The sequence below is a fragment of the Pseudomonas sp. TE3728 genome (assembly GCF_056279145.1).
In genome coordinates this window covers 4,764,418-4,995,103 of record NZ_JBWBQT010000001.1, presented here as the reverse complement: position 1 = coordinate 4,995,103, position 230,686 = coordinate 4,764,418, and the positions used below count along the sequence as shown (strand labels likewise).

Sequence of the window (230,686 nt, the reverse complement as noted above, 5' to 3'; positions counted from 1 at the left end):
GACATGCCGATCGTAATCGTAATCGACCAGCCGCGCCTTGAGCTGGCGATGCAAGGCGAGCAGGTACAACACATATTGCAGGTCGTAACGGTTGTCCAGAATCGACTGCTCCATGGCCTGCTCGGTATAGGCCGCGTCATCGACGCCCAGCCAGTTGGATTTGTAGTCGGCGACGTAATAACGACCGTCGTGCTCGAACGTCAGGTCGATGAAGCCTTTGAACATGCCATTGAGCAGCACCGGTTCGGCGGCCACCCTGGCCACGCCGTTGTGGGTGTATTGGCGCACCAGTTCATCGAGCTTGAGCACATCGACTTTGTGGCTGGCGAACCAGAACTCCATTTCGACCCGATACTGGGTCAGTTGCTCGAACACCACCGGTGCCTGCCCGCCGCCAATGTGCAGCGGGGATTTGAGCAAGTGCTGTAGCCAGTCACTCAATGTCGTGATCCAGCCTTCCCAGCCACGGCGATTGCAGCGGCGGGCGATGGCGTCTTCCACCGTTTGTGGTGCAGCGGCAAAACCTTCGTCACCGGCCCACTCGAGCAATCCATGGAGAAAAGTGCCGGGGTTTGGCCCGCGAGGGAATCGATGGATATCAGCGCCGCCGGCAATCACTTCTCGCGGCGCTTGCGGATCGAGACGTTCGTCGTCAAAAAGCTTTTGTGCTTGCGGGCTCTCCGGCGCTTCGTCACTGCCCACGCTAAGACTGTCACCAATGCGCAGGGCGCTGTAGGAGGCGATCCACCAGTTTTCGCTGGCCTTGCGTTTGGGTATCAGCGGCGTAAGCAAGGTCGCTTCATTGCGCGGCGGATGGTAATGCTCGGCGCTCGCTTCAGGCATTTCACCGTAGTTCAGCGCCGGGCAGTTCTGCTGCAAATCTTCCAGCCAACGCCGCAACCCTGCCGACTCGGCCAATGGCGCACCACCGCCCAACAGGTAACCCAACGCTGAAAGGTGCAGCGTCGAGCCATTGTTATTGCCTCGCTTGAGGTCAGTCACACCGAGCCAGCAGGCATGTTGTGCCCGGGTCAGGGCGACATAGAGCAGGCGAAGATCCTCGGCCAAGCGTTCATCATCGGCTTGGACGATCAACTCCGGCGTCGGCTTCAAGCTCACTTGAGCGTTGCCCATCGCGTCGTGGTAATACAACGGCAAACGGCTGCCATCCACCGGTTTTGCCGAGCAGATGAATGGCAGAAACACCAACGGATATTCAAGCCCTTTGGATTTGTGAATGGTCACGACCTTGACCAGTTGCTCGTCGCTTTCCAGGCGCAGGATCTGTTCTTCGCCAGCCTGACCGGACAATGCCAGATGTTCGGCCAAATGCCGGATCAGCGCTTGCTCGCCATCAAGCTCGGCGGCGGCCTGCTGTAGCAGCTCGGACAGGTGCAGCAAGTTGGTCAGCACCCGCTCGCCATCGTTGCGCGCGATCAACGCCTGGGGCAGTTGGAAGTCGTGCAGCAAACGTCGCAGCATTGGCAGCACACCCTGTTTGCGCCAGAGCTCGCGATAACCGCGGAACTGCATGACCCGCGCTTCCCACGCCAGTTCGTCCTGATTCAGCCGTTCCAGTTCAGCCAGCGAAAGGTTCAGTGTGATGCAGGCCAGCGCGGCGCGGAGGGGACGCTCGACATCCGGCTCGGCACACGCCTTGAGCCAGGTCAGCAGGTCATGGGCTTCCTGCGCGGCGAACACGGAGTCCTTGTCTGACAGGTAAACACTGCGCACGCCGCGGGCAGAAAGTTCGCCACGCACGGCCTGGGCCTCTTTGCCGTCGCGCACCAGAATTGCGATATCCGATGGCAGTAGACCTTTGAAGTTCTTACCGTCCTGGATGAAGCCAGTACAGCCTTGCTGACCGCCATTGAGCAGCGCGGTGATTTCACTGGCGCAGGCGGCGGCCAATTGTTGCCGATACACCGCGCCAGACAGTGGCTGATCGGCGGACAGGTGCCAGATGTTCAGGGCCGGTACAACCTGACCATCAATCTGCAGGACTTCTTTGCGCCCCTGGGATTCGACGGGCAGGAACGGGACCGGGTTCTCGCCACTTTTCTCACGGAACAGGAATGCTCCGCGTCCCTGCCCACGAGATTCGGCGCGCTCGAACACATGGTTTACCGCACTGACCATGCCATGACTGGAACGGAAGTTGGTGCCCAGGGTATGCAGGCGGCCAGTGGTGGCCTGGCGGGCACGCAGGTAGGTATAGATGTCGGCTCCGCGGAAGGCATAGATCGCCTGCTTCGGGTCACCGATCAGAAACAGACCGGTTTCGGGATTGTTGTCTTCGATGCGATAAATGCTCTCGAAGATTCGATACTGCACCGGGTCGGTGTCCTGGAATTCGTCGATCAACGCGACCGGGAACTGCTCGCGGATCAGTGTGGCCAGGCGCTCACCGCCGTCAGACTGCAAAGCCGCATCGAGGCGCAGCAGCATGTCATCGAAGCCCATTTCCGCGCGGCGACGCTTTTCCTCCTCGAACCGTGCACCCACCCAGTGAGCGGCGTGTTGCAGCACGGCGGCATCGGGGGTCGGCAAACTATCGAGACTGGTCTTGAGACCGGGCATTGCATCGAGACCGGGATGACGGGGAGCTTCACCCTTCCAGGCTTCAGCCATGCCATCGGGGGTCAGGCGAGTGAAGCCGGTGCCAATGTCCAGTTGCTCGAGAGATTCATCTTCGGCCCAGGCCCGGAGCTTTTCGAACCAGGGTTCGAAGTAGCGCGGCTGCATCTTGCGGCCATCGACGCTCTTGCTTGCGACACCCTGGTGACAGATGGCAAGCAACTCATCCGCCCATTGGCGCCAGGGCATCTTGAGTTCGAGTAAAGCAGCCCGTCGCTCCTGCAGGCACTCGGCAATTAACTCGGCAGGCTCTTTACCTTCAACGCTGTCACGCTCACTGGCAAACAACCCACGCACTCGCGGCAGCAACGCCGCCGGGCCACCCCAATTGCCGCGAACCCAGTTCAGTGCATCGCCTTGCATTGGATAACAGAACAGTCGCCAGTAGTCGCGCAAGACTTCGCCGAGCAAATCACTATGATCGGTTTCCAGGGTCTGGGTGAACAGGCTGCCACTGTCGAACGCATGTTCGCGCAACATGCGCTGGCACCAACTGTGGATGGTCGATACCGCCGCTTCATCCATCCACTGGGCGGCGATGTCCAGGCGGTTTGCACAGCCGGACCACTGTTCGGGGAGGTACTGCTCGCGCAACTCGGCAATGAGGCTATCCGGTGCCGGTGTCTCATCGCGGAAAAACCGTGCGGCTTCGGCCAGCCGTGTGCGAATACGTTCGCGCAGCTCTTTGGTCGCGGCATCGGTGAAGGTCACCACGAGGATTTGCGGCGGCAGCAACTCACGGCCAAAACCACTTGATTCGCCGCCGTGGCCAAGGACCAGACGCAAGTACAGCGCAGAAATAGTGAAGGTCTTGCCGGTCCCGGCGCTGGCCTCAATCAGCTGGCTGCCACGAAGCGGGAATGCCAGGGCCAGCGGTGTTTTCGTGGTCATGCGCGCGCCTCCTCGCTGGTCAATGAACGCCAAGGGGCTTCAAGCAGAGGCCGATACAAAGCGTCGCACCAATCGGGGAAGGTTTCATCGGCAATCAGAGCATCGTAGTCGGCGAATTGCCGAGCGAGTGCCGGGCTTTCGCGGCGCTCGCCGTCAGTGGTCTGGTCGTCGCCTTCATAAGTCTTGCGGGCAGCGGCGTCAGCTTTGGCCGGGTCGGTTTGAGCGAGCCAGGCGAACGCTGTTTTTACTGCAATCGGCAGCGGCTGGCGCATGCCCGTTTGCCAAGCCAACAACAGGTCGCCCAGAACCCGGGATGCTGCGGCCTCCTCCATCGGACCGAGCAGCAAACTGTCGTCGCTGGCCACCAGCGCGGTGGTCATCGGCATGCCGCTGGCACAGGCAACCAGGTGATTGACCCAAGGTCGCATCAGGCGATGCCATTTGCGGGCCTTGATCGAACCGATGCTGTTGGGAATCGTAGTCACCGACAACAACCCGCCATCTGCGCGTTGATGCAGGCCACTGAGCCAGCCTTCCAGACGCAATCCTTGTAGTTCCAGACTCACCGGCAACGCGCTGGTGAGCGGGGTCGGCCATAACGCCAGAAGTTGCTGATAGCGCAGCAGCAGATCCGGCAGCGGCTCGATCAACTCTCGCTGAAGACATTCACCAAAACCGGCCATGGGCAAGAGCCCGCTGTTTTGCAGGCGTTTTGCCTGCGCCTCCAGTACCTGATCGGTTTGGTCCAGTTGCCCCAGTGCCGCTTCAAGCAAGCTGTCGCTGAGGCTATAGCGTTGCAGCGCGTCGAGTACAAATGGCTCTTCATCAGCCAAAGGCACTTCTGCAGCCTCGAAGAACACTTTGAGCCGGTGGCTGAAGAAATGTCGTACAGGGTTGCGCAGAAAATCCTGCAGCTGACCCAGGCTCAGCGGCTCGTCCTGGACGTAGGGTTCAAGCACTTCGATATCAGTCGCCAGATCACTGGCTTGATGTAGAACCTGCCACTCGCTGGCGTAGCTGAATAGATCATCGCCTTCATGAAAGTAGCGAGCGCTGAAAGGTTGCAGCGGGTGTTCCTGAGTCATGGACTCAAGCAGGTCATCATTATCATCGTGCAGTCGCCAGCCGCTGCCGAGATGATCACGCAACTGCCCTATCAACACCGAAGCAGGGCGCTCGCTGTTGTCCCGAATACTGCGGCCGACCCAACTGATATAGAGTTGGTCGCGTGCCGACAACAATGCTTCCAGCAATAGATAGCGATCATCTTCACGTCGGGAGCGATCACCGGGGCGATAGTCACTGCCCATCAGGTCGAAATCCAGCGGCGGCTGCGCGCGAGGGTAATCGCCGTCATTCATGCCAAGCAGACAGACCAGTTTGAAGGGGATAGCTCGCATGGGCATCAAGGTACAGAAATTAACGGCCCCGGCAAGGAAGCGCTGAGACAGGCGACCTTGGTCGAGACCCGCCAGCCAGGCTTCACGGACTACGGTCAACGGTAGTTCGTCGTGCAAACCTACGGACTCGCAGGTCTCAAGCCAGGTCTCACGCAGCTCTTCGAGTTGGGCCAACAAATAGTCGTCATGCTCGTTGCTGGCCAGGAAGAATAACTGCACCAAAGCTTGCAACCGCGAGCCCCATTGTTTGGGCGCTGCAGGTTGAGTGAGCTCCTGGTGAGCAACTTCCAATGTATCCAACAACGCCACCAAAGGGCCTATGAGCGCGGCATCCAGACCACCAATTTCGTCGTAGGGCTCGATCCCCTCGCAGGCACTGGCGCTGCCCACGGCATAACCCAGCAACATCCGTCGCAAACCGAAACGCCAGCTGTTTTGCTCCAGTTCCTCAGGCAGACCCAGGCCCGCGCGCTGCTCGGCGTTCATCCCCCAGCGAATGCCTGCACCTTCGATCCAGCGATGCAGGGTCGGCAGATCTCGTTCCTCTACGCCAAACCGGGCGCGTAATGCGGGAACGTCGAGCAGATCCAGGATCTCGCTGACAGGGAAACGACTGTCGGGAAGTTTGAGCAGGTGTTCGACAGCAATTAGTAGCGGATCCCGGCCTCGCTGGCCTTGATCCGCAAGTGTGAAAGGAATGAAGCGCGGATCAAAGCGATCAAGCTGACCAAAGACAGCACGGATGTGCGGGGCATAACTGTCGATGTCCGGGACCATCACGATTACGTCGCGAGGCCTTAGGTCTGGGTCAGCACTGAATCGTGCGAGCAACTGATCATGGAGTATCTCCACTTCGCGTTGAGCGCTATGGGCGATGTGAAAACGGATCGATTCGTCCTTTTTCAGATCGACAGCAGGCCAACGCTCGCGAGTCTCGTTCAGGGGACGCAACTCCAGGATGTCGTCCTGCAACTGATTGAGCATGTTCTGTGGCTGGCTTTCGCTGAAAAGATCGATGCGCCCGTCGCGAAACGCCGAGCGATAGCTATTGGGATCGTCGTAGCTGTCGAGCAGATTAATGTAGTCCCGCCCCTGCTTGCCCCACGCGGCCAGTAGCGGATGGGCATGCTGATGGAGCGTTTGCGCGTCGAGCACGACCGGCATGCCGCTCTTGCGAGCCTGGCGCTTGTACTGATGTCGCAACAGATCTTTATCAGCGACGATGTCTGCCCAATGGTGACGACATGGGTTGTGTACGCACAGCAAGACCTGGCTGAATCGAGCAAGCCCGGCAAGTGCTTCCAGGGCCTGAGCAGGCAGTGAAGAAATCCCGAAAACGATCACCCGCGAAGGCAATCCACTCGGCGCTACGTCGAGGCTATTGATGCGCTCGATAAAGCGTTGGTGGACGCCTGCGCGGCTTTGCGCCATGCCTTGTTCACCGACATCCAGCAACAGCGCACGCCACAGCTCCGCCTGCCAACAGTTGGCCGAGGTCAAGGCTTTGGCTTCGCCTCTCCCATTTCGTAACTGATGACGACCTTCTGCCCAGTCTTCGAGCCAATCGGCACGGTAGACCTGATATTGGTCGAACAGATCCGCCAGTCGCTCCGCCAATTGATAGCGTTTACGTAAGTCGGCGTCATGGGTAAGAAAGCGCTGCAGAGGTTCGAAGTGCGGTTGGTTGATCAACTGTGGCAACAGACGCATCAGACGCCAGGTCAGCGGGGCTTTATCGAGCAGGGATTTGACCGGGATTTCGTCACGTCCCAGCACCATGCGATAGAGCTGCCACATGAAGCTGCCCGGTAGTTGCACGTCGATGGCAGCGGCGATTCCGCAGCCGCCCGTGTCGTCATCTTCGGGGTCTTCGGCCAGTGCCAGCTTCAGCCATTGGGCGATGCCGTTGCTCTGTACCAGGGCGATTTCATTTTCCAAGGGAGCCAGCGGGTAACGCCGCATCCAGCTGACCACCAGGCTGCGTAACTCATCCAGGCGGTTGCCGTGAACCACCATAAAACCAGCACTGAGGGACGTAGCGTCCGGCATAAAGGCTTCCTTGGGAAAATACAAAAGCTAGGGCCGAACCTTAGCACTGTCATCAGACTGTGACAGCCGGGAGCGGTCCGATAATGCTGTACGAACTTTCCTGCGGACAAAACAAAACCCCTACCTGCATACGCAGATAGGGGTTTCGGAATTTAATCTTGACGATGACCTACTCTCACATGGGGAAACCCCACACTACCATCGGCGATGCATCGTTTCACTGCTGAGTTCGGGATGGGATCAGGTGGTTCCAATGCTCTATGGTCGTCAAGAAATTCGGTAGCCAAGTCGTGGGCCCTTGCGGGTTCACGCTCCAGCGAATGGGTATGCGATAGTTGGGTGTTTTGTGAGTGTCACGAACTTTCGGTTCGGTTCGTCTTCACACACCGCAATCTGGTGCTCTCTCGCCTTTTCAGCTCGAAGCCTGCAAATTGCTTGGGTGTTATATGGTCAAGCCTCACGGGCAATTAGTATTGGTTAGCTCAACGCCTCACAGCGCTTACACACCCAACCTATCAACGTCGTAGTCTTCGACGGCCCTTCAGGGGACTCAAGGTCCCAGTGAGATCTCATCTTGAGGCTAGTTTCCCGCTTAGATGCTTTCAGCGGTTATCTATTCCGAACATAGCTACCCGGCAATGCCACTGGCGTGACAACCGGAACACCAGAGGTTCGTCCACTCCGGTCCTCTCGTACTAGGAGCAGCCCCTCTCAAATCTCAAACGTCCACGGCAGATAGGGACCGAACTGTCTCACGACGTTCTAAACCCAGCTCGCGTACCACTTTAAATGGCGAACAGCCATACCCTTGGGACCGGCTTCAGCCCCAGGATGTGATGAGCCGACATCGAGGTGCCAAACACCGCCGTCGATATGAACTCTTGGGCGGTATCAGCCTGTTATCCCCGGAGTACCTTTTATCCGTTGAGCGATGGCCCTTCCATACAGAACCACCGGATCACTAAGACCTACTTTCGTACCTGCTCGACGTGTCTGTCTCGCAGTCAAGCGCGCTTTTGCCTTTATACTCTACGACCGATTTCCGACCGGTCTGAGCGCACCTTCGTACTCCTCCGTTACTCTTTAGGAGGAGACCGCCCCAGTCAAACTACCCACCATACACTGTCCTCGATCCGGATAACGGACCTGAGTTAGAACCTCAAAGTTGCCAGGGTGGTATTTCAAGGTTGGCTCCACGCGAACTGGCGTCCACGCTTCAAAGCCTCCCACCTATCCTACACAAGCAAATTCAAAGTCCAGTGCAAAGCTATAGTAAAGGTTCACGGGGTCTTTCCGTCTAGCCGCGGATACACTGCATCTTCACAGCGATTTCAATTTCACTGAGTCTCGGGTGGAGACAGCGCCGCCATCGTTACGCCATTCGTGCAGGTCGGAACTTACCCGACAAGGAATTTCGCTACCTTAGGACCGTTATAGTTACGGCCGCCGTTTACCGGGGCTTCGATCAAGAGCTTCGCGTTAGCTAACCCCATCAATTAACCTTCCGGCACCGGGCAGGCGTCACACCCTATACGTCCACTTTCGTGTTTGCAGAGTGCTGTGTTTTTAATAAACAGTCGCAGCGGCCTGGTATCTTCGACCGGCGTGGGCTTACGCAGTAAATGCTTCACCCTCACCGGCGCACCTTCTCCCGAAGTTACGGTGCCATTTTGCCTAGTTCCTTCACCCGAGTTCTCTCAAGCGCCTTGGTATTCTCTACCCAACCACCTGTGTCGGTTTGGGGTACGGTTCCTGGTTACCTGAAGCTTAGAAGCTTTTCTTGGAAGCATGGCATCAACCACTTCGTGTTCTAAAAGAACACTCGTCATCAGCTCTCGGCCTTAGAATCCCGGATTTACCTAAGATTCCAGCCTACCACCTTAAACTTGGACAACCAACGCCAAGCTGGCCTAGCCTTCTCCGTCCCTCCATCGCAATAACCAGAAGTACAGGAATATTAACCTGTTTTCCATCGACTACGCTTTTCAGCCTCGCCTTAGGGACCGACTAACCCTGCGTCGATTAACGTTGCGCAGGAAACCTTGGTCTTTCGGCGTGGGTGTTTTTCACACCCATTGTCGTTACTCATGTCAGCATTCGCACTTCTGATACCTCCAGCAAGCTTCTCAACTCACCTTCACAGGCTTACAGAACGCTCCTCTACCGCATCACCTAAGTGATACCCGTAGCTTCGGTGTATGGTTTGAGCCCCGTTACATCTTCCGCGCAGGCCGACTCGACTAGTGAGCTATTACGCTTTCTTTAAAGGGTGGCTGCTTCTAAGCCAACCTCCTAGCTGTCTAAGCCTTCCCACATCGTTTCCCACTTAACCATAACTTTGGGACCTTAGCTGACGGTCTGGGTTGTTTCCCTTTTCACGACGGACGTTAGCACCCGCCGTGTGTCTCCCATGCTCGGCACTTGTAGGTATTCGGAGTTTGCATCGGTTTGGTAAGTCGGGATGACCCCCTAGCCGAAACAGTGCTCTACCCCCTACAGTGATACATGAGGCGCTACCTAAATAGCTTTCGAGGAGAACCAGCTATCTCCGAGCTTGATTAGCCTTTCACTCCGATCCACAGGTCATCCGCTAACTTTTCAACGGTAGTCGGTTCGGTCCTCCAGTTAGTGTTACCCAACCTTCAACCTGCCCATGGATAGATCGCCCGGTTTCGGGTCTATTCCCAGCGACTAGACGCCCTATTAAGACTCGCTTTCGCTACGCCTCCCCTATTCGGTTAAGCTCGCCACTGAAAATAAGTCGCTGACCCATTATACAAAAGGTACGCAGTCACCCAACAAAGTGGGCTCCCACTGCTTGTACGCATACGGTTTCAGGATCTATTTCACTCCCCTCTCCGGGGTTCTTTTCGCCTTTCCCTCACGGTACTAGTTCACTATCGGTCAGTCAGTAGTATTTAGCCTTGGAGGATGGTCCCCCCATATTCAGACAAAGTTTCTCGTGCTCCGTCCTACTCGATTTCATGACCAAGAGATTTTCGCGTACAGGGCTATCACCCACTATGGCCGCACTTTCCAGAGCGTTCCGCTAATCTCAAAGCCACTTAAGGGCTAGTCCCCGTTCGCTCGCCACTACTAAGGGAATCTCGGTTGATTTCTTTTCCTCAGGGTACTTAGATGTTTCAGTTCCCCTGGTTCGCTTCTTAAGCCTATGTATTCAGCTTAAGATACCTAACTTATGTTAGGTGGGTTCCCCCATTCAGACATCTCCGGATCAAAGTCTGTTTGCCGACTCCCCGAAGCTTTTCGCAGGCTACCACGTCTTTCATCGCCTCTGACTGCCAAGGCATCCACCGTATGCGCTTCTTCACTTGACCATATAACCCCAAGCAATCTGGTTATACTGTGAAGACGACATTCGCCGAAAATTCGCGATTAAACTCACAAATTTTACCTTAGCCTGATCACCACCAGTGAAAGTGGCCATCAGTCTATCTTTCTATCACATACCCAAATTTTTAAAGAACGATCTAGCCAAAGACTAGAAATCAACATTCACCATCGTCACGATGGAATGCTCATTTCTAAGCTTTCAACAAACAGAAGCAGTAGTGGTGGAGCCAAACGGGATCGAACCGTTGACCTCCTGCGTGCAAGGCAGGCGCTCTCCCAGCTGAGCTATGGCCCCGTATTTCTACAGGCGTTTCCCACACAAAATTGGTGGGTCTGGGCAGATTCGAACTGCCGACCTCACCCTTATCAGGGGTGCGCTCTAACCAACTGAGCTACAGACCCAATTTCGAGCTACTAAGGCCGACCTCACCCTGCTCTTAACCACGAAGCATGGGGTGCGCTCTAACCAACTCAGCTACAACCTGATACAGGCTGCTTCTTTATCGTCTTCTTCAATGAATCAAGCAATTCGTGTGGGAACTTATGGAGCAGCTGATGTCGTCGATTAAGGAGGTGATCCAGCCGCAGGTTCCCCTACGGCTACCTTGTTACGACTTCACCCCAGTCATGAATCACACCGTGGTAACCGTCCTCCCGAAGGTTAGACTAGCTACTTCTGGTGCAACCCACTCCCATGGTGTGACGGGCGGTGTGTACAAGGCCCGGGAACGTATTCACCGCGACATTCTGATTCGCGATTACTAGCGATTCCGACTTCACGCAGTCGAGTTGCAGACTGCGATCCGGACTACGATCGGTTTTCTGGGATTAGCTCCACCTCGCGGCTTGGCAACCCTCTGTACCGACCATTGTAGCACGTGTGTAGCCCAGGCCGTAAGGGCCATGATGACTTGACGTCATCCCCACCTTCCTCCGGTTTGTCACCGGCAGTCTCCTTAGAGTGCCCACCATCACGTGCTGGTAACTAAGGACAAGGGTTGCGCTCGTTACGGGACTTAACCCAACATCTCACGACACGAGCTGACGACAGCCATGCAGCACCTGTCTCAATGTTCCCGAAGGCACCAATCCATCTCTGGAAAGTTCATTGGATGTCAAGGCCTGGTAAGGTTCTTCGCGTTGCTTCGAATTAAACCACATGCTCCACCGCTTGTGCGGGCCCCCGTCAATTCATTTGAGTTTTAACCTTGCGGCCGTACTCCCCAGGCGGTCAACTTAATGCGTTAGCTGCGCCACTAAGAGCTCAAGGCTCCCAACGGCTAGTTGACATCGTTTACGGCGTGGACTACCAGGGTATCTAATCCTGTTTGCTCCCCACGCTTTCGCACCTCAGTGTCAGTATCAGTCCAGGTGGTCGCCTTCGCCACTGGTGTTCCTTCCTATATCTACGCATTTCACCGCTACACAGGAAATTCCACCACCCTCTACCATACTCTAGCTCGTCAGTTTTGAATGCAGTTCCCAGGTTGAGCCCGGGGCTTTCACATCCAACTTAACGAACCACCTACGCGCGCTTTACGCCCAGTAATTCCGATTAACGCTTGCACCCTCTGTATTACCGCGGCTGCTGGCACAGAGTTAGCCGGTGCTTATTCTGTCGGTAACGTCAAAACAGATACGTATTAGGTAACTGCCCTTCCTCCCAACTTAAAGTGCTTTACAATCCGAAGACCTTCTTCACACACGCGGCATGGCTGGATCAGGCTTTCGCCCATTGTCCAATATTCCCCACTGCTGCCTCCCGTAGGAGTCTGGACCGTGTCTCAGTTCCAGTGTGACTGATCATCCTCTCAGACCAGTTACGGATCGTCGCCTTGGTGAGCCATTACCTCACCAACTAGCTAATCCGACCTAGGCTCATCTGATAGCGCAAGGCCCGAAGGTCCCCTGCTTTCTCCCGTAGGACGTATGCGGTATTAGCGTCCGTTTCCGAGCGTTATCCCCCACTACCAGGCAGATTCCTAGGCATTACTCACCCGTCCGCCGCTCGCCACCAGGTACAAGTACCCGTGCTGCCGCTCGACTTGCATGTGTTAGGCCTGCCGCCAGCGTTCAATCTGAGCCATGATCAAACTCTTCAGTTCAAACATCTTTGGGTTTTTAAGAAACCCTAAACTTGGCTCAGCAATCGTTGGTTACATCTTTGATTTCTCGCGGAGTAACTTGTGACGCTGATAATCTTGTTGACTATCAGTCTGACCCCACAAGCACCCACACGAATTGCTTGATTCAGTTGTTAAAGAGCGGTTGGTTAAGATCTTTCGTCTCAACCGAGGCGCGCATTCTACAGCAGCCTCTGTTACTGTCAAGCGGTTATTTTCAGAAGTTTTCAAAGTTTCGCTTGGGAATCTTCAACAACTTCAACCACTTGCGCTTCCGATCTCTCGTTAGCGGGAGGCGAATTCTACAGCGTTACTCGCTGCTGTCAACACCTCTTTTTCTCCGCTTTCGACCGAGAAGATTGAACCGTCAATAAGGCGAAAACACACTGCCTCACCAACTCCTTCTGGCTTCGATGAACTGAAGCGTAACCGCTGCCGAAAACTGCGTAACTCTTTGTTTACCAAGGAGTTTTCCGTTTCGACTGCGCCGGAAGTGGGGCGAATTATAGACTTCCAGAATCTGCCGTCAACCCCTGATTTCACAATTCTGTCATATAAGGCAAAAAGCCCCGAAAACACGAAGGCCGACCCCAAGGGGCCGGCCTTCTTCCCTTCTACTTACAAACTAGGGAATGCGAATTGCGAAGCCTCATGGCTCGCCCGTTGCGGCCAGCGCTGGGTAATAGCCTTGCGACGAGTGTAGAAACGCACGCCATCCGGACCATACGCATGCAGATCGCCAAACAGCGAACGCTTCCAACCGCCAAAGCTGTGATAAGCCACAGGCACCGGCAAAGGCACGTTGACGCCGACCATGCCCACTTCAATCTCATCGCAGAACAACCGCGCCGCTTCCCCATCACGCGTGAAGATACAGGTGCCGTTGCCATACTCGTGATCGTTGATCAGTTGCATCGCCTCTTCCAGGCTGTTGACCCGAACGACGCACAGTACCGGGCCGAAGATCTCTTCTTTATAGATACGCATCTCTGGCGTGACGTTATCGAACAGGCAGCCGCCCAGGAAGAAACCTTCCTCATGACCGGTCACGCTCAGACCACGACCATCCACCACCAAGGTCGCCCCTGCTGAAACACCGTCTTCTATATAGCCACTGACTTTATCGCGAGCCTGACCGGAAACCAGCGGCCCCATATCCAGGCCACAGGTCGTACCGGCACCGATTTTTAACGCTTTGACCTGCGGTACCAGTTTGGCCACCAACGCATCGGCCACTTGATCGCCGACGCATACAGCAACCGAGATCGCCATGCAGCGCTCACCGCACGACCCGTACGCCGCGCCCATCAGTGCGCTGACGGCGTTATCCAGATCCGCATCCGGCATCAATACCGCATGGTTCTTCGCCCCGCCCAAAGCCTGGACGCGTTTGCCGCGCTTGGTGCCTTCGGCGTAAATGTATTCGGCAATCGGCGTCGAACCAACAAAGCTCAGCGCTTTGACTTCCGGCGCTTCAATCAAGGCATCCACCGCAGCCTTGTCGCCATGCACCACACTCAGCACGCCTTTCGGCAAGCCGGCTTCCAACAGCAGTTGAGCAATCAGCAGCGTCGAACTTGGATCACGCTCGGAGGGTTTCAGAATAAAGCAGTTGCCGCAGACGATCGCCAGCGGATACATCCAAAGCGGCACCATGGCCGGGAAGTTGAACGGAGTAATACCGGCCACCACGCCCAATGGCTGGAAATCCGACCAGGCATCAATGTTCGGCCCAACATTGCGGCTGTACTCACCCTTGAGAATTTCCGGTGCAGCACAGGCAAACTCTACGTTCTCGATCCCGCGCTTCAATTCACCGGCCGCATCTTCCAGGGTCTTGCCATGTTCTTCGCTGATCAGTTGTGCAATGCGAGCTTCGTTCTTTTCCAGCAATTGCTTGAAGCGGAACATCACCTGAGCACGCTTGGCCGGCGGAGTGTTACGCCAGGCCGGGAACGCAGCTTTGGCCGAGTCGATGGCTTTTTGAATGGTTTCACGGCTGGCCAATGGCAGTTTGTGGATCGCCTGACCGGTGGACGGGTTGAACACGTCGGCCGTACGACCGTCTTCGGTCACCAGTTCGCCATTGATCAAATGCGGGATAAGGCTCATGCAGGGCTCCTGAAAGTTGTCCACAGGCGCCCGCGAAAGGACACCTATATATAAAGAGAGGGGAAAAATCAGTCGATTTTGTTCAGCACTTCGCCGACCGCGTCGAACAGACGATCGAGGTCTTGCGGCTTGCTGTTGAAGGTTGGGCCGAACTGCAGGGTGTCGCCGCCGAAGCGCACGTAGAACCCGGCTTTCCACAAGGCCATGCCGGCTTCGAACGGACGCACGATGGCATCGCCGTCGCGAGGCGCAATCTGGATGGCACCGGCCAACCCGTAGTTACGAATGTCGATGACGTTTTTCGAGCCCTTCAAACCATGCAACGCATTTTCGAAATGCGGCGCCACTTCCGCCACACTCTGCACCAGGTTTTCCTTTTGCAGCAGGTCGAGTGCCGCCAGGCCGGCTGCACAAGCCACCGGGTGCGCGGAATAGGTATAGCCGTGCGGGAACTCCACCGCGTATTCCGGCGTCGCCTGGTTCATGAAGGTCTGATAGATCTCGGAGCTGGCAATCACCGCGCCCATCGGGATCGCGCCGTTGGTGACTTGCTTGGCAATGCACATCAGGTCCGGCGTCACGCCAAAACTGTCGGCACCGAACATCGAACCGGTACGGCCGAAACCAGTGATCACTTCGTCAAACACCAGCAGGATGTTGTGCTGATCGCAGATCTCGCGCAGACGCTTGAGGTAACCCTGCGGCGGAACCAGCACGCCAGCGGAACCAGCCAATGGCTCGACGAATACCGCTGCGATGTTCGAGGCATCGTGCAGCTCGATCAACTTGAGCAATTCATCCGCCAGCGCGATACCACCCTGCTCCGGCATGCCACGAGTGAAAGCATTGCTCGCCAGCAAAGTGTGCGGCAGGTGATCGACGTCCATCATCGCCTGACCGAACAGTTTGCGGTTGCCGTTCACGCCGCCGAGGCTGGTGCCGGCGATGTTCACGCCGTGATAACCACGAGCACGACCGATCATTTTGGTCTTGGTGGCCTGGCCTTTCAGGCGCCAGTAAGCACGCACCATTTTCACCGCCGTGTCTGCGCACTCGGAACCCGAGTCGGTGAAGAACACGTGATTCAGATTACCCGGGGTCAGGTCGGTGATTTTCTCGGCCAACTGAAACGACAGCGGGTGACCGTACTGAAAGCCCGGCGAGTAATCGAGGGTGCCCAACTGCTTGGCCACCGCTTCCTGGATTTCCTTGCGGGTGTGTCCGGCGCCGCAGGTCCACAGGCCTGAGAGCGAATCGTAGACCTTGCGGCCCTTGTCGTCTGTCAGCCAACTGCCCTCGGCAGCCACGATCAGTCGCGGGTCGCGCTGGAAATTGCGGTTCGCGGTGTAGGGCATCCAGTGAGCATCGAGCTTGAGCTGGCTGGCCAGGGAAGTCGGGGCGTTTTCAGGCACGTTCATGGGCAAAACCTCGCAGGGCAATAAGCGGCGTGGAGATGAAAAGCGTTCTTGCAGCTAAATTGCCACGGAGATAAAGTCGGTGAAATCCAACTTTTCTAACCTTCAGTCAGGCCCGGACTAAACTATGAGTACCCGCCGCCCCGATCCACTGGCGCAAGTCAGTGACTTTGATATCCGTCTGTTGCGGATTTTTCGCAGCGTCGTGGAATGCGGTGGCTTCTCCGCGGCAGAATCGGTGCTGGGGATCGGTCGCTCGGCGATCAGCCAGCAGATGAGCGATCTGGAGCAACGCCTCGGCCTGCGTCTGTGCCAACGCGGTCGCGCCGGTTTTTCCCTGACCGAAGAAGGCCGCGAGGTCTACCAATCTGCGCTGCAGCTATTAAGTGCGCTGGAAAGTTTCCGCACCGAGGTCAACGGCCTCCACCAACATTTGCGCGGTGAGTTGACCATCGGCCTGACCGACAACCTGGTCACCCTGCCCCACATGCGCATCACCCATGCCTTGGCGCAGTTGAAGGAGCGCGGCCCGGACGTACAGATCCAGATCCGCATGATCGCGCCCAATGAAGTCGAACAAGGCGTGCTCGACGGGCGCTTGCATGTCGGCGTGGTGCCGCAGGCCAGTGCGCTATCGGGGCTGGAATATCAGCCGCTCTACAGCGAACGCTCGCTGCTGTATTGCGCGGTCGGCCATCCGTTGTTCTACGTCGACGACAAACAACTGGACGATGAGCGTCTCAATAGCCAGGACGCCATCGCTCCGACCTTCCGTTTGCCTGCCGAGATTCAGGCCCACTATCAAGCGCTCAACTGCACCGCCAGCGCATCGGATCGCGAAGGCATGGCATTTCTGATTCTGACCGGGCGCTACATCGGTTATCTGCCGGATCATTACGCCAGCCTCTGGGTGCAGCAGGGCCGACTGCGTGCGCTGAAACCCAAGGCACGTTTTTATGACCTGAGTCTGGCATCGGTCACACGCAAGGGCCGTCGGCCGCATCTGGTGTTGGAAAGCTTCCTTGAGAGCCTGGCCGCAACGCGCTGAAAACTGTAGGAGCCGAGCTTGCTCGCGAAGGCGACTTAACATTCAACATTAATGCTGACTGACACCCCGCCTTCGCGAGCAAGCTTCGCTCCTACAAGGGCAAGGTTTTATCGCAACAGGACTTGTCTGCGACCTGCGGGTGCGCTATCAACGCATCTGGTTGCACCCATTTACCTGTTCGGAAGTGCCTATGACCTTTGAAGTCCCAGCCCACGGCGGCAAACCCGCCAGCCGCATTCGTCAGAAGAACGAAGAGACCATCATCAAAGCCGCCGAAGACGAATTCGCCCGTCACGGATTCAAAGGCACTAGCATGAACACCATCGCGCAGAAGGCCGGGTTGCCCAAAGCGAACCTGCATTACTACTTCACTAACAAACTCGGTTTGTATGTGGCGGTGCTGAGCAACATCCTTGAACTCTGGGACAGCACCTTCAATACCCTGACCGTCGAGGATGATCCGGCAGAAGCATTGACACGATACATTCGCGCAAAAATGGAATTCTCCCGGCGCCAGCCACAAGCTTCGCGGGTCTTCGCCATGGAGGTCATCAGCGGCGGCGAATGCCTGAGCGCGCATTTCAACCAGGACTATCGCATCTGGTTTCAGGGCCGGGCCGCAGTGTTTCAGGCGTGGATCGACGCCGGCAAAATGGACCCGGTCGACCCGGTGCACCTGATCTTCCTGCTGTGGGGCAGCACCCAGCATTACGCCGATTTTGCCACGCAGATCTGCCGTGTCACCGGGCGCACCAAGTTGACCAAGCAAGACATGGAAGACGCCGGCAACAACCTGATCCGCATCATTCTCAAAGGCTGCGGCCTGACGCCTGCTATCTAAGACACTTATGCCTTTTACCCTCAGCGGCTTTTGCGAATACCGCGAAGAGATTCGCAAAAGCCGCTTCATCACCCTCGCCGGACCAATCACTAGCGCAGCGGATGCTCAAGCGTTCATCGAGCAGCACAGTGATTTGAACGCCTCGCACAATTGCTGGGCCTGGAAACTCGGCGATCAATATCGCAGCAACGATGATGGCGAACCCGGCGGCACCGCTGGCCGACCGATTCTGGCAGCGATCGAAGCGCAGGATTGCGATCAGGTCGCGGTGTTGGTGATCCGCTGGTATGGCGGCATTCAACTGGGCACCGGTGGCCTCGCCCGGGCCTATGGCGGCGGTGCCAACAAATGCCTGCAAGGGGCGCCAAAGGTCGAGCTGATCAGTCGGGTGCCGGTGAGTTGTGCCTGCGCATTTAGTGAATTGGCGCTGGTGAAACTTCGGGTGGCGGAACTGGGCGGTTTGGTCGTGGAGGAAATCTTCACGGCCAATGGCGTGGAACTGCAATTGGCGATCGGCGAGGGGCAAATAGAGACCTTGCAGATGCAGCTGGCGGACTTGAGTCGCGGGCGTATTTTGTTGCAGCGATAAAAGATCAAAAGATCAAAAGATCGCAGCCTTCGGCAGCTCCTACGCCGACCGTGTACTTACGCAATGAATGCATCCCGTAGGAGCTGCCGAAGGCTGCGATCTTTTGGGGCGTCCCGATTTGCCCTGCATTCAATACTTGCCCACATCTGCTGTGCACCCGGCTGTGGATAACCTGAGCACATTGCGCTGTAACCCTTCTGTCATGCGGCTTTGCGGGCTTTGTTCATTTTTCATCCAAATCCCCAGTAGCAACATTTATTCCACGTAAAAACAAACAGTTAGAGCGGTTTATCGCCATTAGAAGAAAGCCCCTCAGTGCTTATGCCCCTCCGCTCGGCTTGCGCACAAATACTGTGGAACAACCTGTGGATAACCCGTTCATGGCTGGCGCAGCCCCCTGTCCGACATAGCTTGCAGGGTATTGCTCGTTTTTTGATCAATTCACAGCGCGCAAAACCAGAGCCTGGTCAAAGAACGTGCCCTCAAGTGGTGCCTGATTCGGAGTTGGAATAAGGCGAGACACCGCCCACAACCCTAAACCAGCAAGGCCTTGCCGATTTCCTGACTCAATGGCCAGGAAATTGCTTTATCCCCAGGTATAACTTCTGTCGACCTGAGCCTGTCATGTCCAACCCCGTGCCGATCCCCGATCAAATACCTCGCCTGCAATTGCGCAGAATCAGCAAACGTTACCCCGGTTGCCTGGCCAACGATGCCATCGACTTGAGTATTGCGCCCGGTGAAATCCACGCCCTGCTCGGCGAAAACGGTGCGGGCAAAAGTACCCTGATGAAGATCATCTACGGCGTCACTCACGCCGACTCAGGGGAAATGATCTGGCAGGGCCAGCGCGTGACCATGCGCAATCCGGCCCAGGCTCGCGGCCTCGGGATTGGCATGGTGTTCCAGCATTTCTCGCTGTTCGAAACCCTGAGCGTGGCGCAGAACATCGCGCTGGCCATGGGCGCGGCGGCGGGTACGCCGAAGCAGCTCGAGCCGAAGATTCGTGAAGTGTCTCAACGCTACGGCATGGCGCTGGAACCGGAGCGACTTGTCCACAGCCTGTCCATCGGCGAGCGTCAACGGGTGGAAATCATTCGCTGTCTGATGCAGGACATCCGCCTGTTGATTCTCGATGAGCCGACGTCGGTACTGACTCCGCAAGAAGCCGACGAATTGTTCGTCATTTTGCGTCGACTGGCGGCCGAGGGCTGCAGCATTCTTTTTATCAGCCACAAGCTCGGCGAAGTACGTGCGTTGTGCCACAGTGCCACGGTGTTGCGCGGCGGTCGGGTGGCCGGGCATTGCGTGCCGGCGCAGTGCTCGGATCGGCAACTGGCGCAGTTGATGGTCGGTGAAGCCGCCGAGCTGATCACCGACTATCCAAAGGTCATGGGCGCTGATGCATTTTTGAATGTGGCGGGGTTGTCCTGGCACAACCCGGACCCGTTCGGCTGCTCTCTGAAGAATATTGATTTCGACGTGCGCAGCGGCGAAATCGTGGGAGTCGCCGGAGTGGCCGGCAATGGTCAGGATGAGTTGCTGGCCTTGCTCAGTGGTGAAGAACGGTTACCCCGCGATGACAGCGCCACGATCAGTTTCGGCGGGCAACCAGTGGCCCATTTGCGGCCGGATGCTCGACGTAAACTTGGCCTGGCGTTCGTTCCCGCCGAGCGTCTGGGCCATGGCGCGGTGCCGGAACTGAGCCTGGCAGATAACGCCCTGCTCACCGCGTTTCAACAGGGGCTTGTCAGCAACGGGCTGATCCAGCGCGGCAAGGTCCAAGCGCTGGCCGAAGACATCATTCGCCGCTTCGGGGTCAAGACACCTGATGCCCAGGCGCCTGCTCGCAGTCTGTCCGGCGGCAACTTGCAAAAATTCATCCTCGGCCGGGAAATCCTCCAGCAGCCTAAATTGCTGGTCGCCGCGCACCCGACCTGGGGCGTGGACGTCGGCGCGGCCGCGACCATTCACCGGGCGTTGATTGCCTTGCGCGATGCCGGCGCGGCGATCCTGGTGATCTCCGAAGACCTCGACGAACTGTTCCAGATCAGCGACCGCCTCGGCGCCCTGTGCGGCGGTCAGCTGTCGCCATTGCAGGCCACCGTCGACACCCATCTGAGCGACGTCGGCGGCTGGATGGCCGGCCAGTTCGACACACCTCAATCACCTGCCCCCGTAGCGCTTTAACGGAGTTTCACATGCTGCTTTCTCTCGAACCCCGTGGCCAGCAATCACGCCTGATGTTGTGGTGTTCGCCCCTGCTGGCGGCCGTGTTGACGCTGGGCTGTGGCTCATTGCTGTTTATCGCCCTGGGCCACGATCCATTGCTGACCTTGCACACGTTGCTGATTGCACCGATCAGCGACTTGTACGGCGTCTCCGAATTGTTGGTCAAAGCGCTGCCGATTCTGCTCTGCGCATTGGGCCTGGCGGTGGCGTATCAGGCGCGGATCTGGAACATCGGCGCCGAAGGTCAGTTGCTGCTCGGCGCCCTCGCCGGCAGTGCGTTGGCAGTGAACATCATTGGCTGGCAAAGCCGCTGGGCGCTGGTGTTGATCCTGCTCACTGGCACCCTGGCCGGCGCCGCATGGGCCGGGCTGACGGCGTGGTTGCGCACGCGCTTCAACGCCAATGAAATCCTCACCAGCATCATGCTCAATTACATCGCCCTGAACCTGCTGCTGTTCTGCGTCCACGGGCCGCTGAAGGACCCGGCGGGGTTCAACTTTCCAGAGTCGGCAATGTTCGGCGATGCCAGTCGACTGCCGCTGTTGATGGAGGACGGCCGGGTTCACGCCGGTGTGTATTTCGCCTTGCTCGCGCTGGTGGCGGTGTGGGTGTTGCTGCAGAAAAGCTTTGTCGGCTTCCAGATCAAAGTGCTTGGGCTGGACAAGCGCGCCGCCGGATTCGTCGGCTTTCGTGAGAAGCGGCTGATCTGGCTGGCGCTGTTGATCAGCGGCGGCCTGGCGGGGCTGGCCGGCGTGTGCGAAGTCACCGGGCCGATCGGCCAATTGGTGCCGCAAGTCTCGCCGGGTTACGGCTATGCGGCGATCACTGTGGCGTTTCTCGGGCGGCTGAATCCCATCGGCATTCTGTTTTCCAGCCTGTTGATGGCGCTGCTGTACATCGGTGGCGAAAGCGCACAGATGAGCATGAACCTGCCGCAAGCCATCACTCAATTGTTCCAGGGGATGATGCTGTTTTTCCTGCTGGCCAGTGACGTGCTGATTCTCTACCGACTGCGTTTGGACCTGCGCTGGGCTCGCCGTGCACCAACCACCGCCGTACACGCAGGAGCCTTGTGATGGATATCGATCTGCTGAGCAATATTTTCTACGCCATGGTCCGTTGCGGTACGCCGTTGTTGCTGGTGGCGCTGGGCGAGCTGATCTGCGAGAAGAGTGGCGTCCTCAATCTGGGGCAGGAAGGCATGATGCTGTTTGGCGCGGTGATCGGTTTCATCGTCGCGCTGAACAGCGGCAACCTATGGCTTGGCGTGTTGCTGGCGATGCTCGCCGGGATGCTGTTGTCGTCGCTGTTTGCCTTGGTGGCACTGGTGTTCAACGCCAATCAGGTGGCGACCGGGTTGGCGTTGACGATCTTCGGCGTAGGTCTGTCGACCTTTGTCGGCGCAGCGTGGGTTGGTAAACCGTTGGCGGGTTTTGAGCCGGTGGCGATTCCGTTGTTGAGTGACATCCCGCTGATCGGGCGGATGCTGTTTGCCCAGGACTTGTTGGTGTACTTGTCGTTCGCGCTGTTCACGTTAGTGGCCTGGGTGATTCTGAAAAGTCGCGTCGGGTTGATCATTCAGGCGGTCGGCGAAAACCCGGATGCCGCCAGTGCCATGGGCTTGCCGGTGTTGCGCGTGCGCACGCTGGCGGTGCTGTTTGGCGGCGCGATGGCGGGGTTGGCCGGGGCTTATTTGTCCCTGGCCTACACACCGATGTGGGCGGAAAACATGAGTGCCGGTCGCGGCTGGATTGCCCTGGCGCTGGTGGTGTTTGCCAGTTGGCGGGTGTGGCGACTGCTGCTCGGAGCGTATCTGTTCGGTCTCGCCAGCATCCTGCATTTGGTGGCGCAGGGGTTGGGGCTGGCAATTGCGTCGAGCCTGCTGGCGATGCTGCCGTATGTCGCGACCATTGTGGTGTTGGTGCTGCTGTCCCGGGATGCAGTGCGCACACGGTTGTATGCGCCGGTGTCGTTGGGGCAGCCGTGGCAGGCCGGGCATTAACGGTCGCCTGCACTGGCCTCATCCCGAGCAGGCTCGGTCCCACAGTTGACCGAGTCGAGCCGCAATTTTGTGATGAACACAAATCTACTGTGGGGGCGAGCCTGCTCGCGATGGCTGCCCAACAGGCAACGCTTGCGCCACGCCCCACGCCAATTCAAAGACCAGGAAAACAACCAGCAATGAGCTGGCGCCGTGGAGCAAGGCATACAGCTGCCAAGCCGAAAACAGAAACCTCCCCACCGCGTCATACCGCCCAAACACCTGCTGCGGATCACGAATCCGCAGCACGGCCCACACGCACACAATCGAACCCAACAAATTCGCCATCAGCATGTGCACTGGCTCGAACGGCGGTAGCTCGCCAGGCAAATTGAAAGTCTGGATCAGGCTCAACAACACGCCATGCAACGCCGCAAAACTCCACGGCGTCACAAAAGCAGCGGTCACGATCAGGTCGTACCACGCACTGCCACGCACCACTTGACGATATTGCGTTGAAGTCCACATCCGTCTTGCTCCGTAAATTCAGGGAGCAACAAGGCTAAAGCCTGGAGTATGCTCCAGGGTCAAGCCCTCTCGAGACATCAAGATGCGCATCGGTGAATTAGCCCAGGCCAGCGCCGTCAGCCGCGACACATTGCGCTTTTACGAGCAACGCGGGTTGATCGCCGCGCAACGCAGCGCCAATGGTTATCGCGACTATCCGGCGGAGATGGTGCAACTGGTGCTGTACATCAAGACCGCTCAGCGACTGGGCTTTACCCTCGGCGAGATCGGCAGCAGCGTCGCTGCGCTGTGGCAGGCACCCGACCCAGCCAATGCCGTGACCCAGCTGCTACAAGACAAACTGAACCTGATCGAAACCCGCATCGCCGAACTCGATGTCTTGCGTCAGGAACTGCAACATCGGCTCGGTCAACAATGTCCTTTGAGTCAGTATCCTTTAAATCCGTGATTCTCATCCATCAAGGAAGCCATTCATGTCCAAGGCAAAAACCGCACTCATCATCGGTGCCTCCCGAGGCTTGGGCCTCGGTCTGGTGAAAACCCTGCTGGCCGACGGCTGGCAAGTCACCGCCACCGTGCGCAACCCGCAGGGCGCCGAAGCCTTGCAAGCGTTGGGCAAGGTGCGGATCGAAAAACTCGACATGGACGATCAGCAAGCGGTCATCGCCCTTAGCCAACAACTCAAGGGGGAAGTCTTCGACTTGTTGTTCGTGAATGCCGGGGTCAAGGGCCCGGAGGTCCAGACGCCGGGCGGCGCGACGTTGGCTGAGGTGGGGCAATTGTTCTTCACCAACGCCGTGGCGCCGATCAATCTGGCCCAGCGCTTCGTCGGGCAGATTCGCGATGGCAGCGGCGTGCTGGCGTTCATGAGTTCGGTGCTGGGCAGCGTGACCATGCCCGACGCGCCGGAGCTGGCACTGTACAAGGCCAGCAAAGCGGCACTGAACTCCATGACCAACAGCTTCGTCACGCAACTGGGCGAACAGAAACTCACCGTGCTGTCGCTGCATCCGGGTTGGGTGAAAACTGATATGGGCGGTGAAGGCGCGGACATTGATGTGGAAACCAGTACGCGCGGGCTGATCGATCAGGTGAATGCGTATGCCGGCAAGGGCGGGCATCATTTTGTGAACTACAGGGGTGAGACCATTCCCTGGTAATCACCACATTCCCCTGTGGGAGCGAGCCTGCTCGCGATAGCGGTCTGACATTCAAAATTAATGCTGAATGCAATGGCCCCATCGCGAGCAGGCTCGCTCCCACAGGGGTTTCGCGTTGTCTTGTCGGGCGAGGCTTGCCCGCGAAGCTTTTTTGTTCGAAACTCCGCCCCTCGCCCCCGCGGCGACCCTGGATCAGCAGACAGGGCAACACTGAGCTGGCAACCCTGAACCCAATTTTCAGAGGAGCCGGCCACCATGCCTGCGACCCGTACCTGGTTAAAAAATCCCCTCGCCATTTTCACGGCCAACGCGCTCGATGCCCGTGGCGGTCTGGTGCTGCAAGACGGTTTGATCGTCGAAGTGCTCGGCGCCGGTCAACAACCCTCCGCGCCGTGTGACCACGTTTTCGATGCTCGCGAACACGTGATCCTGCCGGGGCTGATCAACACCCATCACCACTTCTATCAAACCCTGACCCGTGCCTGGGCGCCGGTGGTTAATCAGCCGTTGTTCCCGTGGCTGAAAACCCTCTATCCGGTCTGGGCTCGTCTCACCCCTGAAAAACTCGCCCTCGCCACCAAAGTCGCATTGGCCGAGTTGCTGCTGTCCGGTTGCACCACCGCGGCCGATCACCATTACCTGTTTCCTGAAGGCCTGGAAAATGCGATCGACGTACAGGTCGAGAGTGTTCGCGAGCTGGGCATGCGCGCCATGCTCACTCGCGGTTCGATGAGCCTCGGTGAAAGGGACGGAGGGCTGCCACCGCAGCAAACTGTCCAGGAAGGTGAAGTGATCCTCGATGACAGCCAGCGTTTGATTGCCGCGTACCACGAACGTGGTGACGGCGCGCACATCCAGATCGCGTTGGCACCCTGCTCACCGTTTTCCGTAACCCCGCAGATCATGTCCGCCAGCGCCGAACTGGCGAACAAACTCGACGTGCGCCTGCACACGCATCTGGCGGAAACCCTCGACGAAGAAGACTTCTGCCTGCAACGTTTCGGCCTGCGCACCGTCGATTATCTGGACAGCGTCGGCTGGCTCGGGCCGCGTACCTGGCTGGCCCACGGCATCCATTTCAACCCCGACGAAATCGCCCGCCTCGGCGTGGCCGGCACGGGTATTTGCCATTGCCCGAGTTCGAACATGCGCCTGGCCTCCGGCATTTGCCCGACGCTGGACCTGACCGCTGCGGGTGCGCTGCTGGGGCTGGGCGTGGACGGCTCGGCGTCCAACGATGCGTCGAACATGATCCTCGAAACCCGTCAGGCGCTGTACATCCAGCGGCTGCGTTATGGCGCGGAAAAGATTACGCCAGAATTGGTACTGGGCTGGGCGACCAAGGGCTCGGCGAGTTTGCTCGGGCGCAGCGACATCGGTGAACTGGCGGTGGGCAAGCAAGCGGATCTGGCGCTGTTCAAACTGGATGAACTGCGCTTCTCCGGCAGCCATGATCCGGTGTCGGCGCTGCTGCTGTGCGGCGCGGATCGGGCGGACCGGGTGATGGTCGGCGGAAAATGGCGGGTGATCGACGGGCAGGTTGAGGGGTTGGATCTGAAAGGGTTGATTGCCGATCACAGTCAGGCGGCTCGGCAGTTGATCGCCGGCACCTGACACAACATCAAACAACTGTGGGAGCGAGCCTGCTCGCGATGAGGTCATGTCATTCAACATCGATGCTGAATGTTAGTCCGCTATCGCGAGCAGGCTCGCTCCCACAGTTTTGTGTGGCGTCCGCACCAGTGGATGGCGTGGATTCGAGACGGTGCACCGGGATGGTTCTGTGATGCTCGTCAGGGACTCTTCGCGGACAAGCCTCGCCCCTACAGGATTTGCGCAGGTCATGGGGGAGCGGGCTTGTCCGCGATGGCCGCTACGCGATTCCGATCCATTTGTTGTCCTGTTGGTCAGCAATTTGCATTGCCCTGATCTACCTCACAACAAAATGGAGTTCCCGTTCATGCATAAACGTCCGTTGAAGCAGCTGCTTTGCGCTGTCGCCGCAGCCATCGGTCTGAGCGCCAGCCTGACCGCCAGTGCTGCCGACCCGCTGAAAGTCGGCTTCGTCTATATCGGCCCGATCGGTGACCACGGCTGGACGTATCAGCATGAACAGGGACGCAAGGTGCTGGCAGAAAAATTCGGCGAGCAGATCACCACCAACTACGTGGAAAACGTCGCCGAGGGCGCCGATGCCGAGCGGGTGATCCGCAACATGGCCAAGGACAAGTACGACCTTATCTTCACCACATCTTTCGGCTACATGAACCCGACCCTGAAAGTCGCCAAGCAATTTCCCAAGGTGACCTTTGAACATGCCACCGGCTACAAGCAGGACAAGAACCTCGGCACTTACCTGGCACGTACTTATGAAGGCCGCTACGTCGGCGGTTTTCTCGCGGCGAAGATGACCAAGACCAAGAAGATCGGCTACGTCGCCTCGTTCCCGATTCCGGAAGTGATCCGCGACATCAACGCCATTCAACTGGCCCTGAACAAGTACAACCCGGGCACCGAGATCAAAGTGGTGTGGGTCAATTCCTGGTTCGACCCGGGCAAGGAAGCCGACGCCGCCAATGCGCTGATCGACCAGGGCGTGGACGTGGTGTTCCAGCACACCGACAGCCCGGCACCGATCCAGGCAGCCGAACGGCGTAGTGTATATGCCGTCGGTTATGCATCGGACATGGCGCACTTCGGGCCGAAAGCGGTGCTGACGTCTATCGTCAATGACTGGGGGCCGCATTACATTCAGGCGACTCAAAGCGTGCTCGACCACACGTGGAAATCCCAGGATTACTGGGGCGGTCTGAAGGAAGGTGCGGTTGAGCTGCCGATCAGCGACCTGGTGCCGCCTGCGGTAAAAACCGAAGCCGAGCAGATCATTGCCGACATCAAGAGCGGTGCGTTGCATCCGTTCACCGGGCCGATCAAGGACCAGGCCGGCGTGGAGAAAATCCCGGCGGGCACGACGGCAACCAATGCGCAGCTGGCGTCGATGAACTACTACGTCGAAGGCATGAAGGCCGAGATACCGAAGTAATTCCGGCTCGAACACAAAACCCTGTGGGAGCGAGCCTGCTCGCGATAGCGGACTGACAGTCAACATTGATGCTGAATGTAATGGCCTTATCGCGAGCAGGCTCGCTCCCACATTGGATTTTCAGCGTTTTCAAGGAATGCGCATGAACCAACTCCCGATCATCGACATCAGCGCGCTCTACAACGCTGATCAAAACGCCTGGCAATCGATCGCCACACAAATCGACCATGCCTGCCGCGAATGGGGCTTTTTCTATATCAAGGGCCACCCGATCGCCCCGTCGCGTATCGCCGCCGTGCTCGAGCATGCCCAACGTTTCTTCGCCCTGCCCACCGCCGAAAAACTCAAGATCGACATCACTCAAACCCGCCACCACCGCGGCTATGGCGCCATCGCCACCGAGCAACTCGATCCGAGCAAACCCAGCGACCTGAAAGAAACCTTCGACATGGGCCTGCACCTGCCGGCCGATCATCCCGAGGTGATTGCGGAAAAACCCTTGCGCGGTCCCAATCGTCATCCGTCGATGCCCGGCTGGGAATCGCTGATGGAGCAACACTACGTCGACATGCAGGCGCTCGCTCAAACCCTGCTGCGAGCCATGACCCTGGCATTGGGCATCGAGCGCGATTTCTTCGACAGCCGTTTCAAAGAACCGGTCAGCGTGCTGCGGATGATCCATTACCCGCCTCGCCACACTGCCAGCACCGAAGATCAGCAAGGTGCCGGCGCTCACACCGATTACGGCTGCATCACCCTGCTTTATCAGGATGCCGCTGGCGGACTGCAAGTGCGCAATGTGCGGGGCGAATGGATCGATGCGCCGCCGATCGAAGGCACGTTCGTGGTCAACCTCGGCGACATGATGGCGCGCTGGAGCAACGACCGTTACCTGTCGACGCCGCATCGAGTGATCAGCCCGTTGGGGGGGGATCGTTACTCGATGCCGTTCTTTGCCGAACCGCACCCCGACACCGCCATTGAATGCCTGCCCGGCTGTCAGGATGAACGCCATCCGGCAAAGTATCCGGCCACCACCTGCGCCGAATTCCTGCTGTCGCGCTTCGCCGATACCTACGCTTATCGGCGGGAACAGCAAGCCGTGTAATGAACCGGCTGGTCAGGTTTTGCTCATTGTTTCTGCGGGCATCTGTAGAATGCCCTCATTGCACCTGATGAGATTTCAAAAATGTACGACTGGCTGAACGCTCTGCCCAAGGCAGAATTGCACTTGCACCTGGAAGGTTCGCTGGAGCCTGAGCTGCTGTTCGCCCTGGCCGAACGCAACAAGATCGCCCTGCCGTGGAGCGACGTTGAAACGCTGCGCAAGGCTTACGCCTTCAATAACCTGCAAGAGTTTCTCGACCTGTATTACCAGGGCGCCGATGTGTTGCGCACCTCCCAGGATTTCTACGACCTGACCTGGGCCTACCTGTTGCGCTGTAAAGAACAGAACGTGATTCACACCGAACCGTTCTTTGACCCGCAAACCCACACCGACCGTGGCATCCCGTTCGAAGTAGTGCTCAACGGCATCGCCGCCGCACTGAAGGATGGCGAGCAGCAACTGGGCATCACCAGTGGTTTGATCCTCAGTTTCCTGCGCCATCTGAGCGAAGACGAAGCGCAGAAAACCCTCGACCAGGCGCTGCCGTTCCGCGATGCATTTGTCGCCGTGGGCCTGGACAGTTCGGAGATGGGCCACCCACCGAGCAAGTTCCAGCGGGTGTTCGATCGTGCACGCAGCGAAGGTTTCCTGACCGTGGCCCACGCTGGTGAAGAAGGCCCGCCCGAGTACATCTGGGAAGCCCTCGACCTGCTGAAAATCCAGCGTATCGACCATGGCGTACGCGCCATCGAAGACGAGCGTTTGATGCAGCGGATCATCGACGAGCAGATCCCGCTGACCGTGTGCCCGTTGTCGAACACCAAACTCTGCGTGTTCGATCACATGTCCCAGCACAACATCCTCGACATGCTCGAGCGCGGAGTGAAGGTCACGGTGAACTCCGATGACCCGGCCTATTTCGGCGGTTATGTCACCGAGAACTTCCACGCGTTGTACACCGATCTGGGCATGACCCAGGATCAGGCCAAGCGCCTGGCGCAGAACAGCCTGGATGCCAGATTGGTCAAACCTTAAAGTCAAAAGATCGCAGCCTTCGGCAGCTCCTACAGGTACACACATAACCCTGTAGGAGCTGCCGAAGGCTGCGATCTTTTTTTTGCATCTACCCACAGTCTAATTGCTGCGCAAGACACAAGCGGGTTTGCTCGCTCCCACATTTAATCGGTGATTAATTGATAACCACCGGCTCACTCAACTCTTCCAACGTCTTGCCCCGGGTCTCCATCCCGAACATCCATACCACCCCCGCCGCAATCGCAAAGCACATCGCCCCCAGCGCAAACACCCCGCCCTGCCCGGTCATCGGGAACACTAGCCCGGTCACTAATGGCCCGAGCAACGACCCCACGCGGCCGATGGCTGACGCGAACCCCGAGCCCGTGGCGCGTGCCGACGTCGGGTACAACTCAGGGGTATAGGTGTAGAGCACCGCCCACATGCCGAACAGAAAGAACTGCATCAGCAGCCCCGAGGTAATCAACAGACTGACGTTGCCGCCGAACACTGCACTCTGGCCATAAAGAAACGCCATGATGCCGCCGCCGAGCAATGTCACGACGCACACCGGTTTACGCCCCCAACGCTCCACCAGCCAGGCAGCCATGAGAAAACCGGGAATCCCGCCGAGTGAAATCAGCACCGTGTAATACACCGATTGAGTCACCGCGAAACCCGATTGCTGCAACAACGCACTGAGCCAGGACGTCAGGCCATAGAAACCCAGCAAGGCGAAGAACCACACGCTCCAGATCATCATCGTGCGCTGGCGATACTGCGGCGACCAGATCTCCCCTAGCGCAGAGAAGAAAGTGCCCGGTTGACTCGCCACCCGGGGCAGACGAATCGGTTCAGGCAAATCCGCACGGCCCAATGAAGCCCGGACTCGATCTTCGATGCCGAGCAAGACCTTGTCCGCCGCGTCATGATGTCCGGCCTGCTCCAGCCAGCGCGGTGACTCGGGAATGAAAAAACGAATCGCCAGGACGAACACCGCCGGCACCGCCAACACCAGAAAGATGTCGCGCCAGCCAATCACCGGCAACAGGAAGTACGACAGCACCCCGGCCGCCACGAAGCCGAGCGGCCAAAAACCATCCATCAACGCGATGTAACGCCCCCGTCGCTTTGCCGGAATCAGCTCCGACAGCATCGACTGAGCAATCGGAAACTCCATGCCCATGCCGATCCCCAGTAGGATTCGGAACAGCGTCAGCGTTTCAACGTTCTGCGCCGTGGAACACAGGTAACTGGCGATACCCCACAGCACAATGCTCCACTGGAACACTGGTTTGCGCCCGAAGCGGTCGGCCAGCATACCCGACAGCGATGCGCCCAGAACCATGCCGAAAAAACTCGAACTGGCCAGCAACCCGGCCTGCGCCGTGCTCAGGCCGAACTCGGTTTTGATCGAGCCGAGCAGAAAGGTCATCATCGCCAGGTCCATGGAGTCGAAGAAAAACGCCAGGGCAATGATGATGAAAATGATGCGGTGATAACCGCTGATGGGCAGCCGTTCCAATCGTTCTGCCGCGCTGAAGCTTCGTGTTTCCATGCCACATTCCCCCAATCCTGAAAGTCCCCGGATCGAGTGTGCGCGATAGCGGCTGGGGATTATTGCTGAATGCGACCTGTCCACAGCTCTGAACGACGCCTGAAACAAATCCCGGACGTCGCCCTCAATGACTCTAAAGCGCCATTTCCAGTTCGGTTTCCTTGGCGAAGCGATGGATCTCCCGTTGCCCCAAAGCGGTGATCTGCAACGCTCGCGAATCGTTGGGCAGGCTCAACCAGCCCGATTGCATGAACAGCTGCAACAACGCCGCACCCAATGAACCGCCCATGTGCGGGCGTCTTTCGCTCCAGTCCGGGCAAGCGCAAGCGACTTTGCTGTTGCGATGAGCCAGCGCCTGGATGAACACACCGCGCGTTGCCAATTGTGTGGCGCCCTTGTGAGTGATCATGACCCGCTGATCGAATTGCTCGATCCAGCCCGCATCCAGCAGGCGCTGGTAGAGGTCGGCGGCCAGGGTGCCGCCCAGATGGTCGTCGCAGAGCCTGGCCCGCAGCAATGACGAAGGCGCCGCCTGAGGTTTGGCGATAGGGCTCGTGCGTTTGAAAACCTCTGGAATGTCCCGAGGCGCGCTGGCCAGGGTCGCGCTGGCCAGGGCCTCTATCGCGGCGCCGACTTCGGGCGCGGCAAGCCGGAAAAACCGTTTGCGGCCACGGGTTTCGACTTTCAACAGACCTCCGGCGGACAAACGCCCTAAATGCGCACTGGCCGAAGACGGCGACAGGCCGGCCAGCAACGCCAACTCTTCGGTTTGCCGCGCCGAGCCGTCCATCAAGGCCCACATCATCGCGCTGCGCTTGGGGTCAGCCAGCAATGTGGCGATCTGGCTGATGCAAGGTGCATGTTCCATGTATTCACTCCCTGTTGAATCGTTTCGTCTACTGCTCAGAGACATCTTGACCAGTAATGTGTCGTCGGCCAAGACGCGAAAACCGCCATGGACCGGGCAAAGCCACCCACTCACCCAAGCCATTGCTTCGTGGGTGCAACGAAGGTCTGGCGATGACCATCGGGTATGACCGAATCGAACCTGGACTCGCCATTGCGAGGTCGACGGTGCGTACATGAGGCGGGCGCTAGTATAAGCGGGTTAACCGCTGGTTCCTGCCCTTGGGAATCCATTGGTGGTGATAGTTCCTGACAGAAATTTCGCTATTTGCCTGCGACTAATGATCGACACCCGAAATCGTCGGAAATTGACTGCTTATTCGAGCGCATCGGCTGGCAAGCATTTCCCGCAAAAGGTTCACCGGCTTACTCAATTGTGCGCGATGGGCGCACAGCAAATTCAGCGGGGCACGCTCACAGAGCAGCTCCGGCATCAGCACTTTCAGCCGACCGGCCAGCACATCGGCGGCGACATCGAGCCAGGACTTGTACGCGATCCCTGCTCCCGCCAGGGCCCACAGACGCACAACATCGGCGTCGTCACTGAAGCGATCGCCACTGACCGTCAGGCTCATTTCGCGTTTGCCATCGTGGAAAGTCCAGTGATCGTGAACCCGACTACCGAGCATGAATAACAGGCAATTGTGCTGAGCCAATTGCTCCAGATACCGAGGTTCGCCATGCCGGGCCAGGTAACTCGGCGCCGCGCAGAGTACACGACGGTTCTGCGGGGCGATGGGCAACGCCACCAGGCTCGAGTCTTCCGGCTCGCCATACCGCAGGGCAATGTCCACCGGTTGGCGGAACAGGTCGGCGATGCGGTCGCCCAGCAGCAACCGTACCGTGAGCTTCGGATGCTCGCGCTGAAACTCGTCGAGCCACGGCAACAGCAGATTGCGACCGAAATCCGAAGGCGCCGACAACTGCAAAACCCCGCTGACCTGATCCTGCCCGCTGGCCAGCAAGCGGCGGCCCTCATCGAGATTGCTCAAGGCTGCCCGGGCGTATTCCAGAAAACCTTCGCCTTCCGCGGTCAGGCGCAGGCTGCGGGTAGAACGGGCGAGCAAGCGGGCGCCGAGTTGCTGTTCGATGCGCTTCAACGCCGCACTGGCCACCGCCGCCGACATATCCATCACCCGCGCCGCCGCCGACAGGCTGCCCAGGTCTGCCGCCCGAACGAACAACTGCAAGTCATCGAAACGCAACATCATCAGCCTCGATTATCAAAAAAATATTGAAAGAGACTGCTCTTTTAGCGGGTTTTATCTTGCCGGGAAATAACCAATCATCTGCCCCATCGAAATTATTCCCTCTCAGGAACCCACATGAAAGCCATCGCCTACTACGACTCCCTGCCCATCAGCGACGAAAAATCCCTGCAAGACATCGAACTGCCAGAACCGGTCACCGGCCCGCGCGACCTGTTGGTGGAGGTCAAAGCCATCTCGGTCAACCCGGTGGATACCAAGGTTCGCCAGAACGTCCAGCCGGAAGGCGGCGCGGCAAAGGTGTTGGGCTGGGACGTGGCCGGTGTAGTCAAGGCTGTCGGCAGCGAAGTGACCTTGTTCAAGGCCGGCGACAAGGTGTTCTACGCCGGCTCCATCGCCCGTGCCGGCGGCAACAGCGAGTTGCATGTGGTGGATGAGCGAATCGTCGGCCATATGCCGAAAACCCTCGGTTTCGCCGAAGCGGCCGCCCTGCCGCTGACTGCCATCACCTCGTGGGAACTGCTGTTTGATCGCCTGCAAGTGCGCGAAGGCAAAACCGATGAAGGCCAGAGCCTGCTGATCGTGGGTGCCGCTGGCGGTGTGGGTTCGATCCTCACGCAATTGGCCAGCCAGCTCACCGGGCTGAAGGTCATCGGCACCGCTTCCCGTGCACAGACCCAGAGCTGGGTGCGTGACCTGGGCGCCGATCAGGTGATCGATCATAGCCAGCCGCTGAGTGAAGAACTCAAACGTGCGGGGTTCGAGCAGGTGACCCACGTCGCCAGCCTGACCCAGACCGATCAACACCTGGATCAATTGGTGGAGGCGTTGGCGCCGCAAGGCAAACTGGCGCTGATCGATGATCCGAAGTCGCTGGACGTGACCAAGCTCAAGCGCAAGAGCCTGTCGCTGCACTGGGAGTTCATGTACACCCGCTCGCTGTTCGAAACCGCAGACATGATCGAGCAGCACAACTTGCTCAACCGCGTCGCCGGGCTGATCGATGCAGGCACGCTGAAAACCACGGTCGGCGAGCACTTCGGGACCATCAACGCGGCCAACCTGCGGCGTGCCCATGCTCTGCTGGAGAGCGGCAAGTCCAAGGGCAAAATTGTGCTTGAAGGGTTCTGAAGAGTAGGAGCTGCCGGAGGCTGCGATCTTTTGATCTTGTGTTTTAAAAGCAAGATCAAAAGATCGCAGCCTCCGGCAGCTCCTACAGGGTACGGCCGAAATATCCGGGATGTACGTCGATCCCTGTTGCCGTCAGTCAGAGAATTGACCGTTGTCACAATTGCGATCGTATTCGGGTCTACAATCGAAAACTCTGCGAACAATCATTTACGTGATGTCTTTTACGAGACGTCTTTTACGAAAGGAGTTCAGCAATGAAGATCCTGATAAAAGAAGTGGCAACATCCTGCTGGCAGGTCCGCCTGGATCAACACGCTGTGACGTTCCGCAGTGAGGCCGAAGCCCTGGCTTTCACTAAAACGCTTGAAGCGCGCTTGCACGCGCCCCATCAGATTCCCGACCGTCAGCATCGCGCTGCTGGCTGAGTCCGTCCTCAGACCTGGGCTTGCGTCAGCGCCCGGGCAGTTTGCAAACGTCGGGTGAGCGTCGCCGCGCTCACCACCAGAATCCCGCACAGGCTGATGACCATGGCCATCGGCATGGCGCTGCCATCATGCAACCCCCCCACCAATGCTGCGGCCCCGGCGGCAACGCTGAACTGCAGGCAACCGAGCATCGCCGAGGCACTGCCCGCCCGCGCGCCCTGACCGTTCATGGCGCAGGCCGAGGCGTTGGGCACAATACAACCCAAGCTGGCGATGCAGAGGAAAAGCGGAATCAGCAACGGCCACAACTGCGCGGTATGCAACGCGCTGACCGCCAACAGGGCCAGACCGCCCGCCAGATAGAGCCAGACGGTACGCGCCAGTAAAAAGGCTGGACCACGCTTGGCCAGCATCCGGGCATTGACCTGGGCCACCAGAATGAAACCCGCCGCGTTAATGCCGAACAGCCAGCCGAAATGCTCGGCCGGCACGCCATAGAGTTTGATGAAGACGAACGGTGAACCGGCGATGTAGGCAAACATCCCGGCGATGGCGACACCGCCGGTCAGGGCATGGCCGAGGAAGACCGGGTCCGCCAACAACCGACCATACTGGCGTAGCGCGCCCGACAACGGTTGGCGCGGCACATGGGCCGGCAAACTTTCCGGCAGCCCGAGGGCCACTGCCAACCCTGCCAGCGCACTGAAACCGGTCAGTGCCAGAAAGATCGATTGCCAGCCCGTCGTGTTGACCAGCAACCCGCCCAGCATTGGCGCAAGAATCGGCGCCAGGCCCATCACCAGCATCAACTGCGAAAAGACCTTCGCCGAACCCACCGCATCGCATTTATCGCTGACCACAGCCCGCGAAATCACCATGCCCGCGCACCCGCCCAGCGCCTGGACGAAACGTGCGCCAATCAGCCATTCCAGCGTCGGCGCATAAGCACAGGCCAATGAAGCGGCGGTGAACAAGCCGACACCTGTCAGCAAGGGAATCCGTCGCCCAAAGCGATCCGCCACCGGGCCGTACGCCAGTTGGCCGATGGACAGGCCAAGGAAATAGGCCGCAAGGGTTAGTTGAACGTGTTTTTCGTCGGTGCCGAAAGCGAACGCCATCGCCGGGAACGCCGGCAGATAGAAATCGATCGCCAGCGGACCGAAAGCGCTCAAGGCGCCGAGAATCAGGATTGCGCGCAAGTTCATCAGGCGTCCAGGTTAGGCATGCGGGTTGGCCATGGATCGGCAGGCCAACAGTCTAGCCTTGCGTGGACGCCTTGAACATTCCGTTAGGTCGCTAACTATTAAAAAACTCAGGCCAGTTTGACGCCATAACCCTCTTCACTGATCGCGGCGATCACCTGATCGGCCGTCAGCGCACTTTCAACGCCGACTTCTTTTGCCGCCAGATCAATGCGCACGCTGGCCGCGGGATCCTTGGCTTGCAGCGCTTGAGTGATGGCCTTGACGCAGTGACCGCAAGACATGCCTTCAACATTGAACACTTGCATGGGACAACTCCTTGAATGAAGCCCTTTAATGAGGGGTGCAGGCAGTCTCGAGCTTGCCACCATGGCAAGGTCAAGTTCTCAAGCAACCTGCCGGGCTGGCAATCGGCGCCACGCTCGGCCAAGCTGCGTCCATCTATGACTCGACATCAGGAGATTCAGCCATGCGCTGGTCAGCTCTCAGCCTGTTTGGCTTCCTCAGCCTATTTGCCGCGACACCTTCGGTTCAAGCCGCCGGGGAGGACTACGGCGTGCTGATCATTTCCCGCGAGCGCCTGGAGGTTTCGACTTCCTGCGAGATCGGCGTGTACATCCAGGATCAGCTATCGGCGCGACTGTTCCAGGAACAGAGCACCTCGTTCAACCTGCCGCCGGGCAATGTGTCCCTGCGCCTCAAACTGCTGCCGGGCCAGGTGCCGGGTTGCAACCCGGGCATGCTCGCGCCGGGTTCGCAGAACATTACGCTCAAGGCCGGGGACGTGTTGAAGTTCCGGATTGCAATGACGCAGGAAGGGATGTACCTCAAGCCTGCCGCCCTCGAGTATTGAGTCGTCTGTAAAAAGATCGCAGCCTTCGGCAGCTCCTACATTGACCGCGTGTTAACCCGATCCCGTAGGAGCTGCCGAAGGCTGCGATCTTTTGATCTGAAACATGGCGCTTGACCTTGCCCGCATGGCAAGGTTGATCCTGTAGGTAATTTCTACAGGGAGCGTGACCGATGTCCGAATCCACCACTTTCGATCTGCCGATTGCCGGCATGACCTGCGCCAGTTGCGCCGGACGTGTCGAGCGTGCCTTGAGCAAAGTCATCGGCGCCACGGCCGTCAGCGTCAACCTGGCCACCGAACAGGCCCGGGTTCAAGCGCCCAGCGACAGCCTGCCGGCCTTGATGGAGGCTGTGCAGCAGGCCGGTTACAGCGTGCCACAGCAGACCCTGGAATTGAGCATCGACGGCATGACTTGCGCGTCCTGCGTCGGTCGCGTCGAACGGGCGCTGACCAAGGTGCCGGGCGTGAAGAGTGTCAGCGTTAACCTGGCCAACGAACGTGCGCACCTCGAACTGCTCGGCCTGGTCGATCCGCAAACCCTGATCGACGCCGTGACCAAAGCCGGTTACTCCGCCAGCGTCTGGGAAGTCGAACACCCGCAAGCCGACATTCAACAGCAACGCCTGCATCGCGAACGCTGGGCCTTGCTGGCGGCCATCGCCCTCGCTTTGCCACTGGTGCTGCCGATGGTGCTGCAACCTTTCGGTGTGCACTGGATGCTCCCGGCATGGGTGCAGTTTGCGTTGGCCACCCCAGTGCAGTTCATCTTCGGCGCGCGCTTCTATGTCGCTGCGTGGAAAGCCGTGCGCGCAGGTGCCGGCAACATGGATTTGCTGGTAGCCCTGGGCACCAGCGCCGGCTATGGCCTAAGCGTTTACGAGTGGGCCACCGCTGCCGGTCGCATGCCGCACCTGTATTTCGAAGCCTCGGCAGTGGTGATCGCGCTGGTGCTATTGGGCAAATACCTGGAAAGCCGCGCCAAGCGCCAGACCGCCAGCGCCATCCGCGCCCTTGAAGCCTTGCGTCCGGAGCGAGCCATTCAGGTGATCGATGGCCGCGAGCAGGACGTTGCGATCAGCGCTTTGCGCCTCAACGATCTGGTCATGGTCAAGCCCGGCGAACGCTTCCCGGTGGATGGCATCGTTGTGGAAGGCCAGAGCCACGCCGACGAAGCACTGATCAGCGGCGAGAGCCTGCCGGTGCCAAAACAACCGGGCGACAAGGTCACCGGCGGCGCCATCAATGGCGAAGGTCGGTTGCTGGTTCAAACCTTGGCGCTCGGCGCAGAAACCGTGCTGGCGCGGATCATCCGCCTGGTCGAAGACGCGCAGGCGGCGAAAGCACCGATCCAGAAACTGGTGGATAAAGTCAGCCAGGTGTTCGTGCCTGTGGTTCTGCTGATCGCCCTGGCGACCCTGCTCGGTTGGTGGCTGTACGGCGCGCCACTGGAAACCGCATTGATCAACGCGGTTGCGGTACTGGTGATCGCCTGCCCTTGCGCACTGGGGCTGGCCACACCGACGGCAATCATGGCCGGCACCGGTGTGGCGGCGCGCTACGGGATTTTGATCAAGGACGCCGAAGCGTTGGAGCGCGCTCATGAAGTCAGCGCCGTGGTGTTCGACAAGACCGGCACGCTGACGTCAGGTACGCCGCGCATCGCGCACCTGAGTGCCCTCGAAGGTGACGAAGCCGCCTTGCTGCAAATGGCTGGTGCGCTGCAACGCGGCAGTGAACACCCGCTGGCCAAGGCGGTGCTGGATGCCTGCACCGAGCGCGGCCTGACCGTGGCTGATGTCAGCGACAGTCAATCGCTGACCGGACGCGGCATTGCCGGCAGTCTCGATGGTCGGCGACTGGCTTTGGGCAATCGGCGCCTGCTGGAAGAAAGTGGCCTGAGCGCCGGGCCATTGGCTGACTCCGCAACCACTTGGGAAACCGAAGGCCGGACCCTGTCCTGGCTGATCGAACAAAGCCCTGAACCGCGAGTGCTCGGCCTGTTCGCCTTCGGTGACACGCTCAAACCCGGCGCCTTGCAAGCAGTGCAACGCTTAAGCGCACGGAACATTAGCAGCCACTTACTGACCGGCGATAACCGCGGCAGCGCCAAGGTGGTCGCCGAGGCGCTGGGCATCAGCGATGTCCACGCCGAAGTATTGCCGGCGGACAAAGCCGCCACCGTCGCCGCACTGAAAAGAACCGGTGTGGTGGCAATGGTCGGCGACGGCATCAACGACGCACCGGCCCTTGCCGCGGCAGACATCGGCATCGCCATGGGTGGCGGCACCGACGTCGCCATGCACGCGGCCGGGATCACCCTGATGCGCGGCGATCCACGGCTGGTGCCGGCGGCGCTGGAGATCAGCCGCAAGACCTACGCGAAGATTCGCCAAAACCTGTTCTGGGCCTTCGTCTATAACCTGATCGGCCTGCCACTGGCGGCGTTCGGCTTTCTCAACCCGGTGCTGGCCGGCGCCGCCATGGCGCTGTCGAGCGTCAGCGTGGTCAGCAATGCGTTACTGTTGAAAACCTGGAAACCCAAAGACCTGGAGGACAACCGATGAACATTGGCCAAGCGGCCCGCCAGAGCGGTCTGAGCGCGAAGATGATTCGTTACTACGAATCCATCGGCCTGCTCAAGGCGGCCCATCGCACCGACAGTGGCTATCGGGTCTATGGCGACGACGATCTGCACACCCTGGCGTTCATCAAGCGCTCTCGGGATTTGGGTTTCTCACTGGAAGAGGTCGGCAAACTCCTGACCCTCTGGCAGGACCGTCAGCGAGCCAGCGCCGATGTGAAGGCGCTGGCCCGTCAGCACATCGACGAGCTGAACCAGAAGATTCGTGAACTCGGCCAACTGCGCGACACCCTGCAAGACCTGGTAGAACATTGCCACGGCGACCACCGTCCGGACTGCCCGATCCTCAAGGAGCTGGCGTCGGGCTGCTGCGCCGAACCCGCCCATTCCTGAGCGTCAACCCCTTTACCACCAGCAACGTGGTGAGGGGAATGCCATGGAACAACAACACCACCGCACCCGGCGTCCACCAGGAATAGAACGGCGCGGCGATCAACATGCCAACGCCGAACCCGGTCATTTGCAGCAGCGTCAGAAAGCTGAAAATCGGCAGGCGCAGGTTGTCCGGTTCACGTTGCAGGCGCGACATCAGGCCGACTTCCGAGAACCCGTCGCCCAAGCCTGCGGGCAACGAAAACAGCAGCAAGCCGTAAAGGGTTTGCTGTTGGAACATCAGGATGAAGCCGCAGGACATCAGCAACACGCCGAAGAAGAATCGCCGTTCCAGGTGCGCGTTGTCCGTACCTTTCAGGCGACTGGCGATCCGCGCTCCGATGAGTTTTCCTATGGCCCAGACCGCCAGCATCAGGCCCAGGGTGGTGCTGGCCGACTCGGGTGTCAGCAGTTTTGAAATGATCGGGAGGCCGACGTTGTGCGCGGCGCTGCCAAGCGTATCGGCCATCGCAACGGCCAGCATCGCCGCCAAAACTGGCGTCGTGCGCAAACCCTGACGCAGGGCTGACCATTCGCCTTGTTGGTGAAGGGGTTCATCACTGGATGCAGGTCTGGAAAACCGCAGCGGCACAATCAACAACGCCGCCAACAGGTAAGTGGCCACGTTCAGGGCAAACACCGTTTCAAAGCCAAACCCCGCCACCAACAATCCCGCCACCAGACTCCCACCGACCATCGCCGCAGACGATGCAGAGGTTATCCAGGCGTTGGTCGTGAGCAGTTGCGCCTTATCGATCATGTGCGGCAATTGGCTGTTGAGGCCGATGGCGAACATCGAATTGCCGAACCCCAGGCCGAACGCGATCAGCGGTAACAGCAGCGCTTGTTGGGTGACCGGTAGCACCAACAGCAGGCCCAGCAAACCGGCGCGCAGCAGGTCGAAGGCAATCAGCGGCAGACGCCCGGCCCAGCGGCGATAGAACCGGGTGCCGATCAAACTGGCAAAAATCCCCCCGGCTACACGGCTGGCGAGGAAGATCCCGACGCTCATCGCGCTGTTGCTAAGCAGGTAGACGTAGGTGGCCAGGGCAACCATGTTGAGGAAAGCGCCGAAGTCCGAAATCAGCCGGGCGGCGATGATCAGTTGGGCATTGCGGGTGGAGTTCACATTCAGTCCTTGAGTGTGGGGGGTGCTTCGAGTGACGCCAGTATGTGGGAGCGAGCCTGCTCGCGATAGCGGACTGTCAGGTGGCATTGATGTTGAGGGTGCTGCCGTCATCGCGAGCAGGCTCGCACACAGTTAATTTCCAGTGTCTGGAGATTCAGAGCCAAGCAGGCGTGAAAAACCCGGCCGAAGCCGGGTTTTGGGTCAACCGATCACTGCATCCAGGGTGGAGGCGGTTCTTCGGCTTTGCTCGGTGGCGCGTCGTCCGCAGCGCGGATCGCTTGCTTACGCTCTTCATCAAGACGGGCCGCCTCGATCTCGCGCATGATCCCACCGACGTCTGCCAGCTCTTCCGGCTCGTCGAACTCGCCGGTCAACACACTGGCCGGGTGCAAAGTGCCCGCTTCGTACAATGCCCACATTTCCTTGGCGTACTTGGTGCGTTTCAACTCCGGTGCAAAACGACCGAAGTACGACGCCATGTTGCCCACGTCCCGCTCCAGCATGTTGAACGCGTGGTTGTTGCCCGCCGCATCCACCGCTTGCGGCAGGTCGATGATCACCGGGCCGGTCGGCGTCAGCAGCACGTTGAACTCGGACAGGTCACCATGCACCAGACCGGTACACAGCATCAGCACGATCTGCGAAATCAGAAACGCGTGATATTCGCGCGCCTGGTCCGGCTCCAGCACCACATCGTTCAGACGCGGCGCGGCATCGCCGTACTCATCGGCCACCAGCTCCATCAGCAGCACGCCTTCGAGGAAGTCATACGGCTTGGGGACTCGCACACCGGCACCGGCCAGGCGGAACAACGCCGCCACTTCGGCATTCTGCCAGGCGTCTTCGGTTTCTTTCTTGCCGAACTTGGAGCCCTTGGCCATCGCTCGAGCCTGCCGGCTGTTGCGCACCTTACGGCCTTCCTGATACTCGGCCGCCTGACGAAAACTGCGTTTATTCGCCTCCTTGTAGACCTTGGCACAACGCAGCTCGTTGCCGCAGCGCACCACATAAACAGCTGCTTCTTTACCACTCATGAGTGGGCGCAGCACCTCGTCGACCAGACCGTCCTCGATCAGGGGTTCAATGCGTTTTGGAGTCTTCATCAGCTTTTATTGTGGGTCCTTTATTACCAAACACGCGAAAGTCATTCGTTATACGGCAATCCACTCATTCGCGGGAGGGGTTGCCGACCTATGAACGTTCCCATGAACATCAAGAAGCACACAATGTGCCGGATTAATCAGACACAACTCATCAACCGCTCAAGATCATAGCTGAGCCTGCGCCACTTGTTGACGAAGGGCTACAAGGGCATTTGCGACAGAATCTGACACCGAGCCCCTACCCTTCGCCGGATTTTTCTCAACAGGCCTCAATTTCCACGTTCCTCAGCCGAAGTCATTAGAGAGAAAAGGAATTGTCCGACAATCGCCGACAATGATAACGAGGGCGCACTCAAGGATCGGGGTATCGAACGTTTTCGGCTGCCAATAATCCGCGAGTCATCTGCACTGCGTGGGCCTACAAGAAAAAACTGGAGCGCGGATGAACATCAAACAGAAGTTGACCTGGGCGTTTGCAATCATCGCCTGCTTGCCCGTGGTACTGGTCGCCACCCTCGTAGTGCTGAACTTGCGCAGCGATGCCAAGGATAATTTTGTCGACGGCAGCGGCCGCGAGATTCGTCAGGTCAGCAATGCCATGCAGTTGTTTTTTGACGGCATCAGCCAGAACGTCGATTACCTGGCCACCCAACCGCTGATCAAGAACTCCGACGACAGCCTCAAGACCTACATGAGCGCCAACGCCGAAAGTATTCCCCAAGGCGAGTCGGACAAAAAGGTTTTCGCCCTCCTCCAGGACCTTGGCAACAGCCACCCGGCCTACGCCTACGCCATCCTCGGTACGGCGGCGGGCGGTTACGTGTCCTGGCCGGACGATGCGAAGCTGAGCAATTACGATCCGCGCCAGCGCCCGTGGTACAAAGCCGCGCAGGCCAAACCCGGCAAACCATTTCGCACCGAGGCCTATTACTGGGCTCAGGATGACGCGACTTACGTCAGCACCGTGCGCACCATCGACAACAAACTGGGCACCAACGGCGGCGTGGTCAGTATCGACGTGACGCTCAAGCAGCTCACCGAAATCGTCAAACAGATCAAACTCGGCGAAACCGGCTACCTGATGCTGGTGGAAAACACCGGCACGGTGCTGGTCGATCCGAAGCAACCAGCACACAACTTCAAAGCCCTGACCAGTCTCGGCGACGGCTACGCGCAACTCGCCAAGGCCGGCAAAGGGCTGGTGGAAGTCGAGCTCAATGGCGAGCGCTACATGGCCAACGTCTGGCCGTCGGAACAACTGGGCTGGACCTTTATCGGCCTGATCAAGCAGACCGACGTGATGAGTTCGGCCACTCAACTGACCTGGCTGATCGCGATCATCGCGGCGGTACTGGCGGTGTTCTTCGCCATCGTCGGCGCCAGTTTCGCCAGCCTGATCGTGCGGCCGATCCGCAGCGTGGCCAGTGGTCTGGAAGGCATCGCCCAAGGTGAAGGCGACCTGACCAAGAACCTGCAAATCCGTGGCAGCGACGAAACGGCTCAATTGGCCAACTGGTTCAACCAGTTTCTGGCGGCGATTCGCAACCTGATTCAAAGCATCGGCGGCGCCGCGACCAAGATCCTCGCCACCTCCCAGAGCTCGACGCAGGTGTCCAGCCACATGGCCGAAGCCGCCGGGCGCCAACGTGAAGCGGTGGACATGGTGTCCACGGCGTTCCACGAAATGGTCGCCACCGCCAACGAAGTCGCACGCTCCTGCAGCCAGGCTGCCGAGTCGGCCGACAGCGGCCAGCGCCAGGCGCGCGAAGGTCAGCAGCAGATCGATGCCGCAGTGAGCAGTGTTGATCGCTTGAGCCAGGAAATCGAACAGTCGGCGCAATCGATGCAACAGCTTGAGCGCGATAGCAACGACATTCAGTCGATCCTCGGGACCATTCGCTCCATCGCTGAACAGACCAACCTGCTAGCGCTGAACGCCGCCATCGAAGCGGCCCGGGCCGGTGAACAGGGTCGTGGTTTTGCGGTGGTAGCGGATGAAGTTCGCGCCCTGGCCAAACGGACTGCCGATTCCACGGCGGAAATCGACGGCCTGCTGGGTAACCTGGCCAAGCGTACCAGCCAAGTGACGCAGCAGATGCATGCGAGCCTGGAAGTGTCTCAGCAATCGGTGACCCGTATCGGCGAGGCGCGCAGCAGCTTCGGGCAGATTCGTGAATCGGTGGATGTGATTCGCGACATGAACACTCAAATCGCCACGGCGGCGGAGCAACAGCATCAAGTGGCAGAAGACATCAATCGCCACATCAGCCAGATTCATGGCGATGCGCAGTTGGTGGCAGAACTGGCGAACTCGGCACGCCTGGACTCGCAGAGCCTGGCGGGGTTGTCGAATGAGCTGGATGGGTTGGTTCGGCGGTTCAGAACCTAAAGATCAAAAGATCGCAGCCTGCGGCAGCTCCTACAGAGGATCGGCGTACATCCTGTAGGAGCTGCCGAAGGCTGCGATCTTTTGGCGTCGTCACTGCTTGAACAACTCCCCGGGGGTAAACCCGAACAACCCCTTGAACGCCGCAATAAACGCCGACGTCGAGTCATACCCACAAGACAGCGCGGCATTGGTCACGCTGTTCCCCTCCTCCAGCAAACTCAGCGACGACAGCAGCCGCATGCGCTGGCGCCAACCGCGGAAGCTCAACCCGGTTTCACGCTGGAACAAGCGCATCAGGGTTTTCTCCGACGTACCCAAACGCTCGGCCCATTCCTGCAAGGTCGCATCGCGTTCAGGGCTGTCGATCAGCTCGTTGCATAAACCCAGCAAACGTTCATGCCGGGGCAGCGGCAGGGAAAACCCCACCTCCGGCAGACTCGCCAACTGATCCAGCAGCACGCCCACCAATCGCGCTTCCTGGCTGTCGCCCTGTGGATATTCCACGGGAAGCAGGCAAAAGCGCTTGATCAACTCCCGCGCCAATGGCGTGACTTCCAGCACTCGGCAACGCCCCTCCGCCCATTCGCAATCCTCGCGGCGCACGTAAAGGCTACGCATCTCGGCACGCATCGACGTCACGACCTGATGCTCGAGATCCGCCGGAATCCAGATGCCCCACTGCGGCGGCGCAAAGAAGCTGCCCTCGGCGGTATGCACACCGAGAACGCCGCTGATGGCGTAGGAAAACTGCACCCAATCGTGACGATGCGGCGACGTCCATGAACCGGCGCTCAGACTTTCCGCCCGCGCATACAACGGACGCGGCAACGCCGTCAGTGCCGGGATGGTGCGTTCGAGGGAAAGTTGTCCGTTAGTCGGCATTGATTGGCCTTATGTCGCAAGACGGCTGATGGAGCCGACGTTAGGCTAAGTCATCAATTCTTACAAACGTATTCGGTGCCCATCATGCATGCCTTCAAACACCTCAAACGCGTGGTCACCGACTGGTTCTTGTGCGGCATGCTGCTCGCCACGCTGCTGGCGTATTTTTTCCCGACCTTCGGCGCCACCGGCGGCGGGATGCACGCGGAGTATGTGATTAACATCGGCGTGTTTCTGGTGTTCTTCCTCCATGGGGTCAACCTCTCCAGCGAGCAGATCCGCCACGGGCTGAAGAACTGGAAGCTGCACGTGATGGTTCAGGCCTTCACCTTTGCGGTGTTTCCGTTGATCTGGCTGCTGAGCGACAAACTGCTGGGTTCGCACATCCCCTCACTGCTGATGCTCGGCTTCCTCTACCTCTGCGCCCTGCCTTCGACCATTTCCTCATCCGTGGCCCTGACCGGTAGCGCGGGCGGCAACGTACCGGCAGCGATTCTCAACGCGAGCCTGTCCAGCGTGCTGGGGATTTTTCTGACACCGTTGCTGGTGAGTTTCGTGGTCGGCAGCGGCGCGGGCGGTATCGACCTCGGTGCAACCCTGCTCGACTTGTGCGCCATGCTGCTATTGCCGCTGGTGCTCGGGCAATTGCTGCGGCCGTTACTGGGCAAGTTTTTCGCTCGGCACAAGCGCTACACCAACATCGCCGACAAACTGGTGATTCTGCTGTTGGTGTACTCGGCGTTCTGCAACTCGATGGTGTCGGGGATGTGGCAGCAACAGGGCAACAGCGTGATTCTGACTGCACTGATGGGCAGTGCGATTTTGCTGGCAATCATCCTGTGGATGACCACCCGCACCGCTCGGGTGCTGAAGTTCAGCCCTGCCGATGAGATTGCCGCGGTGTTCTGCGCCAGCAAGAAATCCCTGGCGGCCGGCGCACCGATGGCGGCGCTGATCTTCGGCGCCAACCCCGGCCTTGGCTTGATCCTGCTGCCGATCATGATCTATCACCCGTTACAGCTGATCGTCTGCTCGGTGATGGCCGAGGGTTATGCCAACCGCAACCGGGAACTGGCCGCGCAGCAACGCGCGGCACTGCTCAACCCCCAGTAATCAGCAATCAGCAATCAGCGCTCGATAATCGCCGTCACGCCCTGACCGCCCGCTGCGCAGATCGAGATCAACCCTCGGCCCTTGCCCGCCGCGTCCAGCAGCTTCGCCAGGTTGGCGACGATGCGCGCACCGGTGGCGGCAAACGGATGCCCGGCGGCCAGTGAGCTGCCTTTGACGTTGAGCCGACTGCGATCGATAGAGCCCAGCGGCGCGTCGAGGCCGAGGCGGGTTTTGCAGAACGCCGGATCTTCCCAGGCCTTCAACGTGCACAGCACTTGCGCGGCAAACGCTTCATGGATTTCGTAGTAATCGAAGTCCTGCAAGGTCAGGCCATTGCGCGCCAGTAACCGCGGCACGGCATAAGCCGGCGCCATCAGCAGGCCTTCGGCACCGTTGACAAAATCCACCGCCGCCGCTTCGCCGTCACGCCAATAGGCGAGGATCGGCAAGCCGCGCTCTTTCGCCCATTCTTCACTGCCCAGCAGCACCACCGACGCGCCATCGGTGAGTGGCGTGGAGTTGCCCGCGGTCAGGGTGCCCTTGGCGCTTTTCTCGAAGGCCGGTTTCAGTGACGCCAGTTTTTCCAGGGTGAGGTCCGGGCGCAGGTTGTTGTCCCGGGTCAGGCCGAGGAACGGCGTCATCAAATCGTTATGCCAGCCTTCGGCGTAGGACGCGGCCAGCTTCTGATGGCTTTGCTGGGTCAGCTGATCCTGCTCGTCACGCGGAATGCTCCAGGTTTGGGCCATCATTTCACAGTGTTCGCCCATCGACCGGCCGGTGCGCGGCTCGCCGATGCTTGGAAAGTCGGGCATCAAGTGGCGGGGACGCAGTTGCAGGAAGGTTTTCAGTTTGTCGGCGGTGCTTCGGGCGCGGTTGGCTTGCAAGAGGATCTTGCGCAGGCTTTCGTTGACACCGATCGGCACGTCCGAGGCGGTGTCGACGCCGCCGGCAATGCCACATTCGATCTGACCCAGGGCGATTTTGTTCGCCACCAACAACGTCGCCTCCAGCCCCGTGCCGCAGGCTTGCTGGATGTCATAGGCCGGCGTCATCGGCGACAACCGCGAGCCGAGCACGCATTCGCGGGTCAGGCCGTAATCACGCAAATACTTGAGCAGCGCTCCAGCCGCCACTTCACCCATGCGCACACCGTGCAGGTTATAGCGCTCGATCAAGCCTTCCAGCGCTGCGGTGAACATCGCCTGGTTACTGGCAGTGGCGTACGGCCCGTTGGATCGGGCAAAGGGGATACGGTTACCACCGATAATCGCGACGCGACGCAGCTGAGTCATGAAAAAGCTCCTTTAAATCAACTATGAACACCAAACCATTTGCTGAAAGTCCTGCTAAACCCAATCTCAAACTAACCTGCAATGATCAAGCGTAGGCCGTATCTCGTGGGTCGAACGACTAATTGCCATTCCTGGTCCACACTTTTAACCCCAGCTGCTGGAGCGTGATCCATGTCTGACCGCTATATCGACTTCGCCAATTCGTCCATCGGCCATCGTGTGGTCGGTGCCCTGGGTCTGCCGTCGCCGGTACGACTGGAACGCTGGCAAGCAGGCCGGCTGCGGCCTATCGAGGGGGCGCTATTGATTGGCGGTGGCCCACTGGCGGAAAAAGTCAGCACTCTCGCCAACCGCCTGACCGACACGATTTACAGCTACGGCACCGATCCGACCCTGGCCACTGCGTGGATTCCCGGCCACGGCCAGAAACTCAAAGCCGTGGTGTTCGACGCCAGCGATCTGGTGCAGGTCGATCAATTGAAACAGCTGCGCGAGTTCTTCCAGCCGCTGATGAAAAACCTCGATCACCATGCGCATGTGGTGATTCTTGGCCGGGCGCCGGAGACCTTGAGCGACCCGTTCGCCGCCAGTGCCCAACGCGCCCTTGAAGGTTTCAGCCGTTCGCTGGCCAAGGAACTGCGCAGCGGCGGCACGTTGCAGCTGATCTATGTCGGCGAAGGTGCCGAAGATCAACTGGAAGGCCCACTGCGGTTTTTCCTCTCGCCCAAAAGCGCGTTCATTTCCGGACAAGTCATTCGCTTGAAGGCGTGTGAGGCGCAGGTGATGGACTGGAGTCGCCCCTTGTCAGGGCGCAAGGCTCTGGTGACGGGCGCGGCGCGCGGCATCGGCGCTTCGATCGCCGAAACCCTGGCCCGCGACGGCGCCGAGGTAATCCTGCTCGACGTGCCACCGGCCAAAAACGATCTCGAGGCCCTGGCCGCACGCCTCGGCGGGCGCGGCATCACGCTGGACATTTGCGCCGAAGACGCCGCCGCGCAATTGATCGAACACTTGCCCAACGGCATCGACATCGTGGTCCACAACGCAGGCATTACGCGGGACAAAACCCTGGCCAACATGACCCCGGAATTCTGGGACGCGGTGCTGGCGGTCAACCTCAACGCGCCGCAAGTGCTGACCAAGGCGTTGCTCGACAGCGGCACCTTGCGCGACAACGGCCGAGTGATCCTGCTGGCGTCCATCAGCGGCATCGCCGGCAATCGCGGGCAAACCAATTATGCCGCGAGCAAGGCCGGGCTGATCGGCCTGGCCCAGGCCTGGGCGCCGCTGCTGAGTGAGCGCGGCATCAGCATCAACGCCGTGGCGCCAGGGTTCATCGAAACCCAAATGACCGCGCACCTGCCCTTCGGCCTGCGCGAAGCCGGGCGGCGCATGAGTTCGCTGGGCCAGGGCGGCCTGCCGCAAGACGTCGCCGAAGCCGTGGCCTGGCTGGCACAACCGGGCACCGGAGCGTTTACCGGGCAGGCGTTGCGCGTCTGCGGGCAAAGCGTTTTGGGAGCCTGACCATGACCACCCACTGGCAAACACTCGATAGCGAACCGGGCCTGCAAACGCTGTATGTGAAGGCGGCAACGCGCCGCAAAATCACCGGCACCACGCTGCCTGACCTGGGTTATCACTGCTGGGTCAATGTCGATCCGAAACGCCTGGAGGCTTATCGCAAGGTCTGTGGTTTCGCCGACAACGGGCTGCTACCACCGACGTATCCACACATCCTGGCGTTTGCCTTGCAGATGCAATTGCTTACCGCCAAAGCGTTTCCTTTCCCGCTGCTGGGGCTGATTCACTTGAGCAATCGCATCCGCGTCTTGCGCCCCATGGGCGGCGTACACCGGGTGCGGGTCAGCGTGAACGTGCAGAACCTGCAACCTCATGCCAAGGGGGCGACGTTCGATTTGGTGACGACACTCGACGATCAGTTGGGGCCGCTGTGGGAGGCTGAAAGCCAAATGCTCTGTCGCGGCGTCAAACTGGAAGGCGAGCCGGTCGAGGAAGCGTTTGCATCGACGCTGTCGTTGACCGAAGTGGCCCACTGGAAAGCACCCACGGACATTGGCCGCCGATACGCCAAGGTGTCCGGAGACTACAACCCGATCCACCTGAGTGCGATCAGCGCGAAGCTCTTCGGTTTCCCTAGCGCCATCGCCCATGGCCTGTGGAACAAGGCGCGTACGCTGGCAGCCCTGACCGATCATTTGCCGACGGCCAACGTCGAGATTGCGGTGCAGTTCAGGAAACCGGTGCGCCTTCCCAGTGAAGTGACGCTGATGTCCAGCGCGGCGGGGTCCAGCGGGGATTTTCAGTTGATGGGTGCGGGGGAGATTGAGCATATGGTGGGGCAGTGGCGGCCTGTTGCCTGATTGCTACATCCGTCGCTCTGTAGGAGCGAGGCTTGCCCGCGAAAGCTTTCTAACATTCAACATTGATATCGCCTGACACGCCGCCTTCGCGAGCAAGCCTCGCTCCTACAGTGGTCGGCAGTGGTCGGCGTATGTCTGAGAGAGACTGGTCGGTTGTCAGGCCGCCAAGATCAAAAGATCGCAGCCTTCGGCAGCTCCTACACGGACGATGCGTTTCGCCTGTAGGAGCTGCCGAAGGCTGCGATCTTTTGATCTGTTTTCTGCTCTAGACCGTAGATCAGGAACTGACCAAATCCCGCGGCTGCGGAAATAAATTATTCAACGTCTCCAACAACCGCACGTGATAAATCGGCTTGCGAAACAAATCCAGCACCTGCAACCGCAACATATCACTCACATCCTCCATATCCGCATGCCCCGACGTCACAATCACCGGTAAATGCTGACGAGCCGTATGCTCACGCAACCGCTTGATCAACGACATGCCACTCTCCTCCGGCATCCGCAAATCAGTAATCACCAGTGCAATATCAGGATGACAAGTCAAATGATGAAGGGCGAGTTTGACCGACGTTGCCGTAAAACAAGTAAAGCCCTCGCCCTCCAGCAACTCGGCCAGTTCCAGTAACGCATCCTCCTCATCATCGACCAGAAGCAGCTGTTGGCGTGGCAGCGCGGGAGCATTCATGGATAAACCACCTGCAATGGACTAAGCGTTGACGTTAGAACCGCCCTGGCAGGTTAGCAAGCTGTCGGCATCAAGCAGGAGGCACCAGCGCTTCCTTGATCACGGTAAACATGTCGGTTACCGCCTCCGAGATCGGCGTCATGAACACCGCCAACGCAACGGCTGCCATACCCGCAATAATCGCGTATTCGATACCCGAGGCACCTTCCGTATCTTTGGCCAGGTATTTGAACAAAATGATTTCGGATTTGATCTTCTGAACCACTTTAGTAAAGGACATGACGTGTCTCCTATGACAGGAGGGTGTTGCACGGCCGCAACATGATTCCCCTATGCCAGCATCAGCATTGTCGGCAAACCCCAGACCAACAACTGTAAGAACCTATTAATACTTAAGTAGTAACCGGTTCACTGACGTCATAAAACAGTGCTTTTGGCTTCAGCCCGTTACTTTTGTCAGATATTTACTGCCCTGTAATGGCTTTTTGCTCTACCTGCGCTACCGTCAAATAGCGAAATAGTTCGATGTTCATAGCTGCCTGATTGCGAAGTCATCTCATTTATAAACTCTTGGGGGCGTTACGCAGCAGGAAAGGGAGAGCCGTCATGAACAGTCGCGTCACCATGGGCCTGGCCGGGCTGTTTCTGGTAGGCGCCATCATTGCCGGTTATTGGGGGCTGGCGTTGAGTCGCCAACCGGCACCCGAATCCGTCGCGCAATCCGGCACGTCATCGGCCCCGATATTGGCGCCGGCAGACGACCCTACTCGCCAGCCAGTGGTTGTGCTGTTGCGTGACATCGCGCCGTTCGAGCAAATCAGCGCCGCCGATGTGACGCTGGAGAAACTCCGCACCGCCCCGGCCGGCAGCCTGTCCCGTCTCGATCAAGCCATTGGTCGTATGCCTTGGCGCACGCTCACTGCCGGCAGTTGGCTCAATGATGAAAGTTTCGAAACCGGCGGGGCGCTGGCGCGAATGATCCGCCCCGATGAGCGTGCCCTCGCCGTGGCGGCGGATGACGTGGTCAATGTCGGTGGTCAACTGAGCCCCGGCGACTATGTCGACGTCCTGCTGTTTTTGCGCATGGACACCAACAACCTCCAGCAATCGGCCCAGGTCGTGGTCCCGGCGTTGCGGGTGCTGGGTGTCGGCGACCAGTTGGGACTGATGAACGATGGGCAGCCTGCCAACCCGGCGCGCAGCAACGAAGAAAGACTCAAGCAGGAACAGCAGCGCGCCAGCGCCCGCACCGTTTTGCTCGCCGTCCCCGAAGCCCTGTTGAGTCGCCTGATGCTCGCGGCTCAGGTCGGGGTTTTGCGCCTGGCCGTGCGCAGCGCCGAGGAAAAACGTCTGAACCAATACTGGGCCGGCAACCGCGATTCAAAGGCGAGCCTGGCCAGTGCCAATCGCGAACTGGTGCAATTCAGTCAACTGGCCTTGAACGGTACACCCAAACCCGCCACCGGCGGCGCAGCACCGCGCAAGTCGAGCGTGGAGGTCATCCGCGGCAATGAAGTCACCCAACAAACGCCCTGAAACCAGCGAGGACGCTTCTCCATGCGCAGACGCTTCACGCGGTACTTCCTCGACAACGGCCACTTCGATAAACGCGGCGGATTATCGCTATGAGCCAACCCCAGAACCTGAGTCAGACGTTCCTCGCGATCACGCGCAACAGCACCGACTTCGAGTGGCTGCAAGGTGCGCTTGCCCCTTTGGGCCGGGTGATCAGCGCCGGTGGCGGCAACCTCGATGAACTCTTGACGCTGGTGGACGTGACCTTCGCCAACCTGGTGTTCGTGGGTCTGGACCGGGAGCATGTGGTGGCCCAGAGCGCGTTGATCGAGGGTGCTCTGGAAGCCAAACCGATGCTGGCAATCGTTGCCTTGGGCGACGGCATGGACAACCAACTCGTGCTCAATGCCATGCGCGCCGGTGCGCGGGATTTCGTCTCTTACGGCTCGCGTTCCAGTGAAGTTGCCGGGCTGGTGCGACGCCTGAGCAAACGCCTGCCGACCGTGACGCCGAATATGCAACAGAGTCAACAGGGTGGCCTGACCGTGCTTTACGGTGCGCAGAGCAATGCCGATGGAGCATTGCTCGCCAACCACCTGGCGCACGTGGTGCAAAAGAGCGGTCAGCAGACGCTGTTGCTGGATCTGGGCCTGCCGCGTGGCGACAGCCTTGCGTTGCTGGGGCTGGAGAGCTCGTTTCATTTTGGCGATGCGTTGCGCCATCTGCGGCGCCTGGACGCGACGCTGATCGACAGTGCCTTCACCACGTGTGACGCCGGGCTGCGGATTCTCGCCTACGCCAGCAACGACGAACCACTGGAACAGACCAGTGCCGCCGAGCTGTACATGCTGCTCAGCGCCTTGCGTCAGCATTTCCAGCACATCGTGGTGAACCTCACTGGCCAGTCGGACAGCGAAGCGTTGCGTACCTTCGTCAGCCATTGCGACAAGTTGCTGTGGTACACCGATCAGAATGTGCTCGACTGCCGACGCAACCTTGAGGTGCTCGGCCGCTGGCGCGAAAAAGGCCTCAAGCTCGACCACGCCAGGTTGCTGGTGGACCGCTATCTGCGCAACGTCGCGCCAGACTCCGATACCTTGAGCAAAAGCTTTGGCATGGAGGTTATGGCGGTCCTTGCCTACAGCCCGGAAGTACGGCTCAACGCCAAGAATCAGGGGGTGAGCCTGTTCGAGCTGGCCCCGCGCGAAAACCTGACCCAAAGCCTGCGCGCCCTCGGTGAACGCCTGGCCAAACGCTCCGAAGACCTGGACAAACCCAAGGCTGGCTGGTTCGACCGATTGAGGGGCGCGCCATGAGCGGCGAAAAACTCTTCGGCGCCCCCTCCCACGGGCCGGCCGGCAATACCGACCACGAAGGCCTGAAACTGGTGCTGCACCGCTACATCATCGACGCCATCGAAGAGTCCGGAAAAAACCTGCTGGAAGGTTCGCGGCCAATGCTGTCGAAGTTCGTCATCGACAAAGTTGCCGAGTACATCGCCCGTCTGCACCTGGCGATTTCCCGTTACGAGATGGAGCGACTGGCCGAGGAACTCGTCGACGAGCTCACCGGTTTCGGTCCGCTGGAGGTGTTGCTGCGTGATTCGACGGTGACCGAAATTCTGGTCAACGGCCCGCACCGGGTGTTCGTCGAACGCGAGGGTGTGTTGCACCTGAGTGACCTGCGATTCATCGACGACCACCACGTCGAACGGGTGATGCAACGGATTCTCGCGCCCCTGGGCCGACGGCTCGACGAGTCTTCACCGATGGTGGATGCGCGTTTGCCCGATGGCAGCCGGGTCAATGCGATCATCCCGCCCATTGCCCTCGATGGCCCGTGCCTGTCGATTCGAAAATTCCGCAAGGACATGCTCAAAAGCTCCGATCTGATGGCGATGCAAACCATCGATCAGGCGATCTTTGAGTTTATTCAGGAGGCCGTGGGCAAGCGCTGCAACATCCTTGTCAGCGGCGGTACCGGCACCGGCAAGACCACGTTGCTGAACATTCTCAGCCAGTTGATCGCCCCCCACGAACGCCTGGTCACCATCGAAGACGTTGCCGAACTGCAACTGGGCCATCCTCATGTGGTACGCCTGGAAACCCGACCGCCGAATGCCGAAGGCCACGGCGAAGTGAAGGCCAGCGACCTGATTCGCAACGCACTGCGGATGCGCCCGGACCGGATCATCCTCGGCGAGATTCGCGGTGTCGAAGTGGTCGACGTGCTCACCGCGATGAACACCGGGCATGACGGTTCCATGAGCACCGTGCACGCCAACAATGCCCAGGATGCGCTGTTGCGCCTGGAGACCCTGGTGGGCCTGACCGGACGCACCATCGCTGAGCGCACACTGCGGCAAATGATCTGTGCGGCGCTGGACGTGGTGATCCAACTGACGCGCCTGCCCGATGGCCGCCGCTGCGTCAGCGAAGTGGTGGAGGTCGTGGGTATTCGTGATGACATCTATGTGACCAATACGCTGTTCCGCTTCGACCGACGCACCGGTTTCGGTTTTCTGCGCGAGGCGGTCAACCCCGCCGGCGAAAAGCTGCGTCGCGAATCGGCGCTTTCTCCCTTATCGCACTAAAGGATCACGGCATGCTCAAACCGGCGCTGCTCATCCTGATTTGCCTGACATTGCTGGGCCTGTCGATCCGTTTGTTCTACAACGGTCTGCGCCAGACCGGCATCGATCGAACCCTCGGTCGCTTGATGCAGGGGCAACCGCAACTGGCGGTGGCGAAATCATCCTGGGCCGGCCTGGAACGGGCCTTTCTACGCGCCGGCCTCGGTCGTCCCACCGAGCGCCTGAGGTTGTGGCTGTTGCTCTGGGCCGTGGGCATTTTGCTGGGGTTTGCCCTCGCCAGCTGGATCGGTTTGCTGGCGTTGTTGCTGATGCCACCTCTGGCTCTGCGGCTGTACATCAGTTGGTGCTACCAGCGCCGGCTCAAGCGCATGATCGAACAACTGCCGCCGTTGCTCGATCACACCGTGCGAAGTCTGAAGTCCGGACGCACCCTGGCCGATGCGGTGCTGGTCGCCATCGACGCCGCCGAAGACCCACTGAAGAACGCCATGGGCCGGGTTCAGCGCAATGTGCACCTGGGCGTCAGCCTGCCTGACGCTGTCACGGACTTCGCCGAACTGTACGAGAAAGACGAGTTTCGCTTGTTTGCGCTGGGCCTGAAGGTCAATCACCGCTACGGAGGTAATGCCAGTGAGCTGTTTGAGAACCTGATCAAAATGGTCCGTGAACGCGACCAGGCTGCGCGCCAACTGCGCGCCATGACGGGCGAAATCCGCATCACAGCGATGGTGCTGGCCCTGATGCCTGTGGGGCTCGCCGGCTACTTCTTGCTGTCCAATCCGAAGTACCTGCTCGCCATGTGGAACAGCAGCTCGGGGCAAATGATGCTCGCGACCGCGTTTGGCTTGCAGGTGGTGGGTTGCCTGGCGCTGTGGCGCATGTTGCGCAGCGTATGAAAATAGCCCTGCTGATCAGCGCACTGTTGTTTCTCGGGGCCACGCTGTTGCTGCTCAGTGGGCTGCTGGAGCAACATCGGCGTGCTCGCCAAGTGACTCAACGACTGGACGGCAAACCGCTGAACGACCATCGCGTCAGTCACTGGTTGCAAGTGCTGGGTGACAGCCGCATCGGTCAGCGCTCGGTCAAACTGGACAACGAAACCCAAATATTGCTCAACCGCCTCGGCTGGCGCAGCGCCCGGCAACGCTCGCTGTTCGCCGCCTGCCAAATCGGCATACCGGTGCTTGCGTTGATCCTGAGTCTGTTGATCCAGAGCGTGTTCTTCCCGCAGGTGAACAACCACTGGATCACTCCGGCCTTCGCCACCGCGCTTGGTTACTTGCTGCCCAAACGCTTGCTGGCCGCTGCCGCACACCGTCGGCAAAAACAACTGGCGATCGAGATTTCGACCTTCATTCCACTGCTGCGCATCCTGTTCGAATCCGGTATGGCGGTGGAGCAGTCGCTGCGAGTACTGAGCATCGAAGGCAAACAATTACTGCCGGCCCTGACCCACGAACTGCGCCTGATACTGACCCGGGTCGATTCCGGCCTGGAACTGGGCGAAGAACTGAACAAGGCCACCCAGTTACTGGCGGTGGACGAATTCACCGACACCTGCGTGATTCTTCAGCAATTGATCCACCAGGGCGGCGGCGCCATGAAATCACTGCTGGGGCTCAAACTGCTGCTCGATGATCGGCGCCTGACACGCTTGCAGGAATACATCTCCAAGATGTCCGCGAAAATGTCCGTGGTGATGATGTTGTTTCTGTTCCCGGCGCTGCTGATCGTACTGGCCGGTCCCAGCTTCAGCGCATTGGCCCGGGCTTTTGGTCGTTGAAAAGCACAAGGCCATCTTGTAGGAGCGACCTGTGGCGAGCGAGCTTGCTCGCGCTGGGCTGCGTAGCGGCCCCAAAATCTCTGATATACCAAAGATCTTGTGAGTGCTGCGCACTCAAGCGGGAGCAAGCTCCCTCGCCACAGTTCGCGTCTACAGGGGATCAGCTGTGTGGCGCAGGTTTTGGTACGCCCACGTTATCCAGCATCCGGTTCACCGCCAGTTCTGCCAGCATGACGATCTGTTGAATCGCCATCGCCGTGTGCCGGTGCGGCCCTTCCAGATACCCCGCAAAATCACCCGCCATCACACTGGCCTGGGCCAACGATTCACAGGTGTGGGCCAACAGGTCTTCGTCTTTGATATCCGGCGCGACCCTATACATCGTGCTCGGCTTGCGGGCCGCGGGGGATTTGAGGGCGGAGGGGTTGAGGTAGTGATCGAGTGCGCGGTTAGCGGCGTCGTGGAATTTTTTTGAATCGAGGGATTCGTAGGGGGAAACGTTGTCGGTTTCTGGGGGATTTGGGGTTGCTTTGAACATGATTACACCTCCGGGATTAAATGGAGCCACTTCCAAATTGCCGCGACGCAATTTGGGGTGGCAGCTGTACGCGGGTTCGCGGACCGATCCCTGAGGCTTGCTCGGCATACCCGAAGGTATCCCGCGCACAGTCGCCATGACACGAAACGACAGACACCCAAAAGTGCTGTTGTTTGGTGGAGCGATTATGCCTCAAGAATCGAGCCGCGACGCCCGGTCGCTGAATTGTCAGCGACGGACAAAGGCTAGAGACGCAGCGTCCGACGGGCAACCTGAAAAACATGTGGGAAGGTTCTGATGTTTTTACTGATCGATAAACATTGTTGCCTGTGAGGCCGCCTTCGCGAGCAGGCTCGCTCCCACAGTGGGTCAGCGTACATCTGAGGGAGATTGATCGGCTGTCAGGCCGCCAAGATCAAAAGATCGCAGCCTTCGGCAGCTCCTACGTGGGGTTGTGTATACCCGTAATAAATTGGGCAACTGTCAGGCCGCCATCGCGGGCAAGCCCGCTCCCACAGTGGAGCGGCGTGCACCCGCCCCTCACCACTCAACAGGCCGAGCGTTAGCTCGCCTGCAGCTTTTGATTTTGATCCACCCGCCCCTTCGGGAGGCCTCGTTCCGGTGTTCATCTGGGGATTGGCGCGCAGCGCCGTTCGACGCAGTCGAACCCATCGCATGTAGGTCGTAGCGAAGCAGACCGTAGGGCGATGCCCCCAGATGGATACCGGAGCGAAGGAACGCCGAGCCTTAGCGAGGGGCCGTACGCTTGGGGCGAGACCTTTTGGTTCCTTTTGGGGCGTTTGCCAAAAGGGACTCGCCGTAAGGGCGAAACCATAAGCCGCCGTTACCTCAGAAATGGATATGTGCTCAGTCAACAAACTACAGGTCGGCTATCAGGCCGCCTTCGCGAGCAAGCCCGCTCCCACAGTTGATCAGCGTACTCGACTAGTGCGCAGTAAGCCGCCGCCCACCAGCATTACCAGGCGACAACGCCAACGCCACTTGCGTGCGGTTATGCATATGCGTCAACCGCAACACCTGCGACACATAAAGCTTCACCGTGTTCTCGGTAATCCCCAACTCACAGGCAATCTGATAATTGGTCTGCCCCTTGCCCACCAACCGCGCCACCTCCAGCTGCCGTGGGGACAGCTGATTGAAAACCGCCGGCATCTCCACCCGCTCCGCCTCACTGAATGCACCATCAGCCGAGTCCGACGAAGACACCGAAGACGGCCCCCGACGAACCTTGTCCAGATCCTGATACAACTCGTCGATCGACTCACAAAGGTATTGCAGCTTCTGACTCAAATGCCCCAACTGCAGGTTTTTCTGCCGCTCCTGCAACACCACTTCCTGGCGCTGCAAACCTTCGAGCAACTCAGCCAGATCAATCGGTTTCTGATAGTAGTCGGCGAACCCGGCGCGCAAGGCCTTGATCACGTCCTGCTTGTCTGCGCGGCCGGTGAGCATGATCGCCTCGAACGCCCGGTGCTTGCCGGACAACTGTTGCAGTGCCTGGACGAGCTGAATGCCATCCATGTCAGGCATCTGCAAGTCGCAGAGCACCAGGCCAATATTCTCGAGTTCAGTGAAACGCTCGATCGCCTGCTTGCCGGACTGGCAAGGAACACAGCGATAACCATTGCGCTCGATGAACTCGCACAGTTCTTCGACAATCAATGGTTCGTCATCGACCACAAGGACTTTTATTGCCGAGGTAAGCTTGTTCACGTGTCACTCCAGGCTTGACCGTTCCTGTACCCACTTCCACAGGCTGTACAAACACTGTTTTGAAAGTAGACGCACTTTCCAACTATGTACATAGAACGAGTATTGCCCGGCGACTAATGCATCCAGACCAGAGTGAGCAACATGCCCACCAATACGAACGGCGCAAAGGGCTGTTTTCTTGACGTTCCTGGTCCCAGGTAACGAAGACGTTCCCTAAGCCCCTGCCCCATATACAGCCAGAGTCTTGGCGCCAACAGTAGCCAGAATGCACTGGCCAATCCGGCGCCGATGAAGCCGCCGAGCAAATGCATACCGTCCGTCGCAAGCCCCAGCGCCGCCATCAGTTTCACGTCGCCCGCCCCCAGGCGTTTCAATGCATAACCGGGCAAGGTGAAGGCCAGTGCCAACAACAAAGCCCAGCCGCCCTGCACCGCCTCGGCCCCCAGCCACGTGGTGCCCGTCCACAACAGATACGTCAGCGCCAAACCACCTGCGCCAAGGGTCAGGCCATTGGCGATGTGCCGCTCTCGGACATCCTGTGCTGCGCAAAGCGTCAGCCAGATAAGTAGGACAAAGTTCTGCATCCGGTAAAAAACGTCCGTTTTGGCTGAATGATTCTATGCTGATACTACGTCGTGATGGTCAGGGTAGACGCACTCATGAAAACAGGCCTCCCCCGCAAACAAAAAGGTGCCGTGGCGATTGAGTTCGCTTTGGTTTTCATCATCTTTTTCGCCGTGTTTTATGGGCTGGTGAGTTACAGCCTGCCGCTGTTGCTGATGCAATCGTTCAATCAATCGACGGCCGAAGCGGTGCGCCGCAGTGTGGCGCTGGACCCGAGCACCGCCAATTACGACACCGCCGTTAGAAACATAGCGACCACCGAACTGACCCGGCAACTGGCCTGGATTCCCGCCGCGCTGAACTTCAATGTGGCCACCGACGCCAGTGCCACCTACATCGGTGGCGTGCTGACGGTCACCATCAATTACCCCACCAGTAAACTGAATCAGGTCCTGCCGTTCCTGGTGCTGCCGGGGATCGGCTCGGTGCCCAATCTGCCGGCGACCCTTACCGCCCGCTCGAGCCTGCAATTTTGAGTTCCGGGGACAAACTCTTCGGGCGCCTGCTCAATCGCCAACCGCAGCAGCCCTCGACCAGTGCTGACCCTCCGAGCGTGCAACGTGTCGGTTTGCAGCTGCATCTGGATGACGAAGGCCGAGTGATTCAGCTGACCGGCCCGCTGCGGCATCTGCTGGCGCAACAAATGCCCGGCGCGCAGACACCGCATCTGCTCGATTACCTCATGCCCCATAGCGGCCTGTCGGTCGAAGGCGCGCCTGCCGAGTGGCAGGGACAAAGCCTGGACCTGGATTTCTTCAGCCTCGGCGAACAACCGCTGCATCTGCGTGGCTGGGTGCAGCCGTTGGGCGAAAACTGGCTGTTGCAGTTGATCGACATCGGCGACCTGCTGCTCGAACGTCGACAAGCGCGCAGCCGTGAACAATGCCAGTTGCTCGCGGCGCAGGTCAGTGAACAGTTGCGCCTGTGCAGCCTGACGCGCTTGCCCGAGGTGCTGGCGGAGCAACTGCAAGGTCTGGCCCAGCGCTTTCAGATCCCCTGCATCGCCATGGCTTTGCTCGATGAACAGGCCGAGGGTTGGCTGATTCACCAGCATTACGCAGCCTTCGATGCCCCCCTATTGTGGGAAATCGACCAACGCCTGGGCACCGGTCTCGACAGTTTGAATGGCTCCGCCCCTCAGCAACTGATTCCCAGCGAACACCCGCGCCTGCAAGGCATCTTCGGCAATGCCGAAGGGTTCGCGGTGCCTTACCACAATGCCCAGGGCGTGGTGGCCTGGCTGCTCTGTGGTTTCTACCCGGTGCAACAGCGTGCCCCGGATCTGAGCGAGCGCGACTGGTTGCAACTCACCGCCGCCCTGGCCGGCCCGCTGCTTGAGCGCTTGCACGAGCATCAGCACCATCTGCAACTGGAGCGGCTGGAGTCTCTGCAAGCCTTGCTCGGCACCGGCTGGTGGGAGGTCTTCAGTGACAACGCCGAGGTGCAATTGGCGCCATCGCTGGCCGGTACGTTGAACCTTGCGAGCACGCGTTTGCCGCTGCACGACTGGCTCGAACAGATCCACCCCGCCGACCGTGAAGAGCTGACGATTCGCCTGCAAACCTTGCAGGACGAAGGCGCGCCGTTGCTGCTGTGCGTGCGCCTGCATCGCCCCGACGCGGCACAAACGCCGATCTGGTATCGACTGCAGGGCCAGGCCCTGGGCATCGGCCGAAACCGGCGGCTGGTGGGTTTCATGCTCGACATCAGCGACATCAAAAATCAGGAGCAGAACGCCGCTGCCGCCCATGCCCGGCTGGACAACCTGATCGCCAGTTCGCCGGCGGTGATCTACGTACAGCGCTATGTCGAAGGTGCGCTGCAACCGACATTTTTCAGCGACAGCCTGTTGCCGCTACTCGGTTGGTCGCTCGCCGATTGTGCCGCCGGCGCGCTGGTGGAACGGGTCCATCCCGAGGACCGCGACGGCTATTTCGAGCGCACCCGGCAACTGCTGCGCGAAGGTTCGGTGCGAGCCCGTTATCGGCTGCGCGACAGTCGCGGCGATTATCACTGGCTGCTGGACGAAGCCAAACTGCTGCGCGATGACCTCGGGCTGCCGGTGGAAGCTGTGGGGCTGTGGCTGGATGTCACCGAAGCGACCCTGGCCGCCGAGCAAGTAAAACAGAGTGAAGAGCGCTATCGGATCCTGGTGGAAGATTCCCCGGCGATGATCTGCCGTTACCTTCCAGACCTGACGCTGACCTTCGGCAACCGCCCGCTGGCGACCTATCTGGAATGCCAGCCCGAGAAGCTGCCGGGAGTGAATCTGGGCAGTTGGATGTCGCCGGAACAGCGCGAAGCGTTCCTCCAGCGGCTCAGTCGACTGAGCCCGGAGTTCCCGGTCAGTACCGCGGAAATCAACCTGCAACTGCCGGGACGAGAACATGCGTGGTGGGTCTGGTCGGATCGCGGGGTGTTCGACGAGCAGGGTCGCTTGCTGGAGATTCAAGCCGTGGGCCGTGACAACACCGAAGTCCGGCGCGCCCAGCAACAGCTCACCCAGAGCGCGAAAATGGCCACCCTCGGCGAAATGGCCACTGGGCTGGCCCATGAAATCAATCAGCCGCTGAACGTGATGCGCATGGCCATCGTCAATGTGCTCAAGCGCCTGAGCAATGGTGACGCGCAAATCGATTACCTGACAGACAAGCTCAACCGCATCGACGCACAAGTCCAGCGCGCCGCGCGAGTAGTGGATCACATGCGGGTATTCGGTCGGCGCTCGGAGATCGAGCAACACCCGTTCAATCCGGCTCAAGCCATCGAGGGCACGCTGTCACTGCTGTCCGAAGGCATGCGCGGCAAAGGGGTCGAGCTGCGGGTGAGCCAGACCGGATTCGAGGTGCAGGTGCGTGGTTACGTCGATCAGCTGGAACAGGTGTTGATCAATCTGATGGTCAATGCAAGGGATGCGCTGCTGAGCAAGCGCGAGGCCGACCGGGAGTTCAAACCGTGGATCTCGGTGTACGCCGAACGTGATGAATACTCGGTGCGACTGTGGGTCGAGGATAACGGCGGCGGTATCGATCCACGGCTGCTGGAGCGGATTTTCGAACCGTTTTTCACCACCAAACCGGTGGGCATCGGCACCGGGCTCGGGTTGTCGGTGAGTTACGGCATCGTCGAAAACATGGGCGGTAAGTTGAGTGTAAGAAACTCGACCGAGGGCGCGCGGTTTTGTATCGAGTTGCCGATTGCCACAGACGATCAGATCACCAGCGTCGCGCGCCCCGAGTGACAGCTGAGGTTGGCGCCGACGTCGACCTTGTTCAAATCGATCCCCAGGCTTAACAGCAAGGTGTTGATCAAGCTGTCGAGCAACGGGCTGAGCACGCTGTTGATCGCGCTGACCAGCAAGGTAGTGACGCTGCTCAGGATCGTCCCCAGACCGCTGACGAGACTGCCCGACGGGCCATACATGTCCACGTGAATATTAAGCGGGGTATTGAGCAGACTGCTGACGATGCTGCTGGTGGTGAACGAGTAGTAGAATGGTGGCTGATTGATTTCCGGCAGGCTGGTGGCGGGTGGTGCGGAGTACACGTGGGAAATGTTGGCGTTCGCCGCCACGCTGGTGTCGGCCACGATATCGATGCCGCCACCGACGCCGGGCACACGCGGATCGCAGGTAATGGGCAAAAACAGAATCCGGTGACAGGTTTTGATCCCGATATCGATCACCTTCAACGGCTGCACCGTGACCGTCGGCGGTGTGGTGTTGCTGCCGAACATGCTGGCCGCATCGATCCGGCCGATTTTCAGGTTCACCAGCGACGTACTGGTGTTGGTGGTCAGGGTTTTGTTGGTGTTACTGACGCAGCTGTAGGCTGTGACGTAACTGCTGGCACTGGCGACGTCCAGCGCCACATCGAGCCGTATGGGCCCCGGCAACACGATGATATCGGGTGTCTGGCAGGGTACGCCCAAGGCACACGTCAGTGAATTGAGCACCGCCACCAGGTTGAGATTGAGTAAGGCGTTGAGGGTGTTGGTCAGCGGTCCTGCCAGATCGGCTACCGCATTGACCAGCGCCACGATGGCGTCGAGTGCCGGCAAGTCGATCGACAGCAATGTGCGAACCTGCGCGGTTCTCACGTAGATCCGATTGGGTCCCAGTGGATCCAGCGCCGCGTTTTTCGGGTTGCCGATTGCCGAGAGTTGCGGCGGCTCCAGGACCTGCACCCGGGCCGTGATTTGCGCCAGCCCCGCCAGATTGATCGGTAGCGTCGCCACCAGACCGTTTTTCTTGTTGGCCAGTTGCACGATGCCTTCGATCAGGTTGAACACGCTCACGTTAGTCGCGAACGCCGACATGTTGCTGCCATTCTCGACGTGCAACAAATTGCCCAGCACCACGGTCGTGGAGCCTGCGGCAACCTTGAGTGCTTGCAGACCGACGATGGTCGCCGTCGCGCCGAGAGTGCCGCCGGGGTCCAGCACGTTGACGGCAGTCTGGATCAACTGGCTGACGGCCACCGAAGTGCCCAATACCTGGCTATACCCGGCGGCGTTGACGCCGAGGTCGACCTTCAGTCGATCGAGGTAACCGAGCAGGCTGATATTGCTGTTCAGCAACCCCTCCCAACCCGCCACGGAGAGGTTCAGACTGCCGCCCAACAAACCACCGAACAGCGCATTAAGGGTGGCCGACTTGCTGGTATCGATAGTCAGCACCGTACTGCGAATGGTCAGCGATGCCAGCGGAGGTGGCAACGCTGCGACGGCGGTCGCGGTCAGATTGAGGGTCGCACCGGCTGGAGGACCGCCGAACACGGCACCAATACCACCGGCAAAACTCTGCAGGATCGAATGGCTGACGGTCACCCGAATGGCTTCGTTGCTGCTCGGATCAGCCGTAAAAACCCGAAGATTATTGGCGTCCAGACTCAAGGTGCCACAGGCTACCGCCAAGCTGCGGGTGGAGTCAGGAAGGGAGAAGTCGTTGCGGTTTGCACTGGCGGTGGCATAGGCGGTAGCGGTGGCACCCACGGCGCAATCACCGTTACGCGTGGCAGCCTCCAGCGCGGCCATATCCGCCACCCGTTGCAAGCTGCGTTTTTCCAGGTACAGGCGGCCGCTGTCGACCAAGATCAGCAGAAACACCAAGGCCATGCCCAAGGTCAGCACCGCCATCAAACCAATCGCTCCCCGTTGCCGGGCCGGGCTACGAAACTGCAAGCAGGGAGACATGGGCGCACTCCTTTGCCGGCGCACTGGCGAGGGTTACCTCCATTGGTGAGAAGCAGTGTAGACAAGGGCTGGCCAGATTGCTGGCAACTCGCCATCCAAGACAACAAAAACCCAATGTGGGATGGCAATACTGTTCACAAAAGATAGCCTTGAATCAGAGAAACCTGTGGCGAGGGAGCTTGCTCCCGCTTGAGTGCGTAGTACTCACAAAAATCGGCAGTGGTTGTCAGATTTTTGGGGCTGCTACGCAGCCCAACGCGAGCAAGCTCGCTCGCCACAGGTCCGCTGCCACAACGGATCTGTGGTGTCGGTTCAGCGCGGAGGATAGTTAGCCAATATCCGCCCGACCGTCTCGTGGATTTTATTGCTACGATCCTGCGGGTTCGGTGTGCGACTAAGCGTCTGCTCGTCGCTGCCGCGCCACACCAGTTTGCCGTCCTTGCCATCGAGCAGGTCGACCTGAATGGTCGCCACCTTGTAGCTGATGTTGCGCGTTTCGTTGTACATCGGCCCGCCCCAGTAGCCGTACCATGGGCCACCATAACCACCGCCATAGTGAGTGGTCACCTGCTGCTGACGATCTTCGACGATCAGGTACGCCTGCACCCTCAGATCCGGACTGGCGCCGGCGGCGGCCGGACGCAAGCCGCGCTGATCCAGCTGATCGGCAACGGACTGGCGGATGCGTTGTTCGGTCAGGTCACTCTTGATCCGTGGGTCATCGGGACGGTATTGCACGGCGGGCTCTTTCCAGCTCCAGCTACGATAGGCGGCAAAGTCGCGGCTGGCATCGAAGTCATGATTGACCTGGTTGGCGGCGCAGGCAGTGAGCAGCGCGGCCATGGTCAGTAAAGGGAGACGGCGGAACATGATTTTTCTCCGATAGAAGACATGCACCTGCGGAAGGCTTCCTGTACGGGAAGCTAACTAGGAGGATACGCCGACATGGCCTTTTCGACAGCTTCGCGTATGGCATCGGCACGCTCGCTCTGGCTGCCCTGGCTGCTGGTTTCGGCACTGGCACTCCATACCGGCTGGCCAGTGCTCGCGTCGAACAGATCGACGCGCACCACCACGACTTGTACCTGATAAGTGCGAATGACCGGCACCGTGTTGTACATGCCGTAACCGCTGCCGTAGCGGTTGTAACCGCCGCCGTAATACCCCCCGCCGTAACCATAGTCGTCCTGCACCTGACGCAAGCGGGTTTCCAGATGCAAATCAGCGCTGACCCACAGGTCCGCCGGACGGTTGTCGTGCAGTGGGCGCAAGCCGCGTTGATCGAGGGCATTACTGACCGCTTCAGCCACCTGCGCCGAGTCGGCCCAAGCCGTGCCCGGTGGCAGGCGTCCGTTGAGCCAGGCCCAGCTGCGATAGCGGCCGTAATCGCGTGGCGGTGCCGGGTAGGCGCTGCGGTCGAAGGTGGTGGCAGCCTGAGGCGGTGCCGGTGGCAGGGGATTGGAGGTCGCGACATAAGGGTTGCTGCCCTGACAAGCCGCCAACCCGAGACAGATCACCAGTAACCCTGAACGACTTTTCATTTCGCGCTCCGCTCAGATCGGCCGACAGATCCAGTGCAGGTAGCGCCCAAGCCCGGCGAAACTTGGGTGACGGCGGTGGGCCAGTTCCATTTCCAGCAAGTCCGGCAGTTCGACGCGGGCCTGGAATTCCACTGGCATGTAGTCATAAAAAACCCGCACCCCACTCTGGGTTTCGACCTGCCACATGCTCTCAAGTTGCGCCGCCAGTTCCCGTGGATCCAGTGGCTGCTGCGGCGTCAGGCTCTGCTTTTCGCCGGCCATATCGTTCTTGCGCATCTTGCGGAAATGCCCCTTGAGCAGGTTGCGGTAGATCAACGCATCGCGGTTGTAGAACGCCAGGGACAACCAGCCGTCCGGCTTCGTCAACTGATGCAGCACCGGCAAAATCGCATGGGGTTCAGCCAGCCATTCCAGCACGGCGTGGCACAGCACAAGGTCGTAAGGTTCAGTGAGCTGACCGAGCAGATCCTGCCACGGCGCCTGGATGAACGTCGCCGTCTGCCCGGCTTCGGCGAAGCGCTGGCGGGCGCCTTCAAGCATCGGTTCGGCGGGCTCGGCGAGGGTCACCTGATGACCGCGCTCGGCCAGCCACAACGACATGTGGCCCAGGCCGGCGCCGATGTCCAGTACGCGCAACGGTCGGTCCGGCAGGGTTTCGGCCAGGTCGGCCTGCAGCACCGCGAGCCGGATCGCACCTTTGGCGCCACCGTAGATTTTTTCGGCGAAACGGGTCGCCAGTTGATCGAAATGACGGTCGCTCATCAGCTGAACCGCCGTTCGCTGTCCGCAAGCTTGCTGCGCACCACTTCATTCATGTCCAACCCCAACTCGCTGCACAGCAGCAGTAGATACAACACGATGTCGCCGACTTCCTGCCCGACATGGGCGAGCTTGTCCGCCGGCAACTGGCGTGACTGGTCTTCGGTCAGCCACTGGAAAATCTCCACCAGCTCGGACATTTCCACGCTCGCGGCCATGGCCAGGTTTTTCGGGCTGTGAAATTGCCGCCAGTCATTGCGGTCGCGAATGGCGTGCAGGCGTTCGGTCAGTTCAACAAGGTTCATCGGGCTCTCCTGAAGGCGTATAGCTTCAAGGGGATGGCAGGTGAAGGCAAGTGACAACGCTATCCTCGCGCACTTTGCGCCATACTCCAAAAGATCGCAGCCTTCGGCAGCTCCTACGGGAACTCGGTAACACGATCAATAGCCCAACGGTCGGATCCGGCAACCACGCCACCACTCCATCAGGACGTACACATGCAGGTAGAAAGCTTTTTCGAATGGCTCGGCCAGATAATCGGTTCGGCCATCCGGTTCATCATCGATGCCCTCAGTGGTCTGTTCAACCTGTTGAGCAACGCCGGCAGCAATTTTGTCGAAGGGTTGGCCCAGGCGCTGGGCATGGACACTTCGATCATCAGCATCATCACGCTGATCATCGGGCTGATGTTGCTGTGGGCAGCGATCCGCGCCTTCATGAACGCGTCGATCATCATGGGGATTATCTGGTTGCTGCTGGGATTGTGGTTGCTGAGCTGGATTGTTCATTAACACCACCATCCCCTGTGGGAGCGAGCCTGCTCGCGATAACGCCGGCACATTCAACATCCAAGTCGACTGTCAGTCCGCTATCGCGAGCAGGCTCGCTCCCACAATGGATCGATGTAGATTGCGAATGTGTCGCTACAATGCAGGCGCCCCCAAGGAGCCTGCATGCCCAACCTGATTGCCGACTGGCGCGACCGTCCGACCCATCGTCGAGTCTGGGCGCTCGCCGCCCCGATGATTCTCTCGAACATTTCCGTACCGCTGGTAGCGCTGGTCGACAGTACCGTCGTCGGCCATTTGCCCCATGCCCATCAACTCGGCGCTGTCGCGGTGGGCGCCAGTCTGTATACCTTTCTTGCCTGGGCCATGGGCTTTCTGCGCATGGGCTCCACCGGGTTCGCCGCCCAGGCTGCCGGGCGCGGAGATGGTGCAGCGTTGCGGCAGATTTTGCTCCAGGGTCTGTTGTTGGCCATGGGCCTGGCGATCGTGTTGGGCACAGTGGGCGTGCCGTTGAGCGGGGTCGCGTTGCACTTCATGCAACCGTCGGCGGAGCTGGATCAGCTCACCCGCGAGTTCTTCCACACACGGCTGTTTGGCTTGCCGGCGGCGCTGGCCAGCTACGCGCTGGTGGGCTGGTTCCTCGGCACCCAGAACGCTCGGGCTCCGCTGGCGATTCTGCTGAGCACCAATCTGGTCAACATCGCGTTGAACCTCTGGTTCGTACTCGGCCTGGAGTGGGGCGTGGTCGGCGCGGCCCGGGCCTCGGTGATCGCCGAATGGACCGGCGCGCTGATCGGCCTGTTCATGACCCGCAAGGCTCTGCACGCCTATCCCGGCCATATCGCCTGGGCAGCGCTGGCGTTGTGGCAGAGCTGGCGCCCATTGCTGGCGGTCAATCGCGACATCTTCATTCGCAGCCTTGCATTGCAGTCAGTGTTTTTCCTGATCACCGTGCAAGGCGCGCGGCTGGGCGATGCCACGGTTGCCGCCAACGCGTTGCTGCTCAACGGTCTGTTGCTGACCGCCCACGCGCTGGACGGTCTGGCTCACGCCGTAGAAGCCCTGTGCGGACACGCCATCGGTGCTCGCGACCGAGAAGCCCTGCGTCGGTCATTGGTGGTGGCGTGCGGTTGGTCGTTGCTGGCGAGTGTGGGGTTTGCCTTGCTGTTTCTGTTCGCCGGGCACCTGTTCATCCAGATGCAGACGGACATCCAGAGCGTGCGCGATACCGCATTCCTATACCTGCCTTACCTCGCGGTGCTGCCGCTGATTGCCGTCTGGAGCTACCTGCTCGACGGTCTGTTCATCGGCGCCACCCGCGCCCGGGAAATGCGCAACGGTATGCTGCTGACGGTGATCCTGCTGCTGCCCTTCGCCTGGGCGCTGCAAGGCTTGGGCAACCATGGGTTGTGGATAACCTTCCTGTTGTTCATGTTGCTGCGCAGCCTGACCCTTGGCGCATTCGCCTGGTACTTGCGCAAGCACGATAGCTGGTTCAAAGGATAACGAGGGCCGGCCTTCACGTTCAGGGTTGATCGTTTTGCCACCGGTTGCGCAGGCTATCGAGACGCTCCTGCTGGCTGGCTCCCGACAATGGCTGCCCGGCCACTGCGTCGGGATGCTGCAAGCGCAGCCATAACCAGTCATCGAGCACCGCACGTTCGCTGAAACCCAGCGCCAGCCCTTCCTGCAAGTAAGCCCACAAGCTGTTGTAGCCGGTGTCGGTGGATCGGCTCCAGCGCCAGGCGTGTTGTTCCAGCAGGCAGGTTTGCAAGGTGTCTCGCTGACGCAGGCTGAGGTTTTCTTCAATGGCCAGCGGCCGGACGGCAAGCCGCGGATTGAACAACTGCTGCCAGCCCTGACAGCCTATCGCCCGGTCGGCCCAGGTGCCACCGAACCAGCGCAACTGATCGATCGGACCGAGCCAGCGACTCAACTCCTGCGCATCGCAGGCATCGAAAAAATAACTCGCCGTGTGTGGATTGTAGTAACTCAACAAGGCCCGGTGATGCAGACCCAGCGTGACCGTGAGCATGCGTCGCAAATGCTCCAGCAACTGCGATGACGTTGCTTCACTGGCTAGCAGCAATCCGCTCCAGATGTGTGGCGCACGTTGGCATAACTCGGTCAGTGCCGGGCATTCGCGAAGGTCGACCAATACCGGGCCGTACTCACGCAACGGATGAAACTCAGTGCCTTCGAACAGGCGGAACCATCGGGCATGAGCAAACTGTTGCCGCAAATTCGCACCGGCCTGAGGCTCGCCCGGAACATCGAGCAACAACCATTGCGCAGTCGAGTCGGGCGCCTGAGCGGCGATCATGCCGCACCGCTCTGGCCAAACTGCGTCGCCGCCCGACAGGTGCAGAAGGACTGCGCGCAATGACTGAAACTGCCGCCGCCGGGCAGCAGGCACAGGAGCACCAAGGGGTCGCTGGATTGCAGCATGCCCAGCAAGCCGTCGAGCGCCAGGTTCGCATCGGTCATCAAGGCAGATTGCAGGTCGGGTATGACTGGCTCTGTGCTCGACGCTGCGCCGGGGAGAAATCCGCTGATCAAAGGTTGATCCGGATCGCCTTCGATGAAGCTCACCAGCACCTGCGTCCCTTCGCACAACGGCAGACTGCCCGCGTCTCCCAGCTCGGGAGCCAACGGCAACCAGCAGTGGCTGGGCGCTGCGCCTTCCCCCTGATAAAGCCAGTCAAACTGCACCGCGACCGGTCTGGACAGATCCGATCGAGACTCATCGACCTCGACTACCCACGCCCGTTGCAGGCTGTGCATCCTGGGTTTCATGACCGAATGATCTGCCACGAAAGGCACTTCCTGCACAACGGCGCGCAGTTGATTGCTATAGGGCAACCCTGGCTCCTGCCCCCCTTGATGCTCGACATGGGTCAGTAGCCAGAGACGATTCCAGTCCACACACGGGTGGCCGGACAGCGGCATCAGTTGACCGCTGCGCAGCATCGCCAGATTCGTCTGGCCTTCGGCAATCTGCCCGCAGCCGTGAAGCTTGAACTGATGCACACCTGGCCGTTCGTTCTCACCCTCAAAGACACTCTCTTCACTGCGGCTGAACTGCCCCAGGCCATCACCGAAAACCAGACAGTGTCCTGCGCGTGCGCAGTGTTCGAAATGGTAATGAAGGCGTTCCTGGGCACACAGACGCTGGAGAAACTGCAGGTCTGATTCCCGATACTGCGTGCAGAAATCACGGGGCGGGTAATCGCCGCTCAGGTCGAAGCGACGCCCCTTACCGGCAATGCCGTGCTCCTTGAGTACTTGAGCGAGAATCTCCGGCACCGAGCGCTGGCTGAAGATTCGCTGATTGAAGCGCTGGCCCAGACACGCCAGCCTGGGGCCGAGACGCACACGACATAGCCCGGGCTCACCGCCATGGCCAAGCTGAACGAGGCCAAGCAGCTGCCCGTGAATACCCTGCCCCTGGGGCCCGAAGTGCAAAAAGGCCGAACGATACAGCAGGCTCGCAAGGTCCAGCGTCGGGTCATCGTTCAGCAGATCCACATCGAACACAAAGGGCTCGCTGATGGCTTCACTACCGGTAAAGGCCAAGACCTCAAAGGGGTCGGGAAGACCCGCTATATCCAGACGAAATGACGGCTCGTTGACTGGATCGAACATCGGCGATTCTCTACAGGAGGGGCGGCCGGGGATTCTCGCTGAGAGACATGGCCGAGTAGAGTGCCGAAATACAACTTAGGAAATGACCTACGTGAAAAGAAGACCACATCGCTTGGATAGCCCGGTCTGTGGTTCATTTCACTTGAAAAAAGAGAAGCCCCGCACCAGGTCATCTGAAATTTCCGCACTGTACGGAGAATTTTCAGACAACCCGATGAGAACGGAGCCTTACCTCAAGAAGACAGGTAAGACGAGCGGGTCAGGCCCAGACGCAAGGCATCGAGGAACTGGGTGCGCTCGGCGGCGCTGATGCGGGCACTGGCGCACTTGTCGCGGTAGTGGGTCATCAGCTCTTCCGGCGACAAGTGCACGTAACGCAGCATGTCTTCGATGGTGTCGTGGGTTTCGATACCGGCGTGGTACACGCTGCCATCGGCGTTCTGGTAGATGTTCACCGAGTCGGTGTCACCGAACAGGTTATGCATGTCGCCGAGAATTTCCTGGTAGGCGCCGACCAGGAAGATACCCAGCAGGTAGTCTTCACCGTCGTTCAGACCGTGAACCGGCAGGCTGGTCTCGATGCTCTGCTCGTCGACGTATTGCTTGATCTTGCCGTCGGAGTCGCAAGTCAGATCTTGCAGCACCGCACGGCGCAGCGGCTCTTCGTCGAGACGGTGCAACGGCAAAATCGGCAGGACCTGGCCGATGGCCCAAGTGTCCGGCAGGCTCTGGAATACCGAGAAGTTGCAGATGTACTTGTCAGCCAGCTTGTCGTTGAGTTCGTCGAGCACCTGACGGTGGGAACGCTGACGGGCCTTCAACGAGTTGTGCAGGCGACGGCAAACGGCGAAGTAGCATTGCTCGGCCAGGGCTTTTTGCGCCAGGGTCAGCTTGCCATCGGCGTATTGCGTGGCCACGTCGCTCATGTAGTGCGTGGCGCGCCAGTAGGTCTCGGTGACCATTTCGATGTCGGTCGGGCCGAGCAGGTCAACCAGCCACTGCACGGTTTCCGGCAGCTCGTCCTTGTTATCGATCTTCGGCACGTCGTCATTGTGTTTCTCGACGTCGGTGACCTGAACCACCAGCATGGCGTGGTGAGCGGTCAGGGAGCGGCCGCTTTCAGAGAAGATATTCGGGTGCGGCAGGCTCTGCGCGTCGCAGAACTCCTTGAGCATCCCGACCACGACACCGGCGTAATCGTCCATGTCGTAGTTGATCGAACTGGCGTTACGCGAGTGCGTACCGTCGTAGTCCACGCCCAAACCGCCACCGACGTCGATGTGATCCACCGGCAGGCCGAGATTGCGCAGTTCGCCGTAATAACGGATCGCTTCCTTGAAGCCGTGCTGGTAGTCCGCCAGGTTGGCGATCTGCGAACCCATGTGGAAGTGCAGCAGGCGAATGCCCTGATCCAGGCCGGCAGCGCGGAAACGCTCGACCACCGACAGCAGTTGCGCCGCCGACAGGCCGAACTTGGATTTTTCGCCACCGGTGTCTGCCCACTTGCTCGACGCCAGGGACGACAGACGCACGCGCAGGCCGACCTGCGGCTTGACCTTTAGCGCCGCTGCTTCTTCGATCACCAGACCGACTTCGGATTCTTTCTCGATCACGATGAACACGTTATGACCGAGCTTCTGGCCCATCAGCGCCAGACGGATGAACTCGCGGTCCTTGTAACCGTTGCAGACGATGGTGCCACCCTTCGGTGCCAACGCCAGAACAGCGAGCAACTCAGGCTTGGAGCCGGCTTCCAGACCGATCGATACGTCCTGGGTGGCGATGATGTTTTCGATCACCGCTTCCTGCTGGTTGACCTTGATCGGGTACAGCGCGGTGTACTTGCTCTGGTATTCCAGGCGCTCGATATTGGCGTCGAACGCACCGGTCAGCTGACGCACGCGGTCTTGCAGGATGTCAGGGAAACGCACCAGCAACGGCAACGACAAACCGCTTTTGCGCAGCTGGTCGACTTGCTCGAAGAGGTCGATAGGCGAACTGGTCGGACCGTTCGGACGAACTTCGACGCGACCGGCGTCATTGATCGCGAAATACCCGGCCCCCCAATGGCGAATCCCGTAAACACTGCGGCTGTCCGCAACTGTCCATTGGCTGCCATCGTCTTTGCGTGTGCGTCGTACGGACATCGAAGTCCCCTATAAAGAAGTCATAGAGCGTCGCCTGGGTTCAGGCCGGCGCAGTCTAAAGAATGAAAATGACGGTTCGTCAACGAGGGGGTAGACCTCGCTGACCGCAGTGAGTTTAGAAACCGGTCATGAACAGGCTCTGTGAAAACCATGGAGACGACGCCAGACCAGGATGAACAGGGCTGGATCAAGCCGCGGGTGGTTTTCACAGAGGCTGCTAGCCGCCGGACTTCTTCGCCTTGAAACCGTGTTTGATCAGCTCGGCCAAGAGTAGCTCGACATGATCGCCCTGGATTTCGATGATCCCGTCTTTCAACGCCCCGCCGGTCCCGCATCGTTTCTTCAACGTAGTGGCCAGATCCTTGAGCGCGTCTTCGGCCAACGGCACACCGGTGATGGTGGTCACCGTCTTGCCGCCACGGCCCTTGCTTTCGCGACGCACGCGGGCAATGCCGTCGCCGGCCGGGATAACGGTTTGTTTGCAGATGCAGGCATCCACCGGTTGACTGCAATCCGGGCAATGACGACCTGCGTCGGTGGAAAATACCAGGCCACCAAGGGCGGCGAAGGATGCGGCTTTTTTGGCCACCGGCAATCCTCTTGGGAGGACAAAGACTGGTCGCGGCAACCCGGGAGGGAGCCATCGACCGCGAAGCCCCACTCAGGCAGGGGCAGCGCTACTGGACCGTTATACATCGGTGTATGAGCGTAGGAGCTGTCGAGTGCAACGAGGCTGCGATCTTTTGATCTTGATTCAAAAGAAAATCAAAAGATCGCAGCCTCGTTGCACTCGACAGCTCCTACATTCCTACATTCCTACAACAAGCATTACCGGTTCAGCGTGAAAAGGTCGCGCAGTGTAACGGCAAAAACGCCGATTGCTAAGAGCCAATCGGCGCCAATTTATACCTTCTTTGCGACGTCGGTTTGCCGGGCCCTCAGATAGCGCTGTAAAGCTGCCAGAGAGTCCGGGCAATAAGGCTTCTGCGTGATTTCCAGCATGACCTGATCGATCGGGATGAAGCGCGCTTCCAGCACCTCTTCCGGCTGCAGGATCAACGGACCATCCCACACCGCCGAAAACGCCGAACACCAGAGTCGGTTGCCGGTGTCCTCGAAGAAAAAGTGATCATGGGCGGTTAGTTCCACACCGCTCACGCCCAATTCCTCTTCCAGCTCACGGGCCGCCGATTCGGCGTAAGTTTCGGTGGCCAACACCATGCCGCCGGCCGCTACGTCCCAGTAACCGGGGTAGATCGCTTTGCTCAATGTGCGCCGGTGTACGCACAACTCACCGGCGGAATTGAACAGCATGATGTAGGTGCCACGCCCGATCAGCTCGCGTTCGCGCAGCTCGGAGCGGACCAGAGCGCCGAGCAGGTTGTCCTGCTCGTCGACCCAAGCGATCTGTTCGGCATCGGAGGCCGCACGGTGCGCGGCCTCACGCATGTCATCGACGGAACTATCGACCATGACTCAGCCCTGATTGAGCAGTTGACGCAAATCGATCACCGCGGCGTTGGCCCGGGAGATGTAATTGGCCATGACCAGCGAGTGGTTGGCCAACACACCGAAGCCGCTGCCGTTGAGGATCATCGGACTCCAGACTGGCTCTTGCGAAGCTTCCAGCTCACGAATGATCTGGCGCACGCTGACCGTGGCGTTCTTCTTCGCCAGCACATCGGCAAAATCGACTTCGATGGCACGCAGCAGGTGGGACAGCGCCCAGGCCTGACCGCGGGCTTCGTAGAACACGTTATCGATCTGCAGCCACGGGGTCTCGACGACTTCTTCGTCAACCTGCGGCACCTGACCGAGCGCCGGGACTTCGGTTTTCAGCGCGGTGTTGAGCTTGACCCGGCCAACACTGGCCGACAGCCGTTGCGACAGCGAACCCAAACGGGTCCCCACATCACCCAGCCAGTTGTTCAGGTTGTCGGCGCGGGCATAGAACAGCGCACTTTTCTGGTCAGGACCCGACAGACGTGCCTGATAGCGGCTCAGGGAGTTGATGCCCTCCTGGTACTCGGACTCACTGGATGGCAGCACCCAGCTTTTGTTGTCGAAGTTGAAACGCGGCTCGGCCTTGGCCAGGTCGGCGTCTTCGGCGGACTGCGACTGGGAACGGGCGAAGTCTTTACGCAGCGCACGACTCAGGTCGCGGACCTGGACCAGCACGCCATATTCCCAGCTCGGCATGTTGTCCATCCACAGGCCCGGCGGGAAACGGTCGTTGGAAATATAGCCACCCGGCTTGGTCAGCAAAGTACCGGCAACGGTCTTGAGTGTTTCCACCGTGGTGTACCCGACCACCATCTGCTTGCCTTCTTTCTCGGCCGCCACCTGGGCATTCTGCTGAACCGGGAACAGCGCCGGCTCCTGGCTCCAGTACCAGCCCAGCGCGATCGCCACCAACAGGTAAAGAACAATCAGAGTAGCCAGCGCCCGGCTGAACAACAGACCGCCAAAATAACTGCGGGTGGCCGATTTCGGTTCAGCGGCACGCTCAGGCGCGCTGCCTGTGCGGTTCTTCCAGTCCAGCATGGCGATATCCTTTCAATCACTTGAGTTCATCGGTTCGACCACAACCCTACGCCATCGTGCGTCATTTGCCGCGCATTAAATCCTGCGCGTCACAGCGAGCCACACAATGACTGCAGTCGAGCTGCCACTATAAATGAAGCACAGCGCTGAGCCTATGCGACCAGTCGGTCAGAAACTGAATGAAGTCGCTTTGCAGATTATTGACCTACGACACTCATGCAATCGAAAAGAGGTGCTAGCATAGAGCCACCAGTCGATCTCAGCATGCACCCTAACTAGTAGTCAGGATATGACCGAGCCAGAAGACCCCAGCCGTGAGCGCCTCAAGCACCACTTTGCCCAGCGGGTCATTCATCAGGCACGTCAGATTCTTGAGATATGGCAACGCCTGCAGCGCAACGAATGGTCCACCACCGACTTGTCGGAGTTGAGCGAAGCCAATCTGCGCCTGCTGCGCTTTGCCGAACGTTTCGAACAACCGGAACATACCCAGCTGGCGCGCCACATCGGCCAGTCCCTGGAAGCGGTCGATGCCAACCGTGGACGCCTGAGCAGCGGACTGATCACTGACCTCAATCGTCTGATGCAGCGCCTGTCCCGCACCGGCCTGCGTCATGGCGATCAGCTCGAACACACCTTTCTGCCGCCGCTGCGCAAGCCGATCTACGTGATGCTGCAAGATCACGACCGGGCCGAACGGCTGGCCAAACAACTAGAATTCTTCGGGCTCAGCGCTCAATCCCTCGACAGTGTCGCCGCGTTCCGCTCCTCGATGGTCGAGCGGTTGCCGGCGGCGATTGTCATGGACGTCGACTTCAGCGGCGCCGGCATTGGCCTGAAACTGGCGGCTGAAGCCCAGGAAGGTCTCGATCAGCCCTTGCCGCTGTTGTTTTTCAGCCTGCACGAAACCGATACCCCGACCCGCCTCGCCGCCGTGCGTGCCGGCGGCCAGGAATTTCTCACCGGCACCCTCGAAGCCTCGAGCCTGCTGGAAAAGATCGAAGTCCTGACCTGCGTCGCCCAGTACGAACCTTATAAAGTGCTGATCATCGACGACTCCCGCGCCCAGGCCTTGCACACCGAACGCCTGCTCAATAGCGCCGGGATCGTCACACGAACCTTGATCGAACCGATCCAGGCCATGGCCGAACTGGCGGATTTCCAGCCAGACCTGATCATCCTCGACATGTACATGCCGGCCTGCACCGGTACTGAACTGGCCAAGGTGATCCGGCATAACGACCGCTATGTCAGCGTGCCGATCATTTATCTGTCAGCCGAAGACGATCTGGACAAACAGCTCGACGCCATGAGCGAGGGCGGCGACGACTTCCTGACCAAACCGATCAAGCCACGACACCTGATCACCACGGTGCGCAACCGCGCGGCGCGGGCGCGCAATCTGAAAGCGCGGATGGTGCGTGACAGCCTGACCGGCTTGTACAACCACACCCACATTCTGCAATTGCTCGAAGACTGTTCATTCCGTGCCCGCCGCGAAAGCAAGCCGCTGAGCTTTGCGATGCTCGACATCGACCACTTCAAACGGGTCAACGACAGCCACGGCCATCCCATGGGCGACCGGGTGATCAAGAGCCTGGCGCTATTCCTCAAGCAACGGTTGCGCAAGACCGACTTCATTGGCCGCTACGGTGGTGAAGAGTTCGCCATCGTCATGCCCGACACTGATATCGAATCGGCCTACAAGGTGCTCGATGAAATCCGTCAGCGCTTTGCCGAAATTCACTACCCCGCTCAGCCGCAGGACCTCTGGTGCACGTTCAGCGCCGGTGTCGTCGAACTGCGCGAAGACTCCGACAGCCTGCTGATGGCCAGCCAGGCGGACGAGGCGCTGTACCGCGCCAAGGACGCCGGTCGCAACCGCGTACAAGCCGCGCGAGAATCAAAGCAAAGTGCCACTTTTTCATCGGAATCGACCCATTCGGTCATAACTCTGTAACAGAAACGCAATAACTTCAGGCACTTACCATTCTGCCGTTGGTAGACCATGATGCGCCTGAAGCTGTTGACCAATCTCAATACCCTCCTTCTGGTCGCCGTGTGCGTGGCCCTGGGCACCACACTCTGGTGGTCGCAAAAAGCCCTGGAACGTCCCTATCTATTGATGGAGCGTTATCTGGGACTGTCTCAGCAGTTTCAAAATGAAGTGGCGCGCAACGTCGAGGATTACCTGGCCAGCGGCGATGCCCTGCGCCTGAGCAGCGCCAGCCAGGCCATCGACGCCTTGCAAAAGGAACTCGGTGAGTTGCCACCGGCATTGGCCGATACCTTGCGTCCGAGCCTGTCGAACCTGGCTGAATTCAGCAAAACCGACCTGCTGGCCGCCGGTAAACTCGCAGGCGACCCGCAAGCACTGCTGCTGCAAGCCGAACGCGAACTCGGCGCCAGCCTGGATCAGCTCAGCCAATACGCCAGCGGTAATGCGGCGTACTTGACGCCCTTGCTGGTCGCCTCCCAACACCTGGGCAAACTGTCCCTGGCTCGAGACAAACTGGTCAGCAGTGGTCGCAGCGAACTGGCCGCCGATGTCGAACGCGAAGTCGCTAACATCCGCACTCAAGCCGAGCAACTAGAGGCTTTACCGCTACTTGGCGTGACCGCCAGCACCGAATCGAACACCGATGATTTCGCCGCGATGATGGGTTTGGATAACACCGAGAAAACCGTCGCCGAAGATGCCGGCGTCGGCCTCAAGCGGGAACTCAACAGCCTGCTCACCCGCTACCCCTCGGAACTGGCGCGCACTCGCGAACAGATCCAGAAACGCGCCGACCTCAGCACCGCGACGCACTTGAAAATTGCCGCCGTGCAGCAGTCCATCGCCGGGCTGGAACCCGTGGTGCGCGCCCAACACGGGCAGATCCAGAGCGAAGTACGGCTGATGCAAGGAGTGATGATCGGGCTGATCCTGCTGATCGCATTGCTCATCGATACTTTGCAGCGACGCCTGGCCCGAACCCTGACCAACCTCGCTCCGGCGCTGTCGACCTGGGCCGAAGGTGACTTCAGCCGCGACATTCAACTGGGCGCGACCAACCGCGAACTGCATGACATTCAAGCCTCGCTCAATCGCTTGCGCGCCTATCTGGTCGACCTGGTCGGCACCATTCGACTCAACGCCGAGCAAGTCGCCGGCAGCAGCCGAACGTTGGCCGAATTGAGCAATGACCTGCACAGTGGCGCCGAGCATCAGGCCGGCGACACCGCGTTGATCCGCGACTCTCTGGGTGAACTCGAGGCGACGATTCAACAAGTCGCCGGTGATGCCAGCCAGGCTGCCGATGCCAGTCGTCATGCCGGACTGGCGGTGGAGCACGGGCAGAAAGTGATCGGCCTGAGCCTCACAGGGCTGCATGCGTTGGTGGGTGAAGTGCAAGGCAACGCGCAGATGATCGAGCATCTGGCCGAGGAGTCGGCGACCATCGGCGGTGTGCTGACGGTGATCCGCTCGATTGCCGACCAGACCAACCTGCTGGCCCTGAACGCCGCCATCGAAGCGGCCCGCGCCGGAGAAATGGGCCGAGGGTTTGCGGTGGTGGCCGAGGAAGTTCGCTCGCTGGCGCAACGTACCGCCGGGGCGACGGCCGAGATCCAGATGCTGATCGCCGGCCTGCAAACCGCCGCGCGACAATCGGTCGAAGGCATGCGCGCCCAGGTCGAACACGCCGAAGCCACGGCCAATCAGGCCCAGGCGGCCGATGGCGCGCTGGATAAAATCGTCGGGGCGATCCAGACCATTGCCGACACCGCCGTGCGCATCGCCGATGTCACTGCCCAGCAGAGCGGCGCTGTCAGCGAAATCCGCGATCACAGTGAGCGGATTCACCAATTGGGCGGGGATAACTTGCTGCGCATCGGCGAGGGGCGCAGCCAAGGCGAACATTTACTGGCGCTGGGTGGACAGCTGCATACGGCGGTACAGGCATTTCGGGTTTAGAAAAAGCTGGTGGAACGAGGCTACTTTTGGTGATGATCCTGCGGATCAGGAATGGATCGAAAAAGGAGCCAGGTATGACTAATGCCATTTTCAGCCGCGACACACTCTTTGTAGCAGCTGGCGAAGCCTGCGTTCGGCTGCGAAGCAGTCGCGGAACGTCAGGCAGACCGCCTCAGCCGAATTCACGACTGCTGCGCAGCCGAACGCAGCCTCGCAAGCTCGACAGCTGCTACAGATCGCATTACCGCTTATCGGATTGGTATTAGTCAGGTATGCCCGGTTCAGGAACTACTAAAAAAACGGCATACACAATAGTCACCACCTGCCTGCTGGCGGCATGTCTGGCTTACATAGGCGGGACATGGCTTATGTCTCCCAGCACCCCGGTGCTGACCGATGTAGTACTCAAACTACCCCTTGGCGAAAATGGCTTCATCTACGGTGTCAAGGATGATCGAGGCGGAGCAACAGTGCCGTTCAGCTATCGATACTATGTCTATCGCGAACTGCCATCCGACGAACAAATAGCGTCTGAACTCAGGACTGCCGGTCCGTTTCTCGTCACCCGAGATCCAGCCATAAAGGTCGATATCCAAGGCTCGGTCATCAATGTGTCGACCAACCAGGAAGTCTATGAGTATCACAGCAGCACGCTGTTTCGACATACCGACAACACCCACTACACGCCTGTAACAATCAACCTGTGCAACCACTCCAGCGGATTGCCGTAGGATCCGGGTTACGAGGCAACACACGCCTGCGTCCGCTATCATGGCCCCAATTCCGATACGCGAGATTGTCATGCGCCGTTTGCTTTGCCTGCTGTTTTTAGTACTCGCCCTGCCGGCCTCCGCCGCCGGATTGCTGGACAGTCGGCCCAGTTCCACCCTGGGTTCGATCAACAACAGCGCCGACTTCCTGCCGGTGCGCGAAGCCTTTCAGTTGAGTTTGGTAGAAAGTACGCCGCAATCAATCAAGCTACGCTTCGTCGCTACCGAGGGTTACTACCTCTACCGCCATCGCTTCCAGTTTCGCGCCGACCCGGCCGATATTGGTCTCGGCGCGGCGCAACTGCCCAAAGGCGAACAAAAGCACGATGAGTTCTTCGGCGATGTCGAGGTTTACCACGGCATTCTCGATGTAGAACTGCCACGCACTGACTCACGCGCCTTTACGCTGGTCGTGACCTATCAGGGCTGCGCCGACAAAGGCCTGTGTTATCCGCCCGAGACCGAACGCCTGAATATTGATGGCAGCGACGCCGCAAGCACAGCCTGGAGCTGGCGCGAACTGGCGCTGTTTTTTCTTGCAGGTGTTGGCCTGACCTTCACTCCCTGTGTACTACCAATGCTGCCGATCCTCTCCGGGGTGGTCCTGCGCGGACAGGTTGGCGGGTTACGCGGCTTCAACCTGTCGCTGGCTTACGTACTGCCGATGGCCCTCTGTTTCGCCCTGCTCGGGGCCTTGATGGGCATGTTCGGGGCACAGCTCAATCTTCAGGCGCGCTTGCAGTCGGCTTGGGTGCTGGTGCCGTTCGCGATGTTTTTCGCGGTATTTGCCCTGGCCATGTTTGGCGTATTCGAACTGAAACTCCCCCATGCCATCAGCAGCCGCCTGGACCGGATCGCCGGGCGTACCGAAGGCGGCTCATTGTGGGGCGCGGCCGTGCTGGGCGTGGTGTCGAGCCTGCTGGTTTCGCCGTGTGTATCGGCACCACTGGCCGGCGCGCTGCTGTACATCAGCGCCAGCGGCGATGCTCTGGGCGGCGGATTGAAACTGTTCATGCTCGGCTTGGGCATGGGGGCCCCGCTGTTGCTGGTAGCGACCGGCGGCGCGGCCTGGCTGCCGAGAAGCGGCCCATGGCTGATCTACGTGAAAAACGCGATTGGGGTACTGCTGCTGGGGCTGGCGATTGCATTGCTCAGCCGGGTATTGCCGGGCCAGATCACCTTGCTGTTGATCGGCTTGCTCGCCGGTGGCGTCGGATTGTTTATGGGCGCACTGGAATTCGTCTATAAACCGCCAAGAAAACGCCTGGGGCAATTGCTCGGGATGTTCCTGCTGTTTTATGCCCTGGCCTGTTGGTACGGCGCCTTCAGTGGCCAGACCGATCCGTTCAACCCCATTGGCCAACCGCGCAATGTCGCCAGCAACGGTCAACCGCCAATCGCCGGCAACTGGCAAACCATTACCACACCAGCCGAACTGGACCGCGTCCTCGCCGAAGCCAAGTCCTCCGCTACACCGCTGCTGCTCGATTGGTACGCCGACTGGTGCATCAGTTGCAAAGTCATCGAACACGAAGTGCTCACCGATGCCAATGTCGTCGAACGCCTCAAAGGTTATCGATTGATCCGTTTCGACATCACCGCCAGCAACGCCGAACAACGCGCCCTGCTCGACCGCTACAAGCTATTCGGTCCTCCAGCGCTGATGTTTTTCGGCAAGGATGGCGTCGAACGTGTCGATGTGCGGGTGATCGGCGAGATCAGCGCGAAAAACTTCGCCGAACGTGTTGCGAAAGCAAATGACCGGATTTAATTACCCGGTCATATATTTCGCGTAAACATCGGCCATCGTGCTGGCTATTGCATAGAACTGGACAGTCACAAAGGCTTTGCGGCATAGTCGCCGGGTTCTGACAATTGCACACAGATGACAAAGGAGCAGCAGATGGCGACCTTATTGGTTTTACACGGCCCTAACCTGAACCTGCTCGGCACCCGGGAACCGGGCGTCTACGGTGCAACGACGCTGGCGCAGATCAATCAGGATCTGGAACAGCGGGCGCGCAATGCCGGCCACCATTTGCTCTATCTGCAAAGCAACGCCGAGTACGAATTGATCGATCGCATCCACGCTGCTCGCGGCGAAGGCGTGGACTTCATTCTGATCAATCCAGCAGCTTTTACGCATACAAGTGTCGCATTACGTGACGCGCTGCTGGCAGTGAGCATCCCATTCATCGAAGTGCATTTGTCTAACGTGCACAAACGCGAACCTTTCCGCCATCACTCTTACTTCTCCGACGTTGCGGAGGGAGTGATCTGCGGCCTTGGCGCCAGCGGTTATCGACTGGCCCTGGAGGCCGCCCTAGAGCAGCTTGAAAGACAGGCAACAGCTTGAACAACAAGCGTTAAACGCCCCCTGACCGACCCTTGGGAGTTGATGATTCATGGATATCCGTAAAGTTAAGAAACTGATCGAATTGCTGGAAGAGTCCGGTATCGACGAGCTCGAGATCAAGGAAGGCGAAGAGTCCGTACGCATCAGCCGTCACAGCAAGACGCCGGCTCAGCAGTACTACGCTCCCGCTCCTATGCATGCTCCGGCACCGGCGCCTGCGCCTGTCGCTGCTGCTCCGGTTGCCGCCGCTGCTCCTGCAGCCCCGGCTGCGCCTGCGCTGAACGGCAACGTTGCCCGCTCGCCGATGGTCGGTACTTTCTATCGCAAATCCTCGCCGTCCTCGCCGTCCTTCGTTGAAGTCGGCCAGACCGTGAAGAAAGGCGACACCCTGTGCATCGTCGAAGCCATGAAGATGATGAACCACATCGAAGCTGAAGCCAGCGGTGTGATCGAATCCATCCTCGTCGAAGACGGCCAGCCGGTTGAGTACGACCAACCGCTGTTCACCATCGTTTGAACCGCGGAGAAACTTTGATGACTGCGAAGTTGGAAAAAGTTCTGATCGCCAACCGCGGTGAGATCGCCCTGCGGATTCTGCGTGCCTGCAAAGAGATGGGCATCAAGACTGTCGCTGTTTACTCCAAGGCCGACAAAGAGCTGATGCACCTGGGCCTGGCAGACGAATCCGTCTGCATCGGCCCGGCCTCGGCCGCGCACTCTTACCTGCACATTCCGGCCATCATCGCCGCCGCTGAAGTGACTGGCGCTACCGCCATCCACCCAGGCTACGGCTTCCTTGCGGAAAACGCCGACTTTGCCGAACAGGTCGAGAACTCCGGCTTTGCGTTCATTGGCCCGAAAGCCGAAACCATTCGCCTGATGGGCGACAAGGTATCGGCCAAGCACGCCATGATCGCCGCCGGCGTGCCGACCGTTCCGGGTTCCGACGGCCCGTTGCCGGAAGACGAAGAAACCGCTCTGGGCATTGGTCGCGAAGTCGGCTATCCAGTGATCATCAAAGCCGCTGGCGGCGGCGGTGGTCGTGGCATGCGCGTGGTGCACAAAGAGGAAGACCTGATCTCCTCGGCGAAACTGACCCGCTCCGAAGCGGGCGCAGCGTTCGGCAACCCGATGGTCTACCTGGAAAAATTCCTGACCAACCCACGTCACGTGGAAGTTCAGGTACTTTCCGACGGCCAGGGCCACGCCATCCATCTGGGTGACCGCGATTGCTCGCTGCAACGTCGCCACCAGAAGGTTCTCGAAGAAGCGCCGGCACCGGGCATCGACGAGAAAGCACGCGCTGAAGTCCTCGCTCGCTGCGTCAAGGCTTGCATCGACATCGGCTACCGTGGCGCCGGCACTTTCGAGTTCCTGTACGAGAACGGCCACTTCTACTTCATCGAGATGAACACTCGTGTCCAGGTAGAGCACCCGGTATCGGAAATGGTCACCGGCATCGACATCGTCAAGGAGATGCTCAGCATCGCCGCTGGCAACAAGCTGTCGTACACCCAGGATGACGTCGTTATCCGCGGTCACGCGCTGGAATGCCGGATCAACGCCGAAGACCCGAAAACCTTCATGCCTAGCCCAGGCACGGTCAAGCATTTCCACGCGCCAGGCGGCAACGGCGTTCGCGTCGATTCGCACCTGTACAGTGGCTATGCCGTTCCGCCGAACTACGATTCGTTGATCGGCAAGCTGATCACCTACGGCGCCACCCGTGACGAAGCCATGGCGCGCATGCGCAATGCGCTGGACGAAATCGTGGTCGACGGGATCAAGACCAACATCCCGCTGCACCGCGACCTGGTCCGCGATGCTGGCTTCTGCGAAGGTGGAGTCAACATCCACTACCTCGAGCACAAGCTGGCTGGCGAAAAGCATTAAGCTGTGATCCATACCAACAAAGCCGCTTTCGAGCGGCTTTGTTGTTTCTGAAGCAAAGTCAAAAGATCGCAGCCTTCGGCAGCTCCTACATTTGACATGCGCTCCCCTTGTAGGAGCTGCCGAAGGCTGCGATCTTTTGATCTTCGACCATGGTCGTCTTCTTAGCCACGCTCGCGTAAACTTGCGCGCTTCTCGCAGCCCGCCAGGTTGCAATCCATATTTTTCAAAGGTGCCCGCCATGCCTTGGCTGCAAGTCCGTCTCGCCATCAGCCCAGAACAAGCCGAAACCTACGAAGACGCGTTCCTTGAAGTGGGCGCTGTGTCGGTGACCTTCATGGACGCCGAAGATCAGCCGATTTTCGAGCCGGAACTCAATACCACCCCGCTGTGGTCGCACACTCACTTGTTGGCCTTGTTCGAAGGCGGCACCGAAGCCGCCAGCGTACTGGCCCACCTCGAGTTGCTGACTGGCAGCCCGCTGCCCGAGCATCACAGCGAAGTGATCGAAGACCAGGACTGGGAACGCAGCTGGATGGACGGTTTCCAGCCGATGCGTTTCGGTCAACGCCTGTGGATCGTCCCGAGCTGGCACGCCGCACCTGAGCCTGACGCAGTGAACTTGCTGCTGGACCCGGGCCTGGCGTTCGGCACCGGCACTCACCCGACCACCGCGCTGTGCCTGGAATGGCTCGACGGTCAGGACCTGAAGGGTTGCAACGTGCTCGACTTCGGTTGCGGCTCGGGGATTCTGGCGATTGCCGCGCTGTTGCTGGGCGCCAAGCAAGCCATCGGCACCGACATCGACGTGCAGGCGCTGGAAGCCTCCCGCGACAATGCCGGGCGCAACAACATTGCCGACGAACTCTTTCCGCTGTATCTGCCGCAAGACCTGCCACAGGTTCAGGCCGACGTGCTGGTGGCCAACATTCTTGCCGGCCCGCTGGTTTCGCTGGCGCCGCAGCTGTCCAGCCTGGTCAAGCTGGGTGGTCGTTTGGCGCTTTCAGGCATCCTCGCCGAACAAGGTGAAGAAGTCGCCGCGGCCTACGCTCAGGACTTCGATCTGGACCCGATTGCCAATCGCGACGGCTGGGTACGCATTACTGGCCGTCGGCGCTAGAATGAGCGCCTGCATAAACCGGATTACCGCATGACCGACAGCTTCGTCACCCAGTGCCCGCATTGCCAAACCAGCTTCCGCGTCAGCCATGCTCAGTTGAGCGTGGCCCGTGGAGTGGTTCGTTGCGGCTCGTGTTTGCAGGTGTTCAACGCCGCCAAGCAGTTACTCGAGCAGCGGGCCGGCAAGGAAATGGTCAAACCGGTTGCACCGGCGCCCGTCGAACCGCCCGTGCAGCGAGCCATCAGCCAAAAGCAATGGACCGCTGCAGAAATGGATCTGGACAGCCTGGATCTGGACGAAGAGCTCGCCCGGCTTGAACAGCGGGAAATCCAGCCAACTACGGAATTCACTCGGCCCCGCGAAGACAGCCTCAGCGCTCGCCGCGATACCACCGAGCATGACCAGGAGCCCTGGTCCGACAGCCTCTTCAGTGAATCGGCCGCCGATCGTGCAAAAACCGCCGACGCGCCCACGCCAGAACCGACGATCGAGCCGAGCAAACACTCGCGCACCGAGCCTTCGCTGTCGCTGGAGCCCGCGGATCTGGACGACGAACCCGAGATCCAACAGCTGCGCCTGCACGACCCGCTCGACGCCCCGATCCCCTTTGGCAGCCTGTCGGCGACTCCCGATGAAGTCGACGACGACCTGCCCTCGGTCGAACCCCTGCGCAAGCGACGTGAACGCAGCGAACCGGCGCTGCGCGCGGAAGTATTGGAGGATCTGACCGACGATCCGTTGCAACTGGACTGGCAAAAACGTCGCTCCCCCTGGGGCCGGCGCTTTTTCTGGCTGCTGCTGATCCTGCTCGGCGCCGCCGGCCTCGCTGGTCAATACGTCGCCTACCACTTTGACGAACTGGCACGCCAGGACCAGTACCGTCCGTGGTTCCAGCAACTGTGCCCGCAGATCGGCTGCACCGTGCCGTCCAAGGTCGACATCGCGAAAGTCAAAAGCAGCAACCTGGTGGTCCGCAGCCACCCGGACTTCAACGGCGCGCTGGTGGTCGATGCCATCATCTATAATCGTGCGCCCTTCTCCCAGCCCTTCCCGCTGCTGGAGTTGCGTTTTGCCGACCTCAACGGCCACCTGATCGCCAGCCGTCGCTTCAAGCCCGGCGAGTACCTCAACGGCGACCTCGAAGGCATGGCGGAAATGCCGCCGCAAACGCCGATCCACATCGCGCTGGACATTCTCGATCCAGGCCCCAAAGCGGTGAACTACAGCCTGAGCTTCCATTCTCCCGAGTGAAACGCTCGAGTGTTACAGGCTTGACGACGGTTTTCTGACTTTGACGTTCAAACCAAACCGCTGGCGATAACGAATTAACTGTTCAGATTTTATCCAATTCAGCCTTTATCCAGTCATCGAGAGCGGGTATCATGCCAACCCTTTTTCGAACTCTCATGATCCGGCCCCACAACAGGGAAGTCCTATGTCGGCGGTACGCATCGGTCCATATACATTGCACAACGGCTTGATTCTCGCCCCCATGGCGGGTGTCACCGATCAGCCCTTTCGTCAGCTGTGCAAGCGACTGGGCGCGGGCCTTGTAGTCTCGGAAATGGTCACCAGCGACATGAGCTTGTGGAACACCCGCAAATCGCGGATGCGCATGATCCACGAAGGCGATCCCGAGCCTCGCTCGGTACAGATCGCCGGCGGAGATGCGCAGATGCTGGCGGATGCAGCCCGGGCCAACGTCGAACTGGGCGCGCAGATTATTGATATCAACATGGGCTGTCCGGCGAAAAAGGTCTGCAACAAGGCCGCCGGTTCCGCCCTGTTGAAAGATGAAGCATTGGTGACCGAGATCCTGCAGGCCGTAGTGGCCGCGGTCGATGTGCCGGTTACCTTGAAGATCCGCACCGGATGGGACCGGGCGAACAAGAATGGCCTGACAGTGGCGAAGATTGCCGAGCAGGCAGGCATTACGGCGTTGGCGGTACATGGCCGCACCCGTGCCGATCTGTATACCGGGGAAGCCGAGTACGACACCATTGCCGCGATCAAGCAGGCGGTGTCGATTCCGGTGTTTGCCAATGGCGATATCGATTCGCCCGAGAAGGCCCGGTACGTGCTCGACGCGACCGGTGCCGATGGCCTGTTGGTAGGTCGGGCTGCCCAGGGGCAGCCATGGATTTTTCGTGAAATCGACCATTATCTGCGTACCGGCGAAAAACTCCCGGCACCGGAACTGATCGAGGTGGAACGTATTCTGCTTGAGCATCTGGCTGCGCTGCATGCCTTCTATGGCGACGTCATGGGCGTGCGCATAGCTCGCAAGCATGTGGGCTGGTATCTCGCAACCTTGCCGGGCGCCAGGGAGTTCCGCGCCCACTTCAATCGTTTGGAAGATACGGAAGCACAATGCGCCTACGTTCGGGCCTTCTTCGCCGAACGTTACAAGAGCCTGACAGGGGACGGAGAAGGGGTGGCCGCATGACGATGATGACCGAGACTTTAGTGAGTGGAACAACACCCGTGAGCGACAACGTAAATTTGAAACAGCACCTCAATACGCCGAGCGAAGAAGGTCAGACCCTTCGCGGGAATGTCGAGAAGGCGCTGCACAATTATTTCGCCCACCTTGAGGGCGCTGCCGTCACGGATGTGTACAACCTGGTGCTCTCCGAAGTCGAGGCTCCCCTGCTCGAATGCGTGATGAACTACGTCAAGGGCAACCAGACCAAGGCCAGTGAGCTGCTCGGGCTGAACCGGGGCACCCTGCGCAAGAAACTCAAGCAGTACGATTTACTGTAAGCATTCAATCAAACCAGAAAGGCGCCCGCGTAAGACCGGTCGCCTTTTTTGCTGACTTCCCTTGCTTTTGATGGAAATTGAAATGACCGACCAGACTACCCGCCTGCCGATCCGCCGCGCCTTGATCAGCGTTTCCGACAAGACCGGGATCCTTGAATTCGCCAAGGAGCTTGAAGCCCTGGGCGTCGAGATCCTCTCCACCGGCGGAACGTTCAAGCTGCTGCGCGACAACGGTGTTGCCGCAGTGGAAGTCGCGGACTACACCGGTTTCGCAGAAATGATGGACGGCCGGGTGAAAACCCTGCACCCGAAAATCCACGGCGGGATCCTCGGTCGTCGCGGTATCGACGACGCCATCATGAATGAGCACGGCATCAAGCCGATCGATCTGGTTGCGGTCAACCTGTACCCGTTCGAAGCCACCATCAACAAGCCAGGCTGCGACCTGCCGACCGCCATCGAGAACATCGACATCGGCGGCCCGACCATGGTCCGTTCGGCAGCCAAGAACCACAAAGACGTGGCCATCGTGGTGAATGCCAGCGATTACGCCAACGTCCTGGGAAGCCTCAAGGCCGGCGGCCTGACCTACGCTCAGCGTTTCGACCTGATGCTCAAGGCCTTCGAACACACCGCCGCCTATGACGGCATGATCGCCAACTACATGGGCACCGTGAACCAGGCGGCTGAAACCCTCTCCACCGAAGGTCGCAGCGAATTCCCGCGCACCTTCAACAGCCAGTTCATCAAGGCTCAGGAAATGCGCTACGGCGAGAACCCGCACCAGAGCGCGGCGTTCTACGTTGAAGCCAAGCCTGCGGAAGTCGGCATCGCCACCGCCACCCAGCTGCAAGGCAAAGAGCTGTCGTACAACAACGTGGCCGACACCGACGCCGCGCTGGAATGTGTGAAGAGCTTCGTCAAACCGGCCTGCGTGATCGTCAAGCATGCCAACCCGTGCGGCGTGGCCGTGAGCCCGGACGCTGAAGGCGGCATCCGTCAGGCCTACGAACTGGCCTACGCCACCGACACCGAATCGGCGTTCGGCGGCATCATCGCCTTCAACCGCGAACTGGATGCAGAAACTGCCAAAGCCATCGTCGAGCGTCAGTTCGTCGAAGTGATCATTGCCCCGTCTGTCAGTGAAGAAGCTCGCGCTATCGTGGCAGCCAAAGCCAACGTGCGCTTGCTGGCCTGCGGTGAGTGGTCGGCTGATCGCGCCGCTGCGTGGGACTACAAACGCGTCAACGGTGGTCTGCTGGTGCAGAGCCGCGACATCGGCATGATCGGTGCCGACGACTTGAAAGTCGTGACCAAACGCGCCCCGACCGAGCAAGAGATCCACGACCTGATCTTCGCCTGGAAAGTCGCCAAGTACGTTAAATCCAACGCCATCGTCTACGCCAAGAACCGTCAGACCATTGGTGTCGGCGCCGGACAGATGAGCCGCGTGAACTCCGCGCGTATCGCCGCGATCAAGGCAGAACACGCCGGCCTGCAAGTGCAGGGCGCAGTCATGGCATCGGATGCATTCTTCCCGTTCCGTGACGGCATCGACAACGCGGCCAAGGTCGGTATCACTGCGGTGATCCAGCCAGGTGGCTCGATGCGTGACAACGAAGTGATTGCTGCTGCTGATGAAGCCGGCATCGCCATGGTATTCACCGGCATGCGCCACTTCCGTCACTGATCCGACGCGTGCCCTGTAGGAGCTTGTAGGAGCTGTCGAGCGAAGCGAGGCTGCGATCTTTTGATCTGGCTTTTAAAGCAAAATCAAAAGATCGCAGCCTCGCTTCGCTCGACAGCTCCTACAGCCCTACAAGGATTTGCAGCGTCTTCCCAGATTTTTGAGGTTTTTGAAATGAATGTTTTGATCATTGGCAGCGGTGGCCGTGAACACGCCCTGGCCTGGAAAGTGGCTCAGGATCCGCGCGTGCAGAAAGTCTTCGTTGCCCCGGGCAACGCCGGCACCGCCATTGAAGCCAAGTGCGAGAACGTCGCCATCGACGTGCTGGCCCTTGAGCAGCTGGCTGACTTTGCCGAGAAGAATGTTTCCCTGACCATCGTCGGCCCGGAAGTGCCGCTGGTTGCCGGTGTTGTCGATCTGTTCCGCTCCCGTGGCCTGGATTGCTTCGGTCCGACCGCTGGCGCTGCTCAGCTGGAAGGTTCGAAAGCCTTTACCAAAGACTTCCTGGCGCGCCACAAGATCCCGACCGCCGACTACCAGAACTTCACCGAGATCGAGCCAGCCCTGGCTTACCTGCGTGAAAAAGGCGCACCGATCGTGATCAAGGCCGATGGCCTGGCCGCCGGTAAAGGCGTGATCGTGGCCATGACCCTGGGCGAAGCCGAAGACGCGGTGCGCGACATGCTCGCCGGCAACGCATTTGGCGACGCCGGTTCACGCGTGGTGATCGAAGAGTTCCTGGACGGCGAAGAAGCCAGCTTCATCGTCATGGTCGACGGCAAGAACGTATTGCCGATGGCCACCAGCCAGGACCACAAACGTGTCGGCGACGGCGATACCGGCCCGAACACCGGCGGCATGGGCGCTTACTCCCCGGCCCCGGTCGTCACGGCCGAAGTCCATCAGCGGGTCATGGACCTGGTGATCTGGCCGACCGTGCGGGGCATGGCCGAGGAAGGGAACGTCTACACCGGCTTCCTCTATGCCGGCCTGATGATCGACAAGGCTGGTAACCCAAAAGTCATCGAGTTCAACTGCCGTTTCGGCGATCCTGAGACCCAACCGGTGATGCTGCGTTTGCAGTCGAGCCTGGTGTTGCTGGTCGAAGCGGCCCTGGCGCAAGCGCTGGACAAGGTCGAAGCGCAATGGGATCCACGTCCGAGCATCGGTATTGTATTGGCCGCTGGCGGGTACCCGGGTGACTACGCCAAAGGCGTTGCCATCAACGGCCTGGATGCAGCCGCGACACTGGAAGGCAAAGTCTTCCATGCCGGTACTGCGCTCAAGGACGGTCAGGTGGTGACCGCCGGTGGTCGGGTACTGTGCGCAACCGCCATGGGCACCAGCGTTGATGCAGCCCAGCAGCAGGCTTACAAACTGGCGGCTAAAATCGACTGGGAAGGCTGCTTCTACCGTAAGGACATTGGCTACCGCGCCATTGCCCGCGAGCGTGGCGAGAATCAGGAATAAGCCATCCATCCGGCCAGGCAAGGGCGTGCGGCCCTTGCCTGACTATTCCGGCACCGCGCATAGTTATACTTTGGCATTAACCTACGAAGGGATTTCGCCGTGCGCTGGCTCAGGATTGCCATAGGCTTCGCCGTCACTCTGCTGACCTTGCTCTGCATGCTCCCGGCCCAGGCCACGCAAGGCAGTGGCTGGGCGGTATTGCTCGACGAACAGGGCGACCTGCAGCTGAGCGACATCCGCTCCAGCCGCTACACCAACCAATTCAGCCCCATTGAACTTGATCACCTCACCGCGGCCGCACCCGATGGCGCGCTATGGCTGCGTTTCAAGCTCGCGCCCGGCAAGCATGAACAGTTGCTGCGAGTGTTCGCACCGGACCTGATGCACCTCAATCTGTATGTGCTCGACGGCGACCAGTTGATCGATCAATTGAATACCGGTACCGCGCAGCTCCAGGTTAAGCCTCCCCTTCCCAGCAGCGACTTCATGTTGCCGCTGCCACAAAGTGACAAAACCCTCGACGTCTACCTGCGGCTGGTCTCCGAACACCAGTTCCGGCCTTACATCACGCTGCAATCGGCGGTCATGACCGCGGCCACTCAGTACCAGACGCTGATCTATGGCTTGCTCTTCGGCTGCCTCGGGATGCTGATCCTGCACAACCTGACCCGTTACCTCTACACCCGCTCGCGCAGCAGCCTCTGGCTGGCAGCGTGCGAAGGGCTGCTGATGCTCAGCCTGGTGTTGCTGCTGAACCTGGCCCGGCCATGGTTACCGAACTGGTCCGTCGTGCAAACACCCGGTGCCTACCTCGCCTTGCTGATGACCGCGCCTTGCGGCCTGATGTTCGCCTACCGTTTCTTCGCCCCGCTCGGTCCTCACCCGTTGAACAAGCTGCTGCTGGGGAACATTCTGTTCATCATGGCCTGCGGCCTGCTGTTGCTGTTCGTCAACACACTGCCGCTGAACCTGATCACCTATGGGCTGGTTGCTCTGGCCGGTCTGAGCATGTTGTTCGTCAGCGCCCATCACTGGCAAAAAGGTTATCGCCCGGCGCGTCTGTTCGTGGCGGCTATGGTGGTATTCAACCTCGGCACATTGATTATTCTGCCGGCACTGCAGGGGCTGACCCTGGTCGCCCCACAAAGCCTGATCATTATTCTGCTGGTGTTTATCTGTATCAGTGGCCTGTTGATGAGTATTGCCTTGGGCGAGCGACAGCGCAGCATCACCGAAGACCGTTTCAGCGTTAGTCGCGACCTGGCCGCCAGCAACGCCGAAATCAACGCCAAAGCCGAATTTCTGGCGAAGATCAGCCACGAAATCCGCACCCCGATGAATGGTGTGCTGGGCATGACCGAATTGCTGCTGGGCACACCGCTGTCGGTCAAGCAACGCGACTATGTACAGACCATCCATAGCGCCGGCAACGAGCTGCTGACACTGATCAACGAAATTCTCGACATCTCCAAACTCGAGTCCGGGCAGATCGAACTGGACGACGTGCAGTTCGACCTCAACGCCCTGATCGAAGATTGCCTGAGCATCTTCCGCGCCAAGGCTGAACAGCAGAACGTCGAGCTGATCAGCTTTATCCAGCCGCAGGTACCACGCGTCATCAGCGGAGATCCCACGCGCCTGCGCCAGACCCTGCTGAGCCTGCTGGAAAACGCCCTGAAGAAAACCGATGAAGGCGAGATCCTGATCGTTGTCGCCCTGGATGAACGCAGCGCCAAACCGCGGCTGCGCATCGCTGTGCAAGACAGCGGCCAGCCCATGGAGGCGGAAGAGCGCGATGCGTTGATGCATGCCGAACTGCACAGCAAACACTTCCTCTCGGCCACCAGCCTGGGGGGCAATCTTGGACTGGTCATCGCCCGTCAGCTAATCCGTTTGATGCAAGGCGAGTTCGGCATCAAGAGCGGCGCCAACCAGGGCAGCACTTTGTGGCTGACCCTGCCGCTGGACCCAGACCGTCTCGAACATCCGACCTCGGACCTGGACGGTCCGCTGCAAGGCGCACGCGTACTGGTCGTGGACGACAACGACACTTGTCGCAAGGTATTGGTGCAGCAGTGCAGCGCCTGGGGCATGAACGTCAGTGCCGTACCATCCGGCAAGGAGGCCCTGGCGCTGCTGCGCACCAAGGCCCACTTGCGCGATTACTTCGACGTGGTCCTGCTGGATCAGAACATGCCTGGCATGACCGGCATGCAGCTCGCGGCCAAGATCAAGGAAGACCCGAGCCTGAACCATGACATTCTGCTGATCATGCTCACCGGCATCAGCAACGCCCCGAGCAAAATCATCGCGCGCAACTGCGGGATCAAGCGAATTCTCGCCAAACCAGTGGCCGGCTATACACTCAAGACCACGCTGGCGGACGAGCTGAACCAGCGCAATAAAGGCCTCTCCGTCTCGCAGCAGCTGCCCACCGGCCCTACCCTTCCGGTCAAGGTGCCCAGCGATTTCCGCATTCTGGTGGCCGAAGACAACAGCATCTCGACCAAGGTCATACGTGGCATGCTGGGCAAACTCAACCTGCAACCGGACACCGCCAGCAATGGCGAAGAAGCCCTGGTGGCGATGAAAGCCCAGCGCTACGACCTGGTGCTGATGGACTGTGAAATGCCGATCCTCGACGGTTTCTCCGCCACCCAGCAACTGCGTGCCTGGGAAGTCGGCAACCAGCGGATTCGCACCCCCGTGGTGGCGTTGACCGCACACATCCTCGCCGAGCACAAAGAGCGCGCGCGCCAGGCGGGCATGGACGGACACATGGCCAAACCGGTCGAGCTGTCACAACTGCGCGACCTGATCGAGCATTGGGTTGCCCAACGTGATCAGCAGAATCGTACGGCTTCGACGTTCTGACGATGCAGTCCGGTGCCCGAAAGTGGTTTTAACAATCGGGCAGGACGTATCACTGCCCCATATCGACCTTCTCGACCAGAAGCGCCACGTTGTCCGCCAATCGATTCCCGAGCTTGCGGGTAATCGCTTCGCGGGATAACGCGTAGAGGGTTTCGGACAGATTCGCCCGTGCGTATCGTACGCACACCTGACCTTCTACTTCATCGACCTCAAAACGCTGCGACCACGGATTCAGGGTCAGCGCCTGCCGGGTCTTGAATTCAAGATAAATGCTGCTGATCGAGGTCGGGCTTTGCCCCACAATCGCCAGCAGGCGCACAGCCTTGAGCGGTAAACAAGGTGCTTGCATCTCCTCTTCGCAACGCTCCTCGGGCCATATCTGGATGGCAGGGACATAACACGGCAGTTGCGCCGCATACGCCAAAAACCCGCCAAGAGCATGATCTTCACCACCGCTATTTGCCATTGCAGCCAAGGCCCATTCAAGCGCTGAAGAGGCGTTTAGCCCGTTGAGAGAAAAGTCCTGGCGAAACTTAAAGTTGCGGATCCAGAAATCATCCAGCACCGCAACATAAGCGTCATACCAGCTTTCAACTTTCATGCTTTCGATTTTTTTGTTGGCAACCAATTGCGCCAGCAGACTTGAATGTACGACATCATCATAAGCCGATATTTTTTCAATATCCGACAAAGCAACAACGGCATTACCCACCCTCAACAAGCTGTATAGCTGAACCATAACAAACCCTCAATGAAAAAAGGACGACCGAGAAGCGGCCGCCCTTTTAAAACATTCGATCAGATGTCGTAATCTTCGATCTTGGTTTTCGCATTCAAACCAAGTTTTGCACGAATCGTGTCGCGGGTTTGCTCGACGATATAAGGCACTTTCCTGAAGACAGAGTCACCGCGATACAGTTTCACCTCGCGGGAGTCCCAATCCATGAACAGCACTTGCTTTGCGGTGTTCTTGCGGATGAAACGAACAGTACCCAATGCCATGGTGACTTCACCGTTGACTTCGGTGCAGGTGCCGGCCGCCATGCCACCCACACCGTGCTCCAGCATGTTGCGCTCATACAGGGTCAACGCGGTTTCACGCTTTTTCAATGCGGTGATTGCATCGCCCGCCACCTTCAACATCAGGACGGAGGCCGAGCCAGGCACGGCAAGCCCGGCAACCACACTGCCGAGGATCTCCAGCACCAATTGATCCATCCGTACGGTGTTACCACTGATATTCATGTCGTTGTAGTACTTACTGGTCGGCAGCCAGCCTGCATGGGTCATGACTTCCAGGAACTGGTAATACCATTCCTTGCCCTGATACTCGTACGGGAACTTTTTGTTTGCGACCAGACTTGCGAATAGAAAAGCGTGTTGAACATCTTCCCGATTTTGCTCACTCAGGTTGCCGGTAAAGGACAAGATGCCCTCACCCACGATGGAACCTTTGCCGGGCTCATTGACAACCGGTACCGAAAAACTGCGAGGGCGCATAACTTCAGCGCCGTCCAGCTCATAATTTTCCAAACGATGAATACATTCGGCTACAGCGCAATCCTCGACACTATGAACATTCATTACCAATTCCTTATTAATTAAAACAGGCTCCTCTTGAACCCGCCAAACAACAATAACCAACGACAGAAGAAACGCCAAACAAGAACATGTAACCTGTTGATATCAACATTTCGTCAACTAACAAACTTCAACCTCAACAACTTACATTTACCCCCCGTTTCCTCACGCCATCCCCCCAAACATTAAACCGACTGATAGACTCCGCTCTGTCCATCTGCCGCTGCGAGCCGAAATCATGCTCCACGTGTTGTTCAGCGTTTACCTGAAGATGCTGGTGCTCTACAGCCCGTTCTTCGTGTTGTCCTGCTTCATCAGCCTGACCCGCGGTTATTCGCGCAAGGAGCAGCGACGCCTGGCCTGGAAAGTAGCGGTCGCCACGCTGGTTTCCAGCGTTTTGCTATACCTGTTCGGGCGGGTCATATTCAGTGTCTTCGGCATTACCGTAGACGCGTTCCGTATCGGTGCCGGCAGCGTGCTGTTCATCTCGGCACTCGGCATGGCTCAAGGCAAGTCGGCGGTGCAGACCGACAACGTGCAACAAGACGTGACCATTGTCCCGCTGACCATCCCCCTGACGGTCGGCCCCGGTACCATCGGAGCTCTGCTGGTCATGGGCGTGAGTCAGCCCCACTGGGATGACAAACTGACGGCCATCCTCAGCATTGCGCTGGCCAGTTTCACCGTCGGCGTGGTGCTTTATCTGTCCAGCCGAATAGAACGGATTCTTGGCGATCAAGGCCTGCAGATTGTCAGCCGATTGATGGGGTTGTTCGTTTGTGCGCTGGCGGCACAGATTATTTTTACCGGGGTGAAAGGCTATCTGGTTCCCTGACCCGACAGGCAAAAAGGCAGCAAGTTGTATCAACCTGCTGCCTTTTTTCGACCAGGACGTAATCGCAGACAACTGCCGGTGATTAAACCACCAGACTAGGTTCCAACTCAGCAATCGACACGCTCAGCAGCTCTTTGAGCGTTGCACTGTCATGCGTGCTCTGCCGAGCGACCAACCTCTGCACCAATGTTGAAACGCTATAAGGTCGATGCCCTTCGAACCCGAGCAAGACTTCGCCTCGCAAGTTGATATCCGTCGCATACACCTCACGAAAGATCACATTGTGCCCGCTGTCCGGATCAATGATCACCAAGTGTTCCTGGACGATGCTCAGCAACAACTTTTCAGGGGCATCCAGCTCCCAGATCAACTTGCCGGGAATCGGCGCCGCGCTGCCCAGCGAATGCCGGCAGTCGAGGATGACCGATTCGAGCCTCAGCCAGGCCGCCTTTGACAGTCGGTAACTCACCGCTCCCTGCCCCATGCGCAGGATCAGGGTCGTGACATCGTCCGGTATCAGCGGCAGGACATCGCCGATCTTCATCTGACCTTCAATGACCAATACCTCGGCATCGCGCTGGACATAACTGAGTGGCCCCGCATACCCCATGTCCGGGTAGGTCAGCAGTAGTCCGTCCTTGTCTTCATGAAGCAACACGTTGGTTTGTTGTTGCGTTCCCAGCAGCTCAAAGGAGTCCGGAATCGCAGCCTTTGCCACCCGAATCACACGCTCGGTCCCGGTGACGAACCACATCAGGCTACCGGGTTCCTCCACCGACAGCAGCGCGGTATGAGGCTGGCTGTCCACCAGTTGTTTGAGGCCCTCGTGCATTCGGCCATCCTGAGCAATGACCCACTCACGAGTGACACCGGTAATCCATGCCGGTTCTTGATCACGCAGCTCGACCATCACGCCGTCGAACGTTGTGCCACGCAGCCCAGCCACTTCGACCGTCAGCTCGACAAACTGCCAGGGCGCCCACTCACGCTGCGCGGCGGGTAACGCGTCCGCCAAGAGCAATCGCACTCCCTGACCGAATGCAGGCTCCAGTTTCTGCGGATCGATAAATGCCTGACGATAGACCTCGCCGCTCGAGACATCGAACAACCAGGCCGCCTCGCTATCCGGGGTTACGCTCAGTAAACGCACCTCCTTTCCATGTCCGAGATCAGCCAGCAGCAACCGATTGCCGACGTACCAGGCGCACAAACTCGCGTCGCCACTGAAGTTGGTCAAGCCGACAAGGGCAAAACGCTCGGCCGCGTGTTGCCGGGCAAGCGGTTCCAATGCGGACCACCAATGCACGCGATCCTTGAGCCACGGTTCACTCAAGCCTCCCAACTCAAGGTATCCCTGGCCAGTCACGTTGAAGAACAGACCATCAGACGTCAGCGCCACGTTCCCACCTTCAACAGCCACGACATTCTCCAGCTTCTTGGGCTGCACCCACGTATGGGACCACTGTCCTTTGCCCCCCACCACGGTGCGCGACTTGCGGCATAGCAGCTGTTCCAGCCTGTCGTAGATGACAAATACATCGCCCTCGTCCATCGGCGTGAGCAGCGTCAGATCAGTCATGTTGCTGATCGAGTCGGCCCATCCGCGGCCATGATGAAGTCTTGGGGAGGGACGGATGATCAAGTGGTCACTGTCACGAACCCAGGCCATGTCCCGTGTGTTCGCTTCGAACTTCCAGCAAACCGAAACAAAGGGGGCCGGCTGCCAGTCGACGGTGACAAAGGTGCTTTCGCCAGTGACAGGCGTAAAGGGGTAATAGCTGCCCAGTACCTGCGACCAGTCAGTCAGTGTGTCGCTGGCACTGAAGACCGATTCCAGCGTCCGATCCATGTCGCGGGTGACCGAGCTCAGCAACAATTGCCCATCATGGATCATGTAGGCCAGTACATCGCTGGCCTGATCCTCGCGAGCGACTTCCTGTATGACATGAATCACCCCCCGGGCATCTGCCTCGATGCGCTTGATGGTGGCTTCCGTATTTTTAAGCAGCAACCGATAACGATGAGTGAGCAGCCCGGTGACCGCCTCGACTTGCCAGATCTCGTAATTCTGCGGTTCGTAGAAATAGGCGTAGCCACCATCCACCACTCCCAGCAGTGCTTCATCAGAGGCCAGTACCTCCTCGTTACGGATGTACAGGAAGCGCTCCTCCTTCGCGTCATACCAAGCGGTGGTATATCGGGGTTCGTCCGGCTTCTCGAAGGGAATCAGATAGTGATGAACCGGTGTATACGGCATCACCAGACGATGCTCTTGAGCCAATACTTTGAAATGCTCCTGCAGCGTCTGTCGATCCATGCCTGGTGGCACATCCTGCTCGACAAGGGTGAGGGTCTGTTTGCCGCGCTCAACCTGGAACACTTGGTTGTCCGTGATCCGGACCAGGATTTCGTGACGACCTTTTCCTGCGAATTCCACCTGAACGTCACCGATAAACAGTACCCCGAAACGCTCCAGCCGAATATCGCTCTCACTGGCCCAAGAGGCCTCCAGCACCCAACTCGATAGCTGCAGGCTCGGCGACTCGAGTGTCAGATTCACTCCAGGATTGAGCACCAATGCACAGTGCTTACCGGCGCCTTGAATCTGATAAGTGACTTTCCCGTGCCAGATCGGGGGAAGAACAGGCACTACCAGCGAGCGCTCGACGGCATCGAGCAGCACATTGATCACTGTTGGCCGATAGACCGGGAACAGGCGATAAAGGATGTATTCACTGGGAAATGAATAGAAGGAAAACAGAAACAGCCGCCCGCCATCCGCTTTCTTTTTCTCCAGACGTCGAGCCGTGTCGAACCCGGTGTCATGGCGCAGCGTAGCGAAAGGCAATGCCTTGTACTCGTAGCCATAACAGGTTTGCGGTGTGCAAGGCAGCACGATGGCCTGCCCGGCGGGCGGAGTGAAGGTTATGCGACCGGGCAGGCCCAGTTCTTGACGAATATCGATCGCCCGCTCGTCATCGCCATCAAAGGTCGGCACCCCGAAATGATCGCGTAACGGGTAAAGCCTGGGGCTGTCGAGCAGCAATTTGCCGGCGTTCAGATCCAGCGTCCGAACAATCAACGACGAGCGCGGTATCCACGCGGCCAAAGCGCTGTCGAATCGATAGGCTTGGCGATAAGCCTTTTCAACTTCATCGAAAAACAGCCCGACCTGTTTGGCTTCTTCGGCGATGGCGGCAAAACCCTGAGCCAGTGCCGTTACCCCCACTGCCAACCCGGCCAGCATCACAGCAGCCCCACCCAGAAACGCCCCGGCAGTTGTGACGCCGGCGGCATAAGCGCCTACCGACAACACCAGACTGGCCGAGTCGAAAGCCAGTTGAGTCCCAAACTGCGCCTGCTCGACATCGTTTTGCGCGGTCGTCAATTGGTAGATGTCGAACCCGACATTTGCCAGCTGCAGCAATCCTCCGCTCGCTTCGCCCACACTCGGCCCCACAGCGGCTTTGACCACCGGAGCGACAGTACGGGCAATCAGTTTCTCTTCCACCAGTGCCTGTCGAACCAGGCCTACCAGACCCGCCACATCGACCACATTGCCATGCACCAACTGCGCGTAATTGACATAGGCGTGCAACCGGACAGCCAGGGTCAGGGGCCGATCGGGTCCTTCCTGCACCCTCAACGCATTCATCAGCGCTTGTATGGCGAAGCCGGCGTTCAGGGTATGGACACTACCAACATCGGTGGGATCGACAGGATCGCCCGGAACGGATGATTGATTGGCCAAGGCTGCAAAACGTTCCGAGAGGTAGTTTTTTATGCGCAAGAGTCTAGGGTCATCAGTGAAGACTCGTACCACGTGCTCAGGGTTTGCAGGGTCGACCAAGCTCATCCGGTACATCCCGTCAGGCATGATCTCCAGGGTTTCGAACAACGGTACAAGGTGGGGTGCCAGCTGATTCTGCTGCTGAAGGCGGGTCGTCACTTGCGCGATCTGTTGCCCCCACCCGTGACTGTCCAACGCCAATAGACAACTGCCCAGACGAGCGTTACTCATCAATGATTGTCCGCGGGCACTGGCCAGACGCTGCCTGACAGGACGTTGCGACTGTCCCGCCAACGTGCCGGGTTGCAGCAGTTGCGAGACCGGAGTTGCGCCTGGCAATGCCACTCTCGACACCCGCGAGCCTTCCAGTTCGATCAGATCGAAGGTCGGACGCGCCGCATCGCCATAGGCCGCGTAATGCCTGGCCATCTTCTGCCGGAGGAAGAACTGTTCCAGCGCCTGTCTGAACTGCGTCGGATGTTCGAACTCGAATACGCCAAAATTCGGATCGTAGAAGTGATAAGTGCTGCGTTCGCCCTCAATGGTTTTGGCCACCAACATGGCGTGATTATCGGAGTTGAGCATCAGCGTACTGGTGGCTGTTCTGGCTTGCAGAATGTCCACAACCTGACTCAGATCCGAACGCCCCAGCACGCTGCCCACCTCGCTGATCTGCACATCCCGCAACGCCTCCAGGCTGTACAGAAAGATCGCTGAATCACTCCCTTGCGGCTCGATTACCCCCAGGTAGAATCGCTCGCGCAGAATGTTGGCCGCGGCCTTCCCCTCCGACAAGGCTGCCGCCATCACCAGGGCCAGTGGATAACAGCGCCCACCTACCCTGTCACCGGCGCCCTGAAGCAGTAAATCCTGCGGGACAAGCTTGACGGTGCCCGCTTCAAAACCGTCCAGAACAACACCGAGGCGCTCGACAATCTGGTCACGGTATTCGAGTTTCGCCACCTGCTGGATTCGGGCCACTTGCTTGCCCCACCGGCGCAGCGTCAAAGGTTGCTCAAGCGCGTTTTTCTTCAGCCCCAGGGCGGTTTCGGAAAGCGCTGGCGGATGATCGAGAGGGCTGACCAGCCCGGCCAGAAACCCGGGAGCCTGGCGTTGATACAGCGCGTGTTCGATCGTCGCGTAGCGGCCCGCCGCGCCTAGTTCGCTGAAGCTGTTGGCCAGGTTATCCAGCTGCGGACGAACCGTGTCGAAGCTGTGATTATCCAATGCCTGCGCACCGGTCAAGGCGCCGAGCAACAGACGCTGCAAGGGGCTCAACTGAGCGACTTCGAGGCTACCCTTGGCGAGTCGGCTCAAGAGTTCATCGATAGGCAACTGTTGTGTCTGCGGATCGCTCAATGATGCAGGCGGCAGCGCATCGGGGCTTTGAGCGAGGATCGATTGGCGGTCATCGAAACTCAGGGGTACAGCCTTGTCGAAGGTCACCGCACCGTTATGGCTACGATTCATCGTCCGCATGAACGGCTCGCCCAGCTCATCGGCCAGATGCTGCAACAGATCGGTCGACAGCACATGGCGGCCCTCGATTACCGGCCAGCCTTCCTCAAAGTCGATGGTCCGGTATTTGAGCAACTGGACCAGGTCGCCCGCGTAACGGGCTTTGAACTGTCCCTCTTGCCAGCGTTTAGTCTCGTTAATCAACCATTGCCCGGTGTCACTTTCGTTCTCTTTCCAGGAGTGATCCAGCTCCTCCTCGGTAGCCCGGTTGACGGTGGCGATGGCCGGAATGGCAACCTCCACTCGCCACTCTTCGGCAGTTCGAGGCGTAAAATGCGTCCTTTCGTAATCCGCCATTCCCGCACGCAGGGCGGCAGGTCCGGTCAGATAGATCGTCACTTCGCTCTGAGGCCGGATGCCGTCGCTATAGTAGGTGGCGGCAGCCTGAACCAGAAAAGACACCGCCAGTTCTTCTTCCGGCGACAGCTCGTGCAAAGCACCAAACACCTGCGTCGCCGCCTGGAGTGCAAGACCGCTCATGGCTTCGGCATCGGTGAGGGGAATGTTTTGCTCATCCGCCAGGCGAGCGGTGGCGTCGATGATTTCATAATTGAGCCTGAAACGCTCAAGCACGGTCTTGAGCATTGCTGAGCCAGGATGGGCCATCAGGAAAGCGTTACTCAAAGTGTTTTGTTCGGCGACGGCTCGCAGCCCATCCGATAGAACCAGACGCTCCACCGGGGGACGAAAAACATCACTCAGCCTGGGTTGGCTGTCGGCGAAACGCTCGAGCGCCTCGCGATGCTCCAGTGGAATCTGCTCGAAGTAGTTGGTGTAGCGGCTGCGCAGAGCCTGACGGCCGGGCATCCATTGGGGATTGCGGTCAAGCATCAACTGCAGCACGCCCAGGCGCGCGTCTGTCTTGAACGCCCGAATATCCACCTCGCCCAGCTTTTCCAATAGCGGCGGCAGATTATCGACATCAGCGTAGCTGCCGCCCTCAGCGAACAAAGCCTCGGCACGCACAACGTCAGAGGCTGCCGCAAAATTACCGCGCAGGCTGATCTCTCGCTCGTAGATGTCCTGCAGATACAGCGGCGCCTCATCAATGGCGAGATCGCGCAGCGCCAGACCACCCTCGGCCAATGCCGAGAGACTAAGCTGGTTATCGCTCCTAAGGGCGCTCAGACGCGCCTTATCCTGACCATAGGCTCGAACCAGTAAATCGACTCTGGCGTCATCGGCGCTGCCGCCGTTCTCCATCGCTTGCGTAATGTGCGCGTGCATCCGCTGCTTCAGAACAATGGCGCGTTCTTCATAGCGGTCGCCCAGTTCAATCGCGTTGGCACTGGTTTGCCCGCCATTGAGCATGGCATCGGCCTTGGCGGCTTCGACAATGATCCGGTTGGTTTCATAGGCCAGCAGCGCGTCGCTGTCGTACCAGAGATTGAGGTGATAGCTCTCTGCGGCCATCACCTGCTTCCAAATATTGATGTAGTCGCGCTGAATCGTCCCGACGCCACCCCCAAGCCAGACGAAATGCAGATTCTTCGGCACTTCGGTGGCAGGTGTCTTCAGTTGCTCAAGGCTGTTGTGCAGACGCGTTTCAAACCCCGCTACTTTGTTGTAGATATCCGCCAAATCAGCAACCCCAGCGGCATCAGAACTCATAGACGATCCCGACTCTGCCGCGCGGCGGCGCCGGCTACCGTGCTCCAACGCCCCCAACGCTTGCTTGAGCAGACCTAACGGCTCCAACAGTTGTGGAGAATCCAGCAAACCGATACAACCGAAATAATATCGGAACACCGCATCATATTGATCGGTGCCCTTGTGCGATGCTAACGCCTGTTCAAGGTCCACCACTTTTAACAAATCCACAAAATTGACGTAGCCATCCGCCAACGAGAACTTAGACTCACTCATAAACAACACTTCCATTTATCGTATATAAATAGTCGAGACCGACTCTAGACAATGATGATTCCACAAGGGCACTCGGGCACTCGGGCATTTAACCTGTTATAAATAAAGCGAAGAAAGCGCCGTTGCTCCAAGACGGGCATCGAGCATCAATACATTTATAGTCAAACAAAGCGCAGCTGCCTGGCCAAGCGCCAGATATCGCCGAAGCGCTACATAACTTCTTTTAAATCGACCGACACCAACAAAGCACACGTTAAAATTAACCCGACACTCAATGCTGTTCAACCAACAAGGAATTCAATTAATTACAAAACAAACATTACATCCAACGTTACAGACTTATGCACTTTTATTCGTTTAGTCATGACTCACAAGCCAGAATACTGGAAAGCCCTTTACAGGCCGAACCTCAGAACAGGCGCCTGAAATAATGATTCGTCACACCCTTATAAATCCTGGCATCAAAGTAGAACTTCCTACAAAGCAGAATAAAAATTCTTCGTGGCAGGTAACAAAATCCCACTCAAACAACGGAACAGGCTTACACGCACAAATGCCGAAACAATCGAGAGAAGTAACCGGACTGAGGTGATGAAGGCGGCCCGGGCGGGCCGCCAGATTTCAGCAGAGGGGTTTGTTGCCATACCAGCGCGGCGTGTACACCCAGTCACCGCCTTCGGCGCGGGGGAACACGCAAGTGGTGGACGAGCCGATCAGCACCATCGTGCGCATGTCCACCTGCTCCGGTGTGAGCGCGCCGAGTGTGGTGGTCCGCAGCGTCTGGCCGGGGCGACCGATATCACGTCCCAGCACCACCGGGGTTTCAGGGGTACGGTGCTGCGCGACGATCTCCAGCGCACGGCCCAGCTGCCATGGCCGCGAGCGGGAGATCGGGTTGTAGAAGGCCAGCGCCAGATCGGCTTCGGCGGCCAGGTCCAAGCGCTTTTCGATGATCGACCACGGCTTGAGGTTGTCCGACAGGGACATCACACAGAAGTCATGCCCCAACGGCGCACCGGCCTGAGCGGCCGTCGCCAGCGAAGCGGAAACCCCCGGCAGGATCTCCAGATCGACGTTGTGCCAGGCCGGGTCAGTCGACTCGTGCAAGGCTTCGAGTACCGCGGCGGCCATGGCAAACACGCCGGGATCACCGGACGAGACCACGATCACCGACCGCCCCTGGGCCGCCAGTTCGAAGGCGTGACGGGCACGCTGCATCTCTTCGCGGTTGTCGGTGCAGTGCAGCACTTGATCCGGGCGAAACGGGCCAGCCATGCGCACATAGGTTTCGTAACCGAGCACATCAGTGGCTCTGGCCAGTTCAGCCTTCACCGCAGGCACCATCAACTCGGCAGCGCCCGGGCCCAGGCCGATCACCGCCAGTCGACCGCGTGGCTGGCCGATCTGCGCAACGTTCAGCGGCTGTTCGACGATTGCCAGCGCCAGGTTCGCGTCGATCGGGATAATCTTCGCGCCGGGAATAGCCTCGCGAGCCAACTCGCTGGCATCGCTGGCAGCGGACGCAAAACGCAGCGGCACACCCAACTCAAGCGCCGCCTCGCGCAACGTCGGGCTGGCCATCTCCGTGACCGGCGCCAGCAAGCACGCCAGCGATTGAACGGCGACTCGCGCCTGACGCAGCGCCACGCGAATCGCCTGGGGCAAATCCGCCACACTGGCGCTGACCGCCAGCAACACACTGCGCGGGTAGATCAACAGCTCATTGGCGGCCGGCGTCCGTTCGGCGCTGCCGACATGGATCGACAAATGAGCCTCGGGATCCTGCGGTAACTGTGCTTGCGCCAACCAGGGCGCAGCGCCTTCGATGCGCACGTGTTCGCCAGCCAACAAGTCCGAGACAAAGCGCTTGCCCAGCTCCAGATCGCCCAAGGCATAGCCGCTGGGGGGATTGAGCAGGCACGTGCCGAAACGCAGCTCACCGCTGGTGGTAATCGCCGCCGCGACGTCGAGGCCGGCGGCAATCTCGCGCGCCATGACATTCACCCCACCGAGGCCGCCGAGCAGCGGCACCACGGCGCTGCCGTCTTCGGCCACGGCCAGCACCGGTGGCTCAGCACCTTTTTCCAGCAGCAACGGCGCCAGGGTGCGGATCACAATCCCGGCGGCGCACAACGCGATGATCGGCGTGTCCTGTTGATAAAGCTCGCGCAGGGTCGCGCCGAACTCGTGATAAACACGGTCCGCGCCATCGACCCGTTCGGCCAATCCATGGATCAATGCGCCGGGGTATAGCTGCGCAATTTTGCGTGCAGTCGCGAGGCTGCCATTGCCGAGAATGACAATCGCCGGAGCGGAATGGGCCATCAGCCTTGCCACCTTTCACCGGGAACGATGATCAGCGAGAAATACGGCGAGGACATCGGCTCGACCTGATCCAGCGGCACGATTTTCTGATTGGCCATGGTCGCGCGCTCCACATACAGCGCACGCTGCGCCAGACCGAGCTCTTCGAGAACCTGCCGGACCTTGGGAAAGTTGCGCCCCAGTTTCATGATCACTGCGGCATCGGCATCAGCCAGTCGCCGCTTGAGATCTTCGTGCGGCAGCACACCCGACAACACCGACAGGCTCTGATTGCGATACACCAGCGGCGCACCCAGTACCGACGCACCGCCGAGCATCGAGCAGACCCCCGGCACGACTTCGGCTTCATAGCGTTCGGCCAGACGATCGTGCAGGTACATGTAGGAGCCGTAGAAGAACGGATCGCCTTCGCAAATCACCGCCACGTCACGGCCAGCGTCCAGATGCGCGGCGAGTTGTTCGCCAGCGGTGTCATAGAAATCGCTGATCACTTGTTCGTACGACAACGGCGCCGGTAGCGCTTCAGTGGTCACCGGGTAAACCAGCGGCAGCAGGGTTTGCGCGTCCTGCAGGTGCGCTTCGATGATGCCGAAGGCGTTGCCCTTTTTGCCCTTGGCGACGAAGTACGCCACCACCGGCGATTCGCGCAGCAGGCGCAAGGCTTTGACGGTAATCAGTTCCGGATCACCGGGGCCGACGCCCAGACCAATCAAACGTCCAGGTTGCTGCATCATTCGATCTCCGTGGCGAGGGCGTTGACAGCGGCGGCGGCCATGGCACTACCGCCCAGCCGGCCTTGCATGATGACGAAAGGCACGCCACGGCTGTCCGCCGCGAGCATCGCCTTGGATTCGGCGGCGCCGACAAAACCCACCGGGAAGCCGAGGATCAGCGCCGGTTTCGGCGCGCCGGCGTCGAGCATTTCCAGCAGATAAAACAGCGCGGTCGGCGCATTGCCGATCACCACCACGCTGCCTTCCAGATGCGGGCGCCACAGTTCCAGCGCGGCGGCGGAGCGGGTATTGCCCAACTCACGGGCAAGCTCCGGAACGCTGTCATCGCGCAGGGTGCAAATCACCGGATTGTTGGCAGGCAAACGCGCGCGGGTCACGCCTTCGCTGACCATCCGTGCGTCGCACAGAATCGGCGCGCCAGCCGCCAGCGCATCACGCCCGGCCTTACCCGCACCTTCGGAAAATTGCAGACCGTCAATGGCCTCGACCATGCCGCAGGCGTGGATCACCCGCACCGCGAGTTTCTCCAGATCGGCCGGGATGCGCTCGAGGTTGGCCTCGGCGCGAATGATCGCGAAGGAGTTGCGATAGATCTCCTGACCGTCGCGGATGTAATCAAGCATCAAGGGAACTCCGTGGGCGGGCGTCGAGCAAGGCGCCGACCGCTTCAATAGTAAGATTGCGTGCGTGCAGGGCGCCGAAACCCGACTGCCCCGCATCGCGAAAATAGAGGTCGTAGCGACCGGGTGCGACGGCCAGTAACGTGACCGGCACTCCATGGGCGGCGGCGCAGGAACGCTGGCAACCGGATAAATGCACCGTTTGATCGTGGCGTTGCAACAGCGCAGCCAATTGCAAGGCGTCGCTCTTGGTCTCGGCCAGGCCTTTGCCGCAGCCAGCGGAACCGGTGCAGGCGATCAACCGTGACAAGGACTGATCGGGTTCACACAGCAAGCCCAGTTGCTCCAGGCGCCGAATGACTTCGAGCGCCCGTTCTTTTCGAATATTGGGCAGCAACAGACTTTGCCATGGAGTGAAACGCAGGCTCCCGTCGCCGAACTCGCGCGCCAGTTGCGCCGCGCCTCTGAGCATGACGGGATTGAGCCGCCCCAAAGGAGGTATGGCACCGATATAGACATATTCGGTTCCAGCCTGCGGATGAACGCCGATGTGCAGAGCGTCCGGGCTCGATGAACGCTGCCAATCGGTGATCGGGTTCAAGGGCACACGCTCGGCCAGGCGCGCGAGAAAATCCGCGGCCGGGATTTCGGCCAGCACATGACGCATCCGTGTTTGATCGGGCCGCGCCAAATCGAGAAACAACTCCAGCACTGCAACGACCAACCCGTGTCCTTGCTCAAGTGACACTGAACCTGCGGGCGTGTCCGTGGGGCAACCCGCCAGACCGAATGCCAGCAATCGTTCGCCGTCTCGCTCAGCAGCAGACAACCACAGATCATGGGGGTGTTCGAGCATCGCCAACGCCTCGCCGCCGTCGAGTTGCACGGCAAACTTGGCGCTGAGCTCATGAAAGCGTTCGTGGCTTTGCAGGGTGGCGAGAATCTGTTCAGCCAGCCGGCGCGTGTCGAACAGCCTATGCCGATCAATCCCGGCGGCCGGGCTGAGCATCAGGTTGCGCACATCGTCGCCAGCGGCGGTACGCGGGCCCAATCCGGCGGCGAGCAGGCTGTCGATCAGTGCCGTCTGCTCGCTGCCGATCCCGCGAATCTGCAGGTTGGCCCGATTGGTCGCCTCGATCACGTCCCCGGCAAACCGTTCGGCCGCGCTGGCCACCGCTTCAGCCTGGGCAGCGCTGATCGAGCCGCCGTTCAATTTGATCCGACAGATGCCGCCATCCAGTGCCTGGACGATACGCAGCAACCCCGGGCAGGCCGAGGGGCGTAAAGCGGTGGACATCGGGCGTTCGTTCAAAGGGGTGACCGGCTGGCTGGCAGCGCTGTGGTGGGCGAAAGGTCGCCATTATGCCTGCTTTGCCCGAGCGCATGAAAATGCCTGCCGGTCGGAATCCGCCATGGCTACACATTACGCAGCTTGGCGCTGTTCAGAGTTCGTATTCTTCAAGCTTGAAAGGGATCTCGCGAAGGGCCTGCTCAACGCTCGCTCGATGGGCATCCATCGCCCGGCGCTTGATCACCAGTTTTCTGGCGCGAATATCCAGTTGCGACATCGGCTGATGGATCTGCCAAAACAGATAGGTGGTACTCAGGACCATCTTGATAAACCGGATGTGACTGAGCACCACGACCAACTCGCCGCTGGCGTTGTAACTGATCGGCAAAATATGCGAGCTGAAAGTCTTGCCACTCAGGGCGGTAAACTTTTTCAGGATCGCCGCATCGTTTTCCAGCGCTGCAAGTCCTGCTTCAACTTGTGCCAGTTGGGAACGCGCGAGCAACGGCGCCGCCAACTTTCGCCATGCCTCCTGTACGCTTCCGGAAAATTCGCGCTGGACCAGAACGACGGGCTGTTCCTCAAGGCTCCAGCCAAATGACCAGAGAATGCCGGCAAAGTGATCGAACCATTCAGCAGGCTGGGTACTGCTGTTGTAAAGTTCGTCCGCCTTGATCTGCGCGAGTAGAACGCAGTTCTTTACAAAATGGTTGTCGGCTGCAGTCTGGCCCCCGATGCCTGTGAACAACATATTATTCACGGCGATTGCATTGCTGCGGATGTCATCTGAATTGATATCCATATCTCTTCCAACTTGGCAATTATTAAAAAATAAAATTCTTCGTCGTTAAATCAGAACTTTCATTAAGCCCGACTTAAGCTGAACCCAAACTAGCAAAAACACGCATTAAGCAAACCGCTTTTGCACAACATTAAGTTTCCGCTATCGGTTAAACATTCTCCGACAACCGACCCGCGTCAGATACCGGCAGCCGCGTTATCATGCCGCCCTTGAAGATCAACCCTGGATTAAGGAACGGCATGACACCCTGGCTAACGGTTGTGGGAATCGGTGAAGACGGCTTCAAGGGCCTGGGCAAGAATGCCCGGCGCGCCCTGATGGACGCCTCGCGGATTATCGGCGGCCAACGCCAACTGGACTTGCTGCCGGTGTGCATTCGTGGCGAACGCCAGTTGTGGCCCAGTCCTTTTACCCTTGAGCCGTTACTTGCGCTGCGTGGCGAGCCGGTTTGTGTACTGGCCAGCGGCGACCCGATGCTCTTTGGCGTCGGCGCCAGCCTGGCGCGGCAACTGCCCGGCGCGGAAATGCTGATCCTGCCCGCCCCGTCTTCCGTGTCACTGGCGGCCGCTCGCCTGGGCTGGCCATTGCAGGATGTGGTGACGCTTTCAGTAGTCGCGCGCCCCGTCGCCGCACTCAACGCCCATGTGTCCAGTGGTGTGCGCTTGCTGGTGTTGAGCAACGACGGCCAGACTCCGGCGGCCATCGCGGCGTTGCTGCGCGAGCGCGGTTTCGGGCCCAGTCGCCTCACCGTGCTGGAACATCTGGGCGGCGAAGCCGAACGACGCATCGAGGGCGTCGCCAACGACTGGAACGACCCGCTGATTGCCGATCTGAACCTGATCGCCATCGAATGCATCGCCGAACCGAACACGCCGCGCCTGTCCCGACTCGCCGGGTTGCCAGACTCTGCCTTCAAGCATGACGGCCAACTGACCAAACGCGATGTGCGCGCCATTACCCTCGCGCGCCTGGCCCCGGTTCCCGGCGAACTGCTGTGGGACGTCGGCGCCGGCAGCGGTTCGATCAGCATAGAGTGGATGCGTGCTCATCCGAGTTGCCGGGCACTGGCCATCGAAGCGGATGAAGGGCGGCAGTTGTTGATCGAACACAACCGCGATGCCTTGGGCGTCCCCGGCCTGCAATTGATTCGCGGCAGCGCGCCCCAAGCCCTGGATGGGCTGGAACGCCCGGACGCCATTTTCATCGGTGGCGGCGTCACCCGCGAAGGCGTGCTCGATACTTGCTGGGCGCAACTCAAACCCGGCGGTCGACTGGTGGCCAACGCCGTCACCCTGCAAAGCGAAGTGACCCTGATGGCCTGGCGCGAACGGCATGGCGGTGAACTGACCCGCATTCATGTCGCTCAGGCGCAACCGTTGGGTGAGTTCGACACCTGGCGTCAGGCGCTACCGATTACCTTGCTGGACGTGACGAAGCCCCTCGATGCGTGACGAAACCGCCGAACAACCCGCACCACTGCGCAGCGGGCTGACCACTGGCAGCTGCGCCACCGCCACCAGTCTCGCGGCGGCACGCCTGCTGCTCAGTGGCGTGGAAGCGGACGCCGTCGAGATCATTCTGCCCAAAGGTAAACAGGTGCAAATGCGCTTGGAATTCTGTCGGCTGACGGACGACGGCGCCGAAGCCGGAACGATCAAGGACGCCGGCGACGACCCGGACGTGACCCACGGCGCCCTGCTCTTTTCCCAGGTGCGCTTGCACAGTGAGCCGGGCATTCGCTTCAGCGCAGGTCGTGGGGTGGGCACCGTCACTCGGCCCGGATTGGTACTGAACGTTGGCGAGCCGGCGATCAACCCGGTGCCGCGCAGGATGATCAGCGAACACCTGACGTTGCTGGCCGAGGAACTGGATTATCAGGGCGGCTTCGAGGTCACGGTGAACGTCGAGGACGGCGAAGCCCTGGCACTGAAAACCATGAACCCGCGACTGGGAATTCTCGGCGGCCTGTCGATCCTCGGCACCAGCGGCATCGTCCGGCCGTTCTCTTGCGCGGCCTACATCGCCTCGATCCACCAGGGCATCGACGTCGCCAAAACCAACGGTTTCCTGCACATCGCCGCGTGCACCGGCAACGCCAGCGAAGACACCATGCGCCGGGTCTACGACTTGCCGGAAATCGCCCTGATCGAAATGGGCGACTTCGTTGGCGCGGTGCTCAAGCACTTGCGCAAAGTGCCTGTGGATAAACTCAGCCTGTGCGGCGGGTTCGGCAAGATCAGCAAACTGGCGGCCGGGCACATGGATTTGCACAGTCGGCATTCAAGCATTGACCTGCCGCAACTGGCCGAATGGGCAGCAGCGGTCGGCGCCGATGAGACGTTGCAACAGGCGATCCGCGAAGCCAATACCAGTCAGCAGGCATTGGCCATGGCCAGCGCTGCCGGGATCGCACTCGGCGACGCGGTGTGTCAGCACGCGCTGGACTTTGCCCGCAGCGTGGTGCCAGCGCAGGTTCAGGTCGAAGTATTCGCCATCGATCGCCAGGGCGGGATTGTCGGCCATGCAGGAGTTTTTCAATGAAGCGTGTGTTGTTGCTCGGCGGCGTCACGGAGGCCCTGGCCATCGCCCGGACGCTGGGCCCGGAACACATCTATAGCCTGGCCGGTGTCGGTCGCGTGCCGACGGATCTGAACTGCCAGGTTCGGGTTGGCGGCTATGGCGGCGCTGAAGGTCTGGCGCAGTTCATTCGGGATGAAGGCATCGACCTGTTGCTGGATGCGACCCATCCCTACGCAGCGCAAATCAGCCAGAACGCCGCCACCGCCGCGCAATTGAGCGGCATTGCGTGCTGGGCTTTGCGGCGTCCGGCCTGGCAACCACAAGCCGGAGATGACTGGCGCGAAGTCAGCGACTGGGTCGAACTGATCGAAGCACTGAAACCCTTCCGCCGACCGCTGTTCACCCTCGGCCGCGAACCGCTGCAGCACCTGCACGAAATCCCGCCGGAGCAATTCTGGACGTTGCGTGCGTTGGACGCTTATCCCGGGAATGAGCGCTGCGAAGTGATCGGCGCGCGTGGGCCGTTTCTGATTGAGGATGAATGTGAATTGTTCGAGCGTCGGCAGATTGATGTGCTGATCAGCAAGAACAGCGGCAGCACCGCCACCGAGCCGAAGCTGGAAGTGGCGCGGGAACGCGGAGTGCCGGTGCTGGTGTTGAAGCGGCCGGTGTTGCCGGGGGTTGAGCGGGAGTTTTGTTCGGTCGTACAGGTATTGGAAGCGCTGAAGTAATTAACTTTTACTGGCCCCAAAAGATCGCAGCCTTCGGCAGCTCCTACAGGAGTACGCATTCCAACTGTAGGAGCTGCCGAAGGCTGCGATCTTGGCGGTTGCGGCCTCACTGAACGTGATCCCGGCAAGAATGCTGTCACTGCGCAGCACCGGTAATCTGGAATTCGCGACTATCATGAAGGCCGTGAACGTCTTTCACTGCGACACCACACCGCACGCGGCCTTTTTACTTATCGCCCCTGATCAGGCTAAATAGCCGCGCCTGATTGCCCACTCAACCGGATCTGCCCTCATGTCCCGACAACGGCTCGCATTTGCCTGGATCGCCTGCTTTGCAGTGCTGTTCAACATGCTCGCCATGCCGATGTCTGGAGCGATGGCGCAGACGGCGAAATCGCCGGCCGAACAGTTGCTGTGGGGCAGTTTCTGCTCTTCCAACGGCACTAAACTGGTAGCGATTTCCCTGGGCGATATCGAGCAGAAAGCTCCGCAGAACGACGATCATTCCAACATGCAGCATTGCTGGTGCTGCTCGGGCTCTGCGCCATTGGTGGCGTTGCCGGGGCATACGCCGCGGTTGTATTACGCGCGTTTCGAGGCCAATCGAAGCCTGCCGCCGGCCACGCTCGACACCCCTACACCGCGCCAGCAATGGCCGAGTCTCAACCCCCGCGCGTCCCCTCTGGTGTGATTCCTTCTCGCAATTGACCTGCGTTTTGAATCGTTCTGGAGAACTGCCATGTTGAACAAACTCATCGTTCTGGCTGTATTGCTGCTGCCTGCCTGTTTTGCCAATGCTCACCAATACAAGGCTGGCGAGCTTGAGATCGCCCATCCGTGGTCGCAAGAGTTGCCGCCCAACGCGCCCACCGTCGCGGCGTATTTCGTGATTCACAACAACGGCAAAACCGCCGATCGACTGCTGAGCGTTGACTCGCCAATTTCGGGAAAGGCCGAATTGCACGAGCACGTGAAGCAAAACGACCTGATGAAAATGCAGCAAGTGCCAAGCGTCGAAATTCCGGCTGGCGGCGAAGTCACCTTCGCACCGATGGCCTATCACGTAATGCTGCTGGAGCTGAAAGACCGCAGCCTGTTGAGCGACGGCAAGCGCTTCGCGCTGACGATGCACTTCGAAAAATCCGGCGATGTGACGGTCGAGGTCGCGGTGCAGAAAAAGGCGCCTGACGGCATGCAAGAGCATATGCACGCTCAGTAATCGCCCACGTTGAAAACGCCCATGCGCCCGCTTGGCACCCGGTCATCCGTGCACCGCCGTCAGCCAATGAGCCTGACGTGCGGCAGCTGGATCAGCCTGTTCGCCATGCTGATGATCTTTATCGGCCCGCTGATTTCTCAGTCGATGCCGATGCCGATGGATCAACGCGCCTCGGCGTTGATGAAAGTATCCATGAGCATGTCGATGGACATGCCCATGGATATGTCAGCCATGGAGCATGGCGCGCAACCCGCCGCCGAGCACTGCCCACCCAAAGCCGACCATCACGCACTCTGGGAAAAATGCGGCTATTGCAGCCTGCTGTTCAATTGCCCGGCGCTCACTGGCGGTCAGGCCTTCGTCGCTTTCGACAGTCCACAGACAACCACTTTCAGCACTCCCGCTACCCGCTTGGGCCACGCCCGGCAAACCGTCTTCCCCGGCGCCCGCACCCGTGCGCCGCCCATCGTCGCGTAAACACCCACTTCCAATTTCACACGGTTTAGAAGACAGCCATAGGCTGCCGGCCGTGTCGTTTACGACTGTTCGATGGAAATTGTCATGTCCAGGTTTTCTGCTGACACACGTTTGGGCGCTGCCCAGGCTTCTTTTGCCCTGACCGAATCTCGCGTTCGCTTCAGGCACGCCACCGCCATTCTTTGCGGCTTGCTGCTGACACCGATGGTGCTGGCCGATGAACACACCGGCCACACCGAAGAACTGAGCCCGACGGTGATCACCGCCATCGCGCCAAGTTCGCCACTGACCATCGTCACCAACCCCAAGGACCCGCGCCAACCGGTGCCGGCCAGCGACGGTGGCGATTACCTGAAAACCATCCCCGGCTTCGCGCTGGTACGCAACGGCGGCACCAACGGCGATCCGGTGCTGCGCGGCATGTTCGGCTCGCGACTGAATATCCTCACCAACGGCAGCATGATGCTCGGCGCCTGCCCCGGCCGCATGGACGCGCCAACCTCATACATCTCGCCGGAAACCTACGACAAACTCACCGTGATCAAAGGCCCGCAAACCGTGCTCTGGGGCCCCGGCGCATCGGCCGGCACCGTCCTGTTCGACCGTGAGCCGGAAAGCTTCGGCGAACTCGGCACCCGGGTGAACGCCAGCATGCTGGCCGGTTCCAACGGGCGCTTCGACAAAGTGGTGGACGCCGCTGCCGGCGGGCCGCTGGGCTACGTGCGCGTGATCGGCAACACCGCGCATTCCGACGACTACAAGGACGGCAACAACGACACCGTGCCCTCGCGCTATGACAAGTGGAACGGCGACGTCGCTGTCGGCTGGACCCCGAGCGCCGACACGCTGCTGGAACTGACCGCCGGCAAGGGCGACGGCGAAGCCCGCTACGCCGGGCGTGGCATGGACGGTTCGCAGTTCTTGCGCGAAAGCCTGGGCCTGCGCTTTGAGCAGTCGAACATCGGTGAAGTGCTGGATAAGGTCGAGGCACAGGTCTACTACAACTACGCCGACCACGTGATGGACAACTACACCCTGCGCACGCCGTCCGGCACCGGGATGATGGCCGGCCCCATGGCCTCCAACGTTGACCGCCGGACCCTCGGCGCGCGGATCAAAGCCACTTGGCGCTGGGCCGATGTGCAACTGATCAGTGGCCTGGATGCGCAGACCAACGAACATCGCCAACGCAGCGCGATGGGCGTCGACGCCTACAAGGATGTGCCGCGCAACAAGGATGCCGACTTCCACAACTACGGCGTGTTCAGCGAACTGACCTGGTACGCCGCCGACCGTGATCGGTTGATCACCGGTGCGCGCCTGGATCGCGCGTCGGCCAAGGATTATCGGCAGACCATCGGCTCCGGGATGATGGCCCGCCCCAACCCGACAGCCGACGACACCCGCGCCGACACGCTGCCCAGCGGTTTCGTCCGTTACGAGCATGACCTGGCCGACAGCCCGACCACGCTGTATGCGGGCCTCGGTCACGCCCAGCGTTTCCCGGATTACTGGGAGCTGTTTTCGCCCAAGTCCGGCCCCGCCGGTTCGGTGAATGCCTTCGACTCGATCAAGCCGGAGAAAACCACCCAGTTCGACTTTGGCCTGCAATACAAGACCGAAGACCTCGAGGCCTGGGCCTCGGGTTACGTCGGGCAAGTGCGCGATTACATCCTGTTCAGCTACACGCCGGGGATGATGGGCATGACTTCGCAAGCCGAGAACATCGACGCGCGAATCATGGGCGGCGAACTCGGTGCGGCCTACAAGCTGACGGCCAACTGGAAAGCCGACGCGACCCTGGCCTACGCCTGGGGCAAGAACAGCAGCGACGGCAACGCACTGCCGCAGATGCCGCCGCTGGATGCACGTTTCGGCCTGACCTACAGCGAAAACAACTGGAGCGCCGGCGCCTTGTGGCGATTGGTTGCGGCGCAAAACCGCATCGACCGGAACAAGGGCAACGTGGTTGGCAAAGACTTCGACACGAGCTCCGGGTTCGGCGTGTTCTCGCTTAACGGTGCGTACCGGATCAACAAGAACTGGAAGGTCAGCAGTGGCGTCGACAACGTGTTCGGCAAGGCTTACGCCGAACACTTGAACCTGGCGGGCAACGCCGGTTTCGGCTTTCCGGCCAATGATCCGCAAGCCATCAACGAACCGGGACGAACGCTCTGGACCAAGGTTGATATGAGCTTCTAACAAGAAAAGTCAAAAGATCGCAGCCTTCGGCAGCTCCTACATGGGCCAAGGATATCGCCGGAATTGCGGGTGTACACACATCCCGTAGGAGCTGCTGCCGGAGACTGCGATCTTTTCAAGACAAATGAATCGCCAAGCGGAGCACTCGAATGAAACAGCCCAAACCGAATTTCTACAACCTGGCCTGGCGCTGGCATTTCTATGCCGGCCTGTTCGTCGCGCCATTCATGGTGATGCTGGCCCTGACCGGCATCATTTACCTGTTCAAACCGCAACTCGATCCGTTGATGTACGGCAGCCTGCTGAACGTCCCCGCCGCTCATCACACAGTCGCCGCAGACGACCTGCTCAAACGGGTGAAAGAGGCGTACCCACAGGGCCAGATCAAACAGTACCTGCCGCCGGTCAACGCCGAACGCAGTGCGCAATTTGTGGTGATCCATGAAGGTCATGAACTGAACGTGTTCATCGATCCATACCACGGCGACATCCTTGGCGAGCAAGACGCGAAGAAGAATCTGCAAGCGATTGCGCGCTCGATTCACGGCGAATTGATGATCGGCACCGTCGGTGATCGTCTGGTAGAACTGGCCGCCGGTTGGGGCGTGGTGCTGGTGGTCTCCGGGGTATTTTTGTGGTGGCCGCGCGGACAGTCCGCCGGGATTCTCTGGCCACGCTTGAACAGTCGTGGTCGAGTGCTCTGGCGCGACCTGCACGCAGTGACCGGGTTCTGGGGCGCGGCATTGCTGCTGGTGATGCTGCTCAGCGGCATGACCTGGACCGGGTTCTGGGGCAAGCAATACGCCGACCTCTGGAACCGCTTCCCGGTAGCCATGTGGAATGACGTGCCCAAATCCGACGTCGAGGCCCGCAGCCTCAACAGCGCCACGCGCCAGACCGTGCCGTGGGCCATGGAAAACACGCCGATGCCGATGTCCGGCGACCACGCCGAACACATGGCTCACACCGGCACGCAAGCCGGCCCGGCAGCGCCGACCATCAGCCTGCAAGACGTGCAAAACATCGCCGTGCAACGCAAGATCGAGCCCGGTTACAGCATCACCTTCCCCACCACGGCCACCGGCGTGTTCACCATCGCGGTATTCGCCGACGACCCGCGCAACGATGCCACCTTGCATGTCGACCAGTACACCGGCGACGTCCTCGCCGACGTACGCTGGCAGCATTACAGCAACGTCGCCCGGGCTACGGAAGTCGGCGTGATGCTGCACGAAGGCAAAATGTTCGGCCCGCTCAATCAGATCATCGTGCTGCTGATCTGCCTGATGATTTTGCTCAGCGCCGTCAGCGGTGTGGTGATCTGGTGGAAACGCCGGCCACAGGGCAAGTTCGGTGTACCGCCGTTGCGTCACGACCTGCCGAAATGGAAAACCGCGATGGTCATCATGTTCGGGCTGGCGGTGATGTTTCCGTTGGTGGGGGCTTCGTTGATTGTGGTGTGGGTGTTGGATCGTGTGCTGCTGTCGCGTTTGAGCCGGCAAACTGAATCCACTTCAGCTTCATCATGAAGCAGGCGAGATGCGCGTACGCGTAAAGCCAATACAATGCGGGCCAGCAGTGAATCCTTGGCAAACCGCCAAGCTCTTGTGGCGAGGGAGCTTGCTCCCGCTGGGTTGCGAAGCGACCCCAAAACCAGGCGGCCCGGTGTTCTTTGACACTGCGCATTGTCTGGTTTTGCGACTGCTGCGCAGCCGAACGGGAGCAAGCTCCCTCGCCACAGGTGTGTGCTGACTTGAACGATCATCAGGATTGAAATGACCTCGCTGAACCTCACGAACCTCGCCTGGACACCTCTGGGCCACGGCCATTGCCATCACCAGTTCCAGCTGCGTGATGCATCGTTGCACGTGGCTGCTGGCGAGTTCGTCGGGTTGATCGGCCCCAACGGCAGCGGCAAAACCAGCCTGTTGCGGTGCGCCTATCGCTTCAGCAAACCGGAAAGCGGCGAGGTCAAACTCGACCATCACAACGTCTGGAAGCAATCCTCACGCTGGTGCGCGCAACGCATCGCGGTGGTGTTACAAGAGTTCCCCGACGCCTTCGGCCTGACCGTGGATGAAGTGGTCGCCATGGGCCGCACGCCGCACAAAGGCCTGTTTGATGGCGATACCCTCGAGGATCGAAATTTCGCGAGCCAGGCCCTGGAATCGGTCGGCCTCAAGGGCTTCGAAGACCACGCCTTCGCCACCCTTTCCGGTGGTGAAAAACAGCGGGTAATCCTCGCCCGCGCCCTGGCCCAGCAACCGCAATTGCTGATCCTCGACGAACCGACCAATCACCTCGACCCGCGCTATCAGCTGGAGTTGTTGCAACTGGTCAAGCGCCTGCAGATCGGCACGCTGGCGAGCATTCACGACCTCAATCTGGCGGCAGCCTTCTGCGATCGGCTGTACGTGATCAATCACGGACGCATCGTTGCCAGCGGCACACCCAAAGAAGTCCTGACCGCCCAACTTTTGCACAACGTGTTCGGCGTCGACGCCCTGATCGACGACCATCCCTTGCACGGCTACCCACGAATCACCTGGATAACCCAACCATGACTTTGCGTTCCCTGCTGTGTCTCACTCTGTTGCTGGGCAGTGCCCAAGCCTTCGCCGAAGCCACGAAATACCCGCTGACCGTCCAGAGCTGCAACCGCGAAGTGACGTTCAAGCAAGCGCCGAAACACGCGGTCAGCCATGACATCAACATGACCCAGATGATGCTCGCCCTCGGCCTCAAACCGCAGATGGCCGGCTACAGCGGCGTGACCGGCTGGAAGTCGGTCACGCCCCAGATGCAGACCATCCTGGATGGCCTGCCGGAACTGGCGGCCAAGTACCCGTCGGTGGAAACCCTGCTCAACGCCAATGTCGATTTCTTCTTCGCCGGCTGGGATTACGGCATGCGCGTCGGCGGTGATCTCACGCCGCAAACCCTGCAACCGCTGGGTATCAACGTCTACGAACTTACCGAGTCCTGCGCCTTCGTCATGAAGCGCCCGCCCGCCAGCCTGGAAGACACTTATAACGACCTGCGCAACCTCGGGAAAATTTTCGACGTGCAGGATCGCGCCAATGCCGTGATTGCCCAGATGCAGGCGCAAGTCGCCGAGGTGCGCAAGGACCTGCCGACCGACAAGCCTCGGGTATTTCTCTACGACAGCGGTGAAGACCGGGCCATGACGTCCGGGCGACTCGGCATGCCGCAGGCGCTGATCGACGCGGCGGGCGGGCGCAACATTCTCGACGACGTCGAGGCGAGCTGGACTCGGGTGAATTGGGAGAACGTGGTCGAGCGCAATCCGCAGGTGATCGTGATAGTCGACTACGGCGAAGTTACCGCGGAGCAGAAGGAGCAATTCCTGCTCAATAACCAGGCGCTGCAATCGGTGGACGCGATCAAGAACCAGCACTTTATCGTCATTCCGTACGTACAGGCCACGCCCGGGATCGATAACGTGCTGGCGGTCGAAACCCTGGCCAAGGGTTTCCACGGCGAATGATCGATCGTCGCTATGCCTTGTTGCTGATCGCCCTCGGCGCGCTGTTGCTGGTGTCGTGCGTGGTGTCGCTGGGCTTCGGCCCGGCGCGGGTGCCGGTGGACGTGGTGTGGCGAATATTGCTGCACAAGATTTTGGGTTTCGGTGTGCCGGACTGGACGGCCGGCCAGGAACACATCGTCTGGCTGATCCGCGTGCCGCGTATGTTGCTCGGCGCGCTGGTGGGCGCTGGTCTGGCGTTGATTGGCGCGGTGCTGCAAGCGGTGACGCGCAATCCATTGGCTGATCCGCACTTGCTCGGGGTCACCTCCGGCGCCACCCTCGGCGCAGTGATCGTGGTGTTGCATGTTGGTGAGATCGCAGGCTTGCTGACCTTGCCGATTGCGGCGTTTATCGGCGCGTTGTTGAGCATGTTGATCGTGCTGATGATCGCCAACCGTCATGGGCGGCTGGACAGTGATCGGCTGCTGTTATGCGGCGTGGCGGTGTCGTTCGTGATGATGGCGATTGCCAATCTGCTGCTGTTTCTGGGCGACCATCGCGCCAGTTCGGCGGTGATGTTCTGGATGCTTGGCGGCCTCGGGTTGGCGCGCTGGGAATTGCTCGCGGTGCCGGCGGCGAGTGTGTTGCTTGGGTTGGTGTTGTTGCTGGGGATGGCCCGGCCGTTGAATGCGTTGATGGCCGGTGAACAGACGGCTGTGACCCTCGGGCTGAATGCTCGCACCGTGCGTTTGCGGGTGTTTTTGATTGCGTCGTTGATGACGGGGGTGTTGGTGTCGATCAGTGGGTCTATCGGGTTTGTCGGGCTGATGGTGCCGCACATTGCCCGGCGTTTGGTCGGGGCCGAGCATCGGCGGTTGCTGCCGGTGTGCGTGTTGCTGGGCAGTCTGTTCCTCGTCTGGGTCGATGTCGCCGCCCGCACTCTGATCGCCCCGGAAGACCTGCCCATCGGCGTCGCCACCGCAGCCATCGGCGGGTTGTTCTTCATCGGCCTGATGCGCCGCCGCTGATCCCTTCTCTACCAGATGCACACAGCCCCCCTGTAGGAGCTGCCGAGTGAAACGAGGCTGCGATCTTTTGACTTTGATTTTTTAAGATCAAAAGATCGCAGCCTCGTTTCACTCGACAGCTCCTACGGTAATCCGTGTCAGACGAGAATTTGGTGTCAGACGTGGGAATGCCGCTGAATACTGTTTTTGAATGTTTAACAGATGTGTCGAAACCGGGAAGTTTCCCACGTCTTTTTCAGGTTGTTCGTCGGACGTGGGCCCTCTAGTCTTGGGCTGTCGCTGAACACTCAGCGATCGGGTGTGAGAACCCGGTAGCCCTGTTAATCCAACATCAGTACCACCATAATTGCCGCCAGCTTATCCGCTGTCTGCAATGCTCTATGGCGGCTGTGTGCGGGCGGACTTCGGTCCGGCCGGGTTTGGGTGTTGACCGGTTTCTCACTCCGCACATAGCTGCCCCCCTTCGTCGCGTGAGAAACGACAAAGGATGGCTCCAATTAAGAGACAACACCCGATGAGCAAGAAGATAGTTCCCGATCCACCCATCGATATCACCATTCCCGAAGCCGAAAAATCGCGCGACGACGACCTCCTCAAAGATCGCGAAGCCATAAAACGCGCCCTCGACTACTACCTCGATCCCCCGGCGTAGACACACCGCAAAACAATGTGGGAGCGAGCCTGCTCGCGATGACGGCGGCACATTCAACATCCCTGTGTCTAACACACCGCCATCGCGAGCAGGCTCGCTCCCACATGGGTTCAACGTCGTACACAGATTCGGTGTACGACACAAAGCACTTGTAGGAGCGAGGCTTGCCCGCGAAAGCGGTAGGTCAGGCACATTGATGCTGGATGTGCCGCCGTCTTCGCGAGCAAGCTTCGCTCCTACGGGAGCCAGCCAATATCTGCGCCCCAATGTGGCGCATCTTCTCGCACCAGTGCGCCAAACGCGTTCCTTCATGGTGCGCCGCCAAACCCGCGCAACCGCTCTAATACGACATTTCCTTGCCCTTCCCCGACCGGGCACAGCCCTTGCTAAAGACCCTTCAGTCGTCCGCATCTGCCAACCATAAAAAACTTTAACGTTCATGGAGATCGCACAATGAAGCGTCGCAGTTTGATCAAGGCTTTCACACTATCGGCAAGCATTGCCGCGATGGGCATGGCCTGGACGGTCCAGGCCGCCGAGACCATCAAGGTCGGTATTCTGCATTCGTTGTCCGGGACCATGGCGATCTCCGAAACCTCGCTCAAAGACATGGCGTTGATGACCATCGACGAAATCAACGCCAAGGGCGGCGTCAACGGCAAGATGCTGGAGCCGGTGGTGGTTGACCCCGCATCGAACTGGCCACTGTTCGCCGAAAAGGGCCGGCAGTTACTGACTCAGGACAAGGTGGCGGTGGTGTTCGGCTGCTGGACCTCGGTGTCGCGTAAGTCGGTATTGCCGGTGTTCGAAGAGCTCAACGGTCTGCTGTTCTACCCGGTACAGTACGAGGGCGAAGAAATGTCGCCGAACGTGTTCTACACCGGCGCGGCGCCTAACCAGCAAGCAATTCCGGCGGTGGAATACCTGATGAGTGAAGAAGGCGGCAGCGCCAAGCGTTACTTCCTGCTCGGCACCGACTACGTTTACCCGCGCACCACCAACAAGATTCTGCGCTCGTTCCTGCACTCCAAGGGTGTGGCGGACAAGGACATCGAAGAGGTCTACACCCCGTTCGGCCATAGCGACTATCAAACCATCGTCGCCAACATCAAAAAATTCTCCGCCGGCGGCAAGACGGCGGTCATCTCCACGGTCAACGGCGACTCCAACGTGCCGTTCTATAAAGAGCTGGCCAACCAGGGCCTGAAAGCCACCGACGTTCCTGTCGTGGCGTTCTCCGTGGGCGAAGAAGAACTGCGTGGCATCGACACCAAACCGCTGGTGGGCAACCTCGCGGCGTGGAACTACTTCGAGTCGGTCGAGAACCCGCAGAACAAGAAGTTCGTCGCCGACTGGAAAGCCTACGCCAAGAAACACAACCTGCCGGGCGCTGACAAAGCAGTGACCAACGACCCGATGGAAGCCACCTATGTCGGCATCCACATGTGGGCGCAAGCAGCGGAGAAAGCCAAGTCCACCGACGTCAACAAAGTCCGCGAAGCCCTGGCCGGCCAGACTTTTGTCGCGCCGTCCGGTTACACCCTGACCATGGACAAGACCAACCACCACCTGCACAAACCGGTGATGATCGGCGAGATTCAGGCCGACGGTCAGTTCAACGTTGTATGGCAGACCGAAGGGCCGATCCGCGCCCAGCCGTGGAGCCCGTTCATTCAGGGTAACGACAAGAAGCCGGACTATGCGGTGAAGAGCAACTAAAGCCACTGGGTGTCGGCCTCGGGCACCAAACCCGAGGCCGACACAAATCCCTGTGGGAGCGAGCCTGCTCGCGATGAGGCCACGACAGTCGACATTGATGGTGAATGTCAGACCGCTATCGCGAGCAGGCTCGCTCCCACATTTAGTCTGTGCAAGGCCATGCATATGCCCACTGCCCTTTATCGCTTCATTCTCGCCGTCGCGCTGTTATTGCCGATGGCCACCCACGCCGGCGACGCCGAAGACTTCGTCGCGGCCAATCCCGTGCAACAAGCAAAACTTCTCGAAACCTGGGCCGCGCAGCCCGATCCGGCCCGTATCGAATTGATCAACGCTCTGCAACAAGGCGAATTGACGGTCGATGGCCAACCAAAAACCCTGCGCCTGAACAATCGCCTGCGCGGTCTGATCGATACCGCGCTGGCCAGCCACCAGTTGCTCGCCGCCGACGCCAAAATCCGTCTGGCCGCCGCGCAGCAATTGCAGAAAAGCGCCAAACCGGCGCAGTTGAAATTCCTCGACCAGCAACTGGCTGGCGAAAAAGACGAAACCGTTCACGCCGCCCTGAGCCTGGCGCTGGCCAACCTGCAACTGGTCGATACCGATCCGGCCGTGCGCCTCGCCGCTGTGCGTCTGCTCGGTGAAACCGGTGACCCGCTGGCCCGCACCCGCCTCGAAGGGTTGCTTGAACCCGGCGTCGAAGCCGATGCCAATGTGCGCACCGCCGCCGAAACCAGCCTGGCCCAGGTCAAACGCAAACTGCTGATCGGCGAGATGCTCGGCCAGGCGTTCAGTGGTATGTCCCTCGGTTCGATCCTGCTACTCGCGGCGTTGGGACTGGCGATTACCTTCGGCCTGCTCGGCGTGATCAACATGGCCCACGGCGAGATGCTGATGCTCGGCGCCTACTCGACTTACGTGGTGCAGCTAATGTTCCAGCGCTTCGCACCGCAAGCCATTGAGTTCTATCCGCTGATTGCCTTGCCGGTGGCGTTTTTCGTCACCGCCGGGATCGGCATGGCGCTGGAGCGCACGGTGATTCGTCACCTCTATGGCCGCCCATTGGAAACCCTGCTGGCGACGTGGGGCATCAGCCTGATGCTGATTCAGTTGGTGCGCCTGGTGTTCGGCGCGCAGAACGTTGAAGTGGCCAACCCGGCGTGGTTGTCGGGCGGGATTCAGGTGCTGCCGAATCTGGTGCTGCCGTACAACCGCATCGTGATCATCGCGTTCGCCTTGTTTGTGGTGGTGCTGACCTGGCTGCTGCTGAACAAGACGCGACTGGGTCTCAACGTGCGCGCCGTCACCCAGAACCGCAACATGGCCGCCTGCTGCGGCGTACCGACCGGGCGCGTCGACATGCTCGCTTTCGGTCTCGGCTCGGGCATCGCCGGCCTCGGCGGTGTGGCGCTGAGCCAGATCGGCAACGTCGGCCCGGACCTCGGTCAGAGTTACATCATCGACTCATTCCTGGTGGTGGTGCTCGGCGGTGTCGGTCAACTGGCCGGTAGCGTATTGGCCGCCTTCGGGCTCGGCATCGCCAACAAAATTCTCGAACCGCAGATCGGTGCGGTGCTCGGCAAGATCCTGATCCTCGCGCTGATCATTCTGTTCATCCAGAAACGTCCGCAAGGCCTCTTCGCACTGAAAGGACGGGTGATCGACTGATGAATCAGCCTCTGCTGCTCACGGCCACACAAAAGGCCGGCCCCAAGGTCACGATTGCTGTCGGTGCGGTAATCCTCGCTCTGCTGCTGGCGTTGCCATTGCTGTCGTTGTTACCGGAGGACAGCACCTTTCATGTCTCGGCTTATACGCTAACTCTGGTGGGCAAAATCCTGTGCTACGCCATCGTTGCCCTGGCGCTCGATCTGGTCTGGGGTTACGCCGGCCTCTTGTCGCTGGGTCACGGTCTGTTCTTCGCCCTCGGCGGTTACGCGATGGGCATGTACCTGATGCGCCAGGCCTCGGGCGATGGCTTGCCGGCGTTCATGACGTTCCTGTCGTGGACCGAATTGCCGTGGTACTGGATCGGCACCAGCAGCTTCCTCTGGGCCATGTGTCTGGTGGTGTTGGCGCCGGGCCTGCTGGCGCTGGTGTTCGGTTTCTTCGCCTTCCGCTCGCGGATCAAAGGTGTGTATTTCTCGATCATGACCCAGGCTCTGACCTTCGCCGGGATGTTGCTGTTTTTCCGCAACGAAACCGGGTTTGGCGGCAACAACGGCTTCACCAACTTCCGCACCATTCTCGGGTTTGGCATCACGGAACCGGGGACGCGTGCGGTGTTGTTTTTCGCCACGGTGTTGTTGCTGGTGGCGAGCCTGTTCATTGGTTGGCGGCTGGCGCAAAGCAAGTTCGGCCGGGTGCTGACCGCGTTGCGCGATGCGGAAAACCGCCTGATGTTCTGCGGTTACGATCCACGCGGCTTCAAGTTGTTTGTCTGGGTATTGAGCGCGGTGCTATGCGGCTTGGCGGGCGCGCTGTATGTGCCGCAAGTCGGGATTATCAACCCGAGTGAAATGTCGCCGACCAACTCCATCGAGGCCGCCGTCTGGGTGGCGCTGGGTGGTCGCGGCACGCTGATCGGTCCGCTGCTCGGCGCTGGTGTGGTCAACGGGATGAAGAGCTGGTTCACCGTGGCGTTTCCGGAGTACTGGCTGTTTTTCCTCGGCGCGCTGTTCATCGTCGTGACTTTGTATCTGCCTAAGGGAGTGATCGGTCTGCTGAAGAAAAGGGGCGAATCATGAGAATCACTGCAACGGCTGAATTCATGCTCGAACCGGCGTTTTTCCCCGTAGAGCCCAACAAAGATGCGGGCAGCAGCCGCGATGCCATCGGTCTCGGCCAACGCGTCGGCCCCGGCCTGAATACCCGCCACGGCACCATCCTGACCCTGGAAGACATCAGCGTCAGCTTCGATGGTTTCAAGGCGCTGAACGCTCTGAACCTGTACATCGGTGTCGGCGAATTGCGCTGCATCATCGGCCCCAATGGCGCGGGCAAGACCACGCTGATGGACGTGATCACCGGCAAGACTCGCCCAAGTCATGGCAAAGCCTGGTTCGGTGAAACCCTCGACTTGACGCAGATGAGTGAAGTGCAGATTGCCCAGGCTGGTATCGGTCGCAAATTCCAGAAGCCTACGGTGTTCGAAGCCCTGAGCGTGTTCGAAAACCTGGAGTTGGCGCAGAAAACCGACAAGTCGGTATGGGCCAGTCTGCGGGCTCGTCTGAGCGGTGAACAGAAAGATCGCATCAGCGAAGTGCTGGAAACCATCCGCCTGACTCCCTCGGTCAATCGCCCGGCGGGTTTGTTATCCCACGGTCAGAAGCAGTTTCTGGAAATCGGCATGCTGCTGATGCAAGACCCGCAACTGCTGCTGCTCGACGAACCGGTGGCGGGCATGACCGACGCCGAAACCGAATTCACTGCCGAGCTGTTCAAGAGCCTGGCGGGCAAGCATTCGCTGATGGTGGTGGAACACGACATGGGCTTCGTCGGCTCGATTGCCGACCACGTCACCGTGTTGCATCAAGGCAGCGTGCTGGCCGAAGGGTCGCTGGAACAGGTGCAGGACAATGAGCGGGTGATTGAGGTCTACCTCGGCCGCTAGACCATGGTCCAACCCACTGCCCACTGCCCCACTGCCCACTGCCCACTGTAGGAGCTGTCGAGTGAAACGAGGCTGCGATCTTTTGATCTTCCGGAGGTGCGACATGCAAAGATCAAAAGATCGCAGCCTCGTTTCACTCGACAGCTCCTACAAGAGCAGATGCCGGGCAAATTCAGTGATACAACAGATCAAGAGTGCGGCCCGTGTCACACAGAAGGAATTTTGAACATGCTGCAAGTCGACAAGCTGCACCAGTACTACGGCGGTAGCCACATCCTGCGGGGTCTGACGTTTGAGGTGAAGGTCGGCGAAGTCACCTGCCTGCTCGGGCGCAATGGCGTGGGCAAGACCACCCTGCTCAAATGCCTGATGGGCTTGCTGCCGGCCAAGGAGGGCGCGGTGAACTGGGAAGGCAAACCGATCACCACGTTCAAGCCGCACCAACGGGTGCATGCTGGCATCGCTTACGTGCCTCAGGGCCGGGAAATCTTTGGCCGACTGACCGTGGAAGAAAACCTGCTGATGGGCCTCTCACGGTTTCCCGGCGCTGAAGCGAAGGAAGTCCCGGCGTTCATCTACGAGCTGTTCCCGGTGCTGCTGCAAATGAAGCAACGGCGTGGCGGTGACTTGTCCGGTGGGCAACAACAGCAACTGGCGATCGGCAGAGCACTGGCCAGTCGTCCACGGTTGCTGATCCTCGACGAACCCACCGAAGGCATCCAGCCGTCGGTGATCAAGGAAATCGGCGCGGTGATCAAGCAGCTCGCGGCTCGCGGTGATATGGCGATTCTGCTGGTGGAGCAGTTCTATGATTTCGCCGCCGAACTGGCCGATCAGTACCTGGTCATGTCCCGAGGCGAGATCGTGCAACAAGGGCGCGGTGAAAATATGGAAGCCGAAGGTGTCCGTGGACTGGTTACGATCTAACCTGCAGCCTCCTGACGATAATTGGAAATCATGAATTTACCTGCCTCCATCACGCTGTTCACCCCCAGCTGGCATGCCGAGCTGGAACTGGGCTACGCCCGTTTCGGCGACAGCACGCGCCCGGTGCAGCGTCGCCACAAAGGCCCGCTGCGGGTGCAGAAGCATCTGTACGCCGAAGGCCCCGAGGTGTGCCAGCACATCATCGTCCACCCGCCGGGCGGGATTGCCGGGGGTGATCGGCTGGACATCTCGGCCAACGTCGGCACGCATGCCTGGGCGCAAATCACCAGCCCCGGCGCCGCCAAGTGGTATCGCGCGGCAGGGCCGGCTTATCAGAAACTCGACCTGCGCGTGGCCGCCGGTGCTACGTTGGAGTGGCTGCCGCAAGAGACGATTATCTTCAGCGACGCTCAGGCGCAACTCAGCACCCGCATCGACCTTGAGGGCGATGCGCGGTTGTTCTACTGGGACGTGGTGGCGCTGGGACGCCCGGCCAGTGGCGAGAGCTTTGACCTCGGGTATTTTCAGGCGCACCTGGATATCCGTCGCGACGGCCAGTTGCTCTGGCACGAACGCCAGCGCATTGTCGGCAATGATGGTTTGCTGGATTCGCCGATAGGTCTGGATGGCCAACCGGTGTTTGCGACGTTGCTGGTGACGGGTGAAATTGATAGCGAATTGCTGGAGAAGTGTCGCTCGCTGAGCAATGACGTGCGCGGGGATCTGACGCAATTGCCAGGGCTTTTGGTGGCTCGATGCCTGGCCAGTGAGGCGCTGTTGGCACGTGGTTGGCTGATTGATTTGTGGCGGTTGTTGCGCCCGGCGTTGCTGGGGCGAGAGGCCGTCCCGCCCAGAATATGGAGCACCTGAACACGATACACCCTGTTGGACTGTAGGATCTGGATCTGGATCTGGATCTGGATCTGGATCTGGACCGTAGGAGCTGTCGAGTGAAACGAGGCTGCGATCTTTTGATCTTTGGCGGTGCCGAAAAAAGATCAAGATCAAGATCAAAAGATCGCAGCCTCGTTTCACTCGACAGCTCCTACACAGCTCCTACATAGGCCTGCATAGCGCCTGCAAAAGAGTGCAAGACCTTAGATTTTCATTCTGCCAAATATGGATTCCAACGATGGACCTGACCCCACGCGAAAAAGACAAGCTGCTGATCTTCACCGCCGGCCTCGTGGCCGAACGACGTTTGGCTCGCGGCGTGAAGCTCAATTACCCGGAGGCCATGGCCTATATTTCCGCAGCGCTGCTCGAAGGCGCGCGTGACGGCCAGACCGTGGCCGAGCTGATGCATTTCGGCACCACCCTGCTCAGCCGCGAACAAGTGATGGAAGGCATCCCGGAAATGATTCCGGAGATCCAGGTCGAAGCGACGTTTCCCGACGGCACTAAACTGGTCACCGTTCACCAACCGATCGCCTGAGGTCGCGCCATGACTTACCACATCCGCGAGGCGCTGCTCGCCGACCTGCCGGCGATCCGCGACATCTACAACGACGCCGTGCTCAACACCACGGCGATCTGGAACGAACAGGCCGTGGACCTCGGTAACCGCCAGGCCTGGTTCAGCGCCCGGCAAGACCAGGGCTATCCGGTGCTGGTGATCGTCGACGGCGACAACAGCGTACTCGGCTACGCTTCATTCGGTGACTGGCGGCCGTTCGACGGGTTCCGCCACACGGTCGAGCACTCGGTGTACGTGCGCAACGATCAGCGGGGCAATGGCCTCGGGCCGCAACTGATGGAAGTGCTGATCGAACGCGCCAAAGGCTGCAACAAACACGTGATGGTCGCCGCCATCGAAAGCGGTAACGGCGCCTCGATTCGGCTGCACGACCGGGCCGGTTTTGTCGTCACCGGCCAAATGCCGCAGGTGGGTACCAAGTTCGGCCGCTGGCTGGACCTGACCTTCATGCAACTGATCCTCGACCCGGGCGCAATGCCACCCGGTCCCCACAAGGAGTGATACCCATGAACGCCGCCCAACTGCGCCGCGTCAATGTTGAAAGCTTTGCGCACTATCGTCAGGGTTTGATTGATTTGCTGCTCGACGCCGTCGGCTATGGCGCCAGTGTCGGGTTCATGGCGGATCTGGATGCGACCCAGGCCCGAGCCTATTTCGATGAAGTCCAGGAGAACCTGAACAAAGGCAACGTGCTGCTCTGGGTGGTGGTCAAGGACGAACAGGTACAGGCCAGCGTGCAATTGACGTTGTGCCAGAAAGCCAATGGGCTGAACCGCGCCGAAGTGCAGAAACTGTTGGTGCGTGAACATGCCCGTCGTCGCGGCCTGGGCCAACAGATGATGCATGCCGTTGAACTCGCGGCCCGCCAGCACAAACGCGGCATGCTCTACCTCGACACCGAAGCCGGCTCCCCCGCTGAAGACTTCTACAAGGCTTTGGGTTACACCCGCGCCGGCGAAATCCCCGACTACGCCTGTGACCCGAATGGCCGCTACAAACCGACCGCCCTCTATTACAAAATTCTCCAAGGAGCCCATTGATGATTCCCGGTGAATACCAGATCCAGCCCGGCGACATCGAACTCAACGTCGGCCGCCGCACCCGCAGCCTGAAGGTGTCCAACAGCGGCGACCGGCCGATCCAGGTCGGCTCGCATTATCACTTCTTCGAAACCAACGACGCCCTGACCTTCGACCGCGCCGCCAGCCGCGGCATGCGCCTGAACATCCCCGCTGGCACCGCCGTGCGCTTCGAGCCGGGGCAGAGCCGCGAGGTCGAGCTGGTAGACCTGGCCGGCCATCGCCGGGTGTTCGGGTTTGCCGGCAGGATCATGGGTGACCTCGATTAAAGATCAAAAGATCGCAGCCTCGCTTCGCTCGACAGCTCCTACAGGAAAACGCGATAGACAGGGAAACACGATTCGCCTGTAGGAGCTGTCGAGCGGAGCGAGGCTGCGATAGCGAGCGACGCGAGCGGTCTCAAACACAATTGAATCCCAAGGCAAGCGCATGAAAATCTCAAGACAAGCCTACGCCGACATGTTCGGCCCCACCGTCGGTGACAAAGTCCGTCTGGCCGACACCGAGCTGTGGATCGAAGTGGAACAGGACTTCACCACTTACGGCGAAGAAGTGAAATTCGGCGGCGGCAAAGTCATTCGCGACGGCCAGGGCCAGAGCCAGTTATTGGCCGCAGAGGTCGTTGACACCCTGATCACCAACGCCCTGATCATCGACCACTGGGGCATCGTCAAGGCGGACGTCGGCCTCAAGGATGGGCGCATCGCCGCCATCGGCAAGGCCGGCAACCCGGACATCCAGCCGAACGTCACCATCGCCGTCGGCGCCAGCACCGAAGTCATTGCCGGTGAAGGCATGATCCTCACCGCCGGCGGCATCGACACGCATATCCACTTCATCTGCCCGCAGCAGATCGAAGAAGCATTGATGAGCGGCGTCACCACCATGATCGGCGGCGGCACTGGTCCGGCCACCGGCACTAATGCCACCACTTGCACCTCCGGGCCGTGGCACCTGGCGCGCATGCTTCAGGCCGCCGATGCCTTCCCGATGAACATCGGCTTCACCGGCAAGGGCAACGCCAGCCTGCCGGAACCGCTGATCGAACAGGTCAAGGCCGGCGCCATCGGCCTCAAGCTGCACGAAGACTGGGGCACCACCCCGGCGAGCATCGACAACTGCCTGAACGTGGCCGACCAGTACGACGTTCAAGTGGCGATCCACACCGACACCCTCAACGAGTCGGGCTTCGTCGAAACCACCCTCGCCGCCTTCAAGGGCCGCACCATCCATACCTACCACACCGAAGGTGCCGGCGGCGGCCATGCCCCGGACATCATCAAGGCCTGCGGTTTTGCCAACGTATTGCCGAGTTCGACCAACCCGACCCGGCCGTTCACCCGCAACACCATCGACGAACACCTCGACATGCTGATGGTCTGCCACCACCTGGACCCGAGCATTGCCGAAGACGTGGCCTTCGCCGAAAGCCGCATTCGCCGCGAAACCATCGCCGCCGAAGACATCCTTCACGACCTTGGCGCGTTCTCGATGATCAGCTCCGACAGCCAGGCCATGGGCCGCGTCGGTGAAGTCATCACGCGCACCTGGCAGACCGCCGACAAAATGAAAAAGCAGCGCGGCCCGCTGCCACAGGATGGCGAAGGCAACGACAACTTCCGCGCCAAACGCTACATCGCCAAATACACCATCAACCCGGCGATCACCCACGGCATCAGCCATGAAGTGGGCTCGGTGGAAGTGGGTAAATGGGCGGATCTGGTGCTCTGGCGTCCGGCGTTTTTCGGGGTCAAACCGACGCTGATCCTCAAGGGCGGAGCCATTGCGGCCAGCCTGATGGGTGACGCCAACGCTTCGATCCCGACGCCGCAGCCGGTGCATTACCGCCCGATGTTCGCCAGCTACGGCGGCTCGCTGCATGCCACCAGCCTGACGTTTATCAGCCAGGCGGCGCAGGACGCCGGTTTGCCCGAAACGTTGGGCCTGAAAAAGAAAATCGCGGTGGTCAAAGGTTGCCGTGACGTGCAGAAAACCGATCTGATTCACAACGATTACCTGCCAAACATCGATGTCGATCCGCAGACCTATCAGGTCAAGGCCGACGGTGTGTTGCTGTGGTGTGAACCGGCAGAAACCCTGCCGATGGCTCAGCGCTACTTCCTGTTTTGAGTCGCTGGATACGTCACAAGCAAAGGCCTCGAACATCTGTGTCGAGGCCTTTGGTTTTGCCCGCATTGCTAACGGTGTGTAACCCCAAGCAGCGCTAAGCGGGCCCGATCCATCGCTTGCCGGGTCAGTATTCTCAACCGTTGCCTGATTTGCTGATCGATGTCCTCCAGCGTCTGGGTGTAGTCATCGTCACTCATGAGCTGACCCTCGGCGAAGTCGTTTTCGTCGTTGCCCAACTCGCGACACAACTGGTTGACCTGCACATCCAGGGCAGACTTCGCCTTCGGGGCAACCGCCTCGGCCCGACGTAGCAACGCCTCCTGTAACTCGGTGATGGCGTCAATCCGTCGTTTCAAGCCATTCAGTTCATCAGGGTACGAAGTCTCCAGCCAGGTTTTCCAGACAGGTTGCTCAAGCAACCGATCCAGCAGCAGATCACCTTCCTCCAGCGCCACGATCCGCTCGAACGCCGCGTCAATCATCTGCCGGGTCACCCCGGCGATCTTGCGAAACTGCATGCCCCGGGCCTGCCATGGCAGAGACAGACGCTCGGCCAGGTCGGTCATGTAGGCCAAGTGGACTTCCACTTCATCGATCGTGCCGGTGACATTGTCATGTTCGTCAACCCGCCGGAACTGCTCGCCTGCCGCCACCCGCGCGGCGACCCGTTGACGGGCGATGGCGCCGATCTCATCGAGGCGAGACTTGCCCAGCGCCAGTTCCAGCAATTGTGGTTCGATCAGGTCCAGACGCCCCAGGGCATAGGCCTCATGGATCAACACCTGCACCCCCATGGCGTTGAACAGTTGCGTCCCACCGTCCACGCATTCGGTGGGCGCAGCGGCTTCGGCGAACAACCTGACCCGCAGTTCGCTGTTCTGTGCCATGGCCTCGAGCATCCGCCAGACCTTGGCGGTCAAGTCCACCCGATAGGCGCCGCCGGCAGTGAAGTCGGCGGACTGGGTGAGCCTGCGGATTTCATTGAAGAACGGTAGCGAGTCGAATTCATCCTCAACGTCGTACCAGACTTTCTGCCCGGCCAGCCATTGCGACTCCGTCAGCCCCTGAGACCACTCCAAACTGTCCAGCGTGCCTCGGGGCGGATACAGACGCTCGGGGTCCAGGCCGACCGACTCGATGTATAACCTGAGGGTGTTCAGATTGTCCGGCGAGATCCAGCGCGGCTCTTGACTGATCAATGTGCGCGCCAACAATTCGGCGCGAAATGAGCCGGGAGCGACATCCGGTACCCGAGTGATCGGGTTATAGCGCAAATCCAGATGAATATTGTGGGGGCGCGGCCGGGAAAACAGACCTACGGGCCAACTGTCCAGACCCGTCTCGCTTAGCAACAGTGTCTGCAGGCCTGGCATCCGACTGACGTCAGGGGTGAGCTTCAACGGGTTGCCGCTCAAGTCTAAAGACCTCAGGCGGGTCAACCTCTTCAGACGTGCGACCGCCAGCACATCCAGTTCGATGCGGTTGTCATTGAGGTACAGATCGGTGAGATGGCTCATGTCACTGACCGCCTGCGGAATAGTGGTCAGCCGATTGCCTTGCAGGTTGAGCTGCCTGACCCGATGGAACGCCTCCAAAAAAGGCTCAGCCTGCGCAGTGAGCTCGCCATTGCTCAGGCTCAGCATGGTGACATGGTCGAAGTTGGCTTCCAGCTTCGGCAGGGTCGCCAGGTGGCGACCCATCATTGGAGTGTTATCCAGCAACAATGCCTGGGGCAGAACCACACCCGCTGCCTCGGGTCCCGGTGGCCCGGCTCGGCGCCAGCATTGCCTGATCGCTTTATAGAGCAGGTTTCGCGACCGCCCCTCCGCCAGGCCCGCCGAGCTGAATCGAAACGAGGCGGTGGGCGATTTCAGCCAGCGTTGCAGCGCCCGGTTCAACTGATTGAACTCAACCTCCAACGCTGTAAGACGCTCATGCGCCGAGCCGCCATTCCGAGTGAACCCCGCCAGCAAGGTTTCGACCTGCTCTTGTGTGAACCCCGGATATAGCGAACAGGCTCGACGACGCAAGCCCAAACCGTGCGGTGCTTGCTGTGCGTAACTTTGCATACCGCCACGAAGACGCATGATGGCCGGATCATAAAAAGGCTTGAGAACAGGGTTTTCCAGCAATACAGGCTCAAATCGGTTGCGCGCCAGCGGATGTGCCTGGATCCTGTTTTCCAGCCGTTGCGCCTCGTGGATATCAAAGCCCAGGGTCGTGCGCTGGGTATCGGGTAACGCGTGCAGCACCGCGGCATACAGTGTGTCGTCACCATGCAGGTGCTGATCGAGCGCATCCCGAGCCTGGTATTGGCCGTCTTCCCCGAGAATCAACAGCTTGCGCATCGGTGCGTCCACCGGGCCGATACTGTCGAATAACCGGCCTTGAGCCGAGTATTCGCGAATTTCCAGCCGCAGATCACTCGGCCAGCCTGGCAGGGTCTCAAGCGAGTGCAAGGCCAGCCGGGTCGTGTCGGTGCTGTACAGTTCTTTGAGGTATAGCCCTTCATAAGCGCGAGCCAAGCGTATTTGCTGCTCCGCGTGTCGGGCCTGTTGTGCCAGGTTCAGGGGCGTGCGTTGTTTCTCGTTCAAATGTTGCAAGTCCGCGGGATCTGCATGACGCAACAGATCCTCTGCCATGCTGATCGACAGATCCGGATAGTCGCTTTTGAGCCGTCGCACCAACAGATTGTCCGAGCGTTCGCGACGCGAATACAGGTAATCGAAAAGTCGTCTTTGCGATTGTCGTGCCTGCCCGCCAAGCAGCTCTCGGGTGCCCTTGATACGCGCCTGACGGTCACCGCCCAGCCATTGGCCAAGGAGTTCACGAAGCTCATGCTCATCAAGGAACTCGACAACCCGCTCAGGTAACATTCCGGCGACAAGCTCTTGTCGGCTCATTCGCAATGTATGCGCCGGTAACGCACTGGCAAAACCCTCCTTGATCGACGAGCCTGACAGATTCTCTGCATCGAAAATCTCGATGGCCTTGCCCTCGGGCCAGCCCCGCACCTCAGTCATGAACCGCGGTACAAGCTCAGCCCATTCGTCATCGATCCGATTGCCGAGAATTCGTCCTGCGCAATCCTCGGCATCGGCATACGCGTTAAAGCGCTTAAGCGTGTCGCGCAATGAGGCGGGCGGCGTTTCGTGCTCCACGTGGAGCCAGCGCAGCCTATCCTCATGCACGCCGCTGACGACCGATATGTGTTCCAGGGTTTCATCGGAGAACCTATCCATTGAAGCCCCCAGACGCCGGAGCAACCGGCTCTTGTCCCATTCAAGCGGTTGATCGAGCTCGGTCTTCCAGCTGCCGGCGCCGTTGTGCTCCAGCAGCGGCTGATAAGCATCGGGCCGGCTCGGATGCTGGAGGCGATGCTGCCCGGTCTCCGGATCCTGCATCAGCGCATAGCATTTGTCGTCGAGCCGCAGCAGGTCCTGTTCTTGATACCGGAACAGGCCCTCTTCGCTGACCGGTGCATCCACCGGCAAGACCATCGCTTGTTCATAGGGTTTCAGGTCCGGGTTCCACAACCGCTCCTTGCCGGCCACCTCCACCGGTTTGAGATCTTCGACAAATGGCGAGATGTTGATCGGGGCCAGCCTGCCGCTGGGCAAAACGTGCCCGGCGCCCATGAGCGCCAACTGCGCAAAGTTGATCAACACGCCGTTGATGTACGCCGAGGCCTGCGCCTTATCACCCTTACTCCAGTCTTCGATGCCCTCGGCCAGTTCCGCGAGCATCTGCGCGACCATGATTCCCAGCATGGCTTCGCCAAGACCGGGCACCAGCATCGCGGTGAAATTGAAGAGGTTCCAGCCAACCGACAGATAGCTGGTCAAGCGTTTGAAGCGGGCGGTGGCGTCTTCGTCGTCGGTCGGCACGGCGATGCATCGCGCATCGGCAATGGCCTTGTCACGGCGTTCGAGAAACAGTGTCTGCCACAACTCACCGGTAACGAGATTGGTGAACGGTTCTGCGTTGGGGTTCTCGACCGCCGTTTCGCGCCACCACGGGCCCATGTCGAGAGGTTCGCGCTGCTGCCAGGTGAAGGTCGTGAGGCGTTCGTTGACCCGGGCAAAAAAGTGCCCTTTATCTTTGTGTGCCACAAATCGGCTGAAAAAGGTCTGGTACCCGGTATTTCGCAACTGACCGAGCAGGGTTGTCATGAACGCGGCCAGCGATGAGTATTCCTTCAACGGCTGTTGCGGATCCTCTGGCACATAGGCGATCAGCGGACCGGATAAACGGCTCTGCCGGTAAATTTCTTCTCTGCGCAACAGTTCATCGTCCACACCCTGCGCACCATTGGCAAAGAACGCCTGCAACAGTTTGTATTGCTCGTATTCTTGCCCTGGCAATATTGGAATGCGCTGCGACCAGTCCAGCCAGAACTTCAAGGTGACGGGGGTCAGAGCATCTATGGCGCGTTTGATCTGCGACGGTTCGCTGACCGCGCTGAACAACACGATGCCGGTCAACCTGAAACCCATCAGCGATAAACGATGAGCGTGCAACGGGCGGTCGTACAACATGATACCCGCGCGGTTCTCACAGACGTCGCACAGTTTGGCGTAGGCGTGATCGCTGATATCGCCCTTCAACCGGGCAACCAGCGCCGCCACCTGAAAGGCTGCCTTCTCGCTGGCGACGCAATCTTGCTGCAAGGCTCGCTGCGCCATGGGTGTTGCGGGCAACAGGATGGATTTGATGTGTTGCTGGTATTGCTCACCAATATTCAGACTTCGGCATAACGACGCAAACCTTGGCAACGTGATCTGCGGGACCCGCGCAAGAACGCCACGGGCATCCCTGCGATAGATACCCGAGCTGCTGCGCCATGCATCTTCCTCGGTTTCTGACGTTTCGAAATTATGTAATGCCGCCTCCAACAAGGTAGATGACCGGACGCGACTGGCGCCGGTATCGATGCCGAAGATAATCTTGCTCGGCACTTCAAGTTGCACGACCCAATCATCAACGTTTTCGACCACATTAAAGTTTTCTTTTAATAACGAACCGAGCAGAGGCTCGGCGAATGTCTTTATCTCCTGTTGCAAATCAGCCAGCGTCTTGTCCAGCACGGCCTGCAAGCGCCAGCGCCGTTCAATCAGTGCTTTAAGCTGTTGGCGGTCAATGGCTCGCGCCTCGCCATACCAATCGGGAGTCTGTGGATCCAGCTCCGTCAGGGCTTTCAACCTTGGCGCCGATGCGCGCCTGATCGAGTCCGGGATAACACCGAGTACGCGACTGTAATGCCTGCCGTTGTTTTCGATTTGAGATGCTTCAGATTCCAGCGAATTGCTTCCATGCAAATCAGCCACTGTTCAATCACCTTGCTGTCAGGTCGGGAATCAACAGCTTATTCACCCTCGGCCAAAACAAAAGACCAAATATCGGGTAAGCCCCCCTTGAAAAGGCACTGGACCCTTCGAAAATCATGTGGCCGAAAATACACAGATACCACCACGCAGCCCCGGGCCTATGCCAACCGGTGAGCGGTCTTCTTTTCGCAGTCAAAAGCGCTACTATGCGACTCGCTGTCTCGCACTCAGGTAACCGCCATGCGCCTTTCCGAATTCATCGTGTTACACGTTGACCGCATCGTCGATGAATGGGAGCAATTCGCCAAAACCATCACCCCTGCCGCCGAATCCATGGATCGCACCGCACTGCGTGACCATTCAAGGTCGATCCTGCTGGCGGCTGCGCGGGACATGACCAAGCCCCAGAGCGCCAGCGAGCAGCTGGCCAAAGCCCGTGGCGAAGGCCCGGAAAAGACCCCGAGCCTGGACGAAGCCGGCGCCAGCCATGGCGAGCTGCGGCATACCGTGGGGTTTGACCTGGTACAGATGACCAGCGAGTTCCGTCATCTGCGCGCCTGCGTGATCCGCTTGTGGGTCAACAGCCTGGACTCCCCCGACATCGCCTATTTCCAGGACATGATCCGTTTCAACGAAGCCATCGACGAAGCCCTGGCCGAATCCACGGCGGCCTATGCCGAGCAGGTCAATCATTCCCGGGACATTTTTCTGGCAATTCTCGGCCATGACCTGCGCGCACCGCTGCAAGCGGTGAGCATGTCCACCGAAATCCTGATGCGTAAAACCAACCTTGAGGGCGACGCATTGACCTGCGCGCTCCACATCAAGCGTGGCACCCGCCACATGGCGGTGATGATTGGCGATTTGCTGGAGCTGGTCCGCAGTCGCCTGGGTAAGAGCCTGCCGATCGAACCGGCGCCCATGGATCTGGCCGATACGGCGCGTGAAGCGATTGCCCAGGCCTGCGCTGCTCATCCGCAATGCGTTCCGACATTGAGCATCGAAGGCGACACCCAAGGTGTGTGGGATGGCCGAAGGCTCGATCAGATGCTGCAGAACCTGATCGGCAATGCCTTGCAACACGGTTCGAGCAACAACGCGGTCAAGCTGACCCTCAGGGGCGAAGCGGACAGCGTTCGGCTCACCGTGCACAACGACGGTGCGCCGATTCCACCCGAGGCGCTCCCCACGATCTTCGATCCGCTGGTACGCAGTGCCAACGAAGCGCTCAACGGGCCGACCACCAGCCTTGGTCTGGGACTGTTCATCGTCAAGGAAGTGGTCAAGGCCCATCAAGGGACGATCGAGGTCAGCTCCAATGAGGCCGATGGCACGTTGTTTACCGTGGTGTTGCCCAGGAAGGTCTGAGCCCCCTCGCCACAGTTGCGTTTATAGCTATTCGACCACCAACCGCCCCAACCGCTGCTTGAGCATGCGGTTCTCGGCCCGCAGTTGCTGGACTTCTTCCAGCAGATCCAGCGCCAGGGCGACGCCTTCCCACTCCAGCTCCAGATCGCGCCGCAGCTTGGCAGCGCGCTTGGCCAGCAGCAGCTCATAATCGGTGAAACGCCAATCCTTGGGCTGTGCTCCCTGAGGTTCGAGGATGCCGTGTTCGACGATCTCGATCACATGCACGTCCGACAGTTCGGTCGCCTCGCAGAATTCCGCAAGGTCCAATAGAACGATCACGGGCTCGCTCATGATTGGCTACTCCTTATCTCAGAATCAAAAGTTCTCTCGCGGATCGAAAGCGGCTTTTTTCGCCAGTTCCTCCCACAATTCTTTGACGTCATGGTCGAGTTTTTTCGGCATCACTGCCTTGAGCTGCACGAACAGGTAGCCACGGTGGCCGGCCTTGTGCAGCAGGCCGTGGCCCTTGGCGCGCATGCGCTGGCCATTCTGGCTACCGGCCGGAACCTTGAGGTTGATCTTGCCGGTCAGGGTCGGCACCGCGACTTCGGTCCCCAGCGCCAGCTCCCACGGAGCCAGCGGCAAGGTGATGATCAGGTTCTCGCCTTCGACGTCGAATTTGGGGTGTGGCGCAAAACGGATGGTCAGGTACAAGTCGCCATTGGGTCCGCCACCGATGCCCGGAGCGCCCTGGCCCTTGAGGCGGATGCGCTCGCCATCGGTCACACCAGCGGGGATCTTCACGTTCAGGCTTTTGCTGGTGTTGCTGACGTGCTGGCCGGCCGCGTTGTAATGCGGCACCTGGAAGCTGACTTTCTTCGATTCGGTCGAGAGGGTTTCTTCCAGAAAAACCGGTAATTCCATTTCCACGTCTTGCCCTCGACGTCCGGCGCTATGGCCCGACCGTCCACCACCACCGAAACCCGGACCACGGTTGCCGAAGATCGAACTGAAAAAGTCCGAGAAATCGCCCGTATCCTGACCACCCCCCCCGAAACCACCGCGGCTCTGCCAACCCGGTGGGCCCTGAAAGGGCTGACCGTGGTGGCCGTATTTGCGCAAGTCGTCGTATTCGGCGCGCTTGTCGGCGCTTTTCAGCGCTTCATAGGCTTCCGAAGCGTCCTTGAATTTGGCCTCGGCGTCCTTTTCCTTGCTGACGTCGGGGTGGTATTTGCGCGCCAGCTTTCGATAGGCGGCCTTGATCGCCTTATCGTCCGCGGTCGGCTCCACACCGAGAATCTTGTAATAGTCTTTGAAGTCCATCGAGGGAATCACCATCCATTATCGAAATCGCGCAGCCAGGCACAGCATGCTCTTGTTTGCAGCGTTTGGATTGACCGATCTCAAGGTTGTGACCGGGCAGCGCATCAGAAGTTTATCGGCAGCAGGGCGCGGTTCTTGCAGTCGCCCCAGGGGTTGCCAAGTCTATGCAGGGAAGTTTGGGGGTGATTGGGTATCTTTCAAGCGCTGAGCGCTGCGATTTAACGGATAGTCGGCCTACGAATCTTCGCCGCACTGACATACACTGCGCGGCCGTTTTTTAACCGGAACTTGAAAGACATGAAAAACGCATCTCCAGCCCGTGCCTGTGGTATCGACTTCGGCACATCCAACTCCACCGTCGGCTGGCTGCGCCCCGGCATGGAAACGCTGATCGCGCTGGAGGACGACAAGATCACCCTGCCCTCGGTGGTCTTCTTCAATATGGAAGAACGCCGCCCGGTGTACGGCCGGCTGGCGCTGCACGAGTACCTGGAAGGCTATGAAGGCCGGCTGATGCGCTCGCTCAAGAGCCTGCTGGGTTCCAAACTGATCAAGCACGACACCAGCGTCCTCGGCACGGCGATGCCGTTCAAGGACCTGCTCGGCCTGTTCATCGGCCAGTTGAAGAAGCGTGCCGAAGCCGCTGCCGGTCGGGAATTCGAGGAAGTGGTGCTGGGCCGGCCAGTGTTTTTCGTCGATGACGATGAAATGGCCGACCAGGAAGCAGAAAACACCCTGGTAGATGTAGCCCGCGCCATCGGCTTCAAGGACGTCTCGTTCCAGTACGAGCCGATTGCGGCGGCGTTCGACTATGAGTCGACCATCGAAAAAGAAGAGCTTGTCCTGATTGTGGACATTGGTGGTGGTACCTCGGACTTCTCGCTGGTGCGCCTGTCGCCTGAGCGCCGCAACCACGACCAACCGTCACGACGACATTCTCGCCACCGGTGGCGTGCACATCGGCGGGACCGATTTCGACAAGCAGCTGAGCCTGCAAGGCCTGATGCCGCTGTTCGGCTACGGCAGCCGCATGAAAAGCGGCGCCTACATGCCCACCAGCCACCACATGAACCTGGCGACCTGGCACACCATCAACTCGGTGTACTCGCAGAAGTCGACCCTGGCCCTGGGCAGCATGCGTTACGACATCGAGGACACTGGCGGCATCGATCGCCTGTTCAAGCTGATCGACCAGCGCGCCGGCCACTGGCTAGCCATGGAAGTGGAAGAAACCAAGATCCAGCTGACCCACGCCGATAGCCGCCATGTGCCACTGGATCGGATCGAGCCGGGTTTGAGCGTGGAATTGAGCCGGGCACTGTTCGAATCAGCCATCGACAATCTGCTGGAGCGGGTGCGCAACAGCGTGACCCAATTGCTGGCAGACGCCAATGTGCGGGTCGATCAGGTGGACACCGTGTTCTTTACCGGCGGTTCGAGCGGAATCCCGGCGCTGCGCAACAGCGTCTCAGCGATGTTGCCGAATGCGCGGCATGTGGAAGGGAACATCTTCGGCAGCATCGGCAGCGGGTTGGCGATCGAGGCGGCCAAGCGTTACGGCCCGATGGATTGACCTGAAACCCTGTGGCGAGGGAGCTTGCTCCCGTTGGGCTGCGCAGCAGCCCTGAAACCATTCAAACCATTTCGTCAGGTGCACCGCATACGCTGGTTTTGCGGCTGCTGCGCACCCGAACGGGAGCAAGCTCCCTCGCCACAATTAGATCAACACTGGATCAAACCATCCCCACCTGCTTCAACTCACTCTTCAGATACGCGTAATAAATCGGCCCCGCCACCACCCCCGGCAGGCCGAACGCGGCTTCGAACACCAGCATTGCCAGCAGCAACTCCCACGACTTGGCACTGATCTGCCCGCCGACGATGCGCGCGTTGAGGAAGTATTCGAGCTTGTGGATAACAATCAGGTAACCCAGCGCCGCCACCGCCACCCAGATCGATAGCGACAAACCGACGATGGTGATCAGGGTGTTCGACATCAGGTTGCCGATCACCGGCAGCAGGCCGAGCAGGAAGGTCAGCACGATCAGGGTTTTGGTCAGCGGCAGCTTGATCCCGAACATCGGCAGGACCACCGCCAGGAAAATCCCGGTGAAGAAGGTATTGAGCAGGGAAATCTTGATCTGGGCGAAAACGATGTTGCGAAACGCCTGGACCAACAGGTGCAAACGGTCGAACAGCGCCGCGGCCAACGGTTTGCGCTTGGTCACATCCGGCGCTCGCTGCAAGGCGATGATCGCCCCCAGCACCATGCCGATCAGCAGCGTCACGAACATGTGTGCCGCGTCCTTGCCCACCAGTTGCAAGTCGCTGAGGTGCTTGCTCATCCACTGACCGATGGCCACGCGAAACTCGGCGGCACTGGCCGGTAGATAAGCGTCGATGAACGGCGGCAACTGTCCGCGCGCGCGGTCGACCACGACCATGAATTTGTCGAGAGAAGCACCAGGGTTTTCTGCCTCGTGCAGCAGAAAACTGATCGCACCGGCAAAGATCAGCGCCAGCACGCTGACCACCAATGTCCCCAGCAACGCCACCGCCAGCCAGCGCGCACGGCGGCCTTCGATCAGCCGCTGCAATTGCGGCGTGAGCATGTTGACCAGTTCAAACACCAACAACCCGGCCAGCAGGCTGGGCAGTAATCGCAGAGGGAGCACCAGCAGCAAACCACCAAAAATGATGACCCAGCTGATAAGCAACAAGACCTGACGCTGAGAAAACGCTGACATACAGCCTCAAAACGAACGACGTAAAAGGATTGGCAGTCTGCCAGCGTTCCGGCTCCGAAGCGAGCAAACACGAACCTGTGGGAGCGAGCCTGCTCGCGATAGCATCACCGCGGTCCTTCGTGATACTGAGTCGCCTGCATCGCGAGCAGGCTCGCTCCCACCATGCTTATTTTTTCTTCAGGCAATCGCTCATGAAGGCTTTGCGTGCATCACCCGTGAGGGCCTGGGTGGCGGCGGTGGCGTTGCAGGTTTTCATCTTTTCTTGTTGAGGGGTCATGGGCTTGGCGGCATCGGCGGCCGGCGCGGCTTTGAGGCAGGTGCTCATGAAGGCTTTGCGCTCGTCGCCCTTGAGGCTTTTGGCGGTAGCCTCGGCATTGCAGGTGGTCATTTTGTTCTGTTGGGCAGTGGCGGCGAAACCCTGGGAGCAGAGCAGCAAACCGACCATCAACAACGGGGCACGCAACATCTTCATGGAGTGTTCTCCTTGTTGCCGCACCGATGGATGCGGCCTCGTTTCGGAGTGTAGACAAAGCCTGTTACACGTTCACCTGCTGTCGAGATGGCTGCGTCGATATTGCTCAGGTGTGCACCCGGCCTGACGTTGAAACATCGCGATAAAGGCCGAGCCGGTGCTGTACCCCATGTCGAAGGCGATTTCCTGAATGCTGCGCTGGCTGTCCAGCGCCTCGATCGCCGCCAGAAACCGCAACCGTTGCCGCCACTCACCGAAACTCATACCCAACTCCCGAACAAACTGCCGGGCCAACGTGCGTTCGCTGACGTGAATTTGCGCGGCCCAGTGCGCCAATGGCCGGTTATCCCCAGGCTCGGTCTGCAAGGCTTCGAGGATTGCGAGCAGCCCGGTGCTGCTGGCGTAGGGCAAGTAACACTCATGCATCGGCGCCTGTTGCAGTTGGTCCACCAGCACTTGAGCCAGTCGCTTGTCTGCATCGTGCTCGGGAATTTTCACATCGCGGGCGGCGAAGTCTTTCAGGATCGCCTTGAGAATGTCGCTGATCGCCAGGGTGCAGGCCTGCTGCGGCAGATCGCGGCACAGCGCCGGCGCAAGGCAGACCGCGCGATAGTTGATCGGCTGATTGCTATAGAAACTGTGCTCGGTCCCGGGCGGCACCCACACCGCGTATTGCGGCGGCGACATGAAGCGGCGGCTGCCGATTTCCATGTGCAAGACCCCATTGGCCGAATACTCGAGGGTGCCCCAAGGGTGATGGTGGGCCGAGGCGTATTCATGGGTGTTGAAGTCGGCATAACGGAAATAGACCGGGGCCGGCAGCTCGCTGAAATCCAGCAGGTCGATGTGTTTGCTGTTCATGCTGTCCGGAATCAGAGGCAGATTGTCTGGATCGAAGTATAGGCATTGATTCAGACAAGCGGATAATCACCCTTCATTAACGTTCTGGTTTTCCCCGATGCTATACGCTTATCCCCTGCTGGCCATTTTCATTTGGGCCGGCAACACCGTGATCAACAAACTCGCGGTCGGCGCGATCTTTCCCGCCGAAATCGGTTTCTACCGCTGGCTGCTGGCCGCAATGCTGTTCACGCCTTTCATGCTTAAACCGGTGATCGCCCACTGGTCGTTGATCCGCCCGAACCTTGGCAGGATTTTCATCCTCGGCGTACTCGGTATGGCGGTTTATCAAAGCCTGGCTTACTTCGCTGCGACGCTGACTTCGGCCACCAACATGGGGATCATTTTGTCGCTGATGCCGTTGATGTCGCTGGCCATGGCGATTGTCAGCCTCGGCCAACGCCTGACCGCCGGTGCACTGGCCGGCGCGGTATTGTCGTTTGCGGGTGTTTTGGTGGTGGTGTCGTCCGGCAGCCTTGGCGCGTTGCTGGAACACGGGGTGAACCTGGGTGACGCGATGATGCTGATCGCCACGCTGGCGTATGCGATTTACAGCACCCTGCTGAAAAAATGGCAGCTGCGTTTGCCGCCGCTAGTGTTGTTGTATTTACAGGTGTTGGTCGCGGTGGTGGTGCTGTTTCCGCTGTTCCTCGCCTCACCGAAAGTCGGCCCGACCCTGCAGAACATCCCGCTGGTGCTCTACGCCTGCCTGCTGGCCTCGATGCTTGCGCCATTGGCGTGGATGCAGGCCGTGGTGCGCCTGGGGCCGAGCCGGACCACGCTGTTTTTCAATCTGCTGCCGTTGATTACGGCGCTGATTGCGGCGGTGGTGCTGCATGAGCAGTTGGCGCTGTATCACCTGGTGGGTGGGGTGCTGACGTTGGGTGGGGTGATTTTGTCGGAGCGCTGGACGACAGTGTTGGGCCGTAAAATCCGCGTTGCCTGATCTAGCGCCATCGCGAGCAGGCTCGCTCCCACAGTTGATCTCTGGTGTTCACAAATTATGTGCTCACAGCATATCCAGTGTGGGAGCGAGCCTGCTCGCGATGAACGATAACGCGGTTTGACTGCTAAACCCCGGCCGCTTTCAACCGCGCCGCATGCTCGACAAATAACCGCACCGGCTCAGCGCCCTTGCCCACCAACCCCAGCGATTGGTTGACGATATCGAAGTGATCCATCGGGTATTCATCACCGATCACCGTCCCCAAATGCGAGCTGTAACGCCCAACCATCCCATCGCAATGCCCCGCCTCACGCACGAAGGTCCTGGCAAACAACCGGCAACTGCGATTGGTCCCGTCGAACAGGTTGCACCCGCGATCGGTCTTGCCCGGTTGTAAAGTCCCGGACCAGGAGTAATAACGCACGCCATTGACCACTTCCGGGCCGTGCCCGCCCCAGGTTTCGGGCAGCCCCTGTGGATAACGCTGATTGAACAGCGCCACGCCCGCGGTGGTCAGGGATTGATGCGATGCCGGGATATCCACCGGCAGTCTCGGCCCGCGATAGCCGGTTTCCAGCAGGCACATCAGCGCGCTGATCAACCACAGTAAAAAGCTCAGGAGCCGGCCCTTGGCGCTGTCAGCCGGAAAATGGGTGTGCAGATGGTCCGCCAGCTCCGAGCCGTGATTCGGCCCGGCCACCGAAGTCACCGAAGCCACCTGGTCCGGGCGTTTTGCCGCAGCGTAACGGGCGGTCAGCGAGCCCTGGCTGTGGCCGATCAGGTTGACTTTCTCGGCCCCGGTTTCACGCAAAATCTCCTCGATCCGTGCCAATAATTGTTCGCCGCGCACCTCGGTGGAGTTGAGCGGCGAGACCTGCACCGCGATGACGGTCGCCCCATCCCGGCGCAGCGCCGAAATGATTCCGTACCAATAGGGATAGAGCAACAAGCGGATAAACCCGAGCATCCCCGGGACCAATACCAACGGGTAACGCGTGGCGGAACCTTGCGACATGGATGAACATCCTTGTGATCGGTGAGATGAAGCAAGGCTGGATGCAAGGCGTCAGCCAAGCATCGTCACCCAAGATGGCAACTCAACGACCAGTCTATGACATCGCTTACTTCAACCCCACCACCCCCGCCACGATCAGCCCGACCGACACCAGCTTGAGCGCGGTCAGGCTTTCGCCCAGCAACGCAAAGCCCAGAAACACCGTGCCCAGTGAACCGATGGCGGTCCAGATCGGGTAGGCGATGCTCACCGGCAATTCGCGCATGGCCAACGTCAGAAAGTAAATCCCGCCCACCGCCGCCACCACCGTAATCACCGAGGGCCAGAGCCGGGTGAAGCCTTCGGCGTACTTCATGCCCATGGCGAAGGTGACTTCAAACCCGGCGGCGATCAGCAAGAACAACCAGGCCATCTAGAACGCCCTGGCCAGCGCCAGCAGACGCTGCTCGGCCTCGGCCACGGACACCTGGAAGGTGCGTTCGGCGGACTCTTCGCCCTCGGCGGCAACGACCGTGACGTCGGTGATGCCGATGAAACCCAAAGCGGTACGCAGCAACGGATCGGCATGGTTCATCGCTTCAAGTTCGCCGCCAGGGCCGAAACCAAACCCACCGCGACTGGTGACGATCAACGCCTTCTTGCCCCGCACCAGCGGTTCGTACTGCGCGATACCGTTGTCCAGGGTGTGATTGAACGTCAGCCCGAGCCGCACGATCTGGTCGATCCAGGCCTTGAGGCCGCTGGGCACGCTGAAGTTGTACATCGGGGTGGAAATCACCAACAGATCATGGCCGAGCAACTCCCCCACCAATTCATCGCTCAGTGCCAGGTCGGCCTGCATCGACAGCGGTCGCGCTTCAGGTTCCGGATGGAAAGCGGCTGCCACAAACGCTTCGTTGACGGCCGGAATCAACGCCCGACCGACTTCACGGCGGGTCAATTGCGACTGTGGGTTGCGGACCTGCCAGGCGGAAAGAAACACCTCGGCCAGACGCCGCGAATGAGAACGTTCGCCACGGGGGCTGGCGTGAATGGCAAGAATATTACTCATCTCAATCTCCTGAAGACTAAACTCAGACTGCTTGTGGCTTGCAGCTTGAAGCCTGTAGCTATTCGGCCTCAAATGAACAAAAATCAGTCTGGATGAATCCATTTCATCCATGGAGTTTTTAAAATGTTTGCTTCGTTGCCGCTGACCGCCCTGCGCGCCTTCGAATCCGCCTCGCGCCTGTTGAGTTTCAAGGCCGCCGCCGAAGAGCTCTCCGTGACGCCGACGGCGGTTTCCCATCAGATCCGCTCCCTGGAAAACTGGCTCGGCGTGCCGTTGTTCGAACGACTGCCACGACAGGTGCGCCTCACCGAGTGCGGCGAACGGCTGTTCCGCAGCCTGCACGGTGCCCTGCTGGAAGTGGCGCAAAGCGTCGATACCTTGCGCCCGCAACGCAGCGGCACGAACCTGACGATTTCCACCACAGCCGCGTTCGCCGCCCTCTGGCTGGTGCCAAGGCTGGGACGCTTTTACGCCCGACATCCGAACATCAGCCTGCGGCTGGATACTCACTGCGAAGTGATCGATTTGCATCAGGACGCCAGCGTCGATCTGGCGCTGCGTTACAGCCTCGACGATTACCCGAACCTATATGGTTTGTGCCTGTTCGACGAATCCTTCGGGGTCTATGGCTCGCCTGAACAAGTGGCCCTGGCGCCCAGTCGGGTACCGACCCTCATCAGTGTGCGCTGGCACAACTCCAAGCTGTACGCCCATGGCTGGGAGGCTTGGTGTGCACGATCCGGCGAAACCTGGCTGACCGAACAACCGGCGGTGCGTGAGTACGACGAAGAGCATTACGCCCTGCAAGCTGCCATCGCCGGACAAGGCCTGGTGCTGGCGAGCAACATTCTGGTGTCGGAAAGTGTGGCCAGCGGTTTACTGCTGCCTTATCTAGGGGATATTCAGGTCGACGGGGCCGGATACAGCGCACTGTGCGTACCGGGCCGCGAACGGCATCCGCCGGTGCGGGCATTTTTTGCGTGGTTGCAGGAGGAGGCTCGATTGTCTGGTCTATTGCCAAGATCGCAGCCTTCGGCAGCGCCTACGGGAGAACGCGTTCCCCTGTAGGTTTCGATTGCATTCTGAAAGATCTGTAGCGTCGGGCATATCGCCATCGCGAGCAGGCTCGCTCCCACATTTTCCTGTAAACACAGGTCCATTGTGGGAGCGAGCCTGCTCGCGATAGCGTCTTCACAGACGCCGAAAGTTATTTGGTGGGTTTAACCGTCACCGGCGCCTTCCCGGCCTTCATCTGCTCCAGCAACGGCGCACACTGATTCGGCTCACCACCGCTGGGCGCTATCAGCGCCAGCAAGCCCGCCGCCGGCGCGGCAATCACACCCAGCGCAACCATCCCGGCCCCGCGCAGCATTAACGGCACCGGTTTCACGCCCGCATCCGGCTTGATGAACTTGCCTCGCACATACAGCGGCGAACGCAGCGAAATCAAACGCCAGCCCTTGGATTCCGGGGAGATAGTCAGGTCCAGTTGCTCGGTCGCCATGTTCGCCGTGCCGTCGACATAGACGATTGCATTCTCGGTATCGAAGACGAACAGCCGCGTGGTCGCCAGACCGGCCTTGATCTCAAAATCGGCCGCCGCGCAGTTGATCTTCACTTCCTTGTCGCCAAAGATCTTGCCCACTACATAGTTGCCGACGTTGAGCCCCGCCAGCTCCATCAACTCACGACTGATCGCGCCGTCATTGATCAGCATCTTCAAATTGCCGTCGGCAGTGCCCAGCAGTTTGGCTACCGAGTTGCCCCGACCAACAAGATCGGCGTCGCCATTAAGCTCACCGAAACTGGTTTTCATCCGCTCCAGGGTGGGGAACAGCTGCTTGAGCTTGAACTTGCGCGCGGTCAGTTTGGCCCGGCCTTCCAAAGGCTCGGTGCGCCCGTCCAGACGAATCTGCGCATCCAGATTGCCGCCCGCCACGCCGAAACGCAGAGGCTCCAGATTGAGCACCCCATCGGTCAGTACCACATGAGCGTAAAGATCGTTGAACGGCAGTCTTGCGCTGTGGACGATGCGTTTGCCGGTGAACTCCACATCAGCGTCCATGTCGCGCCAACGTTCAGTCCTGAACTCCTCGACCGGTAGCAGCTTGTCCGCCGGCTGCTTGCCTTCACCGCCGCGGGCCTCTTTCCTGGCGTTGGAATCGGCACCGATCAATGGGGCCAGGTCGGTAAACAGCAGTTGATTGGACTCCAGCGCCCCGCTGAGTTTGGGCCTCGGCTGGCTCGCCACGTAGGTCAGGTTGCCATGGATGTCACTCTCGCCGATCTTGCCGTTGAACGCCTCATAGCGGTACACCGCCCCGCCCGGCTCTTGCAGCTTGGCAATCAAGTGTCCGTCGGTGGCATAAGGCGGAGTATCCGGCAGGGTTACGCCGATCAGCGGATAGAGATTACCCAAGCTGGCACCGGCCAGTTTCAGGCGCAGATCCAGGGCGCCGAGGTGCAATGGATCGGTGAGCGTACCGGCCAGCTCGACGCTGGTGTCGGCGACCTTCATTTGCGCCTGAAGCGGAAACGGCTTGGAGGCGTCCTGTAAAGCCAGCAAACCGCCGGTCTTGCCCTCGCCCGCGAGATTCTGACCGTGGTATTGGCCTTTGACCTTCCATGCGAAGGCGTAATCCTGCGGTGAACCACCCTTCTCAAGGGTTTTTTTTGCCGCTTTGTCGCCAACAATGTCGCTGAACGGAATCGGTTTGCCCAACGGATCGATAAGCAGATCAAGCTGAGTCTTCAGCTTCTGGTCGTCGAGCATGACCTGGCCCTTGTCGAAGCCGATGGCCCCGATATCCAGCACCCAGTTCGAAGGCTCGGCATTTGGGTCTTTGGGGTCGAACTTGAACGTCCAGTTGGCGCGGCCGTCGGCCAGACGCTGCAGGTCGGCATTGGGTTCGCTCAAGTCGATACGAGGGATCACCACCCGCTGCGCCAGCAAGGCCAGCGGCGAAATCCGCAGTTCGACGCGTTTGAGGGTGGCCATCTGCGGTTGTTTCGACCAGTCCGGATTGCCCAGGGTCAGGTCCTCAGCCACTACATGCGGCCACGGCACCCAGGCCCGCCAGCCGCCCTCGTCAGTCTGGCGCTGCCAGATCACCGCAAGATTGCCATTGATGGCGAACGGACGATGCAGTTCTTCGGACACTTTGGCGTTCAGGGGCGGCTTGATCCGGTTCCAATCGAAGAACGCAATGATCAATACCAGGACGGCCAGCAGGACAACGAGGCTGGCAAAGGTCCAGGCGAGAATTTTACGAGTGCGCGTCATTGCACAGGGCTCCTGAATACGACTGAGCGCCCCGACAGCGACGCATTGATGAAACGTTAGGCCAGAACCGGCCTGCCATGAAATCTAGGACTGGGAAATGGCGCGCAGGTTTAACCGAATAGGCACTTAACACTCAAATAATCGGCCGGGGACATCCTGCCCCCTCATCCGGCGTTACCGCACCCGCACTTTTGCGAAGCGAGAGTGGGTCGAAAACACCCACCTCAGTGCAAAAAAGCTCGCCGGAAACAACCGTTCTAGAGCGCTGCGGTCGAACAATCAATTCTGTTGATTATTACCATTGCGGTTATGAACTTTTATATCGATTTCTCGAGAGTAGCATTGTCCTCGTACCCACTTTATCGCCCTCCCAAGGAGCAACCCATCATGAAACGCGAATTACTGCTTAGCCTGACCCTCTCGATGTTAGCCAGCACTGCTTTTGCTTTGCCGGCCGCTGATCAGGCCACTCCACAAGTCAAAGACAGCCACTCGGTGTTCAGCCAGACCGTTGCCGCTGATGGTTCCGACCGCACACCACAAGGTCAGACCCTGGCCGAAGGTGGTAATGATCGCCTGAAAGAAAAAGGCCTGATCACCGAAGGCGGTTATGACAAGACTCCACAAGGTCAAACCTTGGCTGCTGACGGTTCCGATCGCACTCCACAGGGTCAAACCCTGGCTGCTGACGGTTCCGATCGCACTCCACAGGGTCAAACCCTGGCTGCTGACGGTTCCGACCGCACTCCACAGGGTCAAACCTTGGCTGCTGACGGTTCCGATCGCACCCCACAGGGTCAAACCCTGGCTGCTGACGGTTCCGATCGCACTCCACAAGGTCAAACCCTGGCTGAAGGTGGTGGTGACCGTGTGATCGAACGCAACAGCGCTGTGAGCTAAGCCCATGGCGGCCCCGAAAAAAAGCCCAATCCCCGGATTGGGCTTTTGACTTTATAGACGCTGCATTTCCCCGCGTGATCTCCCGATAGTCGTTCGACGCCAGCGAAGCCGATTTGCTAGAGTGCGCCGCTGTCCTGTCCAGAAAACACCCTTGCGATGCTGCCCCGCGCCGAACAGAAACAACAGACCCGCAACGCCCTGATGGACGCCGCCCGCCACTTGATGGAAAGCGGCCGAGGATTCGGCAGCCTGAGCCTGCGCGAAGTGACCAGAACCGCCGGGATCGTACCCACCGGTTTCTACCGGCATTTCGCCGACATGGATGAACTGGGCCTGGTGCTGGTGAGCGAAGTCGGTCAGACCTTTCGTGAAACTATTCGCCTGGTGCGCCATAACGAGTTCGTCATGGGCGGCATCATCGACGCCTCGGTGCGGATCTTTCTCGATGTGGTCACCGCCAATCGCTCGCAGTTCCTGTTTCTTGCCCGCGAGCAGTACGGCGGCTCGCTGCCAGTGCGCCAGGCCATTGGCCGCTTGCGCGAAGACATCAGCTCGGACCTGGCGGCGGACTTGTCGCTGATGCCGAAACTGCAGCATCTGGACATCGCAGGCTTGAGCGTCATGGCTGATCTGATCGTCAAAAGCGTGTTCGCCACCTTGCCGGACATCATCGATCCACCGGCTCAGGCGTTGCCGGAGCATCTGACACCTCAGGCGAAAATCACTCAGCAGTTGCGGTTTATCTTTATTGGCCTCAAACATTGGCAAGGGCTTGGTAGTACCGAGTAACCCGTAGAAAAAGATCGCAGCCTTCGGCAGCTCCTACATGGATCGCATTTCCCTGTAGGAGCTGCCGAAGGCTGCGATCTTTTTTGTGCGCCGCAATTTGGTGCGCGCAACCCTGCATCGCACCAAATTCATCCGGTTTCCGGCAGCATCTTGAAACATCCACCAAGCCCCGACAGGCATTTCCTACGCTTCACCCGATTGGCAAGCCCCTTGCTCTATCCCTGAGCATTGTCCATTGCTGGAAGCCTTCCGATGCTGGTGATTCATCGCAGAATCGACCCTCAACCCGTCTGGGCCGCCGAGTTGCACCTGACCTTCGAAGCCCGGAGCAAAAGCCGCTTGCGCTGTTTCAGTGCCGAGAATGAAGACGTCGGGTTGTTTTTGGAGCGCGGTCAGCCACCGCTGTATGATGGCGAATGCCTACAGGCTGAAGATGGGCGCGTGGTTCGCGTCTGCGCTCGCCCCGAACAACTGCTGCACGTCACCTGCGCCAACGCCTTCGAACTGACCCGCGCCGCCTATCACTTGGGCAATCGCCATGTAGCCCTGCAAGTCGGCGATGGCTGGTTGCGCCTGCTCGACGATTACGTGCTCAAGGCCATGCTCGAGCAACTGGGCGCCAATGCCGAGAACATTGAAGCGCCATTCCAGCCGGAACACGGTGCCTACGGCGGCGGCCATCACCATTCGCGCCACGGTGACGAGGATTTCAACTACCCGCCGAAACTGCACCAGTTCGGCGTGCGCTTATGAACCCGGCCTGGGCGCTGCTGCGTCTGGCCAGCCCGCAGCTGCCGATCGGCGGCTACAGCTATTCCCAGGGCCTGGAGATGGCTGTGGATAACGGCCGAGTGGACGATCCCGACAGCGCGCGGCGCTGGATCAGCGATCAGTTATTGCTGAACCTTGCGCGTTTCGAAGCACCGTTGCTGCTCGCCCATTGCATCGCCGCGGCCGAGGAAAACTGGGGTGAGTTGCTGCAACGCTGCGAAGAACATCGCGCCAGCCGGGAAACCCGCGAGCTGCATCAGGAAAGTCGACAGATGGGCTATTCCTTGCAGCAACTGCTCAACGGCTTACCGGAACTGGATGCGCCGGCCCGGGCCTTTCTCGACCAATGCCCTGAACCACACCTGGCCCTTGGCTGGGCGCTCGCGGCCCGCGCCTGGCAGATCAGCCCGCAAGATGCGCTGGCCGCCTGGCTCTGGAGCTGGCTGGAAAACCAATTGGCGGTGCTGATGAAAACCCTGCCCCTTGGCCAGCAAGCCGCCCAGCGCCTGACCAGCCAATTGCTGCCGTTGCTGCAACAGGCGCAGCAAGACGCCACCCGAATCAACCCCGAACACTCTGGCAGCGCCGCTTTCGGCCTGTCCCTGGCGTGCATGGCCCATGAGCGCCAGTACAGCCGTCTGTTCCGCTCCTAGGGCCTTTTATTTTGGAGAACCACATGAACACACAACCTCTGCGCGTCGGCATCGGCGGCCCGGTCGGTTCCGGCAAAACCGCCCTGACCCTGGCCCTGTGCCTGGCCCTGCGCGAGCGCTACAACCTGGCCGTCGTGACCAACGACATCTACACCCGCGAAGACGCCGACTTCCTGGTGCGCAACGAAGCGCTGGCGCCGGAGCGGATCATTGGTGTGGAAACCGGCGGTTGCCCGCATACAGCGATCCGCGAAGACGCCTCGATCAACCTCGAAGCCGTGGATCAACTGAACCGGCGCTTCCCGGGGCTGGACCTGATTCTGGTGGAGTCCGGCGGTGACAACCTTTCGGCGACCTTCAGCCCGGAATTGTCGGACCTGACTATCTACGTGATCGACGTTTCGGCCGGCGACAAACTGCCGCGCAAGGGCGGGCCGGGGATCTGCAAATCCGATTTGCTGGTGATCAACAAGATCGACCTGGCGCCGCTGGTAGGCGCCTCGCTAGAGATGATGGACAGCGACACCCAACGCATGCGCAACGGCAAACCGTTCGTCTTCAGCAACCAGAAAACCGGCCAGGGTCTGGAAGCAATCATCGCCTTCATCGAACGCCAGGGTTTGCTGACTGCGGCCTGATCACATTTATCAACAAGGAAGCTTATCCATGACACTGAAACGCATTCTGGGCGCCATGGCCCTGCTGCTGACCCCGGCCATCGCATTCGCGCATCCTGGGCACGGCGACAATGGCCTGATGGCCGGCATCAGCCACCCGATCGGCGGTCTCGATCATTTGTTGGCGATGGTTGCCGTAGGGTTGTGGGCCGCGCAGCAGAAAGGTTCTGCACGCTGGGCACTGCCCTGCACATTCGTGGGCACTATGCTGATCGGCGGGCTGCTGGGCTTTGAAGGGTTGAACCTGCCAGCACTGGAAAGCGGGATTGCGGCATCGGTATTGGCGTTGGGCCTGGCGGTGGCTTTGGCGGTGCGTCCGCCGTTGAGCCTGGCGGTGGCTGCGACTGCGTTGTTCGCACTGTTTCATGGCGTGGCTCATGGTCTGGAACTGCCGGAGATGTCGAGCCCTTGGGCGTATGCGGCGGGGTTTGTGGTGGCGACAGCGGCTTTGCATGCAGCGGGTTATGCGGTGGTTCGCGTCTTGCCTCAGGCCGCCGCACCACTGGTTCGGTTGGCGGGTGCGGCTTCGGCGGCGACTGGGGTGTGGTTGCTGGCGGGTTGATTTCTTTATCGTCTGTTATGGCCTCTTCGCGGGCAAACCTCGCTCCTACAGGAGTTGTGGTCGGATTACGTACGACGAATAACCTGTAGGAGCGAGGCTTGCCCGCGAAGACGGCCTGACAGACACCGCGTCTCTCAGGCCTGCTAACATGTCGCGCAATTAACCCTGCCGTGACGACGCCAGCCAATGCCGCATGTTTCCCGCTCCGCTTCCCAGCCTGAATTGACCGCCCTGTTCGCCTCGGTGCAACAGCACTTCCAGGACGTGATCGTGCCGCTCTGGCAAGGCCCCGGCTGGAATGCCAACATGGCATTGCCTTATGAAGCGCTGGACGCCGAGCATCAGCCGTTGCCACCGCAGCGCTATCGGGCCATGGCTTGCGCGCGGCAGCTGTACCTGTTTTCCAGCCTGATCGGCCAAGTGCCTCAGGCCGAAGAACGGGCGGCGGCGCTGTTCCGCTCCTTGCAACAGCATTTCCACGATGCCGAGCATGGCGGCTGGTTCTACAGCATCGACCCGCAAGGTGAGCCGCTGGATCAGCGCAAAGACCTCTACACCCACGCCTTCATCCTGTTCGCCTGCGCCCATTATTGGGACAAGGTTCGCGAACCGCTGGTGGAGTCGGTACTCAACGCCACGCTGGAAGTGTTGGCGCAGCGCTTCGCCACAGGCGACGGCCTGTACGAAGCCAGCCTGGACCGTGATTGGTCCTCGCTCAACGCCGGGCCGCTGCAAAATCCATTGATGCATCTGGCCGAAGCCTTCCTTGCCATCCTTTCGGTGCGCGAGGACGTTGCTGTGCAGAATGCGCTTGTCGAGTTATGCACAGCCATGCAGCAGCGCTTTATCGATCCGCAACACGCGGTATTGATGGAAAAGCCGCTGGGCGCTGTGGATAACTGGTTCGAGCCAGGCCATCAGTTCGAATGGTATTTCCTGCTGGAGTCCTCACCCTTGCTGCGCGGCTCCAAATTGCATGCCTCGCTGGACCACGCCTTTACGCTGACTGAGCAACTGGGTGTGGATCAGCACACAGGTGCTGTGCGCGCGATGCTGGAACTGGACGACCATCCTCGTGATGCGACCCAACGCATCTGGGCCCAGGCCGAATACCTGCGCGCACTGACCTTGCGCCCGGGCAGCGAAGCCTCTGTGCAGCGCCAATTGCAGGCGATGCAACAGCGCTTTTTGCATGCGGGCGGCTGGTATGAGTGTCGCGATGAGCAGGGCGAAGTGAGCCGCAAGGACATGCCTTCGACTACGCCTTATCACTTGGCGACCTGCTATCGCGGGCTGGCCGAGTATTTGCGCTGACTGAGAGATTGCTTTCGCGAGCAGGCTCGCTCCCACATTTGATCTCTGTTGTCCACAAGTAGTGCGGTCAAAGGAGATCTACTGTGGGAGCGAGCCTGCTCGCGATTGGTCGTTACTCGGCCTTACGCCTTACGCTCAATCGCAAACCCGCTCCAGGTCTGGCTCACCGGCATCAGCTCAAGGCTGTTGATGTTGATGTGGGCCGGTGCGTTGAGCACCCAGAAAATGGTCTCGGCGATGTCTTGCGGCTGGATCGGCTCGGCGCCAGCGTAAGTGGCGTTGTAACGCTCCTGGTCACCGGCGAAACGCACCAGCGAGAACTCGCTCTCGCACAGGCCCGGCTCGATGTTGCTGACCCGCACGCCAGTCCCTTGCAGGTCGCAACGCAGGTTCAGGGAGAACTGTTTGACGAACGCCTTGCTCGCGCCATACACGTGGCTGCCCGGGTACGGGTAGTTGCCGGCGATGGAACCGAGGTTGACGATGCTGGCGCCACGACCGTGAGCGATCAAACGCGGCAACAACAGGCGAGTGCTGTACATCAGGCCTTTGATATTGGTGTCGACCATGGTGTCCCAATCATCAAGATCGCACTTGGGAGCCGGGTCCACGCCCAAGGCCAGGCCGGCGTTGTTGATCAGCCCGCGCAGCTTGGCGAAGGACGGCGGCAGGTTGGCAATCGCTTGCTCCATGGCTTTGCGATCCCGTACGTCGAGCACCAGGCCATGAACCTCGGTCTGCTTCGACAACTCGGCGCACAGGGCATTGAGGCGCTCTTCACGACGACCTGTCAGCACCAGTTTCCAGCCGGCTTCGGCAAAACGACGGGCGCAGGCTTCACCAAAACCGGAAGTCGCGCCGGTAATAAACAGGGTGTTGGACATCGTGTTCTCCTTGCTTCGGCTGATCGACAGCCCTTGGAATAGAAAATCAGTTGCCAGCATGCCCGGCCTTGTCCACAGCGGCAACCATCGCAAAAACCGTACAAAAAACAATCAACACCGGCAACGCCATATGGGCTGTGGCTTGCAGCCATGTACGCGCACCTTATCCACAGGCCGGTCCACAGTTTCCGGGGGCAAGTGCAAAAGCTGCAAGCCGCTGCCTATAAGGCTTTGCGGGCAGATTAGAAAGTTTTTTGCTTGACCCTCAGGTGCCTGCTGTGTAACCCCGGGCAATTTGCACGACCGGGCGGTCAAACCGACGATGGCTCCAAGCCAGTAACTACGGCCCTCAGCCGACTCTTTCCATAGTTTAACCACAGACTTATCCACAGGCTTGTCCACCTCGATTCATGCCAGGTTTTCCCCTAACAAAAAGGTTGACAAAGCCGGCTCGAGGTCCAGCAAAAACACCTGATCAAAAAACAATCACATCGCTGCAAGCCACGGATTCAAAGGCTTGCAGCCAGCTACTCCCACGTTATTCACAGCCAGCTCCACAGCAAACGGGGACAAGTCAAAACCGTGATAAAACAGTAATTTGCAGCGGCTTTATGTCGCGCTTTGAGAGGTCGTGAATATTGTTTTCCACAATTTCCCTTTACCTCAAAGCACCATCCTGTGTAGGAGCTGCCGAAGGCTGCGATCTTTTCCAAAGACACCTCAAAGCAAGATCAAAAGATCGCAGCCTTCGGCAGCTCCTACGGGGGATTCGGGCATAAAAAAACGCCCTGACGTTGAGTGCGTCAGGGCGCTTTTTGGGCTCTTCGGTTTAGTGGCCGCCAAGGTAGGCGTTACGCACCTCATCGTTCACCAGCAGCTCCTTGCCGGTGCCGCTGAGGCGGATCTCGCCGTTGACCATCACGTAGGCCCGGTCCGACAACTTGAGGGCGTGGTTGGCGTTCTGCTCCACCAGGAAGATGGTCATACCGGTGCTGGCCAGTTCCCGCAGGGTCGCGAAGATCTGTTTCACCACAATCGGCGCCAGACCCAGGCTGGGCTCATCGAGCAGCAACAGCTTCGGCCGACTCATGAGCGCCCGGGCGATGGCGAGCATTTGCTGCTCGCCGCCAGACATGGTCATGGCGCGTTGGGTACGCCGCTCTTCGAGCCGTGGAAACAACTCGAACATGCGCTGCATGTCTTCCTTGGCGTACTTGTCACCAATTGGAATCGTACCCATCAACAGGTTTTCCTCGACGGTCATGTCAGGGAACACCCGCCGACCTTCCGGCGATTGAGCGATACCGTTGGACGCGATGTAGTGGGACGACTTATGGGTGATATCCACACCCTGATAGACGATTTGCCCGTCAGCGGCCCGCGGCTGGCCGAAGATCGACATCAGCAGGGTCGATTTGCCGGCGCCGTTGGAGCCGATCAGGCTGACGGTTTCACCTTCATTGATATGCAACGAGACTTTCTTCAGGGCCTGAATCGGCCCGTAGAACACGTCCAGATCCTTGAGTTCGAGGATGGGTTTACTCATACCACTTCCTCTTCTTCGGCGCCCAGGTAGGCGGCAATCACTTTCGGATCGTGTCGAATCGCTTCAGGCCCGCCCTCGGCAATGACAACGCCATGGTCCAGTACAACGATGTGGTCGGAAATACTCATTACCATGCCCATGTCGTGTTCGATCAGCACCACGGTCAGATCGTGCTCGTCGCGCAGCAGCCGGATCATCGCGCTCAGCGCTTCGGTTTCCTGAGGGTTGAGGCCGGCGGCCGGTTCGTCGAGGCAGATGATCTGCGGCCGGGTACACATGGCCCGGGCGATCTCCAGACGGCGTTGCTGACCGTAGGACAGCTCACCGGCCAAGCGGTTGGCGCAGTCCACCAGATCCACCACTTCCAGCCAGTAGAACGCATGGTCCAGCGCATCGCTTTCGGCCTTGCGGTAACCCTTGGTGTTGAGGATGCCGGCCAGCATGCCGCGGTTGACCCACATATGCTGGGCCACCAGCAGGTTTTCCAGCACCGACATTTCCCTGAACAGGCGAATGTTCTGGAAAGTCCGCGCCAGACCGGCACGGTTGATCAGGTGCGTGCCGCCGAACATCTTGTAGCGGAGTCGGTTGATAAAGCTTTTGGGTGAAACGAAATCGACGGCCTTGAACGGCTCACCGAGCATTTTGATGACGTCGGTTTTCACACCGCGGGTGTTGAGTTCGATATGCCCGCCGGACGCTTTGTAGAATCCGGTCAAGCAGTTGAACACGGTGGTCTTGCCGGCGCCGTTGGGGCCGATCAGGGCGAAGATCGAGTTGCGCTTGACCTTCAGGCTGACATCGCTCAGAGCCTTGATGCCGCCAAAGTGCATCATCAGTTTGTCTACCGAGAGTACGACTTCGCTCATGGCGCTACTCCTTTACGCGGGGTCACACCGGTACGGCTGATCCGAATCAGGCCGCGCGGTCGCCAGATCATCATCAATACCATCAGGATGCCGAACAGCAGCACGCGATACTCAGCGAAGCCGCGCAGCAGTTCCGGGGCTACCGTCAGCACGAACGCCGCAATTACCACGCCGATGGTCGAGCCCATGCCGCCGAGCACCACAATGGCGAGGATCAGCGCCGATTCGAAGAAGGTGAACGAGGTCGGGTTGACGAACCCCTGATAAGTAGCGAAGAACACACCCGCCAGGCCGGCAGTCGATGCGCCGATAGTGAACGCCGACAGCTTGACCAGTACATGGTTCAGGCCCATGGAACGGCAGGCGATTTCGTCTTCACGCAACGCTTCCCACGCCCGGCCGACTGGCATCCGGGTCAAGCGGTGCTTGATATGCAGCACGGCCAGTACCACCAGGAACAACACCGCGTAGATGAAGTAATACTTCACGTCCGGGTTATAGGCGATGCCGAAAAACTCATGGAACGGCACCCCACCCTCTTTCGCCCTTTTGCCGAACTCCAGGCCAAAGAACGTTGGCAACGGAGCCGCCATACCGTTCGGGCCGCCGGTCAGGGACAGCCAGTTATTGAGGATCAACCGGATGATTTCACCGAACCCCAGCGTCACGATCGCCAGATAGTCACCGTGCAGGCGCAGTACTGGAAAACCCAGGATGCAACCGGCCAACCCGGCAGTGATTGCCGCCAGCGGCAGCACCGTCCAGAAACCCAGCCCCAGGTATTGATAACCGAGCGCCAGGCCGTAGGCACCAATGGCGTAGAACGCCACATAACCGAGGTCGAGCAGGCCGGCCAGGCCGACCACGATGTTCAGCCCCAGCCCCAACAGAACGTAGATCAGCCCGAGAATGACCACGCCCAGCAGGTAGGAGTTGGAGAAAAACGGGAACACCACGGCGATGACGATCATCACCGGGATGATCCAGCGCAAGCGGGATTTGTAATCAGGCGGCAGTACATGAACCCCGGAGCCAGTGCTTTCAAAGCCTTCGAGAATTCTCAGGCCCTTGGGGGTTTGCAGGAACAGGCTCAAGGCAAAGCGGCCAGCCATGACGATGGCGACAATCCATGCCACCCGGGTCGCTTCCAGGTTGAAGCCGTAGCCGTCGAGGACCACGCCAACAATCGGGCCGAACACAATCAGGGCCACCAGGCCGGCAAGAATCGCGTCAACCAGGCTTCTTTTGAGATCAATGGTTTTTTTAGTGGTTGAAGACATCGCTTACACCTTCGACACAAGAGGACGGCCGAGCAGGCCTTGGGGCCGAAAGACCAGAACGAGAACGAGCAGCGAGAAGCTGAAAACGTCTTTGTAGTCCGAGTTGACCAAGCCAGAGAACAGAGACTCGGAGATCCCGAGAATGATCCCGCCAAGCATTGCCCCTGGCAGAGAGCCGATCCCGCCAAGTACCGCGGCGGTGAACGCCTTGATGCCAATGATGAAGCCCGCGTAGAAGTCGAATGTGCCGTAGTTCATGGTGATCAGCACGCCGGCCAGGGCCGCCATCGCCGCACCGATGATGAACACGTAGGAAATGACGCGATCGGTGTTGATCCCCAGGATCGAGGCCATCTTGCGGTCTTGCTGGGTGGCGCGGCACATACGGCCGAGCTTGGTGTACTTGATGACGTAGGTCAGCAGGGCCATCCCGACAAACGCTGCGACCAGAATGAAGATTTTGGTGTAGGTGAGCTGGACGAAGCCGGTTCCAACCTCAACTCGCCATGCACCAGTCAGCAGTGTCGGTACGCCTTGTTGACGGGCGCCTTGGGCAATCTGTGCATAGTTTTGCAGGATCAGCGAAATACCGATGGCACTGATCAGCGGTGCCAGTCGGGTGGAGTTGCGCAGCGGTTTGTAGGCGACGCGCTCGATGACCCAGCCATACACCGCCGTGACGATGATGGTGAAGACCAGTGTGCCAAGCATCAGCAGCGGGAAGGATTCAATACCGAAGTATGCCAGCAGAGCCAGACTGATTGCCGCGAGGTAAGCGGAAATCATGTAAACCTCGCCGTGGGCGAAGTTGATCATGCCGATGATGCCATAGACCATTGTGTAGCCGATGGCGATCAGGCCATAGACCGACCCGAGGGTCAGGCCGTTGACCAGTTGCTGCAGGAAAATACCATCCATAACGCAATCTCACGCAGTGAGAACCTGCACACCAGTGATGTGCGATTCTTCTAGGAAAAATACAGATTTACGTCGGAGTAATGTCAGCCACGATCAGCCTGGCCCCACTGATTCAGTGTGGGAGCGAGCCTGCTCGCGAAAGCGGTTGAACATTCAACAAAGCTGCTGTCTGTCAATCCGTCTTCGCGAGCAGGCTCGCGCCCACAGGGACTTGTGGGGTTCAACTGATCGTGTCAGCCCTTACTTCTGTTTTTCCAGCTGGTGGTATTTGCCATCCTTGTCCCACTGGTAAACCACGTAGTCGGAGACTTTCAGGTCGCCCTTGGCGTCCCACTCTTTCTTGCCCATTACGGTCTGGACCGAGTTGGCCTTCAGCCATTTGGCCGCCGCTTCGCCATCATTCTTCTTGGCGCCATTGAAGGCAGCCGCGAGGGTCTGGACCGAAGCATAGGCGTACAGGGTGTAGCCTTCAGGCTCAGTGCCCTTGGCGCGGAACGCATCCACCACGGCCTTGCTGTCTGGCAGCAGACGCGGGTCGGCACCAAAGGTCATCAGTACGCCGTCAACGAATTGCGGACCGCCAGCGGTGGTCACCAGTTCGTCGGTTACGATGCCGTCGTCGGACATGAACTTGACGTCTTTGAGGCCTTGCTCACGCAGTTGACGAACCAGAGGACCGGCTTCCGGGTGCAGGCCACCGAAGTAAACGACGTCGGCGCCAGCGCCGCGGATTTTGGTGACGATGGTGCTGAAGTCTTTTTCGCCACGGGTCAGGCCTTCATACAGCACTGGCGTTACACCGCGCTTGGCCAGTTGAGCCTTGGTAGCATCCGCCAGACCTTGGCCGTAGGTGTCCTTGTCATGCAGGACCACCACTTTCTTGCCCTTGAGCACGTCGACGATGTAGTCGCCGGCCACGATGCCTTGCTGATCGTCACGCCCGCACATACGGAACATGGCACTCAGGCCGCGCTCGGTAACCGCCGGGTTGGTCGAACCTGGAGTGATCGCGATGATGCCCGCTTCGTCGTAGATCTCGGAGGCCGGGATGGTCGACGAGGAGCAGAAGTGACCGACTACGCCAGCGACTTTCTGGTTGGTCAGGTCCTTGGCGACCGTCACAGCCTGTTTCGGTTCGCAGGCGTCATCGCCTTTGACCAGCAGGATTTTTTCCCCGTTCACGCCGCCCTTGGCATTGATCTCGTCTGCCGCGGCCTGCGCCCCCTTCATGTACTGCTCGCCAAATGCGGCGTTGGCGCCTGTCATCGGCCCCGCCACACCAATTTTCACATCAGCCTGTGCAAACGCAGAAACACCCAACGCAGTTGCCACTGCGAGGGCCAGAAAGCCTTTCTTGTAAAACGTCTGGGACATGAGGTGGTGCTCCAAGGTTTTTTTTAGTTGGCACTGCGACTTCTCTGAATGCTCAGAGCAAGGGCCGTGCCATCGGTTTTTTATTCTGGGAAAAGTCGTTGCCTTATTGTTTTTTCGACTGTTTCGGGCCCATTTTCATTGGGCGTGCAACCGTCTAAACCGCGGGAGGTGAAACCATTTGTTTTTAAAGGCGCAACCCGCACGCGCCATCATTGCAACCGCAGCGCCAAACGATGTGCAACCAGCCTGTAACAGCCCGCGTCACCTAACTGCACACTGCTGGTGCGGGACTGCTACAACCCGCACCATTACAGGCTAGCCGCTTCGCTGAAAAGCGCCGCTTCCAGCAACATATTTCAACAATCAGATGACGATCCGCAGGCACTGGCCCGCGTGATACAACGAAAATCCGGCTTCATACAGGCAGCTTCGCAGCCCCACACCCGCCAATGGCTGCATGGGCGCGAAAGGAATCGGCAAGGCCCGAGGATTTCCATTACACAAATAATCGGCAAAGGCTTTGCCGACGACTGTACCGGTGGTCACGCCTCGCCCGTTGTAGCCGGTGACTGCCACCAGACCTGGTGCCGGCTCAAACAGGCGCATCAAATGATCCGGCGTGAAGGCGATACAACCGGTCCAGGTGCACTCCCACTCCACAGGCTTCAAGTACGGAAAGTAATGCTGCTGAACTCGGTCGGCCCAGGCTTTCAGGAACCAGGTCGGTTTCTGGTTGCCATTGCCGAGACTGCCGAGCAACAACCGCCCTTCGGCATCGCGACGGATGCTGCTGAGCACTTGTCGGGTATCCCAGGAACCCTGGCCGCCGGGCAGAATCTGTTGCGCGGCGTCTTCGGTCAGCGGCACTGAGGCCACTTGATAGTAATAACCGGGGAAGAAATTGCGCCGCAGCTCCGTCCAGTCACCTTCGGTATAGGCGTTAGAGGCGATGACCACCTGCTCGGCCAGCACCGAACCCTGGGCGGTTTGCACCGACCAGCGCTGGCCCTGACGTTCGAGTCGGGTGACCGGGGAATGACCGAATAGCTGACCGCCGAGGCTGATGGCCGCGTTGGCCAGCCCCGTGGTGTAGGCCATCGGGTTGATCGTGCCAGCACGCCGATCGAGCAGAGCGGCGGCGATCTTTTTTGTGCCGGTGGCTTGTTCGCAGGCTTGACCGGTTAACAGTTCCACCGGTGCACCACGACGTTTCCATTGTTCTTCGCGACTGCGCAGATCCGCTTCGCCACGCGCGTTGTGCGCCATGTGCAGCGTGCCTTCGCGGCGTAACTGGCAATCGATGTTGTATTTATCGACCAGGCTGAACACCAGGGACGGCGCCGCACCCAGCATGCGGTTGAGCTGACTGCCGACCGCCTCGCCGAAACCGGCTTCGATTTCATCCGGTGCAATCCACATCCCGGCGTTGACCAGCCCGACGTTACGCCCCGAACCGCCATGCCCGGCGCGATGCGCTTCCAGCACACAGACACTTTTACCTTGTTCCAGCAGATGCACCGCCGCCGACAAACCGGTGAAACCGGCACCGATGACGCAGACATCCACCGTCACCTCGCCCTTGAGCGCCACGTTGTCGGGCCTTTGCGGCGTCAGTTTTTCCCACAGACACTCTTCGCGTAACGGCATTGCCAGACTCCAACAGAAACCTAACCAACACACCATTCAATGTGGGAGCGAGCCTGCTCGCGATAGCGTCGGCACATCCAGTACCTATGTGACTGATAAACCGCTATCGCGAGCAGGCTCGCTCCCACAGGGGATCACTGTTTGTCTCAAGCCTCAGTCGAACGTAATCCCCTGAGCCAACGGCAACTCCAGCGAATAGTTCACGGTATTGGTCTGACGGCGCATGTACCCGCGCCATGCATCCGAACCGGATTCACGACCACCGCCCGTCTCTTTCTCGCCGCCAAACGCGCCGCCGATTTCCGCGCCGCTCGGGCCGATATTGACGTTGGCGATGCCGCAATCACTGCCCACCGCCGACATGAACCGCTCGGCTTCACGCACGTCGGTGGTGAAGATGCACGATGACAGGCCTTGCGGCACGGCGTTGTTCAGGCGCAGCGCCTCTTCGAAATCGTTGTAACCGATCACGTACAGAATCGGCGCGAAGGTTTCGCTGCACACCACATCGCTCTGTTCCGGCATTTCGACGATGGCTGGCGAAACGTAGTAAGCGTTGGGGAATTTGTCTTCCAGCTGACGCTTGCCGCCGAACACCCGGCCGCCTTCACTCAAGGCCTGCTCCAGCGCGTCCTGCATATTTTCGAAGCTGTGTTTGTCGATCAGCGGCCCAATCAGATTGCCTTCCAGCGGATGGCCGATGCGCACTTTGGAATAAGCGGCTTTCAGGCGGGTGACGATTTCCTCCTTCACCGACTCATGGGCGATCAGGCGACGCAACGTAGTGCAACGCTGACCGGCGGTGCCGACGGCGCTGAACAGAATCGCCCGTACGGCCATGTCCAGATCGGCACTTGGGCCGAGGATCATCGCGTTGTTGCCGCCCAGCTCGAGAATGCTGCGGGCAAAACGTGCCGCGATTTTCGGCGCCACTTCGCGGCCCATGCGGGTGCTGCCTGTGGCGCTGACCAGCGCGACACGTGGGTCATCGACCAACGCTTCGCCGGCATCGCGGCCGCCGATAATCACTTGGCTCAGGTGCGGTGGTGCGTCGCTGAAATTTTTCAGGACGCGGTCGAACAACGCCTGGCAGGCCAACGCGGTCAGCGGGGTTTTCTCCGACGGTTTCCAGATCACCGGGTTGCCGCAGACCAGCGCCAGCGTGGCGTTCCAGGCCCAAACGGCGACCGGGAAGTTGAACGCGCTGATCACGCCGACGACGCCCAGCGGGTGCCAGGTTTCGCGCATGTGGTGGCCAGGACGCTCGGAGGCGATGGTCAAACCGTACAGCTGACGGGACAGACCGACCGCGAAGTCGCAGATGTCGATCATTTCCTGAACTTCACCCAAACCTTCCTGAGTGATCTTGCCAGCTTCCCAGGACACCAGCTCACCGAGGTCAGCCTTGTATTCGCGCAAGATGTCGCCCAATTGGCGCACCAATTCGCCACGGCGCGGCGCCGGAACCTTGCGCCACAGTTCGAACGCATGATCTGCGCGACTGATGTGCTGCTCGACTTCAGCGGCGCCTTCCCAGTTCACGGCAGCGATACGGCTGCCATCGATAGGCGAATGCACCGGCACTTTGCCGTTCTGGTACAGGGCCGGGTTCACACCAAGACGATCAAGCAATGCGGCAACCATGGGTCACTCCTCAAGCAAAAAACAGAAAACGTGCAGCCGGATTTATTCGGCTGATCAGACCTGTAGTTTTAGCTCCCCGGAGGTTACCCAACAAACGACCTTTAAGAGAGATATCATTCCGTTTATTCATGCTGCGAATCTGCCGGTAAAAAAGAGCACAGAGAAACAAGAAAAAGGACCACCCATGCTGAATAAACGCTACTTGCCGTCGATCACCGCGTTGCAGTGCTTTGAGGCCGTGACCCGGCATTTGAGCTTCACCCGTGCCGCCGAAGAGCTGAACCTGACGCAGAGCGCCGTAAGCAAACAGGTCGCGCAACTCGAAGAGTTGTTGCAACACTTGCTGTTCCGCCGGGTGCGCCGACGTCTGCAAATGACCCCCGCCGGCGATTTGTACCTGGTGGAAGTGCGAAAAATCCTCACCCAAGTCGAAATGTCGACCCATTACCTGCGCTCCTACGGCGGTGACACCGAAGTCTTGCGCGTCTCGACGCCTCCGACCTTCGGTGCACGCTGGCTGGTGCCACGTTTGAAAGGCTGGCGCCTGCGCCATCCGTCGATCCATCTGGACCTGTGCAGCGAACAGGAAGCGGATGATCTGTTGCAAGGTCGCAGCGACCTGGCGTTCTACTTTGGCCAGGGCTCTCGGCCCGGCACCGAATGCCTGAAGCTGTTTGGCGAGGAGCTGGTGCCGGTCTGCGCGCCGGGCAGCCTGCCGGATACGCCGTTTACCGACCCTACGCAACTCACCGACCTGGTCCTGCTGCAGAACGCTTCCCGGCCTCAAGCCTGGCACGACTGGTTCGACAGCCAGGGCTACCATACCGAACACAGCTACCACGGCCCGCGTTTCGAAACCTTCTACATGTGCATCCGCGCCGCCCAGGTCGGCTGCGGCGTGGCGCTGCTGCCGAAGTTTCTGGTGGAAGAGGAATTGGCTGACGGCAAACTGGTCATTCCCTGGAAGCATGCGATGCCCAGCACCGACGCCTATTACCTGGCGTATCCGGAGCATTCGGCGGAAGTACCCAAGGTGCGGGATTTTGTGAAGTGGATGCTGGAGCAGATCGATAATCCCACATCTAACGATTAACTCTCCGTAGGAGCTGTGTAGTAGCTATGTAGGAGCTGTCGAGTGCAACGAGGCTGCGATCTTTTGATTGTGATCTTAAAAGCAAGATCAAGAGATCGCAGCCTCGTTGCACTCGACAGCTCCTACAGAGGCAATTCGCGCTGATGCAAAAATCGCTGGCAATCCTCACCGCTGATATGCGCCACTAGCCCCATTCATTGAAACAGCTGCAACGTCGCTGCCACGGGCCGCGGCCAGCCTGGAGAACCCGTTATGAGCGAGAGTGTGTTTGCCGATCGCATCGTGCAGAACCTGCTCGACACCGACTTCTACAAACTGACGATGATGCAGGCGGTGCTGCACAACTACCCGAACGTGGAAGTCGAATGGGAGTTTCGTTGCCGTAACAGCGAGGATCTGCGCCCGTACCTGGCGGAGATCCGTTTCCAGATCGAGCGCTTGGCCGAGTTGAGCCTGAGTGCCGATCAATTGAGCTTCCTGGAGCGCATCAGCTTCCTGAAACCGGATTTCCTGCGCTTTCTCGGGCTGTTCCGCTTTAACCTGCGCTATATCCATACCGGCATTGAAAACGGCGAGTTGTTCATCCGTCTGCGCGGGCCGTGGCTGCACGTGATTCTGTTCGAAGTGCCGCTACTGGCCATGGTCAGCGAAGTGCGCAATCGTTATCGCTACCGGGAAATCATTCTGGAACAGGCCCGCGAACAGCTCTATCGCAAGTTCGACTGGCTGAACGCCAACGCCAGTAGCGATGAATTGTCCGAGTTGCAAGTAGCCGATTTCGGCACTCGCCGTCGCTTCTCGTACCGTGTGCAGGAAGAAGTGGTGAACGTGCTCAAGCATGACTTCCCCGGTCGCTTCGTCGGTACCAGCAACGTGCACCTGTCCCGGGAGCTGGACATGAAGCCGCTGGGCACCATGGCTCACGAATGGATCATGGCCCATCAGCAACTCGGTCCACGGCTGATCGACAGCCAGATTGCCGCCCTCGACTGTTGGGTCCGCGAATACCGGGGTTTGCTGGGGATCGCCTTGACCGACTGCATCACTTTCGATGCCTTCCTTGGCGATTTCGACCTGTTCTTTGCCAAGCTTTTCGACGGCTTGCGCCACGATTCCGGTGACCCGGTGCAGTGGGCGGAAAAAGCCATCGCCCACTATCACAAGCTTGGCATCGACCCGATGAGCAAAACCCTGGTGTTTTCCGACAGTCTGACGCTACCCAAATCTCTGGAGATTTTTCGGGCATTGCGCGGTCGGATCAATGTCAGCTTCGGTATCGGTACTAACCTGACGTGTGACATTCCGGGTGTCGAACCGATGAGCATCGTGCTTAAAATGACGGCCTGCAACGGCCAGCCAGTGGCCAAGATTTCTGATGAGCCTGGCAAGACTCACTGCAAAGACCCGAATTTCGTCGCCTACTTGCGACATGTTTTCCAAGTACCTGCCGCCATTTCCAGCCCATCTAGCAAGGAGTGAATTCATGCAAGCCGTACAGCGTGAGATTGCTGAACAGCTCAAGGTCCAACCGCCGTTTGCGGATCAACTCGCCCTCGAGGCTGAAGTTGCCCGGCGGATCACCTTCATTCAGGACTGCCTGGTCAATGCCGGGCTCAAGACGCTGGTGCTGGGCATCAGCGGCGGCGTCGACTCCCTGACCGCCGGCCTGCTGGCCCAGCGCGCCATGCGCGAACTGCGCGAGCGCACTGGTGATGCCAACTACAAGTTCATCGCCGTGCGCCTGCCTTATGGCGTCCAGTTCGACGAACATGATGCCCAGGCCTCAGTGGACTTCATTGCCCCCGATGAGCGCCACACCGTAAACATCGGCCCGGCGGTCAAATCCCTGGCCAGTGAAGTGGCGGCCTTCGAGGGTAAGGAGGCGGTGCAGAAGGATTTCGTGCTGGGCAACACCAAGGCGCGGATGCGCATGGTCGCGCAATACACCATCGCTGGCGCGGCTCACGGCCTGGTGATCGGCACCGATCACGCGGCAGAAGCGGTGATGGGCTTCTTCACCAAATTCGGTGACGGCGCCTGCGACCTCGCACCGCTGAGCGGCCTGGTGAAAAATCAGGTCCGGGCGATTGCCCGCAGCTTCGGCGCGCCGGAGTCGCTGGTGGAAAAAATCCCGACCGCCGACCTCGAAGATCTGTCGCCGGGCAAACCGGACGAAGCGTCCCACGGGGTGACCTATGCCGAGATCGACGCCTTCCTGCACGGCGAACCGGTGCGTGAGGAAGCGTTCAAGATCATTTGCGATACGTACAAGAAGACTCACCACAAGCGCGTGATGCCGTTCGCGCCATAAGGACCTTGCCCCTATAGAAACCTGTAGGAGCTGTCGAGTGAAACGAGGCTGCGATCTTTAGATCTTGCTTTAAGATCACAATCAAAAGATCGCAGCCTCGTTTCACTCGACAGCTCCTACAAGGATTCGGGTTGGCCCAAAAATGAGCACAAAAAAAGCGTCCCAAGGTGGACGCTTTTTTTGTGCTTGATTCGATTACTTCAGAGTAACCGTACCTTTCATCATCGAGATGTGGCCCGGGAACGAGCAGAAGAAACCGTATTTTTCAGCAGCATTGAGCTTCGACACGTCGAAAGTTACCGAGTCGGTTTCCTTGGCGCCGATGACTTTGGTGTGGGCGATGACGCGGGTATCGCCGTCTTTCAAGTAGTTCTTGTCGATACCTGCCGCCAAGCCGTCAGTGGCGATCGGCTGCATGTCGGCTTCTTTGCTCAGCACCCAGTTATGGCCCATGACGTTTTTTGGCAGGCTGCCAGAATGTTTCAGTTCCACGGTGAACGACTTGCAGCTCTTGTCGATGGTGATGTCCTTGGTATCAAAGGACATCTGGTCAGTGGAGTCGACAGTGACCTTGCATTCCGCAGCCATCAATTGACTGCTGGCCAGTGTCAGCAGGGATACCGCAACAAGTTTGGCAAACATGGTGAATCTCCAAGGCAGGGTTAACAAAAGTGCTTATGGACAGAAGACTGCCTGAAATCTTCGCAAGTTCCTATGACCTGAATCAAAAATTGTATACAACTTTCGGGCTATGACACTCATCGAAACAATCTACCAGCCAGACGTCTGGCACGGCCCTATCATCAGGGCCGTCATCTCTCATCTGGAGCGTCTGTCATGTCTTTCAACAGCTTGTTGTGCAGTTTGCTCGCCGCCTACGCCTGCGGCGCCAGTGGCACCTATGAAACGCCAAAACGCGAGGTTTAACCCTTGGAACGAGGCAAGCCTGCCTTTACTCTGTGGCCCTGATGACCATGGAGTAAGGCATGTCTTTAGCGTCCGTTTGTGTATTTTGCGGTGCCAGCACTGGCACTAACCCGGTTTATCGTGAAGCGGCTGTCGCCCTGGGGCGAGCATTGGCCGAGCGCAAGCTGACTCTGGTCTATGGCGGCGGCGCCGTCGGGCTGATGGGGATCGTTGCCGATGCCGCGCTGGCGGCCGGTGGTGAAGTGATCGGGATCATCCCGCAGAGCCTCAAAGACAAGGAAATCGGCCACAGCGGCCTGACTCGCCTGGAAGTGGTCGACGGCATGCATGCGCGCAAGGCGCGAATGGCCGAGCTCAGCGATGCCTTCATCGCTCTGCCCGGCGGCCTGGGCACGCTGGAAGAGCTGTTCGAAGTCTGGACCTGGGGCCAGCTCGGCTATCACGGCAAACCGCTGGGTTTGCTGGAAGTGAACGGTTTCTACAGCAAATTGACGTCTTTTCTTGATCATATCGTCGGCGAAGGCTTCGTTCGCGAAGCGCACCGTGACATGCTGCAAATGAGCGAATCGCCGCAAACCCTGCTCGATGCACTGGACGCCTGGCAGCCCTCGGTACCGCCAAAATGGACCGAGCAAAAACCCAGCTAACGGCTCGGCATCGATACAGGGCAGAATATGCGCCGCTCAACCTCACCTTCGACCCCAGAGGATCGCCCATGGCTAAACCTAATTATTCCTTCGCCAAACGTCAGAGAGACTTGGCCAAGGAGCAGAAGAAAGAGGAAAAGCTTCAGCGCAAGAAAGCTACAGCTGAAGAAGAAGCAGCAGCACTGAACCCGGATACCGAAGGCGAAGTGGCTACAGACGAAACTGAAGCACCGAAAGATCAGGCGCCCGACGCCTGAGACCCTCAGGGCCCGATGATCTGATCAGGCCCACCGGATCTGTGTCCAGGGTCAGCAACGATGTTGCTGACCCTCACAGGCCAGTCTGAAAATTCCCCGTCCAGAACTGACTTGCACATCCCTGCTCGCGATGACGGCGGCACATTTAGCAATTATTTAACTGATACACCGCTATCGCGAGCAGGCTCGCTCCCACACTGGATCCCTACTATTCCAATGGCATCACGGTTACCCGAACCTCGGGATCGTGGCTGCCACCGCCCAGGATCACCCCACGCAACGGCGACACATCGGAAAAATCCCGGCCCCAGGCCAGGGTGATGTGTTCCAGCGCTGGTTGCACATTATTGGTCGGGTCGAAATCCACCCAGCCCAGCACCGGACAAAATACCGACACCCAGGCATGAGACGCATCGGCACCGATCAGCCGAGGCTGGCCCGGTGGTGGCTGGGTCAGCAAGTAGCCGCTGATATACCGCGCGGCTAATCCACGGGAGCGCGCACAAGCGAGCATCAAATGTGCAAAGTCCTGGCAAACCCCGCGCCGCCTCTCCAGCACTTCCACCAGCGGCGTCGCCACTTGGGTCGCTTCAGCGTCGAAGGTGAATTCGCTGAAGATCTTCTCCATCAACGCCTGAACCCCCAACAGCAATGGCCGGCCAGGAGGAAAGCAACTTTCCGAGAACTCGACGAAGTTGCGCTTCAAATGCACGTAAGGCGATTCGAACCGGTAACGGCACGCTTCAAGTATCTCGGATGACAGCGGCTGACTGCTGTAGGTCAGTGCGTTGCAGGTTTCTTCCCAGGCAGGTGATTGATTGAAGTCCAACGATGGCCGGGCCAGCACTTCGACCGTCAGGCTGGCATTGACCAGCAACTCATCGTGCGGCCGCTCGAATGCCAATCGGGTCAGCGGATTACCAAACACATCCAGCTCATCCCGGCGCGAGGTCGGATCGGGACTGATCTGCAATTGCTGATCGGTGCAGCGCTGCCAAACGCAAGCCCGCGGCCACAGGTGCGCCAGTTGCTGGGCCAGGGACACCGGGCTGTCATAGTGATAGTGGGTGTCGTGGAAAATCTGGTAACGGGCATTCATCAGACGGACACCGTGCGTTGGCTGACATCATCGACATGGGCGAAATGGCGCAAGGCCAGGCGATCCGATACTTGTCCGCTGGCATCGGCGATCTCCTGCAACAGATCGGCCAGCCCTTCTATGGCGGCACGGACACTGGCCTCGCCAAACAGTGGGTTTTCCAGGCAACCCAGATCGAAGCGCGCCAGCCGCTCCACCAACTGTGGCAGACCTGTTTCGCGCGGCGCACCAAAGTCGTCGTTCAAGCGTTTCAACGTTCGGGTCACCAGTTTCAACTGGAACAACACCGCGTGAGGGTTCTGCTCGTCGAGCAACAACAGGTCCAGCACCGGGATCAATTGCGCCACCGCCAGATACCGCGAGCGGTAGGTGATGCTGCTGTTGCCCAGCTCCAGCAGCCACTCCAGCCCGGCCTGATCGAAAGCCCCGGCGCCACGCAGAAACGCCGCCAGACTGCCGCTGAGAAACTGCAGCCGTTCGATCCGCCGACCGATCATCAGGAAACGCCAACCTTCGTCCCGAGTCATATCGTCAAGGGCAAAACCGGACAGCGCCGCCAGCGACATCACCAGTCGGTTGAGGAAATCCAGCAGCTCGCCGAAATCCGGCTCTTCGGTTTCCAGTTCCATGGCCTCGCGCTGCAATTCCACCAGCGCTTGCCAGTTCTCTCGCGAGAGCTTGCCGCGTACTTGCGAAGCAGCCCACTGCAAGCGTTGCAGGTTGGAGCGCAGGCTGAACGGCCAGTCATCGCCGAGCAGCGCCGCCAGCAACCGCTCCGGCAACTCGCCCTCCTCCGGCAACAGGTTCAGGCGTTCACCGAGATCGACTGCCGCCTCCAGGGCTTGCGGGTCATCGCCATCGACATAGCGCGCGAGCATAATGCGCAGCAGCCGTGCACTGTCATCGCAGCGCTCGCAGTAACGGCCGAACCAGAACAGGTTCTCGACCACCCGCGATGGCAGATACGGATCGCGTCGTACCAGATCGTGAACGCCAATGTTGCGCTGGGCTTTCCATTGTTCGCCGTTGGGCGGACGATCGCCCAACACCCAAGTGTCCTTGCTGGCGCCGCCGCGCTGCATCGACACCACTTCGGCGTCGGCTTCGGCGGCAACCCGGGTCAACCCGCCGGGCAGTACTCGATAGCCGTCCCGACTGGCCACCGCATACACACGCATGCCAATGGCCCGCGGTTGCAATTGACCACCTTCGGCCTGCCAGATCGGCGCCTGGGACAGTTGCGCCAATTCTTGCGCAACATAGGCGTAAGGCCGTGCCTGCATGCGCTCAGCCAAGGCTTGACGCTGTTTTTCACTCAAATCACGACCAAACACTGGGGCGAAGCTCTGCGACGGAAACGCCGGTTTGATCAACAGCTCCGGCAGCTTTTCCAGGGCCTGGGCCAGCACCGGCGCTTCGCCGCACCACCAGGTCGCGATGGACGGCAGAATCAGCTCTTCGCCGAACAGATACTGATTAATCTTCGGCAGGAAACCCAGCAACCCTGGCGACTCCAGCACGCCGCTGCCGAGGGCGTTGGCCACCAGCACCCGGCCCTGACGCACGGCTTCGAGCAGCCCCGGCACGCCGAGGGCCGAGTCGGTGCGCAGCTCCAGCGGGTCGCAGAAGTCATCGTCGAGCCGACGCATGATCGCGTGGACCCGACGCAGGCCGCTCAAGGTTTTCAGGTAGACCGTGGCATCCCGGACGGTCAGGTCGCCGCCCTCTACCAATGGATATCCGAGCTGGCGAGCCAGATACAGGTGTTCAAAATAGCTTTCGTTGAAACGCCCCGGCGTCAGTAGCACCACCAGTGGCGCTTCGTCATCGCTCGGCGCCTGACGGGCGAGCGTTTCCTGGAGCGTGCGAAAGAATCCGGCCAGGTGCTGCACCTTCAAATCGCGGTACAGCTCGGGAAAAGCCCGGGACACGATGGTGCGGTTTTCCAGCGCGTAACCGGCACCGGATGGCGCTTGCGTGCGGTCCGCCGTCACCCACCAGCGACCATCAGGCGTGCGCGCCAGATCCACGGCATACAGATGCAAAAAGGCCCCGTCGGGCGGCGCAATGCCCTGACAGGGCCAGAGGAAGTTGTTGTGACCGAACACCAGCTCAGCCGGCAGCAGGCCTTCGGCGATCAAGCGCTGAGGGCCGTACAAATCCGCCAGCACAGCATTGAGCAAGCGCGCCCGCTGAGCGATCCCGGCCGATAACTGTTCCCATTCATCGGCGGCAATCACATGGGGCAACAGGTCCAGTTCCCAAGGTCGGTCAGCGCCCTTGGGGTCGGCGTAGACGTTATAGGTCACGCCGTTTTCCTGGATCTGCCGGGTCAGCAGCGCCTGACGCTGCACCAGTTGCGCTGGCGTGCTGCGTTGCAATTGATCGAACAGCCGCCGCCAATGCGGGCGCACGGCGCCGCTGTCGTCGAGCAGTTCATGATAAGTGCCCGCGGTCAGCGGGTAGCGGTCAAGCAGGTCAGGCATGGAAAGCTCGGCAGACAGCAAAGAACGGTCAGACTAACGCAGGCTCATGACGCCCGGATATACGAAAAATCCGAGCGTCGTGTACGGTTTAGAAACGTCGCAAATCGAGAGTCATCGGCAGCTCGTCGTTAATTTCCAGATTCGGTATAGGAAGTTTCCCCGGCGTGTGTCCGAGACGGAAGAAACGCGCCATCCGCCGGCTCTCGGCCTCATTGGCGTTCACCGGCAGGCTGTCGTAGTTGCGCCCGCCCGGGTGGGCAACGTGGTACTGACAACCGCCCAGCGAACGCCCCATCCAGGTGTCGAGCAGATCGAACACCAGCGGCGCGTGGACCGGGATGGTCGGTTGCAGGCAATTGGCCGGTTGCCAGGCCCGAAAGCGTACGCCGGCGACGAACTCACCGATCCGACCCGTGGGTTGCAATGGCACCGGGATGCCATTGCACGTCAGCAGATAACGCTGAGGCGGCAGGCCGCGGAGCTTGACCTGCAAACGCTCCAGCGACGAATCCACGTAACGCACCGTGCCACCTGCTGCGCCTTCCTCGCCCAGTACATGCCAAGGCTCCAGCGCCTGACGCAACTCCAGCTCAATCCCGCTGACCGCATAGTCGCCGACCTTGGGAAAACGGAATTCCAGATGCGCTGCGAACCACTCGGCCCGCACGGGATAACCGGCGGCATTGAGGTCGACAATGACGTCAGCGAAATCCTGCTCGATAAAGTGTGGCAACAAGAACCGGTCGTGCAGCTCTGTGCCCCAGCGCGCCAGTTTCGGCGGCGCATAAGGCTCGCGCCAGAACCGCGCCACCAGCGCCCGCAGCAACAACTGCTGAGCCAGGCTCATGCGCGCATGGGGCGGCATTTCAAAGGCCCGCAGTTCCAGTAACCCGAGGCGCCCGGTGGCGCCGTCCGGCGAATAGAGTTTGTCGATGCAAAACTCAGCGCGGTGGGTGTTACCAGTCACGTCGATCAGCAAATTGCGCAGCAAGCGATCCACCAGCCAGGGTGGACACTCCTCGCCCGGCTTCGGCATTTGTGCGAAGGCGATTTCCAGTTCGTACAGCGAATCGTTGCGCGCCTCATCCACCCTCGGCGCCTGAGACGTCGGGCCGATGAATAATCCGGAAAACAGGTAGGACAAGGACGGATGGTTGTGCCAGTAACTGATCAGGCTGCGCAGCAGATCGGGACGGCGCAGAAACGGTGAGTCAGCCGGGGTCGCGCCACCCAAGACGAAATGGTTGCCGCCGCCGGTGCCGGTGTGCCGGCCGTCGATCATGAACTTCTCGGTGGTCAGTCGCGTCTGGCGCGCCTCTTCATAAAGAAACTCGGTGCGCTCCACCAACTCATCCCAGGTGGCGGACGGCTGGACGTTGACCTCGATCACGCCCGGATCCGGAGTAATGCGAAAGTTGCTCAGGCGCGGATCGCTCGGCGGCTCATAGCCTTCCAGCAACACCGGGCAATGCAATTCCTCGGCGGTGGCTTCGATGGCGGCGACCAGTTCCAGATAGTCCTCGACCCGCTCCAGTGGCGGCATGAACAGGTACAACCGGCCTTCTCGCGCTTCGGCGCAGAAGGCGGTGCGGGTCAGCCAGTCGGCGGACTCGTCGATCTTCGGCGCACGCTCGTTGGCCGTTTGTGGTTGAGCGTGATGCTGTAGCTGGTCGGTGCCTGGCAGCTCAGGGAAATCCTGATTCGGGTCGACAGGGTGAATGAACGGATACTCCGCCGCCTTCACCCAAGGCTGCGAACCGAGTGGCAAGCGATACCCCAGCGGCGAATCCCCCGGCACCAATCGGCAATGCTCTTCCCGCAGATACCAGCGACCGCTCTGCCACTGATCGCCCTTGGCGGTGCGCGCCAGCGGCAGGACCTGGCCAATCACCTTGTCCAGCCCCTGGCTGAAGACTTTGCGCAGACGCGTACGCTCCAAAGGCTCTTCCAGCCGTGAGTCTTCGGCGCTGACGTTCTGCGGCAAAGCGCCTTCGCGCCAGAGGTAATAGAAATTGTCTTCATAGGCCGGGAACACAAAGCGTGTCGGAATTTTCAGGCGTTCGGCGACACTCGCCAGAAAACGCCCAGCCAACTCGCCATCGGCGCCATAGTCTTCCTGCTCATCGGCGATCAATGCGCTGTTGTGCCAGATCGGTACGCCATCGCGGCGCCAGTAGCAGTTCAGCGACCAGCGCGGCAGTTGCTCGCCCGGATACCACTTGCCCTGACCAAAATGCACCAGTCCCTTGGGCGCGTAATGCTTGCGCATGCGCTGGAACAGCTCGGCCGACAGCCTACGCTTGTCGGGCCCAAGCGCTGCAGTGTTCCACTCCGCGCCGTCCGGGTCATCGATGGAAACGAACGTCGGCTCGCCGCCCATGGTCAGGCGCACGTCGCCTTCAAGCAGGTCGACATCGATCTGCCGGCCCAATGCCTGAATCGCCAGCCATTGGTCCTCGGTGTAGGGCTTCGTGACTCGCGGCGCTTCCCAAATCCGCTCGACCGACATTTCGTGGGTGAATTCGCACTCGCACGGTTCTACCAGGCCACTGATCGGTGCCGCAGAGGACGGATCGGGACTACACGCCAACGGAATGTGTCCTTCACCGGCAAACAGCCCAGAAGTCGCATCCAGTCCGATCCAGCCAGCGCCAGGCAAATAGACCTCGCACCAGGCGTGCAGGTCAGTGAAGTCCACTTCGGTGCCCGAGGGGCCGTCGAGGCTTTTGACATCGGCGGTCAACTGAATCAGGTAACCGGACACGAAACGCGCCGCCAGGCCGAGGTTGCGCAGCAACTGCACCAGCAACCACGCCGAGTCGCGGCAGGAACCGGAGGCATGCTCAAGAGTGTGTTCCGGGGTCTGTACGCCTGGTTCCATGCGAATCAGGTAGCCGATGTCTTCGCTGAGGCGCTGGTTGAGCGCGACCAGGAAATCCACGCTCGGTAGCGGCGTGCGATCGATGCCGTCCAGATAGGCCTTGAATTTCGGCGTCAGGGGCAAGGTTTCCAGGTACGGCGCCAGCTCTTTGCACTCATCCGTGGCATAGGCGAAAGGGATCTTTTCGGCGTAGGGCTCGAGGAAGAAGTCGAACGGATTGAACACCGCCATCTCCGCCAGCAAGTCGACCTCGATCCGCAGCTCATCGGTTTTCTCCGGGAACACCAACCGCGCCAGGTAATTGCCCTGGGGGTCCTGCTGCCAGTTGATGAAATGCTGCTCGGGCGAGACTTTCAGCGCATAGGACAGTATCCGCGTGCGGCTATGGGCAGCCGGGCGCAGGCGAACGATCTGCGGACCGAGCTCGACAGCGCGGTCGTAGCGGTAATGCGTGACGTGATGCAATGCGACATGGATCGACACGGCGTGCCTCCTGCGAGCCTTAAGCGTTATCGAAAGCGCGCAAGACTTATGCCATCCGGCAGGCTGGCGCTTTCACAGATTTGCTCAGGGCAGTACAGCACCAAAATCGGGCGGGAGGAGATTTTGCGTTGGGGCATTTGCACATAATTGTGGCGAAGATCAAAAGATCGCAGCCTTCGGCAACTCCTACGCAGGAATATGCGTTTCCATGTAGGAGCTGCCGAAGGCTGCGATCTTTTGATCTTCAGGCCCAACGCAAAACGCCAACCCGAAGGTTGGCGTTCTGTTCAGCTCAAACGAGACTTAGCGCGGCACTACCGGCTTGCGCGCAGGCTTGGGCCCCTTGCCTTTGGCCGCGTCCTTGCGCTCCTTGGCCGCCTGCTGATTGCGGGCGAATGCCGCAGCCTTGGCCTGTTCACGCTTGTCCCACGGGTTGCCGCCATCGCTGGCACGCGGTGGCAGACCGGTGTGCTGGGTCAGGATCTTGGTGGTCTTTTCCCCGGCCACTTTGTGGCTGCCGGCCGGTGTCGAGTTCTTGCGACGGGCGCTCTGGTAGCTGTCGGTCGCCGGTTGATGCAGCGGGATCAACTGGTTCTTGCCCGGCCCGATCAGGTCGGCGCGGCCCATGCGGGTCAGCGCTTCGCGCAGCATCGGCCAGCCTTTCGGGTCGTGATAACGCAAGAACGCCTTGTGCAGGCGACGCTGTTCTTCGCTCTTGACGATGGTCACGGCGTCACTCTTGTAAGTGACCTTGCGCAGCGGGTTCTTGCCCGAGTGGTACATCGCGGTGGCGGTAGCCATCGGCGACGGGTAGAACGCCTGCACCTGGTCGGCACGGAAACCGTTGCCCTTGAGCCACAGGGCCAGGTTCATCATGTCTTCGTCGGTGGTGCCCGGGTGAGCGGCGATGAAGTACGGAATCAGGTACTGCTCTTTCCCGGCTTCCTTGGTGTACTTCTCGAACATGCGCTTGAACTTGTCATAGCTGCCGATGCCCGGTTTCATCATCTGGTTGAGCGGACCTTCCTCGGTGTGTTCCGGGGCGATCTTCAGGTAACCACCGACGTGGTGGGTCACCAGCTCCTTGACGTATTCCGGCGACTCGACCGCGAGGTCGTAACGCAGGCCGGATGCGATCAGGATCTTCTTCACACCCGGCAAGGCACGGGCGCTGCGATAGAGCTGGATCAGCGACGAGTGATCGGTGTTGAGGTTTTCACAGATGCCCGGGAACACGCAGGACGGCTTGCGGCACGCGGATTCGATGACCGGGCTCTTGCAGGCGATGCGGTACATGTTCGCGGTCGGGCCGCCGAGGTCGGAAATCACCCCGGTGAAGCCTGGCACCTTGTCGCGGATCTCTTCGATTTCGCGAATGATCGACTCTTCGGAACGGTTCTGGATGATCCGGCCTTCGTGCTCGGTGATCGAGCAGAACGTACAGCCACCGAAGCAGCCGCGCATGATGTTCACCGAGAAGCGGATCATGTCGTAGGCAGGAATCTTTTCCTTGCCATACGCCGGGTGCGGAACCCGTGCGTAAGGCATGCCGAACACGTAGTCCATTTCTTCGGTGGTCATCGGAATCGGAGGCGGGTTGAACCAGACGTCCACTTCGCCATGCTTCTGCACCAGCGCACGGGCGTTGCCCGGGTTGGTTTCCAGGTGAAGCACGCGGTTGGCGTGGGCGTAGAGCACCGAGTCGCCACGGACTTTTTCCATCGACGGCAAACGGATGACCGTTTTCTCGCGGGTGAGGCGCGGGTTCGGCAGCAATTGCACGACCTTCGCTTCGTTCGGATCTTCCGTCGGACCCTTTTCCTGCTCGATGGCGCAGGCTTGCGTGTCCTGGGTGTTCACGTACGGGTTGATGATCTTGTCGACCTTGCCCGGACGATCGATGCGCGTGGAATCGATCTCGAACCAGTCTTTTGGCGTGTCACGACGAATGAACGCAGTGCCGCGCACATCGGTGATGTCTTCGATCTTGTGACCGAACGACAGACGCTGGGCGACTTCGACGATCGCACGCTCGGCGTTGCCGTAGAGCAGGATGTCGGCGCAGGCGTCGATCAGGATCGAGTTGCGCACCCGGTCCTGCCAGTAATCGTAGTGGGCGATGCGGCGCAGGGAGGCTTCGATGCCACCGAGCACGATCGGCACGTGCTTGTAGGCTTCCTTGCAGCGCTGGCTGTAAACCAGGCTCGCGCGGTCCGGACGTTTGCCCGCCAGGCCACCGGGGGTGTAGGCGTCGTCGGAACGGATTTTCTTGTCGGCGGTGTAGCGGTTGATCATCGAGTCCATGTTGCCGGCCGCGACACCGAAGAACAGGTTCGGCTCGCCGAGCTTCATGAAGTCGTCTTTGGACTGCCAGTTCGGCTGCGCAATGATCCCGACGCGGAAGCCCTGGGCCTCCAGCAGCCGGCCGATGATTGCCATACCGAACGACGGGTGGTCGACGTAGGCATCACCGGTGACGATGATGATGTCGCAGGAATCCCAGCCAAGCTGATCCATCTCCTCCCTGCTCATCGGCAGGAATGGCGCTGGCCCGAAACATTCGGCCCAGTACTTGGGATAGTCAAATAACGGCTTGGCTGCTTGCATGTCGATAACCGGTGTTGGCTTTCATTGAATTTCGCGGGCGCGGAATATAGCACAAAATTTGATCAATTCCGACGGCTATGGTCGGAAATTGCGGCGACCGTTTCGCACAAAGATCCTGAGATCAGGCGCAACCCCTGTGGCGAGGGAGCTTGCTCCCGCTGGGCAGCGAAGCGGCCACAAAACCTGCGACCGAATTTTTCCAGACGGACTGCATTTCTCAGCTTTGCGACTGCTGCGCAGTCGAGCGGGAGCAAGCTCCCTCGCCACAGGCTCTATCGGGTTACTCGTCGTCGAAGTTGTAGCTGCCCGGCGCCAGGTTTTCGAAGCGGGTGTACTTACCGATGAACGCCAGTCGTGACGTGCCGATCGGGCCGTTCCGCTGTTTGCCGATGATGATCTCGGCGATGCCTTTATGCTCGGTTTCCGGGTGATACACCTCGTCCCGGTACACGAACATGATCACGTCAGCATCCTGCTCGATCGCTCCGGATTCCCGGAGGTCGGAGTTGATCGGGCGTTTGTTCGGTCGTTGCTCCAGGGAGCGGTTGAGCTGGGACAGCGCCACTACCGGGCAGTTGAATTCCTTGGCGAGGGCTTTCAAGGAACGGGAGATCTCGGAAATCTCGTTGGTCCGGTTGTCGCCGCCGGAACCTGGAATCTGCATCAACTGCAGGTAGTCGATCATGATCAGGGCGATGTCGCCGTGTTCACGCACCAGACGCCGGGTCCGCGCGCGCATTTCCGAGGGGCTGATACCAGCCGTGTCGTCGATGAACAGCTTGCGATCGTTCAGCAAGTTGACCGCCGAGGTCAGGCGCGGCCAATCGTCGTCGTCCAGGCGACCGGCCCGGACCTTGGTCTGGTCGATACGCCCAAGGGACGACAGCATACGCATGATCAGCGATTCGCCTGGCATCTCCAGCGAGTAAACCAGTACGCACTTGTCGCTGCGCAACACGGCGTTTTCCACCAGGTTCATCGCAAAGGTGGTTTTACCCATGGACGGACGGCCGGCGACGATGATCAGGTCGGCAGGCTGCAAGCCGCTGGTTTTCTCGTCGAGGTCGGTATAACCGGTGGACAGGCCGGTAATGGCGTTGTCGGTGTTGAACAAGGTGTCGATGCGGTCGATAGCCTTGGTCAGCAGGTCATTCACACTCACCGGACCGCCGGTTTTTGGCCGGGCCTCGGCGATCTGGAAGATCTGCCGCTCAGCTTCGTCGAGAATCTCTTCAGCCGTGCGGCCTTCCGGGTTGAAAGCGCTGTCGGCAATTTCGGTGGCGATGCCGATCAGTTGCCGCAAGGTCGCCCGCGCACGAACGATTTGCGCATAGGCCTTGATGTTGGCGACGGACGGCGTGTTTTTCGCCAGCTCACCCAGGTAGCCGAGACCACCGACTTGCGAGGTCTGACCTTCCTTGTCCAATTGCTCGGCAAGGGTCACGACGTCGATGGGGGAGTTCTGGTCGGCGAGCTTGGCGATCGCACGGAAGATCAAACGGTGATCATGACGATAGAAATCGCCGTCCGAGACCTGATCGAGCACGCGTTCCCAGGCGTTGTTGTCCAGCATCAGACCACCAAGCACGGCCTGTTCGGCCTCGATGGAGTGCGGCGGCACCTTCAGGGCAGCGGTTTGCAGATCGTATTGCTCGGGAGCGGAAATATCGTTCATGGCCACTTGAAATTAGTTTGTAGAAAATCAGGAACCGCAGAAAGACAAAGGGCACGACCTGTAAACAGGATCGTGCCCGATGTTACCGGCAAGCACCCGAGGGTGCCAGCCGACAAGTGCTGCTTAAGCTGCTACCACGACAACGCGTACGGTGGCTTCAACTTCGGCGTGCAGGTGCACGGCTACGTCGAATTCGCCTACGTTGCGGATGGTGCCGTTCGGCAGACGAACTTCGCTTTTTGCAACTTCAACGCCAGAGGCGGTCAGTGCATCAGCGATGTCGTGGGTGCCGATCGAACCGAACAGCTTGCCTTCGTCACCAGCGGTGGCAGTGATAGTCACTTCCAGCTCAGCCAGTTGGGCGGCACGGCTTTCAGCCGAAGTTTTACGGTCTGCTGCGGCTTTTTCCAGCTCAGCGCGACGCTCTTCGAACGCAGCCAGGTTGGCAGCGGTCGCAGCGGTAGCTTTGCCGTAAGGCAGCAGGTAGTTACGACCGTAACCAGCCTTAACGTTCACTTTGTCACCCAGGTTGCCCAGGTTGGTGACTTTTTCCAGAAGGATCAGTTGCATGTGAAAATCCTCTTAACTTTTAACCTTCACCGTTCGCGTTATCGGCATCTTTCGGTGCCGAACGACCGCGAAAATCAATCAGGCTGTCGACGATGGCCAAGACCACCAGCAACGGATAGATCAGTTGCATAAACAGCAACAGCGTGACGTACAACCCCACCAGCCAGAATTTGGCCAGTCGCTTTTGCGCCACCAGCCCGTGAATCAGGGCCAGCCCGGCGAACACCAGCGGTACGCTGCACAACGGTGTCAACATGGCCATCTGCGAGCCTAAGTTAGGCCCCAGAAGCATCAACACCAGCAGCAACATCGCCGGTAAAAGCGGGATTCGGATGGCGCGAAACTCGCGACCAAAACCACCCGGGTTGTACAACAACGCCTGCCAGTAGCGCCCGACAATCAGGCTCAGCACACTGACGATTTGCAACAAGGCCGCAATCAGGCCGGTCAGGACCGGTGCAATCAGGGACGCGAAACGCGCTTGCTCGTCTACCGACAATTGCTGGTAGACATCACCGAGTAGCGACGGCATGACTTTTATCAAAGCCTGCGCCAGCATCTCGATCTGGGGCGCAAAAGCCGCCCCCAGCACCACTGAAAACACCAATCCCATCGCTATGCTGACCAGCAGCACGCGGTTCCAGGACTCGCTTGCGCGCAAAACCAACGCAAGGCTAGAAGACCCCAGCAGCACCAGAAGTGCCCGTGGGTCGTCGGAGTAAAGCCACCAGATCAACGCCGGCAGCAGTCCCAGAGCAAGAACGCCCAAGGCGTCCTTCAATCCGCGCCGCAGGAGCACAAGGCATCCGGCGGCAGCACCCAACCAATACAACAACGGCAACGTTGCGCATCCGGCCACTACCAGAGTGGCCTGCATACGGCCGCGCATGATGAACTCAGCTAAGGCGCGCATGCATTCAATCCTTTGCTACGTGTCGACTGCCCGGTCTCAGCGGCCGTGGCTGTCGGTGTAGGCCAGCAGGGCCAGGAAGCGGGCGCGCTTGATAGCGGTGGCCAGCTGACGCTGATAACGAGCTTTGGTACCGGTGATGCGGCTTGGAACGATTTTGCCGGTCTCGGATACGTAAGCTTTCAGAGTGTTGAGATCTTTGTAATCGATCTCTTTCACGTCTTCAGCGGTGAAGCGGCAGAATTTACGACGACGGAAGAAACGTGCCATGTAATAGGCTCCTCAAAAGGTCCGTGGATTACTCGTCAGCGTTATCGCTGGCGTCGCTGTCATCACCATCAACGCTATCAGCGTCGGAGTGCTCAGGACGGTCGCGACGCTCACGGCGCTCACTGCGGTTTTCTTCAGCCTTGAGCATCTCGGATTGGCCGGTAACGGCTTCTTCGCGACGGATGACCAGGTTACGGATCACTGCATCGTTGTAGCGGAAGTTGTCTTCCAGCTCGGCCAGGGCCTTGCCAGTGCATTCAACGTTCAGCATCACGTAGTGAGCCTTGTGAACATTGTTGATTGCGTAGGCCAGTTGACGACGACCCCAATCTTCCAGACGGTGGATTTTGCCGCCGTCTTCTTCGATCAGCTTGGTGTAACGCTCAACCATGCCGCCGACTTGCTCGCTTTGATCCGGGTGGACCAAAAAGATGATTTCGTAATGACGCATGAATGCTCCTTACGGGTTGTAGCCTGCCGCTCAAAAGCGGTCAGACAAGGAGTGAATGACACTTATGGACTTGCTTGCGATAGACACATGCGTGCCTGCCGTCACAGCAAGGGGCGCAATTGTAGAGAAGGGACAGAAGAGGCGCAAGGCAATTGGTGATTATTTGAACAACCACCTGAACTCGAATCCGAACACCTGCAGGACTGTAGGAGCTGTCGAGTGAAACGAGGCTGCGATCTTTTGATTTTTAAAAGTCAAAGTCAAAAGATCGCAGCCTCGTTTCACTCGACAGCTCCTACAGCAGAGCGTCAGGACTTTTTGCTGGCAGCTTTGACGCCACGCTGACGCAGGGCCTCGAACAGGCACACGCCAGTCGCCACGGAAACGTTGAGACTGCTGACGCTGCCCACCATCGGCAGACGCACCAGGTAGTCGCAAAGATCGCGAGTCAGGCGACGCATTCCACTGCCTTCCGCGCCCATGATCAGGATGGTCGGGCCGGTCAGGTCTTGCTGATACAGATCCTGCTCAGCCTCGCCCGCCGTACCGACAACCCACAAGCCACGCTGCTTGAGTTTTTCCAGGGTGCGCGCCAGGTTGGTCACGGCCACCAACGGAATCACTTCCGCCGCGCCGCAGGCGACTTTCCGTACCGTCGGGGTCAGGGTGGCTGACTTGTCCTTTGGCACGATCACCGCCAGCGCGCCCGCCGCATCGGCAGAACGCAGGCAAGCACCGAGGTTGTGTGGATCGGTCACGCCGTCGAGCACCAGCAACAGCGGCGCGCCTTCAGTGCGATCGAGCAATTCGTCGAGCATCGCTTCGCCCCAGACCTGACTCGGACTCACGTCCGCGACCACGCCCTGGTGCACGCCATCTACCCACGCATCCAGCTCACGACGCTCAGCCTGACCGACGGCTACGCGATTTTCGGCAGCGAGTTCGATCAGCGTCTGCACCCGCGGATCACTGCGGCCTTCAGCCAGCCAGATCTGCTTGACGCGTTTTGGGTGGTGACGCAGCAACGCTTCTACCGCGTGCACGCCATAGATCTTTTCCAACTGACTCATGACTTGGCCTTAGGTTTACGCGCCCCGCCGCTTCTGGCGGCTGGAGCGGAACCCGCTTTTGGCGGGCCTTTACGGTGTTTGCTCGGTTTTGCTGGCTTGCCGCCGGAGGCCTTCTCAGGCGCCGACCGCCCGGTCTTTCCCCCAGACGCCGCTTTACCGCCGCTTTTCGCTTCAGACAGCAACGCCTGTTTCAGTTCACGACTTTTGCGCAACTCGGCATTTTTTGCCGCGGCATCGCTCGGGCGATAGGCTTCGACAGCCTTTTCCTTGACAGGACGACGGCCGGTTTTCGCCGGTGCCGGTTCTGCGGTGGATCTGGCAGCCGGAGCAGCGGTTTCAGCCCCACGCTTCTTGCGGCCGATCGGCGCGCTGATGGTTTTTTCAGCCATCTCGAAGTCGATCTTGCGCTCATCGAGGTCGACGCGCATGACGCGAACTTCAACGGTGTCGCCAAGGCGGAAGCTGCGACCGGTACGCTCACCGGCAAGGCGGTGGTGTACAGGATCGAAGTGGTAGTAATCGCCCGGCAGCGCGGTGACGTGCACCAGGCCTTCGACGTAGATATCGGTCAGCTCGACGAACAGACCAAAACCGGTCACGGCGGTGATCACACCCGGGAACGACTCGCCCACGCGGTCTTTCATGAACTCGCACTTGAGCCAGTTCACCACGTCGCGGGTTGCTTCGTCGGCCCGGCGCTCGCTCATCGAGCACTGCTCGCCGAGCTGCTCCAGGATCGCTTCGTCGTACGGATAAATGCGCGCTTTCGGAATGGTCATCGCGCCAGCACGGCGAACGTGCGGGGTGTCCATTTTCGAATGGATGACGCTGCGAATCGCCCGGTGCGTGAGCAAGTCCGGATAGCGGCGAATCGGCGAAGTGAAGTGGGTATAGGCTTCGTAATTCAGGCCGAAGTGGCCCTGGTTATCAGCGCTGTACACCGCTTGGCTCAACGAACGCAGCATGACGGTCTGGATCAGGTGGAAATCCGGACGATCCTTGATGCTCGCCAGCAAAGCCTGGTAATCCTTCGGCGACGGACCATCCTTGCCTTTGTGCAGGGACAGACCTAGCTCGCCAAGGAAGGCGCGCAGTTTTTCCAGACGCTCCGGTGGCGGGCCGTCGTGGACGCGATACAGCGCAGGGATTTCGTGCTTCTTCAGGAACTCTGCAGTGGCCACGTTGGCCGCCAGCATGCATTCCTCGATCAGCTTATGGGCATCGTTGCGAACGGTCGGGCGGATTTCGGCAATCTTGCGCTCGGAACCGAAGATGATCCGGGTTTCCTGCGTTTCGAAATCGATCGCGCCGCGCACGTGACGGGCCGCCAGCAGAACCTTGTACAGCGCATACAGCTGCTTGAGGTGCGGCAGGACGTCGGTGTATTCACCACGAAGCTGACGCGCTTCGGTGGCTTTCGGCGTCTCCAGCATGGCGCTGACCTTGTTGTAGGTCAGGCGAGCGTGGGAATGAATCACCGCTTCGTAGAAGCAGTAGTCGGTCATTTCGCCGGATTTGGAGATGGTCATCTCGCAGACCATGGCCAGGCGATCGACGTGCGGGTTCAGCGAGCACAGGCCGTTGGACAGCTGCTCAGGCAGCATTGGCACGACGCGCTCGGGGAAGTACACCGAGTTGCCACGAACCTGGGATTCGTTATCCAGCGCCGAACCGATTTTCACGTAGCTGGAAACGTCGGCGATCGCCACGTACAACTTCCAGCCACCGGAGAACAGGCGCAGCTTGCCCGGTTTGGCTTCGCAGTAGACCGCGTCATCGAAGTCGCGTGCATCTTCGCCGTCGATGGTCACGAACGGCAGGTGACGCAGGTCGATGCGCTTCTCTTTGTCTTTCTCTTCGACTTCAGGCTTGAGCTTGGCGGCTTCCTTGAGCACCGCTTCAGGCCAGACGTGAGGAATATCGTAGGTGCGCAGGGCGACATCGATTTCCATGCCCGGCGCCATGTAGTTACCCACGACTTCGACCACGTCGCCTTGCGGCTGGAAGCGTGGCGTCGGCCAGTGAGTGATCTTCACTTCGACGAATTGACCGATCTGGGCATTGGCGTTACGGCCCGGAGTCACCAGCACTTCTTGCTGGATCTTCGGATTGTCCGCGACGACGAAACCGATACCGCCCTCTTCGAAGTAACGACCAACGATGGTCTCGTGGGCACGGGACACCACTTCGACGATCATGCCTTCACGGCGACCGCGACGGTCCAGGCCGGAAACACGCGCCAGGGCACGGTCGCCATCGAACACCAGGCGCATTTGCGCCGGGCTCATGAACAGGTCGTCACTGCCGTCGTCCGGGACCAGAAAGCCGAAGCCGTCACGGTGACCGCTGATGCGGCCCAGGATCAGGTCGAGCTTGTCCACCGGCGCATAGGTGCCGCGACGGGTATAGATGAGTTGAGCGTCGCGCTCCATGGCGCGCAGGCGACGACGCAGGGCTTCGATCTGGTCTTCTGTGGTCAGACCAAACTCTTCGACCAGCTGCTCGCGGTTAGCAGGCGAACCTCGATCAGCAAGGTGCTGAAGGATCAGTTCGCGGCTAGGAATAGGGTTTTCATATTTTTCCGCTTCACGAGCGGCCTCGGGATCGAGGGACTGCCAATCGGCCATTAGAGAGTTTTCACCTTGTCTATATGCGGGTTAGTTTGGCATAGGCGTAATGAAACGGGAAATTTCAGGCTATGACAGCCTATCTAAAGCCCTTTATCGACATCGCAAAGCTGATTTGAATACCACTGGAGAAATTTTCCAGGTTTTTTCGATGCCGGGGGTTTACAGTTAAAAAGACGCTCCGTATAGTGCGCGCCATCGACGACGCACACGCGCTGCCGATACTGCCCAGATGGTGAAATTGGTAGACACGCCAGCTTCAGGTGCTGGTGACCGCAAGGTCGTGGAAGTTCGAGTCTTCTTCTGGGCACCAATTTCGAGCTTGAGATTAGAACAATTTCAAGGCTCACACAAAAACCCGCGAAAGCGGGTTTTTGCATTTAAGGCTTCCGGTTTATTAAAATTAAATCAGGGGTTTACAGATCAAAATGCTCTCCGTATAGTGCGCCACATCAACAGCGGCAACGCTGAAGATTATGCCCAGATGGTGAAATTGGTAGACACGCCAGCTTCAGGTGCTGGTGACCGCAAGGTCGTGGAAGTTCGAGTCTTCTTCTGGGCACCAATTCAAATTCAAGGTCACGATCTTGAATTTCACAGAAACCCGCGAAAGCGGGTTTTTGCGTTTCTGGCTTTCGAAAACTTCATAAATGTCAGCACAGCCTCTGTAGGAGCTGCCGAAGGCTGCGATCTTTTGATCTTCAGCGATTCAGTTGCGCCAACAATCAAGATCAAAAGATCGCAGCCTTCGGCAGCTCCTACGGGAGATCAAGTGTTAGCCCCCCGATAGCAAACCCTCCCAAGCCCCGCAAAGACGCACATGAGAAACAATATCGTTTATCATTGTTACAAGTTTTTGCAATGCGACAGTGAGGAACCCTGCGAATGATGTTTCGAAATACCCTGCGCCGCGGCCTGACCATCACCCTGCTCGGCCTGACACTCGCCACTCCCCTCACCCAAGCCGCCGATCCGGTTTCCCTGACACTCTATAACGGCCAACACAAGGAAGTCGGCGATGCCGTCGCCAAAGCCTTCGAAGCCAGGACCGGGATTCACGTCAATGTGCGCAAGGGCAGCAGCAACCAGCTCGCCAGCCAGATCGTCGAAGAAGGTGATCGCTCCCCCGCCGATGTGATTTACACCGAAGAATCCCCACCACTGAACAAACTCGGCGAACAAGGCCTGCTGGCTCAGACCGACGCCGCCACCCTCGCCGTTCTGCCAAAGGACTACGTCGCCGGCAACGGCACCTGGATCGGTATCACTGCGCGAGTCCGCGTCGTTGCGTTCAATCCCAAGTTGATCGATGAAAAAGACCTGCCCAAGTCGGTAATGGAATTCTCCGATCCGAAATGGCAAGGCAAAGTCGGCTTCGTGCCCACCAGCGGCGCATTCCAGGAACAGGCCGTGGCGATCATTAAAGTCCACGGCATGGACGCCGCCGAAGAATGGCTCACCGGCCTGCGCGCTTTCGGCAAGACCTACAGCAATAACATGGTCGCGCTGAAGGCTGTGGAAAACGGCGAAGTCGCCACCGTACTGGTGAACAATTACTACTGGTTCGCCTTGCAGCGTGAAAAAGGCCAGCTCGATTCGAAACTGCATTACTTCACCGGTGGCGACGTCGGTGGGTTGATCACCGTTTCCAGCGCCGCTGTACTGAAATCCAGCAAACATCCAAAAGAAGCCCAGCAATTCCTCGCCTACATGGCCAGCGAAGAAGGTCAGCGCGTGATCACCCAGACCACCGCCGAATACCCGCTGCATAAAGGCATGGAATCGGATCGCGGCCTCAAGCCGTTCAGCGAACTGCAAGCGCCGAAAGTCACGCCCGCCGATCTCGGCAACGCCGAAGAAGCCCTGGACCTGGAACGTGACGTTGGCTTGAACTGATGAGCGCATCGTTATCTGCCCCCGCCTTGCGTGGGGGGTACGTGCCACGGCGCAAGCGGCCGTCGATCTGGTTGTTGCTGCCGGTTTTGCTGCTGGTGGTGCTCAGCCTGTTGCCACTGGCTTATGTCGGCCTCAAAACCTGGCAAGCAGGCTGGGCCGAGGCGCTGCATCTGTTGTGGCGCCCTTACGTGCTTGGCCTGCTGCGTAATACGCTGGCGCTGATGGTGGGCGTCACGCTGGCCTGCGGCGTGATTGGCCTGTCGCTCGCCTGGTTGCTGGAACGCAGCACTCTGCCAGGTCGACGGCTATGGGGCGTGATCCTGTGCCTGCCGTTCGCGGTGCCGGCATTTGTCAGCAGCTTCACCTGGGTCTCGCTGAGCGCTCACTTCGAAGGGCTAGGCGGCGCGATTCTGGTGATGACCCTGTCCAAATACCCGCTGATTCTTCTGCCAGTGGCGGCAACCCTGCGCAATCTCGATCCGTCCCTGGAGGAGTCCGCACGAACCCTGGGGCAGAATCGCTGGGGCGTGTTCTTTAAAATCACCCTGCCGTTGCTCTGGCCGTCACTGCTGGCCGGTTCGCTGCTGATTGCGCTGCACATGCTGGTGGAGTTCGGCGCGCTATCAATCATCGGCCTGCAGACTTTCACGACAGCGATCTACCAACAGTTCGAGCTGGAATTCAGCAACGCTAATGCAGCGATGCTCTCGGCGGTGCTGTTGGCGCTGTGTCTGGTGCTGCTATGGCTGGAGCTACGCGTGCGTGGCAAGGGCCGACATGTGCGCACCGGCCAGGGCGCGGCGAGGCAGGCGCAACAGGTTCGCCTGGGGCCATGGACGACTGTCGGACAGCTTTACTGCCTGCTGCTGGCGATCATCGGCAGCGGCATTCCGCTGGGGATGCTGGCGTACTGGCTGATGGTGGGTTCGTCGGCGGCGTTCCCGGTCGCCGCGATCAGCGAGGCGTTGTTGTCGTCTCTGGCGCTGTCTCTCGGTGGTGCGGCGCTGTGCCTGGTGCTGGCGGTACCGGTGGGATTGTTGGTGGTGCGCCATAAAGGCCGACTGGCAATCTGGGCCGAGCGCCTGCCGTATCTGCTGCATGCGCTGCCGGGATTGGTGATTGCGCTGACTCTGGTGTATTTCGCCCTGCATTATGTGCCGATGCTGTACCAGACCTCCGCGCTGCTGCTGATTGCTTATGCGCTGTTGTTTCTGCCGCTGGCGCAGGCACCGATTCGTACGGCGCTGAACAAGGCAGCACCGCAACTGGAAGAGGCCGCACGCACGCTGGGAGCGTCGTCCTTCAGCGCGTTTTGTCGGGTGACGTTGCCGATCATCTTCCCTGCCTTGGGAGCAGCCTTTGCGCTGGTGTTTCTGGATGCGATGAAGGAGCTGACGGCGACGCTGCTGCTGAGTCCCACCGGACTGAATACGCTGGCGACGGAAGTCTGGGCGCATACCGCAAATGTGGAGTTTGCGGCGGCGGCGCCTTATGCGGCGTTGTTGATAGTGGTGTCGGGGTTGCCAGTTTACTTGCTGACGACGCGGATGTATTTGAGCCGCTGATAAAGCAAAAAAGATCGCAACCTTCGGCAGCTCCTACAGGGAAACGCATATTCCTGTGTAGGAGTTGCCGAAGGCTGCGATCTTTTGATCTTCAGGCCCTGAACTGCCCCAGGCTCGCCTTCAGCTGCGCCGCCAAGCCATCCAGCACCTTGCCACTGGCCGTGGTTTCCACCACCGCCTGAGCAGCCTTTTCAGCTTGAGCATGAATGGTTTCAACCCGCCCACGCACGGCCTGCGCACCTTGCGCCTGATGCGCCGCAGCCTGTGTCGCCAGACCGATCGCCGCATGCACCTGCTCGACCGACGCCTGCACCGACTGCTGCAACCGCGCACTGTCGCGCAACACCAGCAAACCTTCGCTGGCCTGACGTCCGGCCTGCCCGATTGCCGCGACGGCCTCGCGCGCGCCCTGCTGCAACGCAACAATGTGAGCCTGAATGTCGCCGGTTGAGCTCTGAGTCTTGCTCGCCAGTGCCCGCACCTCATCCGCCACCACGGCAAACCCGCGACCGGTCTCGCCGGCACGCGCCGCTTCAATGGCCGCGTTCAACGCCAGCAAGTTGGTTTGTTCGGCGATCCCGTGAATCACCGTCAGCACCACTTCAATCTGCTCACTTTGCTGCGCCAGGCGTTCGATGACTTTCGCACCAGTGTCGACTTGTCCGGCCAATGCCTCAATGAGACTGCCAACTTTCGCCGAGGTCCGAGTGTTTTCATCCGTGGCCTGACGAATGCCCACCACCTGCTGCAAAGCGGCCTGCATGGCGTGGCTTTCAGACTGAGCTTCGTCAGCCATTTGCGACAACGCGCGCAAGCTTTCGGCTACTTCATCGCGCTGCATGCCCGCCGCTGCATCGGCACCGGCATTGCGCAAAGTCATGGCACCAATTTCCACACCGGTACGCTGGGCCACATCGCCCGCCTCCCGCACGATCGGCTGCAACTTATCCACAAAGCGATTGACCGCCGAGGCCATATCGCCAATCTCATCCTGACTGTTGATCTGCACACGCTTGGTCAGATCGCCCTCACCCGCCGCCAGGTCATCCATGGCAGCGATCAGCAGCTTCAAGCGATTGACCACCCGACGACCCAGCACCACCGCGAGCAACAGCAGCACACCAAAACCTACCAGCGCCAGGCCCATGCCGATGCGCCAGCGCAAAGTCCCGGCAGCTTCCTGCACAGCAGTGGTGGTATTGGCTTTCATTTCAGTGGCGGTGGACTGTGCCGATTGCAGACGCCCGCGCATCGCCGCCGCACTGTCAGCCGCCGCGCCTTTGAGACTGTCACCCACCAGTTGATCACTGCTGGCGATCAGCGCCGAGAATCGCTTGTCCAGCGCCGCCACATCGGTTTCCACGGAGGCGGTCGAGACGCCCATCAACACCTTGCCGATCTCCACCCCATTGGGATTGATCGAGGCTTCAAGGTAGTAGACCGACGGATCGTTCTTCGCCGCATCCAGCACCTTGTCCAGCGCCCGCTCGCCCTGGCCTTTTTCCAGAAGCGCCTTGTTGATCGGGTTCTCCCGGTTGAGGTAGCGCGTCAGGTGCTGGCCCGTGGCGTCGTCGTAGACCACGAACAACACATTGGGATTGCGCTGGGCACGGCGAGCGAATTCGGACAGGGTGGGGATGTCGCTGTCCCACATGGCGCGGGGTGCGACCGAGGCCAGAAGCTGCGCCATGTCGTTGGCCGAATCCTTCAGGTCCTTCTCCAGCGTCGCACGCAGTTGCGCCTGCTCGTCCTTCAGACGCGAAGACAGCCCGGCCGTCAGGCGCTGACGGGTACTGGTAGACAGGCTATCCAGGCTCGACGTGACTTCACGCCCTGCCTGCTCAAGCTCACCAGAGAGCTTTTGGCTATCGGCGTCCAACCGCATACCCAAATCAGCTTCCAGCGCAGTCACTGTGCTCCGGGTCAGAGCGACAGCTACCAGCACCTGCACCAAAAGGGCGATACCTAGGGTAACGAACACGGGCCGCAAGAGACGGCTTTGTAACAGTGAGAGAACGGCCGACACTGAAAATCCCTCTGCTTTGACGCCATCAAATTGATAGCACGTCAGAAACGATGCTTTTTCAATGTTCACAGCAAAGGTCATGCCGTTCGACAGGCATAAACGACAAAGGCCCCAATTAAGGGGCCTTTGTGTTTTACATCAATGACTTATTAAGCGAACGGGTGACGCAGAACGATGGTTTCGTTGCGGTCCGGGCCCGTCGAAATAATGTCGATCGGCGCACCGACCAACTCTTCGACGCGCTTGATGTAGTTGCGTGCAGCCTGAGGCAGCTCTTCCAGAGTCTTGGCACCGACGGTGGATTCGGTCCAGCCTGGCATTTGCTCGTACACCGGCTCCAGGCCAATGTAGCTATCGGCGTCAGTCGGCGCATCGATCACTGCACCGTCCTGGTTCTTGTAGCCCACACAGATGTTGATGGTTTCCAGACCGTCCAGCACGTCCAGCTTGGTCAGGCACAGGCCCGAAATGCTGTTGACGTCGATGGCGCGACGCAGGATGACGGCATCGAACCAGCCGCAACGACGGGCACGGCCGGTAGTAGCGCCGAACTCATGGCCACGCTTGGCCAGGAAAGCACCGACGTCGTCGAACAGTTCAGTCGGGAACGGACCAGAACCCACGCGAGTGGTGTAAGCCTTGGTGATGCCGAGGATGTAATCCAGGTACATCGGGCCAAAACCCGAACCGGTGGCGATGCCGCCTGCGGTGGTGTTGGAGCTGGTGACGTACGGGTAAGTACCGTGGTCGATGTCCAGCAGGGAGCCTTGGGCGCCTTCGAACATGATGTCTTTGCCAGCGCGACGCAGCTCGTGCAGTTCAGCGGTGACGTCGACCATCATTGGCTTGAGCAGCTCGGCGTATTCCATGCACTCGTCGAGTGTTTTCTGGAAGTCGATTGCCGGTTCTTTGTAGTAATTGACCAGTACGAAGTTGTGGTAATCCAGCAACTCGCCCAGCTTGGCGGCGAAACGTTCGCGGTGGAACAGGTCACCGATGCGCAGACCGCGACGGGCAACCTTGTCTTCGTAAGCCGGGCCGATGCCGCGACCGGTAGTACCGATCTTCAGCTCGCCACGGGCCTTTTCACGGGCCTGGTCCAACGCTACGTGGTAGGACAGGATCAGCGGGCAGGACGGGCTGATACGCAGGCGCTCGCGCACCGGTACGCCTTTCTCTTCCAGCTTGATGATCTCCCGAAGCAGGGCGTCGGGCGCAACCACCACGCCGTTACCGATCAGGCACTGCACGCCTTCGCGCAGCACGCCCGACGGGATCAGGTGCAAGACGGTTTTTTCGCCGTCGATCACCAGGGTGTGACCAGCGTTGTGGCCACCTTGGTAGCGCACTACGGCGGCAGCATGTTCGGTCAGCAGATCAACGATCTTGCCTTTGCCCTCATCACCCCATTGGGTGCCCAGGACTACGACATTCTTACCCATAACACTTGTCCTCATTCGCGCAAACTTGGTACCGGCGGCGGCCGGCAGGAAAACTCAAGAAGCCAGCGGCAATACTTGCCAAAGCCCGTTCTGCTGAATCAATTGCCGGTCGCAGTCCGCTTCACGGGCGGCGGCCAAAAGCTGCCCAGGCAATGCCTGAACGACACGCTGACCCTCACTGCGCAACTGGCAAACCTGCTGCCAGAGTGCTGCATCCGTACTGTCAGGCATCCAGATACCGCCAGACGGTAGCTCGATTTCAGCACGCCCCAGGGTCACCAGGGTTTTCAAATCGGTAGAGAAACCAGTTGCCGGACGGGCACGACCGAAGTCGGCACCGATGTCGTCGTAACGACCGCCCTGAGCAATGGACTGGCCAACCCCCGGTACGAACACGGCGAACACTACACCGGTGTGGTAGTGGTAACCGCGCAACTCGCCCAGGTCGAAATACAGCGGTAATTCCGGGAAACGCGTGGACAGACGTTCGGCAATTGCCAGCAAATCGTCCAGGGCCGCTAGTACGGGTGCCGGCGCATTGGCCAGACGCTCACGCGCTGCGCTCAACACTTCACGACCGCCACACAGGTCGACCAGCGCTCGCAGCATGCCCGACAGATCGGCAGGCAAGCCTTCGGTCAAGGTAATGACCTCGTCGATGGCTTTACGTTGCAATGCATCGAACAACTGTTGCTCGGCTTCGCCGGACAAACCGGCGGCGCGGGCCAGACCACGATAGATGCCGACATGGCCGAGGTCCATGTGCACATCCGGCACATCGGCCAGTTGCAGCATGGCCAGCATCAGGCTGATGACTTCCACGTCGCTGCTCGGGCTGGCATCGCCGTACAACTCGGCGCCCAGTTGAATCGGGCTGCGTGAGGACGACAAGGCACGCGGCTGGGCATGCAGCACGCTACCGGCATAACACAGACGGCTCGGCCCTTCGCGACGCAGGGTGTGCGCATCGATGCGCGCCACTTGCGGCGTGATGTCGGCACGGAAACCCATCTGCCGGCCCGACTGCGGGTCGATGACCTTGAAGGTGCGCAGATCGAGGTCCGAGCCCGCGCCGGTCAGCAGGGATTCCAGGTACTCGATATGGGGAGTCACGACAAACTCGTAACCCCAGCTCTGGAACAGATCCAACACCTGGCGACGCGCTATTTCGATGCGCGCAGCTTCTGGTGGCAGTACTTCTTCGATGCCATCTGGCAGCAGCCAGCGGTCTACCGTTGCCATTACGCCATTCCCCTATGATCCGGGCGACAAGCCTTTGGGCGAGCCTTGAGTGAAGCAGAAAATGATCGGCCCATGCGCACAAACCGCGCGCATGGACAACGGGGCGAAAAGCCTGAAACCGGCTTCGCCAACCACTTTCCTCGAAAAACCTGTCGAGTCATTCAACTCGGGCGCCTGCATAAAAACAGCAATCAAACGTGCAGACGCAAAAAAGCCGGGAATTTCCCGGCTGCCGCATCATACACACGTTTTCCCAAAGGATCACCCCGCCCGAGGTTTTAGCCGCCAGGCGGGGGATGATTCAGGTCAACGCCGTATCAAGGCTTGGCTTTTTCCAGGTAACGGAAGAAGTCGCTGCCCGGGTCCAGGACCATGACGTCGGATTTGTTCGCGAAGCTTTCACGGTAGGCACGCAGGCTACGGTAGAACGCGTAGAACTCCTGATCCTGACCGTATGCTTTGGAGTAGATCGCAGCAGCCTGGGCATCACCATCACCGCGAACCTCTTCAGATTCACGATAGGCTTCAGCCAGCAGCACACGGCGTTGACGGTCGGCGTCGGCACGGATGCCTTCAGCCAGCTCGTTACCCTTGGCGCGGTGCTCGCGAGCTTCACGCTCACGCTCGGTGCTCATACGTTCGAACACGCTGCGGTTCACTTCCTTCGGCAGGTCGATGGTTTTGACCCGGACATCGACAACTTCGATGCCCAGCTCTTTTTCCGCCATCTTGTTCAGCGAGTTGGTGATGTCAGCCATCAGCGCATCACGCTCACCGGACACTACTTCGTGCAGGGTGCGCTTACCGAACTGGTCACGCAGGCCCGATTCCAGACGACGGGAAAGACGCTCGTCGGCAATCTGCTTGAGGCCGGAAGTCGCGGTGTAGAAGCGCTCGGCATCTTTCACGCGCCATTTGGCGTAGGCATCGACCATTACGGCTTTCTTTTCCAGCGTCAGGAAGCGTTGTGTCGGTGCATCCAGTGTCATCAGGCGCGCGTCGAATTTGCGCACCTTGTTCACGTAAGGCACTTTCATGTGCAGGCCCGGTTGAACATCGGTCTGGACCACGCGACCGAACTGCAGCATCACCGCGCGCTCGGTCTGAGCCACGATGTAGAAGCAGTTCCAGGCAACGATCGCCACGACGACGCCGATAATAAGGGCGATCAGCGATTTATTGCTCATCAGCGACTCTCCCTGGTACGTGCTTGCTGTTGCTGCAGATCAGCTGCCGCACGCGCATTCACTTCATTGCTGCTGGCTGCTGCGCCGGTCACCGGAGCGCCGGGGCTGCGACCACTGTCGATCATCTTGTCCAGCGGCAAGTAGAGCAGATTGTTCTGGCCATCCTTGTTGCCGGTCACGAGAACCTTGCTGGTGTTGCTGAAGATTTCCTGCATGGTGTCCAGATACAGACGCTGGCGGGTGACTTCAGGGGCCTTGCGATACTCGGCCACCAGCTTGGTGAAGCGATCGGCCTCACCCTTGGCGCGGGAGACGGTCTCGTCGCGGTAACCGTTGGCATCCTCGAGGATGCGCTGGGCCTGACCACGGGCCTCCGGCACGACGCCGTTGGCGTAGGTTTCAGCCTGGTTTCGCGAACGCTGCTCATCTTCACGGGCGCGGATCACGTCATCGAAGGCTTCCTGGACTTCACGCGGTGCAGCTGCGCTCTGTACGTTGACCTGGGTGACGGTGATACCGGTGCGGTAGGTATCGAGGAAGCGTTGCAGACGCTCTTTGATTTCGCTGGCCATCAGCTCACGACCTTCGGTCAGCACCTGATCCATGGCGGTAGAACCCACCACGTGACGCAAGGCACTGTCGGTTGCATGTTGCAGGCTGATTTCCGGCTGATCGACGTTCAGCACGAAGTCTTGCAGGTTGCTGATCTTGTACTGCACGGTCAGCGGCACTTCGACGATGTTTTCGTCTTCAGTCAGCATTTGACCCTGCTTGGTATAGGCACGCTCACGCGTGACATTTTCCATGTACTTGCGATCGATCGGCGGGAAATAGATGTTCAGGCCCGGGCCGACGGTTTCATAGTACTTGCCGAAGCGCAGCACTACGGCTTGCTCCTGCTCGTCGACCACGTAGACAGCGCTGTACAGCCACACAGCCGCCAGCACGACCAGGCCGATGCCGAGCAAGCCGCCGAAGCCGCCGCTCTTGCCCGGGCGACCGCCCTCGTCACCGCGTTTTTTACCACCACCGAACAACCCGTTCAGGCTTTCCTGCAGCTTTCGGAAGGCCTCGTCGAGATCCGGTGGTCCCTTGCGGTCGCCGTTATTGCGGCGCTTGCCACCCCAAGGATCCTGATTATTCGAGTTGCCACCCGGCTCATTCCAAGCCATAGCGCTCTCCATCTGATAAAGCAAAGACGCACCCACGGCGCGCCGACCAATGCTACAGAATGCCTGTCACCGCGGCACAACCGCTTTCTCAGGCTTTTATTGCAAAGTGTGTTGCTCGATGAATTCCATCGGTTGCAGACCTTCGCGGCTCACGATTCGATTCAATTCAATCCGTGGCAAGCGAACGGCCAGCAAGCTGATGCCTTCTTCGTCGTGCTCTTCTTTTTGCACGGCACCGAGTTCGAAAAACTGCGCACGCAGTCGAGCAAAACGTTGCGGCAAGCGCAAGGTGCCAACAAACAAATCACTGCCTAACAGTTCGGCCACGGCCTGCTTGAGCAGGTCAAGACCGGTACCGTCCTTGGCCGACAACCAGACCCGCTGCGGTTTGCCATCGGCATCGCGCTGGATCTGCGGCTCAACACCCTCGAGCAAATCGAGTTTGTTGTATACCTCAAGGATCGGCAAGTCTTGTGCCCCGATCTCCCCGAGCACCACCATGACCTGTTCGATCTGGGCCATACGCTCAGGCTCATGCGCATCGATCACATGCAGCAGCAGGTCGGAGTTGCTCGACTCTTCGAGCGTAGCCCGAAATGCCTCGACCAGTTTGTGCGGCAGGTGGCGAATGAAGCCTACGGTGTCAGCCAGCACGATCGGCCCGAGGTCGTCGAGTTCGAGTCGGCGCAAGGTCGGGTCGAGGGTCGCGAATAACTGGTCGGCGGCGAAGACGTCGGAATCGGTGACCGAGTTGAACAGCGTCGATTTGCCGGCGTTGGTATAACCCACCAGTGAAACCGTCGGAATGTCAGCACGTTTGCGCCCGCGACGAGATTGCTCGCGCTGGCTGCGGACCTTTTCCAGGCGCCCCTTGATCTGACGCAGGCGAACCCGCAACAGGCGCCGGTCGGTTTCCAGCTGGGTTTCACCCGGGCCGCGCAGACCGATACCGCCCTTCTGCCGCTCAAGGTGAGTCCAGCCACGAACCAGCCGCGTACTCATATGTTCAAGCTGAGCCAGTTCAACCTGGAGCTTGCCTTCATGGGTGCGGGCGCGTTGGGCGAAGATATCGAGAATCAAACCCGTGCGGTCAATCACGCGGCACTCGAAAATACGTTCGAGGTTACGTTCCTGACTGGGCGTGAGGATGTGATTGAAAATCACCAGATCGACCTGTTCGGCGCTGACCAGATCGCGTAACTCTTCGACCTTGCCGCTGCTGATCAGGGTTTTGGCGGTTGGCCGATGACGCGGCACGTTAAAAAACGCGACGGTCTCGGCGCCAGCCGAAATTGCCAACTCCTGAAACTCCTGCGGATCTTCGCGCGCCTCAGGGTCCTGACCATCCAAGTGAACGAGAATTGCCCGCTCACCACCACCGTGGCGCTCAAAGAACAAAGGAGACTCCTATCAGGCGTTACCTGGCTCAGCGTCACCTGCTTCGGATTCGGTTGCGCTAGGCAGACGAATTGGACGAACCGGCACCACTGTAGAGATAGCGTGTTTGTAAACCATTTGGCTAACGGTGTTTTTCAGCAGGATAACGAACTGGTCGAAAGACTCGATCGTGCCTTGCAGTTTGATCCCGTTGACCAGGTAGATGGAAACCCCCACTTTCTCTTTACGTAAAGTATTCAAGTAAGGGTCTTGTAGCGAATGCCCTTTTGACATGTGCCGCACTCCTTTAAGGATTCAATATAAAAAATAGGTAAACAGATGGCTTGGGGCCGTCACACCCCCAAGGATAGACGGCAATTGCAAGGACTCAGCTCAATATGGAGATGGTCCCAAGGTATTTCAAGGCGCGCGGCAGATTGTCGCAATCGAGGCTGTCCAACCAGTGTAAATCAGCCCAACTGCGTAGCCAGGTGAACTGGCGCTTTGCCAATTGGCGCGTGGCAATGATTCCACGCTCCTGCATCTCGGCTTGCGTCAGCTTGCCATCCAGGTAATCCCAGACTTGTCGATAACCTACAGCACGTATAGACGGCATCCCCGAATGCAGGTCACCTCTATCTCGCAGGGCTACGACCTCGTCGATGAATCCCTGTTCCAACATATTTGTGAATCTTTGTTTAATACGCTCGTGCAGTACCTGGCGATTTGCCGGGGCGATAGCCAAGTTCGCGACAGTATAGGGCAATTGTTGCAGTCCCGAAGCGGCTGCTTCAGTACTTTGCGCAGATTGTCGCAAGCGTAGCTCAGTCATGCTCTGACCACTGACGCGATAAACTTCCAGCGCGCGACTAAGGCGCTGCGGATCGTTCGGATGAATTCGCGCGGCCGATTGCGGATCGATGACCGCCAATTGATCATGCAGGGCTTGCCAACCAAGGCGTGCAGCCTCTTCTTCGATTTGCGCGCGCACGTCCGGATCGGCCGCCGGCATGTCGGCCAGACCTTCGAGCAAAGCCTTGTAGTAGAGCATTGTGCCGCCTACCAGCAGCGGAATTTTGCCCCGCTCGGTGATCTCGGCCATGGCCTCAAGCGCATCCCGACGAAAATCCGCAGCGGAATAACTCTCGGCCGGATCGAGAATATCGATCAACCGATGTGGAAATTCGGCCAATAGCTCTTTGGAAGGTTTGGCAGTGCCAATGTCCATGCCACGGTAAACCAGCGCCGAATCGACGCTGATCAGCTCGCAGGGCAGAACCTTGGTGAGTTCGATGGCCAGGTCGGTCTTGCCGGCAGCCGTCGGCCCCATCAGGAAAATCGCAGGAGGGAGCTGGCTCATCAACGACCGCGCAAAAACAGTTTGTCCAGATCGTCCAGACCCAGTTGGGTCCAGGTCGGTCGGCCATGGTTGCATTGACCGCTGCGCTCGGTGTTTTCCATGTCCCGCAGCAGACCGTTCATTTCCGGCAAGGCCAGACGCCGATTCGCGCGAATCGCGCCGTGGCAGGCCATGGTGCCGAGCAGTTCGTTCAGGTGTGCCTGAATCCGGTCGCTGGTGCCGTATTCCATCAAATCCGCCAGAACGTCGCTGACCAGCCGATTGGCTTCCGCCTGCTTCAGCAAGGCGGGAATTTGCCGGATGGCCAGCGACTCCGGGCCAAGGCGCTGCAATTCAAAGCCCAGCCGCTGGAACCACGCGACGTGTTCTTCGGCGCAATCGGCTTCGCGCTGACTGACCGCCAGGGACTCCGGCACCAACAGCGGCTGACCGCTCAGGCCTTCGCTGGCCATGGCGATTTTCAGGCGTTCGTACATGATCCGCTCGTGAGCGGCGTGCATGTCCACCAGCACCAGGCCTTGGGCGTTTTCCGAAAGAATATAGATGCCCTTGAGCTGCGCCAATGCATAACCCAGCGGTGGAATGTCGTCCTGCCCGGCTGGCAGCGCGACCGCGTTGGCTTCGGGCAAAGGCGCGAAGAACTCACGGTAGGCCGCTTGAGCTTCGGCGACGGGCACGCCGGACTGAGGCCGCGGCGTGTATTGATACTGATAACCGGCGCCAGCGCCCGAGCCAGCCGGCGTGTTGAATGACGGTTGGGCCTGAGGCTGTTCCAGCAGCGCATTGGCCGCCAGACGCATTTCGCCCTGCGGACCGAACTCACCGGCGTCGAGCCCGGTGGGCCGGACAATGGCCGTCGCAACCGGCGCAGCCAAATGATCCTCCGGCCGCACATCGCCGAGAGCGCGGTGCAACGTGCCATAGAGGAAATCGTGAACCATGCGTCCGTCACGGAAGCGTACTTCGTGCTTGGTCGGGTGCACGTTGACGTCGACGCCCGCCGGATCGACTTCGAAAAACAGCACGAACGTCGGGTGCCGACCGTTGAACAGCACATCGCGATAAGCCTGACGCACCGCGTGGGCCACCAGTTTGTCGCGCACCGCGCGGCCATTCACGAAGAAATATTGCAAGTCTGCCTGGCTGCGATTGAACGTCGGCAACCCGACCCAGCCCCACAGATGCAAGCCATTGCGCTCGATCTCCATCGGCAGCGCCTGCTCCAGAAAACCCGCCCCGCAGATCGCCGCCACACGCCGGGCGCGGGCCGCGTCATCGTGGGCTTCGTGCAGGCTGAGGATGGTTTTGCCGTTGTGGCGCAGATGGAACGCCACATCGAACCGCGCCAGCGCCAGGCGCTTGATCACTTCTTGCAGGTGATCGAACTCGGTTTTTTCGGTCTTGAGAAACTTGCGGCGCGCCGGGGTATTGAAGAACAAATCGCGCACTTCCACCGAAGTCCCCACCGGATGGGCCGCAGGTTGTACGCGAGGTGCCATGTCCCGGCCTTCGGTTTCCACCTGCCAGGCTTGATCGGCACCGCGAGTGCGGGACGTCAGGGTCAGGCGCGCCACGGAGCTGATGGACGCCAGCGCCTCACCACGAAACCCCAGGCTCATCACCTGCTCAAGGTCTTCCAGGTTACGAATCTTGCTGGTGGCATGACGGGCCAGGGCCAGGGGCAGGTCATCGGCAGAAATGCCGCTGCCATCGTCGCGCACCCGCAGCAACTTGACGCCGCCCTGTTCCACATCGACATCGATGCGCTTGGCACCGGAGTCGAGGCTGTTCTCCAGCAACTCCTTGATCACCGAGGCCGGGCGCTCGACCACTTCACCGGCGGCAATCTGGTTCGCCAGCCGCGGGCTGAGCAGCTCGATGCGCGCAGCGTTGGTCAGCACCTGGTTCATTCTTTGGCCGCCAGTTCAGTGCCGGGGATGGTCAATGTCTGACCAATCTTCAGCTCGTCGCTCTTGAGGTTGTTAGCGCTGCGCAAGGTGGCCGGAGACACCTGATAGCGCACGGCGATCATCGCCAGGGTCTCACCGGGATTGACGCGATGGTCACGCGGGCCCTGGGCGATTTTGCCGGAATCGCGCAACCAGGCAATGTAGGTGCCCGGCGGTGGATTCTGCTGGAAGAACTGCCGCACGCCGCTGCTGATAGAACGCGCCAGCGCTTGCTGATGGTTCGCAGCGGCAAGCTTGGACGCTTCGTTGGCGTTGGAGATGAACCCGGTTTCCACCAGAATCGACGGGATGTCCGGCGACTTCAGTACCATGAACCCGGCTTGCTCTACGCGCTGTTTGTGCAGCGGCGTGACGCGGCCGATGTTGCTCAAGACTTTCTGGCCAACGTTGAGGCTGGACGTCAGGGAAGCGGTCATCGACAAATCGAGCAGCACGCCGGCCAGCATGCGGTCCTTGTCGTCGAGGCTGACGTTGCCGGCACCGCCGATCAAGTCGGAACGGTTTTCGCTGTCGGCCAGCCAACGGGCGGTCTCCGACGTAGCGCCGCGGTCGGACAGGGCGAACACTGACGCACCGAATGCAGCAGCCGAAGGTGCGGCGTCAGCGTGGATCGAAACGAACAGGTCCGCACCCTTCTTGCGCGCAATTTCGGTACGACCGCGCAACGGAATGAAGTAGTCGCCGGTGCGAGTCAGTTCGGCGCGGAAGCCTTTCATGCCATTGACCTGACGCTGCAGTTCACGGGCGATGGCCAGCACCACGTCTTTTTCACGCTGACCGCGAGAGCCCGAGGCGCCGGGGTCTTCGCCACCGTGGCCGGCATCGATCACCACAATGATGTCGCGCTTGCCGGCCGGGGCGGGCGGCAATTTGATCGAAGGCTCGGAGGGTGCGACAGGGACCGCAGGCAACGTCGCCACAGCCGGCGTTGGCGCAGGCGGTGGCGCGGCGTCGGCCGCATTGTCGAACAGGTCGACGACCAGGCGATTGCCGTATTGGGCGTTTGGCGCCAGGGTGAAGCTTTTTGGCGTGACGGCTTTTTTCAGGTCGATGACCACCCGCAGGTCGGTCGGCGTACGTTGAGCCGAGCGCATTGCGGTGATCGGAGTGTTCGAGGTATTGACGTTCAGCGGCGCCCCCAGAGTTGCGCCATTGATGTCGATCACCAGCCGATCCGGGGAGGTCAGGGTAAAAACGCTGTGCTGGACAGACCCTGTCAGGTCAAACACCAGCCGCGTGTTGTCCGGCGCCCGCCACAGGCGAACACTGTTGACCTTCGTCTCGGCCACAGCGTCGACGGTCACCGCCAGAAACAACAATCCTACGGCAGCAACCAACGCGCGAAAGCGCATACCTAACCCCATCATTTAATTGAATTCCAATGCCAAAGCGGCACACCACGACTCGCCACGCGAGCCCTGGGGCAAAATTTTCAGCGAACGCCCGCTGTCTTGCGGGCTAATGGTAATGGTCAGGTCGGGCTTTGGCAAAAAGCCTGCACCGTTGCGGGGCCATTCGATCAGGCACAGTGCATCGTCTTCGAAATAGTCACGGATGCCGAGGTACTCCAGCTCCTCCGGATCGACCAGTCGATACAGGTCGAAATGGAAGGCGCGGACCTCCCCAATCTCGTAGGGCTCGACCAGAGTGAAGGTCGGACTTTTTACCGCGCCTGTATGTCCCAGGCCACGAATAATGCCCCGGGACAGCGTGGTTTTCCCCGCACCCAAATCCCCCTCGAGAAAAATCAGACCGTGCCCTTCAGTGGTTTGTGCAATGCGCGCACCAAATGCGGTCATCGCCTCTTCATCAGCCAGGTACAGGGTTACTTCAGACACGGTGCTTGCTCCTCCAACAACTGACGAATGGCTGGAATCAGATCACTGGCCGCCAGCCCACGGCCGAATTTACCTTGTTGCGCGCCGGCATTGGCGTGCAGCCAGACCGCCAGGCATGCCGCGTCATACGCATCCATACCCTGAGCGAGCAAGGCGCCGACCAGACCGGCCAGCACATCGCCCAAACCGGCAGATGCCATGGCCGGATGGCCCTGATGACACAGCGCCAGGCGCCCGTCGGGGCTGGCGATCAGGCTGCCGGCGCCCTTGAGCACCACGACAGCTGTATATTTTTTGCTCAATGCATGGGCAGCGGCAGGACGATCGGCCTGAACATCGGCCGTCGATAGCCCCAGCAATCGCGCCGCCTCGCCAGGGTGCGGCGTGATAACACAATGGGCGGGCAAACTCACGCCACCTTCGGCCAACAGGTTCAACGCATCGGCGTCCCAGACTTGCGGCAGCGGCGCATTGGCCGCGGCCGACAACAGACTGCGCCCCCAGGCGGCCTGCCCCAGCCCTGGGCCGACGACCAGCACCGTGACCTTCGCAAGCAGCCCCATCAATTGATTGGCCGACGAAATGCCGAGCACCATCGCTTCAGGCAACCGCGCCAATGCAGCTGGAACATGCTCGTTGCGGGTGGCCACAGACACCATGCCGGCGCCGCTGCGCAGGGCACTTTGAGCGCTGAGCAGGATGGCGCCGCCAAAACCGCGATCACCGCCGACCAGCAATACGTGGCCAAATTTGCCTTTGTGGGACGTTGGAATGCGACCGGTCAGACGCGGCACATTACCGGCCGTCAGGCGACGAGCACTGACCGTGGCCCCGATAAACGTCTCAGGGGCGGCTAGCAGATCATTGAAGACCAAATCGCCAACCACATTCGCAGCGTCACCGGTGAACAGGCCCAGCTTCAAGCCGATGAACGTCACCGTGAGGTCTGCTCGAACCGCAATGCCGAGCTGGCGCCCCGTATCGGCGCATAGTCCCGAGGGGATATCCACCGCCGCAACCGGTAGCCCACTGGCGTTGATCGCGGCGATGACACTGGCGTATGGCTCGCGCACTTCACCGGTCAGGCCAGTGCCAAGCAAGGCATCCAGCACAATGCCACGTAATTCGCAGTGCGCATTCCAGTCTTGAATGGCGACGCCTTCGGCTACCGCCTCGGCATGGGCCGATGCGGCATCGCCCTGCAAACGCCCGGGATCACCGGCGGCCAGCACCCGCACGTGCCAGCCGGCACGTCGGGCCAGCACGGCCACCAGATAACCGTCGCCCGCATTATTGCCGTGGCCGGCCACCACGCTCAATTCGTGGGCCGTGGGCCAATGGCGGACCAGCGCGCGCCAGGTCGCCCGCGCTGCACGCCGCATCAGTTCGAAGCCCGGTGTACCGGCCGCAATCAGGCTCGCATCGAGCCCTCGGACTTGCGCGGCGCTATACAGCGCGTCGGGTAATTCATCTTTAGTGTGCGGCATGCGTCTTCAGGCTCCGATGTCTGGCAGAATTATACGCACCTCAGCTCCGGTTTCTCTCGCCTCATGCCCGCTATTACCACAGACCTGCCCGCCCTCGCCCAATCCATCAAGGACTGGGGCCGCGAGCTGGGCTTTCAGCAAGTCGGCATCAGCGGCCTCGACCTGGCCGAGCATGAGCAGCACCTGGAGCGCTGGCTCGAAGCCGGCTACCACGGCGAAATGGAGTATATGGGCGCCCATGGCAGCAAACGTTCGCACCCGGAAGAACTGGTGCCCGGCACTCTGCGGGTCGTATCCCTGCGCATGGACTACCTGCCGGGCGACACCGAAATGGCCAAACGCCTGGCCGAACCGGAAAAAGCCTACGTCTCGCGTTATGCCTTGGGCCGCGATTACCACAAATTGATCCGTAAACGCGTGCAACAACTGGCAGAAAAAATTCAGGCAGTGATCGGCCCGTTCGGCTACCGCGCCTTTGTCGACAGCGCCCCGGTGCTGGAAAAAGCCATCGCCGAACAGGCTGGGCTGGGCTGGATCGGCAAGAACACGCTGGTATTGAATCGCAAGGCCGGCAGTTATTTCTTCCTCAGCGAATTGTTCGTCGACCTGCCGCTGCCGGTCGACCCGCCCCACGCCACCGAACACTGCGGCCGCTGCACCGCCTGCCTGGATATCTGCCCGACCAACGCCTTTGTCGGCCCGTATGTACTGGACGCCCGACGCTGCATTTCGTACCTGACCATCGAACTGAAAAGTGCGATTCCTGAAGATTTACGGCCATTGATCGGCAATCGGGTATTCGGTTGCGATGACTGCCAGATCGTCTGCCCGTGGAACCGCTTCGCCCGGCCTTCCGGCGAAAGCGATTTCAAGCCTCGGCACAATCTGGACAACGCCGAACTGGCCGAACTGTTCATGTGGGACGAAGAGAAGTTCCTCAACAGCACCGAAGGCTCACCGCTCAGACGCGCGGGTTACGAGCGTTGGTTGCGCAATCTGGCGGTCGGCCTGGGTAATGCGCCGTCAAGCATTCCGGTGCTGGAAGCGCTCAAAGCACGGCGGGACTATCCGTCGGAACTGGTGCGCGAACACGTCGAATGGGCCCTGAAACAACACGGACTCGCGTAGGAGCTGCCGCAGGCTGCGATCTTTTGACTTTGATTTTTCAAGATCAAAAGATCGCAGCCTGCGGCAGCTCCTACACAGGAATCGCGGGGATCAGGCCTCGTCGTTATAAACGAACTTGGGCATTTCCCAATGGAAACGGATCGCCAGCAAGCGCAGCAGGAAGCCGCCGAACAGGGTGATCAGGATCGCCTGTTCACCGGGTAATTGCAGGTAGATGCAGAGCAGATAGCACCATGCCGCGGCAAACGAGACGCTGGCGTAGAGCTCCCGGCGGAAGATCAGCGGGATGTCGTTGCAGAAGATGTCCCGCAAGATGCCGCCAAATACGCCGGTGATTACGCCGCTGACCGAGGCCACCAGCATGCCGTGGCCCATTTCCAGGGCCGTCATGCAGCCGATCAGGGTGAACGCCACCAGACCCACCGCGTCGAGCACCAGAAACAGCGAACGCAGATGACGCATCCAGCGGGCGATGAAGATCGTCAACATCGCCGCGACGGAGGTCAGCACCAGGTATTCCGGGTGTTTGACCCAAGTCAGCGGGTAGTGGCCGAGCAGCACGTCACGCACCGAACCGCCGCCCAGCGCCGTGACGCACGCAATTAGCACCACGCCAAACCAGTCCATGCCGCGACGGCCCGCAGACAGGGCGCCAGTCATGGCTTCGGCAGTAATGGCGATCAGGTAGAGCATCAGCAACATGGTGGCGGTCCTGGCAGAAAGGCGCGCAGTCTACTCAGATCGTCAGGGCACCAAAAGGGGGCAAGAGAACCTGTGGCTAGGGAGCTTGCTCCCGCTGGGCCGCAGAGCGGCCCCATTTGCTAACAACGCAATTCTTCAGATAGACCGCGCCGGCTGACTTTACGACTGCTACGCAGCCGAGCGGGAGCAAGCTCCCTCGCCACAAAAGCCCACTCATGCCCAATCAGAACTTGATGAAATTCTTGCGGTAGTGCTGAAGCTCGGCGATCGATTCGCGGATGTCGTCCAGGGCCAGGTGGGTGCTGCCCTTCTTGAAGCTGTCGCGCACGTCCGGTGCCCAGCGCGCGGCCAGTTCTTTAAGGGTCGACACGTCGAGGTTGCGGTAGTGGAAGTAGCTTTCCAGCGACTTCATGTGGGTATAAAGGAAGCGACGGTCCTGGCAGATGCTGTTGCCACAGATCGGTGACTTGCCCTTCGGCACCCATTTTTCCAGGAAGGCGATGGTCTCGGCTTCGGCTTCGGCCATGCTGATACGGCTATCGCGAACCCGTTGGGTCAGCCCGGAACCGCCGTGCTGACGGGTATTCCACTCGTCCATGCCAGCGAGGATCTCGTCGCTGTGGTGGATGGCGATCACCGGACCTTCGGCCAAGGTGTTCAAATTACTGTCGGTGACGATAGTGGCCATCTCGATGATGACATCGGTATCAGGGTTCAGACCGGTCATTTCCAGGTCGATCCAGATCAGGTTCAGCGGGTTTTGCATGAGTCGGCTCCTCGGCGTAGGTGCGCAGTTTAGCCTAGGGAGGCCACCGGGCGTGCTAAACTCGCGGCCGTTTTACCTAATCGCTGCATTCTCGATACGGAACACCCATGGCCAAACGCCAACTCAATCGTCGTCAAAACTGGCGCATCGAAAAGATTCAGGGCGAGCGCGCTGCCCGCGCCGCCAAACGCGAGTCCTCGGCTGTCGAGGCACTCGAAGGCGGCGACCTGGGTCCGGAACAGACGGGCCTGGTGATCGCGCACTTCGGTGTGCAGGTCGAAGTCGAGGCCCTCGATGGCGAATTGGCCGGCCAGGTGTTCCGCTGCCACTTGCGCGCCAACCTGCCAGCGTTGGTGACCGGCGATCAGGTGGTATGGCGTGCCGGCAACCAGGGCATCGGCGTGATCGTGGCGCAACTGCCGCGCAAAACCGAGCTCTGCCGTCCCGACAGCCGTGGCCAGCTCAAGCCGGTGGCGGCCAACGTCGATTTGATCGTGATCGTCTTCGCCCCGCTGCCCGAGCCTCACGCCAACCTGATCGACCGTTACCTGGTCGCTGCGGAACACGCCGGTATTCGGCCGTTGCTGTTGCTGAACAAATTCGACTTGATCGACGAGCAGAACGCCCCGGCGCTGAATGCCTTGCTGGCGGTTTACCGCACGCTGGGTTACCCGGTGCTGGAAGTGTCGGCCCACCACGGCAATGGCATGGAACAGTTGCAGAAGCAGCTGGACGGGCACATCAGCGTATTCGTCGGTCAATCCGGTGTCGGCAAGTCGTCGCTGGTCAACAGCCTGCTGCCGGAAGTCGACACCCGTGTCGGCCCGCTGTCCGAGCTGTCGGGCCAAGGCACCCACACCACCACCACCGCGCGACTGTTCCACTTCCCCGGTGGCGGTGAGTTGATCGACTCCCCGGGTATCCGCGAATTCGGCCTGGGCCACGTCAGCCGTGCCGACGTCGAAGCCGGTTTCATCGAGTTCAACGACCTGATCGGCACCTGCCGCTTTCGCGACTGCAAGCACGACCGCGAACCGGGTTGCGCCCTGCTCAAAGCTCTCGAAGAAGGCCGCGTGCAGCAGCAGCGGATGAACAGCTACCGGTCGATCATCGCCAGTTTGCCTGAAAGCAGCTATTAAACAGACGCGCCAACCGCCCCTGACTATTACGGGGCGGTAGGTCGTTCGTGGCGTCCTACAAAAACCTCTTCAATTAAACATCAGACCTCTCTGTAAGGTTTCTTCGGGCCTGCCTGAAGGACGCGTCTCTTTAACCGCCAAGGCCTTGTTGCGGCCACTCAAGTGCATACATTCGAGCCCTCATCGCATCTCTGGCGATACCGAGGGACAGCCATGCAAACCTATCATTTGTTCATCAGCCACTCGTGGAACTACTCAGACGCCCACGACAATCTGGTTCGCCTGCTCAATGCGAAGCCCGGGTTCACGTTCAAGAATTTTTCGGTGCCACCGGACAACCCGATCATCGGCGCGAAAACAGACAAACAACTTGAAGAAGCCATCGAAAACAAGATTCGGCTCTGCTCGGCAGTGCTGATCATGGCAGGGATGTATTCGACCTACAGCAAGTGGATCAACAAGGAAATCGAGATCGCCAGGCGAATGGGCAAGGTCATCATTGCGATAAAGCCGTTTGGCGCCGAACGGATTTCCACGGTGGTACGCCGGGCGGCGCACGCGGAGTGCGCGTGGAACACCAACAGCATCATCAGTGCCATTCGCACTCATGCGGCGGGCTGAACCATGCGCAAGGGACTGTTCATCGGCATTAATAACTACAGCCATGTTTCACAATTGAGTGGTTGCAACAACGACGCGATGGCCATGGCTTCGGTGCTGAAAACCGACGCCAATGGCGATCCGAACTTCAAGAACCTGGTCCTGACCTCCGCCGAAGATTATCTGAGCCGTGAAAAGCTCGAAGGGCATATCCAGGAATTGTTTTCAGGCGATTGCAGCGTTGCACTGTTGTACTTCGCCGGTCACGGCAACTTCGACGCCGATACGGACGAAGGCATGCTGATCCCCCAGGATTACAAATCCGCCAAGGATGGAATTCGCATCAGCGACATCCTGAACTGGGCGACCAAAGCCGTAAAAATCAAAAACAAAGTGATTATTCTCGACTGCTGCCAGGCGGGCTCGGCAGGCGAAGTGCGGGCGCTACGCAGCGAAAGCAGCATGGTGTGTGAAGGCATGACCATTCTCACCGCGTGCAAAAAAGAAGAGCCGGCCATGGAAGGCGCCAATCACGGCGTCTTCACAGGGCTGTTGCTGCAAGCACTGCACGGCGGCGCCGCGAACATATTGGGAAAGATAACTCCAGGCAGCCTCTATTCATTCGTCGACAACGCTCTCGACGCGTGGGAACAGCGCCCGGTGTTCAAGACCAATGTGTCGCAGTTCATTTCATTGCGAGAAGTCTCGCCGCTGATCCCCAAAGAGATCCTGCGCAAACTGCCCGACTGGTTCGAAGAGGCGGAATCAATGTTCGCCCTCGACCCCAGCTACGAACCTACCGAAGCCATGTTCGACCCAGAGCACGGCGAAGTCTTCGCCCAACTGCAAAAGTGCAATCGCCACAGCCTGATCGAACCGGTGGACGCCGAGCACATGTACTACGCGGCCATCCACTCCACCGGTTGCCGCCTCACCGCCCTCGGCGCCTATTACCGCGAACTCGCAATCAAGGGACATTTCTGATGCCAGTGTTTATTAGCTACCGCCATACCGACCGCGTCCAGGCGATGGCCATCAATGCGCGCCTGAAACAGGCGAACATCAAAACCTATCTCGATGTGTTGGACACCGAATCCCAGCAAACCGACGACATCACCGCCGTCATCACCCGCAACATTACCGAATGCACGCACTTGCTGGCGGTGGTCTCGCAGGAGACTGCCATGTCCTGGTGGGTGCCGTTTGAAATCGGCGAAGCAACCATCAGTGATCGCAGGATCTGCTCTTACAAGATCGGTCCCAGCGCACTGCCGCTGTACCTGGATAAATGGCCGAAGTTGAGTGGTGATACCGATCTCGACTTTTTTATCGATGCCTACCACAAAGAGGCCATGTTGGAGCGCTCGACAGGAATAGAGTCTTTCAGCGAATCCATTCGCGGCACCTTCAAGCGTAATGCCGATCTGTTCCATGACCAGCTCAAGGACCGCATTCGTCGCGGTTACTGATCCGCACAAAAAAGCCGCGATGATCGCGGCTTTCTGATTTTCAGAGTACGGCTTTTTCCAGCTTCCAGCCTAAGGCATCCAAGGCGTCACAACCGTCTTGGATCAACACGTGGGCTGCATTGGCGAAATGCTCTACGTCGTGGCCTTCGGCGTCTTTTATACACAGACACACGACGCTGTTGAGCAGATTACGGGCGGCTTTTATGCGGTGTGTGGCGGTTTCAAGAAGATCGGAAGCGCGGGCTTCGGTGTCGATGTACAGCGTCGGGCTGACGCTGAAGTTGCCTTGGAGGGGGTGATACTTAGCCATGGGTCAAAACTCCGGATAATTTCGAGAGATTTCATCTGTGGTTCGACCGGCTAAGATCGGTCACCGCGTTGGCAGCGACGGCGGAACTATAGGCTGATGCTTGCACGAGGGAGAACCCCAGCATGAAAATTCAGATCGTTCCTACAGCCACCAAGCAAACATACAGCCCTCGGAAGCACCGGCAGAATCACGACGCATCAGGCGAAAACCTTAGTTTTCAACATTAATGTGAGCGCGCACGCGCGCAAGAAAGTCGTCAGTTAAAGCCACGTTACTCAAAGAGAATCGTTGATTTTTCTCTTTCAGATTAATGACAAGCGACTTGAAAAATGGGTTTCGACGAACATGAACTGAACATATTTCCTCCCTACGGATCAACTCCTGCCGCTTATAACCAGCAGCCTCATCGCGAAACATCAACCCTTGCGGGACCACTGAAACACTAACTTTATAGTCACGCTTTGAAAAACTACAAATCATACTCAGCGCGACACTCACGAGTATTGAAACCCCAATGGGCCACCCTATCACGTAGCGCCCCAGCGACAAGAAAGGAAAAAATATGAGCCCAAGCATTGCAAAAGTAACAAGATAACTTACACACGCCCAAGAAAGGTGTGTAAAGCCGATATAAGGATTCCAAACTGCACGCATAATTTTTCCTTGAGTTTATAGTACACAAAGCAACATCACATTAATATGAGCGCCTGCAAATTGTATTTACAGCAAACCTCGTTAGCCTTAGCGGCAATGAAAAAACAACAACATCTAAATATCGAGCATTTTTTCGTGTTCTAAATCGACAAGTCGTGTAGTAGGCCCGTCGGATTTCAGGCGTTCGGTGACAACACGGGGCCACAAATTGTGAGAGCGATGTTTGGCGAGGCTGTAAACCAGTTTTTGAATTCGATCCATGGGGTAGAAAATCGGCTTTAGTATTATTTTTATTGCGTCACTCCCGCTTATGTAGTTTTCGTCGCCAGCCTCCTTTTTCACCTGTTTTATTGGCATCCGTGTCGGCATAAAGCTGTTGCTTATTTTGGGTCGCATAGACAACTGACTTTTTACAAACGCATCCGACTCGCTGTGATGACCCTGTTCATCGAACCAGGGACCATTGTTCATATAGGCGCGCAGGTACTCCCAAAAGCCTTTTTGCATCCTCAGTGTTTTACCAAATGGCGCACCGAGACTGATCATCAATACCTTGTCCGGTTGTTCGAATTTCCACACCCGAATTTCAAGCGAAGCGTTTTGCATACCACTTAAGTGGGTGCCGGCCAGCTGAAATTCGTCGACCTCGGCGCAAAGACCCTCCCACGAGGCGTGAAACAGAACGCCATCGTGATCGATGTACACTTCCTGGGTACGGCGATTAAACACAATCGGCAGTGGTAAAGGGCGACGGACTTCCCATAGAAATACCACCAAAAACAACAGAGTCGTTATCCCCAATTCTATGAGGACACTCTCCGATATTCCGTAGAGCATCAATAGTAGTTCCAGACATATCATTGCGATGGCTAACCACCCAAAGAAACCGGCCAGACGCCCCCGACCCGGATCACCTGCGTCTTGCAGTGTTAAGTAATCCTCCCTGTGCTCATCGGTAATAAATAACGCTATTGGTTGTTCACCAGTGGGTTTGTCAGCTTCAAGTATTACGATGGATGCACTATCGCGCAGTTGTTTTGACTTATTCATATACATGCTCATTCCATGATGTACATCATTGTTAGCTTCAGACCAACGAGTAGAAAGCAGATCAACTTTCCTTCGATAGAGCACAACCCTGCTCATTTTCCAGATCGACAAGGCGTGTAGTGGGCCCCCCGGCCTTCAGTCGTTCAGTGACAACTTTCGGCCACAGGTTGCGAGAGCGGCGTTTGGCAAGACTGTAGGTGAGTTCTTGAATTCGGTCCTGCGGGTAAAGCAGTGGCTCGAGTATCAGTTTTGCAACATCGCTGGCGCCTAAGTAGTTTTTTCCACCCGCATCCTTCTTCGCCTGTTTTAACTGCGCCAGTGTCTGCTTGAAGCTGTCGCTCATTTTGGGTCGCACGGCCAGCTGGCTTTTTACGAATGCATCCGACTCACTGTGATTACCGTTCTCGTCGAAATAAGGGCCATTATTCATGTAAGAACGGATGTATTCCCAAAAGCCTTTTTGCATCGACAATGATTTACCAAAGGGGGCACCTAGACTCACCATCACAGCCGTTTCCGGCTCTTCAAATTTCCACATGCGAATTTCCAGTGAAGCGTTTTGCATGCCACCGATTTGGGTGCCCACGAGCTGAAACTCATTGGCCACGGCTGAAATACCCTCCCACGGAGCATGGTAAAGATCGCCATCATGATCGAAATACACTTCACTGGTGCGGCGGTTAAACAGAATGGGCAGAGGTAAAGGACGAAGGGTTTCCCATAGGAATGGCAATACAACCAAAGGAATTCCGCTTCCCAAAATCATATACGCTCCTTCCCATTTCCCACCCAATATACAAATCACAGCCACACACAATATAAGTGTGAAAACCCAGCCCCCTAAACCTGTTAATTGCCCACGAATGCCCTCGTCACCTAATAGCGACAAGTAATACTCGGTGTGCTCATCGGTAATAAACAGCTCCATCGGCTGTTCACCCGTTGGTTTGTCCGCTTCAAGCATGACCGTGGGAGTAGCGCTGTAGCGCGGGTGTTCTGGTGTATTCATACCCATGCTCGCTCCTTGATTTTGACAGCTGGCAGCGTCAGTCCGTCTTGTGGGGAATAGATCAACTCGCCCTCGATACACCGCAAGTCCCGTACACCATCCTCATGGTACACACGGCGGTAAGGGGTGAGGCCAGCAGGTATAGAAATACGGGTGCCGCTATGTCGGGCAAAGTCTTTGCCCGTCCATTCGACCTTTTTGATTTGGTCGCCGTGATAGCCGAGCGTATCGCCCCAAATTTCGATGCCCTTGAAGTGAATCATTGCATCGGTCAACGGCACGTTTTCCCCCGGCAGTTTTAGCATCAGATACGTGGAAGTGACTTGGCCTTGATAAGGGTTCATCTCTGACAGTCGGAAGGCATCAAAACTTATGGGAAACAGGACGGGGTACAGCTCATCCATGGACAGGCTATAGCTGTGGGCCCAAGTGTCGTGCGGACGGATACCAAAGCGGCTGTTTTTCACCCATTTTTCCGGAGGCGAGTCCGCGGTATAAAGACGGGCGATGACCCCGCCCACAATTACAACCGCAAGGCCTAGTATTTTCGCCCCCAAGTGAGGCACTACATTGAGTCCCCTGGCAATAGTCGCCACATCCCCGGCTATCACAGCAGCCCGGGCAACTCTTAGTGCACGGAAGGCCTGGACCTGGATTTTGATACTGGCCAGCGAAGCGCCAACCACGGTCAAGTTCGCGACCATGGTGTCGAAGTCGCCCGTTTTGTAGGCCTCAAAGGCATCTATCCCATAGAGCACGACGTCGAAGGCAAGAAAAGCACCTTGTGCCAGAGCAGCATTGGCGGCGCGACCCAACGCTTTAACCAAAAGGAGACGAGATGAAATAGAGGTACTACCGCTTTGACGAACAGCCGAAGCCCAGTCAACCTCTGCGACTCGCTGAAGTACGGCTGCGGTTGCAGCAGCGACACCTACTGCACTACCAATCATCCCAGTAAGGTTTTTGGTTGTAATGTCGTCAAAAAACGTACTACTCGCCCAAACAAAATTCACCCCCGCCACCAGCGTCACAATCGACTTAATCGGCGCTTTACTCAGCGCGCCTTTCAAATCAAACACACTGCTCAATTCAACACTCGCCGCCAGATTCACCGGCAACGGTGGCAGCTTGGTGCTGGCTGGGATCAAATGCATGAACGGGATACCGTCAGCCACCCCGCTGGCCAGCGGTGTAACACTCAAATGCGCGGGCATTGACTGGCGTGTCCCCATCAAATCGCTGTACCACTCGCCCAACTGACGCGATGCGCCCGAGGTCTGGATGCGCTGATCGCTGCGGGCTAGCGCTGCCGCCATATACAAACGCCCCGCCACACCGGTGGACTTTTCACCCTGATGCAATTGCAGCCCTGCCACCGGGGCTATGGACAGAAACAAAGCTTCAACGCTTGAGGCCGGCTTGTGTTGCTTCAGTTTGTCGGCGGTCTTGTTCAGCGCATCGGTATAACCAAAGGCTCTGGCGAGTTTGCTGGTGCCTTCTTGAACAGCAGCCTGGTTATCTCGGGCCACATCGCTGAAGTCCACAAGGTATTTGATTTCGCTAACACCCAGCCGTGACGGCAACCCGAGCAAAGCCCAAAGCAGCCAAGGTTTACCCGGTGAGTTGCCGTCCAGATTCCGGGTAATTGCCTCAGCCCCAATGCTGGTATTGGCCGGCCCGAGGCAAGCCGCCGCGAAATGCAATTCCAGTGCCTCACGCGCTATCGACTGGGTAATGTCGAAATGACCACAAGCGGTGTCCATGCTCGACGCACCGGTCCCTTGCAGGGTGTTGATCCATGCCACCCAGAATTGGGCCAGACGTCGCGTGTCGGCGGTATACCGATTGTTCTGGTTCTCTTGATCCTTCCACGCCCGCTGGAGTTCGTCATAGCGGGTAATGGACGGCAGTTGTGCGCTCAGTTGCCGGTCGCCTTCGCTCAGTGACTTGATGACACTGGCCATCGCCCACTCTTCAGCGTGATGTTCCTGGTAATTGTCGAACGCTTCTTTACGCACACGCAGCAGCGCGGCAAGGTCGAGCAGCACGCCCCATGCGTCATCAATCACGGCATAGGCCTGCTGTTCGCAAGCCTTCATCTGCTTCAGCACTTTCAACCAGTCGGGTGCGTGCTCAGTTTCGGGATCCGCGCTCCAGCCATAGTTAGTTGCATCGTTGTATTCGCCAATCTGCTTGGCGACGGTATCGACCTCGCCACTGAACGGTGCGACACCTGGCACAAAACTTCGCATGATGCGCTGACGCACGGCGGGGTCTTTTCTGGCAGCCTGGTATTGCGCCTCACTCCAGCGAACGGGTGACCAGACCAATCCGGCAGGGTCGCCAGCTCTTAACACCAGATGGGGTTTGACCCGGGTGTCGATTACCCTGCCCGCGCGCGGGGTTTGGGTGAGCTGAGCTTTTTCGACCTGATACTCCACCAATTTGGGTGGGCTGCTCTCCCAGACGTAGAGCCAACCGTCGCGCAACAAACGCGAGGTGTAATTGAGCGCATGCCCGGTCAAGTCAGGATGCCGAGGCCCCAACTCGGGAAACGAGCCGCTCAATGCCGGCAAGTCGTAGGCATCGGTATCGACAGCGACGGTTGGGCCGAGGGCGTATCGCAGGGGTAAAACGGCAGCGAACAGCGGACATGTTTCAACACGGATTTTGTTCTGGACACTCATGCGTTTTTCTCCGGGTTGGCTGGAAGGCTCAGTGCCTGCAGAAGCGGCTCAGGCAGGGTGATTTGCGCGGCCAGACCTTTATTGGCCGGTGCTGAGTCATATTCAGGCGCTTCGTTTTCCCAAGCGCACACTGGCGCGTTGCCATGGCGTAGCCAGACGCTTTCCACACCAAACCAAAAGCCTGCTGGCCATTGCACGCCGGCCAACCAGGCGCGTCGCAGAACCGAGCCATCCGCCAGACGCAACCACAGCTCTCGCTGCTGCTCATCAAAAATGCGCAACCGACGTTGCAGGATCGGTAGCCATTGTTGGGCGCTCCGTGGAGAAGCCAGCCAAACACTGTGTTGCAAGTCGGTGCCGCCCCACCACGCGGCATAGGCTGCGCTGCCAATCGAGGCATTCAGCAGAAAAGGCCCTGCGGCGCTGATCGGCTCATAAGCGGTCCCCTTGAATAGCGGCTGCGGAGAATCTGCACCGTAGTGCTCGTTAAGCCAATCGATAGCGCCTTCGTACTGGGCGCCATCAAGCAGGAGCAGTCCTTTGTTCGGGATGACTGGTGTCATGCTTCACCCCTCTCTGCTTCCTGGGATTCCTGGGCAACGTTGCATACCGGGCAAACACCGGAATCGGCCTCGCGAAAGACGATGCTCTGTTTGAGCAGGGCTTCCATGGGAAGGGTGTCGATAACCACAGCTTCGGCGACTTGGGGAGCTGCTGACAGTGCCGCCTGCCCGGGTAGGCCAGTTAGCGGCGAACCACCCACGACAATGGCCACACTGCTGAATATCCCGCTGGAGTTAATGACGATGAAATGACCGTCACATTCCCACGTCAGGCTCTGGTCAGCCTTGATAACCACATTGGCCGCAGTGACATGGGCGTGAGGCCCGGCCTGAATCACCAACGTGCCCTCTGCCGTCGTGCTGCTGTTGCCGGTGATGGAGATCACCTCGTTGCCGCCGATCAGCGTGTTGCGCGCACCTTCGGTGGTGTGCAATTCGTCGCCCTTGATCAGGCTAGCGCTGTTGTTGTCCACCTGTTCAAAGCGGTCGTTACCGATCAGGCTGTGGCTATCACGGATAATCTGTTCGCGGCGGTCGTTGCCAATTTTGGTATCGCTGTCGTTGAGGATCAGCTGTTCCAGGTCGCGTTCGGCGCGCAGGTAGATTTGTTCCTGCCCGGCGCGATCTTCAATCGACAGTTCGTTGTAACCGCCCGTGCTGGGGGAGCTGTGGCTACGCAATACGGTTTTGGTCTTGTTTTCGGGCAAGGGATAGGGCACTGCATTGACCTTGTTCGGCACGCATCCGGTAATGAGCGGGTTATCGGGATTGCCGTCCAGAAAGGTGACCATGACTTCCATGCCGATACGCGGAATGGTCACCGCTCCAAAATTTTTACCTGCCCAGTGGGTAGATACCCGCAGCCAGCAACTGCTTTTTTCGCTGTTGAGTTCGGCCCGGTCCCAAGGGAACTCGACTTTGACGCGACCATACTCATCGCAATAGATCTCCTCGCCGGCGGGGCCGGTGACGCGGGCGGTCTGGCTGACCAGCGTCGGTCTTGGTGCAGGTAGCGGTGGCCGGTAAAACACATCCCATGGAATGACGCTGAAGCGGCTGCGGTAGCCTTGGATGAAGCCGTCCTCGGGTTTGGTGTCGCTGGTGATCACCTCTTCCAGTGACTGGGGTTGCTTTCCGGCGTGCGACACACTGAGCAGCAGCCACAAATCGTTGCAAGTTTTATCCGGATGTTCCGTCAGGTCGAAGAAGTGACCGCTGCGCAGGCTTGGCTGATCGCTTTTACCTTCGACCAACTGGTAATCGGTACGGTGCCGTTCCAGCGCCTGCCGGGCCAGCTGTTTGCCGCGCTTTTCGTTTTCGATAAAGACCGGATAGCGATAGTCTTCAAGCTCAGGGTGAAACTCAGCGGTGAAGCGGCTTTCCAGCAATAGACTCGGGCGTTGGAAGTCGTAGTACCGATGCGTGGTGGTGCTGGGGCGGGTGCTGAAACGCATGGAGAACTGGCTGACGACCGGGTGCTCCGCCACCATGCCGGAGTCTTGCAGATAGGGGGTTGCACCCAGTTTGGGGAACCAGGTCTGGTCATCAGTGAACACCAGCACATGGCCTTGCGGTGAATGCTGGTGATGCCACGCGATGCCGTCTTCGGCGCACAGGCGCTGGACGAACTCGTAATCACTTTCCCCATACTGCGTGCAGTACTCGCGCTCGGGGCTGGTACTGACATGGAAGGTAAACGCATCGGCCTGAATGCCGTGGCCTTTGAGTACCTGAGCGATGATTTGCGGCACCGTCAGCTTCTGGAAAATCCGCTGATTGTGGCTGAACTGCAGGTAGTGCAGCGTCGGTACGAGGGTCAGGTGATAACGGGTCAGGCGTTTGCCGGTTTCCCCCCTGAACACATCTTCGATACGACCGTGAAGACCTTCCCCGTTAAGGCCAAACTGGAGAAAAGCAGGCTGACTGAGCAGGCTCTCCAGATCGAAAGCAGGGTGTTCACTGACCAGTTCAATCTGGATCGCATACAAGGCACTGATGGCTTCAGTACCTTCAAAGGTGAGGACTTTGAAATCGTTAGGAACAGTCGGGATCAGTAACGTGAAGTGAGCAACATTGGCGGGGGCGAACATGCGCTTATCCTTTTGCTTTTCCGTGGCTCGTCCTTAAGCCGAATGAGGATACAAATCGCGATGCCCATGCCATCCCCGGCGTGAGCAAACGCAAACTGCCGAGTACGTTAGCAAGAGGAAAAAGGGATTTATGTAGGATGCATCTTGATATCCCATCCGAACCTTCCGGCGTTTCAGAATGTTACGTCTGCGACCGAAGGGGCAGCGAATACTGATGTGGAGCAGCGTACAGGCACAAAAAAGCCGACATCGCTGTCGGCTTTTTTGTAGGTCACTGCTTGGGGGCTGGTTTCGGCACCGGATCATCAAACAGATTCAACCGCTCCCGAAGCTCATGTGCCGGAAGCGGCTCCTTATCCGCCGGCAAGGCATTCGGATCGGCTGGCGGCGTGGGCACTTCGCCCGGGCCGCCCTGCCCTTGCGTCGGCACTGGCGCAGGTTCGGCACCTTGCGAACCTTCGATGGCACGCTGGGCTTTCTTGGTCAGCACAACGATGTCGATGCGGCGGTTGACCGGGTTGAACGGGTTCTCCCGATCGAACAATGCCGACGAAGCGTAACCGACGACCCGCGCGACCTGAGCGTCCGGATAGCTGCCGGCGATCAATGCACGGCGAGCCGCGTTCGCACGGTTGGCCGAGAGTTCCCAGTTGCCGAAGTCGCCGGTGCCCGAGTACGGCTTGGCATCGGTGTGGCCGCTGATGCTGATCTTGTTCGGCACCGCTTTGATGGTGTCGGCCATGGCCAGCAGGATGTCTTCGAAATACGGCTTCAGACGCGCACTGCCGGAGTCGAACATCGGGCGGTTTTCGGCGTCCACAATCTGGATACGCAAACCGTCCTGGGTAATCTCGAAGAGAATCTGGTCCTTGAACTTCTGCAACTGCGGGTTTTCTTCGACCTTGTTCTGCAGCTCTTGCAGCAGCAATTCCAGGCGCTCTTTCTCAACCTGCTCGGCCATGCCTTCGACCTGTTCGGCGTCGATAGTCACCTTGTCCGGCTGAGGCTGGGATTTCACCTCGGGGTTGAGGGTGTTCTCCGGTGCCAGGGTCGGCGAGCCGCCCAGATCGATGATGTATGGCGTGCCGCTTTCGCTGAAACCGACCGGGTCCTTGAAGTAACCGGCAATGGCGATCTTCTGTTCCGGCGTTGCCGTGGACAACAGCCACAACACCAGGAAGAACGCCATCATCGCCGTCGCGAAGTCCGCGAAGGCGATTTTCCAGGAGCCCCCGTGATGCCCGCCCGCGTACTTTTTGACGCGCTTGATGATTATCGGCTGGTTATTTTCCATGACTTAGCGACCGCGAACCGCTTGTTCCAGCTCAGCGAAGCTAGGACGGTGCGCCGGGTACAGAACCTTGCGACCGAATTCCACTGCCAGCGATGGCGGCATGCCGGAAGCCGAAGCCACCAGCGAGGCCTTGATGGCTTCGTAGACGTTCAGTTCTTCCTTGGCATCGTGGCCCAGAGCGTGGGCCAGCGGGCCAAAGAAACCATAGGCCGCGAGAATACCGAAGAAGGTACCTACCAGAGCTGCACCTACGTGCAAGCCAATCATTTTCTGGTCGCTTTCACCCAGCGAAGCCATGGTCACCACGATACCCAATACCGCCGCAACGATACCGAAACCCGGCATGGCATCGGCGATGCCGTTGACGGCGTGGGAGGGGTGATCCAGGTCTTCCTTGAGGCTGGTCAGTTCCATGTCGAACAAGCCTTCAAGCTCATGGGGAGCCATGTTGCCGGAGGACATGATTCGCAGGTAATCGCAGATGTACGCCGTCATGCGGTCATCTTTCAGGACTGCCGGGTACTTGGCGAAGATCGGGCTCGCAGCGGCATCTTCGATGTCGCCTTCGATTGCCATCATGCCTTCGCGACGGCTCTTGTTAAGAATCTCGTAAATCAGCCCCAACACTTCCAGGTAGAAGGTGTGGTTGAAACGCGAACTGAACATGCCCAAAGACTTCTTGAGCACGTGCATCGTCATATGACCGGGGTTGGCCTGCAGGAATGCACCAAGGGCCGCGCCACCGATAATCATCACCTCGAAAGGCTGAATGAGGGCGGCAATCTTGCCGTGGGAAAGCACGTATCCGCCGAGCACGCTCGCGAATACGACGATGATGCCGATAATTTTAGCCATAGGTAGGAGAGCACTTACTGAGTCGGGTTCAAGGTCATATTCGGAAGTTAAAAAATCTCTTCTTCTCCTTATCGGCAAAACTGCGCCAGACTATAGCCAGATAAGGCGAAAAGCCAATTTGGCCCACGCAGGGATAGGTAAAGCAGCGTCCAGACATGGCTAACGAAACGAACGTCCCAACGCCAAAACCGACCACGCTCGAAGGCTGGGTCAAGCTGCTCGATGGTGTGCGCCTGCCGGTTCCGCAAGCCAGTCACGACCGCGTCTGCACAGCCATCCGCGATAGCCGCAGCTCGCTGCGCGACATTGCCGAAATGATGCAGGACAGCCCGGCCCTGGCCTTGAGTGTGATTCGCGAAGCCAATCGCCACACTCATGGCAGCATGGCCACGCCTGCTGAAAATCTTGAAGTGGCAATCAATCGGCTCGGTTTGAAACGTACCGAAGAATTGCTCGAGCGCTTGCCCGCCGAACCCCAATCGCAGATCCCTGTTGCCCTACGCCAGCTTCAGTTGATCAGCCAGCACGCCACTCAACAGGCCAACGGTTTTTTTGCCAGTCGCCTGGCGCGGTTGTGGCAGGACATCCACTGGGGCAGCCTGCTGTTTCTTTCGCCACTGTGGCCCATGGCGTTGACCCATCCGCAGTTGCTTGAAGAGTGGGAACTGCGGGTCATTCATAAAGGCGAGTCGGCGCGCAACGTCGAAAAGCAGTTGTTCGGCGTGCGTCTGCTGGAAATCTGTCTGGCACTGGTGGATGTCTGGCGTTTGCCGATCTGGGTCCAGCAGGGTTATCGGCTGCTGCTCAATGAACAACGCGAACTGGTGAAAGTCCTGCGCATTGCACGGGACGATGATCACCCGCTACGCCAACAGAATCGTCTCGATGACGACCCGACGTTGCGGCGCTGGCTTAATCAGCCCGCCAACACCGTGCTGCTGGCCAATGGTCTGGCGTTGTCGGCACAACAGGCCTGGGACAGTCCGCACTGTGAACGCTGGCAGTACCTGACCAGCCTTTATCTGCAAATGCCGATGGATGAAGTGCAGCAACAGTTGCACCAACAGGCTGCCAACAGCGCCCGGCAACATGCCATGCCGGACCTCTGGCACCCGGCCGAAGCGTTGATCTGGCCGGCGGGCATGAACCGCGTTCACGCCGGCTTGCTGCCGGCCCCGGCGCCCACCGCCGAAGACCTGGCGAAGTGGCGTAAACAATGCGCCGAATTGCTGGTGGAGCCGAGCCGGTTTACCAATGCCATGCACTTGACCACATCGGCCCGAGATGCCCTGGTGGCGTGTGGCATGCGGCGAGTGATGATCCTGATGGCCGATCGCACACACGCCAATTTGCGTGTGCACCAGATTGCCGGGCTACCCAAAGAAGTGGCCGGCCTGAATCTGGCGGTCAGCCAGAGTGCTGTGCTGCAGCGGCTGCTCGCACAACAGGCTCAGGTGCGCCTGACGCCGGCCAACAATGCCCAATTCTCGGCCCTGTTGCCGGCCAGCCTGCGTTCGCAGTTCTGCGGTGAACACCTGCTGCTGCGCTCCCTGGTCAACAATGGTCGAGTGATCATGATCGTGGTGGCGGATCAGGGCGGCGGGCCGTTCTCGGAAATCACCGTGCAGGCGTTCGGCAAAACCGCGCAGTGCATTGAAAAAGCCCTGCACAGTTTTAGCCAGCGCTAGGGGCTGATGCCAGTCAGTTAAGTGAAGATCAAGACCTGTGGCGAGGGGGCTTGCCCCCGCTGGACTGCGAAGCAGTCCCAAAACCTGCAACCTCGTTCTACCCAGGCACACCGCATGCAGCGGATTTGCGACTGCTTCGCAGCCGAACGGGGGCAAGCCCCCTCGCCACAGATTCAGTTATTTCCTGCGCCGAAATAACTGATAACAGGCCCTCATGACGCTGCGCTACAATCCTCCCCTTTGTGCTCTGGAGACCTCACATGTCTGACTTCTCTGGCTTGGCGCTGGTGATCGAGCCGAGCGACCTGCTCCCGCGTCTCGACTCCCGCGAACTGATTCTGGTGGACCTGACCAGCAGCGCCCGCTATGCCGCAGGGCATATCCCCGGGGCACGCTTTGTCGATCCAAAACGCACTCAACTGGGTCAGGCGCCTGCGCCAGGCCTGCTGCCGACTCAAGCCGCGCTTGAAGCATTGTTCGGCGAACTGGGACACAACCCCGAGGCGGTCTATGTCGTCTATGACGACGAAGGCGGCGGTTGGGCCGGGCGCTTTATCTGGCTGCTGGATGTCATCGGCCACAGCAAGTATCACTATATCGATGGTGGCCTGAAGGCCTGGCTGGCGGAAGGCATGCCCATGTCGATCCAGATCCCGCCAGCGGTCGGTGGACCAGTCGCCCTGACGCTGCACGACGAACCCACCGCCACCCGCGAATACCTGCAAAGCCGTCTCGGTGCCGCTGACCTGGCGATCTGGGACGCACGCGGGCCGCAGGAATACTCCGGCGAGAAAGTGCTGGCGGCCAAGGGCGGGCACATTCCGGGCGCGGTCAATTTCGAATGGACAGCCGGCATGGATCAGGCACACAACCTGCGCATCCGCACCGACATGCCAGAAATCCTGAAACAACTCGGTATCACCAAAGACAAAGAAGTCATTACCCACTGCCAGACCCACCACCGTTCTGGCTTCACGTATCTAGTAGCCAAGTCGCTCGGTTATCCGCGAGTCAAAGGTTACGCCGGCTCTTGGGGCGAATGGGGCAACCATCCCGACACGCCCGTAGAGATTTAAGTTTTTCAAGGACAGTTAATGAATAAGCGTTTGTTTATCCTCAGCCAATACCTGCTGCCCCATCACTTGCTCTCGCGACTGGCCGGCTGCATTGCCGAATGCCGCGTGCGCTGGTTCAAGAACGCCTTAACCGCCTGGTTCGCCAAGCGTTATCAAGTGGACATGTCCCAGGCACTGGTCGAAGACCTGACGGCTTACGAGCACTTCAATGCATTCTTCACCCGCGCCTTGAAAGACGGCGCTCGCCCGCTGGACGAAACCCCAGGCGCGATCCTCAGCCCGGCCGATGGCGCCGTCAGCCAGCTTGGCCCGATCGAACACGGTCGCGTTTTCCAGGCCAAGGGTCACAGCTTCAGCGTGCTGGAACTGCTGGGGGGTGACGCGGCCAACGCAGCGCCATTCATGGGCGGTGATTTCGCCACCATTTACCTGTCGCCCAAGGATTACCACCGCGTGCACATGCCGCTGGCCGGCACTCTGCGCGAGATGGTCTACATCCCTGGCCGCATCTTCTCGGTCAACCAGACCACCGCTGAAAACGTACCTGAACTGTTCGCGCGCAACGAGCGTGTGGCGTGCATTTTCGACACCGAACGTGGCCCGATGGCCGTGGTGCTGGTGGGCGCGATGATTGTGGCGTCGATCGAAACTGTCTGGGCCGGGCTGATCACGCCGCCAAAACGCGAACTGAAAACCTTCCGTTACGATGAAGCCGCCCGTGCGCCGATCCATCTGGAAAAAGGCGCGGAGCTGGGTCGCTTCAAACTCGGCTCTACGGCTGTCGTGCTGTTCGGGCCGGATCAAGTGAAATGGGCTGAAGGACTGGGCGCTCTTTCGCCAGTTCAGATGGGCCAGGGCATCGGCTTGCCAAGCGCCTGATCCCGGGCCCGCCGCCCCGAATTTCTTCCGGGCGGCACATCCCCCTGTAGGAGCTGCCGAAGGCTGCGATCTTTTGATCTTGATCTACGGCGCGCTCTGAAAAAAGATCGCAGCCTTCGGCAGCTCCTACGAAGGCAAGCGTGACGCAAATATCGCGATACTCCCTCCGCGTTCATAGCTGCTACAGTCAAGTCATTCACTGCCCATTTCCCGGTCGGAGTTTGTCTACGGCATGAATGAGACCAATCCTGTCCTGCTGCTACGCGCACCGATCCCGACGCAGTCGCGTCTGTCTTTCTGCGAAGCCACGCCTCGCGACCTCAAGCGCTGGATCGCCAACCTGCCCAAAGCCAACATCGGCGAAACCGCTCGCCAGTTGTATCAAGGCTTGAGCGAACTTAATCAACTGCTCACACCCAGCGATAATCGCCTGCAATTGCTCGAATTGCTGCGGCCCGAGGTGTATTACGTCTGCAAGCATCTGGAGCGGCATTTCCTGCATCAGGCCATTGTGCTCGACGAGCGCTCGCGCAAGATCGCCAACCTTTGCCAGGCGCTGCAGAGCCACTTGGCGATCGGCTACAAGCAAATCGTCATTCGCGTCACGCCGCGCTTCACTAAGGATCGCGCGCCGCTGCTGACCCAGGCTTTGCAGCGGGCAATCCATTGCCTGAACGGCGCATTGATCCGCGCCACTGAACTCTATTGCCCGGTGCCCGAAAACCTGTGGCTGGAACTGCATCAGCTGTATCGGATTGGCTGTCAGTTCCAACTGCAAAATCTGAGTGTGCGCGATGAACTGGCCAGCCAGACGCAAAAGCTGAGCATCGAGCAAACCTATGTCGTCGCCCTTCTGCTGGGTGCTTCACGCTGCAATCAGCTGCGCCAGAACCAGATCGCCCGGCTCGCCGAGGTGCTCGAACCCTGGAGCCAGTGGATCAAGCTGCAACCGGCCAAACCGGACAACGGGCTGTTTGCCATCGCCCCGGATCTCGACACCGGGCCGCGCTACCGCTCCAAATTCCTCGCCGAACAACAGGAGCGTTTGCTGGGGATCGACCCGCAACCCTTGGTCATGGCCATCGAAAACCATCTGCAGCAGTCGGCCGACAAGGTATCGCCGTTGCCCATGCCGGTGGGGCTGAATCTGGATACGCTGCAACACCTGCATGCCGCCTGGGGCCAGGCCGCCGAGCGCAGTTTCCAGCGCACTGTCGGCCACGGCACGTTGACCCTGTGCGTGGGTATGAGCGCTTTGCACTTTTATCTTGGCGGGCAACGCTCGTTCAACGACATCCTGAAAAAACCCGGCGCCCGCCCCGCGCAGTTCTCGGCGACCGACCCGACAGCTCGCGCCAAAGACCAATGGCGCCACGCCTTCGACGCCGCCCCTCATGGCACGGCAGACACGCTGCTGCCCTACGAAGAGATCGAATACCCGCACCTTCAAAACGATGACAGCCACGAGGCATCCGACCGCCAGCAGCATTTCCCGACTTATGTGCTGCCAGTGATCAATCACAGTCCTGGCGGCTATTGCCTGGCCTGGCCCGGCGCGGTGCCCGCCGAGCTACAGGCTGGCGAAATGGTCGGTATCGAGGATGCCGCCGGTCAAGGCTGGAGCATTGCAGTGGTGCGCTGGATCCGCCAGGTACGGGGCGGCGGCACGCAGATGGGTATCGAGCAAGTCGCACCTTGCGCCGAACCCTGCGGCCTGCAACTGATGCGTGCCCACGACGAGCATAGTCAGTACTTGCGCGGGCTGTTGCTGCCCGCCATCAGCGCCATCGACCTGCCGGCCACCCTGCTCACGCCGCGCCTGCCGTTCCAGGAAGGCAATAAGGTG

Annotated in this window: 184 protein-coding genes, 4 tRNA genes, 3 rRNA genes and 3 pseudogenes (2 of these 194 running past the window's edge); 98 read left to right on the top strand and 96 right to left on the bottom strand. The window is 59.4% G+C overall.

Going from position 1 to position 230,686, the window contains the following annotated elements:
• The 9 genes from recB to aptA form a co-directional block, all read right to left on the bottom strand.
• Positions 1-3,528: the 5' portion of an exodeoxyribonuclease V subunit beta gene (gene recB, locus ACZ89R_RS21795; RefSeq protein WP_429544618.1), read on the bottom strand. It extends 162 nt beyond the left edge of the window; 3,528 of the gene's 3,690 nt are visible here — the first part of the coding sequence; it begins with the start codon at positions 3,526-3,528; the stop codon falls past the left edge of the window.
• Positions 3,525-6,977: an exodeoxyribonuclease V subunit gamma gene (gene recC, locus ACZ89R_RS21790; protein WP_429544619.1), complete on the bottom strand. Its 3,453-nt coding sequence runs from the start codon at positions 6,975-6,977 to the stop codon at positions 3,525-3,527. Before recC ends, recB begins: the two co-directional genes overlap by 4 nt.
• Positions 6,978-7,133: 156 nt before the next feature.
• Positions 7,134-7,249 (bottom strand): 5S ribosomal RNA (gene rrf, locus ACZ89R_RS21785).
• A 174-nt stretch (positions 7,250-7,423) separates the two neighbouring features.
• Positions 7,424-10,315: ribosomal RNA gene (locus ACZ89R_RS21780) — 23S ribosomal RNA — on the bottom strand.
• A gap of 235 nt (positions 10,316-10,550) precedes the next feature.
• Positions 10,551-10,626, bottom strand: a tRNA-Ala gene (locus ACZ89R_RS21775).
• 30 nt (positions 10,627-10,656) lie between these two features.
• Positions 10,657-10,733: transfer RNA gene (locus ACZ89R_RS21770), tRNA-Ile, on the bottom strand.
• Between the two features lie 164 nt (positions 10,734-10,897).
• A 16S ribosomal RNA gene (locus ACZ89R_RS21765) occupies positions 10,898-12,436 on the bottom strand.
• The 16S, 23S and 5S rRNA genes sit together here with 2 tRNA genes alongside, the layout of an rRNA operon.
• Before the next feature lie 636 nt (positions 12,437-13,072).
• A complete protein-coding gene (locus tag ACZ89R_RS21760) occupies positions 13,073-14,566 on the bottom strand; it encodes a CoA-acylating methylmalonate-semialdehyde dehydrogenase (protein ID WP_429544620.1) in 1,494 nt (497 codons plus the stop codon).
• A 68-nt stretch (positions 14,567-14,634) separates the two neighbouring features.
• Positions 14,635-15,984, bottom strand: a complete 1,350-nt coding sequence (aptA, locus tag ACZ89R_RS21755; RefSeq protein ID WP_007906809.1) for an omega-aminotransferase AptA — start codon at positions 15,982-15,984, stop codon at positions 14,635-14,637.
• Between the two features lie 124 nt (positions 15,985-16,108).
• Here aptA and ACZ89R_RS21750 point away from each other — a divergent pair, with 124 nt between their 5' ends.
• The 6 genes from ACZ89R_RS21750 to ACZ89R_RS21725 all read left to right on the top strand — a co-directional run bounded on the left by ACZ89R_RS21750 (position 16,109) and on the right by ACZ89R_RS21725 (position 22,693).
• Positions 16,109-17,029, top strand: coding sequence for a LysR family transcriptional regulator (locus ACZ89R_RS21750; protein ID WP_007940170.1), 921 nt, complete (start codon positions 16,109-16,111; stop codon positions 17,027-17,029).
• Between the two features lie 190 nt (positions 17,030-17,219).
• Positions 17,220-17,870, top strand: a complete 651-nt coding sequence (locus ACZ89R_RS21745) for a TetR/AcrR family transcriptional regulator (RefSeq protein ID WP_429375370.1) — start codon at positions 17,220-17,222, stop codon at positions 17,868-17,870.
• A gap of 7 nt (positions 17,871-17,877) precedes the next feature.
• Positions 17,878-18,459 carry an IMPACT family protein gene (locus ACZ89R_RS21740; protein WP_429544621.1) on the top strand — a complete coding sequence of 194 codons (582 nt, stop codon included), beginning with the start codon at positions 17,878-17,880 and terminating at the stop codon, positions 18,457-18,459.
• A gap of 624 nt (positions 18,460-19,083) precedes the next feature.
• Positions 19,084-20,649 (top strand): ABC transporter ATP-binding protein, encoded by a 1,566-nt coding sequence (locus tag ACZ89R_RS21735; protein WP_429544622.1) that lies wholly within the window; start codon positions 19,084-19,086, stop codon positions 20,647-20,649.
• A gap of 11 nt (positions 20,650-20,660) precedes the next feature.
• A complete protein-coding gene (locus tag ACZ89R_RS21730) occupies positions 20,661-21,767 on the top strand; it encodes an ABC transporter permease (RefSeq protein WP_429544623.1) in 1,107 nt (368 codons plus the stop codon).
• Entirely contained in the window at positions 21,767-22,693 is a 927-nt protein-coding gene (locus tag ACZ89R_RS21725) for an ABC transporter permease (RefSeq protein WP_429432228.1), read from the top strand. The genes ACZ89R_RS21730 and ACZ89R_RS21725 overlap by 1 nt, the downstream gene beginning before the upstream one ends.
• Positions 22,694-22,777: 84 nt before the next feature.
• On the opposite strand, the gene ACZ89R_RS21720 is transcribed toward ACZ89R_RS21725, so the two are convergent.
• Entirely contained in the window at positions 22,778-23,200 is a 423-nt protein-coding gene (locus tag ACZ89R_RS21720; RefSeq protein WP_429544624.1) for a hypothetical protein, read from the bottom strand.
• 82 nt (positions 23,201-23,282) lie between these two features.
• Between ACZ89R_RS21720 and ACZ89R_RS21715 the strand changes: the two genes are divergently transcribed.
• The 6 genes from ACZ89R_RS21715 (at position 23,283) to ACZ89R_RS21690 (ending at position 29,546) form a co-directional block, all read left to right on the top strand.
• The gene (locus tag ACZ89R_RS21715) at positions 23,283-23,648 is read left to right on the top strand and encodes a MerR family transcriptional regulator (protein ID WP_123500983.1); all 366 of its coding nucleotides are present in this window, start codon (positions 23,283-23,285) and stop codon (positions 23,646-23,648) included.
• Positions 23,649-23,673: 25 nt separating this feature from the next.
• Positions 23,674-24,360: an SDR family oxidoreductase gene (locus ACZ89R_RS21710; RefSeq protein WP_123500981.1), complete on the top strand. Its 687-nt coding sequence runs from the start codon at positions 23,674-23,676 to the stop codon at positions 24,358-24,360.
• Between the two features lie 255 nt (positions 24,361-24,615).
• The gene (locus ACZ89R_RS21705) at positions 24,616-25,974 is read left to right on the top strand and encodes an 8-oxoguanine deaminase (RefSeq protein WP_429544625.1); all 1,359 of its coding nucleotides are present in this window, start codon (positions 24,616-24,618) and stop codon (positions 25,972-25,974) included.
• Positions 25,975-26,320: 346 nt separating this feature from the next.
• On the top strand, positions 26,321-27,403 hold the full coding sequence (locus ACZ89R_RS21700) for a BMP family ABC transporter substrate-binding protein (RefSeq protein ID WP_429544626.1): 1,083 nt from the start codon (positions 26,321-26,323) through the stop codon (positions 27,401-27,403).
• A gap of 142 nt (positions 27,404-27,545) precedes the next feature.
• On the top strand, positions 27,546-28,511 hold the full coding sequence (locus ACZ89R_RS21695) for a 2-oxoglutarate and iron-dependent oxygenase domain-containing protein (protein WP_429544627.1): 966 nt from the start codon (positions 27,546-27,548) through the stop codon (positions 28,509-28,511).
• 81 nt (positions 28,512-28,592) lie between these two features.
• Positions 28,593-29,546, top strand: coding sequence for an adenosine deaminase (locus tag ACZ89R_RS21690; RefSeq protein ID WP_429544628.1), 954 nt, complete (start codon positions 28,593-28,595; stop codon positions 29,544-29,546).
• Between the two features lie 154 nt (positions 29,547-29,700).
• On the opposite strand, the gene ACZ89R_RS21685 is transcribed toward ACZ89R_RS21690, so the two are convergent.
• The 3 genes from ACZ89R_RS21685 to ACZ89R_RS21675 all read right to left on the bottom strand — a co-directional run bounded on the left by ACZ89R_RS21685 (position 29,701) and on the right by ACZ89R_RS21675 (position 33,197).
• Positions 29,701-31,083, bottom strand: coding sequence for an MFS transporter (locus ACZ89R_RS21685; protein WP_429544629.1), 1,383 nt, complete (start codon positions 31,081-31,083; stop codon positions 29,701-29,703).
• Positions 31,084-31,216: 133 nt separating this feature from the next.
• Positions 31,217-31,951 carry an ArsR/SmtB family transcription factor gene (locus ACZ89R_RS21680; protein ID WP_429544630.1) on the bottom strand — a complete coding sequence of 245 codons (735 nt, stop codon included), beginning with the start codon at positions 31,949-31,951 and terminating at the stop codon, positions 31,217-31,219.
• A 316-nt stretch (positions 31,952-32,267) separates the two neighbouring features.
• A complete protein-coding gene (locus tag ACZ89R_RS21675; protein WP_429544631.1) occupies positions 32,268-33,197 on the bottom strand; it encodes a LysR family transcriptional regulator in 930 nt (309 codons plus the stop codon).
• Between the two features lie 117 nt (positions 33,198-33,314).
• On the opposite strand from ACZ89R_RS21675, the gene ACZ89R_RS21670 reads away from it, so the two are divergent.
• Entirely contained in the window at positions 33,315-34,328 is a 1,014-nt protein-coding gene (locus ACZ89R_RS21670; RefSeq protein WP_429544632.1) for a zinc-binding alcohol dehydrogenase family protein, read from the top strand.
• 254 nt (positions 34,329-34,582) lie between these two features.
• Complete coding sequence (locus ACZ89R_RS21665; protein WP_185022254.1) at positions 34,583-34,753, top strand: hypothetical protein; 171 nt, start codon at positions 34,583-34,585, stop codon at positions 34,751-34,753.
• A gap of 8 nt (positions 34,754-34,761) precedes the next feature.
• On the opposite strand, the gene ACZ89R_RS21660 is transcribed toward ACZ89R_RS21665, so the two are convergent.
• Complete coding sequence (locus ACZ89R_RS21660) at positions 34,762-35,958, bottom strand: multidrug effflux MFS transporter (protein ID WP_429544633.1); 1,197 nt, start codon at positions 35,956-35,958, stop codon at positions 34,762-34,764.
• 107 nt (positions 35,959-36,065) lie between these two features.
• Complete coding sequence (locus ACZ89R_RS21655; RefSeq protein ID WP_008069687.1) at positions 36,066-36,263, bottom strand: heavy-metal-associated domain-containing protein; 198 nt, start codon at positions 36,261-36,263, stop codon at positions 36,066-36,068.
• A 161-nt stretch (positions 36,264-36,424) separates the two neighbouring features.
• Between ACZ89R_RS21655 and ACZ89R_RS21650 the strand changes: the two genes are divergently transcribed.
• The 3 genes from ACZ89R_RS21650 to cueR all read left to right on the top strand — a co-directional run bounded on the left by ACZ89R_RS21650 (position 36,425) and on the right by cueR (position 39,782).
• Complete coding sequence (locus tag ACZ89R_RS21650; protein WP_008069688.1) at positions 36,425-36,808, top strand: hypothetical protein; 384 nt, start codon at positions 36,425-36,427, stop codon at positions 36,806-36,808.
• 170 nt (positions 36,809-36,978) lie between these two features.
• The gene (locus ACZ89R_RS21645; RefSeq protein ID WP_429544634.1) at positions 36,979-39,372 is read left to right on the top strand and encodes a heavy metal translocating P-type ATPase; all 2,394 of its coding nucleotides are present in this window, start codon (positions 36,979-36,981) and stop codon (positions 39,370-39,372) included.
• The gene (gene cueR / locus ACZ89R_RS21640; RefSeq protein ID WP_007907120.1) at positions 39,369-39,782 is read left to right on the top strand and encodes a Cu(I)-responsive transcriptional regulator; all 414 of its coding nucleotides are present in this window, start codon (positions 39,369-39,371) and stop codon (positions 39,780-39,782) included. The genes ACZ89R_RS21645 and cueR overlap by 4 nt, the downstream gene beginning before the upstream one ends.
• Here cueR and ACZ89R_RS21635 read toward each other — a convergent pair.
• The gene (locus ACZ89R_RS21635; RefSeq protein WP_429544635.1) at positions 39,736-40,950 is read right to left on the bottom strand and encodes an MFS transporter; all 1,215 of its coding nucleotides are present in this window, start codon (positions 40,948-40,950) and stop codon (positions 39,736-39,738) included. The genes cueR and ACZ89R_RS21635 overlap by 47 nt on opposite strands.
• A gap of 209 nt (positions 40,951-41,159) precedes the next feature.
• Positions 41,160-42,053 carry a PA4780 family RIO1-like protein kinase gene (locus ACZ89R_RS21630; protein ID WP_007907116.1) on the bottom strand — a complete coding sequence of 298 codons (894 nt, stop codon included), beginning with the start codon at positions 42,051-42,053 and terminating at the stop codon, positions 41,160-41,162.
• 442 nt (positions 42,054-42,495) lie between these two features.
• On the opposite strand from ACZ89R_RS21630, the pseudogene ACZ89R_RS21625 reads away from it, so the two are divergent.
• Together ACZ89R_RS21625 and ACZ89R_RS21620 are read left to right on the top strand one after the other, a co-directional pair.
• Positions 42,496-43,584, top strand: a pseudogene (locus tag ACZ89R_RS21625) (cache domain-containing protein); the annotation flags it as partial.
• A gap of 90 nt (positions 43,585-43,674) precedes the next feature.
• Positions 43,675-44,442 (top strand): methyl-accepting chemotaxis protein, encoded by a 768-nt coding sequence (locus tag ACZ89R_RS21620; protein WP_371858212.1) that lies wholly within the window; start codon positions 43,675-43,677, stop codon positions 44,440-44,442.
• 90 nt (positions 44,443-44,532) lie between these two features.
• Here ACZ89R_RS21620 and ACZ89R_RS21615 read toward each other — a convergent pair whose 3' ends face one another.
• Positions 44,533-45,324: an AraC family transcriptional regulator gene (locus tag ACZ89R_RS21615; RefSeq protein WP_429544636.1), complete on the bottom strand. Its 792-nt coding sequence runs from the start codon at positions 45,322-45,324 to the stop codon at positions 44,533-44,535.
• Positions 45,325-45,408: 84 nt separating this feature from the next.
• Here ACZ89R_RS21615 and ACZ89R_RS21610 point away from each other — a divergent pair, with 84 nt between their 5' ends.
• On the top strand, positions 45,409-46,437 hold the full coding sequence (locus ACZ89R_RS21610) for a bile acid:sodium symporter family protein (protein WP_429544637.1): 1,029 nt from the start codon (positions 45,409-45,411) through the stop codon (positions 46,435-46,437).
• Between the two features lie 14 nt (positions 46,438-46,451).
• Here ACZ89R_RS21610 and ACZ89R_RS21605 read toward each other — a convergent pair whose 3' ends face one another.
• Positions 46,452-47,729 carry an acetyl-CoA C-acetyltransferase gene (locus tag ACZ89R_RS21605; RefSeq protein ID WP_063341659.1) on the bottom strand — a complete coding sequence of 426 codons (1,278 nt, stop codon included), beginning with the start codon at positions 47,727-47,729 and terminating at the stop codon, positions 46,452-46,454.
• Between the two features lie 171 nt (positions 47,730-47,900).
• On the opposite strand from ACZ89R_RS21605, the gene ACZ89R_RS21600 reads away from it, so the two are divergent.
• Together ACZ89R_RS21600 and ACZ89R_RS21595 are read left to right on the top strand one after the other, a co-directional pair.
• A complete protein-coding gene (locus ACZ89R_RS21600) occupies positions 47,901-49,253 on the top strand; it encodes a 3-oxoacyl-ACP reductase (protein ID WP_429544638.1) in 1,353 nt (450 codons plus the stop codon).
• A 2-nt stretch (positions 49,254-49,255) separates the two neighbouring features.
• Positions 49,256-50,110 carry a MaoC family dehydratase gene (locus tag ACZ89R_RS21595; RefSeq protein ID WP_429544639.1) on the top strand — a complete coding sequence of 285 codons (855 nt, stop codon included), beginning with the start codon at positions 49,256-49,258 and terminating at the stop codon, positions 50,108-50,110.
• A 277-nt stretch (positions 50,111-50,387) separates the two neighbouring features.
• Here ACZ89R_RS21595 and ACZ89R_RS21590 read toward each other — a convergent pair whose 3' ends face one another.
• Complete coding sequence (locus ACZ89R_RS21590; protein WP_218397348.1) at positions 50,388-50,798, bottom strand: response regulator; 411 nt, start codon at positions 50,796-50,798, stop codon at positions 50,388-50,390.
• 70 nt (positions 50,799-50,868) lie between these two features.
• A complete protein-coding gene (locus tag ACZ89R_RS21585; RefSeq protein ID WP_123500942.1) occupies positions 50,869-51,078 on the bottom strand; it encodes a Flp family type IVb pilin in 210 nt (69 codons plus the stop codon).
• A 326-nt stretch (positions 51,079-51,404) separates the two neighbouring features.
• Between ACZ89R_RS21585 and cpaB the strand changes: the two genes are divergently transcribed.
• The 5 genes from cpaB (at position 51,405) to ACZ89R_RS21560 (ending at position 56,689) form a co-directional block, all read left to right on the top strand.
• Complete coding sequence (gene cpaB / locus ACZ89R_RS21580) at positions 51,405-52,334, top strand: Flp pilus assembly protein CpaB (protein WP_429544640.1); 930 nt, start codon at positions 51,405-51,407, stop codon at positions 52,332-52,334.
• 89 nt (positions 52,335-52,423) lie between these two features.
• Positions 52,424-53,629, top strand: a complete 1,206-nt coding sequence (locus tag ACZ89R_RS21575; RefSeq protein WP_123500938.1) for a CpaE/TadZ family protein — start codon at positions 52,424-52,426, stop codon at positions 53,627-53,629.
• Complete coding sequence (locus ACZ89R_RS21570) at positions 53,626-54,906, top strand: TadA family conjugal transfer-associated ATPase (RefSeq protein ID WP_429544641.1); 1,281 nt, start codon at positions 53,626-53,628, stop codon at positions 54,904-54,906. The genes ACZ89R_RS21575 and ACZ89R_RS21570 overlap by 4 nt, the downstream gene beginning before the upstream one ends.
• Positions 54,907-54,917: 11 nt before the next feature.
• Positions 54,918-55,802: a type II secretion system F family protein gene (locus ACZ89R_RS21565; RefSeq protein ID WP_429544642.1), complete on the top strand. Its 885-nt coding sequence runs from the start codon at positions 54,918-54,920 to the stop codon at positions 55,800-55,802.
• Positions 55,799-56,689 carry a type II secretion system F family protein gene (locus tag ACZ89R_RS21560; protein ID WP_429544643.1) on the top strand — a complete coding sequence of 297 codons (891 nt, stop codon included), beginning with the start codon at positions 55,799-55,801 and terminating at the stop codon, positions 56,687-56,689. The genes ACZ89R_RS21565 and ACZ89R_RS21560 overlap by 4 nt, the downstream gene beginning before the upstream one ends.
• Positions 56,690-56,849: 160 nt before the next feature.
• On the opposite strand, the gene ACZ89R_RS21555 is transcribed toward ACZ89R_RS21560, so the two are convergent.
• The 3 genes from ACZ89R_RS21555 to ACZ89R_RS21545 form a co-directional block, all read right to left on the bottom strand.
• Positions 56,850-57,227 carry a DUF6124 family protein gene (locus ACZ89R_RS21555; RefSeq protein WP_429544644.1) on the bottom strand — a complete coding sequence of 126 codons (378 nt, stop codon included), beginning with the start codon at positions 57,225-57,227 and terminating at the stop codon, positions 56,850-56,852.
• A 945-nt stretch (positions 57,228-58,172) separates the two neighbouring features.
• Positions 58,173-58,961 carry a response regulator transcription factor gene (locus ACZ89R_RS21550; protein ID WP_429544645.1) on the bottom strand — a complete coding sequence of 263 codons (789 nt, stop codon included), beginning with the start codon at positions 58,959-58,961 and terminating at the stop codon, positions 58,173-58,175.
• Positions 58,962-59,074: 113 nt separating this feature from the next.
• Positions 59,075-59,545, bottom strand: coding sequence for a prepilin peptidase (locus tag ACZ89R_RS21545; protein ID WP_429544646.1), 471 nt, complete (start codon positions 59,543-59,545; stop codon positions 59,075-59,077).
• Positions 59,546-59,620: 75 nt separating this feature from the next.
• Here ACZ89R_RS21545 and ACZ89R_RS21540 point away from each other — a divergent pair, with 75 nt between their 5' ends.
• Entirely contained in the window at positions 59,621-60,061 is a 441-nt protein-coding gene (locus tag ACZ89R_RS21540) for a TadE/TadG family type IV pilus assembly protein (RefSeq protein ID WP_007907464.1), read from the top strand.
• The gene (locus tag ACZ89R_RS21535; protein WP_429544647.1) at positions 60,058-62,826 is read left to right on the top strand and encodes an ATP-binding protein; all 2,769 of its coding nucleotides are present in this window, start codon (positions 60,058-60,060) and stop codon (positions 62,824-62,826) included. Before ACZ89R_RS21540 ends, ACZ89R_RS21535 begins: the two co-directional genes overlap by 4 nt.
• On the opposite strand, the gene ACZ89R_RS21530 is transcribed toward ACZ89R_RS21535, so the two are convergent.
• The 5 genes from ACZ89R_RS21530 to ACZ89R_RS21510 form a co-directional block, all read right to left on the bottom strand.
• Positions 62,796-64,778 (bottom strand): pilus assembly protein TadG-related protein, encoded by a 1,983-nt coding sequence (locus ACZ89R_RS21530; RefSeq protein WP_429544648.1) that lies wholly within the window; start codon positions 64,776-64,778, stop codon positions 62,796-62,798. The two genes, ACZ89R_RS21535 and ACZ89R_RS21530, sit on opposite strands and share 31 nt — an antisense overlap.
• Positions 64,779-65,090: 312 nt before the next feature.
• Positions 65,091-65,648 carry a DUF4136 domain-containing protein gene (locus ACZ89R_RS21525; RefSeq protein WP_429544649.1) on the bottom strand — a complete coding sequence of 186 codons (558 nt, stop codon included), beginning with the start codon at positions 65,646-65,648 and terminating at the stop codon, positions 65,091-65,093.
• Between the two features lie 53 nt (positions 65,649-65,701).
• Positions 65,702-66,319: a DUF4136 domain-containing protein gene (locus ACZ89R_RS21520; RefSeq protein WP_429544650.1), complete on the bottom strand. Its 618-nt coding sequence runs from the start codon at positions 66,317-66,319 to the stop codon at positions 65,702-65,704.
• Positions 66,320-66,331: 12 nt separating this feature from the next.
• Positions 66,332-67,081, bottom strand: coding sequence for a methyltransferase domain-containing protein (locus ACZ89R_RS21515; protein WP_030128232.1), 750 nt, complete (start codon positions 67,079-67,081; stop codon positions 66,332-66,334).
• Entirely contained in the window at positions 67,081-67,383 is a 303-nt protein-coding gene (locus ACZ89R_RS21510; protein WP_095634107.1) for a MazG-like family protein, read from the bottom strand. Before ACZ89R_RS21510 ends, ACZ89R_RS21515 begins: the two co-directional genes overlap by 1 nt.
• A 192-nt stretch (positions 67,384-67,575) precedes the next feature.
• Here ACZ89R_RS21510 and ACZ89R_RS21505 point away from each other — a divergent pair, with 192 nt between their 5' ends.
• Together ACZ89R_RS21505 and ACZ89R_RS21500 are read left to right on the top strand one after the other, a co-directional pair.
• On the top strand, positions 67,576-67,869 hold the full coding sequence (locus tag ACZ89R_RS21505) for a hypothetical protein (protein ID WP_063341672.1): 294 nt from the start codon (positions 67,576-67,578) through the stop codon (positions 67,867-67,869).
• Positions 67,870-68,031: 162 nt separating this feature from the next.
• Complete coding sequence (locus tag ACZ89R_RS21500) at positions 68,032-69,372, top strand: MATE family efflux transporter (RefSeq protein ID WP_429544651.1); 1,341 nt, start codon at positions 68,032-68,034, stop codon at positions 69,370-69,372.
• A 19-nt stretch (positions 69,373-69,391) separates the two neighbouring features.
• On the opposite strand, the gene ACZ89R_RS21495 is transcribed toward ACZ89R_RS21500, so the two are convergent.
• The 6 genes from ACZ89R_RS21495 to ACZ89R_RS21470 form a co-directional block, all read right to left on the bottom strand.
• Positions 69,392-70,189 carry a DUF4123 domain-containing protein gene (locus ACZ89R_RS21495; protein WP_429544652.1) on the bottom strand — a complete coding sequence of 266 codons (798 nt, stop codon included), beginning with the start codon at positions 70,187-70,189 and terminating at the stop codon, positions 69,392-69,394.
• On the bottom strand, positions 70,186-71,511 hold the full coding sequence (locus tag ACZ89R_RS21490) for a type VI secretion system Vgr family protein (protein WP_429544653.1): 1,326 nt from the start codon (positions 71,509-71,511) through the stop codon (positions 70,186-70,188). Before ACZ89R_RS21490 ends, ACZ89R_RS21495 begins: the two co-directional genes overlap by 4 nt.
• A gap of 233 nt (positions 71,512-71,744) precedes the next feature.
• Positions 71,745-73,658 (bottom strand): arginine decarboxylase, encoded by a 1,914-nt coding sequence (gene speA, locus ACZ89R_RS21485; protein WP_192345844.1) that lies wholly within the window; start codon positions 73,656-73,658, stop codon positions 71,745-71,747.
• A gap of 217 nt (positions 73,659-73,875) precedes the next feature.
• On the bottom strand, positions 73,876-74,247 hold the full coding sequence (locus tag ACZ89R_RS21480) for a translation initiation factor Sui1 (protein WP_007907444.1): 372 nt from the start codon (positions 74,245-74,247) through the stop codon (positions 73,876-73,878).
• 314 nt (positions 74,248-74,561) lie between these two features.
• The gene (locus ACZ89R_RS21475; protein WP_429544654.1) at positions 74,562-75,131 is read right to left on the bottom strand and encodes an NUDIX hydrolase; all 570 of its coding nucleotides are present in this window, start codon (positions 75,129-75,131) and stop codon (positions 74,562-74,564) included.
• A gap of 3 nt (positions 75,132-75,134) precedes the next feature.
• A complete protein-coding gene (locus ACZ89R_RS21470; RefSeq protein WP_008011254.1) occupies positions 75,135-76,202 on the bottom strand; it encodes a DUF2333 family protein in 1,068 nt (355 codons plus the stop codon).
• Between the two features lie 289 nt (positions 76,203-76,491).
• Here ACZ89R_RS21470 and gcbA point away from each other — a divergent pair, with 289 nt between their 5' ends.
• From gcbA to ACZ89R_RS21400, 14 genes are all read left to right on the top strand, one after another.
• Entirely contained in the window at positions 76,492-78,162 is a 1,671-nt protein-coding gene (gene gcbA / locus ACZ89R_RS21465) for a diguanylate cyclase GcbA (protein WP_401175428.1), read from the top strand.
• 48 nt (positions 78,163-78,210) lie between these two features.
• Positions 78,211-80,160 (top strand): methyl-accepting chemotaxis protein, encoded by a 1,950-nt coding sequence (locus ACZ89R_RS21460; protein WP_476241476.1) that lies wholly within the window; start codon positions 78,211-78,213, stop codon positions 80,158-80,160.
• A 368-nt stretch (positions 80,161-80,528) separates the two neighbouring features.
• A complete protein-coding gene (locus ACZ89R_RS21455) occupies positions 80,529-80,891 on the top strand; it encodes a hypothetical protein (protein WP_225603800.1) in 363 nt (120 codons plus the stop codon).
• A gap of 70 nt (positions 80,892-80,961) precedes the next feature.
• On the top strand, positions 80,962-82,701 hold the full coding sequence (locus ACZ89R_RS21450; protein ID WP_429544655.1) for a protein-disulfide reductase DsbD: 1,740 nt from the start codon (positions 80,962-80,964) through the stop codon (positions 82,699-82,701).
• 132 nt (positions 82,702-82,833) lie between these two features.
• Positions 82,834-83,286 carry a type II 3-dehydroquinate dehydratase gene (gene aroQ / locus ACZ89R_RS21445; protein ID WP_123500889.1) on the top strand — a complete coding sequence of 151 codons (453 nt, stop codon included), beginning with the start codon at positions 82,834-82,836 and terminating at the stop codon, positions 83,284-83,286.
• Positions 83,287-83,335: 49 nt separating this feature from the next.
• A complete protein-coding gene (accB, locus tag ACZ89R_RS21440; RefSeq protein WP_008069033.1) occupies positions 83,336-83,803 on the top strand; it encodes an acetyl-CoA carboxylase biotin carboxyl carrier protein in 468 nt (155 codons plus the stop codon).
• A gap of 17 nt (positions 83,804-83,820) precedes the next feature.
• Positions 83,821-85,179, top strand: a complete 1,359-nt coding sequence (gene accC, locus ACZ89R_RS21435; RefSeq protein ID WP_008069032.1) for an acetyl-CoA carboxylase biotin carboxylase subunit — start codon at positions 83,821-83,823, stop codon at positions 85,177-85,179.
• Between the two features lie 238 nt (positions 85,180-85,417).
• Complete coding sequence (gene prmA / locus ACZ89R_RS21430) at positions 85,418-86,296, top strand: 50S ribosomal protein L11 methyltransferase (RefSeq protein WP_429544656.1); 879 nt, start codon at positions 85,418-85,420, stop codon at positions 86,294-86,296.
• Between the two features lie 30 nt (positions 86,297-86,326).
• Complete coding sequence (locus ACZ89R_RS21425; RefSeq protein WP_429544657.1) at positions 86,327-87,547, top strand: DUF3426 domain-containing protein; 1,221 nt, start codon at positions 86,327-86,329, stop codon at positions 87,545-87,547.
• 184 nt (positions 87,548-87,731) lie between these two features.
• The gene (dusB, locus tag ACZ89R_RS21420) at positions 87,732-88,742 is read left to right on the top strand and encodes a tRNA dihydrouridine synthase DusB (protein ID WP_007907421.1); all 1,011 of its coding nucleotides are present in this window, start codon (positions 87,732-87,734) and stop codon (positions 88,740-88,742) included.
• Positions 88,739-89,059 (top strand): DNA-binding transcriptional regulator Fis, encoded by a 321-nt coding sequence (gene fis, locus ACZ89R_RS21415; RefSeq protein ID WP_030128251.1) that lies wholly within the window; start codon positions 88,739-88,741, stop codon positions 89,057-89,059. Before dusB ends, fis begins: the two co-directional genes overlap by 4 nt.
• 82 nt (positions 89,060-89,141) lie before the next feature.
• Complete coding sequence (gene purH, locus ACZ89R_RS21410; protein WP_429544658.1) at positions 89,142-90,749, top strand: bifunctional phosphoribosylaminoimidazolecarboxamide formyltransferase/IMP cyclohydrolase; 1,608 nt, start codon at positions 89,142-89,144, stop codon at positions 90,747-90,749.
• A 171-nt stretch (positions 90,750-90,920) separates the two neighbouring features.
• Positions 90,921-92,216 (top strand): phosphoribosylamine--glycine ligase, encoded by a 1,296-nt coding sequence (gene purD / locus ACZ89R_RS21405; protein ID WP_429544659.1) that lies wholly within the window; start codon positions 90,921-90,923, stop codon positions 92,214-92,216.
• 99 nt (positions 92,217-92,315) lie between these two features.
• On the top strand, positions 92,316-95,090 hold the full coding sequence (locus ACZ89R_RS21400; protein WP_429544660.1) for a hybrid sensor histidine kinase/response regulator: 2,775 nt from the start codon (positions 92,316-92,318) through the stop codon (positions 95,088-95,090).
• Between the two features lie 49 nt (positions 95,091-95,139).
• Here the strand turns inward: ACZ89R_RS21400 and ACZ89R_RS21395 are convergent, their stop codons facing one another.
• Both ACZ89R_RS21395 and ACZ89R_RS21390 read right to left on the bottom strand, forming a co-directional pair.
• The gene (locus tag ACZ89R_RS21395) at positions 95,140-95,829 is read right to left on the bottom strand and encodes a hypothetical protein (RefSeq protein WP_429544661.1); all 690 of its coding nucleotides are present in this window, start codon (positions 95,827-95,829) and stop codon (positions 95,140-95,142) included.
• Between the two features lie 59 nt (positions 95,830-95,888).
• On the bottom strand, positions 95,889-96,674 hold the full coding sequence (locus ACZ89R_RS21390) for a hypothetical protein (RefSeq protein ID WP_008069023.1): 786 nt from the start codon (positions 96,672-96,674) through the stop codon (positions 95,889-95,891).
• A gap of 235 nt (positions 96,675-96,909) precedes the next feature.
• Here ACZ89R_RS21390 and ACZ89R_RS21385 point away from each other — a divergent pair, with 235 nt between their 5' ends.
• Complete coding sequence (locus ACZ89R_RS21385) at positions 96,910-97,506, top strand: MarC family protein (RefSeq protein WP_008069021.1); 597 nt, start codon at positions 96,910-96,912, stop codon at positions 97,504-97,506.
• A gap of 82 nt (positions 97,507-97,588) precedes the next feature.
• Here the strand turns inward: ACZ89R_RS21385 and ACZ89R_RS21380 are convergent, their stop codons facing one another.
• The 6 genes from ACZ89R_RS21380 to ACZ89R_RS21355 all read right to left on the bottom strand — a co-directional run bounded on the left by ACZ89R_RS21380 (position 97,589) and on the right by ACZ89R_RS21355 (position 110,452).
• Positions 97,589-104,680, bottom strand: a complete 7,092-nt coding sequence (locus tag ACZ89R_RS21380; RefSeq protein WP_429544662.1) for a TcdA/TcdB pore-forming domain-containing protein — start codon at positions 104,678-104,680, stop codon at positions 97,589-97,591.
• 621 nt (positions 104,681-105,301) lie between these two features.
• Positions 105,302-107,005 (bottom strand): precorrin-3B C(17)-methyltransferase, encoded by a 1,704-nt coding sequence (cobJ, locus tag ACZ89R_RS21375; RefSeq protein WP_429544663.1) that lies wholly within the window; start codon positions 107,003-107,005, stop codon positions 105,302-105,304.
• Entirely contained in the window at positions 107,005-107,736 is a 732-nt protein-coding gene (locus tag ACZ89R_RS21370) for a precorrin-2 C(20)-methyltransferase (protein WP_429544236.1), read from the bottom strand. Before ACZ89R_RS21370 ends, cobJ begins: the two co-directional genes overlap by 1 nt.
• Entirely contained in the window at positions 107,736-108,362 is a 627-nt protein-coding gene (locus tag ACZ89R_RS21365; RefSeq protein ID WP_007907400.1) for a precorrin-8X methylmutase, read from the bottom strand. The genes ACZ89R_RS21370 and ACZ89R_RS21365 overlap by 1 nt, the downstream gene beginning before the upstream one ends.
• On the bottom strand, positions 108,355-109,656 hold the full coding sequence (cobG, locus tag ACZ89R_RS21360) for a precorrin-3B synthase (protein WP_429544664.1): 1,302 nt from the start codon (positions 109,654-109,656) through the stop codon (positions 108,355-108,357). Before cobG ends, ACZ89R_RS21365 begins: the two co-directional genes overlap by 8 nt.
• Before the next feature lie 145 nt (positions 109,657-109,801).
• Positions 109,802-110,452 carry a hypothetical protein gene (locus tag ACZ89R_RS21355; protein ID WP_429544665.1) on the bottom strand — a complete coding sequence of 217 codons (651 nt, stop codon included), beginning with the start codon at positions 110,450-110,452 and terminating at the stop codon, positions 109,802-109,804.
• A gap of 239 nt (positions 110,453-110,691) precedes the next feature.
• On the opposite strand from ACZ89R_RS21355, the gene cbiE reads away from it, so the two are divergent.
• From cbiE to ureC, 23 genes and pseudogenes are all read left to right on the top strand, one after another.
• A complete protein-coding gene (gene cbiE / locus ACZ89R_RS21350) occupies positions 110,692-111,903 on the top strand; it encodes a precorrin-6y C5,15-methyltransferase (decarboxylating) subunit CbiE (RefSeq protein ID WP_429544666.1) in 1,212 nt (403 codons plus the stop codon).
• Positions 111,896-112,993 carry a cobalt-precorrin-5B (C(1))-methyltransferase gene (locus ACZ89R_RS21345; RefSeq protein ID WP_429544667.1) on the top strand — a complete coding sequence of 366 codons (1,098 nt, stop codon included), beginning with the start codon at positions 111,896-111,898 and terminating at the stop codon, positions 112,991-112,993. The genes cbiE and ACZ89R_RS21345 overlap by 8 nt, the downstream gene beginning before the upstream one ends.
• On the top strand, positions 112,990-113,703 hold the full coding sequence (locus ACZ89R_RS21340) for a cobalt-precorrin-6A reductase (protein WP_429544668.1): 714 nt from the start codon (positions 112,990-112,992) through the stop codon (positions 113,701-113,703). Before ACZ89R_RS21345 ends, ACZ89R_RS21340 begins: the two co-directional genes overlap by 4 nt.
• Positions 113,704-113,995: 292 nt before the next feature.
• Positions 113,996-114,394 carry a DUF2946 domain-containing protein gene (locus ACZ89R_RS21335; RefSeq protein WP_429544669.1) on the top strand — a complete coding sequence of 133 codons (399 nt, stop codon included), beginning with the start codon at positions 113,996-113,998 and terminating at the stop codon, positions 114,392-114,394.
• Between the two features lie 48 nt (positions 114,395-114,442).
• Complete coding sequence (locus tag ACZ89R_RS21330) at positions 114,443-114,922, top strand: copper chaperone PCu(A)C (protein WP_429544670.1); 480 nt, start codon at positions 114,443-114,445, stop codon at positions 114,920-114,922.
• A 21-nt stretch (positions 114,923-114,943) separates the two neighbouring features.
• Positions 114,944-115,399, top strand: a complete 456-nt coding sequence (locus ACZ89R_RS21325) for a DUF2946 domain-containing protein (RefSeq protein ID WP_429544671.1) — start codon at positions 114,944-114,946, stop codon at positions 115,397-115,399.
• Positions 115,400-115,483: 84 nt separating this feature from the next.
• The gene (locus ACZ89R_RS21320; RefSeq protein ID WP_429544672.1) at positions 115,484-117,601 is read left to right on the top strand and encodes a TonB-dependent copper receptor; all 2,118 of its coding nucleotides are present in this window, start codon (positions 115,484-115,486) and stop codon (positions 117,599-117,601) included.
• Positions 117,602-117,750: 149 nt separating this feature from the next.
• Positions 117,751-119,130: a PepSY-associated TM helix domain-containing protein gene (locus ACZ89R_RS21315; RefSeq protein ID WP_429544673.1), complete on the top strand. Its 1,380-nt coding sequence runs from the start codon at positions 117,751-117,753 to the stop codon at positions 119,128-119,130.
• A 246-nt stretch (positions 119,131-119,376) separates the two neighbouring features.
• Complete coding sequence (locus ACZ89R_RS21310) at positions 119,377-120,165, top strand: ABC transporter ATP-binding protein (protein ID WP_429544674.1); 789 nt, start codon at positions 119,377-119,379, stop codon at positions 120,163-120,165.
• Positions 120,162-121,109 (top strand): ABC transporter substrate-binding protein, encoded by a 948-nt coding sequence (locus ACZ89R_RS21305; RefSeq protein WP_429544675.1) that lies wholly within the window; start codon positions 120,162-120,164, stop codon positions 121,107-121,109. Before ACZ89R_RS21310 ends, ACZ89R_RS21305 begins: the two co-directional genes overlap by 4 nt.
• Positions 121,106-122,116 carry a FecCD family ABC transporter permease gene (locus tag ACZ89R_RS21300; RefSeq protein ID WP_429544676.1) on the top strand — a complete coding sequence of 337 codons (1,011 nt, stop codon included), beginning with the start codon at positions 121,106-121,108 and terminating at the stop codon, positions 122,114-122,116. The genes ACZ89R_RS21305 and ACZ89R_RS21300 overlap by 4 nt, the downstream gene beginning before the upstream one ends.
• 514 nt (positions 122,117-122,630) lie before the next feature.
• Positions 122,631-122,765, top strand: a pseudogene (locus tag ACZ89R_RS21295) (DUF6124 family protein); the annotation flags it as partial.
• A 456-nt stretch (positions 122,766-123,221) separates the two neighbouring features.
• Positions 123,222-124,487 (top strand): urea ABC transporter substrate-binding protein, encoded by a 1,266-nt coding sequence (gene urtA, locus ACZ89R_RS21290; protein WP_429544677.1) that lies wholly within the window; start codon positions 123,222-123,224, stop codon positions 124,485-124,487.
• A 165-nt stretch (positions 124,488-124,652) separates the two neighbouring features.
• Positions 124,653-126,155, top strand: a complete 1,503-nt coding sequence (gene urtB, locus ACZ89R_RS21285; RefSeq protein WP_429544678.1) for an urea ABC transporter permease subunit UrtB — start codon at positions 124,653-124,655, stop codon at positions 126,153-126,155.
• Positions 126,155-127,234, top strand: a complete 1,080-nt coding sequence (gene urtC / locus ACZ89R_RS21280; RefSeq protein ID WP_429544679.1) for an urea ABC transporter permease subunit UrtC — start codon at positions 126,155-126,157, stop codon at positions 127,232-127,234. The genes urtB and urtC overlap by 1 nt, the downstream gene beginning before the upstream one ends.
• Positions 127,231-128,100, top strand: a complete 870-nt coding sequence (urtD, locus tag ACZ89R_RS21275) for an urea ABC transporter ATP-binding protein UrtD (protein ID WP_429544680.1) — start codon at positions 127,231-127,233, stop codon at positions 128,098-128,100. Before urtC ends, urtD begins: the two co-directional genes overlap by 4 nt.
• A gap of 228 nt (positions 128,101-128,328) precedes the next feature.
• Positions 128,329-129,027: an urea ABC transporter ATP-binding subunit UrtE gene (urtE, locus tag ACZ89R_RS21270; RefSeq protein WP_123721453.1), complete on the top strand. Its 699-nt coding sequence runs from the start codon at positions 128,329-128,331 to the stop codon at positions 129,025-129,027.
• Positions 129,028-129,057: 30 nt separating this feature from the next.
• Positions 129,058-129,897 carry an urease accessory protein UreD gene (locus ACZ89R_RS21265; protein ID WP_429544681.1) on the top strand — a complete coding sequence of 280 codons (840 nt, stop codon included), beginning with the start codon at positions 129,058-129,060 and terminating at the stop codon, positions 129,895-129,897.
• Positions 129,898-130,159: 262 nt separating this feature from the next.
• A complete protein-coding gene (ureA, locus tag ACZ89R_RS21260; protein WP_007907366.1) occupies positions 130,160-130,462 on the top strand; it encodes an urease subunit gamma in 303 nt (100 codons plus the stop codon).
• 9 nt (positions 130,463-130,471) lie between these two features.
• Positions 130,472-131,005, top strand: coding sequence for a GNAT family N-acetyltransferase (locus ACZ89R_RS21255; protein ID WP_429544682.1), 534 nt, complete (start codon positions 130,472-130,474; stop codon positions 131,003-131,005).
• 5 nt (positions 131,006-131,010) lie between these two features.
• Positions 131,011-131,544: a GNAT family N-acetyltransferase gene (locus tag ACZ89R_RS21250; protein WP_007907362.1), complete on the top strand. Its 534-nt coding sequence runs from the start codon at positions 131,011-131,013 to the stop codon at positions 131,542-131,544.
• On the top strand, positions 131,544-131,852 hold the full coding sequence (locus ACZ89R_RS21245; protein ID WP_429544683.1) for an urease subunit beta: 309 nt from the start codon (positions 131,544-131,546) through the stop codon (positions 131,850-131,852). Before ACZ89R_RS21250 ends, ACZ89R_RS21245 begins: the two co-directional genes overlap by 1 nt.
• A 160-nt stretch (positions 131,853-132,012) precedes the next feature.
• Positions 132,013-133,713 carry an urease subunit alpha gene (gene ureC / locus ACZ89R_RS21240; protein WP_429544684.1) on the top strand — a complete coding sequence of 567 codons (1,701 nt, stop codon included), beginning with the start codon at positions 132,013-132,015 and terminating at the stop codon, positions 133,711-133,713.
• Between the two features lie 68 nt (positions 133,714-133,781).
• Here the strand turns inward: ureC and ACZ89R_RS21235 are convergent, their stop codons facing one another.
• The gene (locus tag ACZ89R_RS21235; RefSeq protein WP_429544685.1) at positions 133,782-139,040 is read right to left on the bottom strand and encodes a dermonecrotic toxin domain-containing protein; all 5,259 of its coding nucleotides are present in this window, start codon (positions 139,038-139,040) and stop codon (positions 133,782-133,784) included.
• Positions 139,041-139,280: 240 nt separating this feature from the next.
• Between ACZ89R_RS21235 and ACZ89R_RS21230 the strand changes: the two genes are divergently transcribed.
• Positions 139,281-140,408, top strand: a complete 1,128-nt coding sequence (locus ACZ89R_RS21230; RefSeq protein ID WP_429544686.1) for a sensor histidine kinase — start codon at positions 139,281-139,283, stop codon at positions 140,406-140,408.
• Positions 140,409-140,435: 27 nt separating this feature from the next.
• Here the strand turns inward: ACZ89R_RS21230 and ACZ89R_RS21225 are convergent, their stop codons facing one another.
• Positions 140,436-140,741 carry a chaperone modulator CbpM gene (locus tag ACZ89R_RS21225; protein ID WP_429544687.1) on the bottom strand — a complete coding sequence of 102 codons (306 nt, stop codon included), beginning with the start codon at positions 140,739-140,741 and terminating at the stop codon, positions 140,436-140,438.
• 24 nt (positions 140,742-140,765) lie between these two features.
• Positions 140,766-141,713 (bottom strand): DnaJ C-terminal domain-containing protein, encoded by a 948-nt coding sequence (locus tag ACZ89R_RS21220; RefSeq protein ID WP_429544688.1) that lies wholly within the window; start codon positions 141,711-141,713, stop codon positions 140,766-140,768.
• Positions 141,714-142,010: 297 nt separating this feature from the next.
• Between ACZ89R_RS21220 and ACZ89R_RS21215 the strand changes: the two are divergent.
• Positions 142,011-143,286, top strand: a pseudogene (locus tag ACZ89R_RS21215) (Hsp70 family protein).
• Between the two features lie 160 nt (positions 143,287-143,446).
• Here ACZ89R_RS21215 and ACZ89R_RS21210 read toward each other — a convergent pair.
• The 3 genes from ACZ89R_RS21210 to ACZ89R_RS21200 form a co-directional block, all read right to left on the bottom strand.
• The gene (locus ACZ89R_RS21210; protein WP_030128291.1) at positions 143,447-144,460 is read right to left on the bottom strand and encodes an AI-2E family transporter; all 1,014 of its coding nucleotides are present in this window, start codon (positions 144,458-144,460) and stop codon (positions 143,447-143,449) included.
• Positions 144,461-144,626: 166 nt separating this feature from the next.
• Complete coding sequence (locus ACZ89R_RS21205) at positions 144,627-144,932, bottom strand: PsiF family protein (protein WP_429544689.1); 306 nt, start codon at positions 144,930-144,932, stop codon at positions 144,627-144,629.
• A 72-nt stretch (positions 144,933-145,004) separates the two neighbouring features.
• Complete coding sequence (locus tag ACZ89R_RS21200; RefSeq protein WP_007903456.1) at positions 145,005-145,793, bottom strand: AraC family transcriptional regulator; 789 nt, start codon at positions 145,791-145,793, stop codon at positions 145,005-145,007.
• 97 nt (positions 145,794-145,890) lie between these two features.
• On the opposite strand from ACZ89R_RS21200, the gene ACZ89R_RS21195 reads away from it, so the two are divergent.
• Positions 145,891-146,778: a DMT family transporter gene (locus tag ACZ89R_RS21195; RefSeq protein ID WP_429544690.1), complete on the top strand. Its 888-nt coding sequence runs from the start codon at positions 145,891-145,893 to the stop codon at positions 146,776-146,778.
• Between the two features lie 124 nt (positions 146,779-146,902).
• Here ACZ89R_RS21195 and ACZ89R_RS21190 read toward each other — a convergent pair whose 3' ends face one another.
• The 3 genes from ACZ89R_RS21190 to ACZ89R_RS21180 form a co-directional block, all read right to left on the bottom strand.
• Positions 146,903-147,793, bottom strand: a complete 891-nt coding sequence (locus ACZ89R_RS21190) for an alpha/beta fold hydrolase (protein ID WP_429544691.1) — start codon at positions 147,791-147,793, stop codon at positions 146,903-146,905.
• A gap of 106 nt (positions 147,794-147,899) precedes the next feature.
• Positions 147,900-148,205, bottom strand: coding sequence for a DMT family transporter (locus ACZ89R_RS21185; RefSeq protein ID WP_007903452.1), 306 nt, complete (start codon positions 148,203-148,205; stop codon positions 147,900-147,902).
• Positions 148,206-148,844: an FMN-dependent NADH-azoreductase gene (locus ACZ89R_RS21180; protein ID WP_429544692.1), complete on the bottom strand. Its 639-nt coding sequence runs from the start codon at positions 148,842-148,844 to the stop codon at positions 148,206-148,208.
• 123 nt (positions 148,845-148,967) lie between these two features.
• Here ACZ89R_RS21180 and ACZ89R_RS21175 point away from each other — a divergent pair, with 123 nt between their 5' ends.
• Positions 148,968-149,912: a LysR substrate-binding domain-containing protein gene (locus ACZ89R_RS21175; RefSeq protein WP_429544693.1), complete on the top strand. Its 945-nt coding sequence runs from the start codon at positions 148,968-148,970 to the stop codon at positions 149,910-149,912.
• A gap of 139 nt (positions 149,913-150,051) precedes the next feature.
• On the opposite strand, the gene ACZ89R_RS21170 is transcribed toward ACZ89R_RS21175, so the two are convergent.
• Positions 150,052-152,127, bottom strand: coding sequence for an AsmA family protein (locus tag ACZ89R_RS21170; RefSeq protein ID WP_429544694.1), 2,076 nt, complete (start codon positions 152,125-152,127; stop codon positions 150,052-150,054).
• Between the two features lie 387 nt (positions 152,128-152,514).
• Between ACZ89R_RS21170 and ACZ89R_RS21165 the strand changes: the two genes are divergently transcribed.
• The 7 genes from ACZ89R_RS21165 to ACZ89R_RS21135 all read left to right on the top strand — a co-directional run bounded on the left by ACZ89R_RS21165 (position 152,515) and on the right by ACZ89R_RS21135 (position 157,793).
• A complete protein-coding gene (locus ACZ89R_RS21165) occupies positions 152,515-153,027 on the top strand; it encodes a hypothetical protein (protein ID WP_429544695.1) in 513 nt (170 codons plus the stop codon).
• 156 nt (positions 153,028-153,183) lie between these two features.
• Entirely contained in the window at positions 153,184-153,816 is a 633-nt protein-coding gene (locus tag ACZ89R_RS21160) for a TetR family transcriptional regulator (protein ID WP_123499794.1), read from the top strand.
• A 252-nt stretch (positions 153,817-154,068) separates the two neighbouring features.
• Positions 154,069-154,569, top strand: coding sequence for an urease accessory protein UreE (ureE, locus tag ACZ89R_RS21155; RefSeq protein WP_123499796.1), 501 nt, complete (start codon positions 154,069-154,071; stop codon positions 154,567-154,569).
• Positions 154,566-155,240 carry an urease accessory protein UreF gene (locus ACZ89R_RS21150; RefSeq protein ID WP_429544696.1) on the top strand — a complete coding sequence of 225 codons (675 nt, stop codon included), beginning with the start codon at positions 154,566-154,568 and terminating at the stop codon, positions 155,238-155,240. Before ureE ends, ACZ89R_RS21150 begins: the two co-directional genes overlap by 4 nt.
• Before the next feature lie 23 nt (positions 155,241-155,263).
• Complete coding sequence (ureG, locus tag ACZ89R_RS21145; RefSeq protein ID WP_007939066.1) at positions 155,264-155,878, top strand: urease accessory protein UreG; 615 nt, start codon at positions 155,264-155,266, stop codon at positions 155,876-155,878.
• Positions 155,879-155,906: 28 nt separating this feature from the next.
• Positions 155,907-156,479: a HupE/UreJ family protein gene (locus tag ACZ89R_RS21140; RefSeq protein WP_192345933.1), complete on the top strand. Its 573-nt coding sequence runs from the start codon at positions 155,907-155,909 to the stop codon at positions 156,477-156,479.
• A 186-nt stretch (positions 156,480-156,665) separates the two neighbouring features.
• Complete coding sequence (locus ACZ89R_RS21135) at positions 156,666-157,793, top strand: AGE family epimerase/isomerase (protein WP_429544697.1); 1,128 nt, start codon at positions 156,666-156,668, stop codon at positions 157,791-157,793.
• A 122-nt stretch (positions 157,794-157,915) separates the two neighbouring features.
• On the opposite strand, the gene ACZ89R_RS21130 is transcribed toward ACZ89R_RS21135, so the two are convergent.
• The 8 genes from ACZ89R_RS21130 to amaB form a co-directional block, all read right to left on the bottom strand.
• Complete coding sequence (locus ACZ89R_RS21130; RefSeq protein ID WP_192345937.1) at positions 157,916-158,677, bottom strand: SDR family oxidoreductase; 762 nt, start codon at positions 158,675-158,677, stop codon at positions 157,916-157,918.
• Positions 158,678-159,506: 829 nt separating this feature from the next.
• Positions 159,507-160,223 (bottom strand): ABC transporter ATP-binding protein, encoded by a 717-nt coding sequence (locus tag ACZ89R_RS21125; RefSeq protein WP_007902726.1) that lies wholly within the window; start codon positions 160,221-160,223, stop codon positions 159,507-159,509.
• Positions 160,220-161,092 carry an ABC transporter ATP-binding protein gene (locus ACZ89R_RS21120; protein WP_008009771.1) on the bottom strand — a complete coding sequence of 291 codons (873 nt, stop codon included), beginning with the start codon at positions 161,090-161,092 and terminating at the stop codon, positions 160,220-160,222. The genes ACZ89R_RS21125 and ACZ89R_RS21120 overlap by 4 nt, the downstream gene beginning before the upstream one ends.
• The gene (livM, locus tag ACZ89R_RS21115; RefSeq protein ID WP_008009773.1) at positions 161,089-162,372 is read right to left on the bottom strand and encodes a high-affinity branched-chain amino acid ABC transporter permease LivM; all 1,284 of its coding nucleotides are present in this window, start codon (positions 162,370-162,372) and stop codon (positions 161,089-161,091) included. The genes ACZ89R_RS21120 and livM overlap by 4 nt, the downstream gene beginning before the upstream one ends.
• A 3-nt stretch (positions 162,373-162,375) precedes the next feature.
• On the bottom strand, positions 162,376-163,290 hold the full coding sequence (locus ACZ89R_RS21110; RefSeq protein WP_192345939.1) for an ABC transporter permease subunit: 915 nt from the start codon (positions 163,288-163,290) through the stop codon (positions 162,376-162,378).
• 240 nt (positions 163,291-163,530) lie between these two features.
• Positions 163,531-164,664 carry an ABC transporter substrate-binding protein gene (locus ACZ89R_RS21105; protein ID WP_429544698.1) on the bottom strand — a complete coding sequence of 378 codons (1,134 nt, stop codon included), beginning with the start codon at positions 164,662-164,664 and terminating at the stop codon, positions 163,531-163,533.
• 363 nt (positions 164,665-165,027) lie between these two features.
• Positions 165,028-166,311, bottom strand: coding sequence for an L-pipecolate oxidase (amaA, locus tag ACZ89R_RS21100; protein WP_429544699.1), 1,284 nt, complete (start codon positions 166,309-166,311; stop codon positions 165,028-165,030).
• 153 nt (positions 166,312-166,464) lie between these two features.
• Positions 166,465-167,955: an L-piperidine-6-carboxylate dehydrogenase gene (gene amaB, locus ACZ89R_RS21095; RefSeq protein WP_095634030.1), complete on the bottom strand. Its 1,491-nt coding sequence runs from the start codon at positions 167,953-167,955 to the stop codon at positions 166,465-166,467.
• 184 nt (positions 167,956-168,139) lie between these two features.
• Between amaB and ACZ89R_RS21090 the strand changes: the two genes are divergently transcribed.
• The 3 genes from ACZ89R_RS21090 (at position 168,140) to nadE (ending at position 171,359) form a co-directional block, all read left to right on the top strand.
• A complete protein-coding gene (locus tag ACZ89R_RS21090) occupies positions 168,140-169,048 on the top strand; it encodes a LysR family transcriptional regulator (protein ID WP_192345944.1) in 909 nt (302 codons plus the stop codon).
• A gap of 252 nt (positions 169,049-169,300) precedes the next feature.
• The gene (pncB, locus tag ACZ89R_RS21085) at positions 169,301-170,527 is read left to right on the top strand and encodes a nicotinate phosphoribosyltransferase (protein ID WP_429544700.1); all 1,227 of its coding nucleotides are present in this window, start codon (positions 169,301-169,303) and stop codon (positions 170,525-170,527) included.
• Between the two features lie 4 nt (positions 170,528-170,531).
• Positions 170,532-171,359 carry an ammonia-dependent NAD(+) synthetase gene (gene nadE / locus ACZ89R_RS21080; protein ID WP_123358670.1) on the top strand — a complete coding sequence of 276 codons (828 nt, stop codon included), beginning with the start codon at positions 170,532-170,534 and terminating at the stop codon, positions 171,357-171,359.
• A 195-nt stretch (positions 171,360-171,554) separates the two neighbouring features.
• Here nadE and azu read toward each other — a convergent pair whose 3' ends face one another.
• A complete protein-coding gene (azu, locus tag ACZ89R_RS21075; protein ID WP_429544701.1) occupies positions 171,555-172,001 on the bottom strand; it encodes an azurin in 447 nt (148 codons plus the stop codon).
• Positions 172,002-172,345: 344 nt separating this feature from the next.
• Here azu and ACZ89R_RS21070 point away from each other — a divergent pair, with 344 nt between their 5' ends.
• Together ACZ89R_RS21070 and ACZ89R_RS21065 are read left to right on the top strand one after the other, a co-directional pair.
• Entirely contained in the window at positions 172,346-172,933 is a 588-nt protein-coding gene (locus ACZ89R_RS21070; protein WP_192345950.1) for an LOG family protein, read from the top strand.
• Positions 172,934-173,001: 68 nt separating this feature from the next.
• Complete coding sequence (locus ACZ89R_RS21065; protein WP_007902706.1) at positions 173,002-173,190, top strand: hypothetical protein; 189 nt, start codon at positions 173,002-173,004, stop codon at positions 173,188-173,190.
• Between the two features lie 208 nt (positions 173,191-173,398).
• Here ACZ89R_RS21065 and ACZ89R_RS21060 read toward each other — a convergent pair whose 3' ends face one another.
• The 11 genes from ACZ89R_RS21060 to rnr form a co-directional block, all read right to left on the bottom strand.
• Positions 173,399-174,289 (bottom strand): transglutaminase family protein, encoded by an 891-nt coding sequence (locus ACZ89R_RS21060; protein WP_429544702.1) that lies wholly within the window; start codon positions 174,287-174,289, stop codon positions 173,399-173,401.
• Positions 174,289-176,775 (bottom strand): circularly permuted type 2 ATP-grasp protein, encoded by a 2,487-nt coding sequence (locus tag ACZ89R_RS21055; protein ID WP_429544703.1) that lies wholly within the window; start codon positions 176,773-176,775, stop codon positions 174,289-174,291. Before ACZ89R_RS21055 ends, ACZ89R_RS21060 begins: the two co-directional genes overlap by 1 nt.
• 88 nt (positions 176,776-176,863) lie before the next feature.
• On the bottom strand, positions 176,864-180,139 hold the full coding sequence (locus tag ACZ89R_RS21050) for a transglutaminase family protein (RefSeq protein ID WP_429544704.1): 3,276 nt from the start codon (positions 180,137-180,139) through the stop codon (positions 176,864-176,866).
• 303 nt (positions 180,140-180,442) lie between these two features.
• Entirely contained in the window at positions 180,443-182,746 is a 2,304-nt protein-coding gene (locus ACZ89R_RS21045; protein ID WP_123499835.1) for a YgiQ family radical SAM protein, read from the bottom strand.
• A 280-nt stretch (positions 182,747-183,026) separates the two neighbouring features.
• Positions 183,027-184,421, bottom strand: a complete 1,395-nt coding sequence (dnaB, locus tag ACZ89R_RS21040; protein ID WP_008068885.1) for a replicative DNA helicase — start codon at positions 184,419-184,421, stop codon at positions 183,027-183,029.
• 123 nt (positions 184,422-184,544) lie between these two features.
• Entirely contained in the window at positions 184,545-184,991 is a 447-nt protein-coding gene (gene rplI / locus ACZ89R_RS21035; protein ID WP_003197251.1) for a 50S ribosomal protein L9, read from the bottom strand.
• Positions 184,992-185,010: 19 nt separating this feature from the next.
• On the bottom strand, positions 185,011-185,904 hold the full coding sequence (locus ACZ89R_RS21030) for a YybS family protein (RefSeq protein ID WP_007902692.1): 894 nt from the start codon (positions 185,902-185,904) through the stop codon (positions 185,011-185,013).
• A 36-nt stretch (positions 185,905-185,940) separates the two neighbouring features.
• Positions 185,941-186,171, bottom strand: coding sequence for a 30S ribosomal protein S18 (gene rpsR, locus ACZ89R_RS21025; RefSeq protein WP_002551829.1), 231 nt, complete (start codon positions 186,169-186,171; stop codon positions 185,941-185,943).
• Positions 186,172-186,199: 28 nt separating this feature from the next.
• A complete protein-coding gene (rpsF, locus tag ACZ89R_RS21020; protein ID WP_095052890.1) occupies positions 186,200-186,622 on the bottom strand; it encodes a 30S ribosomal protein S6 in 423 nt (140 codons plus the stop codon).
• A 308-nt stretch (positions 186,623-186,930) separates the two neighbouring features.
• The gene (rlmB, locus tag ACZ89R_RS21015; RefSeq protein ID WP_429544705.1) at positions 186,931-187,692 is read right to left on the bottom strand and encodes a 23S rRNA (guanosine(2251)-2'-O)-methyltransferase RlmB; all 762 of its coding nucleotides are present in this window, start codon (positions 187,690-187,692) and stop codon (positions 186,931-186,933) included.
• Positions 187,689-190,319, bottom strand: coding sequence for a ribonuclease R (rnr, locus tag ACZ89R_RS21010; RefSeq protein WP_429544706.1), 2,631 nt, complete (start codon positions 190,317-190,319; stop codon positions 187,689-187,691). Before rnr ends, rlmB begins: the two co-directional genes overlap by 4 nt.
• A 226-nt stretch (positions 190,320-190,545) precedes the next feature.
• Between rnr and ACZ89R_RS21005 the strand changes: the two genes are divergently transcribed.
• The 4 genes from ACZ89R_RS21005 (at position 190,546) to ACZ89R_RS20990 (ending at position 193,780) form a co-directional block, all read left to right on the top strand.
• Positions 190,546-190,632, top strand: a tRNA-Leu gene (locus ACZ89R_RS21005).
• Between the two features lie 165 nt (positions 190,633-190,797).
• Positions 190,798-190,884 (top strand) — tRNA-Leu (locus tag ACZ89R_RS21000).
• A 320-nt stretch (positions 190,885-191,204) separates the two neighbouring features.
• Positions 191,205-192,215 (top strand): iron ABC transporter substrate-binding protein, encoded by a 1,011-nt coding sequence (locus ACZ89R_RS20995; RefSeq protein ID WP_192345963.1) that lies wholly within the window; start codon positions 191,205-191,207, stop codon positions 192,213-192,215.
• Positions 192,215-193,780, top strand: coding sequence for an ABC transporter permease (locus ACZ89R_RS20990; protein ID WP_429544707.1), 1,566 nt, complete (start codon positions 192,215-192,217; stop codon positions 193,778-193,780). The genes ACZ89R_RS20995 and ACZ89R_RS20990 overlap by 1 nt, the downstream gene beginning before the upstream one ends.
• A 91-nt stretch (positions 193,781-193,871) precedes the next feature.
• Here the strand turns inward: ACZ89R_RS20990 and ACZ89R_RS20985 are convergent, their stop codons facing one another.
• The 12 genes from ACZ89R_RS20985 to ACZ89R_RS20930 all read right to left on the bottom strand — a co-directional run bounded on the left by ACZ89R_RS20985 (position 193,872) and on the right by ACZ89R_RS20930 (position 208,881).
• Positions 193,872-195,806, bottom strand: a complete 1,935-nt coding sequence (locus ACZ89R_RS20985; protein ID WP_429544708.1) for a methyl-accepting chemotaxis protein — start codon at positions 195,804-195,806, stop codon at positions 193,872-193,874.
• A gap of 149 nt (positions 195,807-195,955) precedes the next feature.
• Positions 195,956-197,248, bottom strand: coding sequence for an adenylosuccinate synthase (locus ACZ89R_RS20980; RefSeq protein WP_008068879.1), 1,293 nt, complete (start codon positions 197,246-197,248; stop codon positions 195,956-195,958).
• 54 nt (positions 197,249-197,302) lie between these two features.
• Positions 197,303-198,490, bottom strand: a complete 1,188-nt coding sequence (locus ACZ89R_RS20975) for an ATP phosphoribosyltransferase regulatory subunit (RefSeq protein ID WP_429544709.1) — start codon at positions 198,488-198,490, stop codon at positions 197,303-197,305.
• A gap of 317 nt (positions 198,491-198,807) precedes the next feature.
• The gene (gene hflC, locus ACZ89R_RS20970; protein WP_123499847.1) at positions 198,808-199,677 is read right to left on the bottom strand and encodes a protease modulator HflC; all 870 of its coding nucleotides are present in this window, start codon (positions 199,675-199,677) and stop codon (positions 198,808-198,810) included.
• The gene (gene hflK / locus ACZ89R_RS20965; protein WP_007902662.1) at positions 199,677-200,849 is read right to left on the bottom strand and encodes an FtsH protease activity modulator HflK; all 1,173 of its coding nucleotides are present in this window, start codon (positions 200,847-200,849) and stop codon (positions 199,677-199,679) included. The genes hflC and hflK overlap by 1 nt, the downstream gene beginning before the upstream one ends.
• A gap of 96 nt (positions 200,850-200,945) precedes the next feature.
• A complete protein-coding gene (gene hflX / locus ACZ89R_RS20960; protein WP_429544710.1) occupies positions 200,946-202,247 on the bottom strand; it encodes a ribosome rescue GTPase HflX in 1,302 nt (433 codons plus the stop codon).
• Positions 202,248-202,259: 12 nt separating this feature from the next.
• The gene (gene hfq, locus ACZ89R_RS20955) at positions 202,260-202,520 is read right to left on the bottom strand and encodes an RNA chaperone Hfq (RefSeq protein WP_007902656.1); all 261 of its coding nucleotides are present in this window, start codon (positions 202,518-202,520) and stop codon (positions 202,260-202,262) included.
• Between the two features lie 94 nt (positions 202,521-202,614).
• Positions 202,615-203,586, bottom strand: coding sequence for a tRNA (adenosine(37)-N6)-dimethylallyltransferase MiaA (gene miaA, locus ACZ89R_RS20950; RefSeq protein WP_429544237.1), 972 nt, complete (start codon positions 203,584-203,586; stop codon positions 202,615-202,617).
• A complete protein-coding gene (gene mutL / locus ACZ89R_RS20945) occupies positions 203,586-205,484 on the bottom strand; it encodes a DNA mismatch repair endonuclease MutL (RefSeq protein ID WP_429547827.1) in 1,899 nt (632 codons plus the stop codon). Before mutL ends, miaA begins: the two co-directional genes overlap by 1 nt.
• An 8-nt stretch (positions 205,485-205,492) precedes the next feature.
• Positions 205,493-206,923, bottom strand: coding sequence for an N-acetylmuramoyl-L-alanine amidase (locus ACZ89R_RS20940; RefSeq protein WP_123499853.1), 1,431 nt, complete (start codon positions 206,921-206,923; stop codon positions 205,493-205,495).
• Entirely contained in the window at positions 206,924-207,394 is a 471-nt protein-coding gene (gene tsaE / locus ACZ89R_RS20935) for a tRNA (adenosine(37)-N6)-threonylcarbamoyltransferase complex ATPase subunit type 1 TsaE (protein WP_429544711.1), read from the bottom strand. It lies immediately after the preceding gene.
• Positions 207,382-208,881 carry an NAD(P)H-hydrate dehydratase gene (locus ACZ89R_RS20930; RefSeq protein WP_429544712.1) on the bottom strand — a complete coding sequence of 500 codons (1,500 nt, stop codon included), beginning with the start codon at positions 208,879-208,881 and terminating at the stop codon, positions 207,382-207,384. Before ACZ89R_RS20930 ends, tsaE begins: the two co-directional genes overlap by 13 nt.
• Positions 208,882-208,944: 63 nt before the next feature.
• Between ACZ89R_RS20930 and queG the strand changes: the two genes are divergently transcribed.
• Entirely contained in the window at positions 208,945-210,009 is a 1,065-nt protein-coding gene (gene queG / locus ACZ89R_RS20925; protein ID WP_429544713.1) for a tRNA epoxyqueuosine(34) reductase QueG, read from the top strand.
• Between the two features lie 90 nt (positions 210,010-210,099).
• Here queG and ACZ89R_RS20920 read toward each other — a convergent pair whose 3' ends face one another.
• Positions 210,100-210,711, bottom strand: a complete 612-nt coding sequence (locus ACZ89R_RS20920) for a trimeric intracellular cation channel family protein (RefSeq protein WP_030128339.1) — start codon at positions 210,709-210,711, stop codon at positions 210,100-210,102.
• A gap of 223 nt (positions 210,712-210,934) precedes the next feature.
• A complete protein-coding gene (gene orn / locus ACZ89R_RS20915; RefSeq protein WP_008068863.1) occupies positions 210,935-211,477 on the bottom strand; it encodes an oligoribonuclease in 543 nt (180 codons plus the stop codon).
• 107 nt (positions 211,478-211,584) lie between these two features.
• Here orn and rsgA point away from each other — a divergent pair, with 107 nt between their 5' ends.
• From rsgA to ACZ89R_RS20895, 4 genes are all read left to right on the top strand, one after another.
• Positions 211,585-212,616 (top strand): small ribosomal subunit biogenesis GTPase RsgA, encoded by a 1,032-nt coding sequence (rsgA, locus tag ACZ89R_RS20910; protein ID WP_007902636.1) that lies wholly within the window; start codon positions 211,585-211,587, stop codon positions 212,614-212,616.
• Between the two features lie 213 nt (positions 212,617-212,829).
• Positions 212,830-213,237, top strand: a complete 408-nt coding sequence (locus tag ACZ89R_RS20905; RefSeq protein ID WP_218397195.1) for a TIR domain-containing protein — start codon at positions 212,830-212,832, stop codon at positions 213,235-213,237.
• Positions 213,238-213,240: 3 nt separating this feature from the next.
• A complete protein-coding gene (locus tag ACZ89R_RS20900) occupies positions 213,241-214,200 on the top strand; it encodes a caspase family protein (protein ID WP_429544714.1) in 960 nt (319 codons plus the stop codon).
• Entirely contained in the window at positions 214,200-214,685 is a 486-nt protein-coding gene (locus ACZ89R_RS20895) for a toll/interleukin-1 receptor domain-containing protein (protein ID WP_429544715.1), read from the top strand. Before ACZ89R_RS20900 ends, ACZ89R_RS20895 begins: the two co-directional genes overlap by 1 nt.
• A gap of 40 nt (positions 214,686-214,725) precedes the next feature.
• Here the strand turns inward: ACZ89R_RS20895 and ACZ89R_RS20890 are convergent, their stop codons facing one another.
• The 9 genes from ACZ89R_RS20890 to motA all read right to left on the bottom strand — a co-directional run bounded on the left by ACZ89R_RS20890 (position 214,726) and on the right by motA (position 225,197).
• The gene (locus ACZ89R_RS20890; RefSeq protein WP_429544716.1) at positions 214,726-214,995 is read right to left on the bottom strand and encodes a hypothetical protein; all 270 of its coding nucleotides are present in this window, start codon (positions 214,993-214,995) and stop codon (positions 214,726-214,728) included.
• A 210-nt stretch (positions 214,996-215,205) separates the two neighbouring features.
• On the bottom strand, positions 215,206-215,649 hold the full coding sequence (locus ACZ89R_RS20885; RefSeq protein ID WP_429544717.1) for a hypothetical protein: 444 nt from the start codon (positions 215,647-215,649) through the stop codon (positions 215,206-215,208).
• A gap of 114 nt (positions 215,650-215,763) precedes the next feature.
• Positions 215,764-216,699, bottom strand: a complete 936-nt coding sequence (locus ACZ89R_RS20880) for a hypothetical protein (protein ID WP_429544718.1) — start codon at positions 216,697-216,699, stop codon at positions 215,764-215,766.
• A gap of 61 nt (positions 216,700-216,760) precedes the next feature.
• The gene (locus tag ACZ89R_RS20875) at positions 216,761-217,714 is read right to left on the bottom strand and encodes a hypothetical protein (RefSeq protein ID WP_429544719.1); all 954 of its coding nucleotides are present in this window, start codon (positions 217,712-217,714) and stop codon (positions 216,761-216,763) included.
• The gene (locus ACZ89R_RS20870) at positions 217,705-220,395 is read right to left on the bottom strand and encodes a toxin VasX (RefSeq protein WP_429544720.1); all 2,691 of its coding nucleotides are present in this window, start codon (positions 220,393-220,395) and stop codon (positions 217,705-217,707) included. The genes ACZ89R_RS20875 and ACZ89R_RS20870 overlap by 10 nt, the downstream gene beginning before the upstream one ends.
• Positions 220,392-220,958, bottom strand: coding sequence for a DUF4123 domain-containing protein (locus ACZ89R_RS20865; protein ID WP_429544721.1), 567 nt, complete (start codon positions 220,956-220,958; stop codon positions 220,392-220,394). The genes ACZ89R_RS20870 and ACZ89R_RS20865 overlap by 4 nt, the downstream gene beginning before the upstream one ends.
• Entirely contained in the window at positions 220,955-223,048 is a 2,094-nt protein-coding gene (locus ACZ89R_RS20860) for a type VI secretion system Vgr family protein (protein ID WP_429544722.1), read from the bottom strand. The genes ACZ89R_RS20865 and ACZ89R_RS20860 overlap by 4 nt, the downstream gene beginning before the upstream one ends.
• 271 nt (positions 223,049-223,319) lie before the next feature.
• Positions 223,320-224,342, bottom strand: coding sequence for a flagellar motor protein MotB (gene motB, locus ACZ89R_RS20855; protein WP_123500127.1), 1,023 nt, complete (start codon positions 224,340-224,342; stop codon positions 223,320-223,322).
• Between the two features lie 3 nt (positions 224,343-224,345).
• The gene (motA, locus tag ACZ89R_RS20850) at positions 224,346-225,197 is read right to left on the bottom strand and encodes a flagellar motor stator protein MotA (RefSeq protein WP_008009851.1); all 852 of its coding nucleotides are present in this window, start codon (positions 225,195-225,197) and stop codon (positions 224,346-224,348) included.
• 155 nt (positions 225,198-225,352) lie between these two features.
• Here motA and ACZ89R_RS20845 point away from each other — a divergent pair, with 155 nt between their 5' ends.
• The 4 genes from ACZ89R_RS20845 to ACZ89R_RS20830 all read left to right on the top strand — a co-directional run.
• Positions 225,353-226,885 (top strand): HDOD domain-containing protein, encoded by a 1,533-nt coding sequence (locus ACZ89R_RS20845; RefSeq protein WP_429544723.1) that lies wholly within the window; start codon positions 225,353-225,355, stop codon positions 226,883-226,885.
• 260 nt (positions 226,886-227,145) lie between these two features.
• On the top strand, positions 227,146-227,961 hold the full coding sequence (locus tag ACZ89R_RS20840; protein WP_429544724.1) for a rhodanese-like domain-containing protein: 816 nt from the start codon (positions 227,146-227,148) through the stop codon (positions 227,959-227,961).
• A gap of 18 nt (positions 227,962-227,979) precedes the next feature.
• Positions 227,980-228,840 carry an archaetidylserine decarboxylase gene (asd, locus tag ACZ89R_RS20835; RefSeq protein ID WP_427625110.1) on the top strand — a complete coding sequence of 287 codons (861 nt, stop codon included), beginning with the start codon at positions 227,980-227,982 and terminating at the stop codon, positions 228,838-228,840.
• Between the two features lie 232 nt (positions 228,841-229,072).
• Positions 229,073-230,686 carry the 5' portion of a molecular chaperone gene (locus ACZ89R_RS20830; protein ID WP_429544725.1) on the top strand. 177 nt of this gene lie beyond the right edge of the window, so 1,614 of the gene's 1,791 nt are visible here — the first part of the coding sequence; the start codon lies at positions 229,073-229,075; its stop codon lies off the right edge, out of view.

Coding starts and splice junctions, on each gene's coding strand:
- amaA (WP_429544699.1), bottom strand. CDS start 166,311: ATGCCGTTACGCGAAGAGTGTCTGTGGGAAAAACTGACGCCGCAAAGG.
- recC (WP_429544619.1), bottom strand. CDS start 6,977: ATGCCGGACGCTACGTCCCTCAGTGCTGGTTTTATGGTGGTTCACGGC.
- cueR (WP_007907120.1), top strand. CDS start 39,369: ATGAACATTGGCCAAGCGGCCCGCCAGAGCGGTCTGAGCGCGAAGATG.
- ACZ89R_RS21245 (WP_429544683.1), top strand. CDS start 131,544: ATGATTCCCGGTGAATACCAGATCCAGCCCGGCGACATCGAACTCAAC.
- hflK (WP_007902662.1), bottom strand. CDS start 200,849: ATGGCTTGGAATGAGCCGGGTGGCAACTCGAATAATCAGGATCCTTGG.
- rnr (WP_429544706.1), bottom strand. CDS start 190,319: ATGGCCGATTGGCAGTCCCTCGATCCCGAGGCCGCTCGTGAAGCGGAA.
- ACZ89R_RS21510 (WP_095634107.1), bottom strand. CDS start 67,383: ATGAACCTTGTTGAACTGACCGAACGCCTGCACGCCATTCGCGACCGC.
- ACZ89R_RS21365 (WP_007907400.1), bottom strand. CDS start 108,362: ATGCTTGATTACATCCGCGACGGTCAGGAGATCTATCGCAACTCCTTC.
- ACZ89R_RS21110 (WP_192345939.1), bottom strand. CDS start 163,290: ATGGATGGTATTTTCCTGCAGCAACTGGTCAACGGCCTGACCCTCGGG.
- motA (WP_008009851.1), bottom strand. CDS start 225,197: ATGGCTAAAATTATCGGCATCATCGTCGTATTCGCGAGCGTGCTCGGC.
- ACZ89R_RS21650 (WP_008069688.1), top strand. CDS start 36,425: ATGCGCTGGTCAGCTCTCAGCCTGTTTGGCTTCCTCAGCCTATTTGCC.
- ACZ89R_RS21090 (WP_192345944.1), top strand. CDS start 168,140: ATGCTGAATAAACGCTACTTGCCGTCGATCACCGCGTTGCAGTGCTTT.
- ACZ89R_RS21325 (WP_429544671.1), top strand. CDS start 114,944: ATGCGCCCGCTTGGCACCCGGTCATCCGTGCACCGCCGTCAGCCAATG.
- ACZ89R_RS21685 (WP_429544629.1), bottom strand. CDS start 31,083: ATGGAAACACGAAGCTTCAGCGCGGCAGAACGATTGGAACGGCTGCCC.
- rpsF (WP_095052890.1), bottom strand. CDS start 186,622: ATGCGTCATTACGAAATCATCTTTTTGGTCCACCCGGATCAAAGCGAG.
- cobG (WP_429544664.1), bottom strand. CDS start 109,656: ATGTCCACCGCTTTACGCCCCTCGGCCTGCCCGGGGTTGCTGCGTATC.
- ACZ89R_RS21600 (WP_429544638.1), top strand. CDS start 47,901: ATGTCTGACCGCTATATCGACTTCGCCAATTCGTCCATCGGCCATCGT.
- ACZ89R_RS21370 (WP_429544236.1), bottom strand. CDS start 107,736: ATGCAGCAACCTGGACGTTTGATTGGTCTGGGCGTCGGCCCCGGTGAT.
- ACZ89R_RS21570 (WP_429544641.1), top strand. CDS start 53,626: ATGAGCGGCGAAAAACTCTTCGGCGCCCCCTCCCACGGGCCGGCCGGC.
- ACZ89R_RS21620 (WP_371858212.1), top strand. CDS start 43,675: ATGGCCGAAGCCGCCGGGCGCCAACGTGAAGCGGTGGACATGGTGTCC.
- ACZ89R_RS21595 (WP_429544639.1), top strand. CDS start 49,256: ATGACCACCCACTGGCAAACACTCGATAGCGAACCGGGCCTGCAAACG.
- rpsR (WP_002551829.1), bottom strand. CDS start 186,171: ATGGCACGTTTCTTCCGTCGTCGTAAATTCTGCCGCTTCACCGCTGAA.
- ACZ89R_RS21205 (WP_429544689.1), bottom strand. CDS start 144,932: ATGAAGATGTTGCGTGCCCCGTTGTTGATGGTCGGTTTGCTGCTCTGC.
- ACZ89R_RS21530 (WP_429544648.1), bottom strand. CDS start 64,778: ATGTCTCCCTGCTTGCAGTTTCGTAGCCCGGCCCGGCAACGGGGAGCG.
- ACZ89R_RS21340 (WP_429544668.1), top strand. CDS start 112,990: ATGAAGCGTGTGTTGTTGCTCGGCGGCGTCACGGAGGCCCTGGCCATC.
- ACZ89R_RS20980 (WP_008068879.1), bottom strand. CDS start 197,248: ATGGGTAAGAATGTCGTAGTCCTGGGCACCCAATGGGGTGATGAGGGC.
- ACZ89R_RS20885 (WP_429544717.1), bottom strand. CDS start 215,649: ATGCGTGCAGTTTGGAATCCTTATATCGGCTTTACACACCTTTCTTGG.
- ACZ89R_RS21160 (WP_123499794.1), top strand. CDS start 153,184: ATGCTGCCCCGCGCCGAACAGAAACAACAGACCCGCAACGCCCTGATG.
- ACZ89R_RS21575 (WP_123500938.1), top strand. CDS start 52,424: ATGAGCCAACCCCAGAACCTGAGTCAGACGTTCCTCGCGATCACGCGC.
- ACZ89R_RS21750 (WP_007940170.1), top strand. CDS start 16,109: ATGAGTACCCGCCGCCCCGATCCACTGGCGCAAGTCAGTGACTTTGAT.
- ACZ89R_RS21185 (WP_007903452.1), bottom strand. CDS start 148,205: ATGGCCTGGTTGTTCTTGCTGATCGCCGCCGGGTTTGAAGTCACCTTC.
- ureG (WP_007939066.1), top strand. CDS start 155,264: ATGAACACACAACCTCTGCGCGTCGGCATCGGCGGCCCGGTCGGTTCC.
- speA (WP_192345844.1), bottom strand. CDS start 73,658: ATGTCCGTACGACGCACACGCAAAGACGATGGCAGCCAATGGACAGTT.
- ACZ89R_RS20865 (WP_429544721.1), bottom strand. CDS start 220,958: ATGACACCAGTCATCCCGAACAAAGGACTGCTCCTGCTTGATGGCGCC.
- hflC (WP_123499847.1), bottom strand. CDS start 199,677: ATGAGCAATAAATCGCTGATCGCCCTTATTATCGGCGTCGTCGTGGCG.
- urtA (WP_429544677.1), top strand. CDS start 123,222: ATGAAGCGTCGCAGTTTGATCAAGGCTTTCACACTATCGGCAAGCATT.
- ACZ89R_RS21385 (WP_008069021.1), top strand. CDS start 96,910: ATGCTCCACGTGTTGTTCAGCGTTTACCTGAAGATGCTGGTGCTCTAC.
- ACZ89R_RS21220 (WP_429544688.1), bottom strand. CDS start 141,713: ATGGACTTCAAAGACTATTACAAGATTCTCGGTGTGGAGCCGACCGCG.
- ACZ89R_RS21255 (WP_429544682.1), top strand. CDS start 130,472: ATGACTTACCACATCCGCGAGGCGCTGCTCGCCGACCTGCCGGCGATC.
- ACZ89R_RS21125 (WP_007902726.1), bottom strand. CDS start 160,223: ATGAGTAAACCCATCCTCGAACTCAAGGATCTGGACGTGTTCTACGGG.
- ACZ89R_RS21170 (WP_429544694.1), bottom strand. CDS start 152,127: ATGACGCGCACTCGTAAAATTCTCGCCTGGACCTTTGCCAGCCTCGTT.
- ACZ89R_RS21740 (WP_429544621.1), top strand. CDS start 17,878: ATGCCTTTTACCCTCAGCGGCTTTTGCGAATACCGCGAAGAGATTCGC.
- queG (WP_429544713.1), top strand. CDS start 208,945: ATGCCCGCTATTACCACAGACCTGCCCGCCCTCGCCCAATCCATCAAG.
- ACZ89R_RS20940 (WP_123499853.1), bottom strand. CDS start 206,923: ATGATGGGGTTAGGTATGCGCTTTCGCGCGTTGGTTGCTGCCGTAGGA.
- ACZ89R_RS20990 (WP_429544707.1), top strand. CDS start 192,215: ATGAGCGCATCGTTATCTGCCCCCGCCTTGCGTGGGGGGTACGTGCCA.
- pncB (WP_429544700.1), top strand. CDS start 169,301: ATGAGCGAGAGTGTGTTTGCCGATCGCATCGTGCAGAACCTGCTCGAC.
- ACZ89R_RS21450 (WP_429544655.1), top strand. CDS start 80,962: ATGCGCCGTTTGCTTTGCCTGCTGTTTTTAGTACTCGCCCTGCCGGCC.
- ureE (WP_123499796.1), top strand. CDS start 154,069: ATGCTGGTGATTCATCGCAGAATCGACCCTCAACCCGTCTGGGCCGCC.
- ACZ89R_RS21585 (WP_123500942.1), bottom strand. CDS start 51,078: ATGTCCTTTACTAAAGTGGTTCAGAAGATCAAATCCGAAATCATTTTG.
- ACZ89R_RS21540 (WP_007907464.1), top strand. CDS start 59,621: ATGAAAACAGGCCTCCCCCGCAAACAAAAAGGTGCCGTGGCGATTGAG.
- amaB (WP_095634030.1), bottom strand. CDS start 167,955: ATGGTTGCCGCATTGCTTGATCGTCTTGGTGTGAACCCGGCCCTGTAC.
- ACZ89R_RS21425 (WP_429544657.1), top strand. CDS start 86,327: ATGACCGACAGCTTCGTCACCCAGTGCCCGCATTGCCAAACCAGCTTC.
- ACZ89R_RS21065 (WP_007902706.1), top strand. CDS start 173,002: ATGGCTAAACCTAATTATTCCTTCGCCAAACGTCAGAGAGACTTGGCC.
- ACZ89R_RS20890 (WP_429544716.1), bottom strand. CDS start 214,995: ATGGCTAAGTATCACCCCCTCCAAGGCAACTTCAGCGTCAGCCCGACG.
- ACZ89R_RS21165 (WP_429544695.1), top strand. CDS start 152,515: ATGAAACGCGAATTACTGCTTAGCCTGACCCTCTCGATGTTAGCCAGC.
- ACZ89R_RS21490 (WP_429544653.1), bottom strand. CDS start 71,511: ATGTTCGATCCAGTCAACGAGCCGTCATTTCGTCTGGATATAGCGGGT.
- ACZ89R_RS21175 (WP_429544693.1), top strand. CDS start 148,968: ATGTTTGCTTCGTTGCCGCTGACCGCCCTGCGCGCCTTCGAATCCGCC.
- ACZ89R_RS21380 (WP_429544662.1), bottom strand. CDS start 104,680: ATGAGTGAGTCTAAGTTCTCGTTGGCGGATGGCTACGTCAATTTTGTG.
- ACZ89R_RS20920 (WP_030128339.1), bottom strand. CDS start 210,711: ATGTTGCTGATGCTCTACCTGATCGCCATTACTGCCGAAGCCATGACT.
- aptA (WP_007906809.1), bottom strand. CDS start 15,984: ATGAACGTGCCTGAAAACGCCCCGACTTCCCTGGCCAGCCAGCTCAAG.
- ACZ89R_RS21335 (WP_429544669.1), top strand. CDS start 113,996: ATGTCCCGACAACGGCTCGCATTTGCCTGGATCGCCTGCTTTGCAGTG.
- ACZ89R_RS21555 (WP_429544644.1), bottom strand. CDS start 57,227: ATGTTCAAAGCAACCCCAAATCCCCCAGAAACCGACAACGTTTCCCCC.
- ACZ89R_RS21670 (WP_429544632.1), top strand. CDS start 33,315: ATGAAAGCCATCGCCTACTACGACTCCCTGCCCATCAGCGACGAAAAA.
- ACZ89R_RS21140 (WP_192345933.1), top strand. CDS start 155,907: ATGACACTGAAACGCATTCTGGGCGCCATGGCCCTGCTGCTGACCCCG.
- ACZ89R_RS21395 (WP_429544661.1), bottom strand. CDS start 95,829: ATGGTTCAGCTATACAGCTTGTTGAGGGTGGGTAATGCCGTTGTTGCT.
- ACZ89R_RS21180 (WP_429544692.1), bottom strand. CDS start 148,844: ATGAGTAATATTCTTGCCATTCACGCCAGCCCCCGTGGCGAACGTTCT.
- ACZ89R_RS21230 (WP_429544686.1), top strand. CDS start 139,281: ATGCGCCTTTCCGAATTCATCGTGTTACACGTTGACCGCATCGTCGAT.
- ACZ89R_RS21120 (WP_008009771.1), bottom strand. CDS start 161,092: ATGAGCGAAGTCGTACTCTCGGTAGACAAACTGATGATGCACTTTGGC.
- ACZ89R_RS21355 (WP_429544665.1), bottom strand. CDS start 110,452: ATGGATATCAATTCAGATGACATCCGCAGCAATGCAATCGCCGTGAAT.
- ACZ89R_RS21760 (WP_429544620.1), bottom strand. CDS start 14,566: ATGAGCCTTATCCCGCATTTGATCAATGGCGAACTGGTGACCGAAGAC.
- ACZ89R_RS21460 (WP_476241476.1), top strand. CDS start 78,211: ATGATGCGCCTGAAGCTGTTGACCAATCTCAATACCCTCCTTCTGGTC.
- ACZ89R_RS21500 (WP_429544651.1), top strand. CDS start 68,032: ATGCCCAACCTGATTGCCGACTGGCGCGACCGTCCGACCCATCGTCGA.
- ACZ89R_RS21250 (WP_007907362.1), top strand. CDS start 131,011: ATGAACGCCGCCCAACTGCGCCGCGTCAATGTTGAAAGCTTTGCGCAC.
- ACZ89R_RS21505 (WP_063341672.1), top strand. CDS start 67,576: ATGCAGGTAGAAAGCTTTTTCGAATGGCTCGGCCAGATAATCGGTTCG.
- ACZ89R_RS21320 (WP_429544672.1), top strand. CDS start 115,484: ATGTCCAGGTTTTCTGCTGACACACGTTTGGGCGCTGCCCAGGCTTCT.
- ACZ89R_RS21305 (WP_429544675.1), top strand. CDS start 120,162: ATGACTTTGCGTTCCCTGCTGTGTCTCACTCTGTTGCTGGGCAGTGCC.
- ACZ89R_RS21680 (WP_429544630.1), bottom strand. CDS start 31,951: ATGGAACATGCACCTTGCATCAGCCAGATCGCCACATTGCTGGCTGAC.
- ACZ89R_RS21515 (WP_030128232.1), bottom strand. CDS start 67,081: ATGAGCGACCGTCATTTCGATCAACTGGCGACCCGTTTCGCCGAAAAA.
- azu (WP_429544701.1), bottom strand. CDS start 172,001: ATGTTTGCCAAACTTGTTGCGGTATCCCTGCTGACACTGGCCAGCAGT.
- purH (WP_429544658.1), top strand. CDS start 89,142: ATGACCGACCAGACTACCCGCCTGCCGATCCGCCGCGCCTTGATCAGC.
- ACZ89R_RS21665 (WP_185022254.1), top strand. CDS start 34,583: ATGAAGATCCTGATAAAAGAAGTGGCAACATCCTGCTGGCAGGTCCGC.
- ACZ89R_RS21545 (WP_429544646.1), bottom strand. CDS start 59,545: ATGCAGAACTTTGTCCTACTTATCTGGCTGACGCTTTGCGCAGCACAG.
- ACZ89R_RS21720 (WP_429544624.1), bottom strand. CDS start 23,200: ATGTGGACTTCAACGCAATATCGTCAAGTGGTGCGTGGCAGTGCGTGG.
- ACZ89R_RS21630 (WP_007907116.1), bottom strand. CDS start 42,053: ATGAAGACTCCAAAACGCATTGAACCCCTGATCGAGGACGGTCTGGTC.
- ACZ89R_RS21565 (WP_429544642.1), top strand. CDS start 54,918: ATGCTCAAACCGGCGCTGCTCATCCTGATTTGCCTGACATTGCTGGGC.
- ACZ89R_RS21615 (WP_429544636.1), bottom strand. CDS start 45,324: ATGCCGACTAACGGACAACTTTCCCTCGAACGCACCATCCCGGCACTG.
- dnaB (WP_008068885.1), bottom strand. CDS start 184,421: ATGAACGATATTTCCGCTCCCGAGCAATACGATCTGCAAACCGCTGCC.
- ACZ89R_RS21520 (WP_429544650.1), bottom strand. CDS start 66,319: ATGAAAAGTCGTTCAGGGTTACTGGTGATCTGTCTCGGGTTGGCGGCT.
- ACZ89R_RS21745 (WP_429375370.1), top strand. CDS start 17,220: ATGACCTTTGAAGTCCCAGCCCACGGCGGCAAACCCGCCAGCCGCATT.
- prmA (WP_429544656.1), top strand. CDS start 85,418: ATGCCTTGGCTGCAAGTCCGTCTCGCCATCAGCCCAGAACAAGCCGAA.
- ACZ89R_RS21715 (WP_123500983.1), top strand. CDS start 23,283: ATGCGCATCGGTGAATTAGCCCAGGCCAGCGCCGTCAGCCGCGACACA.
- ureC (WP_429544684.1), top strand. CDS start 132,013: ATGAAAATCTCAAGACAAGCCTACGCCGACATGTTCGGCCCCACCGTC.
- ACZ89R_RS21590 (WP_218397348.1), bottom strand. CDS start 50,798: ATGAATGCTCCCGCGCTGCCACGCCAACAGCTGCTTCTGGTCGATGAT.
- nadE (WP_123358670.1), top strand. CDS start 170,532: ATGCAAGCCGTACAGCGTGAGATTGCTGAACAGCTCAAGGTCCAACCG.
- ACZ89R_RS21700 (WP_429544626.1), top strand. CDS start 26,321: ATGCATAAACGTCCGTTGAAGCAGCTGCTTTGCGCTGTCGCCGCAGCC.
- urtC (WP_429544679.1), top strand. CDS start 126,155: ATGAATCAGCCTCTGCTGCTCACGGCCACACAAAAGGCCGGCCCCAAG.
- ACZ89R_RS21655 (WP_008069687.1), bottom strand. CDS start 36,263: ATGCAAGTGTTCAATGTTGAAGGCATGTCTTGCGGTCACTGCGTCAAG.
- ACZ89R_RS21200 (WP_007903456.1), bottom strand. CDS start 145,793: ATGAACAGCAAACACATCGACCTGCTGGATTTCAGCGAGCTGCCGGCC.
- ACZ89R_RS21190 (WP_429544691.1), bottom strand. CDS start 147,793: ATGTCGCAAGGTTCCGCCACGCGTTACCCGTTGGTATTGGTCCCGGGG.
- fis (WP_030128251.1), top strand. CDS start 88,739: ATGACGATGATGACCGAGACTTTAGTGAGTGGAACAACACCCGTGAGC.
- ACZ89R_RS20870 (WP_429544720.1), bottom strand. CDS start 220,395: ATGAGTGTCCAGAACAAAATCCGTGTTGAAACATGTCCGCTGTTCGCT.
- urtE (WP_123721453.1), top strand. CDS start 128,329: ATGCTGCAAGTCGACAAGCTGCACCAGTACTACGGCGGTAGCCACATC.
- ACZ89R_RS21055 (WP_429544703.1), bottom strand. CDS start 176,775: ATGCCTGACCTGCTTGACCGCTACCCGCTGACCGCGGGCACTTATCAT.
- ACZ89R_RS20860 (WP_429544722.1), bottom strand. CDS start 223,048: ATGTTCGCCCCCGCCAATGTTGCTCACTTCACGTTACTGATCCCGACT.
- ACZ89R_RS21735 (WP_429544622.1), top strand. CDS start 19,084: ATGTCCAACCCCGTGCCGATCCCCGATCAAATACCTCGCCTGCAATTG.
- ACZ89R_RS21300 (WP_429544676.1), top strand. CDS start 121,106: ATGATCGATCGTCGCTATGCCTTGTTGCTGATCGCCCTCGGCGCGCTG.
- ACZ89R_RS21045 (WP_123499835.1), bottom strand. CDS start 182,746: ATGCAAGCAGCCAAGCCGTTATTTGACTATCCCAAGTACTGGGCCGAA.
- ACZ89R_RS21390 (WP_008069023.1), bottom strand. CDS start 96,674: ATGAATGTTCATAGTGTCGAGGATTGCGCTGTAGCCGAATGTATTCAT.
- ACZ89R_RS20895 (WP_429544715.1), top strand. CDS start 214,200: ATGCCAGTGTTTATTAGCTACCGCCATACCGACCGCGTCCAGGCGATG.
- rplI (WP_003197251.1), bottom strand. CDS start 184,991: ATGCAACTGATCCTTCTGGAAAAAGTCACCAACCTGGGCAACCTGGGT.
- ACZ89R_RS21345 (WP_429544667.1), top strand. CDS start 111,896: ATGCGTGACGAAACCGCCGAACAACCCGCACCACTGCGCAGCGGGCTG.
- cpaB (WP_429544640.1), top strand. CDS start 51,405: ATGAACAGTCGCGTCACCATGGGCCTGGCCGGGCTGTTTCTGGTAGGC.
- urtD (WP_429544680.1), top strand. CDS start 127,231: ATGAGAATCACTGCAACGGCTGAATTCATGCTCGAACCGGCGTTTTTC.
- ACZ89R_RS21690 (WP_429544628.1), top strand. CDS start 28,593: ATGTACGACTGGCTGAACGCTCTGCCCAAGGCAGAATTGCACTTGCAC.
- ACZ89R_RS21105 (WP_429544698.1), bottom strand. CDS start 164,664: ATGTCCCAGACGTTTTACAAGAAAGGCTTTCTGGCCCTCGCAGTGGCA.
- ACZ89R_RS21660 (WP_429544633.1), bottom strand. CDS start 35,958: ATGAACTTGCGCGCAATCCTGATTCTCGGCGCCTTGAGCGCTTTCGGT.
- livM (WP_008009773.1), bottom strand. CDS start 162,372: ATGTCTTCAACCACTAAAAAAACCATTGATCTCAAAAGAAGCCTGGTT.
- ACZ89R_RS20840 (WP_429544724.1), top strand. CDS start 227,146: ATGTCTGACTTCTCTGGCTTGGCGCTGGTGATCGAGCCGAGCGACCTG.
- ACZ89R_RS21455 (WP_225603800.1), top strand. CDS start 80,529: ATGTCTCCCAGCACCCCGGTGCTGACCGATGTAGTACTCAAACTACCC.
- urtB (WP_429544678.1), top strand. CDS start 124,653: ATGCCCACTGCCCTTTATCGCTTCATTCTCGCCGTCGCGCTGTTATTG.
- ACZ89R_RS20905 (WP_218397195.1), top strand. CDS start 212,830: ATGCAAACCTATCATTTGTTCATCAGCCACTCGTGGAACTACTCAGAC.
- ACZ89R_RS21225 (WP_429544687.1), bottom strand. CDS start 140,741: ATGAGCGAGCCCGTGATCGTTCTATTGGACCTTGCGGAATTCTGCGAG.
- ureA (WP_007907366.1), top strand. CDS start 130,160: ATGGACCTGACCCCACGCGAAAAAGACAAGCTGCTGATCTTCACCGCC.
- ACZ89R_RS21060 (WP_429544702.1), bottom strand. CDS start 174,289: ATGAATGCCCGTTACCAGATTTTCCACGACACCCACTATCACTATGAC.
- ACZ89R_RS21730 (WP_429544623.1), top strand. CDS start 20,661: ATGCTGCTTTCTCTCGAACCCCGTGGCCAGCAATCACGCCTGATGTTG.
- miaA (WP_429544237.1), bottom strand. CDS start 203,586: ATGAGCCAGCTCCCTCCTGCGATTTTCCTGATGGGGCCGACGGCTGCC.
- ACZ89R_RS21030 (WP_007902692.1), bottom strand. CDS start 185,904: ATGCGCGCCTTAGCTGAGTTCATCATGCGCGGCCGTATGCAGGCCACT.
- ACZ89R_RS20930 (WP_429544712.1), bottom strand. CDS start 208,881: ATGCCGCACACTAAAGATGAATTACCCGACGCGCTGTATAGCGCCGCG.
- ACZ89R_RS21150 (WP_429544696.1), top strand. CDS start 154,566: ATGAACCCGGCCTGGGCGCTGCTGCGTCTGGCCAGCCCGCAGCTGCCG.
- ACZ89R_RS21070 (WP_192345950.1), top strand. CDS start 172,346: ATGTCTTTAGCGTCCGTTTGTGTATTTTGCGGTGCCAGCACTGGCACT.
- ACZ89R_RS21710 (WP_123500981.1), top strand. CDS start 23,674: ATGTCCAAGGCAAAAACCGCACTCATCATCGGTGCCTCCCGAGGCTTG.
- ACZ89R_RS21495 (WP_429544652.1), bottom strand. CDS start 70,189: ATGATCGCCGCTCAGGCGCCCGACTCGACTGCGCAATGGTTGTTGCTC.
- accC (WP_008069032.1), top strand. CDS start 83,821: ATGACTGCGAAGTTGGAAAAAGTTCTGATCGCCAACCGCGGTGAGATC.
- dusB (WP_007907421.1), top strand. CDS start 87,732: ATGTCGGCGGTACGCATCGGTCCATATACATTGCACAACGGCTTGATT.
- ACZ89R_RS21645 (WP_429544634.1), top strand. CDS start 36,979: ATGTCCGAATCCACCACTTTCGATCTGCCGATTGCCGGCATGACCTGC.
- ACZ89R_RS20875 (WP_429544719.1), bottom strand. CDS start 217,714: ATGGGTATGAATACACCAGAACACCCGCGCTACAGCGCTACTCCCACG.
- motB (WP_123500127.1), bottom strand. CDS start 224,342: ATGGAAAATAACCAGCCGATAATCATCAAGCGCGTCAAAAAGTACGCG.
- ACZ89R_RS20900 (WP_429544714.1), top strand. CDS start 213,241: ATGCGCAAGGGACTGTTCATCGGCATTAATAACTACAGCCATGTTTCA.
- ACZ89R_RS21610 (WP_429544637.1), top strand. CDS start 45,409: ATGCATGCCTTCAAACACCTCAAACGCGTGGTCACCGACTGGTTCTTG.
- ACZ89R_RS21470 (WP_008011254.1), bottom strand. CDS start 76,202: ATGCTGGACTGGAAGAACCGCACAGGCAGCGCGCCTGAGCGTGCCGCT.
- ACZ89R_RS21725 (WP_429432228.1), top strand. CDS start 21,767: ATGGATATCGATCTGCTGAGCAATATTTTCTACGCCATGGTCCGTTGC.
- ACZ89R_RS20845 (WP_429544723.1), top strand. CDS start 225,353: ATGGCTAACGAAACGAACGTCCCAACGCCAAAACCGACCACGCTCGAA.
- rlmB (WP_429544705.1), bottom strand. CDS start 187,692: ATGAGTCAGTTGGAAAAGATCTATGGCGTGCACGCGGTAGAAGCGTTG.
- orn (WP_008068863.1), bottom strand. CDS start 211,477: ATGCAAAACCCGCTGAACCTGATCTGGATCGACCTGGAAATGACCGGT.
- ACZ89R_RS21560 (WP_429544643.1), top strand. CDS start 55,799: ATGAAAATAGCCCTGCTGATCAGCGCACTGTTGTTTCTCGGGGCCACG.
- gcbA (WP_401175428.1), top strand. CDS start 76,492: ATGACCGAGCCAGAAGACCCCAGCCGTGAGCGCCTCAAGCACCACTTT.
- accB (WP_008069033.1), top strand. CDS start 83,336: ATGGATATCCGTAAAGTTAAGAAACTGATCGAATTGCTGGAAGAGTCC.
- aroQ (WP_123500889.1), top strand. CDS start 82,834: ATGGCGACCTTATTGGTTTTACACGGCCCTAACCTGAACCTGCTCGGC.
- ACZ89R_RS20975 (WP_429544709.1), bottom strand. CDS start 198,490: ATGGCAACGGTAGACCGCTGGCTGCTGCCAGATGGCATCGAAGAAGTA.
- ACZ89R_RS21330 (WP_429544670.1), top strand. CDS start 114,443: ATGTTGAACAAACTCATCGTTCTGGCTGTATTGCTGCTGCCTGCCTGT.
- cbiE (WP_429544666.1), top strand. CDS start 110,692: ATGACACCCTGGCTAACGGTTGTGGGAATCGGTGAAGACGGCTTCAAG.
- ACZ89R_RS21265 (WP_429544681.1), top strand. CDS start 129,058: ATGAATTTACCTGCCTCCATCACGCTGTTCACCCCCAGCTGGCATGCC.
- ACZ89R_RS21525 (WP_429544649.1), bottom strand. CDS start 65,648: ATGTTCCGCCGTCTCCCTTTACTGACCATGGCCGCGCTGCTCACTGCC.
- ACZ89R_RS21135 (WP_429544697.1), top strand. CDS start 156,666: ATGCCGCATGTTTCCCGCTCCGCTTCCCAGCCTGAATTGACCGCCCTG.
- ACZ89R_RS20880 (WP_429544718.1), bottom strand. CDS start 216,699: ATGAATAAGTCAAAACAACTGCGCGATAGTGCATCCATCGTAATACTT.
- ACZ89R_RS21210 (WP_030128291.1), bottom strand. CDS start 144,460: ATGTCAGCGTTTTCTCAGCGTCAGGTCTTGTTGCTTATCAGCTGGGTC.
- ACZ89R_RS20995 (WP_192345963.1), top strand. CDS start 191,205: ATGATGTTTCGAAATACCCTGCGCCGCGGCCTGACCATCACCCTGCTC.
- ACZ89R_RS21605 (WP_063341659.1), bottom strand. CDS start 47,729: ATGACTCAGCTGCGTCGCGTCGCGATTATCGGTGGTAACCGTATCCCC.
- asd (WP_427625110.1), top strand. CDS start 227,980: ATGAATAAGCGTTTGTTTATCCTCAGCCAATACCTGCTGCCCCATCAC.
- rsgA (WP_007902636.1), top strand. CDS start 211,585: ATGGCCAAACGCCAACTCAATCGTCGTCAAAACTGGCGCATCGAAAAG.
- hfq (WP_007902656.1), bottom strand. CDS start 202,520: ATGTCAAAAGGGCATTCGCTACAAGACCCTTACTTGAATACTTTACGT.
- purD (WP_429544659.1), top strand. CDS start 90,921: ATGAATGTTTTGATCATTGGCAGCGGTGGCCGTGAACACGCCCTGGCC.
- ACZ89R_RS21675 (WP_429544631.1), bottom strand. CDS start 33,197: ATGTTGCGTTTCGATGACTTGCAGTTGTTCGTTCGGGCGGCAGACCTG.
- ACZ89R_RS21310 (WP_429544674.1), top strand. CDS start 119,377: ATGACCTCGCTGAACCTCACGAACCTCGCCTGGACACCTCTGGGCCAC.
- ACZ89R_RS21695 (WP_429544627.1), top strand. CDS start 27,546: ATGAACCAACTCCCGATCATCGACATCAGCGCGCTCTACAACGCTGAT.
- ACZ89R_RS21130 (WP_192345937.1), bottom strand. CDS start 158,677: ATGTCCAACACCCTGTTTATTACCGGCGCGACTTCCGGTTTTGGTGAA.
- ACZ89R_RS21705 (WP_429544625.1), top strand. CDS start 24,616: ATGCCTGCGACCCGTACCTGGTTAAAAAATCCCCTCGCCATTTTCACG.
- ACZ89R_RS21195 (WP_429544690.1), top strand. CDS start 145,891: ATGCTATACGCTTATCCCCTGCTGGCCATTTTCATTTGGGCCGGCAAC.
- ACZ89R_RS21475 (WP_429544654.1), bottom strand. CDS start 75,131: ATGGTCGATAGTTCCGTCGATGACATGCGTGAGGCCGCGCACCGTGCG.
- cobJ (WP_429544663.1), bottom strand. CDS start 107,005: ATGGCCCATTCCGCTCCGGCGATTGTCATTCTCGGCAATGGCAGCCTC.
- ACZ89R_RS21315 (WP_429544673.1), top strand. CDS start 117,751: ATGAAACAGCCCAAACCGAATTTCTACAACCTGGCCTGGCGCTGGCAT.